The organism is Metabacillus sp. KJ11-3 (genome assembly GCF_055808295.1).
This window is the reverse complement of the sequence record NZ_CM147865.1, coordinates 1,268,770-1,499,455: the sequence shown is the minus strand read 5'-3', so window position 1 is coordinate 1,499,455 and position 230,686 is coordinate 1,268,770. Positions and strand designations below refer to the sequence as shown.

General features: G+C 34.6%; 263 protein-coding genes, 1 other RNA gene, 10 pseudogenes and 2 riboswitches (2 of these 276 running past the window's edge). Of the genes and pseudogenes, 51 read left to right on the top strand and 223 right to left on the bottom strand.

The genetic code is table 11. The annotated features are described in order from the left end of the window. The 4 genes from AC0L8O_RS07930 to AC0L8O_RS07915 form a co-directional block, all read right to left on the bottom strand. Positions 1 to 475, bottom strand: partial view of a hypothetical protein gene (locus AC0L8O_RS07930; RefSeq protein WP_473447207.1) — the start only. It extends 1,016 nt beyond the left edge of the window; only the first 475 of its 1,491 coding nucleotides appear in the window; the start codon lies at positions 473 to 475; its stop codon lies beyond the left edge, outside the window. Between the two features lie 383 nt (positions 476 to 858). After that, positions 859 to 1,101 (bottom strand): hypothetical protein, encoded by a 243-nt coding sequence (locus tag AC0L8O_RS07925; protein ID WP_473447206.1) that lies wholly within the window; start codon positions 1,099 to 1,101, stop codon positions 859 to 861. 2 nt (positions 1,102 to 1,103) lie between these two features. Next, positions 1,104 to 1,670: a hypothetical protein gene (locus tag AC0L8O_RS07920; RefSeq protein ID WP_473447205.1), complete on the bottom strand. Its 567-nt coding sequence runs from the start codon at positions 1,668 to 1,670 to the stop codon at positions 1,104 to 1,106. 311 nt (positions 1,671 to 1,981) lie between these two features. Then, entirely contained in the window at positions 1,982 to 2,617 is a 636-nt protein-coding gene (locus tag AC0L8O_RS07915) for a DUF421 domain-containing protein (RefSeq protein ID WP_473447204.1), read from the bottom strand. A gap of 95 nt (positions 2,618 to 2,712) precedes the next feature. Between AC0L8O_RS07915 and AC0L8O_RS07910 the strand changes: the two are divergent. The 3 genes and pseudogenes from AC0L8O_RS07910 to AC0L8O_RS07900 all read left to right on the top strand — a co-directional run bounded on the left by AC0L8O_RS07910 (position 2,713) and on the right by AC0L8O_RS07900 (position 4,524). Then, positions 2,713 to 3,860 (top strand): annotated as a pseudogene (locus tag AC0L8O_RS07910) (DUF418 domain-containing protein). A 101-nt stretch (positions 3,861 to 3,961) separates the two neighbouring features. After that, positions 3,962 to 4,144, top strand: a complete 183-nt coding sequence (locus AC0L8O_RS07905; protein WP_473447203.1) for a small, acid-soluble spore protein, H family — start codon at positions 3,962 to 3,964, stop codon at positions 4,142 to 4,144. 170 nt (positions 4,145 to 4,314) lie between these two features. After that, positions 4,315 to 4,524, top strand: coding sequence for a cold-inducible protein YdjO-related protein (locus AC0L8O_RS07900; protein ID WP_026560754.1), 210 nt, complete (start codon positions 4,315 to 4,317; stop codon positions 4,522 to 4,524). Between the two features lie 61 nt (positions 4,525 to 4,585). Here the strand turns inward: AC0L8O_RS07900 and proC are convergent, their stop codons facing one another. Continuing rightward, positions 4,586 to 5,386: a pyrroline-5-carboxylate reductase gene (gene proC, locus AC0L8O_RS07895; protein WP_473447202.1), complete on the bottom strand. Its 801-nt coding sequence runs from the start codon at positions 5,384 to 5,386 to the stop codon at positions 4,586 to 4,588. 345 nt (positions 5,387 to 5,731) lie between these two features. Here proC and AC0L8O_RS07890 point away from each other — a divergent pair, with 345 nt between their 5' ends. Both AC0L8O_RS07890 and AC0L8O_RS07885 read left to right on the top strand, forming a co-directional pair. Beyond that, complete coding sequence (locus AC0L8O_RS07890; protein WP_473447201.1) at positions 5,732 to 6,076, top strand: YflT domain-containing protein; 345 nt, start codon at positions 5,732 to 5,734, stop codon at positions 6,074 to 6,076. Between the two features lie 143 nt (positions 6,077 to 6,219). Next, positions 6,220 to 6,642: a cupredoxin domain-containing protein gene (locus AC0L8O_RS07885; protein WP_473447200.1), complete on the top strand. Its 423-nt coding sequence runs from the start codon at positions 6,220 to 6,222 to the stop codon at positions 6,640 to 6,642. Between the two features lie 111 nt (positions 6,643 to 6,753). Here the strand turns inward: AC0L8O_RS07885 and AC0L8O_RS07880 are convergent, their stop codons facing one another. The 4 genes from AC0L8O_RS07880 to AC0L8O_RS07865 all read right to left on the bottom strand — a co-directional run bounded on the left by AC0L8O_RS07880 (position 6,754) and on the right by AC0L8O_RS07865 (position 9,631). Further along, a complete protein-coding gene (locus AC0L8O_RS07880; protein WP_473447199.1) occupies positions 6,754 to 7,965 on the bottom strand; it encodes a DHH family phosphoesterase in 1,212 nt (403 codons plus the stop codon). A gap of 208 nt (positions 7,966 to 8,173) precedes the next feature. Further along, the gene (locus AC0L8O_RS07875) at positions 8,174 to 8,683 is read right to left on the bottom strand and encodes a GNAT family N-acetyltransferase (protein ID WP_473447198.1); all 510 of its coding nucleotides are present in this window, start codon (positions 8,681 to 8,683) and stop codon (positions 8,174 to 8,176) included. A 94-nt stretch (positions 8,684 to 8,777) separates the two neighbouring features. Beyond that, on the bottom strand, positions 8,778 to 9,425 hold the full coding sequence (locus tag AC0L8O_RS07870; RefSeq protein ID WP_473447197.1) for a helix-turn-helix domain-containing protein: 648 nt from the start codon (positions 9,423 to 9,425) through the stop codon (positions 8,778 to 8,780). A gap of 2 nt (positions 9,426 to 9,427) precedes the next feature. Beyond that, positions 9,428 to 9,631 carry a DUF6501 family protein gene (locus AC0L8O_RS07865; RefSeq protein ID WP_473447196.1) on the bottom strand — a complete coding sequence of 68 codons (204 nt, stop codon included), beginning with the start codon at positions 9,629 to 9,631 and terminating at the stop codon, positions 9,428 to 9,430. A 251-nt stretch (positions 9,632 to 9,882) separates the two neighbouring features. Here AC0L8O_RS07865 and shc point away from each other — a divergent pair, with 251 nt between their 5' ends. Beyond that, on the top strand, positions 9,883 to 11,775 hold the full coding sequence (shc, locus tag AC0L8O_RS07860; RefSeq protein ID WP_473447195.1) for a squalene--hopene cyclase: 1,893 nt from the start codon (positions 9,883 to 9,885) through the stop codon (positions 11,773 to 11,775). Between the two features lie 88 nt (positions 11,776 to 11,863). Beyond that, the gene (locus tag AC0L8O_RS07855) at positions 11,864 to 12,766 is read left to right on the top strand and encodes a superoxide dismutase (protein ID WP_473447194.1); all 903 of its coding nucleotides are present in this window, start codon (positions 11,864 to 11,866) and stop codon (positions 12,764 to 12,766) included. Positions 12,767 to 12,833: 67 nt separating this feature from the next. On the opposite strand, the gene AC0L8O_RS07850 is transcribed toward AC0L8O_RS07855, so the two are convergent. The 7 genes and pseudogenes from AC0L8O_RS07850 to cdaS form a co-directional block, all read right to left on the bottom strand. Further along, positions 12,834 to 14,180 carry a sodium-dependent transporter gene (locus AC0L8O_RS07850; RefSeq protein ID WP_473447193.1) on the bottom strand — a complete coding sequence of 449 codons (1,347 nt, stop codon included), beginning with the start codon at positions 14,178 to 14,180 and terminating at the stop codon, positions 12,834 to 12,836. A gap of 304 nt (positions 14,181 to 14,484) precedes the next feature. After that, the gene (odhB, locus tag AC0L8O_RS07845) at positions 14,485 to 15,729 is read right to left on the bottom strand and encodes a 2-oxoglutarate dehydrogenase complex dihydrolipoyllysine-residue succinyltransferase (RefSeq protein WP_473447192.1); all 1,245 of its coding nucleotides are present in this window, start codon (positions 15,727 to 15,729) and stop codon (positions 14,485 to 14,487) included. Positions 15,730 to 15,860: 131 nt separating this feature from the next. Continuing rightward, positions 15,861 to 18,701 (bottom strand): 2-oxoglutarate dehydrogenase E1 component, encoded by a 2,841-nt coding sequence (gene sucA, locus AC0L8O_RS07840; protein WP_473447191.1) that lies wholly within the window; start codon positions 18,699 to 18,701, stop codon positions 15,861 to 15,863. Positions 18,702 to 19,192: 491 nt separating this feature from the next. Continuing rightward, positions 19,193 to 21,112, bottom strand: a complete 1,920-nt coding sequence (locus AC0L8O_RS07835; RefSeq protein WP_473448758.1) for a vWA domain-containing protein — start codon at positions 21,110 to 21,112, stop codon at positions 19,193 to 19,195. A 10-nt stretch (positions 21,113 to 21,122) separates the two neighbouring features. After that, positions 21,123 to 22,009, bottom strand: a pseudogene (locus AC0L8O_RS07830) (ATP-binding protein). Between the two features lie 162 nt (positions 22,010 to 22,171). After that, on the bottom strand, positions 22,172 to 23,236 hold the full coding sequence (locus AC0L8O_RS07825) for a C40 family peptidase (protein ID WP_251682474.1): 1,065 nt from the start codon (positions 23,234 to 23,236) through the stop codon (positions 22,172 to 22,174). Positions 23,237 to 23,489: 253 nt separating this feature from the next. Then, complete coding sequence (cdaS, locus tag AC0L8O_RS07820) at positions 23,490 to 24,116, bottom strand: sporulation-specific diadenylate cyclase CdaS (protein ID WP_251682719.1); 627 nt, start codon at positions 24,114 to 24,116, stop codon at positions 23,490 to 23,492. A gap of 109 nt (positions 24,117 to 24,225) precedes the next feature. On the opposite strand from cdaS, the gene AC0L8O_RS07815 reads away from it, so the two are divergent. Beyond that, positions 24,226 to 24,375 carry a hypothetical protein gene (locus AC0L8O_RS07815; RefSeq protein ID WP_473447190.1) on the top strand — a complete coding sequence of 50 codons (150 nt, stop codon included), beginning with the start codon at positions 24,226 to 24,228 and terminating at the stop codon, positions 24,373 to 24,375. Between the two features lie 34 nt (positions 24,376 to 24,409). Then, on the top strand, positions 24,410 to 25,774 hold the full coding sequence (locus AC0L8O_RS07810; RefSeq protein WP_251682475.1) for an MATE family efflux transporter: 1,365 nt from the start codon (positions 24,410 to 24,412) through the stop codon (positions 25,772 to 25,774). Between the two features lie 108 nt (positions 25,775 to 25,882). Here the strand turns inward: AC0L8O_RS07810 and bshB2 are convergent, their stop codons facing one another. Genes bshB2 through rarD form a run of 4 tightly spaced genes read right to left on the bottom strand, consistent with a single transcriptional unit; the run spans position 25,883 to position 28,181 of the window. Beyond that, positions 25,883 to 26,548 carry a bacillithiol biosynthesis deacetylase BshB2 gene (bshB2, locus tag AC0L8O_RS07805; protein ID WP_251682476.1) on the bottom strand — a complete coding sequence of 222 codons (666 nt, stop codon included), beginning with the start codon at positions 26,546 to 26,548 and terminating at the stop codon, positions 25,883 to 25,885. Between the two features lie 48 nt (positions 26,549 to 26,596). Further along, positions 26,597 to 26,947: a YojF family protein gene (locus AC0L8O_RS07800; RefSeq protein ID WP_251682477.1), complete on the bottom strand. Its 351-nt coding sequence runs from the start codon at positions 26,945 to 26,947 to the stop codon at positions 26,597 to 26,599. After that, complete coding sequence (locus AC0L8O_RS07795; RefSeq protein ID WP_251682478.1) at positions 26,944 to 27,231, bottom strand: hypothetical protein; 288 nt, start codon at positions 27,229 to 27,231, stop codon at positions 26,944 to 26,946. The genes AC0L8O_RS07800 and AC0L8O_RS07795 overlap by 4 nt, the downstream gene beginning before the upstream one ends. An 11-nt stretch (positions 27,232 to 27,242) precedes the next feature. After that, positions 27,243 to 28,181 carry an EamA family transporter RarD gene (rarD, locus tag AC0L8O_RS07790; protein ID WP_473447189.1) on the bottom strand — a complete coding sequence of 313 codons (939 nt, stop codon included), beginning with the start codon at positions 28,179 to 28,181 and terminating at the stop codon, positions 27,243 to 27,245. Positions 28,182 to 28,346: 165 nt separating this feature from the next. On the opposite strand from rarD, the gene AC0L8O_RS07785 reads away from it, so the two are divergent. Next, a complete protein-coding gene (locus tag AC0L8O_RS07785) occupies positions 28,347 to 28,796 on the top strand; it encodes an Hsp20/alpha crystallin family protein (RefSeq protein ID WP_473447188.1) in 450 nt (149 codons plus the stop codon). 116 nt (positions 28,797 to 28,912) lie between these two features. Here AC0L8O_RS07785 and AC0L8O_RS07780 read toward each other — a convergent pair whose 3' ends face one another. From AC0L8O_RS07780 to AC0L8O_RS07770, 3 genes are all read right to left on the bottom strand, one after another. After that, positions 28,913 to 29,125: a hypothetical protein gene (locus AC0L8O_RS07780; protein ID WP_438362699.1), complete on the bottom strand. Its 213-nt coding sequence runs from the start codon at positions 29,123 to 29,125 to the stop codon at positions 28,913 to 28,915. A 116-nt stretch (positions 29,126 to 29,241) separates the two neighbouring features. Next, positions 29,242 to 29,982 (bottom strand): SDR family oxidoreductase, encoded by a 741-nt coding sequence (locus tag AC0L8O_RS07775; protein WP_251682481.1) that lies wholly within the window; start codon positions 29,980 to 29,982, stop codon positions 29,242 to 29,244. After that, on the bottom strand, positions 29,975 to 30,313 hold the full coding sequence (locus AC0L8O_RS07770) for a winged helix-turn-helix transcriptional regulator (protein WP_251682482.1): 339 nt from the start codon (positions 30,311 to 30,313) through the stop codon (positions 29,975 to 29,977). Before AC0L8O_RS07770 ends, AC0L8O_RS07775 begins: the two co-directional genes overlap by 8 nt. 144 nt (positions 30,314 to 30,457) lie before the next feature. On the opposite strand from AC0L8O_RS07770, the gene AC0L8O_RS07765 reads away from it, so the two are divergent. Further along, entirely contained in the window at positions 30,458 to 31,081 is a 624-nt protein-coding gene (locus AC0L8O_RS07765; RefSeq protein ID WP_473447187.1) for a nitroreductase family protein, read from the top strand. 44 nt (positions 31,082 to 31,125) lie between these two features. Here the strand turns inward: AC0L8O_RS07765 and AC0L8O_RS07760 are convergent, their stop codons facing one another. Then, the gene (locus AC0L8O_RS07760; RefSeq protein ID WP_372496266.1) at positions 31,126 to 32,523 is read right to left on the bottom strand and encodes a S41 family peptidase; all 1,398 of its coding nucleotides are present in this window, start codon (positions 32,521 to 32,523) and stop codon (positions 31,126 to 31,128) included. Between the two features lie 241 nt (positions 32,524 to 32,764). On the opposite strand from AC0L8O_RS07760, the gene AC0L8O_RS07755 reads away from it, so the two are divergent. From AC0L8O_RS07755 to AC0L8O_RS07745, 3 genes are all read left to right on the top strand, one after another. After that, entirely contained in the window at positions 32,765 to 33,037 is a 273-nt protein-coding gene (locus AC0L8O_RS07755) for a hypothetical protein (RefSeq protein ID WP_251682484.1), read from the top strand. Between the two features lie 53 nt (positions 33,038 to 33,090). Then, positions 33,091 to 33,801 carry a class I SAM-dependent methyltransferase gene (locus AC0L8O_RS07750; RefSeq protein WP_368657221.1) on the top strand — a complete coding sequence of 237 codons (711 nt, stop codon included), beginning with the start codon at positions 33,091 to 33,093 and terminating at the stop codon, positions 33,799 to 33,801. A gap of 83 nt (positions 33,802 to 33,884) precedes the next feature. After that, the gene (locus AC0L8O_RS07745) at positions 33,885 to 34,136 is read left to right on the top strand and encodes a hypothetical protein (protein ID WP_078432901.1); all 252 of its coding nucleotides are present in this window, start codon (positions 33,885 to 33,887) and stop codon (positions 34,134 to 34,136) included. Between the two features lie 61 nt (positions 34,137 to 34,197). Here AC0L8O_RS07745 and AC0L8O_RS07740 read toward each other — a convergent pair whose 3' ends face one another. From AC0L8O_RS07740 to deoD, 3 genes are all read right to left on the bottom strand, one after another. After that, positions 34,198 to 34,701 (bottom strand): mismatch-specific DNA-glycosylase, encoded by a 504-nt coding sequence (locus AC0L8O_RS07740; protein WP_473447186.1) that lies wholly within the window; start codon positions 34,699 to 34,701, stop codon positions 34,198 to 34,200. 12 nt (positions 34,702 to 34,713) lie between these two features. Beyond that, a complete protein-coding gene (locus tag AC0L8O_RS07735; RefSeq protein WP_368657223.1) occupies positions 34,714 to 35,535 on the bottom strand; it encodes a M15 family metallopeptidase in 822 nt (273 codons plus the stop codon). Between the two features lie 215 nt (positions 35,536 to 35,750). Then, positions 35,751 to 36,458: a purine-nucleoside phosphorylase gene (gene deoD / locus AC0L8O_RS07730; RefSeq protein WP_251682487.1), complete on the bottom strand. Its 708-nt coding sequence runs from the start codon at positions 36,456 to 36,458 to the stop codon at positions 35,751 to 35,753. 188 nt (positions 36,459 to 36,646) lie between these two features. On the opposite strand from deoD, the gene AC0L8O_RS07725 reads away from it, so the two are divergent. Both AC0L8O_RS07725 and AC0L8O_RS07720 read left to right on the top strand, forming a co-directional pair. Continuing rightward, positions 36,647 to 36,784 carry a hypothetical protein gene (locus AC0L8O_RS07725; protein ID WP_169908218.1) on the top strand — a complete coding sequence of 46 codons (138 nt, stop codon included), beginning with the start codon at positions 36,647 to 36,649 and terminating at the stop codon, positions 36,782 to 36,784. Positions 36,785 to 36,796: 12 nt separating this feature from the next. Continuing rightward, the gene (locus AC0L8O_RS07720; RefSeq protein ID WP_251682488.1) at positions 36,797 to 36,937 is read left to right on the top strand and encodes a hypothetical protein; all 141 of its coding nucleotides are present in this window, start codon (positions 36,797 to 36,799) and stop codon (positions 36,935 to 36,937) included. 91 nt (positions 36,938 to 37,028) lie between these two features. Here the strand turns inward: AC0L8O_RS07720 and AC0L8O_RS07715 are convergent, their stop codons facing one another. The 7 genes from AC0L8O_RS07715 to AC0L8O_RS07685 all read right to left on the bottom strand — a co-directional run bounded on the left by AC0L8O_RS07715 (position 37,029) and on the right by AC0L8O_RS07685 (position 42,573). Continuing rightward, positions 37,029 to 37,322 carry a YodL domain-containing protein gene (locus AC0L8O_RS07715; RefSeq protein WP_473448755.1) on the bottom strand — a complete coding sequence of 98 codons (294 nt, stop codon included), beginning with the start codon at positions 37,320 to 37,322 and terminating at the stop codon, positions 37,029 to 37,031. Positions 37,323 to 37,467: 145 nt separating this feature from the next. Further along, positions 37,468 to 38,085 carry a phosphatase PAP2 family protein gene (locus AC0L8O_RS07710; protein WP_473447185.1) on the bottom strand — a complete coding sequence of 206 codons (618 nt, stop codon included), beginning with the start codon at positions 38,083 to 38,085 and terminating at the stop codon, positions 37,468 to 37,470. Between the two features lie 212 nt (positions 38,086 to 38,297). Continuing rightward, the gene (locus tag AC0L8O_RS07705) at positions 38,298 to 38,438 is read right to left on the bottom strand and encodes a hypothetical protein (RefSeq protein WP_169908212.1); all 141 of its coding nucleotides are present in this window, start codon (positions 38,436 to 38,438) and stop codon (positions 38,298 to 38,300) included. A gap of 312 nt (positions 38,439 to 38,750) precedes the next feature. Further along, on the bottom strand, positions 38,751 to 39,470 hold the full coding sequence (locus AC0L8O_RS07700) for a YebC/PmpR family DNA-binding transcriptional regulator (protein WP_251682491.1): 720 nt from the start codon (positions 39,468 to 39,470) through the stop codon (positions 38,751 to 38,753). A gap of 143 nt (positions 39,471 to 39,613) precedes the next feature. Then, positions 39,614 to 40,807, bottom strand: coding sequence for a CapA family protein (locus tag AC0L8O_RS07695; protein WP_232230151.1), 1,194 nt, complete (start codon positions 40,805 to 40,807; stop codon positions 39,614 to 39,616). A gap of 186 nt (positions 40,808 to 40,993) precedes the next feature. Next, positions 40,994 to 41,764 carry a sporulation protein gene (locus tag AC0L8O_RS07690; RefSeq protein ID WP_026560719.1) on the bottom strand — a complete coding sequence of 257 codons (771 nt, stop codon included), beginning with the start codon at positions 41,762 to 41,764 and terminating at the stop codon, positions 40,994 to 40,996. A gap of 11 nt (positions 41,765 to 41,775) precedes the next feature. Then, positions 41,776 to 42,573, bottom strand: coding sequence for a serine/threonine protein kinase (locus tag AC0L8O_RS07685; protein ID WP_473447184.1), 798 nt, complete (start codon positions 42,571 to 42,573; stop codon positions 41,776 to 41,778). A gap of 302 nt (positions 42,574 to 42,875) precedes the next feature. Here AC0L8O_RS07685 and AC0L8O_RS07680 point away from each other — a divergent pair, with 302 nt between their 5' ends. Beyond that, positions 42,876 to 43,937, top strand: a complete 1,062-nt coding sequence (locus AC0L8O_RS07680; RefSeq protein WP_473447183.1) for a DUF2515 family protein — start codon at positions 42,876 to 42,878, stop codon at positions 43,935 to 43,937. A 159-nt stretch (positions 43,938 to 44,096) separates the two neighbouring features. Here the strand turns inward: AC0L8O_RS07680 and AC0L8O_RS07675 are convergent, their stop codons facing one another. Further along, the gene (locus tag AC0L8O_RS07675; protein ID WP_026560717.1) at positions 44,097 to 44,279 is read right to left on the bottom strand and encodes a YozD family protein; all 183 of its coding nucleotides are present in this window, start codon (positions 44,277 to 44,279) and stop codon (positions 44,097 to 44,099) included. Positions 44,280 to 44,443: 164 nt separating this feature from the next. On the opposite strand from AC0L8O_RS07675, the gene AC0L8O_RS07670 reads away from it, so the two are divergent. Then, the gene (locus tag AC0L8O_RS07670) at positions 44,444 to 44,629 is read left to right on the top strand and encodes a hypothetical protein (protein ID WP_034332497.1); all 186 of its coding nucleotides are present in this window, start codon (positions 44,444 to 44,446) and stop codon (positions 44,627 to 44,629) included. Positions 44,630 to 44,632: 3 nt separating this feature from the next. Here the strand turns inward: AC0L8O_RS07670 and AC0L8O_RS07665 are convergent, their stop codons facing one another. The 6 genes and pseudogenes from AC0L8O_RS07665 to msrB all read right to left on the bottom strand — a co-directional run bounded on the left by AC0L8O_RS07665 (position 44,633) and on the right by msrB (position 48,767). Then, positions 44,633 to 45,325 carry a hypothetical protein gene (locus AC0L8O_RS07665; protein ID WP_473447182.1) on the bottom strand — a complete coding sequence of 231 codons (693 nt, stop codon included), beginning with the start codon at positions 45,323 to 45,325 and terminating at the stop codon, positions 44,633 to 44,635. 209 nt (positions 45,326 to 45,534) lie between these two features. Then, positions 45,535 to 45,762 (bottom strand): YozE family protein, encoded by a 228-nt coding sequence (locus AC0L8O_RS07660; RefSeq protein ID WP_026560715.1) that lies wholly within the window; start codon positions 45,760 to 45,762, stop codon positions 45,535 to 45,537. 179 nt (positions 45,763 to 45,941) lie between these two features. Further along, a complete protein-coding gene (bioB, locus tag AC0L8O_RS07655) occupies positions 45,942 to 46,931 on the bottom strand; it encodes a biotin synthase BioB (RefSeq protein WP_473447181.1) in 990 nt (329 codons plus the stop codon). Positions 46,932 to 47,053: 122 nt separating this feature from the next. Further along, positions 47,054 to 47,176: a YjcZ family sporulation protein gene (locus AC0L8O_RS07650; RefSeq protein WP_078432887.1), complete on the bottom strand. Its 123-nt coding sequence runs from the start codon at positions 47,174 to 47,176 to the stop codon at positions 47,054 to 47,056. A gap of 163 nt (positions 47,177 to 47,339) precedes the next feature. Next, positions 47,340 to 47,717, bottom strand: coding sequence for a VOC family protein (locus AC0L8O_RS07645; protein WP_026560713.1), 378 nt, complete (start codon positions 47,715 to 47,717; stop codon positions 47,340 to 47,342). Positions 47,718 to 47,814: 97 nt separating this feature from the next. Further along, positions 47,815 to 48,767: pseudogene (gene msrB, locus AC0L8O_RS07640) on the bottom strand (peptide-methionine (R)-S-oxide reductase MsrB). A gap of 169 nt (positions 48,768 to 48,936) precedes the next feature. Here msrB and AC0L8O_RS07635 point away from each other — a divergent pair. Together AC0L8O_RS07635 and AC0L8O_RS07630 are read left to right on the top strand one after the other, a co-directional pair. Beyond that, positions 48,937 to 49,359: a MarR family winged helix-turn-helix transcriptional regulator gene (locus tag AC0L8O_RS07635; RefSeq protein WP_473447180.1), complete on the top strand. Its 423-nt coding sequence runs from the start codon at positions 48,937 to 48,939 to the stop codon at positions 49,357 to 49,359. A gap of 165 nt (positions 49,360 to 49,524) precedes the next feature. Beyond that, positions 49,525 to 49,770, top strand: coding sequence for a hypothetical protein (locus AC0L8O_RS07630; RefSeq protein WP_026560710.1), 246 nt, complete (start codon positions 49,525 to 49,527; stop codon positions 49,768 to 49,770). Positions 49,771 to 49,821: 51 nt separating this feature from the next. Here the strand turns inward: AC0L8O_RS07630 and AC0L8O_RS07625 are convergent, their stop codons facing one another. Then, positions 49,822 to 49,944 carry a hypothetical protein gene (locus tag AC0L8O_RS07625; RefSeq protein WP_286158782.1) on the bottom strand — a complete coding sequence of 41 codons (123 nt, stop codon included), beginning with the start codon at positions 49,942 to 49,944 and terminating at the stop codon, positions 49,822 to 49,824. Between the two features lie 304 nt (positions 49,945 to 50,248). Here AC0L8O_RS07625 and AC0L8O_RS07620 point away from each other — a divergent pair, with 304 nt between their 5' ends. Continuing rightward, positions 50,249 to 50,422, top strand: coding sequence for a hypothetical protein (locus AC0L8O_RS07620; protein WP_156932058.1), 174 nt, complete (start codon positions 50,249 to 50,251; stop codon positions 50,420 to 50,422). A 45-nt stretch (positions 50,423 to 50,467) separates the two neighbouring features. On the opposite strand, the gene ypmT is transcribed toward AC0L8O_RS07620, so the two are convergent. The 10 genes from ypmT to ilvA form a co-directional block, all read right to left on the bottom strand. Further along, positions 50,468 to 50,656 (bottom strand): protein YpmT, encoded by a 189-nt coding sequence (gene ypmT / locus AC0L8O_RS07615; protein WP_026562627.1) that lies wholly within the window; start codon positions 50,654 to 50,656, stop codon positions 50,468 to 50,470. Between the two features lie 50 nt (positions 50,657 to 50,706). Continuing rightward, positions 50,707 to 51,828: a S1C family serine protease gene (locus tag AC0L8O_RS07610; protein ID WP_026562626.1), complete on the bottom strand. Its 1,122-nt coding sequence runs from the start codon at positions 51,826 to 51,828 to the stop codon at positions 50,707 to 50,709. Positions 51,829 to 51,831: 3 nt separating this feature from the next. Then, a complete protein-coding gene (locus AC0L8O_RS07605) occupies positions 51,832 to 52,992 on the bottom strand; it encodes an FxLYD domain-containing protein (protein WP_473447179.1) in 1,161 nt (386 codons plus the stop codon). Positions 52,993 to 53,191: 199 nt separating this feature from the next. Beyond that, entirely contained in the window at positions 53,192 to 53,773 is a 582-nt protein-coding gene (locus AC0L8O_RS07600; RefSeq protein WP_198025779.1) for a YpmS family protein, read from the bottom strand. Between the two features lie 4 nt (positions 53,774 to 53,777). Beyond that, complete coding sequence (locus AC0L8O_RS07595; RefSeq protein ID WP_473447178.1) at positions 53,778 to 54,584, bottom strand: SGNH/GDSL hydrolase family protein; 807 nt, start codon at positions 54,582 to 54,584, stop codon at positions 53,778 to 53,780. A gap of 224 nt (positions 54,585 to 54,808) precedes the next feature. After that, positions 54,809 to 55,390 (bottom strand): SCO family protein, encoded by a 582-nt coding sequence (locus tag AC0L8O_RS07590; RefSeq protein WP_026562622.1) that lies wholly within the window; start codon positions 55,388 to 55,390, stop codon positions 54,809 to 54,811. 97 nt (positions 55,391 to 55,487) lie between these two features. Beyond that, positions 55,488 to 56,453, bottom strand: coding sequence for a nucleoside hydrolase (locus AC0L8O_RS07585; protein WP_026562621.1), 966 nt, complete (start codon positions 56,451 to 56,453; stop codon positions 55,488 to 55,490). A gap of 184 nt (positions 56,454 to 56,637) precedes the next feature. Then, a complete protein-coding gene (locus AC0L8O_RS07580) occupies positions 56,638 to 57,480 on the bottom strand; it encodes a DegV family protein (protein WP_026562620.1) in 843 nt (280 codons plus the stop codon). 112 nt (positions 57,481 to 57,592) lie between these two features. Further along, on the bottom strand, positions 57,593 to 57,844 hold the full coding sequence (locus tag AC0L8O_RS07575; protein WP_026562619.1) for a DUF2535 family protein: 252 nt from the start codon (positions 57,842 to 57,844) through the stop codon (positions 57,593 to 57,595). A gap of 102 nt (positions 57,845 to 57,946) precedes the next feature. Further along, positions 57,947 to 59,215, bottom strand: coding sequence for a threonine ammonia-lyase IlvA (gene ilvA, locus AC0L8O_RS07570; RefSeq protein ID WP_473447177.1), 1,269 nt, complete (start codon positions 59,213 to 59,215; stop codon positions 57,947 to 57,949). A 152-nt stretch (positions 59,216 to 59,367) separates the two neighbouring features. Here ilvA and AC0L8O_RS07565 point away from each other — a divergent pair, with 152 nt between their 5' ends. Beyond that, the gene (locus AC0L8O_RS07565) at positions 59,368 to 59,595 is read left to right on the top strand and encodes a hypothetical protein (protein ID WP_473447176.1); all 228 of its coding nucleotides are present in this window, start codon (positions 59,368 to 59,370) and stop codon (positions 59,593 to 59,595) included. A gap of 116 nt (positions 59,596 to 59,711) precedes the next feature. Further along, the gene (trhA, locus tag AC0L8O_RS07560; protein WP_473447175.1) at positions 59,712 to 60,353 is read left to right on the top strand and encodes a PAQR family membrane homeostasis protein TrhA; all 642 of its coding nucleotides are present in this window, start codon (positions 59,712 to 59,714) and stop codon (positions 60,351 to 60,353) included. Between the two features lie 61 nt (positions 60,354 to 60,414). On the opposite strand, the gene AC0L8O_RS07555 is transcribed toward trhA, so the two are convergent. The 10 genes and pseudogenes from AC0L8O_RS07555 to AC0L8O_RS07510 all read right to left on the bottom strand — a co-directional run bounded on the left by AC0L8O_RS07555 (position 60,415) and on the right by AC0L8O_RS07510 (position 68,510). Next, on the bottom strand, positions 60,415 to 60,903 hold the full coding sequence (locus AC0L8O_RS07555) for a dihydrofolate reductase (RefSeq protein WP_026562615.1): 489 nt from the start codon (positions 60,901 to 60,903) through the stop codon (positions 60,415 to 60,417). Further along, positions 60,900 to 61,694, bottom strand: coding sequence for a thymidylate synthase (locus AC0L8O_RS07550; protein ID WP_026562614.1), 795 nt, complete (start codon positions 61,692 to 61,694; stop codon positions 60,900 to 60,902). Before AC0L8O_RS07550 ends, AC0L8O_RS07555 begins: the two co-directional genes overlap by 4 nt. Before the next feature lie 42 nt (positions 61,695 to 61,736). Then, on the bottom strand, positions 61,737 to 62,477 hold the full coding sequence (locus tag AC0L8O_RS07545) for an anthrax toxin lethal factor-related metalloendopeptidase (RefSeq protein WP_051475747.1): 741 nt from the start codon (positions 62,475 to 62,477) through the stop codon (positions 61,737 to 61,739). 264 nt (positions 62,478 to 62,741) lie between these two features. Further along, positions 62,742 to 63,347, bottom strand: a complete 606-nt coding sequence (locus AC0L8O_RS07540) for a YpjP family protein (protein WP_026562613.1) — start codon at positions 63,345 to 63,347, stop codon at positions 62,742 to 62,744. 456 nt (positions 63,348 to 63,803) lie between these two features. Then, positions 63,804 to 63,935, bottom strand: coding sequence for a YuzL family protein (locus AC0L8O_RS07535; protein WP_084043113.1), 132 nt, complete (start codon positions 63,933 to 63,935; stop codon positions 63,804 to 63,806). 33 nt (positions 63,936 to 63,968) lie between these two features. Further along, positions 63,969 to 64,745, bottom strand: a complete 777-nt coding sequence (locus tag AC0L8O_RS07530) for a class I SAM-dependent methyltransferase (protein ID WP_473448752.1) — start codon at positions 64,743 to 64,745, stop codon at positions 63,969 to 63,971. 48 nt (positions 64,746 to 64,793) lie between these two features. Then, positions 64,794 to 65,228: a BrxA/BrxB family bacilliredoxin gene (locus tag AC0L8O_RS07525; protein ID WP_473448750.1), complete on the bottom strand. Its 435-nt coding sequence runs from the start codon at positions 65,226 to 65,228 to the stop codon at positions 64,794 to 64,796. 414 nt (positions 65,229 to 65,642) lie between these two features. Continuing rightward, a pseudogene (locus AC0L8O_RS07520) lies at positions 65,643 to 66,766 on the bottom strand (conserved virulence factor C family protein). Between the two features lie 160 nt (positions 66,767 to 66,926). Then, complete coding sequence (locus tag AC0L8O_RS07515) at positions 66,927 to 67,541, bottom strand: HD domain-containing protein (protein ID WP_034333362.1); 615 nt, start codon at positions 67,539 to 67,541, stop codon at positions 66,927 to 66,929. A gap of 462 nt (positions 67,542 to 68,003) precedes the next feature. Continuing rightward, positions 68,004 to 68,510 carry a hypothetical protein gene (locus AC0L8O_RS07510; RefSeq protein ID WP_026562607.1) on the bottom strand — a complete coding sequence of 169 codons (507 nt, stop codon included), beginning with the start codon at positions 68,508 to 68,510 and terminating at the stop codon, positions 68,004 to 68,006. Between the two features lie 257 nt (positions 68,511 to 68,767). Between AC0L8O_RS07510 and metA the strand changes: the two genes are divergently transcribed. From metA to AC0L8O_RS07490, 4 genes are all read left to right on the top strand, one after another. Next, positions 68,768 to 69,676, top strand: coding sequence for a homoserine O-acetyltransferase MetA (gene metA / locus AC0L8O_RS07505; RefSeq protein ID WP_026562606.1), 909 nt, complete (start codon positions 68,768 to 68,770; stop codon positions 69,674 to 69,676). A 199-nt stretch (positions 69,677 to 69,875) separates the two neighbouring features. Then, on the top strand, positions 69,876 to 71,033 hold the full coding sequence (locus tag AC0L8O_RS07500; protein WP_473448747.1) for a diglucosyl diacylglycerol synthase: 1,158 nt from the start codon (positions 69,876 to 69,878) through the stop codon (positions 71,031 to 71,033). Positions 71,034 to 71,163: 130 nt separating this feature from the next. Beyond that, the gene (locus tag AC0L8O_RS07495; protein ID WP_473447174.1) at positions 71,164 to 72,159 is read left to right on the top strand and encodes a metal-dependent hydrolase; all 996 of its coding nucleotides are present in this window, start codon (positions 71,164 to 71,166) and stop codon (positions 72,157 to 72,159) included. Positions 72,160 to 72,318: 159 nt separating this feature from the next. After that, positions 72,319 to 72,471: a hypothetical protein gene (locus tag AC0L8O_RS07490; RefSeq protein ID WP_473447173.1), complete on the top strand. Its 153-nt coding sequence runs from the start codon at positions 72,319 to 72,321 to the stop codon at positions 72,469 to 72,471. Positions 72,472 to 72,593: 122 nt separating this feature from the next. Here AC0L8O_RS07490 and AC0L8O_RS07485 read toward each other — a convergent pair whose 3' ends face one another. The 3 genes from AC0L8O_RS07485 to AC0L8O_RS07475 all read right to left on the bottom strand — a co-directional run bounded on the left by AC0L8O_RS07485 (position 72,594) and on the right by AC0L8O_RS07475 (position 74,665). Continuing rightward, positions 72,594 to 73,577: a group II intron reverse transcriptase/maturase gene (locus AC0L8O_RS07485; RefSeq protein WP_473448744.1), complete on the bottom strand. Its 984-nt coding sequence runs from the start codon at positions 73,575 to 73,577 to the stop codon at positions 72,594 to 72,596. After that, the gene (locus AC0L8O_RS07480; RefSeq protein ID WP_473447172.1) at positions 73,570 to 73,860 is read right to left on the bottom strand and encodes a hypothetical protein; all 291 of its coding nucleotides are present in this window, start codon (positions 73,858 to 73,860) and stop codon (positions 73,570 to 73,572) included. Before AC0L8O_RS07480 ends, AC0L8O_RS07485 begins: the two co-directional genes overlap by 8 nt. A gap of 538 nt (positions 73,861 to 74,398) precedes the next feature. After that, the gene (locus AC0L8O_RS07475; protein WP_026562603.1) at positions 74,399 to 74,665 is read right to left on the bottom strand and encodes a phosphocarrier protein HPr; all 267 of its coding nucleotides are present in this window, start codon (positions 74,663 to 74,665) and stop codon (positions 74,399 to 74,401) included. 682 nt (positions 74,666 to 75,347) lie between these two features. Between AC0L8O_RS07475 and cspD the strand changes: the two genes are divergently transcribed. Beyond that, complete coding sequence (cspD, locus tag AC0L8O_RS07470) at positions 75,348 to 75,548, top strand: cold-shock protein CspD (protein WP_026562601.1); 201 nt, start codon at positions 75,348 to 75,350, stop codon at positions 75,546 to 75,548. A gap of 78 nt (positions 75,549 to 75,626) precedes the next feature. Here cspD and AC0L8O_RS07465 read toward each other — a convergent pair whose 3' ends face one another. Continuing rightward, positions 75,627 to 75,818 carry a hypothetical protein gene (locus tag AC0L8O_RS07465; protein WP_026562600.1) on the bottom strand — a complete coding sequence of 64 codons (192 nt, stop codon included), beginning with the start codon at positions 75,816 to 75,818 and terminating at the stop codon, positions 75,627 to 75,629. Between the two features lie 200 nt (positions 75,819 to 76,018). Between AC0L8O_RS07465 and AC0L8O_RS07460 the strand changes: the two genes are divergently transcribed. Continuing rightward, the gene (locus AC0L8O_RS07460; protein WP_226526716.1) at positions 76,019 to 76,285 is read left to right on the top strand and encodes a DUF2564 family protein; all 267 of its coding nucleotides are present in this window, start codon (positions 76,019 to 76,021) and stop codon (positions 76,283 to 76,285) included. 44 nt (positions 76,286 to 76,329) lie between these two features. On the opposite strand, the gene AC0L8O_RS07455 is transcribed toward AC0L8O_RS07460, so the two are convergent. Together AC0L8O_RS07455 and AC0L8O_RS07450 are read right to left on the bottom strand one after the other, a co-directional pair. Next, on the bottom strand, positions 76,330 to 76,506 hold the full coding sequence (locus AC0L8O_RS07455) for a zinc-finger domain-containing protein (RefSeq protein WP_473447171.1): 177 nt from the start codon (positions 76,504 to 76,506) through the stop codon (positions 76,330 to 76,332). Beyond that, the gene (locus AC0L8O_RS07450) at positions 76,499 to 77,176 is read right to left on the bottom strand and encodes a ribonuclease H family protein (RefSeq protein ID WP_473447170.1); all 678 of its coding nucleotides are present in this window, start codon (positions 77,174 to 77,176) and stop codon (positions 76,499 to 76,501) included. The genes AC0L8O_RS07455 and AC0L8O_RS07450 overlap by 8 nt, the downstream gene beginning before the upstream one ends. Before the next feature lie 197 nt (positions 77,177 to 77,373). Between AC0L8O_RS07450 and AC0L8O_RS07445 the strand changes: the two genes are divergently transcribed. After that, complete coding sequence (locus AC0L8O_RS07445) at positions 77,374 to 77,760, top strand: reverse transcriptase-like protein (RefSeq protein ID WP_473447169.1); 387 nt, start codon at positions 77,374 to 77,376, stop codon at positions 77,758 to 77,760. A 38-nt stretch (positions 77,761 to 77,798) separates the two neighbouring features. Then, entirely contained in the window at positions 77,799 to 78,695 is an 897-nt protein-coding gene (locus AC0L8O_RS07440; protein WP_473447168.1) for a DMT family transporter, read from the top strand. A gap of 68 nt (positions 78,696 to 78,763) precedes the next feature. Here AC0L8O_RS07440 and AC0L8O_RS07435 read toward each other — a convergent pair whose 3' ends face one another. Beyond that, positions 78,764 to 79,030 (bottom strand): DUF6123 family protein, encoded by a 267-nt coding sequence (locus AC0L8O_RS07435; RefSeq protein WP_473447167.1) that lies wholly within the window; start codon positions 79,028 to 79,030, stop codon positions 78,764 to 78,766. Between the two features lie 170 nt (positions 79,031 to 79,200). Between AC0L8O_RS07435 and sspL the strand changes: the two genes are divergently transcribed. Beyond that, positions 79,201 to 79,341 (top strand): small, acid-soluble spore protein L, encoded by a 141-nt coding sequence (sspL, locus tag AC0L8O_RS07430; RefSeq protein WP_026562594.1) that lies wholly within the window; start codon positions 79,201 to 79,203, stop codon positions 79,339 to 79,341. A gap of 82 nt (positions 79,342 to 79,423) precedes the next feature. Here the strand turns inward: sspL and AC0L8O_RS07425 are convergent, their stop codons facing one another. The 17 genes and pseudogenes from AC0L8O_RS07425 to AC0L8O_RS07345 form a co-directional block, all read right to left on the bottom strand. After that, a complete protein-coding gene (locus AC0L8O_RS07425; RefSeq protein WP_473447166.1) occupies positions 79,424 to 80,323 on the bottom strand; it encodes a 5'-3' exonuclease in 900 nt (299 codons plus the stop codon). 173 nt (positions 80,324 to 80,496) lie between these two features. Then, on the bottom strand, positions 80,497 to 80,631 hold the full coding sequence (locus AC0L8O_RS07420) for a hypothetical protein (protein ID WP_264144522.1): 135 nt from the start codon (positions 80,629 to 80,631) through the stop codon (positions 80,497 to 80,499). A 118-nt stretch (positions 80,632 to 80,749) separates the two neighbouring features. Then, the gene (locus tag AC0L8O_RS07415) at positions 80,750 to 81,016 is read right to left on the bottom strand and encodes a DUF2533 family protein (protein ID WP_473447165.1); all 267 of its coding nucleotides are present in this window, start codon (positions 81,014 to 81,016) and stop codon (positions 80,750 to 80,752) included. Further along, positions 81,013 to 81,198 (bottom strand): hypothetical protein, encoded by a 186-nt coding sequence (locus AC0L8O_RS07410; protein ID WP_102229067.1) that lies wholly within the window; start codon positions 81,196 to 81,198, stop codon positions 81,013 to 81,015. Before AC0L8O_RS07410 ends, AC0L8O_RS07415 begins: the two co-directional genes overlap by 4 nt. A gap of 1,063 nt (positions 81,199 to 82,261) precedes the next feature. Continuing rightward, a pseudogene (locus AC0L8O_RS07405) lies at positions 82,262 to 83,003 on the bottom strand (dynamin family protein); the annotation flags it as partial. A 689-nt stretch (positions 83,004 to 83,692) separates the two neighbouring features. Beyond that, positions 83,693 to 84,859 (bottom strand): dynamin family protein, encoded by a 1,167-nt coding sequence (locus AC0L8O_RS07400; RefSeq protein ID WP_473447164.1) that lies wholly within the window; start codon positions 84,857 to 84,859, stop codon positions 83,693 to 83,695. Between the two features lie 152 nt (positions 84,860 to 85,011). After that, on the bottom strand, positions 85,012 to 85,101 hold the full coding sequence (locus tag AC0L8O_RS07395) for a Fur-regulated basic protein FbpC (RefSeq protein WP_102229069.1): 90 nt from the start codon (positions 85,099 to 85,101) through the stop codon (positions 85,012 to 85,014). A 114-nt stretch (positions 85,102 to 85,215) separates the two neighbouring features. Continuing rightward, entirely contained in the window at positions 85,216 to 85,560 is a 345-nt protein-coding gene (locus tag AC0L8O_RS07390) for an isoprenylcysteine carboxylmethyltransferase family protein (RefSeq protein ID WP_473447163.1), read from the bottom strand. Beyond that, the gene (locus AC0L8O_RS07385; RefSeq protein ID WP_473447162.1) at positions 85,530 to 85,763 is read right to left on the bottom strand and encodes a hypothetical protein; all 234 of its coding nucleotides are present in this window, start codon (positions 85,761 to 85,763) and stop codon (positions 85,530 to 85,532) included. The genes AC0L8O_RS07390 and AC0L8O_RS07385 overlap by 31 nt, the downstream gene beginning before the upstream one ends. A 6-nt stretch (positions 85,764 to 85,769) precedes the next feature. Next, positions 85,770 to 86,864 (bottom strand): type III polyketide synthase, encoded by a 1,095-nt coding sequence (locus AC0L8O_RS07380; protein ID WP_473447161.1) that lies wholly within the window; start codon positions 86,862 to 86,864, stop codon positions 85,770 to 85,772. Between the two features lie 184 nt (positions 86,865 to 87,048). After that, on the bottom strand, positions 87,049 to 87,642 hold the full coding sequence (locus AC0L8O_RS07375) for a YczE/YyaS/YitT family protein (RefSeq protein WP_473447160.1): 594 nt from the start codon (positions 87,640 to 87,642) through the stop codon (positions 87,049 to 87,051). A 488-nt stretch (positions 87,643 to 88,130) separates the two neighbouring features. Further along, positions 88,131 to 88,253 (bottom strand): hypothetical protein, encoded by a 123-nt coding sequence (locus tag AC0L8O_RS07370; RefSeq protein ID WP_286158792.1) that lies wholly within the window; start codon positions 88,251 to 88,253, stop codon positions 88,131 to 88,133. Between the two features lie 485 nt (positions 88,254 to 88,738). After that, complete coding sequence (locus AC0L8O_RS07365) at positions 88,739 to 89,551, bottom strand: SDR family oxidoreductase (RefSeq protein ID WP_473447159.1); 813 nt, start codon at positions 89,549 to 89,551, stop codon at positions 88,739 to 88,741. 309 nt (positions 89,552 to 89,860) lie between these two features. After that, positions 89,861 to 91,414 carry a glycoside hydrolase family 43 protein gene (locus tag AC0L8O_RS07360; protein WP_473447158.1) on the bottom strand — a complete coding sequence of 518 codons (1,554 nt, stop codon included), beginning with the start codon at positions 91,412 to 91,414 and terminating at the stop codon, positions 89,861 to 89,863. Between the two features lie 993 nt (positions 91,415 to 92,407). Further along, on the bottom strand, positions 92,408 to 92,953 hold the full coding sequence (locus AC0L8O_RS07355; protein ID WP_473447157.1) for a GNAT family N-acetyltransferase: 546 nt from the start codon (positions 92,951 to 92,953) through the stop codon (positions 92,408 to 92,410). Positions 92,954 to 93,016: 63 nt separating this feature from the next. Beyond that, positions 93,017 to 93,424, bottom strand: coding sequence for a VWA-like domain-containing protein (locus tag AC0L8O_RS07350; protein WP_473447156.1), 408 nt, complete (start codon positions 93,422 to 93,424; stop codon positions 93,017 to 93,019). Positions 93,425 to 93,548: 124 nt separating this feature from the next. Next, a complete protein-coding gene (locus AC0L8O_RS07345) occupies positions 93,549 to 93,764 on the bottom strand; it encodes a methionine aminopeptidase (RefSeq protein WP_473447155.1) in 216 nt (71 codons plus the stop codon). Positions 93,765 to 93,994: 230 nt separating this feature from the next. Between AC0L8O_RS07345 and AC0L8O_RS07340 the strand changes: the two genes are divergently transcribed. Next, complete coding sequence (locus tag AC0L8O_RS07340) at positions 93,995 to 94,441, top strand: hypothetical protein (protein ID WP_473447154.1); 447 nt, start codon at positions 93,995 to 93,997, stop codon at positions 94,439 to 94,441. 95 nt (positions 94,442 to 94,536) lie between these two features. On the opposite strand, the gene AC0L8O_RS07335 is transcribed toward AC0L8O_RS07340, so the two are convergent. The 3 genes from AC0L8O_RS07335 to AC0L8O_RS07325 all read right to left on the bottom strand — a co-directional run bounded on the left by AC0L8O_RS07335 (position 94,537) and on the right by AC0L8O_RS07325 (position 95,692). After that, a complete protein-coding gene (locus tag AC0L8O_RS07335) occupies positions 94,537 to 94,677 on the bottom strand; it encodes a hypothetical protein (RefSeq protein WP_473447153.1) in 141 nt (46 codons plus the stop codon). Between the two features lie 135 nt (positions 94,678 to 94,812). Further along, a complete protein-coding gene (locus AC0L8O_RS07330) occupies positions 94,813 to 95,052 on the bottom strand; it encodes an HPr family phosphocarrier protein (protein ID WP_473447152.1) in 240 nt (79 codons plus the stop codon). 307 nt (positions 95,053 to 95,359) lie between these two features. Next, positions 95,360 to 95,692, bottom strand: coding sequence for a hypothetical protein (locus AC0L8O_RS07325; RefSeq protein WP_473447151.1), 333 nt, complete (start codon positions 95,690 to 95,692; stop codon positions 95,360 to 95,362). A gap of 526 nt (positions 95,693 to 96,218) precedes the next feature. Here AC0L8O_RS07325 and AC0L8O_RS07320 point away from each other — a divergent pair. From AC0L8O_RS07320 to AC0L8O_RS07310, 3 genes are all read left to right on the top strand, one after another. Further along, positions 96,219 to 96,419 carry a cold-shock protein gene (locus AC0L8O_RS07320; protein WP_026560151.1) on the top strand — a complete coding sequence of 67 codons (201 nt, stop codon included), beginning with the start codon at positions 96,219 to 96,221 and terminating at the stop codon, positions 96,417 to 96,419. Between the two features lie 359 nt (positions 96,420 to 96,778). Then, positions 96,779 to 97,096 carry a TM2 domain-containing protein gene (locus AC0L8O_RS07315; RefSeq protein ID WP_473447150.1) on the top strand — a complete coding sequence of 106 codons (318 nt, stop codon included), beginning with the start codon at positions 96,779 to 96,781 and terminating at the stop codon, positions 97,094 to 97,096. 331 nt (positions 97,097 to 97,427) lie between these two features. Beyond that, a complete protein-coding gene (locus tag AC0L8O_RS07310) occupies positions 97,428 to 97,574 on the top strand; it encodes a hypothetical protein (RefSeq protein WP_473447149.1) in 147 nt (48 codons plus the stop codon). A gap of 280 nt (positions 97,575 to 97,854) precedes the next feature. Here the strand turns inward: AC0L8O_RS07310 and AC0L8O_RS07305 are convergent, their stop codons facing one another. The 14 genes and pseudogenes from AC0L8O_RS07305 to AC0L8O_RS07240 form a co-directional block, all read right to left on the bottom strand. Beyond that, entirely contained in the window at positions 97,855 to 99,168 is a 1,314-nt protein-coding gene (locus AC0L8O_RS07305) for a nucleobase:cation symporter-2 family protein (RefSeq protein WP_473447148.1), read from the bottom strand. After that, entirely contained in the window at positions 99,165 to 99,758 is a 594-nt protein-coding gene (locus AC0L8O_RS07300) for a xanthine phosphoribosyltransferase (RefSeq protein ID WP_473447147.1), read from the bottom strand. The genes AC0L8O_RS07305 and AC0L8O_RS07300 overlap by 4 nt, the downstream gene beginning before the upstream one ends. A gap of 293 nt (positions 99,759 to 100,051) precedes the next feature. Next, positions 100,052 to 100,153, bottom strand: a riboswitch (purine riboswitch). A 101-nt stretch (positions 100,154 to 100,254) separates the two neighbouring features. After that, positions 100,255 to 101,760 carry a carboxypeptidase M32 gene (locus AC0L8O_RS07295; protein ID WP_473447146.1) on the bottom strand — a complete coding sequence of 502 codons (1,506 nt, stop codon included), beginning with the start codon at positions 101,758 to 101,760 and terminating at the stop codon, positions 100,255 to 100,257. Positions 101,761 to 101,887: 127 nt separating this feature from the next. Then, positions 101,888 to 103,809, bottom strand: a pseudogene (locus AC0L8O_RS07290) (ATP-dependent DNA helicase). Positions 103,810 to 103,980: 171 nt separating this feature from the next. Then, positions 103,981 to 104,187, bottom strand: coding sequence for a hypothetical protein (locus AC0L8O_RS07285; protein ID WP_473447145.1), 207 nt, complete (start codon positions 104,185 to 104,187; stop codon positions 103,981 to 103,983). Between the two features lie 200 nt (positions 104,188 to 104,387). Then, positions 104,388 to 104,567 carry a hypothetical protein gene (locus tag AC0L8O_RS07280; RefSeq protein WP_026560158.1) on the bottom strand — a complete coding sequence of 60 codons (180 nt, stop codon included), beginning with the start codon at positions 104,565 to 104,567 and terminating at the stop codon, positions 104,388 to 104,390. A 68-nt stretch (positions 104,568 to 104,635) separates the two neighbouring features. After that, a complete protein-coding gene (locus tag AC0L8O_RS07275; RefSeq protein ID WP_473447144.1) occupies positions 104,636 to 105,778 on the bottom strand; it encodes a THUMP domain-containing class I SAM-dependent RNA methyltransferase in 1,143 nt (380 codons plus the stop codon). A gap of 162 nt (positions 105,779 to 105,940) precedes the next feature. Next, positions 105,941 to 106,334, bottom strand: an RNA gene (gene rnpB / locus AC0L8O_RS07270) — RNase P RNA component class B. 67 nt (positions 106,335 to 106,401) lie between these two features. After that, a complete protein-coding gene (gene gpsB / locus AC0L8O_RS07265) occupies positions 106,402 to 106,701 on the bottom strand; it encodes a cell division regulator GpsB (protein ID WP_226526691.1) in 300 nt (99 codons plus the stop codon). 102 nt (positions 106,702 to 106,803) lie between these two features. Then, positions 106,804 to 107,364: an SLOG family protein gene (locus tag AC0L8O_RS07260; RefSeq protein WP_473447142.1), complete on the bottom strand. Its 561-nt coding sequence runs from the start codon at positions 107,362 to 107,364 to the stop codon at positions 106,804 to 106,806. A 177-nt stretch (positions 107,365 to 107,541) separates the two neighbouring features. Beyond that, positions 107,542 to 107,835 (bottom strand): CotD family spore coat protein, encoded by a 294-nt coding sequence (locus AC0L8O_RS07255; RefSeq protein ID WP_473447141.1) that lies wholly within the window; start codon positions 107,833 to 107,835, stop codon positions 107,542 to 107,544. Between the two features lie 308 nt (positions 107,836 to 108,143). After that, positions 108,144 to 109,403, bottom strand: a complete 1,260-nt coding sequence (locus AC0L8O_RS07250; protein WP_473447140.1) for a ribonuclease H-like domain-containing protein — start codon at positions 109,401 to 109,403, stop codon at positions 108,144 to 108,146. Beyond that, entirely contained in the window at positions 109,387 to 111,678 is a 2,292-nt protein-coding gene (locus AC0L8O_RS07245) for a DEAD/DEAH box helicase (RefSeq protein WP_473447139.1), read from the bottom strand. Before AC0L8O_RS07245 ends, AC0L8O_RS07250 begins: the two co-directional genes overlap by 17 nt. 161 nt (positions 111,679 to 111,839) lie before the next feature. Continuing rightward, complete coding sequence (locus AC0L8O_RS07240) at positions 111,840 to 112,337, bottom strand: PTS sugar transporter subunit IIA (RefSeq protein WP_473447138.1); 498 nt, start codon at positions 112,335 to 112,337, stop codon at positions 111,840 to 111,842. A 108-nt stretch (positions 112,338 to 112,445) separates the two neighbouring features. On the opposite strand from AC0L8O_RS07240, the gene AC0L8O_RS07235 reads away from it, so the two are divergent. The 4 genes from AC0L8O_RS07235 (at position 112,446) to AC0L8O_RS07220 (ending at position 114,007) form a co-directional block, all read left to right on the top strand. Next, positions 112,446 to 112,925, top strand: coding sequence for an Hsp20/alpha crystallin family protein (locus AC0L8O_RS07235; RefSeq protein ID WP_473447137.1), 480 nt, complete (start codon positions 112,446 to 112,448; stop codon positions 112,923 to 112,925). 361 nt (positions 112,926 to 113,286) lie between these two features. Beyond that, positions 113,287 to 113,472: a hypothetical protein gene (locus AC0L8O_RS07230; protein ID WP_473447136.1), complete on the top strand. Its 186-nt coding sequence runs from the start codon at positions 113,287 to 113,289 to the stop codon at positions 113,470 to 113,472. A gap of 6 nt (positions 113,473 to 113,478) precedes the next feature. After that, a complete protein-coding gene (locus tag AC0L8O_RS07225) occupies positions 113,479 to 113,727 on the top strand; it encodes a sigma-G-dependent sporulation-specific acid-soluble spore protein CsgA (protein WP_473447135.1) in 249 nt (82 codons plus the stop codon). A gap of 19 nt (positions 113,728 to 113,746) precedes the next feature. Continuing rightward, positions 113,747 to 114,007 (top strand): Acb2/Tad1 domain-containing protein, encoded by a 261-nt coding sequence (locus AC0L8O_RS07220; protein ID WP_051475515.1) that lies wholly within the window; start codon positions 113,747 to 113,749, stop codon positions 114,005 to 114,007. 288 nt (positions 114,008 to 114,295) lie between these two features. Here AC0L8O_RS07220 and AC0L8O_RS07215 read toward each other — a convergent pair whose 3' ends face one another. After that, positions 114,296 to 114,745 (bottom strand): YppG family protein, encoded by a 450-nt coding sequence (locus tag AC0L8O_RS07215; RefSeq protein WP_473447134.1) that lies wholly within the window; start codon positions 114,743 to 114,745, stop codon positions 114,296 to 114,298. Between the two features lie 179 nt (positions 114,746 to 114,924). On the opposite strand from AC0L8O_RS07215, the gene AC0L8O_RS07210 reads away from it, so the two are divergent. After that, entirely contained in the window at positions 114,925 to 115,089 is a 165-nt protein-coding gene (locus AC0L8O_RS07210; RefSeq protein WP_473447133.1) for a hypothetical protein, read from the top strand. A 23-nt stretch (positions 115,090 to 115,112) separates the two neighbouring features. On the opposite strand, the gene AC0L8O_RS07205 is transcribed toward AC0L8O_RS07210, so the two are convergent. Both AC0L8O_RS07205 and AC0L8O_RS07200 read right to left on the bottom strand, forming a co-directional pair. Further along, entirely contained in the window at positions 115,113 to 115,493 is a 381-nt protein-coding gene (locus AC0L8O_RS07205; RefSeq protein WP_473447132.1) for a YppE family protein, read from the bottom strand. Between the two features lie 55 nt (positions 115,494 to 115,548). Beyond that, positions 115,549 to 115,803 carry a hypothetical protein gene (locus AC0L8O_RS07200; RefSeq protein WP_473447131.1) on the bottom strand — a complete coding sequence of 85 codons (255 nt, stop codon included), beginning with the start codon at positions 115,801 to 115,803 and terminating at the stop codon, positions 115,549 to 115,551. Positions 115,804 to 115,973: 170 nt separating this feature from the next. On the opposite strand from AC0L8O_RS07200, the gene AC0L8O_RS07195 reads away from it, so the two are divergent. Next, positions 115,974 to 116,072, top strand: a complete 99-nt coding sequence (locus AC0L8O_RS07195) for an acid-soluble spore protein SspM (protein WP_473447129.1) — start codon at positions 115,974 to 115,976, stop codon at positions 116,070 to 116,072. Positions 116,073 to 116,135: 63 nt separating this feature from the next. Here AC0L8O_RS07195 and AC0L8O_RS07190 read toward each other — a convergent pair whose 3' ends face one another. Next, on the bottom strand, positions 116,136 to 117,119 hold the full coding sequence (locus tag AC0L8O_RS07190; RefSeq protein WP_473447128.1) for a DUF2515 domain-containing protein: 984 nt from the start codon (positions 117,117 to 117,119) through the stop codon (positions 116,136 to 116,138). 137 nt (positions 117,120 to 117,256) lie between these two features. On the opposite strand from AC0L8O_RS07190, the gene recU reads away from it, so the two are divergent. After that, on the top strand, positions 117,257 to 117,847 hold the full coding sequence (gene recU / locus AC0L8O_RS07185) for a Holliday junction resolvase RecU (protein WP_473448742.1): 591 nt from the start codon (positions 117,257 to 117,259) through the stop codon (positions 117,845 to 117,847). 73 nt (positions 117,848 to 117,920) lie between these two features. Further along, positions 117,921 to 120,590: a transglycosylase domain-containing protein gene (locus AC0L8O_RS07180; RefSeq protein WP_473447127.1), complete on the top strand. Its 2,670-nt coding sequence runs from the start codon at positions 117,921 to 117,923 to the stop codon at positions 120,588 to 120,590. A gap of 84 nt (positions 120,591 to 120,674) precedes the next feature. Here AC0L8O_RS07180 and AC0L8O_RS07175 read toward each other — a convergent pair whose 3' ends face one another. The 18 genes from AC0L8O_RS07175 to AC0L8O_RS07090 form a co-directional block, all read right to left on the bottom strand. After that, positions 120,675 to 121,208 carry a YpoC family protein gene (locus AC0L8O_RS07175; protein WP_473447126.1) on the bottom strand — a complete coding sequence of 178 codons (534 nt, stop codon included), beginning with the start codon at positions 121,206 to 121,208 and terminating at the stop codon, positions 120,675 to 120,677. After that, on the bottom strand, positions 121,198 to 121,863 hold the full coding sequence (gene nth, locus AC0L8O_RS07170; RefSeq protein ID WP_473448739.1) for an endonuclease III: 666 nt from the start codon (positions 121,861 to 121,863) through the stop codon (positions 121,198 to 121,200). Before nth ends, AC0L8O_RS07175 begins: the two co-directional genes overlap by 11 nt. Positions 121,864 to 121,896: 33 nt before the next feature. Further along, positions 121,897 to 122,601, bottom strand: coding sequence for a DnaD domain-containing protein (locus tag AC0L8O_RS07165; RefSeq protein WP_473447125.1), 705 nt, complete (start codon positions 122,599 to 122,601; stop codon positions 121,897 to 121,899). Between the two features lie 137 nt (positions 122,602 to 122,738). After that, entirely contained in the window at positions 122,739 to 124,031 is a 1,293-nt protein-coding gene (asnS, locus tag AC0L8O_RS07160; protein ID WP_026560178.1) for an asparagine--tRNA ligase, read from the bottom strand. Between the two features lie 125 nt (positions 124,032 to 124,156). Beyond that, positions 124,157 to 124,654 (bottom strand): cell wall elongation regulator TseB-like domain-containing protein, encoded by a 498-nt coding sequence (locus AC0L8O_RS07155; protein ID WP_473447124.1) that lies wholly within the window; start codon positions 124,652 to 124,654, stop codon positions 124,157 to 124,159. A gap of 14 nt (positions 124,655 to 124,668) precedes the next feature. After that, the gene (locus tag AC0L8O_RS07150) at positions 124,669 to 124,839 is read right to left on the bottom strand and encodes a YpmA family protein (RefSeq protein ID WP_078432809.1); all 171 of its coding nucleotides are present in this window, start codon (positions 124,837 to 124,839) and stop codon (positions 124,669 to 124,671) included. A 229-nt stretch (positions 124,840 to 125,068) separates the two neighbouring features. Beyond that, entirely contained in the window at positions 125,069 to 126,133 is a 1,065-nt protein-coding gene (locus AC0L8O_RS07145) for a helicase C-terminal domain-containing protein (protein WP_473447123.1), read from the bottom strand. A gap of 86 nt (positions 126,134 to 126,219) precedes the next feature. After that, positions 126,220 to 127,875, bottom strand: coding sequence for an exonuclease domain-containing protein (locus AC0L8O_RS07140; RefSeq protein ID WP_473447122.1), 1,656 nt, complete (start codon positions 127,873 to 127,875; stop codon positions 126,220 to 126,222). Between the two features lie 237 nt (positions 127,876 to 128,112). Further along, entirely contained in the window at positions 128,113 to 128,496 is a 384-nt protein-coding gene (gene panD / locus AC0L8O_RS07135; protein WP_026560181.1) for an aspartate 1-decarboxylase, read from the bottom strand. Between the two features lie 53 nt (positions 128,497 to 128,549). Then, positions 128,550 to 129,392 (bottom strand): pantoate--beta-alanine ligase, encoded by an 843-nt coding sequence (panC, locus tag AC0L8O_RS07130; RefSeq protein ID WP_473447120.1) that lies wholly within the window; start codon positions 129,390 to 129,392, stop codon positions 128,550 to 128,552. Further along, positions 129,389 to 130,228 (bottom strand): 3-methyl-2-oxobutanoate hydroxymethyltransferase, encoded by an 840-nt coding sequence (gene panB, locus AC0L8O_RS07125; RefSeq protein ID WP_473447119.1) that lies wholly within the window; start codon positions 130,226 to 130,228, stop codon positions 129,389 to 129,391. Before panB ends, panC begins: the two co-directional genes overlap by 4 nt. 399 nt (positions 130,229 to 130,627) lie before the next feature. Beyond that, positions 130,628 to 131,608: a biotin--[acetyl-CoA-carboxylase] ligase gene (locus tag AC0L8O_RS07120; RefSeq protein ID WP_473447117.1), complete on the bottom strand. Its 981-nt coding sequence runs from the start codon at positions 131,606 to 131,608 to the stop codon at positions 130,628 to 130,630. Then, entirely contained in the window at positions 131,578 to 132,795 is a 1,218-nt protein-coding gene (locus tag AC0L8O_RS07115) for a CCA tRNA nucleotidyltransferase (RefSeq protein WP_473447116.1), read from the bottom strand. The genes AC0L8O_RS07120 and AC0L8O_RS07115 overlap by 31 nt, the downstream gene beginning before the upstream one ends. Then, positions 132,779 to 133,933 (bottom strand): N-acetyl-alpha-D-glucosaminyl L-malate synthase BshA, encoded by a 1,155-nt coding sequence (gene bshA / locus AC0L8O_RS07110; RefSeq protein WP_473447115.1) that lies wholly within the window; start codon positions 133,931 to 133,933, stop codon positions 132,779 to 132,781. Before bshA ends, AC0L8O_RS07115 begins: the two co-directional genes overlap by 17 nt. Then, positions 133,933 to 134,643, bottom strand: a complete 711-nt coding sequence (gene bshB1 / locus AC0L8O_RS07105) for a bacillithiol biosynthesis deacetylase BshB1 (protein ID WP_473447114.1) — start codon at positions 134,641 to 134,643, stop codon at positions 133,933 to 133,935. Before bshB1 ends, bshA begins: the two co-directional genes overlap by 1 nt. Positions 134,644 to 134,694: 51 nt before the next feature. Beyond that, positions 134,695 to 135,105 carry a methylglyoxal synthase gene (mgsA, locus tag AC0L8O_RS07100; protein ID WP_473447113.1) on the bottom strand — a complete coding sequence of 137 codons (411 nt, stop codon included), beginning with the start codon at positions 135,103 to 135,105 and terminating at the stop codon, positions 134,695 to 134,697. 20 nt (positions 135,106 to 135,125) lie between these two features. Beyond that, a complete protein-coding gene (gene dapB / locus AC0L8O_RS07095; RefSeq protein WP_473447112.1) occupies positions 135,126 to 135,923 on the bottom strand; it encodes a 4-hydroxy-tetrahydrodipicolinate reductase in 798 nt (265 codons plus the stop codon). A gap of 13 nt (positions 135,924 to 135,936) precedes the next feature. Continuing rightward, complete coding sequence (locus AC0L8O_RS07090; RefSeq protein ID WP_473448737.1) at positions 135,937 to 136,251, bottom strand: nucleotide pyrophosphohydrolase; 315 nt, start codon at positions 136,249 to 136,251, stop codon at positions 135,937 to 135,939. 159 nt (positions 136,252 to 136,410) lie between these two features. Here AC0L8O_RS07090 and AC0L8O_RS07085 point away from each other — a divergent pair, with 159 nt between their 5' ends. Then, a complete protein-coding gene (locus tag AC0L8O_RS07085) occupies positions 136,411 to 137,283 on the top strand; it encodes a YitT family protein (RefSeq protein WP_473447109.1) in 873 nt (290 codons plus the stop codon). Between the two features lie 48 nt (positions 137,284 to 137,331). On the opposite strand, the gene ypjB is transcribed toward AC0L8O_RS07085, so the two are convergent. The 38 genes and pseudogenes from ypjB to AC0L8O_RS06895 form a co-directional block, all read right to left on the bottom strand. Continuing rightward, on the bottom strand, positions 137,332 to 138,129 hold the full coding sequence (gene ypjB, locus AC0L8O_RS07080; RefSeq protein ID WP_473447108.1) for a sporulation protein YpjB: 798 nt from the start codon (positions 138,127 to 138,129) through the stop codon (positions 137,332 to 137,334). A 132-nt stretch (positions 138,130 to 138,261) separates the two neighbouring features. Further along, positions 138,262 to 138,854 (bottom strand): annotated as a pseudogene (gene lhaT, locus AC0L8O_RS07075) (lipoprotein heptaprenylglyceryl N-acetyltransferase LhaT). Between the two features lie 97 nt (positions 138,855 to 138,951). Further along, a complete protein-coding gene (locus AC0L8O_RS07070) occupies positions 138,952 to 139,719 on the bottom strand; it encodes a c-type cytochrome (RefSeq protein ID WP_473447107.1) in 768 nt (255 codons plus the stop codon). A gap of 67 nt (positions 139,720 to 139,786) precedes the next feature. Further along, the gene (qcrB, locus tag AC0L8O_RS07065) at positions 139,787 to 140,461 is read right to left on the bottom strand and encodes a menaquinol-cytochrome c reductase cytochrome b subunit (protein ID WP_026560195.1); all 675 of its coding nucleotides are present in this window, start codon (positions 140,459 to 140,461) and stop codon (positions 139,787 to 139,789) included. A 5-nt stretch (positions 140,462 to 140,466) separates the two neighbouring features. After that, positions 140,467 to 140,973, bottom strand: coding sequence for a Rieske (2Fe-2S) protein (locus tag AC0L8O_RS07060; protein WP_026560196.1), 507 nt, complete (start codon positions 140,971 to 140,973; stop codon positions 140,467 to 140,469). Positions 140,974 to 141,113: 140 nt separating this feature from the next. Beyond that, positions 141,114 to 141,569: a YpiF family protein gene (locus AC0L8O_RS07055; RefSeq protein WP_473447105.1), complete on the bottom strand. Its 456-nt coding sequence runs from the start codon at positions 141,567 to 141,569 to the stop codon at positions 141,114 to 141,116. A 194-nt stretch (positions 141,570 to 141,763) separates the two neighbouring features. Next, positions 141,764 to 142,309, bottom strand: a complete 546-nt coding sequence (locus AC0L8O_RS07050; RefSeq protein ID WP_216774194.1) for a ReoY family proteolytic degradation factor — start codon at positions 142,307 to 142,309, stop codon at positions 141,764 to 141,766. An 81-nt stretch (positions 142,310 to 142,390) separates the two neighbouring features. Continuing rightward, on the bottom strand, positions 142,391 to 143,659 hold the full coding sequence (locus AC0L8O_RS07045; RefSeq protein ID WP_473447104.1) for a tetratricopeptide repeat protein: 1,269 nt from the start codon (positions 143,657 to 143,659) through the stop codon (positions 142,391 to 142,393). A gap of 71 nt (positions 143,660 to 143,730) precedes the next feature. Further along, complete coding sequence (locus AC0L8O_RS07040; protein WP_473447103.1) at positions 143,731 to 144,327, bottom strand: hypothetical protein; 597 nt, start codon at positions 144,325 to 144,327, stop codon at positions 143,731 to 143,733. Next, positions 144,327 to 144,647 (bottom strand): hypothetical protein, encoded by a 321-nt coding sequence (locus AC0L8O_RS07035; RefSeq protein ID WP_473447102.1) that lies wholly within the window; start codon positions 144,645 to 144,647, stop codon positions 144,327 to 144,329. The genes AC0L8O_RS07040 and AC0L8O_RS07035 overlap by 1 nt, the downstream gene beginning before the upstream one ends. A gap of 189 nt (positions 144,648 to 144,836) precedes the next feature. Beyond that, positions 144,837 to 146,132, bottom strand: coding sequence for a 3-phosphoshikimate 1-carboxyvinyltransferase (gene aroA / locus AC0L8O_RS07030; RefSeq protein ID WP_473447101.1), 1,296 nt, complete (start codon positions 146,130 to 146,132; stop codon positions 144,837 to 144,839). 42 nt (positions 146,133 to 146,174) lie between these two features. Beyond that, positions 146,175 to 147,278 carry a prephenate dehydrogenase gene (locus tag AC0L8O_RS07025; protein WP_473447100.1) on the bottom strand — a complete coding sequence of 368 codons (1,104 nt, stop codon included), beginning with the start codon at positions 147,276 to 147,278 and terminating at the stop codon, positions 146,175 to 146,177. Positions 147,279 to 147,395: 117 nt separating this feature from the next. Then, positions 147,396 to 148,478, bottom strand: coding sequence for a histidinol-phosphate transaminase (gene hisC / locus AC0L8O_RS07020; protein WP_473447099.1), 1,083 nt, complete (start codon positions 148,476 to 148,478; stop codon positions 147,396 to 147,398). 101 nt (positions 148,479 to 148,579) lie between these two features. Continuing rightward, positions 148,580 to 149,383 (bottom strand): tryptophan synthase subunit alpha, encoded by an 804-nt coding sequence (gene trpA, locus AC0L8O_RS07015; RefSeq protein ID WP_473447098.1) that lies wholly within the window; start codon positions 149,381 to 149,383, stop codon positions 148,580 to 148,582. Further along, entirely contained in the window at positions 149,380 to 150,576 is a 1,197-nt protein-coding gene (gene trpB, locus AC0L8O_RS07010) for a tryptophan synthase subunit beta (protein ID WP_473447097.1), read from the bottom strand. Before trpB ends, trpA begins: the two co-directional genes overlap by 4 nt. Further along, entirely contained in the window at positions 150,557 to 151,210 is a 654-nt protein-coding gene (locus AC0L8O_RS07005; RefSeq protein WP_473447096.1) for a phosphoribosylanthranilate isomerase, read from the bottom strand. Before AC0L8O_RS07005 ends, trpB begins: the two co-directional genes overlap by 20 nt. Next, complete coding sequence (trpC, locus tag AC0L8O_RS07000; RefSeq protein ID WP_473447095.1) at positions 151,203 to 151,967, bottom strand: indole-3-glycerol phosphate synthase TrpC; 765 nt, start codon at positions 151,965 to 151,967, stop codon at positions 151,203 to 151,205. The genes AC0L8O_RS07005 and trpC overlap by 8 nt, the downstream gene beginning before the upstream one ends. After that, the gene (trpD, locus tag AC0L8O_RS06995) at positions 151,960 to 152,979 is read right to left on the bottom strand and encodes an anthranilate phosphoribosyltransferase (protein WP_473447094.1); all 1,020 of its coding nucleotides are present in this window, start codon (positions 152,977 to 152,979) and stop codon (positions 151,960 to 151,962) included. Before trpD ends, trpC begins: the two co-directional genes overlap by 8 nt. Further along, positions 152,948 to 154,489 (bottom strand): anthranilate synthase component I, encoded by a 1,542-nt coding sequence (gene trpE / locus AC0L8O_RS06990; protein WP_473447093.1) that lies wholly within the window; start codon positions 154,487 to 154,489, stop codon positions 152,948 to 152,950. Before trpE ends, trpD begins: the two co-directional genes overlap by 32 nt. A 309-nt stretch (positions 154,490 to 154,798) precedes the next feature. Further along, positions 154,799 to 155,167, bottom strand: a complete 369-nt coding sequence (gene aroH, locus AC0L8O_RS06985) for a chorismate mutase (RefSeq protein WP_473447092.1) — start codon at positions 155,165 to 155,167, stop codon at positions 154,799 to 154,801. Between the two features lie 11 nt (positions 155,168 to 155,178). Further along, positions 155,179 to 156,258 (bottom strand): 3-dehydroquinate synthase, encoded by a 1,080-nt coding sequence (aroB, locus tag AC0L8O_RS06980; RefSeq protein WP_473447091.1) that lies wholly within the window; start codon positions 156,256 to 156,258, stop codon positions 155,179 to 155,181. Beyond that, complete coding sequence (aroC, locus tag AC0L8O_RS06975; RefSeq protein ID WP_473447090.1) at positions 156,258 to 157,430, bottom strand: chorismate synthase; 1,173 nt, start codon at positions 157,428 to 157,430, stop codon at positions 156,258 to 156,260. Before aroC ends, aroB begins: the two co-directional genes overlap by 1 nt. Before the next feature lie 77 nt (positions 157,431 to 157,507). Then, positions 157,508 to 158,284, bottom strand: coding sequence for a CheR family methyltransferase (locus AC0L8O_RS06970; RefSeq protein ID WP_473447089.1), 777 nt, complete (start codon positions 158,282 to 158,284; stop codon positions 157,508 to 157,510). A 170-nt stretch (positions 158,285 to 158,454) separates the two neighbouring features. Beyond that, the gene (ndk, locus tag AC0L8O_RS06965) at positions 158,455 to 158,901 is read right to left on the bottom strand and encodes a nucleoside-diphosphate kinase (RefSeq protein WP_473447088.1); all 447 of its coding nucleotides are present in this window, start codon (positions 158,899 to 158,901) and stop codon (positions 158,455 to 158,457) included. 111 nt (positions 158,902 to 159,012) lie between these two features. Then, the gene (hepT, locus tag AC0L8O_RS06960) at positions 159,013 to 159,975 is read right to left on the bottom strand and encodes a heptaprenyl diphosphate synthase component II (RefSeq protein WP_473447087.1); all 963 of its coding nucleotides are present in this window, start codon (positions 159,973 to 159,975) and stop codon (positions 159,013 to 159,015) included. Positions 159,976 to 160,199: 224 nt separating this feature from the next. Next, positions 160,200 to 160,916, bottom strand: coding sequence for a demethylmenaquinone methyltransferase (locus AC0L8O_RS06955; RefSeq protein ID WP_473447086.1), 717 nt, complete (start codon positions 160,914 to 160,916; stop codon positions 160,200 to 160,202). Between the two features lie 2 nt (positions 160,917 to 160,918). Then, the gene (locus AC0L8O_RS06950) at positions 160,919 to 161,695 is read right to left on the bottom strand and encodes a heptaprenyl diphosphate synthase component 1 (protein ID WP_473447085.1); all 777 of its coding nucleotides are present in this window, start codon (positions 161,693 to 161,695) and stop codon (positions 160,919 to 160,921) included. Between the two features lie 417 nt (positions 161,696 to 162,112). Beyond that, positions 162,113 to 162,337, bottom strand: a complete 225-nt coding sequence (gene mtrB / locus AC0L8O_RS06945; protein WP_026560218.1) for a trp RNA-binding attenuation protein MtrB — start codon at positions 162,335 to 162,337, stop codon at positions 162,113 to 162,115. Positions 162,338 to 162,459: 122 nt separating this feature from the next. Continuing rightward, complete coding sequence (gene folE / locus AC0L8O_RS06940) at positions 162,460 to 163,026, bottom strand: GTP cyclohydrolase I FolE (protein WP_026560219.1); 567 nt, start codon at positions 163,024 to 163,026, stop codon at positions 162,460 to 162,462. Between the two features lie 229 nt (positions 163,027 to 163,255). Continuing rightward, positions 163,256 to 163,534, bottom strand: a complete 279-nt coding sequence (gene hbs / locus AC0L8O_RS06935) for a non-specific DNA-binding protein Hbs (protein WP_034332307.1) — start codon at positions 163,532 to 163,534, stop codon at positions 163,256 to 163,258. A 451-nt stretch (positions 163,535 to 163,985) separates the two neighbouring features. Continuing rightward, on the bottom strand, positions 163,986 to 165,464 hold the full coding sequence (spoIVA, locus tag AC0L8O_RS06930) for a stage IV sporulation protein A (protein WP_026560221.1): 1,479 nt from the start codon (positions 165,462 to 165,464) through the stop codon (positions 163,986 to 163,988). A gap of 214 nt (positions 165,465 to 165,678) precedes the next feature. After that, positions 165,679 to 166,401, bottom strand: coding sequence for a hypothetical protein (locus AC0L8O_RS06925; RefSeq protein WP_473447084.1), 723 nt, complete (start codon positions 166,399 to 166,401; stop codon positions 165,679 to 165,681). A 27-nt stretch (positions 166,402 to 166,428) separates the two neighbouring features. After that, a complete protein-coding gene (locus AC0L8O_RS06920) occupies positions 166,429 to 166,629 on the bottom strand; it encodes a DUF2768 domain-containing protein (protein ID WP_026560223.1) in 201 nt (66 codons plus the stop codon). 546 nt (positions 166,630 to 167,175) lie between these two features. Beyond that, a complete protein-coding gene (locus tag AC0L8O_RS06915) occupies positions 167,176 to 168,207 on the bottom strand; it encodes an NAD(P)H-dependent glycerol-3-phosphate dehydrogenase (RefSeq protein ID WP_473447083.1) in 1,032 nt (343 codons plus the stop codon). Between the two features lie 111 nt (positions 168,208 to 168,318). Then, the gene (gene der, locus AC0L8O_RS06910) at positions 168,319 to 169,629 is read right to left on the bottom strand and encodes a ribosome biogenesis GTPase Der (protein WP_026560225.1); all 1,311 of its coding nucleotides are present in this window, start codon (positions 169,627 to 169,629) and stop codon (positions 168,319 to 168,321) included. A 566-nt stretch (positions 169,630 to 170,195) separates the two neighbouring features. Continuing rightward, entirely contained in the window at positions 170,196 to 170,384 is a 189-nt protein-coding gene (locus tag AC0L8O_RS06905) for a capping complex subunit for YIEGIA (protein ID WP_026560226.1), read from the bottom strand. Further along, positions 170,385 to 171,275, bottom strand: coding sequence for a YIEGIA family protein (locus AC0L8O_RS06900; protein ID WP_473447082.1), 891 nt, complete (start codon positions 171,273 to 171,275; stop codon positions 170,385 to 170,387). A gap of 1 nt (position 171,276) precedes the next feature. After that, entirely contained in the window at positions 171,277 to 171,852 is a 576-nt protein-coding gene (locus tag AC0L8O_RS06895) for a YphA family membrane protein (protein WP_473447081.1), read from the bottom strand. Between the two features lie 165 nt (positions 171,853 to 172,017). On the opposite strand from AC0L8O_RS06895, the gene AC0L8O_RS06890 reads away from it, so the two are divergent. Continuing rightward, positions 172,018 to 172,149 carry a YpzI family protein gene (locus tag AC0L8O_RS06890; RefSeq protein WP_078432765.1) on the top strand — a complete coding sequence of 44 codons (132 nt, stop codon included), beginning with the start codon at positions 172,018 to 172,020 and terminating at the stop codon, positions 172,147 to 172,149. A 55-nt stretch (positions 172,150 to 172,204) separates the two neighbouring features. Here AC0L8O_RS06890 and fni read toward each other — a convergent pair whose 3' ends face one another. The 9 genes and pseudogenes from fni to prsW form a co-directional block, all read right to left on the bottom strand. Further along, positions 172,205 to 173,266: a type 2 isopentenyl-diphosphate Delta-isomerase gene (gene fni / locus AC0L8O_RS06885; RefSeq protein ID WP_473447080.1), complete on the bottom strand. Its 1,062-nt coding sequence runs from the start codon at positions 173,264 to 173,266 to the stop codon at positions 172,205 to 172,207. Between the two features lie 3 nt (positions 173,267 to 173,269). Continuing rightward, positions 173,270 to 174,417: pseudogene (rpsA, locus tag AC0L8O_RS06880) on the bottom strand (30S ribosomal protein S1). Positions 174,418 to 174,587: 170 nt separating this feature from the next. After that, positions 174,588 to 175,163, bottom strand: a complete 576-nt coding sequence (locus AC0L8O_RS06875) for a lysophospholipid acyltransferase family protein (RefSeq protein ID WP_473447079.1) — start codon at positions 175,161 to 175,163, stop codon at positions 174,588 to 174,590. A 4-nt stretch (positions 175,164 to 175,167) separates the two neighbouring features. After that, positions 175,168 to 175,836, bottom strand: coding sequence for a (d)CMP kinase (gene cmk / locus AC0L8O_RS06870; protein ID WP_473447078.1), 669 nt, complete (start codon positions 175,834 to 175,836; stop codon positions 175,168 to 175,170). Positions 175,837 to 176,035: 199 nt separating this feature from the next. Then, complete coding sequence (locus AC0L8O_RS06865) at positions 176,036 to 176,212, bottom strand: YpfB family protein (protein WP_198025718.1); 177 nt, start codon at positions 176,210 to 176,212, stop codon at positions 176,036 to 176,038. A gap of 51 nt (positions 176,213 to 176,263) precedes the next feature. Beyond that, the gene (locus AC0L8O_RS06860; RefSeq protein ID WP_473447077.1) at positions 176,264 to 176,923 is read right to left on the bottom strand and encodes a flagellar brake protein; all 660 of its coding nucleotides are present in this window, start codon (positions 176,921 to 176,923) and stop codon (positions 176,264 to 176,266) included. Between the two features lie 162 nt (positions 176,924 to 177,085). After that, positions 177,086 to 178,426, bottom strand: coding sequence for a germination protein YpeB (gene ypeB, locus AC0L8O_RS06855; protein ID WP_473447076.1), 1,341 nt, complete (start codon positions 178,424 to 178,426; stop codon positions 177,086 to 177,088). 15 nt (positions 178,427 to 178,441) lie between these two features. Next, a complete protein-coding gene (sleB, locus tag AC0L8O_RS06850; protein WP_473448734.1) occupies positions 178,442 to 179,662 on the bottom strand; it encodes a spore cortex-lytic enzyme in 1,221 nt (406 codons plus the stop codon). A gap of 153 nt (positions 179,663 to 179,815) precedes the next feature. Beyond that, a complete protein-coding gene (gene prsW, locus AC0L8O_RS06845; protein WP_026560236.1) occupies positions 179,816 to 180,478 on the bottom strand; it encodes a glutamic-type intramembrane protease PrsW in 663 nt (220 codons plus the stop codon). 174 nt (positions 180,479 to 180,652) lie between these two features. Between prsW and AC0L8O_RS06840 the strand changes: the two genes are divergently transcribed. Continuing rightward, positions 180,653 to 181,624: an asparaginase gene (locus AC0L8O_RS06840; RefSeq protein WP_473447075.1), complete on the top strand. Its 972-nt coding sequence runs from the start codon at positions 180,653 to 180,655 to the stop codon at positions 181,622 to 181,624. A 41-nt stretch (positions 181,625 to 181,665) separates the two neighbouring features. Here the strand turns inward: AC0L8O_RS06840 and AC0L8O_RS06835 are convergent, their stop codons facing one another. The 11 genes from AC0L8O_RS06835 to AC0L8O_RS06785 form a co-directional block, all read right to left on the bottom strand. Continuing rightward, a complete protein-coding gene (locus AC0L8O_RS06835; protein WP_473447074.1) occupies positions 181,666 to 182,631 on the bottom strand; it encodes a YpdA family putative bacillithiol disulfide reductase in 966 nt (321 codons plus the stop codon). A 189-nt stretch (positions 182,632 to 182,820) separates the two neighbouring features. Next, the gene (locus AC0L8O_RS06830) at positions 182,821 to 184,092 is read right to left on the bottom strand and encodes a Glu/Leu/Phe/Val family dehydrogenase (RefSeq protein WP_078432755.1); all 1,272 of its coding nucleotides are present in this window, start codon (positions 184,090 to 184,092) and stop codon (positions 182,821 to 182,823) included. A 276-nt stretch (positions 184,093 to 184,368) separates the two neighbouring features. Further along, a complete protein-coding gene (locus AC0L8O_RS06825) occupies positions 184,369 to 184,959 on the bottom strand; it encodes a genetic competence negative regulator (RefSeq protein ID WP_473447073.1) in 591 nt (196 codons plus the stop codon). A gap of 64 nt (positions 184,960 to 185,023) precedes the next feature. Then, complete coding sequence (locus AC0L8O_RS06820) at positions 185,024 to 185,992, bottom strand: MerR family transcriptional regulator (RefSeq protein ID WP_473447072.1); 969 nt, start codon at positions 185,990 to 185,992, stop codon at positions 185,024 to 185,026. 123 nt (positions 185,993 to 186,115) lie between these two features. Beyond that, positions 186,116 to 186,910 carry a metallophosphoesterase gene (locus tag AC0L8O_RS06815; RefSeq protein ID WP_473448732.1) on the bottom strand — a complete coding sequence of 265 codons (795 nt, stop codon included), beginning with the start codon at positions 186,908 to 186,910 and terminating at the stop codon, positions 186,116 to 186,118. 164 nt (positions 186,911 to 187,074) lie between these two features. Then, positions 187,075 to 187,542, bottom strand: coding sequence for a YpbF family protein (locus AC0L8O_RS06810; protein WP_473447071.1), 468 nt, complete (start codon positions 187,540 to 187,542; stop codon positions 187,075 to 187,077). 83 nt (positions 187,543 to 187,625) lie between these two features. Beyond that, the gene (locus tag AC0L8O_RS06805; RefSeq protein WP_473447070.1) at positions 187,626 to 188,180 is read right to left on the bottom strand and encodes a LysM peptidoglycan-binding domain-containing protein; all 555 of its coding nucleotides are present in this window, start codon (positions 188,178 to 188,180) and stop codon (positions 187,626 to 187,628) included. Beyond that, positions 188,177 to 188,317 (bottom strand): hypothetical protein, encoded by a 141-nt coding sequence (locus AC0L8O_RS06800; protein WP_473447069.1) that lies wholly within the window; start codon positions 188,315 to 188,317, stop codon positions 188,177 to 188,179. The genes AC0L8O_RS06805 and AC0L8O_RS06800 overlap by 4 nt, the downstream gene beginning before the upstream one ends. Next, on the bottom strand, positions 188,314 to 188,904 hold the full coding sequence (locus tag AC0L8O_RS06795; protein ID WP_473447068.1) for a lysostaphin resistance A-like protein: 591 nt from the start codon (positions 188,902 to 188,904) through the stop codon (positions 188,314 to 188,316). The genes AC0L8O_RS06800 and AC0L8O_RS06795 overlap by 4 nt, the downstream gene beginning before the upstream one ends. Positions 188,905 to 188,907: 3 nt before the next feature. Continuing rightward, positions 188,908 to 190,395, bottom strand: coding sequence for a RecQ family ATP-dependent DNA helicase (locus AC0L8O_RS06790; RefSeq protein WP_473447066.1), 1,488 nt, complete (start codon positions 190,393 to 190,395; stop codon positions 188,908 to 188,910). Continuing rightward, positions 190,392 to 191,453 (bottom strand): YpbB family protein, encoded by a 1,062-nt coding sequence (locus tag AC0L8O_RS06785; RefSeq protein WP_473447065.1) that lies wholly within the window; start codon positions 191,451 to 191,453, stop codon positions 190,392 to 190,394. The genes AC0L8O_RS06790 and AC0L8O_RS06785 overlap by 4 nt, the downstream gene beginning before the upstream one ends. A gap of 302 nt (positions 191,454 to 191,755) precedes the next feature. Between AC0L8O_RS06785 and AC0L8O_RS06780 the strand changes: the two genes are divergently transcribed. Further along, the gene (locus AC0L8O_RS06780) at positions 191,756 to 192,004 is read left to right on the top strand and encodes a ferredoxin (RefSeq protein ID WP_026560247.1); all 249 of its coding nucleotides are present in this window, start codon (positions 191,756 to 191,758) and stop codon (positions 192,002 to 192,004) included. 367 nt (positions 192,005 to 192,371) lie between these two features. Here AC0L8O_RS06780 and AC0L8O_RS06775 read toward each other — a convergent pair whose 3' ends face one another. From AC0L8O_RS06775 to AC0L8O_RS06705, 15 genes and pseudogenes are all read right to left on the bottom strand, one after another. Next, complete coding sequence (locus AC0L8O_RS06775) at positions 192,372 to 193,262, bottom strand: M23 family metallopeptidase (protein WP_473447064.1); 891 nt, start codon at positions 193,260 to 193,262, stop codon at positions 192,372 to 192,374. Positions 193,263 to 193,433: 171 nt separating this feature from the next. Beyond that, a complete protein-coding gene (locus AC0L8O_RS06770; protein WP_473447063.1) occupies positions 193,434 to 194,621 on the bottom strand; it encodes a hypothetical protein in 1,188 nt (395 codons plus the stop codon). Continuing rightward, positions 194,599 to 195,150, bottom strand: coding sequence for an RNA polymerase sigma factor SigX (gene sigX / locus AC0L8O_RS06765; RefSeq protein WP_026560250.1), 552 nt, complete (start codon positions 195,148 to 195,150; stop codon positions 194,599 to 194,601). The genes AC0L8O_RS06770 and sigX overlap by 23 nt, the downstream gene beginning before the upstream one ends. Before the next feature lie 240 nt (positions 195,151 to 195,390). Further along, on the bottom strand, positions 195,391 to 195,969 hold the full coding sequence (locus AC0L8O_RS06760) for a cob(I)yrinic acid a,c-diamide adenosyltransferase (protein WP_473447062.1): 579 nt from the start codon (positions 195,967 to 195,969) through the stop codon (positions 195,391 to 195,393). 173 nt (positions 195,970 to 196,142) lie between these two features. Further along, positions 196,143 to 197,942 carry an ATP-binding protein gene (locus AC0L8O_RS06755; protein WP_473447061.1) on the bottom strand — a complete coding sequence of 600 codons (1,800 nt, stop codon included), beginning with the start codon at positions 197,940 to 197,942 and terminating at the stop codon, positions 196,143 to 196,145. Beyond that, positions 197,939 to 198,661: a response regulator transcription factor gene (locus AC0L8O_RS06750; protein WP_026560253.1), complete on the bottom strand. Its 723-nt coding sequence runs from the start codon at positions 198,659 to 198,661 to the stop codon at positions 197,939 to 197,941. The genes AC0L8O_RS06755 and AC0L8O_RS06750 overlap by 4 nt, the downstream gene beginning before the upstream one ends. Positions 198,662 to 198,879: 218 nt before the next feature. Continuing rightward, positions 198,880 to 200,056 (bottom strand): annotated as a pseudogene (ccsB, locus tag AC0L8O_RS06745) (c-type cytochrome biogenesis protein CcsB). Between the two features lie 17 nt (positions 200,057 to 200,073). After that, on the bottom strand, positions 200,074 to 201,696 hold the full coding sequence (gene resB / locus AC0L8O_RS06740) for a cytochrome c biogenesis protein ResB (protein WP_473447060.1): 1,623 nt from the start codon (positions 201,694 to 201,696) through the stop codon (positions 200,074 to 200,076). A 17-nt stretch (positions 201,697 to 201,713) separates the two neighbouring features. Further along, positions 201,714 to 202,214: a thiol-disulfide oxidoreductase ResA gene (gene resA / locus AC0L8O_RS06735; RefSeq protein ID WP_473447059.1), complete on the bottom strand. Its 501-nt coding sequence runs from the start codon at positions 202,212 to 202,214 to the stop codon at positions 201,714 to 201,716. A 111-nt stretch (positions 202,215 to 202,325) separates the two neighbouring features. After that, positions 202,326 to 203,060, bottom strand: coding sequence for a 23S rRNA pseudouridine(2605) synthase RluB (gene rluB / locus AC0L8O_RS06730; RefSeq protein ID WP_473447058.1), 735 nt, complete (start codon positions 203,058 to 203,060; stop codon positions 202,326 to 202,328). Between the two features lie 206 nt (positions 203,061 to 203,266). Continuing rightward, positions 203,267 to 203,797, bottom strand: a complete 531-nt coding sequence (locus AC0L8O_RS06725; RefSeq protein WP_473447057.1) for a spore maturation protein — start codon at positions 203,795 to 203,797, stop codon at positions 203,267 to 203,269. Positions 203,798 to 203,803: 6 nt separating this feature from the next. Further along, positions 203,804 to 204,391: a nucleoside recognition domain-containing protein gene (locus AC0L8O_RS06720; protein WP_026560259.1), complete on the bottom strand. Its 588-nt coding sequence runs from the start codon at positions 204,389 to 204,391 to the stop codon at positions 203,804 to 203,806. Beyond that, the gene (locus AC0L8O_RS06715; protein WP_473447056.1) at positions 204,384 to 205,535 is read right to left on the bottom strand and encodes a D-alanyl-D-alanine carboxypeptidase family protein; all 1,152 of its coding nucleotides are present in this window, start codon (positions 205,533 to 205,535) and stop codon (positions 204,384 to 204,386) included. Before AC0L8O_RS06715 ends, AC0L8O_RS06720 begins: the two co-directional genes overlap by 8 nt. Positions 205,536 to 205,703: 168 nt before the next feature. Next, a complete protein-coding gene (gene scpB / locus AC0L8O_RS06710) occupies positions 205,704 to 206,297 on the bottom strand; it encodes an SMC-Scp complex subunit ScpB (RefSeq protein ID WP_473447055.1) in 594 nt (197 codons plus the stop codon). Further along, complete coding sequence (locus AC0L8O_RS06705) at positions 206,298 to 207,044, bottom strand: segregation/condensation protein A (RefSeq protein ID WP_473447054.1); 747 nt, start codon at positions 207,042 to 207,044, stop codon at positions 206,298 to 206,300. A gap of 210 nt (positions 207,045 to 207,254) precedes the next feature. On the opposite strand from AC0L8O_RS06705, the gene AC0L8O_RS06700 reads away from it, so the two are divergent. Both AC0L8O_RS06700 and AC0L8O_RS06695 read left to right on the top strand, forming a co-directional pair. After that, positions 207,255 to 207,347 carry a YjcZ family sporulation protein gene (locus AC0L8O_RS06700; protein ID WP_026560263.1) on the top strand — a complete coding sequence of 31 codons (93 nt, stop codon included), beginning with the start codon at positions 207,255 to 207,257 and terminating at the stop codon, positions 207,345 to 207,347. Between the two features lie 130 nt (positions 207,348 to 207,477). Next, positions 207,478 to 208,026: a DUF309 domain-containing protein gene (locus AC0L8O_RS06695; protein WP_473447053.1), complete on the top strand. Its 549-nt coding sequence runs from the start codon at positions 207,478 to 207,480 to the stop codon at positions 208,024 to 208,026. Between the two features lie 90 nt (positions 208,027 to 208,116). Here AC0L8O_RS06695 and AC0L8O_RS06690 read toward each other — a convergent pair whose 3' ends face one another. From AC0L8O_RS06690 to AC0L8O_RS06670, 5 genes are all read right to left on the bottom strand, one after another. Beyond that, positions 208,117 to 208,473: a GNAT family N-acetyltransferase gene (locus AC0L8O_RS06690; RefSeq protein WP_226526598.1), complete on the bottom strand. Its 357-nt coding sequence runs from the start codon at positions 208,471 to 208,473 to the stop codon at positions 208,117 to 208,119. Positions 208,474 to 208,690: 217 nt separating this feature from the next. After that, the gene (gene ribH, locus AC0L8O_RS06685; RefSeq protein WP_026560266.1) at positions 208,691 to 209,158 is read right to left on the bottom strand and encodes a 6,7-dimethyl-8-ribityllumazine synthase; all 468 of its coding nucleotides are present in this window, start codon (positions 209,156 to 209,158) and stop codon (positions 208,691 to 208,693) included. 23 nt (positions 209,159 to 209,181) lie between these two features. Then, a complete protein-coding gene (locus tag AC0L8O_RS06680; protein ID WP_473447052.1) occupies positions 209,182 to 210,375 on the bottom strand; it encodes a bifunctional 3,4-dihydroxy-2-butanone-4-phosphate synthase/GTP cyclohydrolase II in 1,194 nt (397 codons plus the stop codon). 74 nt (positions 210,376 to 210,449) lie between these two features. After that, positions 210,450 to 211,097 carry a riboflavin synthase gene (ribE, locus tag AC0L8O_RS06675; protein ID WP_473447051.1) on the bottom strand — a complete coding sequence of 216 codons (648 nt, stop codon included), beginning with the start codon at positions 211,095 to 211,097 and terminating at the stop codon, positions 210,450 to 210,452. Between the two features lie 196 nt (positions 211,098 to 211,293). Further along, a riboswitch (FMN riboswitch) is annotated at positions 211,294 to 211,442 on the bottom strand. Between the two features lie 128 nt (positions 211,443 to 211,570). Continuing rightward, positions 211,571 to 212,005 carry a peptidylprolyl isomerase gene (locus AC0L8O_RS06670; RefSeq protein ID WP_026558942.1) on the bottom strand — a complete coding sequence of 145 codons (435 nt, stop codon included), beginning with the start codon at positions 212,003 to 212,005 and terminating at the stop codon, positions 211,571 to 211,573. Between the two features lie 204 nt (positions 212,006 to 212,209). Between AC0L8O_RS06670 and AC0L8O_RS06665 the strand changes: the two genes are divergently transcribed. After that, positions 212,210 to 213,094 (top strand): DUF1002 domain-containing protein, encoded by an 885-nt coding sequence (locus AC0L8O_RS06665; protein ID WP_473447050.1) that lies wholly within the window; start codon positions 212,210 to 212,212, stop codon positions 213,092 to 213,094. A 41-nt stretch (positions 213,095 to 213,135) separates the two neighbouring features. On the opposite strand, the gene lysA is transcribed toward AC0L8O_RS06665, so the two are convergent. From lysA to AC0L8O_RS06565, 20 genes and pseudogenes are all read right to left on the bottom strand, one after another. Further along, a complete protein-coding gene (gene lysA / locus AC0L8O_RS06660; RefSeq protein ID WP_026558940.1) occupies positions 213,136 to 214,458 on the bottom strand; it encodes a diaminopimelate decarboxylase in 1,323 nt (440 codons plus the stop codon). Between the two features lie 187 nt (positions 214,459 to 214,645). Further along, a pseudogene (locus AC0L8O_RS06655) lies at positions 214,646 to 216,125 on the bottom strand (spore germination protein). Then, a complete protein-coding gene (spoVAEA, locus tag AC0L8O_RS06650) occupies positions 216,103 to 216,687 on the bottom strand; it encodes a stage V sporulation protein SpoVABEA (RefSeq protein ID WP_026558938.1) in 585 nt (194 codons plus the stop codon). The pseudogene AC0L8O_RS06655 and the gene spoVAEA overlap by 23 nt, the downstream one beginning before the upstream one ends. 6 nt (positions 216,688 to 216,693) lie before the next feature. Next, the gene (spoVAE, locus tag AC0L8O_RS06645) at positions 216,694 to 217,044 is read right to left on the bottom strand and encodes a stage V sporulation protein AE (protein ID WP_026558937.1); all 351 of its coding nucleotides are present in this window, start codon (positions 217,042 to 217,044) and stop codon (positions 216,694 to 216,696) included. Next, positions 217,044 to 218,066, bottom strand: a complete 1,023-nt coding sequence (gene spoVAD / locus AC0L8O_RS06640) for a stage V sporulation protein AD (protein ID WP_216774255.1) — start codon at positions 218,064 to 218,066, stop codon at positions 217,044 to 217,046. Before spoVAD ends, spoVAE begins: the two co-directional genes overlap by 1 nt. 15 nt (positions 218,067 to 218,081) lie before the next feature. Continuing rightward, positions 218,082 to 218,531 carry a stage V sporulation protein AC gene (gene spoVAC / locus AC0L8O_RS06635; RefSeq protein WP_026558935.1) on the bottom strand — a complete coding sequence of 150 codons (450 nt, stop codon included), beginning with the start codon at positions 218,529 to 218,531 and terminating at the stop codon, positions 218,082 to 218,084. 12 nt (positions 218,532 to 218,543) lie between these two features. After that, a complete protein-coding gene (locus AC0L8O_RS06630) occupies positions 218,544 to 218,966 on the bottom strand; it encodes a stage V sporulation protein AB (protein ID WP_473448729.1) in 423 nt (140 codons plus the stop codon). After that, positions 218,953 to 219,579, bottom strand: coding sequence for a stage V sporulation protein AA (locus tag AC0L8O_RS06625; RefSeq protein WP_026558933.1), 627 nt, complete (start codon positions 219,577 to 219,579; stop codon positions 218,953 to 218,955). The genes AC0L8O_RS06630 and AC0L8O_RS06625 overlap by 14 nt, the downstream gene beginning before the upstream one ends. Positions 219,580 to 219,828: 249 nt before the next feature. After that, positions 219,829 to 220,590, bottom strand: coding sequence for an RNA polymerase sporulation sigma factor SigF (gene sigF, locus AC0L8O_RS06620; protein ID WP_078432723.1), 762 nt, complete (start codon positions 220,588 to 220,590; stop codon positions 219,829 to 219,831). Between the two features lie 13 nt (positions 220,591 to 220,603). Further along, on the bottom strand, positions 220,604 to 221,044 hold the full coding sequence (gene spoIIAB, locus AC0L8O_RS06615; protein WP_473447049.1) for an anti-sigma F factor: 441 nt from the start codon (positions 221,042 to 221,044) through the stop codon (positions 220,604 to 220,606). Then, positions 221,041 to 221,394, bottom strand: coding sequence for an anti-sigma F factor antagonist (gene spoIIAA, locus AC0L8O_RS06610; RefSeq protein WP_026558930.1), 354 nt, complete (start codon positions 221,392 to 221,394; stop codon positions 221,041 to 221,043). Before spoIIAA ends, spoIIAB begins: the two co-directional genes overlap by 4 nt. A 97-nt stretch (positions 221,395 to 221,491) precedes the next feature. After that, positions 221,492 to 222,655 (bottom strand): D-alanyl-D-alanine carboxypeptidase family protein, encoded by a 1,164-nt coding sequence (locus AC0L8O_RS06605; RefSeq protein WP_473447048.1) that lies wholly within the window; start codon positions 222,653 to 222,655, stop codon positions 221,492 to 221,494. A gap of 619 nt (positions 222,656 to 223,274) precedes the next feature. Beyond that, positions 223,275 to 224,576 carry a pyrimidine-nucleoside phosphorylase gene (locus AC0L8O_RS06600; protein WP_473447046.1) on the bottom strand — a complete coding sequence of 434 codons (1,302 nt, stop codon included), beginning with the start codon at positions 224,574 to 224,576 and terminating at the stop codon, positions 223,275 to 223,277. Positions 224,577 to 224,599: 23 nt separating this feature from the next. Beyond that, on the bottom strand, positions 224,600 to 225,421 hold the full coding sequence (locus AC0L8O_RS06595) for a purine-nucleoside phosphorylase (protein ID WP_473447043.1): 822 nt from the start codon (positions 225,419 to 225,421) through the stop codon (positions 224,600 to 224,602). A 13-nt stretch (positions 225,422 to 225,434) separates the two neighbouring features. Next, complete coding sequence (gene deoB / locus AC0L8O_RS06590) at positions 225,435 to 226,619, bottom strand: phosphopentomutase (protein WP_473447042.1); 1,185 nt, start codon at positions 226,617 to 226,619, stop codon at positions 225,435 to 225,437. Positions 226,620 to 226,905: 286 nt separating this feature from the next. After that, positions 226,906 to 227,799, bottom strand: coding sequence for a site-specific tyrosine recombinase XerD (gene xerD / locus AC0L8O_RS06585; protein ID WP_473447041.1), 894 nt, complete (start codon positions 227,797 to 227,799; stop codon positions 226,906 to 226,908). Between the two features lie 6 nt (positions 227,800 to 227,805). After that, complete coding sequence (locus tag AC0L8O_RS06580) at positions 227,806 to 228,033, bottom strand: YqzK family protein (RefSeq protein ID WP_026558924.1); 228 nt, start codon at positions 228,031 to 228,033, stop codon at positions 227,806 to 227,808. Between the two features lie 124 nt (positions 228,034 to 228,157). Then, positions 228,158 to 228,616: a ferric iron uptake transcriptional regulator gene (gene fur, locus AC0L8O_RS06575; RefSeq protein WP_473447040.1), complete on the bottom strand. Its 459-nt coding sequence runs from the start codon at positions 228,614 to 228,616 to the stop codon at positions 228,158 to 228,160. A gap of 117 nt (positions 228,617 to 228,733) precedes the next feature. After that, on the bottom strand, positions 228,734 to 229,390 hold the full coding sequence (spoIIM, locus tag AC0L8O_RS06570; RefSeq protein WP_473447038.1) for a stage II sporulation protein M: 657 nt from the start codon (positions 229,388 to 229,390) through the stop codon (positions 228,734 to 228,736). Positions 229,391 to 229,561: 171 nt separating this feature from the next. After that, positions 229,562 to 230,686 carry the 3' portion of a TIGR00375 family protein gene (locus AC0L8O_RS06565; protein ID WP_473447037.1) on the bottom strand. It continues 42 nt past the right edge of the window, so 1,125 of the gene's 1,167 nt are visible here — the last part of the coding sequence; its start codon lies off the right edge, out of view; its stop codon occupies positions 229,562 to 229,564.

Here is a 230,686-nt window from a genome sequence, read left to right as displayed (position 1 = left end):
TTAACACAAATACTTCAAAAAATGATAGTGCCTCTTTCACTTCTTTTTGCCCACCATAAAGAGCATTTAGATAAATGTTTTTTGCTTCCTCTGTTAATCCTTCTCCAGTTGTCTCATTTACACTATTCATCATTTGAGATTGAGTTTCGCTCTGGGCTTTAGTGTTATCAGTTTGTTTGAATGCTTTTAATTTTTCTTGGTAGTTTTGCGCATTTTCATGTTGATTAAGACGTTTAAAAGCCCCAACTAAATTTTTCAAAATCTCAACATACTCTCTCTCTGATAAAATTGAGTTGTTAGATTCAAAAGCCTCTATTAAATACCTAAAATCCTCGATTGCTGTCGCTGTACGTTGAAAATATAATTCCGGTAACCGATAGGATACGTTTCCTCTTAAAATTCTTGCAGTAATAAAGTCCGGATTCTTTTCCACTACTTGATCTAATTGCTTTAAACCCTCTAACGCATATTTCATTTTATCCGTAACACTGCTTGCATCTCTAGCTAGTAGTGTTGTTGCACTTCCGAAGTAGGATTTAATTTTAAGGTCGTTTGGATGTTTCTCGTGTAAGTCTTTTAAGGCTGTATATGCCTTTTTTACAGAGAGCTTATTTCCTTTTATTCCCTCATCATGGTTTTTTATTGCTTCTTCTAATGGTGATAGATTTGCTTCTACTTCTGATTCTGCAATGTTTTTGATTGTAGTTGGTTTGGTCTCAGCTTTTTTTATTACAGGTTCTGTTATTCTCTTTGAAGATTCATTATCGTTTTTAGGGGTTGTTTTTCCTTTTACATTCCTAATCTTAGGATGATTCGGTACATATGTTGACTGTTTATCCCTGTCAACATATGTGTTTCTTAATTTTTGTTTTTGTTCAACGTTATTTTTTTCTCTTTGCTTTGTTTAGAGGGAAGATTTTTTTCTGTTTTTCTAGCTTCCAACAAGTGATTAATTATACTTTCTGTTGTTTTATTAGACATTTCCAAAATACTATTTGGGATAGGTAAACTTTTCAAAAACTGTTTATTGGAAGTGGGCAAATAACCGTTTCCTCTTGCTAGTTTTCTTAATAGTTCTGCATTTTTTTTATTATAAAGCAATCCTATTCACCTCCGTTCTTCCTTGCTTTTTCAATTAATTTTTTATATTTACTATTGTTCATCTTAAGGAGTTTCCCCCATATATTTTCAGCATTTTGATTGTCCCCTAAGGTTTTATAGGCACTACCTAAATTTAATAGAAACTCATTGTATTGCTCCTTTGAAATGTTGTTCCTATTATTTTCATATTCCTTAATTAGGAAATGAAAATCCTCAATTGCTGTTTTCGTTCTTTTAAAATACATTTCCGGAAGGCGAAATGCCACATTACCTCTTAACACTCTAATTTCACTATTATTCGGTTCTGCTTTGACAGCTTGATCAAGAACTTTTAATCCTCTCTTTGCAAGATTCATTTTTTCTATTAAATCTGGATGGTCTCTTGCAATTAGAGCGGAAGAACTACCAAAATAGGCATCAATAAGTGCATGATTAACAGTTTTTAATTTCACTTTTTTTAGTATTTCATAGGCTTTCTTCGCTGCTTGCTTATCACCATCTATGGCTTGTTGATGAAGTTGGATTGCTTCTTGAAACTCTTTTTTCCAATCTCCTTTACTATACGCCAAAACCTACCACCTCCTTTGGTTCGTATACTATTTTCTAGTTGACTCTTTTCTGAGTACATATACAACTTATGTGGCGGTCATCGTAAAGTGATAGACGAAAATGGAAATGAAGATATTTGATGATAGCGACCAAAATGGAAGCGTATACAAATTGTGTTTTTTGATTTTATTAAGTAAGTAGTCTATTCGTGCTTATTTTGGTCATTTAAACTTTTGCAGATATTACATTATTTGGAGATTAAACCAAAAACCTACCAACTTTTCTGATTGGTAGATTTTTCGTGTTAAAATATAGCCAGTACTTTGTGATATTACTGTAATTCTCGGGGTGGTTGAGGATTATTTTTATTTTTCACAACCTCAGTAAATAATGTCGTTGCCGATGAAGATGGAAGTTCTTGTTGTGTATTTGTAGCTGTTCTAATTGGGTGGATGCCCATCATTTGTTTTAGTTGTTGGATTTCTTCTAAGATGAAGGTGATGTCTTCTTTTGTTGCAGGTTTTTTTTGTTCCTTTAATTCAAATCCAACTTGTCCATTTGGTTCCAAGGTTGCATATTTCACATCATTCATATTAGTAACATTTGATTGCCTTAACTTCATTTCTAACAAATCAATAGATAAACGCAACTTTTTTAATTGATCAGTTTGTAATTTCCCATTATCTATTAACACTTTTGATTTTCCCGATATAAATTTTTCAAGCTTATCAGATTTTATCTGACTATATTCACCAATAACTAAGGTAACAACCAAAGTTAATCCTACAATTAATGTAGACCATACATTTTTTCCGACTAATGGCTGCACAAGCAGAGATCCAATTCCTATCATAATGACCACTTGGGAAAGAGTCATTTGAGAAATGGACTTTCGACCTGCAACTCTTAACAGGACCGTACCACCTATGACAATCACAACACTTTTCCATATCAAGTTCAAATCCATATATTTTGGAGGCCTCCCTATACAAAGGTTATTATTATTATTATCATCTGTGGAAGTTTATTTTTTATGCCAGAATAGGAAAGAAAGGGAAAAATATGAAAGCACAAGATCGAATCGTGTTGATTGATGTGATCCGGGGATTTGCTCTTTTGGGCATTCTTTTTATAAATATGAAAAGCTATTATTCTCCAGAATTTCTTCAATCATTATACAGGATCAACCCAAATGTAAAAGGGTTTGATAAAATCATTCATATTTTTTATCAAACATTTATCGAAATGAAGTTTTATCCTATTTTTTCATTGTTATTTGGTTTAAGCTTTTACCTTTTTTTACGGAATGGATTTCATGTACTTTTATATACTAGAAGAATGATGATCCTTTTTTTTATTGGATTGATACACCTTATTTTTGTTTGGTATGGAGATATTCTTCACGTTTATGCTTTAACCAGCATCTTGTTACTGTTATTTTATCAAGTTTCCAGTAAAACGATTTTATATTGGGGATTTGCATTATTAGCGGTTTATCATGTCTATATTAGCTGGAATTCCTTTTTACCAACCTTTACATTAATTGAAAAAAGTGATTATTCTAACATGCTTTCAACCTATCTTTCAATTTATAAGCAAAGTTCTTATTTTGAATGGGTTTTGTATAGGATAAATATTGAAGTCATACCTGTTTTGTTACAATTTCCATTCATTTTTGTTCCGGTGCTTGCATGGTTTTTATTAGGGTTATACATAGGGAAAGAAGGCATATACAAAAGAACCCCATCAAATTTAATTAAGGTTAAATTATGGTGGAAAATCAGTTTAATTGTTGCTCCTGTTTTTCTTATCTTGAGTTTATTGGCGCATATTTTTTTGCCTGGCACTATATATTTGTTGTCAAGTTTAAGTGGAATAGGTTTGACTATACTGTACATAACAAGTATTTATATCTTTTTTAATCACAGATTTGTTAAGAAAGTTCTATATCCTCTCCGTTATGTTGGAAGGATGTCGTTATCTAACTACCTTTTCCAATCTGTATTTCTAATCAGCTTCTTTCGTATTTTTGATCTTTATAACGAGATAAGTTTGAGTGAAGGGTTTATAATAACTATCCTTTTTTTCTTTTCCAACTCATTATTTGTAAATATTGGCTGTCTTATTTTCACCAAGGTCCGATCGAATGGATTTGGCGATCCCTTTCAATAAAAAAGATTAGCCCTTTTATAAAAAATACTGAGAAGTAAACAAACTAAATTATGCCGAGTTTGTTTATATTTACCTCTATGTGTATAAAAGTGAATCTTACAGGTAAAAATAAAATGATTATTTTTAGGAGGTAATTGAATTGGATATTAATCGTGTAAAGCAGATTTTATCATCTTCTGCAGATATAAAAGTCATGTATAACGGAACTTCTGTCTGGATTGACGAATTGCATGAAGATCAGGAGATGGTAACTTGTCATCTTAGAGGACCACTTGAAGAGAGAACTCAAGTAAATGTTGCAGAACTTAAAGAAATGGATTAATGCCTAATCGATTTGACTTCTTTTTCATTTTTTGTAGAGCTCGTCAGATATATCTTTTTTTTAAATTCACCAACGAAATATAAGGAATTAGTTAACAGTTATACATATTGTTAGAGAAAATGTGTATAATGTATGTAGTACTAAATCTCCTTACTGAAGGATGTGTTGATATGAGATTTCAACAACAAGTCGAAAAGCCACCAGAGGTTAACTTGAAAATATGGACTTGTGGTTCAGATGATTGTAACGGGTGGATGCGTGATAATTTTAAATCGAACGAAAATCCGGACTGTCCTTTATGTGGACACGCAATGGTTGAAGACGAGCGTACATTACCTGTATTGGAAAACTTTTCAGCAGTAAGCCAGAAAAAGGAATAATTTCATTATCAACAATATTTTAAAGCAGAAATCCCATGTTCACTACATGGGATTTTTCTTTTTAGTTCTCGCCTTTTGCTTTTTTATTAGTTGCAATAACAGCTTGTTGTAGTAAGTCAACAAAGTTACCGTTTCTTAATACGTTTATTCCTTCTGCTGTTGCTCCACCAGGTGTTGTGACCTGCTCTCTCAAATCCTTTGGAGAGTATTCTCCTTTTAACATCTGTACAGAGCCATTTACCATTTCGTTTACCAATTTTTCCGCTGTATCCCTTGAAACATTGTACCTTTTTGTTTGCTCAATTAAAGCTTCAACAAATAGGTAAAAAAAAGCTGGTGCACTACCCGTAATGGCTGTTAAATTGTGAATCTCTTCTTCTGAGCAATATTGTGATATGCCAATTGAGTTGACCAATAACTCCATTTGAACATGATTCTTTTCACTTACAAATGTTCCATATGTATATAAAGAAATAGAGTGTCCAACCATTGCAGCAGTATTCGGCATAATCCAGCCAACAGCCGTTCTTTCCGGTAGAAATTTCTCCATAAATGAGGGACTTACTCCCGCTGCTACCGTTACAACAAATTGCGAATTAATGTAAGGGCTTAATTTATTAAGAACTGCTTCATGCTCTGAGGGCGGAATCGCTAGAACGATCAGATCCACTTTATGAATGATATCATCGAATGTCTCAACTGGTTGGATTTGATATTTCATTGCCAATTCTTTCAGCCTCTCAACACTCTTCTGATTCGAAACATAAATTGAATTTATTTGTTCCCGGCTGCTTGCCGTTAAACCCGCAATGATTGCTTCAGCCATTCTGCCTGCCCCAATAAACAAAATAGAATGTTTCAAAAAACCGCCTCACTTTCTTTTGATATAACTTCTAAGATCGTCATATGAAAGTTTCAAGTTGCCAAAAATAAAAAAATAAAAAGACGTCTATAAATAGACGTCTTGCGTATTGAGGCGAAAACTGCACGCCACATCGTGCATTTAGCCTTCCGGCATGTTATTCGACTTACACAATTCAGCTCATCGCTCAATAAATATACCACAAACTAAAATAAATAGAAAGAGAAATCTTCTAATAACCATAAAATTTTTAATAGGAGGAAAAGACTATTTCAAATTATATGTGTTTAACGAACCCAAATTTGTGTTATTGAATACTATAAAATTTAAGGAGGAAGTAAACGTATGAAACCTTATATAGAAGAATTTCAAAATGAAGAACATTTAGAGCAAGCTGTGAATATGCTAAAAAGTAAAGGTGTACAAGCTACTGACCTCTATGTTTTAACACATGACGATGATCGGACGGAAAGAATCTCAGATAAAGCAGATACGAATTTAATTGGTGTAGAAGAAACCGGCTTGACAAAAACACTAGAAAACCTATTCGTTAAAAAAGGTGATGAGATCCGAAACAAACTTCATGAATTAGGATTTTCAACAGCTGAAGCTGAAATGTATGAGAAAAAACTTGATCAAGGGAAAGCTCTTTTAATTATTAAAAATCCCGAGCAATACCAACTTGTATAAGATAAATGGAGAGGATGGCCGAAAATGGCACATCCTTTTTTAAATTATGAAAAATTAGACAAGTTTCATCCTATCCTCTCATATAAATAAGGTAGACATGCTATTAGGAGGGTAAATATGAGGTTTGTGTTTATACGAAAGAAATGGATTTTTTTGTTGTTGCCGCTATCTTAATGGGAAGCTTATATTTTTTAACAACCGAAACAGTCCCAACGTTCCAAAGTACCCAAGCGACTAATGAAGAAATTACAATTAATATGGTCACTGGTGAATTTTCTACAACAACTGCTGATGGTAAAAAACTGGAGGCATATCGTTGGGATCCGGGTACAATTATGATTCCAAAAGATCAAGATGTTACCTTAAGGATATTTGGTGTAAATGGAGAGGAACATCCTTTTTATATTGAAGGAACAGATATAAAAGGCACAGTTAAAAAGGGTGAAGAAACAGTGATTCCTCTTAACTTTACGAAAGAAGGCACTTATCGTCTAATTTGTGACACCCACACACATGAAGGTCATAATGAAGTTCCTCCAATGATTGCTTATCTTGTCGTTGATTAATGAATAGGCACTTTTGATTTTTCAAATTTAAAATAAGATAAGAACCTGGTTTATTGTTCGGAAGTTACTCTTATCGTATCAATTCTTTTAGGTTAAAAGCAAAGCGGATAATCACGCTTTGCTTTTTGTCTGTTTTTTTTGTTTTGATTCATTGGAGTTTATTAAATAATGAATCAGCATGTCGTCTTTTGAAAGATATGCAGAGTATGTTCTTTTTATAAATCTTTCAGCCTCTTCAAAAGTTGAAAAGTCATCTGGTAGTAAATGATGATCTTTTTCTACCTGCCATTTATTTTCTTTACTTTTATATAACAAGAAATGTTTCTTCTCATAATTTTCATAATGAGCACATTGCTGTTTCAAATTCATTTTATTATGAGAATGATCCATTCTTAAGGGCTTTAAAGAGAATGTTTTGTCAATAAACTCTTGATATGCTTCTGGTGTTAATGAACAACCTGCTGCTTTTGCATGTCCTCCCCCACCGTATTGTGCAGCTATTTCAGATACGTCAATATGATCATGAATTGTTCGAAATCCCATCTTTTTATTCCCCATATTAACAATGGCAATACAATCAAGATGCGGATGCTCCTTTCCAAGCTCATTTCCTAATTCTGAGTGGTATGATTCTGCATGAACGACTCCAATACATTTGTCACCAATAAAAGTTTGTATCAATTCCCTTTTCTTTCTTTTTATGTATCGCTCTGTTTTCTTATCTTCAATTTCCAACAATTTTTCTTCAAACTCATTAAAAGAAAAAGAATCTTGTATAGAAAGTCGCTCTACCATACTTTGTTCAAACTCTTCAATAGATTGTAAAAATAAAAGGTCATTTAAATGTTTTGCATGAATATTCTTCTTTCTCTCCCATTCCCATGTATCATACTGTCTGACCAGTTCAACATATTCACTGAGAGATGAATGTTCTTTAAGGAGATTCTGTTTTTGAAGGTGCGAATAAAATAATGAAGTTGCAGATGCTAGCTTTCCCTTTGATTCCTCTACCCTGACATCTCCCCACTCATATTCGTTAAAATGCAAGGCTGTCTTATGATGATCTATTAATTGAACAAGTCCTCCTCTTTGAGCATATTTTTTTAATCTCATCTCGTTGTCCTTATTAACGGACAAATCAGTTATATATATTGTACATGAATGATTTTTGTCACTTTGTTCTTTCATTAATTGCTCTATATGATAATCAAGGCTATTTACTGAATGGTAATGGACATCTACAAATTCACCAAAAGCCAGTTTTGCAAGAATCCCACAACTGACACCATCCAAATCATTATGTGTTAATAATATATATCGCATGAGTCCACCTTCTCTATCCTTTGACATTTTCTTTCCTATATGAAGTATGTGTCTTAACGGCTTAACTATTCAAATACAAATCCACTTGTTTTTATTATCAAATTTATTCGTTACTCTTACTTTTTAGATACGTTTGACATTGTTAAAGTACAAAAAGGATACAAAATAAAGAACTGTATCCTTTCAGAGAAATTTTATACTTTTAGTGTTATTCAATAATTCTTTTTCCTAAAATAACTAAGTCTCTCTCCACGCCTTCCATATTAGCGATTTTCGGAAGATGTGCCCATCTCTCAAATGAATAATGTTCAAAAAGCTTGATACTTGGTGCATTATGACCAAATACAAATGCTAACAATGTTTTTATCCCTAGATTAGGACATTCTGAAATTGCTTTGTCCATTAAAATACGAGCATAGCCCTTACCATGTATGATAGGATCTAAATAAATACTAACCTCTGCTGTTGCATTATAAGCTGGTCTACCATAAAAGGATTGAAAACTTAACCAACCAACAACACCTCGATCTTCTTCTATTACCCATAAAGGTCTTTGGTGTGGGTTATGTTCATGAAACCAAGCTAACCGGCTTTCAACTGTTACCTCTTCCAGATCAGCTGTTGCAAGTTTACCGGGTATTGATGTATTATAAATTTCAACTATTCGTGGAAGATCTCCAATGTTTGCATCTCTGATTATATATGTTTGATCACACATTTTGTCATTTCCCTTTCTAAGTAGCCTTACAAATGTTCATCATGGATAGCTATTTTATTATCTTATTATAATTTAAAAACTTTATAAGATCATACTATTTTTTTGCATCTGGGATGAAAATAGTAGATATATTCCTTGCCTTTCTTTCATTAGATGGTTCATTATTTATGACTCTTAAAAAGACGTCTGACAATTCGGCGATAAATTCTTGAAATTCTTGATCTGATAAATAAATCATTGCTTGCCTAAAGCTAACCCCATCTTTAACTAAATCAATTTCGTCTTGTTGTAAATAAGCTTCATATTGACCTAATACATGTGTCATAAACGTTAAAAATAAATGTAAATGTTCGTCACGATTTAATTTTTGAATATCTCCTGTTGTTGAATGTTCTTGTTCATTTAAAGCGTAAAATTTTTCAACCGTTCCTCGAATTTGATTTTCCTTAACAACCTGAATCACATTTCCTTCTAATAGTTTATTTAGATGGCGATATAAAGTGGCCTGAGGAACTTCAGTTAATCTTTCTTGGATTTGCTGGACATTCAACTCTTTTCTTCCAATTAATGTTTGTACAATTTTCATTCGCACTGGATGAAGAATTAGCTTTGCTTTTGAATTCAATACTACAATCTCTCCCCACTCATTATTATTATCAATTATAATAATAATGAGTGGGATGTCAAACTGATGTGAGTAAACATAAAAAGGAATGGACAGTTTTTCCCATTCCTTTCTCAACGTTAAGCATGTTCAAAATAATCTTTATAGTAGCCGCCAACCTTGCCAGTATTGTCAATAACAAAGTAGAATTCTTCTGTTTCATTTTGAACATCATACTCTTCACCTGCAGTAAGTGCACGGTCAACCATGTATTTTGCTGCGTTTGTATGAACGCATTTTACTTTTTTTAATGCCTTTGATTCTTGCCATGTTTTATGTATCAAAGCAAATCCACCTTTCACATTCATTATGTTATATTCTATCCGATTCTTTCTAAAATGCCAATCAATGCAAGAAACTAATTTATTGAAGTATGCTCATTTCTAGAGAACGTATTTTTTAAACATAGAATTCGAGTGTGTTAAACATAATAGCAATGGTTTCGCTCCACAGTAATACATTGATACATATCTTCATTTCATCACACATATACAACTAACACCCTGCATAGCCTATGGTGAGGTGAAGAATAAATATGCTTACAAACAACAAACTTGATCAATCCATTTATTCTTTTGTAGACAAGTTAAAAAATACACAAAATAGTGACGGATCTTGGAAATATTGTTTCGAAGGTGGATTATTGACTGATGCGTTTATGATTATTACACTCAGAGCATTGGACAGAAAAAATGAGGAAAGTTTAATAAAGAATTTGACAGAACGATTACTTTTAACCCAATCCAAAGAAGGGACCTGGAAAGCTTACCCTGACGAAGAGGATGGTAATTTATCTGCAACGATACAAGCTTATTGTGCATTATTGTTCTCCGGCTTTATATCTCAGTATCATCCTGCTTTAAAAAAGGCTGAACAATTTATAAAAGAAAAAGGTGGTTTAAACAATGCGCATTTTATGACCAAATGGATGCTTGCTGTCAACGGACTTTACCCATGGCCAACACTCTTCTATGTACCTATGACATTTCTGCTTATTCCAGCATCGTTTCCTTTTAACTTCTACCAATTTAGTGCTTATGCTAGAATTCACTTTATCCCTATGATGGTGGCAGCAAACAAAAAGTTCACATTAAAATCTGCCTATACTCCCGCAATAAGCCACCTTTACAGACAACCTTCTCCACAGCACCTACTAAATCAATATCGCTCTCGCTCACTATTTATGAATGACATGAAAAAACTATTAACACTACCAGAATATTTGCATCGTCTAGGCTACCAGCGTGCTGAGAGATATATGTTAAAAAGAATAGAGGAAGATGGTACTTTATACAGTTATGCCAGCGCAACTTTTTTTATGATCTTTGCCCTTCTTTCACTTGGGTATAGTAAAAACTCCCCTACGATCGTCAATGCTATAAACGGTTTAAAACAATTAGTTTCTACTTCATGTAATGGAATTCATATAGAAAACTCAACATCCACAGTATGGGATACCGCTTTACTAAGTTATGCATTACAGGAAGCAAAAGTCTCTAATCAAGAAAAGATCATTCAACAAGCAAATTCTTTTCTACTTTCTAAACAACATACAAAAAAAGGAGATTGGAAGATTCATAATCCCAATGTTTCACCAGGAGGTTGGGGGTTTTCTCATAATAACACGATGATCCCTGATAATGATGATACATCCGCAGTTTTGCGCGCTATAACTCGTACAGCTATATTAAACGATAGAGATCGGAATGCTTGGTACAGAGGTGTAACCTATCTTCTTTCTATGCAAAATGCAGACGGAGGTTGGGGAGCTTTTGAAAAAAACACAGACCTGGAGTTACTTACTCTTATCCCCCTAGAGAATGCAAAGGACGCAGCTATCGATCCATCAACACCCGACTTAACCGGCAGAACACTTGAGTTTTTAGGTACTTATGCAGGATTATCTAAACAACATCCAAGCATTAAAGCTGCGATTAAATGGTTGGAAAACAATCAAGAAAGAAATGGCTCCTGGTATGGAAGGTGGGGTGTTTGTTATATATACGGTACATGGGCTGCAGTTACTGGAATGATAGCTGTCGGCGTATCTGCTAATTCCCCTGTTATACAAAAGGCGATTCATTGGTTGGAATCCGTTCAGCTTGATACTGGAGGTTGGGGAGAATCCTGTATAAGCAGTATCAAGAAAGAATATACACCACTTCTCTATAGTACACCATCTCAAACTGCTTGGGCTCTAGATGCATTGATACAAAGTAATGCATACGTAAAGGAATCTGTAAAAAAAGGAATTGCTCATTTACTCGATCGTTCTTCCTTTTCACAAACTGCGCTATCTTATCCCACTGGTATAGGGCTACCAGGGCAATTTTATATTCATTATCATAGCTATAATGATATATTTCCCCTGTTAGCCTTGGCACATTACCGAAAAAAAATAATGACTCATTCTACTGTAAATTCCTAACCACTACGGTAATGTCAAAGAAAAAAATCAACCCTTTCAATTTTTTTGCATATATTGTCTAGGACTGCTGTCTAGGAGGCGATTTTACATGTCAGAGCAATACATGACATCAATGAAAAAATGGTGTAATGATATTTTAAAGAGTTACGATGATTCAATTCAGGATTTAAGAAGCAAACATGATATAACGAGTTTAGAATCATGGAAAAATGAACTTTTACACCTGCAATATGAACTTAATGAAACATCAAACCTGGACCCTAATGATGTTTATCAACGTGCAGACGAATTATTTACCCAATTTGAAACATATTTTGATTCTGAAGAGCGTCAGGAGAATGTGCGAATACAAAATCAGAAGAAAACTGTGCCTATAGGAGGTCATACACTCCCTCCGTTGCCATACGCCTATGATGCATTGGAACCATATATTCAGCAGGAAATTATGCGCTTGCATCACGATAAACACCATCAAAGCTATGTCGATGGATTAAATAAAGCCGAAAAAGAAATGCAAAAGGCACGTAAAACCGGAAATTACGAATTAATTAAACATTGGGAGCGTGAAGCAGCATTCCATGGAGCCGGACATTACTTACACACTATATTCTGGTCAATCATGACACCTAATGGCGGCGGAAAGCCTTCGGGAATGCTGATGAGGGAAATCAACCTATCGTTTGGAAGCTTTGAACAATTCAAACAGCATTTTTCTGAAGCAGCTAAAAACGTGGAAGCAGTTGGCTGGGCTATTTTGGTTTGGTCACCTCGAGCACAGCGATTAGAAATTCTTCAAGCAGAAAAACACCAAAACCTGAGTCAATGGGATGTTATCCCACTTCTAACGCTTGACGTATGGGAACATGCTTATTATCTTCAATATAAAAACGATCGAAAGAAATATGTTGATAATTGGTGGAATGTTGTCAATTGGAAGGAAGTTGAAAGACGTTTCCATGAAGCACAACAAATAAAATGGAATCCCTATTAATGACCAATTACTTATTATAGAAAAAAAGGGTAACTTTAAAAATTTTTAAAGCTACCCTTTTCGTACATCAAATGATCCCTAGTACATCTAAAAATACAACAATAATAACAATAGGAGAAACGTATTTTAAAAGAAGATACCAACAAGTAAATATTTTTTTACTTGTAGTTGAACCATTCTGAAGCTCTTCAAACAGGTCTTTTTTAGTAATCTTCAATGGAACAAATACCGCAATTAATAACGCACCTAATGGCATAAGCATATTACTAACCAAAAAATCAGCAGCATCAAAAATAGACTTTCCAAATATAGTTATATTTGAAAGCACACCATACGATAATGCTGAGGGGATTCCTACAGCAAAAATACATAAGCCTACAACCCATGAAAATAACTTTCTTTTCTTTTCATTCCCTTTTGATATAGGTGCAACAATAATTTCAAGCATTGAAAAAGCAGAAGTTAAAGTTGCAAATAAAAATAATAATAAAAAAGCAACTAAAAAAATAGTGCCAAATGGCATTTGATTAAAAACAGTTGGAAGTACGTTAAATAATAAAACAGGACCAGCATCCGGTGCTAATCCGAATGAAAATACAGCAGGAAAAATTGCTAACCCTGCTAATAAAGCTACTAATAGGTTTAGCCCTACTATTGATATTGCAGATTGGGGGAGGTTTTCATTCTTAGATAAATAAGAACTATATGTGACCATAACCGAAACACCAACACTTAATGCAAAGAAGGATTGTCCCATTGCATATAAAACTGTTTCAGATGTCACCTTTGCAAAATCAGGCTTTAAGAAAAAGATAATCCCTTCCATAGCACCATCTAGTGTAACTGATCGAATAATGATAAAAATAAATAAAATAAAAAGGGCAGGCATCATAAATTTACTTGCTTTTTCAATGCCGTTTGAAACTCCTTTAGACACTACATAGCTCGTAATAAGCAGAAAAATCAACTGAGCTACTACTGTTATAATAGGATCTGAAATACTTGCTCCAAATAATTCTCCATACTCCTGCTCAGTTAGTCCACTTAATTGACCTGTTAGAGCTTTTACCAAATAAATGAGGATCCATCCCCCTACAACACTATAAAAAGAAAGCAAAATAAAGCATGTGACGACGCCCAATCTACCAATTAGATGCCAGGGTGAATTTGGGGCAATTTGTTTATAAGCTAATATCGCATCACTTTTTGTACTCCTGCCAATAATAAATTCACCAAGTAAGAGCGGCAATCCGACTAATAAGGTAAATAAAATAAAAATTAGGAAAAAAACACCCCCACCGCTTGTTCCAGCAACATATGGAAATTTCCATATTGCTCCAAGGCCAATAGCTGAACCTGCTGCAGCAAGTATAAACGTGATTTTTGACGACCATTGTTCGACTGATTTACTCACTTCATCACCTCTAATGCAAACTTTGTTTGTTACGAATGAATATATTTATTAAAAGGAAAATTCTTATGACTTTTAGTATCAATCCATCACAAACATTATATAAGTCTACATTTTAACATTTTACTAACATAATTTAAATTGTATTTTAAAAATATTCTTTCAGTTTTGAAGTTGACATAGTACTGTTATATAAGCATTGAAAGATAACACTATATGTCTTATCCATTATAGTGAAATTTTTCCAATAAAAAAAGTTGGCACCCTTCTATCAGTGCCAACCTTCCTATTGTAATATTGTAATAGCTTAGCCTTCTAGTAATAATGATTCTGGATCTTCCAGCAATTCTTTAACCGTTGCTAGGAAGCTAACTGCTTCTTTACCATCAACAATACGATGATCATATGAAAGTGCAATGTACATCATAGGACGGTTTTCCATTCTATCTTCATCAATTGCAACAGGTCGCAATTGAATTTTATGCATACCGAGAATTCCTACTTGTGGACCATTTAAAATTGGGGTAGATAATAGTGATCCGAATACTCCCCCATTCGTAATTGTAAAGGTACCACCTTGAAGATCACTTAAGCTTAGTTTATTGTCACGTGCTTTCTTTGCCAGGTTTAGAATTTCCCCTTCAATCCCAGCAAAGTTTAATCGATCTGCATCACGAACAACAGGTACAACCAAACCTTCAGGTGCTGATACTGCAATACCTATGTCATAGAACTTTTTCATTAAAATCTCGTTCCCTTGGATTTCGGCATTTAATAATGGGAATTGTTTTAAAGCCGCTACTACTGCCTTTGTAAAGAATGACATGAATCCTAAACGAACATCATGCTGTTCATAGAATTTATCTTTTCTACGTTTACGAACTTCCATAACAGCGGACATATCAACTTCATTAAAGGTTGTTAGCATTGCAGCAGTTTGTTGTACCTCCACTAAACGATTAGCAATTGTTTGACGTCTTCTAGACATCTTAATTCGCTCAACCGGTTTACCAGGTACATCTTCCTGAGCAGAAACAGCAGGTTTTGGTGCAGCAGGTTTCGGAGTTGCATCCTGTTGTTGCTGATTTGGTACATCTTTACCTGAGAAGGACTCAACATCCTGTTTTCTTACTCGACCAAGAGGATCAATTGTTTGCACTTGTTGTAAATCTATCCCACGCTCTCTTGCAAGTTTACGTGCTGAAGGTGAAGCAATTGGTCTTTGCTTTTTCTCATCTTTACCTTCTGCTTCTTGTACAGCTTCTGGTGCCTTTCCTTCTTGCTTCACTTCCTCCGGTTGTGAGCTAGAAGTTTCTCCACTCTCATCAATTACCCCGATTGTCTCTCCAACTTGAACAGTATCACCTGATTCTTTGTGCAGCTCTTTTAAAACTCCAGAAAATTCAGCAGTTAATTCAACGTTTACCTTGTCTGTCTCAACTTCTAGGAGATATTCGCCTTTCTCAACAGCATCCCCGGGTTGTTTAAGCCATTGTGCAATTGTTCCTTCAGTGATAGATTCTGCTAGTTCTGGTACTTTAATTTCAGCCATGTGTCGGTTCCCCCTTGAGCACTTGCTTTTGTAAGAGTTTCGCTCATACAGTTGATACATAATAGAAGCGATTTATTGATCATTAGCAAGTTCCGCATTTTTAAATTTAGTCAATTCATAAATGGTCAATATTATTTATTCCAAGTCAAAGCTTCTGTTACAATACGTTCTTGATCCTTCTTATGAATATTAGGATCACCTTCTGCAGGACTTTGTCTTCTTCTTCTGCCAATATATTTCACTGGAATACCTTCCGGTGCAATTTCTCTCAGCTTAGCATCGATGAAGGTCCAAGCCCCCATATTTTGCGGCTCCTCCTGAACCCAAACGATTTCTTCAAGAGAAGATAAATTTTCTAATATCGAAAGGATTATTTTCTTAGGGAATGGATATAATTCTTCCACTCTCAACATATGCACCCAGTCTTGATTTCCATCTAAGGAATTTAATTTATCCGTTAAATCAGTAGCAATTTTTCCTGAACATAGAACAAGTCTTTTCACTTTTTCTGGAGAATGCCCAAGACCCGGTTGTTCAATAACAGGCTTGAATTCACCTTCACATAATTCATTTAAATCTGAAACCGTTTGTGGATTTCTTAACAAGCTCTTCGGCGTCATGATAACTAGCGGTCTGACCTCTTCGCGTTTTAGCAAATCAGCCTGTCTGCGTAAAATATGAAAATATTGTGCAGCACTTGTTAAATTTGCTACTTGCCAGCTATCTTCTGCAGCAAGCTGTAAAAACCTTTCAAGTCTTCCACTGGAATGCTCTGGCCCTTGCCCTTCAAAACCGTGAGGTAATAGCATGACGAGTCCGGATTTTTGTCCCCATTTTGCACGACCTGCTGCAATAAACTGATCAAAAAATACTTGAGCAGCATTCGCAAAGTCTCCATATTGGGCTTCCCATAAAACCAATGTCTCTGGAGCGTACACATTGTAGCCATATTCAAAGCCAATAACCGAACCTTCAGATAATGGACTGTTATGAATAGCAAATGATGCTTTAGCATCTGACAGTTTGTGTAAAGGTGAGTAAAACTCCCCAGTATTGACATCGTGTAAAACGATATGTCTTTGAGCGAATGTTCCGCGTTGTGAATCTTGTCCAGTTAAACGAATTGGTGTTCCATCAGTAAGGATTGATGCAAATGCTAACGCCTCACCAAGTGCCCACTCTACTTTACCTTCTTCTTTAAGACCATTTGCTCTTCTTTCTAAGATTCTTTGCAGTTTAGAAAAAACATTGAAATTTTCCGGCCATTTTACCAACTCGTCATTTAATTTTAGTAACTTGTCTTTGTTAACAGCTGTTTGTAACGCAGGAAGTCCACTGTTAACAAACTTTGGTAATTTAATTACGTGAGTTTCAGCAGCTTTTTTATCTGGAACCTTTTGATATGCTTTCTCAAGAGTTCCCTGCACTTCATCATTGATCTTTTGAATATCGTCTGATTTAAGCACATTCTCATTTTCAAGTGATTCCGCATACAATTTACGTACCGTAGGATGTTTGCGTACTTTTTCATATAGCTGAGGCTGTGTCATTGACGGTTCGTCCATTTCATTATGACCGAATCGACGATAACCAATGAGATCAATTAAGAAATCACTTTTGAATTTTTTACGGTACTCCATTGCAATATAAACAGCTGCAATACATGCTTCAGGATCATCAGCATTTACATGAACTATTGGAATTTCGTACCCTTTTGCTAAATCACTTGCATATTTTGTAGAGCGAGAATCACGGCTTTCTGTCGTAAACCCAATCATATTATTTGCAATAATATGGATTGTACCACCTGTTTGATAGCCAGTTAGTTTATTTAAATTAAGAGTTTCTGCAACAATTCCTTCACCAGGAAAAGCAGCATCTCCATGAATCAAGATAGCCATCGCATCATTAACACTTTGTTTAGGATAACCTTTCTCTGTGCGAACTTCTTGTGCAGCACGGGTGTATCCTTCAACAATAGGATCGATGAATTCTAAATGACTTGGGTTATTAGCCAACGTTACTTTAGCTCGACCAGTGCTCTCATCCATGAATTGCTTGTTTGCACCAAGATGATACTTTACATCCCCACTCCAGCCATAGTTAATGCCAATCGATCCTTCTGAAGGTACTAATTCCTTATTTGGTGCATGTTGAAACTCTGAAAAGATAATTTCATATGGTTTTCCAAGCACGTGGGCCAAAACATTTAATCGTCCACGGTGTGCCATTCCAATGTTAATTGTATCCGTACCTGCTTCAACAGCATTTGAAATCAATTCATCAAGAACAGGAACAAGCATATCTAGTCCCTCAATCGAGAAACGCTTCTGCCCTACAAATGTACGATGCAGAAATTGTTCAAATCCTTCTACTTCTGTTAATCTCTTTAAAATCGAAATCCGCTTTTCTTTGGACAGATTTTTAAAGATTGTACCCGACTCAACCATTTTAAGAAGCCACGTCTTTTCCTCGTAATTATGTACATGGCTGAACTCAAAAGCAATAGAACCTTTGTATACCTCTTTTAAGTACTGGTATGCCTCTAGTCCATTTGAAACATGTGCTGGAACATCCTCACATAGAAGGTGTACAGGAATATACTTTAAATCTTTTTCTGTTAAATCATATTCTTCAAGTTGCAAAAATTCATTTTTCTCAGCAGTATCTCCAAAAGGATACACAGCAGCATATAAGTGACCATATCTACGGATATTAGTTACAAGTTTTACTGCTTCTGCTACTTTTTTCATTTTATCAGCTGAAATTGTTTCACCTTCAGCTAATGTTTGTTGATTATTAGATTTCATTTGTATAGAAGGAGAACCCCAGTTATCAAATATTTCTTTTAATTCTATATCAATAGAATTTGGATCAATTTTATATTGATCATATTGTTCCATGATATAGCCGAGGTTTGGACCATGGAAGTCTTCCCAAGGGAAATTTTTCTTACTTGTGCCTACTGCCATCTTACATTACCCCCAAAGATTCATAAGTGATCAGAAAAATATTTCTGATACGCAGGTGAAAAAAATATTATCCTACGATATTAACCACTCTTACGAGTATAGTAGTATGATATTAAAACGCTTCCAATGTTATTTTAACATTGGTGTCTACACATTCCAAGATAGATGATTGAAATATTTTAAAAAATTTGGTCCTTTTTTCAATATCTTTTCTTAGCGCTCTCAATTATTTAAATAATTGGAATTATCAAACAATACCTTCTCTTCCTTACATCTATCATACTACAAATCCTTGGAAAAAAAGTACAATTTTTATTATTTTAGAGTAAATTATGATAAATTTTTCTATGTCCAAGTGTACTTAAAAATAGAATCATTATTGATCTATTTTTAAGATTAATTTAGGTAGTACCTATCTCGAAAAAAGAGACAAAATCATACTTAAGATTTTGTCCTACTTTAAAATAATTATCACTTTTCTATATGAACAGCTAAATTGTTTTTAATAACAATCTTTTTAGTAATGGGTATAATTGTTCTGGAAGCTCTTCAATTTTTTCAACAAAAACACTGTATCTTCCATAAATATTTTGGATGGTTTTTTTGGTCGCTTCATCTACTTCATTAGTTGATAAAAAGACATTCATTACCTCTATCCCTAACTTCCTGGCATCTAATACGGCTTCATGTGTATCTATAATTCCATTTCTTTCATAACCGGTTGCGGCTGGTTCACCATCAGAAAACACAATGAGAAATTTTTGCTTTTCATTTCTTTTCATTAATTGATCGGTCATATGTCTTATTGCATACCCATCTCGATTATCTTCTTCTGGAGATAGTTGCATAATCTCTGGTCCTGATTGACTCTGCAATGAATTCCTAAACGATATAACAGTATGAAAATGGTTCGGCTGACGGGTTTTGGAAGCTTCATTTGTGTCTTCCCAAAAACCAACAATCTGATGCGGAACTCTGACTGACTTTAATGTTTCATGAAAGAGTATAATTCCCAGCTTTGTTTGGTCCATTTTATCAAACATGGAGGCAGAACAATCAACTAAAAGAGTAAAAACAGCATCAATATCCGGTGATCTTTCCTGCTTTTTATAAAACAGTTTAGGATTTTCTTCTGTCAATAATCTTAGAAGCTTTTTGTTTAACCTCCCTATATGGAGATCTGTTCTTGGCAATGTTCTTTTATGTTCCAATGTTTTTTGAATCATTAATTTTAATTTTTTCTGAAATAGAAGAATATCATTTCGATCATGTTTGTATTTATCTATGTCATCTGCCGACGGGAGCTTTGATTGAACAAATATTGGTACAGCATATTTATTTTCCTTCCCATATACAAGCTCCCCCGCGCTAGATCTTTCTTCCTTTTGCGACTCCATAGCTTCTAGCTTTGAATAATCATTTTTTTTAGCTTTCCCTGATGTCCCCTGTACCATTGCAAGTGCTTGATCTGTGTCTTCGCCTTCACGAACAGTACCATCACCATTAAGCGTTGTGTTTGTTCCTTGTTCTAAATCAAATTGTAAAAAACTTTTGGTTGGCTTGCTCGTTTCACTATGCCAGGTTGGAAGTTTGTCACTATGGACATCTTCATCACCTTTTTTAGCATTTTCGATTTGATCTTTATTTTTTAATTTAGATTTTCTCTTTAACTCATCAAAAAGACTTGAAGCTTTTATTGATTCGTACGGAAGATCAGCTAAATAAAAATAAGTATTAAGCATGTCCTTATCCAGAAGCTCTTCTAAAATATCAACTACATTTAAAACAATCTTAATAATGTGTGAGGTTGAAGAGGCTTCAAAAACTTGAAAGATTTGAGTTTGAATATAAGGTAATGTACGATCTAGGTTTTCTGACAGGGCCGGAACCTGTTCCATTGTAGATTCAGCTGTCAGGATTAGATAGAGTGCATTAAATAGAGCGTCTGTTAAAATATTACGTTCCTTATGAATAATAAGTTGGCTTTGAAAATGTCTACGGTATAGCTTTTTTCTTAAGTAAAACGCAGTTTTTGTACCTGGTCTTTCTTTTATACACACCTCTTCTATTCGAAGATCTTCCAACAACATACAAAGTTGTTTGGCAAAACTATTAAGCTTTAAAGGCCTTACCCTTTGTATAAATAGACCAAGCTCTCGAAAATCTGTATGAAAATAGTTCCCAATACTTCGAAGATAAACATCACTTTTTAATGCTAATTCTGTCTCAGATTTTTCACGATGATCCCAGAAATGACTAACATAAATCTTTTTTTCAAATGGATCTAAGTAAGATTGGACACTATAATCCACTTCCAAATCACGATTCTTTGTAAGTCCTTTGGAAAGATCAGATAATTCCATAAAAAGAAATGAATCAACTTGTTGATCGTTGAACTTAATAAATCTCAAAACCAAAACCTCACTCAAATAGAGTTTCAGCCACATTTCTAATGGCTGCTTTTTCTCTTTCATCATCCAGCTTTTCAACAATTCCTCTTTCGACAGCACGTTTTGGAGGGAGATAGCAAGCTAAATCACATGTATCAATTAGTGCCCTTATTGATGCAGCTTCTTCTGACACCTGTCCATTTTGAACAAGACTTAACAAATCGGCTGACAACTTTGTAAATGTTTTAATTAATGCTGGATCTGTAAGCTTTGATTGTTTTTCAAGAACCGATTTCAATTCATCGTCTTGTATATATGGAACTTCAATGACAACAAAACGGTTTTTTAATGCTTCATTTAAGGGTACTGTTCCAACATATCCTTCATTTATCGCAGCAATAACTCCAAAGTGCTCATGTGATCTCACAACTTCCCCTGTAAATGGATTTGTAATCATTCTTCGATAATCCAGTACCCCGTTTAAAATAGGTAGTGTTTCCGGTTTTGCCATATTAATTTCATCGATATAAAGAAGATGTCCTTTTTTCATCGCTTTCACAACAGGTCCTGCAATAAATTCAATTGAAGTTCCACTTTGATTGTTTTCTATTGTTTTAAAGCCTAATAGTGCTTCTGCATCTAAATCAACAGAACAGTTAATACTATGCATCGGCTGCTGAAATAGATTTGATAGAGTTTCAGCAAGTTTGGTTTTTCAGATCCTGTTGGACCTTTTAATAAAACATTTTTTCCTAGAGCTAATGCAATCATTGCATCATAAATAATAGAATCATCAGTTGGAGTATATCCGCTCTCACCGATTAATAATTCATCATCCTCATGTACCTCTCTTGCTGATCTATCCTTTATTAACTTTTGAATGTCAGTTGGTAATTGATAAGCTTCTATGTTTTTCATTTTTGTCCTTCCTTTTATACCTTTTTCAAACGTTTATACCAATCATGAGTATACTAAAAAGATTGTAAGTATTCAAAGTTTACGAAAGTACTTTAGGTGGTAATTAATAACTAAATCCACCCCTTTTTTTATCTCAAAAAAAAAATAGAATCCTAAAGGATTCTATAAATAGCGTTTAGCACCGAGATAGCGCTGCTTCCAATATGAATTATCCAGTTTACTTATCGTAACTCCTGAGCTGCTAGCATGAATAAATTCATTATTTCCTAAATAAATTCCCATATGTGATGGACCTGCCTTATATGTAGTAAAGAAGACAAAATCTCCTACTGCAGGATTGTTTACAGATTTCATCGTATCCCAATAACCCGCTGTACTTAAGCGAGACACAGATGTAACTTTATTTAGAACATAATAAATAAATCCACTGCAATCAAAACCACTTGGTGTATTTCCAGCCCAACGGTATGGAGTTCCCATTAGTGATTTCGCTTCACTTATCATTGTGTCAATTTTTGAGGATTGATTTTGTGATTGCGATGGTTTTGAAACCGTGTTATTTGTATCTTGACTAATTGTTTTGTCACCATTCAATTTTAAAACCTGACCAACTCGAATAACATCTGATTTAAGATTATTTGCTACTTTTATTTCTGCAATCGTTAAGTCAAATTTATTGGCTATTTTCCATAAAGAATCACCTGGTAAAACCTTGTATGTAGAAACGACATTTGATGAACCTTGCTCAGGTTTATTGTTGCTAACCGTTTCTTCATTTTTCTGAGTAGTTTGACCGGTTTGTTTTTTAACCGATAATTTTTGACCAACTCGGATAAGATCACTTGTTAAATTGTTTAGATTCTTTAACTCAGCAACTGATGTATTATGAGCTCTAGCAATCACCCATAATGAATCTCCGCTTTTTACAGTATATGTTACATTTTTAGCAGATGTTGATGAAGAAGAATTCGATGTTGTACTATTACTTGATTGATTATTTGTAGTAGTAGATGTTTTAACCTTGAGAACTTGTCCAACCTGAAGAAAGTCACTATTTAATGAATTCCATTGCTTAAGGTTGCTAACTGTTGTGTCATACTGCCTTGACAAATCCCAAAGTGTATCACCACTTTTCACTTTAATTTTCTCATCTGCTGCAGCAACTGAAGCAAATAATGATGACCCAACAACTGCTGTTGCTGTCAATCCTAATATTTTTTGTTTCATTTCTACTATTACCTCCTACTCATCATAAGCTTAGTTTAATAGATTATCAGACATAAAACTACATATTTATAAATAAATTTAATAAAAACAGGTAAAATGATACAGATCCTTCCTTTTTACTATACAAAATTTTACATAGACAGACAATCATTCTATTTCAGCTTTCCAACTCGCTTCTTAATCTATCATCCTTTTAATTTTTTAAAACAAAAAAAGTCAGAAACTGTGTTCTGACTTTTACATATTTATTTTTTTATTGGAGACTAGATTCAGGTGAGATAATAGGATAAAGGATTCCCCCTAATGCAAACGACATTTTTCCTGTTTCCTCTGAAATGATGAGTACTAAAGCATCTGTCATCTCCGTAAGGCCAATACCTGCCCTATGTCTTGTTCCTACTTTCTCTGAACCAAAATCCTGGTTTGTTAAAGGCAATACATTTGCAGCGGAAATAATATAATCTCCCTTCACTATTATTGCTCCATCATGCAATGGATTTCCAGGATAGAAAATACTTTCGATTAAACGATTGGAGATCGTTGCATTTAATGGAATGCCTCCCTGAATATGGCCAGAAACCGGGTTTTCTCTTTCTACAACAATTAGTGCCCCGTGTCTTTTTTCTGCCAGATTTTGAATCGCCTTAGCGATCTCTATGTATTGAGTTGTGAATTTTTCAATATAAGCTTTTAAATAAAAGAAAGACGCGGAAGATTGTATTTCATTAAAGAGATCTCTTATATGAGCGAGCTCACATAAGAGACAATATTCTTTCTCATCCAGTGAATTTCTCATTGTTTGTGTTTCATCAATTATTTGACTTAGGTGAACAGCAATGTGATGTTTGATAGATGTAAATGTTTGATTTTGTTCCAATATGCTCAATCCTCCCTTTAGATTAGTCTTTTTCTTTCATGCTATTTTATGATTTTTTATTTTGTGTATTTTTTCCATTTATCTAACCATACTACCTATAGGAGGTGTACGCATGATTACTCAAAAGATTCTTCAATATACGTTTAGTATTTTAGGTGTCATATCCTTAGGTTTTTTTATTATCAAATGTTCAAAGGTGAGTCACGTAAATCAGATAACAATCAGCCGAAATAAACTACTATTTGTCTTTTTCATGTTATAATGCAACAGGTATCTTTTTGAAATGAGGATGTAACATGAAAATTAACGTATTAAACAAGAAAAAAATAATTTATCTTTCAAGTATTCTATTTCCGATTCTCATCACTCAACTAGGTTTATTTTCGATGAATTTTTTTGACACAACAATGTCAGGCAAAGTACATCCAAATGACTTAGCGGGTGTTGCAATTGGATCCAGTTTATGGGTACCCGTTTATACCGGTTTAAGTGGAATTTTATTATCCGTAACCCCTATTGTTGCCCAGCTAGTTGGGGCGAAAAAAACAAAAGATGTTCCGTTTATGGTAGTTCAAGGCCTGTATGTTAGCATTTTTATTTCCGTTCTTATTCTTATTTTAGGTTTTTTTGTGTTGGATCCCATCTTATTAAATATGGGTCTTGAAAATGAGGTTCGCTATATAGCCAAGTGGTATTTAATTTCATTATCACTGGGGATTTTCCCTTTATTTTTATACGCCGTGTTAAGATGTTTTATTGATGCGTTGGGGTATACCAGAGTAACAATGATTATCACACTTACTTCCTTACCAATAAACTTTGTATTCAACTACTTGTTTATCTTTGGGAAATTTGGATTTCCTGCTCTTGGGGGAATAGGTGCCGGTATAGCATCTGCCATAACTTATTGGTGTATTACGGCAATTGCAATCTTTATCGTTAACAAACGATCTCCTTTTAAGGAGTACTATATTTTTAAGACGTTCTTTCCTATTTCTTTTAAAGCATGGGGAGAAATTTTAAAAATTGGTGTACCTATTGGACTTTCCATATTCTTTGAAACTAGTATTTTTGCTGCTGTTACACTACTGATGAGTCAATATCATACCGTTACAATTGCCTCACATCAGGCAGCCATTAATTTTGCTTCTTTTCTTTACATGCTTCCATTAAGTATTTCTTTAGCTCTCACTATTGTCGTCGGACAAGAAGTTGGGGCAAAAAGAATAAGGGATGCAAGACAATACAGCTATATAGGTATAGGATTAGCGCTCATGCTTTCCCTCATTTCAGCTGCACTGATTTATTTCTTTAGACCGGAAGTTGCGTCACTTTATACTTCTGATAATGCCGTACTTAAGCTAACACAGGATTTCTTAATTTATGCGATTTTCTTTCAATTATCAGATGCGATAGCTGCACCAATACAAGGTATCCTAAGAGGATATAAAGATGTAAATGTAACATTTATTATGGCTCTCATTTCTTATTGGGTAATCGGACTTCCAGTTGGATATCTTGTTGCTACGTATACTCCTTTGGATGCGTTTGGATATTGGATTGGTCTTATTTCTGGGCTTGCCGCTGGAGCAATCGGATTATCTTTTCGACTATATAAAATCCAACGAAAATATGAAGTGTTAAATGCACATAATAATTAGAGAAGAGTGGCTTGTCGCTATGTTCTAGTTGGCAAAGTCGCTGTCATATCTTTTCCTAATTAAAAAGAGTGTCTTACTTCATTTGAAGATAAGACACTCTTTTTTGCACTAATCAGTCCATTTATACGTATAAAACACTTCTTTCTCAAACCAATGCATGACCTCAGGGTCTTTATTTAGGAATTTCTCTTCCATTGCCTTTAACATTCCCTCTGTTTGGGAACGATGTGCTTTTAATGCATTTAGTTTAATATCTGCTACATCTGCTACATTTACCTCAACATCTGGATGACCAATACTCTCGAATCTGTTCTTCGTAATCGCCATACAATATGTAACAGGTCGTTCTTCAATCGGCTTTCTCTTTAAAGCTCGGATAACGCCTTCTCCACATGCATCATGGTCAGGATGGACCCCATGTCCCGGATAAAAAGTTACAATAAGCGTTGGTTGAACTTCATCAATAATCTTTTCAAATAGATCAGCTAATTGTTCTTCATCTTCAAATTCGAGGGTTTTATCTCGTAACCCCAGCATTCGTAAGTCTTGAATATCCATCGCTTGACAAGCATTGATTAGTTCTTCTTTACGAATTTGAGGCAGCAGCTCTCGATTCGCAAAAAGAGGGTTTCCCATATTTCTGCCCATTTCACCTAAAGTACCACACGCGTATGTAACGGGTACTCCCGCTTTACGATTTAAAGCTATCAGTCCGGCAACTCCAAAGGCTTCATCATCAGGATGTGGTAATATTACTAAAACATGTTCCTTCATCTATACTCACCTCTATATCATGATTAAAACGTCCATCTGAACATACCATTAATTGTGAAATGGTTTCTCACTTATTTGTAAGGCTATAGCTAATTGCCCTTCTGAGTTGTGGCCTGCTGTTAATAGTTGACCTTCTTCGTTAAAGGTCCAATCCGTTAGACCTTCTGCGTATATCCAACCATCTTCTAATTTCAAACCAATTCGATATGGACCATTTCCTGTAATTTTAGCTTGGTGATAAGTAACCTTTGTATTTCGAATAAAGGCCACAACTGTCATGTTTTTTTCATCTTTATGTGCAGAATAAGAGCCTGTTGTTGTTTCTAAGTGTATAAACACTTGTTTATTTAAAAAATGATCTAGATATCCTTGAACATCTTGTGTTGTAATACTTTTCATAGTGAACCTCCTCTATTTGTTTCATTTTCCAGTTCTTCTAAAATAGATAGATGATACTCAATTAGTTTTATTTTTAGTTGATCTTCAATTGAAGAGGCAACTATTCTTTTCACCGATAAGGTAAACTTTTGATGCGGTGTTTTACGGAGTCTAGGATGAGTCATTTCGTCCTTTAGTTCGTTTTCAACCGCATTTCTTAATGTATGTTCAGGATTTTCTTCAATTGGCAATGACCGGTTTGACCAAAGTGATTTATAAGCTCTTAATATTTCTATGCTCTTCAAGATCTCCACTCCTACATCTCAACAGAATTTGGTTTCTTGATTTTTATTGCAAACTTTTTAAAATGACGTGAATTGGAAAGTGTAAAGAGCAATAAGGCCGTCCATATACATGAAAAAGTAATCAATTCAGTTATAGTGAAGGGTTCCTCATAAAGAACAACTCCTATTATTAACGTAATTGTTGGTGCTATATACTGAAGTACACCAACCATAAATAATGGAATACGTTGAGCCCCACTTGCAAAGAGAAGTAATGGTACAGCTGTTGCAACACCTGCTCCAATCAGGAGTAAATTTGTTGCTATGTCAAATTGAAGAAACATCATTTCTCCTTGTAAAGCCAACATCAATAAATAAATAATCGCAATTGGTGTAACAACCAATGTTTCGAATGTCAGCCCAATTCCAGAGCTTAACTTTGTCATCTTTTTTGCCAGCCCATATAATCCGAAGCTAATAGCAAGGGTCAAAGCAATGAATGGGATTTGTCCATAGTTTATCGTCATATATAAAACACCAATTCCTGCGATGATAAAAGATAACTTCTGCCAGAGATTTAATTTTTCTTTAAAAAATATCATTCCTAATAAAACACTTATAAGTGGATTTATGTAATATCCTAAACTTGTTTCTATCAAGTGCCCATGATTTACAGACCATATATACACAAACCAGTTTATACTAATTAAAACAGAAGATAAAATAAGCAATAAAACTAAACTCGGTTGTTTCACCATTTTCTTACATACATCAATAACATTCGGCCATTCCTTAAAAAAAGTTAATAGGGCAAGCATAAACAAGAAAGACCAAAAAATTCTATGAGCTAAAATTTCTTCAGAAGTTACATCATGGATTAACTTCCAATAAAGTGGTAGTACCCCCCATAACATATAAGAAAAAGCAGTATAAAACAGGCCTTTTTTATATGCATTTACTTCATTATTCATTATCAAACCTCACAATTCTGTCAACTCAAAGCTGTAGTTATTAATATATTCCAAATTCCATTATATACATCTTAGATCAAGTCCGACAACAGATATGCACTCTAACCTATTTTATTTAATAGCATATCATATGTATTAAAATGAACCGAATTAGGAAGTGATTATATGTTTCCATGGGATAAACAATTCCCCTTTGGTCAATCTGGTTTTTCCAAGCAATTAAATAAAATGAACCCGAAAGAAGTGGAGAACTATATCCAACAAGTTATGAAGAATGTATTCGGTGGTGACTTAACTCAAGGTGGTTATCCCTTCCAAACTGATTATTCACCAAAAGAATCATCCACTATTCAGAAGCCGGAGATTTTCGAAACCAGTGATTATGTTTATGTGAACATCCCTTTAAATAATATGTCCAGGGAAAATGTCAAATTGCAACATACCACACATCAATTATTTATCATAAATTACCCTAAGGATTCAGAACAAACCAAATTCATGCTCCCCTCACCTGTTAAGAGAAAAGGGACAAAAGCAAGTTTTTTAGAGGATAGGATCGAAATCCAGTTTACTAAGCTAAGTGAGTTTAGTTTATCTGAGATTGATATAACGTAACCTTTTTAATGAATCGCCCTAAGTTCTAATAAACCTTCATTTTAAAGTGGTTATCCATCAGAATTGTTTCACATAATAAAAAACTACCTGCAGACAATTGCAGGTAGTTTTTTATATTAATAATAAGGATAACCGCCATATGGATAACCGTACCCATAACCATAATAAGGGTATGGCGGGTATGGCGGATATGGATAAAATGGTCTTGGTCTTAAGATGGCACTACCTACCAAACCACCAAGAAGTCCACCAACAAATGGTGCACCTATAAAAAATCTGCCTCCCGGGTAAGGGCTACGGAAATTATTTCTCATCATATATGGACCCATCTTCTTTACCTCCTCCTAGATAAATACCTACACTAATAAGTATTCATATCGGGAGGGTTTTGAGTGGGCTTTCACCTATATCATTAGGTAAATGCTATAACTTTTCTCTTTTCTTGTTACTCCTCATAGATCATTTTTTTGGTCATACCACCATCTACGATTAAATTAATACCTGTAACAAAATCATTATCCTTACTTGTAAGATATTTACAAGCTTTGACAATGTCTGATGGTTTCCCGACTCGTTTAGATAAATGCTGTATGTGATCAACTTCTCTTAATGAGTTGTAATCTCCAGTTTCAATCCAGCCTGGAGAAATCGCATTTACTTGTATTTGATCGTCACTTAATGAAGCTGCAAGCGCATGTGTCAGTGCAACAATCCCACCTTTTGTCGCAGCATATGCCTCTGAATTTTCTTCTGACATTAATGCTCTGGTGGAGGCAATATTCACTATTTTTCCCCCATTTGTATTTGCCTTCATTACCTTAGCAGCTTCTCTTGAAGCAAACATAACACTTCTTAAATTTGTATTCAGTACCATGTCCCATTCTTCAACTGTTATTTCATACGGAGACTTCCACTTAGACAATCCTGCATTGTTAATTAGTATATCTACGGTGTTATAACGATCAACCGTTGATTTTATTAATTGTTCAATATCACTTACGATTGATACATCAGTTTTAACAAACATGACATTTAATTGCTTTTCTTTACATGTTTGTTCTAGGTTTCTGCCTGCTTGCTCATTAATATCCGCTATAACAACATTGTCATTCTCCTCAGCATATTGAATGACTAATTCTTTTCCAATACCATTTGCACCACCAGTTATAATAACGGTTCTATTCATTCTCTTCTCCTTTCTTTTCTTCAACCGAGCAAAAAGTATCTGCCCAAATTCCTACCTCTTTTACAACGCCTTTCAAACTTCTCCCTTTATCAGTTAACTGATAAATGACTTTAACCGGGGTTTCATCTATAACAATTCTTTCCACTAAACCTTCATTTTCCAGTTCTTTAAGTCGTTCAGATAACATCTTTTGACTAATACTAGGAATAATATCTGTCAGGTCTTTAAACCTTTTAGGTCCATCGAGTAAAACATGAATGATAATACCAATCCAACGTTTACCTAAAAGTCTAAAAGCCGTTTCTAATTTTGGACAAAGATTTATTTTCACACAGTTCTCCCCTTATTCCATTTCTCTTGACTCTGTATTTCACTTCTATTATGATAGGTAGATGTGATAATACTTACTAAAAGTTAGTATATTACTTTTAGTATAAAATATACACGTACCAAATTCAACTCAGGAGGATTTCTCATGAATACAACCTATGCAGAAGATGTGATGACAGTATTAAATAGTCGTTCTTCTATACGCCATTATGATAAAGACGCGAAAATTACAAAAGAAGAGTTAAGTGAACTCTTAACATTCGCAACAAAGGCGCCATCTGCTTGGAATTTACAACATTGGCATTTTACAGTATTCCATAGTGATGAAGCTAAACAAAAATTATTACCTATCGCTTATAATCAAAGTCAAATTGTTGAATCATCTGCTGTAGTTGTCATTTTAGGTGACTTAGAAGCTAATGAAAACACTGACCAGGTGTATGATCCTCTTGTACTAGCAGGACATTTAAAATCAGAGATAAAAGAAAACCTAGCAGGTCAGATTAGTCGTGCTTATACAGACAAAGGTTTTGCACGAGATGCTGCATTTACAAATGCTTCATTGGCTGCAATGCAATTAATGATTATTGCAAAGGCCAAAGGCTATGACACATGTGCAATTGGCGGGTTTAATAAAGATCAATTTATGCAAGAATTTTCTATTTCTGAAAGATATGTTCCAATTATGTTAATTTCGATTGGAAAAGCTGTGAAGCCTGCACACCAAAGTAATCGCTTAGATTTAGATCAAGTTTCAACATGGTTATAGGTCTTACGAAAAAACAGCTTATGCGAAAAGCATAAGCTGTTTTTTTACATGTTTTCTTTTAATACCGATATCGCTTTTTCCAATTGTGTATCATTTTCTTGGATTTTTTTCTGAATTAATTCCATCAACTTAATCGTTGTATCTTTTGTAATGATACCATTTACAGTAAGTTTGTTATCTTCTTGGAATTGTTTTACAACCTTTTCTGTCGCTTCATCAAAATATCCCTTAACACTAACTTCTGTATAACCAAGTGCCTTAAGCATTTGTTGAGCAGCATTTACTTCGGCATTAGAATCACCGGATTTTAATTCGTTTTCAGGGTTAATATAAGGTAAATTTGCATAGTCAGGCAGCTCTGCCTTCACTGTAGGCTCAATTCCCTTATCATGTATCCATGTACCATCAGGTGTTAACCATTTAGCAGTTGTATATTTGACAGATGAATTATCATCAAATCCATTTGCGGTTTGAACAGTACCTTTCCCAAAGGTTTTTTCCCCAACAAGTGGTATTCCTGCCGACTCATTTAATGCTGCAGCCATAATTTCACCTGCACTTGCTGTTCCGCCATCAATTAAAACTGTAATAGGCAGGTCAACATCCTTGTCATTTTCAGCTTTGTAAATTTCCTTGGCACCAGTTCGATCTTCCACTTGCATAATATTTTTTCCTTTCGGAACAAATAAATCAGACATAAGGAGAGCTTGGTCCATTAATCCACCGGGATTTTGTCTTAAGTCCAGTATTAAACCCTTAACTTTTTTATTTTGCAGCTCCTCCAAGGCGCTGGCAAGTTCTTTTCCAGTCGTCTCAGAAAACTTTGTAATTTGTATTTTACCAATGTTTCCATCAAGCACTTCTGAATAAACTGTTTCTAAAGGTATGGTATCTCTTTTTATTGTAAAAGTAAGTTCTCCAACTCCTGCACGTTGGATAAGTAGATTAACCTTTGTTCCTTTTTCTCCTCGAATATTCATAACTGCTTCATTAACAGACAAACCTTCAACAGATTTATCATCTACTTTAAGAATGATATCTTTTGGTTTTATCCCTGCTTCTTCAGCAGGAGATCCTTTAATAGGAGAGACAACCATAATATTTCCGTTGCTTTCTTGTACTTCAGCACCAATACCTTCAAAAGATGAAGAAATATTTTCACTAAAGCTTTTAGCTTCCTCAACATCCATATAAACGGAGTATGGATCTTCCAAAGATTCCACCATACCTTTAATAGCACCTTCAACCAGCTGATCTGTATCAACTTTTTCATAATAATTTGCCTGTAGAATTTCATATGTTTTTCTTAATTTCCCAAATGGATCGTCTTCTTGTGCACTTAACATACTTCCATTAGGCTTAACAACATTGTATGTTATTCCTGCTGTAATTGTTGCTGTTACAATTACTGAAATTAGTAATTTGCTATTTTTCACGACTATTTTGCACCACCTTTATGTATGTTCCTATTATGTCTAAGCCAAATGAAAACGTCAATTAATTTGTGTAGCAGAAAAAATGATTCACTTTTTGTCAACATTCTACTTCCTCAAATCATATAGTAAGGGATACCTCAAACTGAAATTTTATAAAAGAAAATGATCTTCGACAAAAACCACGATACTTTTTTATTAATTTAATGTAAAGTTTATTACACGAATGTAAATGCAGGGAGGTTTTCATATGCAAATAGCAGATTACATTGGAAGAACTGAATTTGATATGATTCACTTTTCATTATCATTAATCAAAGAAATTGATTACAAAATAAAACAAAAAGTTTTCTTTTATCAAAATCAAGTTTCTACATTTATAAATGATCAAGTTGAACGCTATGTTCACACATTACATGTTAAGGGTTCACTTCAATACGTTTATAAGGCAGAAATTCATAAAATGATTACTCCTAAGCTCAAAATGCTTTTTGAAAAACATTGCTTATTCCATTGTGTCTAATCACGCTCCATTCTGATCCTTCATAAAATAAAGGATCAGAATGGGGGAATAATTTGAATTACTTACAAATGCTATCTTCACTCGGCGTTGGTGGAGCACATCCTGGGGGCATATCCTTAACAAAGGAAATCTTTGAACAAGAAAAATTCCCAATCAATCATACTGTACTTGATGTTGGATGTGGAACAGGACAAAGTTGTTATTACCTGCATCAATTAGGCTACAATGTAATTGGTCTAGATTTTGATCACCTTATGATTCAACAAGCAAAAAAACGGAATAAAGAATGTCAGTGTGAAATTTTATATGTACAAGAAGATTTAACTTCAACTTCTCTACCAGATCAATTATCCGATATCATCTTATCTGAGTCGGTTCTAAATTTTACAAATCTTGATCTAACATTACCAGAACTAAAAAGAATTCTAAAACCAAACGGTGTCATTATTGCTATCGAGATGATACGGACGGAGCCATTATTAGAGTCGGAATATAGCGAGATCACTGCATTTTACGGAATACCTGATATTTTATCAATTGAAGATTGGAAGAGCGCATTCAATAAATTTGGTCTAACTATTTTTAAAATCCAATCAGAGGATGATTTTTCCTCCATCAGGTCAGAAGAACCTACTACAGAATTTCACATTACAGATGTGACTCCTTCATTAGCATTTAACATGTTGACAATGCATGAGGAATTATCGTTACGATATAGAGACAGATTATCTTTTCGAGTTTTTTATGCAAGACGATCCGTCTAAATCAACCTTTTATAGTTATTAGTACAATCCCCCCTTGGCCGCGAACATACAATATGGAGACGAAAGGCTAAGGAGGGAAAATCATGTCACAGCATTACTATGACCTTTGCTGTCGCTATAATGGAAAAGTAGTAAGAATCACTGATCGTTCTGGTCGCACCCATGTAGGCAGAATTTGTCGTGTTACTTCAAATAAAGTATTTATTGAACCACGGATGCAAAGAGGAGGATTCGGTTATGGCCCTTATGGATATGGATGGGGCTATGGACCAGCGTATGGTATTGGCTTAGGCTTTATCACTGGAATTGTTTTAGGTGGATTGCTTTTTTGGTAAGTAAGTATAAAGATGAAAATAAGGGGAACATGAGACCTTCCCCTTATTTTTCCTTCAATTATTAATCTATTAAAGGTTTTACACCTTTATAAATCTCAACAATATCCTCAATCTTCATCCTAACTAATCCACTAGAAGAAGGAGCAACAAAATCTATTACACCTTCAATTACACTTTTATGCTGTTTACCCCATCCTGCTTTTTTAGATTGACTATATTGAAGGTAAACACCTTTGCCAACAAAAAAAGCAACTTTCGGTTGGTAAAAAGCTATTTTTTGCTTCAGCATTTCCCTTCCATCATGATATTCTTTTTGTGTAATTTCAGCTGCTGCACGCGTAGGTCTTGATACAATATTAGTAAACCCAAATCCCTTTTTGAGTAACTCGCCATCTTCGTTAGGAAGATAAATTCGTTCTGTGAGATCGGCTAAGAAAAGTATTTTCCAAAAACGGTTATGTTTATTTGCATAGTTATGTCCTACTTCCTCGGAAACCAAACTAGGATTAAACCCTATGAACAAGATGTCTAGATTTTTTTGTAGTTTGTCCAAATGATCATTCATACTATATCACCGTTATATCTTTTTCACTTTTAGAAAGTACTCTTCTAATGTTAAATCCTTTTCATACATAATAGCTGCTTTTTCTTTTCCTACATAACGCAAATGCCATGGTTCATATTGATAGCCTGTAAGAGATTCTTTATTTTTTGGATAACGAATAATAAAACCTGCACGATGAGCATTCTCTTGAACCCATTTTCCTTCTTTCGTGTCACCAAATTCTTCTGTAATCTCCAAATTTACACTTCGACTTGAAATATCCATTGCTAATCCGGTTTGATGCTCACTTTGTCCCGGTAGAGCAACAGCTTGCAATGCATATTCTTCACCCTTATCTTGCTTTTCCACATTAAAAATTCCTTCTTGACGTGAATATGATCTATAACCGGATACAGCTAATAATTCAATTCCATCTTTTTCGGCTAATTCAAAAAGCTCTTCTAACGCATCAGCTGCTACTTTTCTAATATATTTTTGTGGAACATCCGCATCACCGAAAGAAAACTCAACATCAGGGACAACCAAATCATTAGGTTCAAATTCAGAAGAAAGAGCAAAATCTTTATTTACCATAACGAGTAAATTTGTCGGATTTTCAATAACGTTGTCACCATTCACTTGTTTTACCTGATTAAAAAATTCTGATTCTAATAAAAAATCTTCATCGATTTCTACTTTTGGTTCATTTACTTCTTCATTATTCTCAATTTGTTCAGTTTGGGTATAGTTTTGCCCTTGCTGACCACTAAGAAAAGGCATAGATTTAGAAAAATCTGTACAACCCGAAAGAGCGACCGGTAAAAGTAAAATAACGCTCCATTTATTGTAAAACATAGTACCACCCTATTCTTGTTCAATAACAAAGCTATTTTAACACTAAATACAAGCTAAAGAAATGATAATTAAGTAACTACCTACATCTTTACCTTTCTACCTAGACATTAAAACGTAAATTCAATGTTTTCTTTTCGACAAAAAACTGGGTGATCAACAATGTCCAAAAGAAAAAAGCATGCAAATGGCATACTTTTAGAAATTTTTTTTGATAATTATGCTTTTTTAATAGCCGCTTCTAGTGCTACTATAATCATATCATTAAACGTAGTTTGGCGTTCTTCTGAAGTTGTTTCTTCTCCAGTTAAAATGTGGTCACTTACAGTTAATACAGATAGTGCTTTACGATTGTATTTGGAAGCCAGTGTATAAAGTGCAGCTGATTCCATTTCTATTGCTAAAATACCATATTGTGCCCATTTTTCATGTTCAGCATTGTCATTGTAGAACATATCTGCTGTAAAGACATTTCCCACTTTTAAATTTAGACCTTTCTCGAGCCCGGCATCATAAGCTTTCTTCAATAAATCGAAGTTTGCAGTTGGAGCATAGTCTACGCCGCCAAATGTAAGTCTATTCATTTGAGAATCGGTCGATGCACTCATTGCTAAAATGACATCCCGAACTTTTACATCTTTTTGAATAGCTCCACAAGTACCAACACGTATTAATTGTTGTACTCCATAACTATTCATAAGTTCATTTATGTATATAGAAATAGATGGCACACCCATTCCAGTACCTTGAACAGAGATTCTTTCACCTTTATATGTTCCTGTAAAACCGAGCATTCCTCGAACTTCATTATAACAGGTCACATCTTCCAAGAATGTTTCGGCAATATACTTTGCACGTAATGGATCCCCTGGTAATAATACTGTTTCAGCTATTTCATTTTCTTTTGCACCAATATGTACGCTCATTATTTAACCTCCTAGAGAGAATGATAAACCCATTTCTCATTTACTATATCATATCTTGATAAGACAATTAAATTTTTTCAATATTACCATTTTCTATATGTCTAAAAAAATGCTATACATTTATTGTCAGCTATAGCTTTATAACATTGGGAAAAGATATAACCGTAATCTCTTTAGGAGGAAACGAAATGAAGAAAAAATTAGAACAAGCGATTCAATATGCAAATGAAACTAACCCTGGTTCTAGAAATGGAACACAACCGCATGAATCTAAAAAACCAAGAAAACAAAAAACACATGCAACCAATAAAACAAATGAAATATAAGGAGATGTAATGATGGGGAAGAAACATAGAAATCGAAATACACCAAAGAAAAACAACCATATTTCACCTGCTGTCTTAGAAGCTGAAGAAACAGCTCATGCAAAGGAACATACATCAGGTAAAAGAAAGAATGGCCCTGGGAACAACGTTTAATTAGGACTGTTAAGTAAAAGAAAGAAAAGGTAATCGATGATCACAATAATGTAAAATTTCTCGTGATATCGATTGCCTTTTCGCCATTTTCTCATCTAACATGAATACGATTAATTTTATTCCACCCTTGCGGATTTAGCTTATAATAAAATTGCCCCTTTTTTCCTTCATCAATAAGAACAATATCGCCTGTGCTTAAATATCTCGCTTGGTAATCATTCGGCATTCGGTCTGTAACATTGAAAGTTTGAAAAACCTTTTGTAATGCATCTTTGTGATTATTCCCTTCCATCACAAAACGATAAACATCTTGATACCCTTTTTTCTCCCCAAACTTCGGTGTTTGAAAAATGGTCACATCATATGAAGTGATTCTTTTTTTAATAGTAAGGTATACACGGTTTCTCTCTCCTTCGCTTAAGTATTATTATTATTATAATTAGCCACTTACTCGAAAGATTCCTTTAGATAAAAACCGCTTTTTTTGTCGAAATCATTAGAATAACATAATTTAATGGACGACAAAGCCTTTAAGACTTTGTAACAAGCATAGTAGTTCTAATTCTAATCGTTCTAAATAACATAAACCAAACAAACCCTGCACTCCATCCAGCTAGTACATCTGTTAAATAATGTACTCCTAGATAAATTCTACTAACACCTATTAACATGACGAGACAAATAGTCATCGTTATAGCTAGCAATTTTTGATTTTCCCGTTTTATAAAATGAGAAAGAATTAAATAACATAAAAAGCCATATATTGCTGCAGAATTCATAGAATGTCCACTAGGGAAACTATAATGTGTTGCCTGGTAAACGGCATCATATGTAGGACGTTCACGTAAAAATAATTCCTTAAGCAAGTAGTTCATTTGTCTAACCGTAAAGAATAGAATAAATAATAAAACAGCATCTATCCATTTCCGTTTGTATAATAAAAAGATGGCAACACCAATACAAATAGGCAATGCATACTTAATCGATCCTATATCCGATACGAATAAAAAAAGATCTGTTGCAAGCGGTAACCTCACCTGCTCAAAAAACAAGGTTACGTTCACATCGATCATAGAGAAAAACTCTACAGAATAAACCATTGCACAGAAACAAAATAAAAGTAAAGCAACCACTACCATTATCATCATTCAATTCATTCCTCCTATCCAATCCATAGGCATTATTTACGATCATGCCATAAAATGAAAGTAAAGGAAAGCTATATCATACCTTGCCTATTATTTCGTTAACTTCAAAAGAAAAAGGCCAAATCTACTAACAAAAAGATATAGACCTTATTTTTAAAGGACTATATACTTTCAATTAAGAAGACCTGACCCTATTTTTATATTGTATTTATTTATACTTTTTTGTGCTTTGCTTGTTCTTTATGCCCAGGAGCCGGTTTTGACTTGTAGGCATATTCACTTCCCATTTCAGTATCTTTTTTGTTGGCCATTACCGCCTTTTGTTCAGGACTATTGTGATGCTTCTTCGCCATCTACTTACACCTCATTCCAGTCTTTTTCTTCTAGATTCTGATCTTATTGACCATCTGCTCCATTTGGCGTTACTCGTCGAATGTGCTGATCTTCAAAGTTATTTTCTCTAGCCGTTTTTGCCTTATCATCCACAAGTTTTTTTTGATCTACTTCTGAAGAAGGTGAATTCTTTTTTTGACATGTAAGACCCTCCATATAGAATTTTTAAAGCAGTTATTAGTTTAACTAAAAAAAGGATTTGCATTCCAACGCTGAAGCTTTTTTCAATATATAAAAAAGCAGACCTTATTATTTAAAGGTCTGCTAAAAAATTATTCACTTAAATCTACATTGTGATAAACCTGTCTAACATCTTCTAAATCTTCAAGTGCATCAATCATTTTTTCAAATTGGACTTTCGCTTCTTCAGGTAATGTAATATCGGTTTGTGCAAGCATCGTTAACTCAGCTACTGTAAATTCTGTTATTCCCACTGTTTTAAAAGCTTCTTGTACAGAATGAAATTGATCTGGTTCAGCATAAACGATAACAGACTCATCTTCTTCAAGAATATCTCGAACATCGATATCCTCTTCCATTAATATTTCAAGCACTTCATCAGAGGATTTACCCTCAATCCCAATAACAGCTGTTGCATCAAACATATAAGCTACAGAACCGCTCACACCCATATTCCCGCCATTCTTACCGAATGCTGCCCGAACATCAGAAGCTGTACGGTTCACATTATTCGTTAGAGCATCTACAATGACCATCGAACCATTTGGTCCAAAGCCTTCATAGCGTAGCTCATCATAGTTTTCTTCTGCCCCACCCTTTGCTTTTTCAATTGCACGATCAATGATTGCCTTTGGGACATTATATGTTTTTGCTCGCTCAAGAACTACTTTTAATGCTTGATTTGCTTCTGGATCTGGCTCTCCTTGTCTTGCTACTACATAAATTTCACGACCGAATTTTGCATAAATACGACTCGTATTAGCATCTTTTGAAGCTTTCTTTTCTTTAATATTATTCCATTTACGACCCATAATGAACACTCACTTTCAAAGATTAAATCTATCAATTCTGTAAGACTCAAACGTTTGGATTAGCAAACACTTGTCAATTTTACTCACTTATTCTATTATACCTAAATTACCTTTTTTGTTAAGTACGACAATTCAATGCTTTTTTATTCAGATGTCATCAAATCTTTCTCGTAGACAAGCCACTCTGAATCTGATATTTGATTTGAATAAAGAATAATTTTTTCCTTTACTCTTTCATGTTCTATTCCAGATAGCAATGTCGGTTGATAATCGTTGTGTGTAGAGACAGATGATATTGAAAATGGAATCACATTAATCTCTTTTTTTTCATTTAACTTCCCATTTTCGATATAAAATTTTTGCTGAAAAACAAATGTATCCTTATCAGTCGGATTTTTATTTCCACCAAACATAAAATTCCCCAAACTGTATACGATAAACTTTCCTTTATATTCTTCGATTCCCTGAACAACATGCGGGTGATGGCCAAGTATTAGGTCTGCACCTGAATCAATACTGAATTTAGCTAATGAGATTTGGGTATCATTTGGTACATACTGCTTTTCATCTCCCCAGTGAAAATGAATCAAAATAATTTGTGCCCCTTGCCCTCTCAATTTATGAATACTTTCCTTAATTTTAGTACGTATCTCTTGAGTGTCCTGCCACCCTTCAAAGCCTAAAGCGCCTATTTTCACGCCTTTCACTTCTGTTAAGTATGAGTCTTCATACCCAAAGTACCCAATCTTTTTATTTTCTAGTGCAGTCTTCGTATCATCAAAGCCCTGCTGTAAGTAATCGAATATATGGTTGTTCGCTAAATTTACGGCTTCAATTCCACCCATTTTTAAAATTTCAGCATATTCTGGATCACCTTTAAAGCGAAAAGTCTTGTTTGCCTTTTCAGATGAATTTGTTAATGTTGTTTCAAGATTCACTGTTGTAAAATCATCACTTAAAAATAAGGAATCCAACCCTTCTAAAAAATAGGACATACCTTTTTGAGTAGCTACATCAACAAATGAACCCTGATAATCATACGATTCATCTCTTCCTAATGTGAAGTCACCAGCTGCACTTATTGTTATGGTTGTTGTCGGTTGATTTATTTGTTCTTTTATTGGTTCTTTTTCCTGATCGATTATTTTTGCTTCTTCAGTTTCATTTATTGTGACTGGTTCACCCTGTTTATAAGCATTTATGTAATTGTATACTGTAAGAGAAATGATGCCAAAACAAATGATTGTAAGCATTCTTCTATATACTTTTTTTAATCTTCTTCGCTTTTTCCTCTCTTTCGACTTTTTTCTTGACAGCAATGTACGGCTCTCCTTCATCCCTTAACCCCTTCTCAATCTTTAATAAAAACATACTTAAATAAAAATATCTTAATATAAATACAACGAAAGTAGCTAGTCTTTTGTTACAAAAATCAATCCTATTTACCTATTTTTAAGGAATAATAAAAAGCAATTAAAGGACACGAAGAGTTTGTGCACTTTAATTGCTTTGCTGATGTTTTATTAACTATGTTTATTTAAAATATCCAGTAAAATTCCTTTTATATTGCCTATTTCATTTTCATGAAGAGTAAACCTCACTAATGACTCATCCAAATCTAGGGCTTCAGAAAAGAGACCGCTAATACCTCTAGCTTTTCTGTCAACTTCAATAATAATCTCTATATTTGATTCATCAAGCATAGAAAACATGATTTCTACTTCGTCTAAACTTTTTCTGAATTGACCTGCTGTTGGAATGAATTCAAATTCCTGTACAAAAGGTAACCTTTTCCGTACCTTATATGAAGCAGCTTCATTTTTAACATTTCTAAGTGAAAATCCAAGTTCATTTAGTGCATTAATTGTTTTTTCCATCAAATGATGTGGTTCAATTTTGATGATATCCCGATCTGTCGGATCTATAGAACCTTTAATATCAACTCCTGTTTGCAACCAAACCTTTGAGGATCCAACGGTTATTGGAGTATCCAGAGGCAGCTCAAATGAGAAAGGAATTGTTTTTGTTTCACCCGGCATAATAACAAACGGCTCATTCAGCTTTACATTCGCAATGACTGCTTGTTTGTGAACGACTTTATCATCTTCTTCTTTTTCATAATTTGTGTTAATTGTTAGATAAATTTCATCAATTGATTGTTCAATGTTTCCTCCTTTTACTTCAATAATCCCTTTGACTTTCTCCCCGACTTTGATCATTGAATCTGATAGTTTCGCATCGACCTTAGCAGATCCAATCCCAACACTAGCTAATATTTTATTAAAAAAAGACATCGTATTCCTCCCTAATATAAACAATTTTCCACATCTTTTAAGACCTGATCCACTTCTTCGTACGCAGTATCCAATTGCAGCATTTTTCGTAAGATCACTTTACAATGACTTGTAACGGTCAATTCCTCTTCCCATGTTTTCTTTTTAGATGTTGCAGGTTCAAATGAAGAATATAGTAAGAATAATAGAAAATGACCTAAAGCATAAAAGTCACTTTTATAACTAATCTCCCGAAACAATTTTTTGTCTAGTCGATTTAACTTCTCTTCGTTTGCAATCTGGTCAGTTATTTTCCTAGCTAATCCAAAATCAATAATATAATGAGTGTTTCCATGTTTTAATATATTGGGGATTCGAAGATCCCGATGTACATATCCTTTTTCATGGATAATCTTCACAAGTCCAAGAACATGATAAAGTTCTACTAACGCTTCTTTTTCGGTATACTTTACACCATCATCAAAAATTAATTGCTCATATGTTTTACCCTTCTTATACTCCATAACAATAAATTTCTTTTGACTTACATCCTCAAACTTTTCAAAAAGTTGAGGAAAAGCAGGATGTTGAAAATTACTTAATATGATAGCTTCTCGGTCAAATGCCCTACTTCCTGCACGATCGAGCCTCTTGTATTTTCTTAACTGTTTTAGTACTTTTTGATTTTTCTGTTCATCTTCAACTAGATACGTAAAACCATAACTTCCTTTACCCAGAATTTCGGTTATCACATATTTATTTTCTACAATTGATAAGGGAGTAAGGGGTTTTTCTACAAGCTCGATCCATTTATTCAGCAGAACGTTCATTAGCTGCTATAGGAACTAAAAAAACTGCTTGCTCCGTGTCTTTTCTTATAATAATGATAACCATATTTTGATGGATGACGGTGTTTATAGCTTGAACTATTCATTCGATAAGAATGAGAACGTTTAATTGGTATGAATGAATTTAGGATCTTTTTTAACATGTTGATTCCCTCGCTTTGTGTCCAATTGATCAGTTGTTCTCCTTTATATACGACACGGATAAACAAAAGTTTCACATTTTTTATTAAACTCCCATACAAATGTAGAGAATTAGGTTATATCTCATTAAAGGGATGACAAATATGAAAAAACAAAACCATGAACCAATTCCTACAATTGAACAAGATTTAAAAGATATACTCAAAGACAAAACTCCGTTAATCGTAACACAAATGGAAAAAGAGATTATATCTACTATTAAATACAAAACAGAGTTAGCTAATAAAAATAATATAACCCGAACAAATGCTTATCTTTCTTTTTATTTAGAGTATCCAGAGACCCATTGGGCTTTTTTGGCTCATATGGTCTCACGAAATGGCGGATACAATATGACTGACTTAAAAAATTCCACCCTTTCTTCCATTCTCTCTCCTACCCAGCAAGTCAGCCTTTTTCAGTTCCTTGAACGCGCTAATTCATTAATTTTTCATGATGCGTATCCCCAACTGCTCCTATATAAAAAAAGCATAGAAGATAATATTTCGTATTTCCATTTATTACCTTTGTTTTCTGTCTCGACATTTATGACGCCGATATGGAGTTTTTTTTTCCAGAACAAGTTATCTTCAACATTTCTGACATTTGCATTAATTACAAATGAACAACAATATGTTGAAAAACATCTCATGACTTTAAACCATACAAAACAAGCGATCTTTCAAACTTTTATGTATATGATACAAGAAGTCATGGGTTTTACCCATGTTGTTTTCCCTTATAAAAAATACACTTTTTTACGAAAATATTCCTTATCAGGAATCGAAGTACACAACTTCCAATCTGTGCAAACCAGAATTAATATTGGGAAAAAACTTTATCATATTCTGTTTTCAAAACAAGCATACTCCTCTATTTTTGATTTTGCCAATAAACATGTTCATACAGGTTCTCGTTCTGATTACTGGCCACATGAATATACGTCAAACCATAATAAATCTAAACTATTTAGTCCTTCTCTTATTCTTGCCTGGGGTAACGTCATACATCGTTTTCCGACTTACCACGATTGGTATACAAATTACTCACAGGTTAAGTCCTGGAGAGATGAAGTAAAAGCTGATTTTCAGGATATTACGAAAGATGTTAAACGGGATTTAACCCTAATGAAGTCATTAGACAAAGTGAAGAACATGATTAACTAGACCGAAACCTTTTTGTGAATTAAAAACAACAAAAAAGAGGATCTCGATAAAAGGTTCTCTTTTCTTATATATAGCTAACAAAAATCATTTACATGCTATATAGAGAAAATGTTTTATCAATCAGAACCTTATGAGACATCCTCTTTTTACTATTTTGCATTATTCATTGTCTTCAAACTCTAAATCTTCATCGATTATACATTTGTTCAGAAGGTAATCAAATGTGATATCTGCAAGCTCTCCAAGTTCGTCTTCACCTGGAACATACCCTCTTTTTGTGAGCTCATTGTAAAAGAACTCAGCAATCTCCTCTGTGTCAATAATTACTTCTATTTCCTTCACAATATCGCCCCCCTTCTATTTTTTATGTCCATGCACAGAGACATATGCAACTTAAGTGAATTATTTTTTTGGATGATATAAAAAGAAAAATGGAATAAACATCTATTCTTTTCATATAAATAGTTTTAGATGGACAAGCATATAAAGAAATGGGGTATATTAGGATGATAAATGAGGTTACTAGCACAAAAATCAATGGTAAGTTAGAAAAAGTTGAGAAACATAACATGTTGGATTTTATTGATGGTGATGGCTTTGATCAATTATTAAGCTTTATTCTAAAAGGCTTATTTTATGGGGTTATTTTTTTCTGTATTCCTTATTTCATTTTCATTATGTTTTTACTGTAAGAATTAATGTATTGAATCAATATCCTTGTACCTTGATAAGCTTTTTAACACCAAATTCATCATGTCTAAATATTCCTGATCATGAAAAAGATTATAAAGTGTTTTATAATCATTGTAGATATCAAGCATTTCATCAATCAATTGCTTTTTATCATCTGAGTTTCTATTATCACTTGATGGTTCCAGGCCAATATATTGATGAATCAAAGAAGCATAGTAACGGCTTTCATCAGATATTGTGTTATGCAAATGAACTTGCTGAATAAATTCTTCAGCCTCTTGATTACTTATCATTAGGCTCATTTCATCTTCTGTCGCCTCTAACCATTCTCCATCTGACATTCTAGTTAACTCATAAGTAATTTCTTCCCATCCATCTTCTGCGTATCTCCAAACTTCTGTTCTCACTCCCACAATTCTAAACAATGAAGTTCCATATCCTTTAACCAAAACGATATCACCAATTTGGTAGAGAACTTCTATACTTATCTTTTCTGTTTCGACAATAGTCCCATCATATTCTGAAAATAATTGAAGTGCATTTTCATAAAACAACACATCCCCATGATTCACTTCATAGACAAATTGCTGGTCTACTAAATGAAGCTTTGTTATCGTGCCAACCGTTCCATACATAATAATCACGACAATATCTCCTATTTTAAATTTTGGTTTATTATGATGATTATTTTTCATTTCCCCATCTCTCCTTTTGTCGTGATTGTAAGGATAAGATAGTATATGCTGTATTTTTCATTTCGTCATGGGTTCCTGAAAATCATTGCAGATCTATATAACGGTATGTACCTCTATAAAAAAATTTTGTTATATACTATTATCAATATAATTTTTTATCATTTAAAAGGCACAGGATAATTCTATAGAAATCATCCTGTGCCTTTCTTTTAAATAATTTTTAAAATTTCTTGTTGATACCTTTCCCATGCATCATCAAATACGGTCATACTAACTAAATAGGAGCCATTCATTTCCAAATAGGAGCTTATTTCATCATAATTATCTGTGTTTTTAGGAAAGCTATGATCATTATAAGCATCATTAGCAAACTTAGAAATTTCATCCTGTGGCTTAGGATGACGATATTTCATTAAGTAATGATAAAAAGATTTCAAACGTCATTCCTCCTGCTGACAATATTGTATAATTATAGCTTGTTCAAGAACGGAATAAAACCATTACCTTTTAGAAAAACGTAGGTTTTTTATATAAAAAAATACCTCAAGCATTCCAAATAAAATGGAACAGCTAGAGATATTCTAACATTCATTCTATCAAAATTCACTTTTTAAAATTATACTTTTGATTCATGAAATTGAAAATCTATTTCAAACCCTAAGTCTTCTAACATTTTATGATCAGCCGTGCTTTCTTGTCCAACTGTTGTCAAATAGTCTCCCACAAATATCGAGTTTGCTGCAAATAATCCAAGTGGTTGAAGTGATCTAAGGTTCACCTCACGTCCCCCTGAGATTCTGATTTCTTTTGTTGGGTTTGTGTAACGAAATAGTGCAAGTACTTTTAAGCAATACCTTGGATTAAGCTCATTCGTTCCTTCAAGCGGAGTCCCGTCTATAGCATGTAAGAAATTTACCGGTATAGAGTCAGCATCAAGTTCTTTTAAGCTGAAAGCCATATTAACAACATCTAGAAGAGATTCTCTCATCCCAACAATCACCCCGGAACATGGTGAGATTCCACTTTCTTTCACAATAGCAATCGTATTCAATCGGTCATCATATGTATGGGAAGTTGTAATCTCGTTGTGATGTTCTCTTGAGGTATTGAGATTGTGATTATAACGATCAACTCCAGCTTCCTTTAATTTAACTGCTTGTTCTGGCTTAAGTATCCCAAGACAAGCACAAACTTTTAATCCATATTTTTCTTTAATTTCTTCTACAGCAGAAGTGACATGGCTCACCTCTCTATCCGTAGGTCCTCTTCCACTCGCTACGATGCAATAGGTGCCTACTTGAAGATGATGCGCTTGCTCTGCTCCTTTTAAGATCGTCTCTTTATCTAGCATTCTATATTTCTGAATAGTTGCTTTTGACACACTGGATTGTGAACAATACCCACAGTTTTCAGGGCATAGTCCTGATTTTGTATTCATAATCATATTTAACTTTACTTTTTTCCCATAATAATGTCTTCTTATTTTGAATGCTCCGTCCAATAATTTTAATAAATCTTCATCAGGACATTCTAAAATTGATAGAGCTTCATTCGTAGTTAATACTTTTCCGTTTATTACATCATCAGCCACTAACTCCCAATTCACATATATTCCCCCTTTTATTAATCTACTAATAATGGTAATGATTAGGTGAATATATGTCAACTTTATATTTTGTTTAGTTTACAAAAAGGAGCCCATATTGAGCTCCAAAAGTGTCTGACGAATTAGTTAATATAAGCTGCACCTACGATGATTAGCAAGATGAAAAGGACTACGATTAAAACGAAGCTGTTCCCGTAACCGTAACCGCCACCATATGGATATCCACACTCATTATAGCAATGCATAATAATTCACTCCCATAATTTATTTTGATTTCACTCTACATTATGCTATCGGTAGGTTGTATTGTTTGTGTGTTTGCCTATTTTCTAGGTAAAAAAACCACTTCATTCTATATATATAACAATGAAAAAACCGTGCTTCTGGTCTTAGCACGGTTAATACACATTAATTTTCAAAGAATTCAATCCATTCTTTATCAGGGCCCCGAAAGAATATATACTTTGCACCATTCGGTAAAACGGTAATATCTTCATAGATCCATTCCACATTGGCAGACTGTAATCTTTTTCTCTCAGCTTCAATATTATCCACTTTGAATGCAATATGATGTACTTTTCCTTCATCAGGTAAATCCGGATTATATCCTTCAATTAATTCAACTATAATTTGGTCTTTCACACCTAAAAATGCCAATTTCATTTTCCCATCTGTATGTGAAAATTGATCAAGAAGTTCTAAACCTACTACCTCTTGGTAAAAAGAAATTGATTTATCAATATCAGCTATTTGGATACCTACATGTTCAAAACCTAAAACTGCCACTTTCCCCACTCCTTTTTCTCTAATATATTCTATTTTATATAATCAGTAATTTGTATGTCTACATTTAAAAAGGCTGAACTTCAGCCTTTTTAACTTACTATTCAAATAATGAGAGATATTTTCCATACCCTTCTTTTTCTAAATCTTTCTTTGGGATAAATTTTAATGCTGCCGAATTAATACAATACCTTAGCCTGCTTGGACCCGGTCCATCATCAAAGACATGTCCAAGATGTGAATCAGCTGTTTTACTTCTAACTTCTGTTCTAACCATACCATGGGAAGTATCTACTTTTTCGACCACTTCAAAGTCCTGAATCGGTTTTGTAAAACTTGGCCATCCGCATCCCGCATCATATTTATCCGTTGAGCTAAATAATGCTTTACCTGAAACGATATCAACATAAATCCCTTCTTCTTCATGATTCCAATATTCATTGTGAAATGGAGGCTCTGTTCCACTTTTTTGTGTGACTTCATACTGAATTGGTGTTAGTGTGGCTTTTAGATGATTTTTATCTTTCCAATGTTGTTCAATAAACCGATCACGCCCAGAACCGGAACGATATTGTTTATAACGTCCTGTACTCTTTTTATAAAAATCCTGATGATATTCTTCAGCAGGATAAAAAGGCATTGCTTCACGAATTTCAGTTACTATAGGTTTTGAAAACCTGTTGCTATTTTCAAGCTTTTTTTAGACTGTTCAGCACGTTCTTTTTGCTCTTTAGAATGATAAAATATAGCTGTTTGATATGATTCACCGCGATCATAAAATTGACCACCTTTATCTGTAGGATCAATTTGTTGCCAAAACAGCTCTAATAACCTCTCATAAGGGAAAATATCCGGATTAAACGTAATTTGAACAGCTTCTAAATGTCCAGTCGTATTTGAACATACCTCTTCATAAGTAGGATTTTCTTTGTCTCCACCTGTATAGCCTGATATAACACTCTCAATACCTGGTAATTCATCAAAAGGTTGAACCATACACCAAAAACATCCACCCGCAAACGTAGCTAATTCTAAATTATGATTATTACTCATTAATTTAATCACCCTACTTTCATATTGACTAATGATTTCTATTATATAGCATGTATTGTATCCTGGAAAAGTAAACTGCTTACCTTATTTAATATGATATCTCTTGACACATCCATAGAACTTCCTTAGTCTAATTAAAAGGATATTATGTAAGTACGGAGGAAAAAAGTTGAATAATCGTCAAGAAAAGATGTATGAAATGGAAGCTTTAATGCGACATGTATATAGAAAATTACGCCAAGAAATGAATCTTGTCTACGATAACGAAATGTCAAGAAATGAGTTTTTTATATTAAAGACTTTATTTGAACATGGTCCCAAAAAGTCTTCCGATTTATCTAAAATGTTGAGTGTATCTGCTTCTCACATTACAGCTATAACAGACTCTCTAATTGAAAAAAAATGGATCGACCGTATTCGTTCTGTTCAAGATCGCCGAATTGTAGACATACACCTTACGGAAGAAGGAAAAAACACCCTTCTATTGTTTGAAAAGAAAAAAACAGATTTTTTATTGAATAAATTTAATGAGTTTAGTGAGGAAGATATTAAGAATTTTATTATCTTATTTAATAAATTATTAAATGCTTAATAACCTCTTTGAAATAAGGATGACTTTATTTGTCATCCTTTTATATTTTCTCATGAATAAATGAACACAACTTCATTATACATTTGTCAACAAATCCACTTTTTCAAACATAAAATCCCACCAATTGTGAATAATAAGAAAAACACATATGGAGGTCATGATTCTATGTCATCACCGTATTTATGTCCAAATTGCAAAACCAATAGAACAAGATTCAATATTATTGAACAACAAGTTAAATCTGTAAAATTAAACCCACAAACTGGAGATGTTGTGGAACAACTAGATCAATCTGCATTAGACCCTTTTCACATTTCCTATAAGGGACCCGAATACCGCATTCAATGCGGGACATGTGGCTTAATTGAGGACGAAATTTCTTTTATAAAAAGAGCACAAAATAATCAATAACAGTGACAAGAGGTTAAGAGAAAATCATTACTTCCCTCTACCTCTTTTTTATCATTCACTATTTTGTGTTGTATTAAAAAACATTTTCTCTTTGCTGTTATTCTTTATATTTTGCTTTTTACCTTTATGCTTCCCCATTTTCCCATCTGACTCATAACTTAATTTATTTTTCATCTTACCATCCTTCCTTTTATCGATACCCTCATTTTTTCCGAACATAATGAAATGTATGTAAACTATTTATACTTACTTACAGGTAAGACTACAGACTGAGAGTTGAAACATAGAAGGACTAATTTACCTAGTTTCATAAAAAGTTATTGTAAAAAATATTAATAGATTTTTAACCTAATATTAATTATTAAAGATCCTGTTTAGTTTTTGTAAAATCAGTATACACTCATTCATTTTCTATTATTATTAGATTGAACCAGCCGGGTTCTAAGTAAACACTATTCGTTACATGGGAGGAATTAAAATGAATAAGAGCTTATTGTTAAAAGTTGGAGCATCATTACTTGCTGTATTTTTAATGGCTGCATGTAACAACACAGATGATACTGAACAGGAAGAAACAAATGTAGAAGAAACAGAAGAAGGAACTGAGGAAGAAAGTCCAGAAGAAGCTGAAACGGAAGAAGAAGGATCTTAATTAAATAGAAAAACTGAGAGGTTGATACCCTCTCAGTTTTCATTTTTATGATTTAGATTTTTCATCTTTTATATGCCATAAATAAAAAGCAACACTTAGACACATTGTACTGTACGCAAGATTCAAATATACTTCATCCATATTATCCGCAGCAAGCTTCTGCCATGCTATCCCGCCAAAAATGAATGAAACAAGAATTGCAGCAAGCGCAAAGATCATAAATTTATTTTTCATTCATTGAACCCCCATCTTAATACTCTTACCTTTATATATTTATACTCTGACTATTCATGCTGATCTTCAGAAATAATTTTGGCTTGGTCATTTTCATAAGCTACCATATAGTTCATCTTTTTAGAAGTGCTTTTATGTCCATGGTCTGTTTGTTCGGTAACCGTTAAAACTGTTTCTACAAGTACCTTGTCTTCAATCTTTGTTGTTTTAAGCTCATCAACCCTTATTGAAATAATATTCAAATATTCATTTCTAAATGATTGATAATCAATATTTGTTTGCCAGTTACTTCCCAGTAATGAATAAGCTGTTACAAAATCCTGATAATTTATACTATCAATGAAATAACTGACAAGGTAATCAGCTGTTTCGATAATTTTATTTTCATCGATTTCTTCAACTTCGTCAACCGCTTCTACAACAGGTAAGTTTTTCATTGGAGTTTCTGACCAGCTATTTACTAATGGAAGGACCGTTCCTATTGGAAGGCTAAATCCGATGCTTCCTTGTTCAATTCTTGCGGAGTTGATTCCAACAACACTTCCTGTTCTCCTATCAATTAATGGGCCGCCACTGTTTCCTGGAGCAATCGGAGCAGATATTTGGTAAACATCATCATATTTATACGGTTCTACGTCCAATTCTCTGTCGGTCCCGCTAATTATTCCAGTTGTAACAGTGTTCTGAAAGCCCAAAGGACTTCCCAAGGCTAAAATTTCATCACCTAATTCCAGCGAAGTATTGGGTGCCAGTTTTAATGGTTCAACATTTTCTAAGCCGTTAACCCTTACGACAGCAACATCGGTTTCAGTACTAATCCCAATTACTTCACCTTCATAACCCATTGCATCTGTTGTACGGATTTTCACCTGCTTCGCACCACTTATTACATGTGCGTTTGTTATGATATCCCCCTTATGATTATAGAGAAAGCCTGAACCCACTGTTCCATCCTCTAACTCAACCATTACAACCTTCTTTTGAGCTTCCCGAATGATTTCTTTAATCTCTAGTGGTGGTTGAACCGCATTTACATCTTTGTTTTGATTTAAGATGGTTGATTCAGAGTAAACTTTTTTTGCTGTATACTCTTTAACATAAAAAAAGCCTATTCCGCCTGCAATCCATATGAGAAGGGATATTAAGATACTGCTAATCATTCTTTTCTTCATAGATTATCCTTTCTTCTCTTCTAAAAGCCATGATATATTTGTGACCTCAACCTTTACCTTTTCTTTTGTTGAATATGATACATGTTCAAAATTTCCAGATTGACCAGGCTCCAACTTGTTAGGAAAAATATTTGTCTTACCTTCCTCAAGTATTGAACCTTTCCCATTTAAAACCCGAAATTCAATTACTATTGAGTGAACACTTTCAGTACCTTTGTTTTTAACACGACCTTTAATATAGGCATCCCCATATTTATCAACGTTTGCCTTTACTTCTACTAGTTCTACAGCTTGTGTAGAGTTCATCTGCTCTTCTTTTTTGGCAACTTGTATTGCCTTATTAATTCTCTCTTGCTCTGCTGCCTCAAATGCAGTCTTTTCTTCAATAATACGGTCTTTTAAAGATAATAATTTCTCATTGTTAACAACATATTGCAGTGCTTCTTCAACTGAATTTATAGCTTTATTAAAGTGCTTTTGTTCCAGATTCTTTTCAGCAACAGATGCACTAATACTAACCATTTTCATATAGATTTGTTGCTTTATTTCAGAAGCTTCTTGAACCTCCATTGAATAAAGAGTTGACAACTTATCGGCTAATTCATCTATTGTAGAAAGCTGATTTATTTCTTCTTTCATCGTTCCGACCTTAACACTCGTTTCAACTTGATCAATTTCATAGGATAGTTTCACAAATAATGGTGAACTAGTTGTATTAATTTGCCTTTTAATCAAGTTAAGATCTTTTTGTGCATCTTCAAAGTGTTCATTCATTATTTTTTGTTCAACATCACTTAAATCTTGATTTAAGTCAATAATGGATTCAACTATTTCTTTTTCTTTTATCATTACATCATAGGTATGACGAAATGAAAGACCGGATTCTAGAAAGGATAGTGCTTTCTCATATTCTCCAGCTAAAGCAGCCTTTTCAGCTTTTTCTTGAAAATTAAGAACTGTAGCATTTACTTTTGACTCATAAGTATGTGTCAAAATAAGCCCTGAGGTAACAAGTAGTAAACTTAGAAACGGGGTTATATAAACAAGTATTTTCTTCTTTTTATATGAAGAAGGATGTAGTTGTTCTTCTAGCTTCTTTCCACAATTAGAACAATAATTTGCAGACTTTACTGAAATATTTGCCCCACAGTTTGTACAAAACATTACGCTCCTCCTCTCCAGTAGATAAGGGAACAGAGCCTCTTATTTAATGTTGAGACTTTCATTCTAACAATCTAGCATTTCCTTAATTCGACAATCTATTCTCTTAGTATACATGTTTCATTATGATCATTCTAGCCTTTATCGGCAGTGTAATTTGGACCAATTTTTTAAAAAGCAAAGGTCTAACATTTGTTAGACCTTATGGTAACGGTACATGTAATGTAAAAGTAATATCATCTTCCTCAAGATTAAATGACTCTGCACGAGCACTTAACCCATTTTTTAATGTTAATTGATCTAGATGGATATCAATTAACTTATCACTTGAATGAATGACAACATATTCAGGTAGATCATAATAAGTACTCATATACTTTAATACATATGATACCGGTAGTTTTAACTGTCCGATAGATAATTCATTCACAAGCAACTGTACGTTTCCATCGTCTTTTACGATTGGCTCAAGAACTAATTTCATATCAACGTCTTTATTAAATGCTTGAATTACACCATAAACATTTACTTTATCCTCTAATTCTACATAATACTTTAAGTTTTCTTGGTCTGTTTCCTGTTCAAGATAATGATTCACTAATTTCGTTAACGTACTTTTATCAGTACCAATTAAGAATGGAACAATTTCTTGTCCATCAATATGCTGAGTTTTTTCCTTTTCTCTTGGTTGATCAGCAGGCATTAATAATAAGGAGAAAACAACTATTAAAAAGATTAAATTTATCCCCGCAAGTACAAAAAACAACATTTTCCATTTTTTCATCAAATCACTCATTTCTACCAACAAACTTCTTTGTCATATCCTCATCTGTCATTGCTTGATAAATACGGTCTGCCATTAAAGTATACCCACTCTCATTCGGATGAAACTCATCCTTAGAAAGCAACTTTTGATCGCTTTGCGATGAGAAAATATCATCTACAGGTACAAACACACTATTTTTATCGCTTGTAATCATCTGTTTAGACACGCTATTCCATTCCTCAATAATTTGATCAATCTCATGTAAATTTGGCAACATGAATTTAAAAGGATTATAAAGTCCTACAAATATGATTGGAGCATTTGAATTGTGAGCACGAATCGTTGCGAAGATATCATCTAATCTTCTTTCAAAGTTTAGTTGTTCTTTTCTAAAAGGCTCAAAGTCTAAAGAAAAAATATTTTGACGAACTACATTCATCATATCATTTCCACCAATCGTTATAACAATAACATCTGCTTGGTTCAAAGCTTGAACAACATTCTCTTCTTTTAATCTTTTTTGTAGATTTGTCGTTTTATGCCCTCTTATCCCAAAGTTATCAACATGTACCTCTTTGATTTCTTTTTCTTCCTCTAACATTTCTGTTACTCTTCCTACATAACCACCTTGATTGGACTCATCCCCTATACCCTTTGTTAATGAATCCCCTAGGGCAACTAGCCTTACTGATTTAGGAATAAACTCCTCTGAAGGTTCCTCTTTTTGTGTAAGAGAAACTGGTTTGGTTTCAAGTGTTGACATCGATTCAGATATACATCCTGTAAGAATCAAGCTTACTATACAAATGGTAATTACCTTTCTTATCATGAAATCACCCTGTCATTTAGTTTAAAAACCTATTATATCATGGATAATATATTAGTTTTTAGACTGAACTTTCATAATAGAATGATACTCTTTACGTAATCAATAACATCAAAATCTACTAAATAAAAAAGTCAGAAATCACAAACACAATATACAGCTTACATTATTAAATAACGTGCTATAATGGAGTGTTTTTATGAGATCTGACCGTCACTATTATTCAATTACTGAGTTAGCGCCTTAATATCTTTGATCATTTGATCATATGGCGGGTTTTCCACACCATTATAGTCCTTCATGACCACACCATTTTGGTCAACTACATAAAAGGAAGTTCCATGAAGGACTTGATCACTATTTTTGGGTTTTTGCACAATTGTTTTAAAACTTTCTCGTGCAAACTCTTCAATTTCCTTTTGTGAATAACCCGTTAAGAAATCCCAATTTTCAAATGATATGGAATAAGGTGCCGTAAATTCTTTCATTTTTTCAGGAGTATCATTTTCAGGATCAACACTAAACGAAATGATTCTGGCGTTTACACCTTCACTTTTCATCTTCTGCTGTAATTCACTCATATGTGCCGTCATCGGAGGACATACTGTCTCACAATTTGTAAAAATAAAGTTTGCTACCCAGACTGTCCCTTTTAGGTCTTTCAATGTTAGAGAGTCATTATTCTGATTCGTGTAACTAAAAGATTGTACTTCATAGTTTAAAGGATCTTTAATGGGAGATTGGTTTCCACACGCATTTAGTACCAATAAGAAAATACCAAGTACTAAAACTTTCTTATATTTCAACATATCATCTTCACCCTTCTTTTACTTCAACAAAAAGAATTTTATCAAAGTTGTCTGAAAAGTAAAAGGTAATTTGTGTGAAGATTCTATGTCCTCATTTTTATTTTTCATTCTTAAATGTATAATATAAATCCTCTAGAAAATATGCTCGATCAAATTTAGCTGCGATGAAATGTGATGGATAATCAGCAAGCTCCTTAAAAGGTCTAAAGTCACCAATACTCTGGCCTCGTGCATCATCACTTTCTGTGCTGACTTTGACTGGCCTTTCTATGAACTCAAAGTATTGACTATTTACAACAGCCCATATAGTTAACAAATCATGCAAAGGGCCTCCGGAAATGGAAGGATCTCTTTGTTTATACCATTTCGTATAGTAATCGATTATAGGCTTTAACAACATACCTGCCCGGTCACCCTTACTTGTAAAATGCTTATTTAATTCATCTAAATAATTGTCTGGAATAATTGCATAGCTTGTTACATTTAATGGGAAGATTTTAGCTTTTTGTGCCTTACTTAAAACTAAATTCGCAGCATAATGATCACTATAAAAGTTTGCTTCAGCAATAGGTGTTGCATTACCAGGAAACAGAAATGCTCCTCCCATAATAAAAAGCTCTTTAACTTTTGAAAGAAGATTTGGATAGAGGACAACTGCAGTTGCTAGAGAGGTTAGCCTCCCGACATTCACTATCATGACTTCATTCGGATAAGATTCAAGAACAGTAACTATTTCATGAAAATTTTCAAATTCAGGAATTGGTTCAGATAAATCAGGAGTAATGGGGCCTAAACCATATTCTCCATGAATTTCCGGAAAATAAATCGGATCTTCTCCTGTCAGTGGTCTAACAGCACCACCGATTATTGGGATATTTGTTAAACCCATTAATTCACTTAAATATGTGGCCGTTCTTGTTGCATTGTCTTTTGATATATTCCCATAATCAACAACAACTCCAACAATTTCTATATCTTTACTATAAAAGGCATATAATAAGGCTACAATATCATCGATTCCAAAATCTCCGATAAACAACACTTTATTACCGATTGTACACACCACCTTCTACAATCTGTTCTTATGTAATACTATCTTTCTGTCTTATGGTTATTTTATGGATAAAATTCAATCATGTGCCTATCCATTAAAGTGTCTATAAATATATTTCTTATAAAACAATAAAAAGCGACTCTACATTAATCATCTGACTAACAAGATGATCATGTAGAATCGCAATTATATTTTATTCAGTATAATACATAAATCCAATTGCCCCTTTGCCTGTATGCGTAGAGATAATAGGAGTTGTAAAAGATATATCTACGGTAATGTTTGGATAAATATCAATTACAGCTTTTTTTAAGTTATTCGCAAAATCAAATGCATCTGCATGGGCAATTCCTACTGCTTTAACTGTTTTACCTTTAATATCCTCAGTAAATTGCTTTGCTAAAAACTTAACTGCTTGTGAATGACTTCTTACTTTTCCTACAGGAGTGTAAACTCCATCTTGTAACTTGGCTATAGGTTTAATGTTAAGCAGAGAGCCAATAAGTGCTTTACCTCTGCCAATTCGACCACCTTTCACAAGGTTCTCAAGTGTATCAACACTAATATAAAGCAATGTGTTTTGGCGTATTTCACTTAACCTTTTAAGAATTTCCTCTTTTGAGGAGCCATTTTTAGCCATTTTTGCAGATTCAATCACTTGAAATCCCAGTGCTTTTGAAATAAACATGGAATCCATTACAGTTACATCTGCGGTTGACATTTGGGCGGCCGTTTCAGCTGATTGTACAGTTCCACTTAAACCCTTTGACATATGAATAGAAATGATTGCACTTCCATCCATACTAAGTTCATCATATACTTTCAAAAACTCCCCGACAGGCGGCTGTGAGCTTTTGGGCAGCTCCTTAGATTGACTCATCATTTCAATAAACACTTCTGGAGTCACATCAACTCCATCAAGATAATTTGTTGAGTCTATTGTTATTGATAGTGGTACAACTGTGATTTCATATTCATCTAGTAATTCCTTATCCAAATCAAGAGTAGAGTCTGTTACAATCTTTACTTTGGTCAAACCATCACATCCCTAAAAATACTAACTCCATTATACAACCAATTGTTGGACAATCAATGGTTATTAGAAGGTAATAATGAAGGGAGCCAAAAAATATTTGGCTCCCTTCATTCTAAGCATTGTTTTTTAAAACACTTGTGCCAAATATCGCCTCATAATCAGGCCATTTCAGCAGTTTTTTCAAGTAATCTTTAAAAGAATAAACAGTTTTTGGATTTTTCTGTGCGTGAATTAATGTTATAAGTTTTTGTAAACGGATTTGAAGCATGAAACAGTATTTGTTATCTTCCTCCAATACTGGAATATCAGTAATCTTTACCTTCTGTCCACTCATTAACTTGAACTCTAGGCTTTTGAATAACAAGTTATCAATCCTCTTTTTTACCCGTTTCCTATATTATAACCTAATTCAAATTGTAAGTCTGTCTAAATTTGTCTAATAGCAAGTTTTTTTAAAGTAAAAAAATTAAATGAGCAAGTGGAAAAGATTGCTGTCTTTATTCACTTCTTTATAGTAAAAGCCTTTTTTCTTCATTCTTTGAAGAAGCGGCTCATAATCTTCTTTTTGTTTTAGTTCAATTCCAACTAATGCAGGTCCTTTATCTTTATTGTTTTTCTTTGTATATTCAAAACGATTGATATCATCGTTTTGCCCTAAAACTTCATCTAGAAATTCTCTAAGTGCTCCTGCACGTTGTGGGAAATTAACAATAAAGTAATGCTGTAATCCTTCATACATCATTGATCGTTCTTTGATCTCTTGCATTCTTCCAATGTCATTATTTCCACCGCTAACTACGCAAACAACATTCTTCCCTTTAATTTGGTCTCGTAAGAAATCAAGCGCAGATATAGATAAAGCACCTGCAGGTTCTGCAACAATAGCATTCTCATTATATAAATCTAAAATAGTGGTACAAACTTTCCCTTCAGGTACCAATAGCACTTCTTCCACTACATCATTACAAATTAAAAATGTTTTGTTTCCAACTTTCTTTACAGCTGCACCATCAACAAATTTATCTATTTTATCGAGGGAAACTACTTTATTTTCTACTCTAGATTGATATAGAGCAGGTGCACCTTCAGGTTCAACTCCAATAATTTTCGTTGATGGAGATATTGCATGAAAATATGTGCCTATTCCGGAAATAAGGCCGCCACCACCAACACTGGCTACAACATAATCAATTTCAAAGTCTGCATCGTTTAAAATTTCAACCGCAACAGTCCCTTGACCAGCTATAACATCTGTATCATCAAATGGATGAATAAATGTACGTTTTTCTTCTTCACTGCATTCAACTGCTTTTTGATATGCATCATCAAACGTATCTCCGGTTAAAATAATCTCAACAAACTCTTTTCCAAATAATTCAACCTGTGACACCTTTTGTCTAGGAGTTGTGGAAGGCATAAAAATTTTCCCGTGAATCTTTAATTGTCTGCACGAATAGGCCACACCTTGAGCATGATTACCAGCACTGGCACAAACAATGCCATTTACAATGGCTTCAGGATTTAATTGTTTGATCTTATTAAAGGCACCACGAATTTTAAAAGATCGAACCACTTGAAAATCTTCACGCTTTAAGTATACGTTACATTGGTATTTTTCAGAAAGTTGTTCATTTTTTTGTAATGGTGTATGTGTCACAACATCTTTAAGAAGATGATGTGCTTTTAAAATATCTTCTACATATACGTTTTGCAAATCATTGATAGCTTGTTTCATTTTCACGGTCCTTTCAACTGCTTGTTAATTTGAAATTATATCATGAATATTCAAAATTTAAAGGATATATTATAAATTTTAACATTATTTTAAGAACTACTAGTTCTGTTAATTAAACTTTACACTATGAAAGCTTTAGAGGTGATAAAATAATGGAGTATGAAATTAAAAATATAGAAGGTGCGATTCCGTGTTTAGTGGTTGCAGATCTAGACAATGGACGGTTTATGATCCGTGAAGCAGACACAAGTGGGGCAGTTTTTAACAGCCCAAGAGAAATGCTATTTTGGATATATGAAAATTGGAATGAACAAGATTTTGAAGACAAAGCCTTGTTTAATGAGATTCTATTATCTCTTCAGCAAATCGTACAAGATTAATATACCTTTATTTCATTATACCATATTTAAGTGTGATGTAATTTAAAGGATAAAGTGGTATAATTGATTAATTACCTGATAAAGCAAAGGGATTTTCAAGCTGAAAGGAGAAGGAAATGGCAAACACACATACCTTTTCAAAAGGGGAAGAAATGGCAAATTCGATAACACATGGTATTGGGGGCTTACTGAGCATTGCCGGCCTGGTCGTCTTAGTTGTTTTTTCATCTCTCCATGGTACACCATGGCATATCGTCAGCTTTACTTTATTTGGAGCCACGATGGTTCTATTGTATACAGCATCTACGCTTGTTCACAGCTTCCCGGCTGGTAAAGCAAAAGACTTTTTTGAAATATTAGATCACTCGGCCATTTACTTTTTTATTGCAGGGACCTACACTCCATTCCTTTTCATTGCAGTGAAAGGTTGGATTGGTTGGACATTGTTTGGAATTGTTTGGGGACTGGCAATAGGCGGGACAATATTCAAATCATTTTTTGTAAAGAAATTTCTTTTCTTTTCAACCATTATGTACGTCATAATGGGATGGTTAATTGTTTTTGCTTGGAATCACATTGTCTCAAACGTATCGTTAAACGGTGTTATTCTTCTTGTAATTGGAGGAGTATTTTATACAGTTGGAGCAATTTTTTATGTGTGGCGGGGGTTTAAATACCATCATGCAGTTTGGCATCTATTTGTACTGATAGGAACTGTACTACACTTTTTTTCTGTTTTGCTATATCTTTTACCATAAAAAAGCAGGACAATGTCAGCAATCTGGCTTGTCCTCCTTTTTTCTATTCCGAAAAAAATTCCTAGTCAATTTTTTCATAAACTACAAATTCAAAGTCATAAGGGTTTTTCTCATCCTTAGTTCCCTTTTCAATTGAAATTTTCTTCCATTCAGTTTCTTTTCTATCTGGAAAATAAGTGTCTCCCTCAAACACATCGTCAATCTCTGTAATATATAATCGATCGCTTACGGACAGTATTTCTTTAAAAATTTCTGCTCCGCCAATTACAAACAATTCTTCATTTGAACGGGAAGATAGCTTTAATATTTCGTCAATTGAATGCAAGATGGTACAACCTTCCTGAGAATAGGTTGAATCTCTCGTTATAATAATATTCTCACGTCCAGGTAGCGGTCTTCCAATCGACTCGAACGTTTTTCTACCCATAATAATTTTGTGATTCATGGTTACTTTTTTAAAGTATGCCAAGTCTTGCGGAAGATGCCAAGGTAATTGATTATCTCTGCCAATAAGGCGGTGTTTATCCATCGCAACAATTAAAGAAATCAAACACTAACAACTCCTTTTATATGCGGGTGTGGGTCATAATCTTCAATTGCAAAATCTTCAAAAGAAAAATCAAAAATCGATGTTACATCACGATTAATTTTTAATGTAGGCAATTTTCTTGGTTCTCTTTGTAATTGTTCCTTTACCTGATCAATATGATTTGAATAAATGTGGACATCACCAAATGTATGAACAAACTCCCCTACCTCTAAATTAGTTACTTTTGCCATCATATAAACTAACAATGCATAGGAAGCAATGTTAAAAGGGACTCCTAGGAAGACATCCGCAGATCGTTGGTATAGTTGACATGAGAGTTTTCCTTCAGCAACATAAAACTGGAAAAAGCAATGACATGGTGGTAATGCCATGTTTTCTACATCTGCAACATTCCAAGCAGAAACAATTAACCTTCTTGAATCGGGATTGTTTTTAATTTGGTCAACTACATTTGTAATTTGGTCAATTGTGGAGCCGTCCCTTGCAGGCCATGCTCTCCACTGATGACCATAAACAGGACCTAGCTCACCTTTTTCATCCGCCCATTCATTCCAAATTCTAACGCCATGATCCTGTAAATACTTTACATTTGTATCTCCTTTTAAAAACCACAATAACTCATGTATGATAGATTTTGTATGAAGTTTTTTTGTTGTAATTAGCGGAAATCCTTCTTGGAGATTAAATCTCATTTGATATCCAAATGTACTAATTGTTCCTGTACCTGTACGGTCTTCTTTTTTAACACCATTTTCCAAGACATACTTACACAAATCTAGATACTGCTTCATAAAGACACTTCCCTTATTTTTTTCCTTCATGTATTTTACCATTTAATACTGTGAATTCACATACAAATTGTTCTGTTGAAAAACGGCCTTTTTCTCTAATGATTGAATATATTTAAAAGTTAGTGGTGCCTTTTCATTAAGAGCCTTTTTGTTTTTATCATCAAAGTAGTACATGGCAAAAGTTTCTGCAAAATACTCCTCTGGAAATTGAAGAAAATAATTCTTTAATGGAAAAAGTTGATCTACCTCTTGCTTCCAAATATTAATAAATACTGGATCAAATCGAACATAATGAAAGACATAACGATCAATTGCATGTGCGAATTCATGAAGTTCTAAATTGATTGAACCATGTCCCTTACCAAATTCACTATGGCCGATTTTCGCGTAAACAACACGATTGTCACTCATACCTGGAACTGAGTCCCAGTTTGGATCTGTTTCCCCATAACCTCTAGGTTTGATATTTTTCAAATCACTTAATCCATTTTGATTTGTTAAAGGGCCAGTAAATAATTGAATCTGGATACTTTCCTCTAATGCTAACAATAGAATGTTTTCATCTACCTTTTGAATGTTATATATCATCTTGATGGCTTCTTTTTCTGAAAAAGCAGAATAAGGTAATAAAATCAATTCGTTTACAACAGATTTGGAGGGGTTAAAATCTGCGGTCTCAAATTGATAGGTGGAAAGAGGTCTACCCTCTGGAAAAGCTTTGGCAAGATGATAGAAAGGAATACAAATAAGGATGATGAAAAGAACGATCCCAGCCTTTTTCATGGCGCGCATCCTTTCTTTTGTTCTACTAGGTATGTGGGTAAAAATCATATTTATTTGTTAGGGGTTTGTCATATAGTAGGAGTGTTGGATTTATACAAAATCACTATATTAAAATATTAACACATTCTAAGGGATTCTACTAGATTGCTACTATAAAAGTTAGAAGATACCAACCGGCAAGCATGGATGGTGAAGTATGGTTCCGTTTTTGAGCTATACGTACAAAAAAGAGCATGCATATAAGCATACTCTTCTTAGGTGGGATTAATGAAAGCTCATCCAATTTGGAGGAGTATTTTTATTCCAATAAATACTTCCTAAATCTTTATGAGACTGAAAAGAATCATGATATGTATGGTAATGGAAGTTAAACCAGTAACCTTCTAAAGGTCGATTTTCTCTACGAACATGAAACCGCAATAAATCTTCTCCCGTTTGAGAATGATAAATGTGAAAAATCTTTTCACCTGTTCCACCGGAAGGTTTAGAAATTTCTATATGCTGAAAAAGCTCATCATCTTCAACATTTAAATAATATGTAATCACTTCTTCCATTTTCGGAAAAATGACTTGTTTAAATTCATCTTCGATAACATGGCCAATTCTATCGCCAAATTTAACAAAAGACTTTTGCTCTGCTTCTACTAGTATATTAGACAAAACTTCCTCGTTAGAAAGCGTTTTCTCTTCTTCGATATTAATATTAGCTTCAGCTGCTTGATCCGTATCTTCTTTTGACACGGTTGAATTTGAAACTGTATCTTCTGTTGGTTTTTCCTGAACTGCTGCTAATGAAGCCGGTGGCGTAACAAGGCCAAATGTAGCGATTGAAAATAGGATAACAAGAGATTTACGTAACCATTTGTTCATAGCAGTGTTCCTCCGACATTAAGATTATATGAATATTTTAACACAGAGCCGGAGGTTATTAAATATCAATTTCATGACAAATTTTATAAATAATTTGTGTTGAAAAATATTACACCCAATATCTTTTAATATGATAAGAAAACGTTTAAAATTGTGTATACAGGTAAATAGTAAGTATATTGAATAGGAGGAACTAGATATGGGTTATGATACTTTATTTGTAATCATTTCGTTTATTACACTTGCATATTTTATTTACGTTGAAATTACAGATTAATACATAAGAAAAGCGCAAACGCCAAGAACAGCCTAAGGCGAATAAGACGGTTTGGAATAGAGGACGTTCTTTGCCTTCTATTCCAATGTGGTTAGAAACTAACAATAAGTAAAAAATTTTATACTTTCTTACCTCTTAAAGAAAAGGGTACTTGTTTTCATGCAAGTACCCTTTTCTAATCACGTTCTTTTTGTTTTCTTTCGAGCAGAGTCTACCTGATAACCATTTGTTTCATTTGAGGTTGTACCTTGTCCCTCCACGTTTGGAGAGCTAAGTCCTACTCTTGATGGGTCAACTTTTCTCTTTGCCAAATGAATACACCTCCATGGTCTTATCATTCGCTATTAAGATATTTCTATTACACCATAATGGAATTTTGCTGATTTACGAACATTCACCTCAAATTGAAATTGCTTAAATCTGGAGCTTTTGTAATGATCTTTTAAGACAATTCTTTTTTTGGCTACGCGCTTGGCCTCTTCGATGGTTTCAGCTAGCAGCGACGAATAGGTAGCTATATTTTTTAAAGGTTCAATTCCAACAGAGCCATCAATTGATTCTTCAAACATTGGGTCGAAATATACGACATCAAATGAATCATCATCACAGCTTTTGAGATATGAAAGATGGTCACTATTACGTACAACAATTCGTCTCATCGCCTCATCGATAGCCGATAAGCCTGTTTCCCATTGATTAAGACCTTTATGTACAAGATAAGATAAAAACCTGCTGCCTTCAACCCCTATTATTAATCCATGGGTTCCCACTACATAACTGCCCACTATACTATCAGAAGCAAGACCTAAGGTGCAGTCTAAAACCTTGTCCCCCGGCCGCAAATCGCAAGCATCACAAAAGGGATCTCTCTCTCCTTTTATCAGTCTTTTTATCCTGAACATTGCTGAATTAGGATGAAAAAACAATGGGCTTCCTCCATTTAAGAAATGTAATTCCATCCTGTTTTTCCCCACTACAATAACGTGATCCACAGCACTTTTTTGTATATCTGCTACTGATCTTTTGTTACGTTTTTGATAAGCGGCACCAAGTACACCAGCCATTTGTTTAGCGTATTGATCCAGCTTTTCATTAGGTCTTCCTGATGTTGTAACAATCATCATTTTCTCCTCATTTTAATCATAATAAAAGGATGCGTGAGCATCCTTTTAACAGTACTTTTCAAATGAACTTTCCAGGTTTTGCATAATAGCCTCAATTGAATTCCCTTCGATTTCATGACGTGGAATAAAGTGAACAACCTTTCCTTCTTTCAATAGTGCCATTGATGGTGAAGAAGGTTCAAATCCTTCAAAATAATCCCTCATCTTTGCTGTTGCCTCTTTATCTTGTCCAGCGAAAACTGTAACCAATCTAGAAGGTTTTTTATCAGCGTTAAGAACAGCTTGAGTTGCTGCAGGTCTAGCTAAACCTGCGGCACATCCACAAACAGAATTAACCACAACAAGAACTGTGCCATTCTCATCTTTCATGAAATGCTCAACATCTTCTCCACTTGTCAACTCTTCAAACCCCGCATTTGTTAATTCTGCTCTCATAGGTTTGACCATTTGTCTCATATATTCTTCGTATGCCATTGACATCATTAATCCCTCCAAGTACTTCCCATGTATTTTTAGAATACTATAGCCTATTTCTCAATGCAAATAAGAAAAGCGCAAGCGTCTTGGTCAGCCTCGGGTAAATGAGGCGCAAATGAAAAAAGGCTTTTTTTGTGTATTCCCATTCATTTGTGGCTTATGACCTCGAGGGGCCAGGCGTTGGGGCTGGACACTAAAACTACGTATAAAAATTATGCTTTCTTATTATACTATCATCCATAAAATTTATATACTTTCCGACAGGATAAGAAGAGCGCAAAGCGCCACCAATCAGCTCGAGCTAGTCACCGAAACTTAGTTAAACTTATCTTTTTTATTTAAAAACAAAAGCTTCAAACAAATTACAAGTCAAAACAACCAACCACACTTATATTGGTTGGTTGTCAACGCTAAGTATTACGCTTTTCGACTTTCTGTCATCTGTTTCCAAACTGAACCTTTCGCTTCTTCTCCTCCTTCAATACGTTCTATCGCCATTTTGATTTGCATGCTAACTTCAAACTCAGAATCATTTTCAGCCCCTTTTAATGCAGATAATGCTTTTTCGTCCCCAACTTCATAAAGAAACATGGCTGCCCGCCATCTCACTAATTTATTTTTATCCTTTAAGGCTACCATCATTTCTTCCATGGCTGCAGGATCACCAATGTCTGATAAACAGTCACCTGCTGTTCTTCTCACCGTAACAGATTTATCCTTAAGAGCTTTATAAAGCAATGGTAAAACAGATGGCTTCTCAATCATCCCTAAATAAACTGTAGCCAGTCTTCTGATTGAAGCCTTCTCATCATTTAATGCTTTTTCCAAAACAGGAATATCCTCTTCAGTAGGATTCATTTGGTCTAAATGAGCGAAACGTTCAGTCCAATCATCATGATCTAACATCTCGAGTGTTACTTTATATGATTTACGCGGTTGTATTTTTGCAGATTCTTTATTTTCCGATAAAACCATAAGTAAGTTATTAAGGCGTTCATCAGAATATGCAGCATTTATCTCATCAACAACCTCTTTTCCAATATCTTCGAGATTACCATAACGTACTCCATGTTCTTTCCACTGACGATCTAATACAACATTTTCATTTGACTGCTGAGCTGTAAAAACGGCATCTTTAAAACGGTCCGGTAAGCCAAATCGTTGTTCAGTTAGTCCATCTGTTAATTTAACTTGCATCGGGATATGATTAAACATTTGGATAAATACTTTCACTTCCCCAAACGCTTCTTCGCTCATTCCATCAGTTGAAGATCCTTCCAACACATCTTCTCCGAACGCTTGACGAACCTGAGCTAACAAATCTTTCCAATCGTATTTTGCATTTCTTTCCACAGCTAGAAAATCTGCAACATGATAAACTCCTTTTACCCCTTCAATAGCAAGAATATCTTTAATTATTTGCGGTGCATCTACCGCTGAATTTTTTTGTAATTATTGCTCTTTCCAGAAGGGAGTTCCTCTGATAAAAGAACCTTCATCGTATTAGGACTTGGAGTAGGTTCAATAGATTTTATCTTCATTTTGGGCACTCCTTTATTTATTTCGTAATGGTATTGTAACATAGCCTTGTTTAGACACGCTATTCATAGAATTTCAATTGATTTTCGTTCTATATTCATTAAACAACCTGTTCAATAGGTAAAAAGAAAAAATAGCTATCATTGCAATAATTTATTCCTTTTACTTTTCAGTAGTACCCCACTCTGTATAAAACTGTTGTAAATAATGCTCTAAAAATAAATGCCTTTCCTCTGCTATATGTTTTGCTGTTTCCGTGTTCATTAATTCTTTTAACTTAAGTAATTTATCATAAAAATGCTGAATAGCATGATGGTTATTTTTCTTTTCCGGGTCATATATAATATGCCCACGTGAACCTGCAAAAGAAAATGTCCTGGCAATACCGATTGCTCCGATTGCATCTAGACGATCTGCATCCTGAACAATTTTACCCTCTAAACTCAACTCACTCTGACTGATATTTTTCCTAAAACTTATTGAATCAATAATTTTTAAAACTTTATCTCGATCATCCTTATGAACTCGTTGCATTTTCAATATTTTTTCAACTTCAAGGATATCCAGCCTAATTGTTTCTTTTACCTTTTCATCTATTAAATCATGGAGAATAGCCGCCAATTCAACAATAAATACATCTGCATTTTCTTTTTCAGCTATAGATACAGCAAGTTTTCTTACTCTATCAATATGCCATTTATCATGTCCACTTTCCTCATCTTCGAACTGTTTATACACATACTTTTTTATGTTTTCGATTATGTCTTCTGAATTCATTTTTATCGTTGCCTTCCTCGGGTAATTGAATGATCTCTAAAGTAAAGAACATCTGACTAGCTGCCCTTCATATAATATTTTATCAATTTTAAGGGAGCCAATCAGATGAGAAGAAGAACCCCCGCACAATCATTGGTCAGGCATGGACAGGACGACATGTGATTTTATTACACTGTTATGAAAATAATACATTTCATCAGTTGTTTAAAAGCTATCACGCACCTATTGAACCACCAAGACAAAACTGTGCAGAAACTTTGTCACAGCTTATAAGTATTGGATATACCATTTACCATGTTACCTCCCTACCTGGAAACCAGATACAATATACGTTAGTTCTGTAGGTTATTCCGCTAGCTAATAAGATTTTTGAGTCAAGTGAGATCCAAATAATCCTTTAATTACCATTTCGCTGTTTTGATTATAGGAGCTTGTGTAACTTAAAATAATGAATAGCTTATTTCATTTCCTCGAGGTTAAACCAAGTAAAATGATCGAATGTTCGACTATTTGTAGTAATGCCTCTAAATCATCCTCACCAAACATAGTTTGAAATTCCACTTTATATTTGTGATGATAGTAGAAGGATGTCATTGTAAGTTCCTTTGTAATGAACAAAGATACAGGATGATACTCTCCCCATATCTTTTTAAATTTCCTATATAATATTTCATCGTATTCCTTTGAATCTTGTGTTTCCAAGAAAACCAGAGTTACCTTGCAGCCGGGCTTTCTTATTGTTTGAAGAAGCTCACCTGATAGTTCATGATGAGGCATTTCTATGAGAAATTTAGCTGTTTTTCTTTTGTCTTTTAAACCTTGATACGAAATGGAATATTGTCTGGACATCTTTGCTAGATCAATAATATCACTGCGATCTGTCACAGAAATTTGGTGGTCAATATCCATATCGTAAATATAACCTTCTATTACAACCTTTAAATTATCGAAAACTGTTGGATCGAACATTCTTCCTCCTAATGATCGTAAAAAGTTTATAGCACACTATGTATAAGATTTACTTTACCATATGTTTCACTTATTAAATAAGTCAGATCCACTTATATTTACACTAAATTTAATTTTTTCATAAAAAATGGTTATTTATTGAAATATATAAATTGAATTATTTTTCTAAACTTTCTATAATAAAGAATCAGTGACTGTAGGTTATCTTATTTTTATAATGTCTTAAAGCTTAATTTTGTAACGGAGGTGTAGTTATAATGCCAATTAATATTCCAAGTCATTTACCAGCAAAAGAAATTCTTGAAAAAGAAAATATTTTTATTATGGATGAAAAACGTGCTTACTCTCAGGATATACGTCCTTTAAATATTATTATTCTGAACATTATGCCAGAAAAAGAAAAGACAGAAACACAGTTATTGCGTTTATTAGGAAATTCACCATTGCAACTAAATATTACCTTCCTGCGACCTGAAACACATACATCCAAGACAACAGCGATTGAACATCTAAAGGAATTTTATACCACGTTTCGTCATATCCAACATAAACGATATGATGGCATGATCATAACGGGTGCGCCTATCGAACACCTGGATTATGAGGAAGTTTCATATTGGCCGGAAATGCAAACAATTATGGATTGGACGAAAACGAATGTTACTTCAACTTTACATATCTGTTGGGGTGCACAAGCAGGACTTTACCACCACTATGGCGTAAATAAATATAAACTGGAAAAAAAGTGCTTTGGTATTTTTGAACATGAAGTTGTGGATCCAACTATAAAACTATTAAGAGGATTCGACGATTTGTACTATGTTCCCCACTCTAGACATACTGATGTATTAAAAGAAGAAATTGATCAAATCCCTGAGTTACAGATCTTGTCCTATTCAGAAAAAGCAGGTGTCTGTTTGGTGATGTCCAAGGATGAAAAACACGTTTTTTTAACGGGGCATCCTGAGTATGAATTAACTTCCCTACAAGATGAATATGAACGGGACTTAGCAAAAGGTCTGGAAATTGAAATCCCTGAAAATTATTTCCGAAACAACGATCCTAAAAATAAACCTATTCAATGCTGGAGATCTCATGCAAATCTTCTTTTTGTTAACTGGCTCAATTATTATGTATACCAGGAAACTCCTTATAATTGGGACTGAATTAAAAAAGTATTTTCAATTAGATTTCGATTATTTACAACAACTTAACATCTTAAGAAATACTTAATAATTGCTTTATGAAAAAGTAACATTTATATGGTAACCTAAAAGACAAATTCAGTTCATATTTTCATATACTTTGAATATGGACTGTTTTCATGTATATTGAACTGTTTTTGACTAGATTGAGGTGAAGATGTTGAAGCCAAATTCAAAGGTATTAATTTTAACTGCAAAATACGGAAATGGTCACGTTCAAGTTGCCAAAACATTAGAAGAAAAGTGTAAAGAGCTGGGGTTTAAAAAGGTTATTGTCTGTAATCTTTATTCTGAATCATTTCCAGTTTTCTCTGAAATTACTCAATATTTATACTTAAAAAGTTTCTCCATCGGAAAACAATTTTATCGTCTTTTTTATTATGGAGTCGATAAGATATATAATAAAAGATTAATGAACTTATATTTTATTATGGGACATAAAAGATTACATCAAATTGTATCTTCGGAACAACCTGATATGATCATTAATACATTTCCTATGATTGTTGTACCTGAATACAGAAGAAAAACTGGAACTGTTATCCCAACTTTTAATGTCTTAACAGACTTTTGTTTACACAGAATATGGGTCCATGAAAATATCGACAAATACTATGTCGCAACGAATCATGTTAAAGAAAAATTAATACAATTAGGAATTCATCCAAATCGTGTAAAAGTAACTGGAATTCCAATTAGAAAACAATTTGAATTAGAAATGGATTTAAATCCGATTTATCATAAATACGGCTTAGATCCTTCAAAAAAAACACTGCTTATTATGGCTGGTGCACATGGTGTTTTAAAGAATGTAAAAGAATTATGTCAAGCCTTCTTATCAAAAAATAAACAATTACAAATTGTTGTCGTATGTGGTAATAACCATCCTCTAAAGGAATCTCTCGATTCATTAGGTAAAAATTATCCTCAACAATTTAAGGTGTTAAGTTATGTAGAACGTGTGGATGAGCTTTATCGAATCGCTTCATGTATGATTACAAAACCCGGCGGCATTACATTGACAGAAGCTACAGCAATTGGTGTACCTATTGTCCTTTTTAAGCCAGTTCCTGGTCAAGAGAAGGAAAATGCACATTTTTTCGAGAACAACCAATCAGCACTTATTATTAATCAAATTGAAGATATATGTGAAGAAGTCCATAATCTTTTAATGAACGACCAAAAACTTCAAAACATGAAGCACAATATAAAAAAATTAAATGTCCCTCACTCTGCTGACCTGATTGTACAAGACATGATAAAAGAGTCAGCTTATATTAAGGATAAACAAGTAATGGTTGGCTCTGTTAATTATTAATAAGTCTAATAAGCAGCTTAGAATAATTTAATTATGAATAGCATGCAGAAAAGCACATGTCTATAAATTGAAAAGAGATAAAATAGCAATACCGGATGGATGGGTTTACCTATTATCTTGGGGGCAATAAATGGATACAAGTACTCATATTACAATGGGATTTGGTTTAGCAGGTCTTGCTTATTTAGATCCAAATGTAGCAACAAATCCGGAATTAGCAACTGCTGTTATGATTGGGACAGTCATCGGTTCAAATGCACCAGATTTTGACTTTGCAATAAAAATCCTTAAAGGGAATGGTATGTATACTGAACACCATAGAGGATTGTCCCATTCTTTTCCAGCTGTTATAATTTGGCCTATATTGATCGCTTGCATTATATTTGCTATATTCGACCAAATATCCTTTATACCATTATTGTATTGGACTGCTATTGCAGTTATTTTACACGTATTGTTTGACATTTTTAATGCTTACGGAACTCAAGCAGGACGGCCATTTACAAAGAAATGGCTATCTTTAAATTTTATTCCATTGTTCGATTTATTTATTATACTTATCCACCTAATAGGCTTTATATTTTGGATATTTCAATATCCACCAGGAATCATTTTTTTCATTTGTTATGTTACCCTATCTTTTTATCTTATTTATCGTTACTTTATTTCTCTCCGTATAAAAACAATGTTGGCAAAATACCATCCAATAGCAAATTATACGGTCATTCCTACTTTATCTATCAAGAAATGGGATTTTGTTATTGAGACAGATGATTATTTTAGAACAGGCCGTGTAATTAAAAGAGAAGTTATTTGGAATCATTCATTCAGAAAACATGATCCTACCTGTCCATATATTCAGTCTTCACTTAAAGATTGTAATGTAAAACATTTTCTCGCTAACTCAAAGCATACTCATGCACTATACGTCGAGCGACAAAACGGATTTGAAGTACGATGGTTCGATCTTAGGTTCAGACAAAATCACCACTATCCATACATGGCATTAGTACTCTTAGATGAACATCTGCAAATTGTTACTTCCTATACGGGCTGGATTCATCAATCAAAGTACACACATAGAAAAATGATACCAACACATGACAGAAACATAGAACTAAAGTAATTGAAGGTAAGCCCAATTCCCGAAAGATTCAGCTCAATTGTTCTTTCTGAATACAGGGCTTTTTATTATTTAAAAACATTAAATAACATGCATATATTTTTTCCCTCGGAAAAAAATATATAAGTAATTAAAAGGTTTCATTGATAAGGAGGACCTATAATGACTAAAAAGTTGAATAAAGGAAGTAGCAATCAAAATTCACCTAGAAACGGTGCACATCAAATGGAGCTAGCAGAGGAACATGTTGCAGGGGATAATAGTAAAGGAAACAAACGTAACAAAGACCAAAGAGACAAATCAAGAGAAGAATAACATAAACATTGACTAGAGCGTATATAAATAATATTTAGACGATCGAGTAGAGGGAAAATAATCTAATTATTTTCGCCCCTCTCACACCACCGTACGTACGGTTCCGTATACGGCGGTTCAATTTATATTACAGTGTGTACTTTTAGATAATGATCTAAAGCAGAGGGAAGACCCCTCTGCTTTAGTCTTTTGTTTGAGATTGCTCTTTGAACAACTTTCGATAAACCGATGTATCGATAACCTCTTCGACAGAAGGTTAATCCCTTCGCCTCTCCCTCAGGGATTCCTAATTGGATAAGCGATTTGATTCGTTTCTTCGATACCTTCCATTGCTTCCATATGATGACTCTAATTCTGGAGCGAAGCTTCTTATCTATCTCAGTCATTGCTTTTTTCATATTCGAGATTCTAAAGTAGTTAACCCACCCAAGTATGACTTGTTTTAGTTTTAAGGTTCGGTAGTCTAGCGAAACACTCCAATTTCGCTTTGTTAATTTTCGAAGCTTCCTTTGAAATTTTTGTATTGACGTTGAATGGGGTTTTACTTGGTATTTCTCATTCTTAAAATCGTAATAATATCCAAATCCTAAGAATTTCAAATCTTTTGGACGGGAGATTTTACTCTTTTCTCCGTTGACTATTAACCCTAATTTATTTTCTATAAATCTCACAATTGATTCCATCACTCTATTCGCTGCTTTCTCACTCTTCACGAAGATTAGGGCATCATCAGCGTATCTCACGAATTGGAGTCCTCTACTTTCTAGCTCCTTATCAAGTTCGTTCAACATAATATTACTAAGCAGTGGGCTTAGGTTTCCTCCTTGCGGAGTTCCAACTGGTGTTTCTTCATATTTCCCATTCACCATAACTCCACTGACAAGATATTTCCTTATTAGGGAAATGACATCTCCATCATCTATTGTATTAGAGATGATCCGCATGAGTTTATCGTGATGAACTGTATCGAAAAACCTTTCAAGGTCAATATCCACAATCCAATCGTATCCATCATTTAGAAATTCCAAGCTTTTAATAATTGCCATCTCACAACTTCTTTTTGGTCTAAAGCCATAACTGAATTCACTGAATTGCTTTTCAAATATTGGACTGATGAATGGCTTGTTGAACTACCCTATCCACTACTGTTGGTATTCCCAATTTGCGCATCTTACCATTTTCTTTTGGGATCTCCACTCTTAAGGCAACTTGTGGTTGGTACTTTCTTGTTCTGATGCGCTGACGTAGCTCATCCTTGTTCTCTCTCAGATATTGTTTCAGTTCATTGACCGTTATTCCATCGACCCCACTAGCACCTTTGTTTTTATATACACGCAAGTAGGCTTCATTCATATTTTGATTACTTAGAATTTGTTCTAAAAGTTCCACACTCGTTTCTCCTTTCCTCTCACGTAGTAAGTGATAGCTCCATTTTGGTTATCCTTTGAGGTACGCTCATACTTTCACCATTAACACATTCGGAGTATGTCACTTACGCATTCGTGGTGTTGAAACACTATAAATTGTTCAGCCCTTCATGAAATTACTTCACTACTATGGCTTCTGCTGACTTCTTGCGGCTAACCTTTTTCGACTGTACCCTTTGTACATCCGCAAGATCTCCCAGGGTAAGACAACCATCTTTCCTCTTTTACTCGCCTGATCTACTTTACAAAGTTACGCACATCTTTTGGACTTTAACTTGTTTGGGAGTCTTATCCCTTTGTAAAGCCTTAGTATCAGATTTCTGTTCGTCGAGCCAAGATTTTATTCCACGCTTCCTCCAGCCCTTATCTCACGATAAGTACCTTGCGCTTCCTTAGTGGTTGGTCGATGTGTACCCCCACAGTGGACTTTCACCACCTAGATAGTTGCCATGCCTGGCACACCAAAAAAAGAGCAGACATGAATGTCGCTCTTTTTTAGTTTACTCTCCTAAACCTTCAGTTGTGATCGCTCTTTCCACCGCTTCTAAAGCTGCTTCCTCGTCACTTCCACTTGCAGAAATTTTCACTTGAGTCCCTTTAGAAATACCAAGAGACATAACACCCATTATTGATTTTAAATTTACAGTTCGTCCATTCGCTTCTAGGTTTACATCTGCAGTGAATGAATTAACCGCATTTACCAATGCAGTCGCTGGTCTAGCGTGAAGGCCTGCTTCACTTGTAATTGTAAATGTTTTTTCTACCATTTTTTAAAAAACCCCTTTCAAGATAGCCAATGCAGCTTTAAATATAAATGCGATGATTATGTATCATTCATCTTGATGCAGCTATTATAAGCTACATATTGTATTACATTTATTATAAACTTTTTTTGAAAAAAGGGAACTAGTTTTCTTTTAACTTATTATCTGATTTTCAGTTATTTTATATACTTGCTTATTATAAATAACATAATGGACATGTATAGTATACGTGTCAGTATTCATTCTTTCTACTACATAGTACTCTTCATTACCTTGAATTAAGTTGACAGAGGTTTTTTCCAGGTGGAAAATGTCATTTCCTAATTGTAAAATCAAATGACATATTTTATCGAATTTTATATGATCTATTTTTCGATGGCACGTCACAAAAAGATCTTTGTTTCCTATTTTAATCTTTCTCACTAAGACCATCCTCTACTCGTTTTAGCCATTATATGCTTGCACATACGAATCTATTATAAACATTCAGAAAGTTATGTTAAAATATGCTACTTTGCCTTGACGTATATCTTGAAATTAGTGTATAGTGAAGTTATCATTAAGATGAGTATATATTGGTAACATCCTAGCTTTCACATCATGTATACACCTTACATATCATATTCTTAAATGATAAAATTTTTTTAGCACCACCCGTGCTACAGTATTAGGAGGATTAAGTACTATGCAAAACGGTAAAGTAAAATGGTTTAATAACGAAAAAGGTTTCGGATTTATCGAAGTTGAAGGTGGAGACGATGTATTCGTACACTTTACAGCTATCCAAGGTGAAGGATACAAATCATTAGAAGAAGGTCAAGAGGTTTCTTTTGAAATCGTTGAAGGTAACCGCGGACCACAAGCTGCTAACGTTACAAAGTTATAATCACTAGTTTAATTGTGATTTAACATAAAAACAAAACTTTAACAAAAAGAGGTTGGATTATTTCCACCTCTTTTTTTCTTATAGTGACTTTTGACTTATCAGTAAATACTCAATCGCTTTTACATTTTGTTTAATACTTTTCTCGATCCGAGATACTTCATTATGATTGAATACATTCGCGTTGTTCGCTATAAAGACCAATTTATCAATATCTTTATAAATTTCCTGAAAAGCTTCTTTTATTGATGAATCTAATGGACCATTCGTCAAGTCCTTAACCCCCTCTCCCCTCATTTATAAATCGACAATTTCTAGTAAATATGTTTTATATATGTTCTATTTTTTTACAAGATGAATTCTATTTTCATTTTAACACGACATTTAAAAATGTGATATAAAAAAATAGAATGTTTTTTTTAACGAATATTATTAGAGATTAAACAAAAACTATCTTTGGAGGTGGTATTAACATGGACCAAATTAATCACACAGGATTAATTAGTGGAATGAATGAAATCGCACAGCTGGAAGCATCAGTTAAGGCAGCGCAAAAGATGGTTGGAGCAGCCACAATGCAAATGGATCCTGAAGCAATTAAAAATGCTGAGAATGCAATTAATGATGCTAAAGCACTAATGAATCTAACTTCCAATACAGGATTTGACCAGGACTTTTTAACAAAACAACAACAACTAATAGACCAGTGTCAACATCAATTGTCAGAAGCTAAACATTAATATTATTCACAGGTTTTAAAAAATCCGCTAAAAAGCGGATTTTTTTAAATCAATTTTTTGCCAATACCTTTTATTTTTTCTCCAACCGTACAACTTTTTATACAAAAAGTGTGGGCATATGTTTTACCAAATTCTTCTCTAAAATGTTTTTTTAATAAACAATTTGAACAGTATGTGTCAATAATTTCACTTAACTCTTGTAACGTTTGTTTTTTATTCATCCATCTCAACGCCCTCATCTATCGTCATCTTACTTTTAATTTCTATACCTTCCAACGCTTGAGTGGCTAATTTATCCGCCTCGGTGTTTTCTTTTCTTGAGACTGGTTCATATGCCGGAGTTATTTTTAATTGATTAAGTTTAGCTTCAATTCGATCAAGCCAAACATTAAATTCCGGTTCATAACACGGCCATTCACCGGAAAGTTGGTTTAATACAACCTGTGAGTCACCTTTAAATAAGACTTTTTGTCTTGATATTCCATATTCTTCAAGAACTTTAACTAAATAAGCAAAAGCTGCATATTCCGCCTCGTTATTAGACTCAATTTCATTTGCTTTTTCATTCATTCTTATTCTATGTCTATTTCCACTTTGGGTAAAATAGATCACTGCTCCAAATCCAGCCAGTTTAGTATTTTTATGAAATCCGCCATCAAAGTATGCAACCACATCGTGAGGTTCATCTTTTACAATATCTTTTAACTTCTTTAACTCTTTAAGATTCCATGTTTGTCCATCTTCTGAAGTATAAGTAATTTCCTTTACTCTTCCCGTTTGTAAAATATCTTCTGATATCATAATCACTTCATTTAATGAAAGAAAATCAGATACAAGATCTGTGTGCAGTTTTTTCTTAGTTTGATACATCCACTCAATTCGATATTTCAACAACGTCCACTCCTGAACATGAATTATTATAAGGTAAGGTAACTAAAAATAGTCTTTATATTTATTAATGTGATCAATATGCTATAATCATATTCGATTTATTATAATAATGATTTATATGTTATGTGAAACCAATGGTAATTATTTTACCATCGTTTGCTGATTTATTAAAGGATTAGGTATGAGGAGGGAAATTTTTGATTGAAGTATATGTTGACGGAGCCAGTGCCGGTGATCCCGGTCAATCAGGTGCAGGAGTATTTATTAAAGGACATGGAAGGGCCGAAGAATTCTCTATACCACTAGGATTAATGACAAATCATGAAGCGGAATACCATGCGGTTATTAAGGGTATGGAAATTTGCATTCAAAATGGCTTTAGAGTTGTTTCGTTCAGAACAGATTCACAATTAGTTGATCGTGCAGTTGAAAAGCAATACGTAAAAAACAGTCAATATTCCCCACTCTTAGAAAAAATACTTGAACTCGCTAAAGAGTTTGATTTATTTTTCATTAAATGGATTCCAAGTAAAGAAAACAAAGTAGCTGATCAACTTGCAAGATATGCCATTCGTAACCAATAATTTATTCAAAAATGATTGTATTTGAAAGAGTGAATGTAATGAAAAAACTTTTTTCAGACGGTAGTCTATTATTTGTTGCTTTTATTTGGGGTTCCACCTTTGTCATTGTACAAAATGCGATTCAAACATTACCACCAAACTTATTTAATGGTATTCGGTTCCTGTTAGCAGCTATTATCCTCTCATTGTTTGTAGGGAAGAAAGGAACCAAATTCATTACACTGAAGTTAATGAAAGCAGGCACATTCTTAGGATTCTTTTTATTTATAGGCTATGCCTTTCAAACAGTGGGTCTTATTTATACAACATCTTCTAAAGCAGGTTTTATTACTGGGTTAAGTGTGTTGATTGTTCCCATGCTCGCTATCTTCTATTTAAAAGAACCACCAAAACTCATCGTCTTCATTAGTGCTTGTTTTGGCACAGTTGGTCTTTATTTTTTAACAGTAGCAGGTATATCACAAATAAACTTTGGGGATTTACTTATTTTAATATGTGCAATTGGATTTGCGTTTCATATTGTGTTTACAAGTAAATTTACTGAACAACATCCAGCATTACCTTTAACCATCATTCAATTATTGACGGTATCTTTACTAAGCTTTCTAAGTTCATTTGCGTTTGAAAAAACATCGGTTTCACTTAATCATGTTTTACATGGTGATGTTATCTTTGCATTGTTAATAACATCCATTTTTGCAACCGCTATAGCCTTTTATATACAAACTAAATTTCAACAGTTTACAAGTGCAGCAAGAGTCGCCATCATTTTTGCAATGGAACCTGTTTTTGCAGCAATAACAGCATTTTTTGTTCTCAATGAACAATTATCAATGTATGGATTAATCGGATGCTGTTTTATATTTACTGCTATGATTACAAGCGAAATTCCAAAGCTGCTTAAAAGAGAGCTGAAACAAACTAACCATATCTAAAAGATTTTAATATAATGAGTGTGATCTTCAAAGCTATTTCACCCTAGAAATAGCTTCACATTCACATATCATATTAAGTGTAATGATTCTATGAAACGAAGAGCTTGTTTACGATTGTTTATTTTTTCTGATTTGAAATTTTCCAGCAGGGAAATAAAAAAAGAGCCGTCAAATTCCTTTTGAATCTTTAATGTTAATTCAATCGCTATAATCACTACTTCATCTACTGTATCTGTGTACTGTTGACCAAATTCTATAAACCCATTTGCATCATCCCCTAATACAAATCCTTTACTTATTAAGTGATCAACATATTCACTAACCGTTCCAAACATACTAAGATTCATCCTTTGTTTACGTTGTCCTCCTTTGATCTTATCTAAAAATGTCGACAAATTCTATCATTTTTTTTATTTTTGTTACCAATCTTTGCTACTTTTATCTCAATTATTCAATACGTATTTTTTAGGTAGTAGGTCATAATAGTATTGGAGGTGGATATCACATGAGTAGTGAAAAAAGAGGAAATAATCGAGGTAGAAAAGCCCCAAGTGTAAATCCCCAAGGACACGCAGCAGACGTTGAATTCTCTATGGAGCCGAAAAGCAAACTGGAAAATGCTGCCAAGAAGAAAAACACAAAATAAAGTAACATGCATGAGTCGAAGGCTCTCTTTCTTCGATATCATGCATGCTTATGTGATATAGCATTTATTACATATTCAATCCTTAAATAGCTTCCTCTTGTGAAAACATGATGTTCTTAAGTATTGACTGAATCCCTCTTAATTCATGCTCCTTAATGATAGAAAGTGCTTTTTCTTCATTAATTAGGAGAAGTGAGTCGTCTAGTATACACTCTAATGGGGCTGTACAATTAATTTCAGCCAATTTTCTTGAAAGATGGAGCATTTCTAAATCATTCTCAATCTTCATTTTTTGACTCTTCGTAAGTTCGGATAAACACAGAAGTAATTCGTCAAGCGATTTGTATTGAGAAATAAGTTTAAAGGCAGTTTTCTCACCAATCCCCTTTACTCCCGGGTAGTTGTCACTTGAATCCCCCATTAAGGCCTTTACATCAATCAGCATACGAGGTTCAATTGCAAACTCTTCAACATATATATCTCTTGTATAATGCTTATAATTGCCTATCCCTTTTTGTAAGATTAAAACATCCACTTGATCATTTAATAGTTGAAGAATATCCTTATCTCCTGTAACGATGGATATTTTCATTTCAGTTTCAAACTTCTTTGTTAATGTTCCAATACAATCGTCCGCTTCAAAGCCTTCTATACCAATATTTGTAATGTTTAATGCTTCTACTACTTCTTTTGCCAAGTTGAACTGCGGCTGTAATTCAATTGGGGCTTCAGGTCTATTCGCTTTGTAATCAGTAAATAAATCATTACGATATGTTTTACTACCCATATCCCAACAACAAATAATATGTGTTGGTTTTGTATATTCAATAACAGCAAATAAATGCTTTAATAATCCGGTAACTGCATTTGTCGGAATCCCTTTACTATTGATCATAAATTGACCGTAAACAGATGTTGAAAAGAACGAGCGAAAAAGCAAAGCCATTCCATCGACGATTAATAAATGCTGATCTTTTTTCAATTTATCTCCCTCACAATCATTAAAATACTTATCGAAACATACTTCTTCTTAATCCAAGAATAGTATATCATAAAAAATGAGGCCTTGTATTTGGTACTTCAAGTCAATTCTTTATGTTTTTAAACACATAAAAAACCTGTAGAGAACTATCTCCACAGGTTTTCATAAATTGATTACTCTTTATTTTTACTGCTTAACTTAAGTGCTTCATTTTGTGCATATGAAGCAAATTCAGTATTAAAATCATTTTTCTTTTTCTTATTATTATTACGTTGTGCATTTGCATTACCTAATTTTGTACGTCCCATAAGATATCCTCACCTTTCACTTAAGTTAAGAGAAACATTTATAGTTTTTCTCAGGAGAGGTTTTTTGAATCGAACAGGACCTTGGTAATATCTAACAAATTTCCACTACACAAAATAATTATTTCCCATATTTTCTTTCCACAAATTCCTGTACCATTTCCTTTGTAACCAGTTTACGCATCGGTACAATCCCTTCTGAAGCCAACCTGTTCATTTCAGATGTTACCTGATTAATTTGTTCAACTTCAAATGGCTTAGAATTTACACAGCGAAAAATAGCTTCTTCTATTAATGCTTCTCTTTTCGCTTCTAATTTTAAGAAAGATTGAATGTGTTGATGCTGATTATTACTGTGCTGACTTATTGCTTCATGTACGTTACTCATGTCGTTCCACCTCGTTTTTCCATTAACCTTTTAACGTGTTCTTTAGGGTTCCAGCAATTAAACGAATAAGTTGGCTTCGTTTCGTATTTTAAACGACTACAATAATAAATCATTTTTTTATCTTTTCGAATCGCCTTAAAATGTATACACGTTGCACAAACTTGATACGCTTTTGAATCCAACCTTTTTCCCCCTGCACATTAAATGAGTTTTATCAGTAAATTGTATCATAAAATCAATGATGTTGAAGATTATTCTCTTCTATTAATTGCACACATTCTGTGATGACAGCTAATTCTGTTTTTAAGTGATCTGTGTCTTCATGACGGATATCCAACAAAGCTGAAAATCCTTCCTGAGTTTGTTTCTTTACCTCTTGTATTAGGAGGTGATGAGAAGATCCAACTGCATCACTATAATAATTTGAAAATTTCTCAATGTAATCATTTAAGATACTTGAAATAGGGCTATCGATTCGTTTAGAGAGGTCATCAGACATGATCTTTTTCTCATTGCGCTCAAAGAAAGATTTTGTATTCTTAAATAATTTCAAAGCCGGCTGTATAGTTGCCAGCATAGTTGTTGAAAATTCAACAGCAATTGTTGGTGTTTGAATTTCGGGAAACTCAATTGTAGCAAGTGTAATATTTTTAGACTTTTTCTTTATGAGCTGTACAATCCGGCTGAACTCACCATCTAAGGTATTGTTAATAACTTTTTCAATTCTTAATGATGTAGCTTGCAGTTCTTGAATTAATTCAAATTCTACCGTTCTGACGAGCTCTTCTAAACAAATCTTTAACGCTTGTTGAATGTCAGCATTTTGGTTAAATATGCTCGGATGGAAGCTCTCCTTAAAAAAGTCATTAAATCGGAAAAATAGACGCTGCTTCACGTAAAAAATCAGCTCTTCTATTTCTTTAGAAATAGATGTAACAATATGGTCATGAGATATATTCGATATTTCATCGTTAACATTCATTTGCTCTTGCAGAAGGCTTTCTCTTCTCTCCTCTTTTTCCTTGCCACTCAACTCGGCAGCATGAATAAGAGATTGAATCCTTTCCTTGCAGCGATTTAAATCTTCCTTTATTGATAAAAGAGTTGTATTCGTTAATTCCTCTTTAATAAATGTATTGAACTGTTTTTGAAATTCGATATAATCTTTTTCTTCATCTACTCGGCCAGCTAAAACATTTAAGCTGGATACACCAAATAAACGTACATTTCTTATCTCATGTTTTAAGAACTGTTCTTTAATATAAGACTTAACAACATTCACTTCTTCTTCATCTTTAGCTAAATCAACAGCATTAATAATGAAGAACATTTTATCTAATGTAAAAGAATCCTTAACCCTTCCTAATTGTCTTAAAAATTCCCGATCACCTTTTGAGAATGGGTGGTTGTAATAGGTGACATAAAGAATTGCATCTGCCTTTTTAATATATTGAAACGCTACATCTGTGTGTCTTTTATGCAAGGAATCTGCTCCTGGCGTATCCACCAATGTTATACCTGCCCTTGTAATCGAGCAGTCAAAATAAACAATGACCTCTTCAACTAGACATGCCTTTTCTTCCTTAGCAACAAAGTCCTTAAATAAATTCGTATCCGATTGTACGGTAAGTCCTTCACTTGTTAAAGTTTGATAATCCACTATCGCTTTTTGATACTTTGCTATCTGTTCAGTTTCGTTTTTATTTTGGCCTTGATAGTTCTGAAGAAGTTCTGCCAGGCTCTCAATCGTAAAATTCTTATTATTCAATGAAGGGATACTAATCATTATTTCCTTCATTAACATCTCTTTTGATTTCAATTTCACTTCAACTAACCCATGTGCCTTTTCAGGTGTTGGCGGAGATATTTTATTTATCGTCGCTGTCGTCGGATTAGGAGATGAAGGTAACAGTCTTTCTCCTATAAGTGCGTTAGCAAAAGATGATTTTCCTGCACTAAAGGCACCGAATAATGCAACAGTAAAGGTGCGGTTTTTAAAACTGTTAATCTTCCCTTCAAGTGACTCTGTAAATTGCTTAAACCCTTGGATATTGTCAAGCCGCTTGACAGCCTGCTCTGCGCTCTTTATAAACTCATTCCTCATACTGTAACGAGTATTGTAATGAGGCTTTGATGATTGATCCTCTCCTGGTTCTTCAACAGCCAATACCTTTTCTTGTATTCGGATGTCTTTTGTCACTTTCTTATATGTCTGATGTTCATTTAACCATTTTTCTTCATTATGAGTTGAATCAAATATTCCTTTATTTAGTTCCTGCAGTGAATGTCGATATTGCTCAAGTGTCTCGAACTTGAATAAAATCTCTTTATAATGGCCAATTTTTTCATTTTCGCTCTTTACCTTTACATTTATTTCATCGATTTGCTCTTGAATTTCTTTATTTATACCATCCATCATCTTTTTAAATAAGTCCATAACTTGATGCTTACTTTGCTTTTTGATTAATTCGCTAACATCGGAGGAATACGTTAAAATATACTGATTATTAAACGAAGCACCTGTTTTTATTGCATCAGATACTAGTTGCTCTGGAACATTGATGGAAAACGATTGAGCTTCTTGAATAAGCTTTGGATCATGAATTTCATGTGTTTGAATAAATTCTTTAAGTAATGTTATTAAGTGCCATGAAATTTGCGTTTCTGTATTTTTCATCAGACTGTCATATAGTTCTTTTTTCTTTTTTCACGTTCTTGTTCGGTTTTAGACTTCGAAAAAAGTAAACCAACCTTAAAAGAAGGATCTGCAGACTCTATAAATGCTGAAGCCTTATCCCTTGTTTCAAATGGAATTAAGTTAGCACTTTTTAATATTGCTAATACTTTTTCTTCTGTATCTAAGACAAGCTGTTCCATCTTTTCTTCTTTCTGCTGAATCTGAGCAAGTAATCGATTCAAATTGTTTGTATATTCCTCTAATCTCTCACGAATCTCATCCTCGTTTTGCTCTGTAAGATCAAGCTGTTCCTCATATTTGTCAATATGTTCCGACACAACTTGTGTGATTGATTGAGAAATATTTTGGTCCAGAAATCTATTTTTATCCTGAATGACCACTCTGATTAACTCTTTCACTTTTTCTAAATCATTATAAGGATGTTGATCGTTTCTTAAGGTAGTAAAGAACACGTCTTGCGGATGTAGTCCTACTTCTGCAAATGATCCCTCAATGTTTTGTCTAAAGTCTTGGAAACGAATTTCTTTTTCTTCATGTTTATCAATTTGATTGATGATTAAGAAAATCATTTTATTTCGACTCTTCATTTCTTGGATAAATGAGAGATTCTCTTCTGATTGAACATGATTGTAGTCGGTTACATAAAAAATAATATCAGCTAAATGAAGCATTGATTCTGTTGATAATTTATGTGCTGCATCTGTGGAATCAATCCCAGGTGAATCCATAATGACAACATCTTCTGCTAAGTTGTCATAAGGTTTTTTAATACGGATCCTCTCAATATCGTCCCCTTGTTTACAATATTCTTTGATTTGTTCTATTGAGTAGTCACCTGATAATTCAATACTTTCTTTTGCTGCAGAATATAAAGTTACCTGCTCTACCCCTTTTTCCAACATAACAAGGTTAGCACTTGTAGGAATTGGACTTGTCGGTAAAATTTGCTCATTTAAAAGTTTGTTTATCATAGATGACTTCCCTGCCGAAAAATGGCCGGCAAAAGCAATATACAATTTTTCTTGTTCAAGCTTATGAGCCATTTCGACTAATTTAATCGCATTTTCATGATCTTTTTCATGGATCATTTCATGAAGATTAATAATGATTTGCATCAAATGTTTTGACTTTACTACAGTTGTCATGATTATCCCCTTCACTTATGGCACTTTCAATTTGATAACTACATTTTACAGAATTATATGCAAATTTGCTATTGTCGTTTTCGGAAAAAAGAATAAGGCTCACAACAATTAGCTGTGAGCCTGGAAAATTACTATATAAATATCTAACATGATTATGCTTTTTGGGTATCAATATTTTTTAATATGTAGCCAATTAACAGACTATACGTAACAACGGTACAACCGACAAATAACATCGTCATATTCGCAGCAGACCTCCATATTTATGAGAATGATTTTCAACACAATTATATTTTATCATCAATGATAATCATTTTCAATGGAACTTTTGATATTTTTTGAAAAATCTTTCTTTGTCACCTTTTCGATGAAAATCTGGACTTAACCGGAAAGACTTCATGATAATTCGTATATGTTTGAAGAGCGGATTCTTCAGCAGGAATTCTTATCGTCATCATCACCACATTCATAATCGTAAACAAAATTGCTGTTATATAAGCATGAAATAATAAAGGTAGTAATAAAATTTCAACCGCTACAACAATATAATTCGGATGTTTTACAAATTTGTATGGTCCTCTTGAAACGACGACATCACCTGGAACAATCATAATTTTCGTGTTCCAATAATTTCCTAGAGATAATACTGCCCAATACCGCAAAAGCTGTGTCAAAAAAGAATTGGAAACATAACAAACCATATGTCTGTTAAATCTCTTTGAAAAACTTGAACTTCTATAAAAAAAGAGATTAAAAAGAGGATATGTAATGACACGATATACGGATAATGGTCATTTCCATGCTCAATACCGCCTCTATTCTTCATCCACTGTTCATTTTTCCTTGCAATAAACAGTTCTGTTATTCTTTGTACGATTAAAAAGAAAAAAACAATATAAAACATCCCTTATCATTCCTCCCATTGAACAAGTAACATTTCAGAGCTAAATCCAGGTCCGAGAGCGCCAATTAAACCGTACTCATTAGCTTTACCTAGTTCCCTTTGGAGATATAATTCTAAAACATACATAACCGTTACCGATGACATATTTCCATGGTTTATTAATACTTCTTTTGAAATATGTAATTGTTCTTCCGAAAAGCCAAGCCCCTCTTTATAAGCATCGATTACTTTTTTTCCTCCTGGATGGGCAAGAAAGTGGTTTATTTCCTCTAATTTCATTTTATTTTCTTCCAAGAAATCAATAACTTGCGGTCGAAGCCACTTCTTAATAATCGAAGGAATATCTCTTGAAAAAATAACATACAGACCATTATTTTTAATATCCCACCCCATTACATCCTCAGAATTGCGCATCAATGTTGATCTTGTATCAAGTATTTTCGGGACAGAATGTAATCTCGATTTTGATTTCCAATCAACATTATTTCCTGCCACACAAGTGCATGCAACACCATCTGCAAACAGAGAGGTACCAATTAAATTACTTTTGGACCTATCATCATGTTGAAAAGTTAAGCTGCATAATTCCACTGAAATAACAAGAACCGTCGAGTCTGGATAGGCTTTACAATATTCATAAGCACGAGATAAGCCTGAAGCCCCACCAGCACACCCTAGTCCCCAGATTGGAATACGCTTTGTCGTTTCTTTAAAAGGCAAGGCATTCATTATTTTTGCATCTATACTCGGAGTTGATAATCCAGTTGTACTTACAAAAAAGAGTGCATCAACCTCCTTATACGTGATATTGCTATGTAATAACGTTTTATTAGAAAGACAATTTTCCACTGCTTCAATCCCATGTTTCACAGCCGTTTTAATATATAGATCATTTTTCTCTTCAAACGATCGGGGCTTTTTGTACCATTCAACAGGCTGTGCAAATTGCCGTTTTTCTATTTCACCATTTTTAAAAACGGGTAAAAGGCGTTCAAAATCCTTAAATGAATCCTCGAACATTTCTTTTGCAAATTCTACTGTTGAATCTTGAGTCAATTCATATTGAGGAATAGATTTTCCTACCGATAAGATATAGGCCAAAGTCACTTCACCTCATTTTTCTCCAAACCATCATCAAAATGTATTACCTTTACTTTTTCCAAATAAGCTAAATTTATCCAAAAATAAAAACCTCGCCGATTGGCGAGGTTAGTTGATTTTATACTTCATGCTTTAAAATGACTTGTTTTAATCGAGCCCTTTCCAATCAAAATTGGGAGGAACTTTAATTGGGAGAGACATGTAAATTCATTACCCTATCAACTAAACGCTGACAATGTGGTAATGTGAGTCCTACTACATGGCCTATTGTGAGACAAAAGATAATCGTACCTATAAAAACAGGTCCCCCTAATAGCCAACCGAATGTGAGAACAACAATTTCCATAAGAAGTCGTATCCATTGTATTTTCATTCCTGTCATTTTCACTAATGCAATCATAAGACTATCTCGTGGCCCAATTCCACAATCAGCTGCTATGTAAAGCCCCATCCCATACCCAATCACACCTATACCCATTATTAACATAATAATTTGAGAAACTAAAGAATCAGGTGTTTGTAAAAATGGAATTAGTAAATACATATCAATAAAAATTCCGACAAGCAACATATTTAAAAAGGCACCAATTTGCGGCAAGGACTTAGTCAGCAACCATGCTGAACCCAACACAAAAAAACCCATTATTATTGACCATGTTCCAATTGTTAAACCAAAATGTTCATATAATCCAATATGTAGGACATCCCAAGGGGCACTTCCTAAATCGGCTTTAATCAAAAGAACTATTCCAAATGACATGACGGATAGTCCGATCATAAAAAAAATCCATTGCAATGGATGTCTTTTTTTATACTCCAAATACTCATAAAAAACCTTCTTTCAAGACTCAGCACAATGTTTTTTTGATTGCTAGTGTCTCATTCCATTCTAACGGTAAATGAAACATAAATAAATTTGATTTTTTTAACTTATATAAGAGAAATTCTGGGAATTAAGAAGAGAGCATTTTTCAAAGCTCAAATGTAGCCAATTACCCTAAAGATGTGTTGGTATACTTATCGTTCGTTCCTCATAACGTAAAAAACGCCTCACTCCAATACTATCAAGGAATTAAGACGTTTTAACTACTCAATTTAGTTGAGTTAATTGATATTTCACACGAAGTTTTTTCCTTAATGTAATAGATAATTTCCTCCTTCTCTCCTCTTATACAAGTTCAAATGGGTAATCTTTTTACTTAATTCCTTTGTTGTAGATCAGTAATTCACTAAAAATCCAAAATATAGAGAAGGTCACCTTAATGCCTATTCCCCTAAGTTAATTATCTGTTTAGAGGGCTTCATTTCATTTTCTAAAACTGCTAAACGAATAAGTTTCAACTTTATTTCCTTGCTAAGTAAAAGCCATTCAGGTTTATTAATTCTCATTTAAAGTCCTCCTATCGATAATTGTTTGGTAGAAAAGTGATTTTACATTATTATCTGAAGTAACTAATTGTAATTTTCTGTTATTTCTGTTTTTCCCGTTTATTTGAATTCTTAACATATATTTTGTTGTCAATTTATTTGCTTTTTCTACATATTTTTGCATCATAATCCAGCTAAAAGGAATTAAGTCCCATTCAGAGACAGAAACAATCTCTAGGAATCAAAGTTTACTCTCATTATAAATTACTATTCTAATTTTCATATTTCTTATCAATCGGTTCAGAAACGGAAGAACAGTTTTTCAAAGATAAAAATCTTCGTAAATGTTGGTGAAACAACAACATTTACGAAGATTTCATCGTTTCTTCAAAAGAAGAGTCTAAAGACCCGCTAAATTTACTAATTACAAGGCAAAAATAACAGATCAATGGTTTAATACCACATTAATACGTTTGTCAAAACGTTACTAAATCATCTTTATAATATTACTTTTTTAAGCGAAGTTTATAAAAGTCTTGATCCATGGAGTTAACATTTTCCTTCAAACTCTCTACCTGATCATAAACAGAAACCACTCTTCCCTTATAGTCATCCAGCTCTCCATTTGCCATATAGTATGCGAATTGTGGTGCTTGAAATGGGGAGACATCTATTTTCTGTTCAAATAAATCCTCTATATCACTTAAATAACGTTGACCAACTTCTGTGTCTCTTTGATAACGTGTCATATCTGTATCATTTAAGCCAGGATCTAAAGCAAATACTTTAATTGGTGTATCATCTAGCTCCTCAGATAAATTCTCTGTTAATCTAGCAACAGCTGTTTTGGATGTTCCATATCCGTTGCCATATTTAAATGCTCCTACAGTACCACCTCCGACTATATTTATCACACTTCCAAAACCTTGGCTAATCATGACTGGAACAATAGCTTGAACACAATGAAAAGTACCAAATAAATTCGTGGTGACATCATTTATCCAATCCGAACTTTTCACCTCCCAAGTAGGACCTATTGCTTTGAATGCACCTGCATTATTAATCCAAACGTCAATCTTCCCATATTGTTTCATGACAGAATCAACTACATTTTTAATTTCTTTAGGTTGTGTTATATCCATTGATGCCATTGAATGTTCAGAAGAATATGTATCTAGTTTCGCTTTTACTTCTTTTAACCTTTTAGAATCTCTTCCTGTTCCAATGACTATATATCCTTTTTCAGCAAAAAACAGAGCCGTATTTCGGCCAATTCCTCTTGTTGCACCTGTTATCACAACAACTTTTTTATGTTCCATTTTGTTATCCTCCTTTAAGAAAATGCTATATGTATAAGTCCCATATTTTATACATATTCTATTATTCTGAAATTTATCCTTAAGTAAGCTGACAGGATTTACACTAAAAGTATACGTTTTCATTTGATTCATAACAACTACTGAAAAAATATTGCAATAGTTAAAACTTATATAGTTGCTATACTATTTTAAAGTAAGGATTATATTGATAGTTTCTATTCTGGTTTTACTAATATACTTATTGTTAGTGAAAAAGCACACCCAATTTTGGATGTGCCAGTTTTTTTAAAAGATATAATGATGATAAAACTAACTATTCTTTAATGCTACATTTCTGCTTTTTTTAACAACCTTATTATCTTTCATATACTTAAAGTAAGCAAAATCAACATGACCACCAATTTGTGTTTTTGCATAATTAAATAAACCAATACGGTAGCCCATGAAATGATCTAAAGTATATTTCATTTCTAATACCTCCCCAACTTCAAACCAGTCCTCCCCATCAGTCGAGTAATAGAACTTTGCTAAGTCACAGCTATCTTCAAAATTGAAATCTATCTTTACATATATAAGGTCCTCTTGAAATGGTATTTTTCCCACTATTATTTCGTGACCATCGCCACGATTTTTCGTCATAGTTATGTATCGTTCACCATTCTCTTCCAGTTGAATACCAATAGTCCCAAAGCTATTTTGCAAAGCAATTAATCCTGCATGATCTCCCGGCTTCATCTGCGTGATATCCATTAAGGTAATTCCCGTACAGGTTGGTCCTTCAGTTCTTTGTGTTAACGTATTACGAGCATATAATACACTATTTGTTAAATATCCAGTTTCCAAACGTAAAAAACCTGGCCTTTTCACAAAAGACCAAAGACTATTGTCCGGATTGTGATTCCATTGCCAATTAAGCTCTAGTATATTTTCTGTATAATCAAATTCATCGCTGATAACCAAAGGTTGGTGGAATGAATTTGGTAAGTTCAGTTCTAATTGTTTTGGTGCCCTGCCATCAATCCCAATAATTGGCCAACCATTTGTCCAGTTAACTGGCAATACATAAGGAATTCTACCAACAGCATCATGGTCTTGAAACAACATGGCATACCATTCATTTTCTCGAGTATCGAAAATAGCACCTTGAGCAATCCCTTTATTATGATAACCCATATCATCATCAAAAATCACTTTGCGCTCATACTCTCCTAAAAGTTCAGTAGAACGATAACATATCTGTCTTCTCCGTTTGTTCCCAACCTTCGGCCATTCAATAAATAGTAAATAATAGTGTCCATTTATCTTATATGCATGGCACCCTTCACATCGTAATCCAATTCCCTCCTTTTCAGTTTCCAAAAGTAATTTATTAACTCCACCTCGTTTTACTGCTGCCGCATCCTCTGTTAATTCTGTGATATAAATATCCCCACACCCATAGATAACAAACACCCTATTGTCATCAAATAGCAAAGCAGGATCATGATAGATCCCCTTAAGAGTAGAGCGCTTCCATTTTCCTCCTTCAATATTCTCTGTTTGATATATATAAAAGCGATTCATATCATTACTTGAAAAACAAACAAAAAATAGTCCATTATGATAGCGCAAACTAGCAGCCCATGATCCTTGACCATAAATTCCCTTTCTGTTTAACAAGTTATGACTTTCATTGTCTTCTAATGTCTCAAAAACATATCCAACAATCTCCCAATCCACTAAATTTTCAGACTTCATGATAGGACAGCCAGGCATGGTATGCATACTTGTACTGATCATATAGTATGTTTCTTCAACTCTTATAACATCTATGTCCGGAACATCTGACCAAAAAATAGGGTTTGTTAAAATAGATTGACTCATTATATCTTCTCCTTTTCATTTAAGTAACAAATAAATAGTCATTCTAACTTTATATTTCTAAGATTTAATTTTTTCAACAACTTGATAAAATCTTATTCTGTATTTATATTTAAACTCCTTTAAAATTTATAAACTTATTACCTTACCCTTTCCGCAATAGTGTAATAAATTGAGTAAATATTATATAGTAAGCAAAGTTTTTGTAGGTATCTAAAAAAATTCCAATACAATAAATGGTTTTCGTATTTCACCAAAGATAGGAGATCAAAGTTTAATAAGGATCAATACAAAGCAATCCATCCTCATCTTTTCCTTTTATGAGAATTCCCGCTTGCCTAAATTCCAAAAAGCAATAGACTCTCCATAAATTTTTGTCTGCCTTATCTCATAAGCTAATTCTTCACCACTTTTATAAAGCGCCATCATAAGTTCCACCTTTTTCACTAATTTAGGATCTAAATATATATAGCTATTCTTAATTATTACTTTAAGCTCTTTTCTCAAAATCAAAATTTTTCGACATGGCGTCCCATATATCCTGTTGGTTTCTTATAAAAGCTAAAATCTCATTTTCAATTGTGTTAATTGATATTTCACACAGAAATTGAATGATTCTTTGAAGAACCATACTTATCAGCTATTTCTTCCTTGTTCGGAATCATTATGGATTCTTTGAAGGTGTATTCCTTGGAAACGTTTCCGGAACTATATGAAAATGATTAATGAAATCTCCAACAAATATGAAGTTAGCAAAGCAGGTAATGTTCTGCCTTAAATATCGATCTATTAAGTCTTTACATAATATAATTAGGCAATTTGATCTTATAAGAAACTGAAACTTTTTATATGTATAAAAAAAGCCTTTCCCTTGAAATGGGGAAAAGCAACGTTTTAAAGGAGTTGTTGTTGTGCTATTTCATTATATATCATTCACAAGAAATACTCACCTCTGAAAATTCTGGAAAAATCTTATCTAATTCGTAAAAACTATTTTTACTTATTTAAAAAATAGGCCATGAAGATTTCATCATCATACATTCCATCTATTTTCACTTGTTCTTTCTGGACACCTTCTTGTATAAAGCCATAACGTTCATACAATTTATGGGCCAACCCATTTGATGCAAATACTGTTAAGCATAACTTATGTAAATTGTGTTGCTTACACCATTTAAGCGTGTATTTCATTATTTCGGAGCCTATCCCTTTCCCTTGTGCGGAGTGTACTAACCATGTTCTAAATAACCCTGTGTGCCGTTTCATTTTAAGTTCTCCTCTAATTACACGTGCAATACCTACAATTTCATTATTAATGACTGCAGTCAGGTACATATTATCTAGTTCGATCATGTTTTTAATGAAGATCTGCTCTTCTTCAACACTACGTGGAGATTCTTTTTGAATAAAAGCTCCAGATTTAATAATTTGTGCAACGGCATGAATGATTTGTTCTGCGTCCTCAATTTGAGCAGGTCTAAGCAGTACCTTTTCTCCGTTTTTGGCCGTGAATTCCTTCATCATATCCACGTTAGTATACACTCCTTTAATTAAAACAGATCTTCAAACAGAGGCTGAAATGTTTATCAGCCTCAAAGTTTCTATCTATGCAACTCGAATCGCCTTGCCAAAAGGAACCTTTGGAATAAATTCATCAGGCACTAACCAAAATACTTCATTCTTTACTTTTAACTCTTCATAAAAATAACCAGTTACATCTGTAATATAGAACAAGGTATCAATTTTTTCTTGATCAGCCCATTCCAACACTTCGGTATAAGATGACTTTCCATGTGTGTAATACGAAATTTGATCTTCTTTTATTGAGGTAATTTTTCTAATTTTAAAGTCCGCTTGCACTAAAAGTGATTGAGGGGCAACCTCACCAAACAGCTTTATTATATTCTGAATGAGTAAAGTGTTAGCTTGTTTGGTTGATGTATCAACTGCAAGTGCAATTTTCTTTCCGTTTCTTTCTTGCAATTTTGATAAAAGCTGCTTTTGCCATTTCATCCTGTTGATCTCCCCCTCACATTTTTTGTGAAGCACATCTATTTTTACTCAAATGAAATGATCCTATGCCATTGATTGACTTATTTTCATTAATGTAAAGTATATCCACTTTTAAAAAACTAACTTATGTATTATTTCCGCTCCAATCTTCATATAGTCCACTACCATTACAACCTTGACAATCAAAAATAGCATCATATGTTGGTAAATATACACTAGTAAAAGACGATGTAAATCCTCTTCCTCTGCAATCTGGACATCTTCCTAAAGACTCCATATCAGCTCGTACTTTTTCTACTCTTGTTTGCTTCCAATCTGAGATACCACGAAGAAAATCCAATTTATCACCTCATATATCCTTATTACTCCTTAATATCATGCTAATGCTTTTATTTTAAACATATTGTTACATAATTTTTTGATTTTAATATTCGTTACAAAATTTTAATCGGAAAAGCAGTGAAATTTAGTTAAAAATTTTGTAAAATAAAAGCAGATTATTATGTCCTTATCTGGACAAGTCTTATATGAAGAATAAATTTGCATAATTAACTTAAAAGGAGATAAACGGTGGCCGAATTAGCATTTAAAGAATACAACTTTAAAAAAGGAAGTAAAACAACCATATACCTGTATCAAAATAGTATTGAAATCATTCAAAACAGATTTCTTGGTAAATTTAATAAAGGGATACTATTCCAGTATAAGAATGTTTCACAGGTTTCTCTAAAGGAACCAGGCTTTGCGTCAAATGGACATCTCATAATAGATTGTGGAACCACTGATAGTAAAAAAGAAAAAAACGTGTATACTATTGAGTTTTCAAAACAAGAAAAAGATCTCGCTCTTGAATTAAAAGAAATGATTGAAAGCAAAGTTGACGAGGTTAAAAATCAAAGGGTCGATTCTGCTGTTGACAATTTTGAAAAATTAAAGAAAATAAAAGAGCTTTATGATTTAGAGATTCTTTCAGCAGAAGAATATGAAGATCAAAAGGAAAGACTATTAGAAAAGTAATAGAAAAAAACTAAAAAAGGACAGTTCCTACCGAAACCTGGAACGACAAATCGAATGTCATTTCTTAGAGGTTTCGAAAGGTTCTGACCTTATTGCTATTGTTTATGTTTTTCCCATTCTGAATATTTTCCTGTTCCATTACATTTATAACATTCTATATTGCTACCGGCATAATGAATAGGTACAATGACAACTCCATATCCACGACAATCAGGGCATTTACCAAGCTTCATCATTTTCTCTTGATGAACTTTTTCCTTTTTTCAAACCAATTCATAAGTTTTGTTTTCATGCCATTCACCTGACCTCGATATCATTGTTTCTATAATGTATTCAAGAATTAAGGACAAGGTGAATAAAATATCCAAATTTTATTTTAGAAACTGTATGCACGCTTTTATTGCTTCTTCCTCATCTTCTCCACTAGTCAGAATCGTTATATCATCTTCCACTCTTAATGTAGTTAATAATCCCATCAGGCTTTTTGCATCGATTTTATACTTTGGCCCAATCATAAAAATATCTGATTCAAACCTATTGGCAAGGTTTGACAATTGTATAAACATATCTACTGTAAGCGGTTTTGAAATTCTCAGCTCTTTTACTCTCATGCTCTACTCCCAACAATTACTTTTATAAAAATTCTATTTCCATCTTGTTTCCTTCATGACAAATTTTTATAAGAAAAAAGCGTAAGCGCCTTGATCATCCTAGAGCAAATAAACCACAAATGAATAGAAGACGTTTTTTGTCTTCTATTCATTTGTGGCTAGGGGCTGGCAATCTAAGAACGCTGCATCCTGCCGCAATGACTGTACTAGCACGTTCTGTACTTCAGAGCTGGATGTCGCGTGCGCTTAACCAGAGTAAAAGAACTTTTTATTTCCTTACCAAAAAGAAATCGTTCAAAACTGTGATCTAATTCAATTCTTCTTTATGCTCTGTAACAACAAGTCTATTTTGTTCATCGGTATGAATGATAAGCTCTTTTTTCTCTAAATACTCCTCATGATTAAATACAAGTTTAATACCATTTCTCATCACAACGTGATCAGACAGAACCCAGCCGCATAACTGTGACACATTCTCAACTGTTGTTTGAATACGCTGTTTTTCACTTTCACTTATTTCATTTTGATATTGTTTCAGGTCAACTTCTTCAGTTAGTTCTAATAAATAATGTGGATCTGCTTTTAATTGTTTCTTTATTTGATATTCGCTAAATGATTTAATTTTATCATCATCCTTCATAACTAAACTCCTCCTTTTCTTTTTTCACCAGTATTGCACAAACTCATTGATTTTCTACATTACATAGTGATTTAAAGGAAAAATGCCTCCCCTACTATTCATATGCTAAGAATGAATATAGAGAAAGCACATTTAATTGTGAAGCTTGACTTTGAATAACAGGTTTGTTTTCTTTTTTTGTTTCGAAGTAGATGGAATGATAATTAAGATAATCGCAGTTACACTCCCAGCCACAATTCCACTGTTTGTTAGAATTTTCACTGATTCAGGAAGCCCTGCAAGCATCTCAGGTACAATTGTTATACATAAACATAATCCTACGGAACATGCAACAATTTACAAGTTTTTTTGAGAGGGTTTTCTTCTTTCCCATTTGCTTTTCCAAAATTTATCTGTTAAGATAAAGAAGAATTATTTTTGTTCGGTCTGTAAGGAAAGAATAGTATTTAAACTCTTCGCCTTTGATATCAAATTGAACAACTATAGTAATAATTTGTGGAATTGATCCACGCAGGAGGCAACAATTATGCAACAAGGTACAGTAAAATGGTTTAACGCAGAAAAAGGTTTCGGATTCATCGAAGTTGAAGGTGGAGACGACGTATTCGTACATTTCTCAGCTATCCAAGGCGAAGGATTTAAATCATTAGATGAAGGTCAAAAAGTTACTTTTGACACTGAGCAAGGCCAACGCGGTCTTCAAGCAACTAACGTAAACAAAGCATAATCAACGAGGACTCTTATCTAGAGCCCTTTTTTTGTTTAAAAAAGGGCTGAAACAACATAAAACCCCACTCAATAATGAATGGGGAGAGGCTAAACATGTAAAAGGTACTAAATGGTTAGCTAAAGCATAACACACTATTTCAAGAATACCTAATATTATTAAAAATAATTAAGATTTCATCTTTAATATGAAATAGCAACTACTATATTTACAATTGTTTTCCTATACCTATTGTATGTTAGTAAACATTATTCCAAATTTACTACAAAAAGTTATTGTTGGATTTAACAGGAAATTGTATAATAGACTCTGTTATTATAATTATAATAGTATTTTTGTACTAGAACGGAGAGAGAGAAATGAGTCAGAATATCCATTTGAAACAAAATTTGGATCAACAACAGCAAGCCATTTTAGCATCAGAATTTGATAAAAGGAAAAAATCTAAGGTCGTGACCTTCTTATTATGGTTTTTTCTAGGTACATTTGGAGCACATCGCTTTTATACAGGACAAACTGGTTATGCTGTTGCAATGTTACTATTAGGTTGGGCAACGCTAGGACTTTGGCCATTTATCGATGGCATTGTTTGTTTAGTCAGCAAAGTTGATCAAATTAATGAAGAAATCGAAAGAGATATTATTGCACAGCTTTCAACAATCAGTAATGCAGGATAAGTTTGTAACACACGATGTAATAAGTCGTGTGTTTTTTATTCTCCTCATAAATATTATCTGAACCAAATAAACAAATAGGATATATCACTCATGAAACAGTTCGCGAAACCACTGGAAGGCTTTTTCATGAGGGTGTCTGTCAGCATGTTAAGCTCAACTCATGTAATTTAAAGTATATTTGTTTATCCATTTACATTATCTCTGGTACACGTATTTCAAAAGTGAACATTTTGTTAATTTTTCCCTTTATTAGTGTTTTCGACAACATCATTAAACTCATTATTATACAATCAAGTAGTATTTTTCATTAACACTACTTTCTAAAATGGGGATGATTAGTCAAATGAAACAATTTGTCTTTACAATTGATTCTAAAGAAGTTGTAATTTATGCAAATGGTATACTAAAAGCTTCATCTGAAATATTAAGAATTGCAGATAGCAAGTCGAAAATTAAATTTATCGGTGTCAGGTATTGATTAACTAATTAAAGGCAAAAGGCACATTGATCATAAACTCATTGTGCTTAATCATCTATAATCCGATTATCTTACCCTAAAATTCCTTTCTTTTTTCACATAAATTAATATTAAAATAATTACTATTTTGATTCTTCCTGTCCTTCTATTACTCTTCATTAAGAAAAAACGCTACCTCCAAATACATGTCTTAAACATGAAAATGTAGGCAACGTTTTAACGTTTCTTTATTTAAAGAATGTTGGGTATTTATGGGGTATTCAAAGCCTTATTTTCTTAATTATGAAGCTTGACTTTGAATAACAGCTTTGTTTTCTTGTTTTTGCTTTGAAGTTGATGGAATGATATTAAAGATGATATTTAAGATAATCGCAGTTACACTACCTGCCACAATTCCACTGTTTGTTAGAATTTTCACTGATTCAGGAAGCCCTGCAAACATTTCAGGTACAACTGTTACACCTAAACCTAATCCTACTGAGCATGCAACAATTAACAAGTTTTCTTGGGAGGCAAATTGAACTTGTCCCAACATCTTAATGCCATATGCTACAACCATACCGAACATTGCCACCATTGCTCCACCTAAAACAGAGGATGGAATAATAGTAGCTAAAGCCGCGATTTTAGGAACCAGTCCTAAACCAATTAACATTACAGCTGTAATATAGATTACTCGATTCGTCTTAATTCCCGACATTTGAACAAGACCTACATTTTGCGAAAATGCTGTGTATGGAAATGCATTAAAAATAGCTCCTAGCATATATGCAAGACCTTCGGCACGATATCCTCTCGCCAAGTCTTTTTCAGTAATTTTTTTGTTACAAATATCTCCTAATGCGAAATATACACCTGTTGATTCTACCATACTCACGATCGCTACAATGGTCATCGTTAAAATAGGAGTCAATTCAAAGGTAGGTGTTCCAAAATAAAATGGTCTCCCTATATTAAACCAAGAAGCCTCTTGAACAGGTTGTAAATCAACCATTCCCATAAACCCTGCAGCAACAGTTCCTGCCAAGATTCCGATTAAAATTGAAATGGCCCGTACAAATCCAGTAAAGAAACGATTTAAAAGAATGATTAAAATAAGGACACTAAATGCTAAAAGCAGATTTTCATTTGAACCAAAATTCGGGCTGCCTTCTCCACCTGCCATATTATTCATTGCAACGGGTATTAACGTAATCCCAATAATAGTAACAACAGAACCTGTCACAACCGGAGGAAAAAACTTTACTAATTTTCCAAAAACTGAAGAAATCAAGATAACAATTAAGCCGGAAGCTAGAATTGACCCATAAATTGAAGAAACACCATAATTACTCCCAATCTCAATCATAGGAGTAACAGCCGTAAACGTACAACCTAATACAATTGGTAAACCTATTCCAAAAAAGCGATTTTTCCAAACTTGTAGAAATGTCGCTATTCCACACATAAAAATGTCTATGGCAACTAGATATGTTAATTGAGATCCTGATAGACCAATTGCGTTACCAACAATTAAAGGTACAACAACTGCACCTGCATACATTGCTAGGACATGCTGAATTCCAAGTGAAATATTTTGAGCTGTTTGTTTCATTGTGTAACCCCCTCAAGTTGTTCAACAAATCTAAGTTGTCCTTCTTTTAATGAAGCTATTTTCGCTAAAGATTCTACTCTATGCCCAAGTTCCTTTAACTCTGTTGCTCCTTTTTGAAAGGATTTTTCTATTACGATCCCAACACCAACAACTGTTGCACCCGATTGCTTCACAATATCTATAAGACCTTTTGCAGCTTCACCATTCGCTAAAAAATCATCAATAATAAGAACACGATCTTCTTGACTTAAAAATTGACTAGAAACAGCTATATTGCTTTCTTCCTGTTTTGTAAAAGAATAGACAGAAGAGACCAGTAAATTATTCGTCAATGTCAATGATTTTCTCTTTCTAGCAAAAACAACCTTTACCCCTAACTCCAATCCAGCCATCACTGCCGGAGATATGCCGGAAGATTCAATTGTAACAATTTTTGTTATACCATCAGCTTCAAAGCGTCTTGCAAACTCTAATCCTATTTCTTTCATAAGGATCGGATCAATTTGATGATTAAGAAATGAATCAACTTTTAATACACCGTCAGAAAGAACTATACCTTCTTGTTCGATTTTTTCTCTTAGTAGTCTCATTTATTAGTATCCTCCTAACGTTTTTAACCCATTAAATTTTTAGTAACAAGGCTTCAACAAGATAACAAGATAAACATATACCCAGTTTGAATTTCATATAACCTAAGCAATTAGAAAAACTTGGCTTTGGCTTATCACTAAGTCCTAATGGAGAAAGCTTTAGTTTTTCTTATACCATCATCCTTAAAATCTTTTACTTTTTGATAGTACAACAAAAAGACGACATTGCTTCAACTAAAAGTGGAAGCAATGTCGTCATCGATTTACACTATCATAAAAATCATAAATGAAAAACAACAAATAACTCCACTCATAGTCGAACAATTTACGGTTGTTCGGTAGAAACTTGTAGGCCATATCCCTACGATTATATGAGTGCTATGCAATTAATTAAAATTATATCAACTTATTTAATATTTTCAAGAGTTTTTTAATAAAAACACGAACTTTATTTATTATACCTGTTTGAATATTCGTAAAATAACAAATAGATTTATTAAAGTTTATAAACCTTTTGATACTTTTCTTCGAGATAGTCAATTAAATGTTGTGCATTTAATTCTTCTCCCGTTACATCATTCATAATTTCTAAAGGCTGCTTCGTTCTTCCGAATTGGTGAATCTTATAAGTTAACCAATCTTTTATTTCCTCAAATTGACCTGTTTCTATAAGTTCATCAAAATTAGGTAGATCCTTTAACATGGCATTTTTTATTTGGGCAGCATACATATAACCTAATGCATAGGAAGGAAAATATCCGAAGCTTCCTCCTGCCCAATGAACATCCTGTAATACACCTTGAGCATCGTTTGGTGGAGTTATTCCCAAGTATTCTTCATATTTCTCATTCCATATCCGCGGAAGTTCTTCAACAGAAATGTCATCATTAAACAGCCCTTTTTCTATTTCATAACGGATCATAATATGAAGACAATATGTTAATTCATCTGCTTCAATCCTAATTAGAGAAGGCTTTGATTCATTAATTGCCACATAATAATCATCAAGACATACGTCACTAAATTGTTCTTTTGAATGATCTTTTAGTTTTGTAAAATAGCGGCTCCAAAAACCTTTATTTCTCCCAACAAAATTTTCATAAAATAGGGATTGAGATTCATGAATCCCCATTGATGTTCCACTACATAGTAGTGTCCCTTCATATTCCTGGGATATATTTTGCTCATAGATCGCGTGACCGCATTCATGTATTGTTCCAAAAATAGCCGTACGGAAGTCATGTTCATCATACTTCGTGGTTACCCTAACATCATTTCTATTTAACGTTATTTCAAAAGGATGGACTGTCTCATCTAATCTTCCTGCATCAAAATCATAACCAAGTTCACTCAATAAAAACTCACTTAATTGTTTTTGGTCTTCTTTAGGGAATTTTTTAAAAATGAAGTCTGTACTCGGTTTAAAGGATGCTTGGGAAATCTTTTTCACAAGTGGTACGATTCTATCTCGGACCTGCGAAAATACACGATCCAATGTTTCGACAGTTACACCTGGTTCATATTCATTTAAAAGAGTATTATACTTATTGCCTTCATATCCCCAATAATTGATTAATTTTTTATTATAATCAACAAGCTTTTGTAAATATGGAGCAAACAGTTGAAAATCCGACTTTTCTTTTGCTTCTTCCCAAATGGACTCAGCCTTAGAGCAAAGAATAACATATTCTTTATATTCTTCAGGTGGAATAACTTTATTTTTTTTGTATTCTTTCTTCAGTATCTCGATTGCTTTTTTCGTTTTGAATTGTAGGTTTTCATAAACATCTTCATGTGATAAGTCTATGAGATATTTATTCATTTGATCTGAAACGAGCATTTCAAATGCTTCTGTTGATAGCATTCCAATCACTTCAGATCGCTGTTGTACACCTTTTTTCGGTGCACCTGTACGTAAATCCCAGTACATTACATTAATAGCTTCTTCATATGCTTGCATTTTTCGAATATAATCTAAAAACTCTTGTTCCATATGATTCATTTTTTCTCACTCCCATTAATTAGAGTAATATTTTTATGTATATACCTAGATTTATTCTATGAACAAACAGGTTTGAACAGAATCATTCCCTGCTAGAAACTCATCTAGCAGGGTGAATATAAATGACTTATTTTATTGAAGGTTTAACAGGCAGTACTGTTTCAATCATCGACAATATATTTTTGTCTTTTTTCGTATGGAAAATCGTAATTGAGCCTTGATCATTACTTGTACGAATTAGTCTCCCGATACCTTGTCGTAATCTTAACATCATATAAGGAATATCTACTTCTTTGAAAGGGTCTTGTTTATCAGACCTCTTCGCTTCAAATACAGGGTCATCAGGAGGGTATGGCAATGACCATATCACAACATTTGATAAGGATGGACCAGGAATATCAAGACCTTCCCAGAGGTGGACAGCACATAGTACCGAATGTTCATTTTCCTGAAATTCCTTCACTAACGAACTAATTTCTTTATCCCCTTCAAAGATGATCGAATATGGAAAGGATATTTCTGAGACTTTTTGTTTAAACCATTTTAATTCTTTTAATGAACGAAAGAGTACCAATCCTTTCCCTTCCGATTTTGTTAATTCTTTAATTGTTAGTTGAAATTTTTTCTCAGTTTCATCCTCTTCCATTACTTGGATATTCATCTGCTCATCATAATCAAAAGGAGAATCAACAGAAAGGGACAAATAATCTTGAATTCCTAAGCTTTGAGAAATAAAATCAAACGATTTATTATCAGATAATGTAGCTGATGAGAATACAATTGGTATTTTTTTCGAGAAGACTTTTTCCTTTAAAACCTCTTCTACTTTTCGAGGCATTATGACTAATGTATAATCATCACTTTTTTCTTCAACCCAACTTACTGCGTTTGTACTTTTATTAAATAGTGAGAGAGAATATTCCATTTGATCAATGAATTCTTCTACAATTTTCAGTTCATATTCACCAATGGTATATAATTCACCTTCAAATACAAGTGCCTCACTAATTTCAGACAATTTACCCTGCAAACTTTGGGCTGTTTTTTGAAGCTTACCTTTTCGTTCAATTCGTAAGCGATTAGAACCTTCAACACTGATGGTACATTCTTTTAAATCATCAAAAAATACATCATTAACAGAAAGTGCGTCTTCTACTAAATAAGCCAATTCTTCGCGGATTTCATTTTGTAATAATCTTTCTAAGAATATTTGCAAAGTACTCTGTTTTACACGGTATGTTAAGGCTTTTTGAGCAGCATATTCCAACAAATGTCCTTCATCAAATACAACACTGCTATATTCAGGAAGTAGAGGCATTTGTCCTTCTCGTTTACGAGACTCAAATGTCCAAATATGTTCCATAAAATAATCATGTGAGCAAACAATGATGTCTGTTGCTTTACGATAATAATCTCTTGTTAATGTTAAACCACAACGATGTCTCTGAGGACATGTGAAACAGTCTTGAAAAGAATCCCATCCTACATTTTCCCATTCTTCATCTGAAAGATGGCCGAATTCTTTTCGATCACCATAAGCAGAAAATTGTTGCATTCCACCTGGTTCATGAACAAAAGAGGGGAGTGATTGATAGAGGTCCAGATACTTTTCATCACCAGTTTTCTTCATGGTTTCATCTAGCTTATTTAAGCAAAGATATTGACTATGTGTTTTGCTTAGCCTGACATCCATATTAATATCTAAATGCTCAGACAATTTGGCAATATCGCCTTCTTGTTTAACTAATTGTTCTATTAATGTTTCATCTGCACAAGCAATTATTGCCGGTTTACCAGTATATCTAGCATAAGATAAAGCATAAAGCAGGTATACAATCGTTTTCCCTGTTCCTACACCTGCTTCTGCGAACATGACTTTTTTTCTTGAAATGCTTTTTCTAGCTGAAAAGCCATAAAAATTTGTTCATCTCTCAACTCAAAGCCCTTTTCAGGAAGAATATCGTAAAACACATCTCCTATCCAATTGCTTAAGGCTTGGTAAAAGCTCTCATCCTTTGATATGGTAAAAGGCAAACGTGATGATACCATAAACGCTACCTCCATACTTCAATTTCAAAATTACTGCAAATAATAATTATCATATTGAATTGATAAAAAGTCAAATAATATACATCAAATAGTCTGAAACAATCGTTGAATGGCACTGTCTCGTAGTTTAATAAAACTAATCAAAAAAAGAGGCAGCCGACATGGCTACACCTAGTTATCTTTAACTTCATCGAACATTGTTTCAAAAATTAATTGGTGGTCTATTGAAGTGACATGAGATAAAGCTCGAATCATATTTTCCTTTGCTTGACCGATTTGCATTACAGCATGTGAGTCATGACCTATTTCATTTTCTAATGACTTTTTCGTTGACAGTAAAGCTTTATTTATAAGGTGAAAATCTTGGTTTTCATACACTCTTTTTCCCCTCCTCTTTAGGGAATAAAATATGGATAATTAAATATAAGCCACAATCCATTAATTATTCCATATTTTTGAGATCCTCATACCTAAATATATATTTAACAAATCGGAGGTAATTTATTCCCAAGAAAAAGGAAATCGTCTATTAAATGAAAAAGGAGATTCAAACCAACGGTTGAATCTCTTTGTTATATTTATTCTTCTACTTTTATAAATCCTTGCTCTTCTAAATCAGTTGTTAAATTTTCAGGTGTTACAATATAGTATGTATTTCCCTTATCATTTGTAATAATGATTTCTGTAGGACTCGCATCCACACGTGCTGCTTCAAGAGCAAAATATTTAGGTCCTAAAACATCTGATAATGATGACAAACTAGCCACCTCCTTTTTCAATTAGTATAACATGTTGATTCAATTCCTTTTTGTAAAGGATTAAAAAATTATTTATTTCTTGGCGGTCTTATATTTGACCAATACTGGTAATAATCCGTCTTAATAAAACCGTTAAAAAGTTTTCGTTTCTTAGTAGCCGGTTTGCCATAGAACTGTTCAAATCCTTCATGTGAAGTAAGCATATAAATACTCCATGTATCTAATTTAGAAAATGCCTGTCCCATCTCTTTGTACATATGCTCAACTTCTCTTTTTTCACCTAAACGTTCCCCGTATGGAGGGTTACCAACTATTACACCGAATTCTTTTGTTGTTGTAAAATCCTTTACTTGCATTTGTTTAAACGAAATAATATCGCCAAAGCCAGCTTCTTCTGCATTTCCTTTTGCGATATTGATCATTCGATGATCAATATCTGAACCGAGTATATCCATCTTTCGGTCATAATCCGCTTTATCTTCAACCTCTTGTCGAGCTAAATCCCATTTTTCTCTTCCAATCCAGTCCCATTCTTCAGATGCAAAGTCACGGTTGAATCCGGGAGCAATATTTTGACCGATAAGTGCTGCCTCAATTGGAATAGTACCTGAACCGCAGAAAGGGTCAACGAATGGTTTATCAGGTGTCCATCTTGTCAGAAGTACAAGTGCAGCTGCTAATGTTTCCTTTAGTGGTGCACCACCTTGTTCGATGCGAAATCCACGTTTATGTAACCCTGCTCCACTGGCATCAATTGTAATTGTTGCCACATCTTTTAACAAGGCAACCTCAATACGGTATAAGGGACCATCCTCATTAAACCAGCCTGTTTTTTTATAATGTAACTTTAGTTTTTCCACTATTGCTTTCTTAACGATTCCCTGACAATCAGGAACACTGGCTAATGTCGATTTGACAGATTTTCCAATAACTGGAAATTCAGCATTTTCAGGAAGGTAGTCACCCCAATTTAACGCTTTTGTTTTTTCAAACAACTCATCAAATGTTTTTGCCTGAAATTCTCCTACCTTTATTTTAATGCGGTCTGCAGTCCGAAGCCAAAGATTTGAACGACAGATAGCCAACTCGTCAGCTTCATATGTCACCTTCCCATTTTCAATATTGCATTCATATCCTAAATCCTTCACTTCTTTCCCGACTATGGCTTCCAGCCCCATTGCCGAGGTTGCAATTAATGTTATTTTTTTCATTGTAAACCCTACCCTTATGTAGAAAATTCTTGTAAATCATTATATATCTTCGACCATATTCTTCGTATATATCCAAGTCTATCCAACAAAAATGATTAAATAAAAAGGAGCTGATATGATCAGCCCCTGTTCTTTATCAAATGATACTGATTTCAAATAACGTTCGATAAGCCATGTTTTGTTCCATCGTACTTCAAACGGCATAAGCCTCGTACTCAGGTGGTAATCATCTATCTACAAAAGCTATGAAGCTTCTGTCCTTCTCTTTGTTCAATTCCTCCAAGAAGGTGCCCCTACCATAATTTGGGTTTCTCGCTCGTGGGGTTTACCTCGTTCCACTCTTACGATTTCTCGTAAGACTCCGTCACTGTGGCACTTTCAAGGTATTCAGGCCATATCCACAATTAGACTTAGGTCTTTTCCCTGCCGTCAGCCAAGCGAACCCGGCTGCCCTAGCTTATGAATTCGCTAGGCACGAACACTACGGGCATCTCAGCACCGTGCGAGCATGGACTTTCCTCTACAATCCTTAAGACTGCAGCGATTACCTGAACGTTATTAACGAAACAGTAACATTAGTATACCTAATCATTACACACAAAACAAGTGGAAATAATTAGTGATCAATCGTACAATTTACTACCAAATACATGCTTTTCTAAATTTGATAATCGTTTTAAAATATCAAAGTTTGTGGTATTTGTTTGTACAGGTGTTTGTTTTTTGTATGTATCATCCAACTGCTTTTTCAAGCGTAAATTTTCCTGCTGTAGATCTTCATATTCTTGGTGGAATGTTTCATAATCCTTTATAATTTGATCTAAAAATTTGTCTACCTCTTCTTGCTTGTAACCTCTGACACCTGACTTAAATTCTTTTTCTAAAATCTCTTTAGCAGTTAACTTTAATTTATCGGCAAGCATTTCTTTCACCTCATTATAGCGAAGTCCTCAATTTATATTTTTTCAGAAATTATGTAAATTGTCAATTTCATTGTCATGTAAATTTAGTAAATTATCTGCTTTTTACCAAAAATCATTATTTTTCATTGTTTCTTCCTCGACAACACTTTGTAAATCTAAGAAATTAATCGTACTGATCATATAGGATGTTAATTGCTGTTTTTTTCTTGCTGTTTCCAACAGGAATTTAGGAGTCCCTTCTTTTTCTTCGTCATATAAGAGTAATAAACCATCACTTTTGTCTACAAGAAATTGATTTTTTTGCTTAAATTGCAGTGGACTATCATATTCTCTTTTTGAAATACTATCCACAAAATCTGCTTGTGAAAGAATAAATTCATAGTATTCCTGGTTTTTCTCATTCCACTTTGATTCTTGATTTAGAAATGGAGTGAGTATGGCAATTTTTAACTCGGGATATTGCAATTGAAGTTCAAAAACCACGTCTGCAGCCCATAGTTCCACACCCATTTGTCCACTAATGATCACCCACTCTAACCCTTCCTCTAAATATCCTATCAAAGACTTTTCTATCGCCTTTTTAATATACTCAACAGCTTTATCATCTTGCTTAAAGACCCCTAATTCATGAGATTTATATCCTGAAACAGTTAAAACTTTCATTCAATCACCTTTATCATTATACGAACTTTTTTTCTAATTATAACGCAAATGTTAGTATTTATATTATACTCCTAGCTTATCTGATCATGTAAATGTTTTGTGTAAAGATGTTGATTCATCGTCATTTCCTAATATAAACAGAAAGGAGCCGAAATTCAGCTCCTTAGTGCTTTTCTGTTATCTAAAAAATGGTCCTGGACCAAAACCCGGACGTGGTACTGGACCTGGTCCGGGACCTCCTCCCGGTCCAAAACCCGGTGTTGGGCCGTACACATTAAAATGTTGGTGTGTAACCTCGTTTTGTACAGACTGAGTTTGAGGGAAATAGTGTTGGTGCTTATAAAATTCATGGTTTACAGTTGTTGTGTGTTGTGGATGAATGTGTGGTACGATTGTTTCAGAGTACGTATTGTTAACACAACATTTTGTTGGGTGTACGATTGGTGCCATAACTTTTGGTCTACAATGCATGTTGCATTCTCCTTTCATCTTTTTATCATGTCTTACACTTTTAGCCTATGATGAAAGGTACATACATGTACTAATTCAAAAACCTAATTTTTATAGAAACGTAAAAAAGCTATCTTTAAAGTTAGTAAAAATGAAGATGGTTAATACAATCACAATGAAAAATAAGTATAAAACACTTTTATACACAGTTGTCTTCTCCCTTATAAAAATTAATCTACAGTCCCTTATTTTACATCGTTCCCTATAATCCTACAATTCTTATTTATAACTTTCAAAAAAGTTCATGATTTCGTCAAAAAATGGCGAAATCACTCATTTTTTGCGCTTGCCCGGGCAATATACCGATCATATTTTCTTTCAATTCTTTCTTTCCTTTTTCTAATTTCCTCAGCATTTATTATCTCATTTAACTCAATATATTTTTCAGATCGCTGTCTTAGTATATCTGTGTATTCCATCGCTTTTAAAAAATCTTTTTCCTGATGCTCATAAAATTTAGCTAGTTCTACTGCGGCCTTAAAAGATACCTCTTTTGAGTTTGATTCACTCACTATTTCTTCCCAAAGCATGACAGCTTGTTTCCAATTCTTTTGCTTTTTGTAAAGAAGGGAAAGAGCAAATTTTGCTTGAGGTTCCAAACCTGATTCTTTTTTAACAAATGAAGTGTATGCATGAAGTGCTGAATCTTTTTCACCTATATACTCAAGCCACCTAGCAATTTCATAGTGTTCAGAGTTGGTTGTTTTACTATTTATATCTAGTAATTTAGTAGAGAGATGAATATACAGAGTGATAAGTGATAAAACATCAATTTCATTATGTTTTAGTACGCCTGCGATAATTTCCGGTTTTTGCTGTTTAACAAATTCAAAATAGATCATCGGCGCTAAAAACCCCGGAATATCATTCTCACGCTGTATTCCTAATATTTCACTTTCTACCTTTGAAAGTTTCACTGATTCCAACTCATTTTTCCATAATCTTCGCGCTGCATGAAATAAATCAAAATGGCCAAAAGGAGGAAGACTCGGAACTTGTTCGCGAATTAGAGTATGTCTTGTCTTAACCTGAGGCCAGTCAAACGCTTTGCCATTATAAGTAACAAGTGTTTTGCTATTAATCCCTTTTAAAAAGCTTTGATAAAGTGCAACTTCATTACCCGGTTTAGGTAATAAATGTTGTTTAACGACAACACAATTATCCAACACTTGGGCTTGTCCCAATAAAAATATGGTATTTCCAGTTCCTCCTCCTAAACCTGTTGTTTCTGTATCAAAGAAAAATAATTCACCAGGATGGTGATTCTTCGAAGAAAGCGGGTGCTGGAGTTCACTTTCATTCCATCTAGCCACAACTTCCTTAAATTCTCTTAATCTATAATGCCCGTGTTTGTAATCAAGTGGATAAACTACCTCTCTTATCAAACAATACTGGCTATCATAAGTGAAAACAGCTGTTTGGTAATCCTCCCAAAGATCGTTAGAGGTTTGAGCAGGTTTTTCAGGAACAATCTCTTCTTCTCGAATCACGTGTTTTTTTAATCGATTTAGTTTATGTTTTACTGACATTTGCTTCATCCTTTAATAAGCCTAGAAGTAAATAAGCATCTTTTTTCAATGTATCAGATGAACCTTCCACCCCAATGCATGATGGACAGCCTGAATAACAAGGACACTGTTCTATTAATCTCAATGCCTCTGAGAGGACAGGACTCATCGTTTCATGAATTTTTTTAGAAAGACCTACACCACCTGGATATCGGTCATATAGAAAAACAGTCGGTTTTCCATTATGAATTGCTTTGATTTGAGCTACAACATGTAAGTCAGAAGGATCACACATTACTTTTAACGGTGCAACATGTTGCAATACGTTTGCAACACCTATTAATGATTCCTCCATACGTTTTTCACTCAGATCTTCTATCAGGTTCGATTGGAAACTCATCCAAGCTGAATTTGTATGGAGTTCTTCTTCAGGTAAATGAATAGGTCCTGAACCTATGTTTTCATGTGTATCAAACTTTATTTTTTTGAAAATAGTTGCCATTGCTTGGACAGTTACATCTCCATAACCAAAAACTGCATGGTCTTTTACATATGTTTCATCTTCCTCAAGAACCTTTAATTGCACAGCTAAATTTGCGTCAGTAAAATAATCTACATTTACTTCTCTTACAAATGCTTTTTTCTCTTCCCAATCCAACTTTTCAACTTGAAATTGGACTCCTTGGTGTAAATAAATGGCTTCGTCATGAAGCAGAGTCATTGCACTAAAGCGATCCATCTCACCAATCACCTTAATATTGGCAACATCCGATTGATCTATAATAATTACATTTTCTTGTGATGCAGAGCGAAGACTGATATTGTGAGCCGGAAAAGCATCATTCATCCAATGATACGTTTGATTATTGAAATACAGCACTCGTTCTTCAGCTAAAAATTGCAAGATATCTTCGAGCTCCAATCCATCAAATGTATCTCCTTCTTTAAACGGCAATTCAAATGCTGCACACTTTAAATGGTCTACCAGCACAACTAAATTATCCGGGTTTATGATAGCTGTTTCCGGATTTTGTTCAAAGAAGTAGCGAGGATTTTGAATGATGTATTGATCAAGAGGGCTGGAACTCGCCACCATTAAAATAACCGCTTCACCTTGTCTTCTGCCAGCCCTGCCGGCTTGTTGCCAAGCACTCGCAATGGTTCCTGGATATCCTGTCATAATACAAACCTGAAGACTTCCAATATCTACACCTAATTCAAGTGCATTTGTACTAACGACACCTAAAATCTCACCATTTCGGAGACCTCTTTCTATTTCTCTTCTCTGCTTCGGTAAGTATCCTCCACGATATCCCTGAATTGATTTTTTTGTAAGCTCATTTTTTATTAATTGCTGTAAATACGTTAAAATGATTTCCACTCGTACCCTACTACGGGCAAACACAATTGTTTGAATCTTATTTTTCAGAAATTCTCCTGCTAGCCGTCTTACCTCTAATGTAGCACTTCTTCTAATGTTTAGTGGCTTATTTACGATAGGAGGATTATAAAAGATGAAATGCTTTTTACTTGAAGGTGCACCATTTTTAGCAATTAGATTCATGGTCGTTCCAGTTAAGGTTTCAGCTAATTCCTGCGGGTTGGCAATTGTTGCAGATGTGCAAATAAATTGTGGAGTACTCCCATAAAATTCACAAATTCGTTTTAATCGACGAATAACATTTGCAACATGACTTCCAAATATACCTCTATAAATATGTAATTCATCTATCACTATATATTTGAGATTTTCAAACAACGATACCCATTTTGTATGATGAGGCAATATGGCGGAATGTAGCATATCTGGATTAGTTATTACGATATGACCTGCTTTTCTGACTTTTTGCCTAATAGCTGGGGATGTATCACCGTCATATGTATAAGAGTTAACCTGAACACCCATTGCTTCAATAATTTCGTTTATTTCAGATTTCTGGTCCTGTGCTAATGCTTTCGTAGGAAATAAATAAAGAGCTCTGCTGTTTTCATCAGTTATTATCTGTTGTAATACTGGAAGGTTATAACAGATCGTTTTACCAGATGCGGTCGGAGTAACCGCGACAAAGTTGTGACCTTGTTTAGCTAACTGATACGCATCATGCTGATGTGTATAAAGTTGTGAAACACCTCTTTTTTCGAGTGCCTCTTTTAAGCGCGTATCGATATCAAGTGGGAAATTAACATATTCGGCCTCTCTGGAAGGTATTGTATGCCAGTGTACAATCTGCTCATTAAATTCCTGACTTTTTTTCAATGAAAGCAGGATGTTTTCCAATGATTTCTTAAATTCCATCAAATTTCACTACCTTTTGCTTGAGTGTATCCCTTATAATCTATATTACCGAATAAACGTTCGTAAATAAAGTGGTATTGTTTAGAAACAAATGTTTCTTTCCTTTTTAGAGGCTCAGATTGCAAAAAGAAAAAGCAGATTCATTCTGCCTTCACGCCACTTTATTTAGTATGTACATTAACAATATGTGTCGAGCCTTTTATTACACTCTCAACTTCCAGACGTTCAATTCTCTCTACAATATCGGAATTCGTAATTATAATAGGAGAGATCGTACTTGCTGCCTTTTCTTTAATCAATTCGAGATCAAATGTCATTAATGGATCCCCTGCTTTAACCTTCTGACCTTCTTTAACAATTACATCAAAACCATTGCCATTTAACCCTACAGTCTCAAGGCCAACATGAATTAGCAATTCTATTCCTATTTCCGAACGAAGACCTATCGCATGCTTTGTGTGGAAGACTTGAATAACATGTCCATCAATTGGTGCCACAAGTTTACCTTCAGTAGGTTCAATGGCAATTCCTTCACCCATTAATTTTTGAGAAAATACCGGATCAGGAACGTGTTCAAGTTCAATTATATTTCCAGATAACGGCGCAAAAAGCTGTTCAACTGTACGTTTATCTTTTTTACCAAAAATCGACCTCAGCATAACATTATCTCCTTTAAACATATGTAAGGTAATATTTTACAATTAAATAACACTTAGATCTTTCTCAACATATAATACTCTGACATAACAAGGCAAGGAGGTTATATTATGAGAAAGAAAAATGAATTGACAAACAATAAACAAGACCCTCAAAATGACCAATTGGATTTTTTTCAAATAGTTGATCATTTCTTTCGTTCTGAACCGATCAGACAATTTATGAATGAGTTTGATTCTATGTTTGAAGGTTCATTTCCACAAAAATCGATACATGTTAATACTTACGAAACAGATCAAACATGTGTAATTGATATGCAAATTCCACCAGTTAAAAAAGAGCAGATAAAACTGGAGCTAATGGATCAATATTTGACGATTTCCATTACCAATCGTGAAGAAATCAAAGAGTATAACGAAAATTCTTCAACTTTTAGAAGTTACTCATCACTTGACAGTTTGTCAAAAACCATTGTTCTACCGTACAGGGTAGAAGAACACGAGATAAAAACCAAATATAAAAACGGATCTTTGCTTGTTACAATTCCTAAGAAGTCAACACAAATATTACTTGAAGATGATTCTATATAAATATTCTACAATGTTTGATTAAACTTCGTAAATAGGTATGCTTAAGCAAATTTCAAAACAAAATAAAAACGCTCGACTCTCTTTTATAAGGCGCTAAAACGAGAGCTGGCGTTTTTTTATTTAACTATTTTTGTGAGATTTACTCCCGTATTTTGGATTTTCTTCAGGAGTTGGATCCTTTGCTAAATCTTTGGCTGACCTTGTCACTTCTTGATTTTTGATTGTATTTTCCTTCATCTTCGTCACCTCCTTCTTATGATGACTTTAATTACACGGAGTTACACGTTAAAAAAAAAACCAAAAATTGTCGCGAGAAAAAAACGATTCACATCAAACAATAAATTAAGGAGGTGCATAGAATATGCCTAATAAAAAAAATAAACTACCTGATTTCAAAGAGCTTGATGACCGATTAATAGCAGAGGCATCACATTCTCCATCTCTCGTGATTAAAACGAACTTGGACAAGGATAATGTGAAAGAAGATAATCCTTATGCAACAGATCATTCAAATTCTCCTGCATTTGAAAATTTTTTTAAGGAATGATGAAAGATGGACTTTACTCTCGGATACTTAAGAGAATCATTATCAAATTACGATAGAAGCTCTGTATGTAAGAGAATTACTAACAAGTTAAAAAATGGAAAATTCCATTCTGAATTAGACTTTGTTCGAATACTCGAAGAAGATGAAATTCAATTTTTAAATAATGTTTTACCTGATGAAATTAAATATGCGTTTAATGAACAAGATTTTATAAGAGGTAATCAGCTTAACGAAGTTTATGAGCTGCTACTATAGTCTTTATACAGGGGTTCTCATGAATAGAAATAGTAATCATTACATTAATATCAAGTTCCAAACCGGGGCAATTGATCGTGAAGGGGTGAATGGCTGTCAAGTAGAAGATGTTATTAGCGTTCTAGTAGACCAATTAAAATCTCATCAAAATGGTGATTTTGCTTGCCCGGAAAATTCAATCGCTATTTCAAATCTTCAAACAGCGAACTATGCATTAAGAGTTAGAAAAGAACGAATGGAAGACAAACATAGAGGTATTGAAACACATGCAACATTTTAATACAAAGAAATACTCAAATACAGATGTAGAGGAAGTTAAAAGGTTGAATGCTAATTCAGGTCTATCTTATCGTGAAGTAAAAGAACTTCTTGCCAAAAAATATATTAGAAAAACTTGACTTGTCGCCAAGTCCTAAGGGCGCATTTGTTTTTCTTATACTATCATCCTTTAAAATTTATATACTTTCTGATATTAAAAAGTAACTCATGATTTTAAGGGGCTGTCTCAACTTGACAGTCTCTCAACTTGACAGTCCCTTTTAAATAGCCTTTTATGGTATGTTACACATTATTTAAACATAGATGTTACACCTTTAAAAAGCCCGCCCATTTGATTAACAGCATTCATCATTTGACCTGCTGTGTCCATCATTTTATTAAAATCTAACTGTCCGTCAGATTTCTTAAATTGTGATAAGACGTTTTGGAATCCACTTGGCTGAGGCTGCTTAAAATAAGGTAAGGGCTTAGGATATGGCGTAGGATAAGGATAATTCATAAAAGGATTTTCAACATTCCCATTATAATTACCATTACCATATGGCTGTTGATAAGACTGAAATGGTTGTTGATACCCATTTTGATGGAATGAAAATTCATGTCCTTGAGACAACATTTGATTTATATATTGCTGATTTTGATATCCAACAGGTTGGTGTTCATAATATGGAAATGCTTGAAAGTATTCATTTTCTCTTCTCCGGGACCTTCTATTGAAATACGGGTATGTTTGGTGCATGTAGTAAACCTCCCTATAGCTCAATTATTGGTACTGTATTATATGATTCATTTGCCTATAATGTGAAAGGAAAGACGCTATCAAAAGATTCACTACTTATAATAATTTATCTATGTTCATACATGAATATCGCTAGGTTAGTTCATATTAGGAAAGAATCATGAAAAGGAGGTCATACAATGGCTCGAGGTAAACATTTTAATCATAAAGAAAAAGGACATGCTCCTACAATTCCAAGTCATGGTCAGGAAGTTACAGCTAAAAACACAGAACATGTTGAATATGACATAAAAACAGTTGGGACCGAAAACGAACGTCCTGTTAGTATAAAGGTTGATGAGTAAATAAAACAAATAAGGACGTACTCTTATTGAGGGGCGTCCTTTTTTTCTATTTCATCTATAATTGTATTTAATACATATTCAACCGAGTGATGCAGGTTATGAAATCGTTGTTTGTTTACGTCTTTATAAAACGATTGGAGAACTACTTGCTCTATATTTTCCATGGCGGACTCAATTTGTGTTTGATGGATATATTTAGGTTTCTCCTTTTTTATCCAACCTAAAGCATGTTGTTCCCAACCATTTGCTTTATGTTTAACCAGTTCAAAAGTTGGTTTAACCTGCTCATAAAAGTATATTTCGGTTTTTTCAGGCTTAGTTTGTAAAGAGTCAAATCTGTCCTTACATTCAGTTAAACATTTTAACAGATGTAGTGAGGATTTGATTAGATTTATATAGCTCAATTTGGTCACCTCAAGCTAATCATATCAAATTCTCCTTTATATTACACTTTTTTCATTACGCATTCGTCGCAGCGACAGGGAATTGATATTGCTTATAATGATCTTGTTTATGATGTGCTTTGTTTGTAATTGATGCTTTTGATATTGATGTTAGTTGACGATCGATTTGATCCACTTTCTGCATGATCTTATTCTCAAGTCTTACTGGAGTTTTATGGTGTTCTAAGGCCATCTCTAGTTTTATTAATTCAGTTTCCAATTCTGCTAACTTTTCCTCAATTACACTTTTTTCAATCATATTTTTCATCATTCTCCCTCCTCTATTGCTATGTATTCGGCATTTCATTCTTTCCCCCTTCACGCTTGACAAAACTAGTTTCTATTCGGCAAAGAAAGCGAATTTATTCATTTTTCGACACCTTCTTTTGACTGTATGGAAATGAGGATGATCGCACAAAATAACAGTAGGAGGTGCTAAAGATGGCAAAAAAACCTAAAGATAAACAACAAACAGCTGAAGACAAAACGAAAATCCCTACTGATAAAAAATTAGACGGTCCGAATCGTCCTTCTACATAAGGGCAACTAGTCTTTTAAAAAGCAAGGCAATTGAGCCTTGCTTTTACCTGTTTTCAAGCTCTTTTATCCATTCCTCCAATACTCTTGCATTAGAGTCAACAGGTGTAATTGATCTTGTTTATGTTTAAACCAATCCGTTACCTCATAATTTTGTGGTATTTTCTTTTCCTTAAACCATTTTTTTATATTCTGACCATGAAACCAATCTTTTCTTTTTCCGTCTAATGTATGGGAGACAATTGGATATGCCATCCGTAACAAAGGAGTTTCTCTTCTTCTCTTTTCGGGAAAGTATTTTTCATAATCATATCTTGATCCAGTGTGAGGAACAGTTTTTGCAAATGCTTCAAACTGCTGATATAGACCAGCATGAAATAATAGCCAGCCCAACCGCTTTCCCAAGTCTATCCGATTAGTTAGGTTTTGAAAGTTATAAACAGAAAAACCATATAATTTTCCTTGTAAATTTGGAAAAACGATTGTACTGAAATGAAACAAATCTTGAAGTTTATACGGGGCTGAATGAAAGACATGCTGTTTATAAATTTTTTGTTTAATAACGGGTTGTTGTATAACGTTTTGTTCATTAATAATAAGTGAAGTCATTAAGCGGTCCATTGAATGATGTTTCCAAAAATATTCCCATTCTTCTACCATAAACTTTGAGACACTAAAATGGGTTAAAAGATAAAATAATGGTTTCTTATATCGTTTTGAATATTCATAAATAAGTAACTGTGGATAGGCATCTTGAAAAATTGTCCAGTTTGCTCGTTCATATGTCATAAATAATAAATTTCTTTTCTCTGAGTTAAGAGCTTTTCTAAACCATTTACCTTTAAGGTCTGTCATATTCCAACCGGCATTTCTGGAGACCATGCTTGCCAAGAAAGCCCATTTTATCTCAGGATGCCTAAAAAAATATTTTTCATAAGCGCTTGTTCTTGTAATATTGTCAATATTACATATATTCGTTTCATGATGAATATAAGCAAGCAATGATGGTTCATTTACTAATGTTTCTTTACTAATTTTAATCATTTTCATCCTCTACACTCCTCATACTTCTATTGTTACCCGATAAAGAAGTATGTACGCATTAACAAAATTGAAACTTTTTTATCATTCCTTTTTCATTTTTTTTGGTATGATAGGTAGTAGTTTTAAAGAGGAGGTAAAGTATGATCTTTCGTTATCCTAACGGAAAGCCTTATGAACCCAAGGTTGAACAAAAGAAAAAACAGCCACCTTCTATTACCTACAGCAACCGTGGTATGTCACTTGAAGATGATTTAAACGAGACAAATAAATATTATCTTGAAAATCAAGTAGCTGTTATACATAAAAAACCAACACCTGTGCAAATTGTGAATGTGGACTATCCCAGAAGAAGTGCCGCTGTCATTAAAGAAGCATACTTTAAGCAAAGTTCAACAACGGATTATAATGGAATTTATCGTGGAAAATATATTGATTTTGAAGCAAAGGAAACAAAAAATAAAACTTCATTTCCTTTACAAAATTTCCATGACCATCAAATTGAGCATATGAAAAATGTCCTATTTCAAGATGGAATTTGTTTTGTTATTTTATCTGCATTCAACCAGTTTTATTATTTGGATTCTAACCATCTGTTAACCTTTTGGGATCGGCAATTAAATGGCGGTAGAAAATCTATCACTTTAGACGAATTAAATGAAAGTGGCCATATAATCCCTACTGGATATCAAGCAAGGATTGACTATATCAAAATAATAGATAAACTATATTTTTAAAGATCCTTAAATTTGAACTAAATTTGTAATGAGAGAAAAATGAATAAAGCCTAAAATGAAAGGTTGGAATTACATGTCTGAACAATATAAGAGTCGTGAAGAACGAAGAAGAAAACAGACTCAACAAAGTTCAAAGAAAAAAATGAATAAAAAACCAAAAGCTGGATTATGGAAAAAGATCCTTATAAGCCTTTTAGCAATTGGTATTGTCGGTATGTTGGCCGGCGGTGTTACTTTTGCTGTAATGGTTGCTGGGGCACCTCCACTAGATGATAAAAAACTAAAAGATTCATTTTCATCGAAAATATACGATATGAATGGTGAGGAAATCACCGAATTTGGTCAAGTTAAGCGTACATATGTACCGTATGATGAAATTCCAAAAGTTCTTGAAAATGCTGTTTTAGCAACTGAGGATGCACGATTTTATGAACATAATGGTGTTGACGTCATACGTCTTGGAGGAGCCGTTGTTGCCAATATTCAAGAAGGGTTTGGTGCTGAAGGTGCAAGTACGATCACGCAGCAGGTTATTAAGAACTCTCTATTAACTCCAGAAAAAACAATTTCACGTAAAGTTCAAGAATTATGGCTGTCTTTTCAACTAGAACAAAAATATTCTAAGCAGGAAATTCTTGAGATGTATTTAAATAAAATTTATTTTCCTGGTAATGTTTATGGAGTAGCACAAGCAGCGCAATCATTTTATGGTAAAGACTTGAATGAGTTAGAACTTCATGAAGCAGCAATGATTGCAGGTATTCCGCAAAGTCCAAATAACTACAACCCTAGGACAAATCCTGAAAGTGCTGAAAAACGCCGCAACATTGTGTTAACACTAATGGCTAAGCATGGTTTTATTACACAAGCTGAAGCCGATGAAGCAAAAAGTATCCCAGTTCAATCAACTGTAATTGAGGATACTGAAAAAGCTAATCCATATCATGCATTTGTAGAAGAAGTTATAGAAGAAGTAAAAGAAAAAACAGATATTGATGCAGGATCAGCCGGATTACAGATTTATACAACACTGGACCCTGATGCACAGGATACGGTTGAGAATGTTATGAATGGTGATGCAGTTAATTTTCCTGATGATGAACTTCAAGCTGGAATCGCCTTAATCGACACAAAAACTGGTGAAATTCGAGCAATCGGTGGAGGCCGTAATCAGCCTGTAGGCGGTTATAACTATGCTACTGATACAAGACGTCAGCCGGGTTCAACAATTAAGCCTGTATTAGATTACGGCCCTGTTATTGAACATGAACAATGGTCAACGTACGAACAAATTGATGACGAACCGTATACTTATAGTAATGGAACTCCCATTAATAACTGGGATCGAAAGTTTAAAGGGACAATGTCCATTCGTGATGCTTTAGCAGATTCACGTAATATCCCAGCACTAAAAGCATTACAGAAAGTTGGATTAGAAAAAGCCCAAGCCTTCGCGCAAGGATTAGGTATCCCATTGGAAGAAATCTACGAATCCTATGCAATCGGAGGATTTGATCATGGAGTCTCCCCTCTTCAAATGGCAGGTGCTTTCAGTGCATTTGGTAATAATGGGATTTTCAATGAGCCATATGCCGTAAAGAAAATCGTGTTAAGTGATGGTACAGAAATAAGTCTAGCTCCAGATCCAAAACCGGCTATGAGTGATTATACAGCCTTCATGGTGACGGATATGATGAAATCTGTTGTGGAATACGGCACAGGTAAATCAGTTCAAATTTCAAGAGTGAATATCGCAGGTAAAACCGGAACAACCAATTTCTCGGAAGATGATAAAGCAAAATATAATGTTCCATCTGGAGCCTCTAAAGATGCCTGGTTTGTAGGATATAACCCAAATTATACAGCTGCTGTTTGGACAGGATATAATATTACAAAAGATAGTGAGAAAGTTTATTTAGATTCTAATGACCAGCGACTAGCGAGAGCGATGTTTAGAGAAGTATTCCTAGAAATAGCCGGTGATGATGAATCTGATTTTGAACAACCAAACAGTGTTGTTAAAAAAGCCATTGAAAAAGGCTCAAATCCGGCAAAATTAGCAAGTGAATACACGCCATCCAGCAATATTACGTATGAATACTTCGTAAAAGGCGATGAACCAACAACTGTTTCTAAGAAATTTGAAAAAGTTAAAGTTGATAAACCATCAAATTTATCGATTAACTACGATCAAGTAAATAATTCGATTAGTTTAAATTGGGAATATGGAGACACAGAGAATGTTTCATTCGAAGTGAAACAATCGATTGATGAGGGTCCGTATGAAGTTGTAAACAAATCGAAAAACAAGAGTTTTACAATTGGGGATGTTATTCCTGGAGCTATTTATTCATACCAGGTTGTAGCTGTAAGTGATGAAGATGATAGTAATCGCAGTGCTGCAGCAGCGACAAAGGTACAGGTACCTGAACCTGAAGTTGATGTTCCGGAATTACCTGAAGATGGTACTGACGAAGAGACACCACCAGACGAAGAAGGTAACGAGGAAAATAACGGAAATAACCAGGATGAAAATAATGGGAATAACGGAAATAACGGCAACGGTCAAAATGGCAATGGAGATAACAATAATCAAGATGGTAACCAGGACAACCAAAACGAAGATGGTCAGGGTAACGGAAATGGTGAAACACCAACTGTACCAGATGTAGAAACAACAGTTCCTCCTACTAACTCAAACGGAAGTAACGAAGAAGAGGAAGAACCTGAAGAAGGACAATAAAATTTTTTCAAAGAACCGATTATTATGATCGGTTCTTTTCTTTTTGTTTATAAAAAAAAGATTATTCCATTTGAAATAATCTCCTTATATTTGTTTAAGTGCAATTGCCTTTGCATATATTTTTTCACATTCATCAAAAAGTTGTTCTAGCTGAATAAAAGCGTGATACTGAGTTGGTTTAGACATTATAAATAAAAGCCGTTCTTCGCAATTTACCGGCTTTCTATAAAAGTCATCCAGTTCTATATCGGAAGAACGCAGTCCAGGTACAGGTGAACGGTTTAACCAAAATAAATAAGCTATAAAAAGAGAAACACAGTGGGCAGGTAAACGTTCTGATTTATTGGATCTTTCTTTTTGCTTGTATATCTCTCTTGCACTTCCCTTTAATTGTTTCCACTGGTCCAAAATAATTGAAACAAAATCCTTAGGATTTTCCCAAGGATTAAATTCAATTGTTTCATTAAGAGCATATAACATATCAAAATAAAAAGGTTCATGTGAAAGAACATGTGAAATAACGCTTATATCTTGTTGTTGGAAGCTATTCTTTTCGGGATAAAAAAGAGGATTGCGAAATTGCTCAGGAATTTCCCATATTTTATTCCTATTTCGCATTTATTATTTTTTCCCTTTTCATTCGCTTTTGTCCTTCTCTACATAAGTGTAATAATGGACAACTCTCACATTTAGGAGACTGAGCCTTACAATGATACCTTCCAAAAAAGATTAATCTATGATGGGTAAGTGACCATTCCTCTTCAGGTACTTTTCTCATCAGCGTCTTCTCAACTTCTAAAACGGAATCCTTCCACTTGCATATACCGAGCCTTTTACTCACTCTCTCAACATGGGTATCCACTGCAATTGCCGGTACACCAAAGGCTACAGACATGACCACATTTGCTGTTTTTCTACCTACTCCGGCAAGTTTTGTTAACTCTGTGTGATCATTCGGTACTTCACCATTGTACTGTTCGAGCAATGTCTCACATAACTTACGAATATTTTTTGCTTTGTTTCTAAATAAGCCAATTGATTTAATATCTGTTTGCAATTCTTCCAGTGAGACAGCAAGATAGTCTTCAGGAGTTTTATACTTCTTAAACAAGTTTTTCGTTACTTTATTTACAAGTGCATCTGTACATTGGGCTGATAACGCAACAGCTATTACTAACTCGAACGGATTTTCATGTACCAATTCACAATGTGCATCAGGAAACATTTCCCCTATTGTATCTAAACATTCTCGAATCTGTACTTTTGTTAACACCATTTTCACCTTCTTTTGATATAAACTACTTCTTTAATTTTCAAGCCAGTTATAAAAAGGGACCTTTCTTTGATACTCCTCTTGCTGATCTGGCATATTTCCCTGGTTTCCTTGATGTTGACGAAATTTTTTGGAATGATTACGAGCCTGATCTATCGTCCTAATACCGTTTTTCTTCCATTCAAAAAGAATCCGGTCTATATACCGAAAATTAAGCTTTGCTGACATAACTGCTTCTCTTAACGCTGCTTTAATAATAACAGGGTCATAATCTTCTTGATCAATCCAGATAGACAGTGTTTCACATTCAAAAGGAGAAAGCGGACGACCAAATTCACTCTCAAAAACAGTATATAAGCTTTCGTCCTCTTTTTTGTTTTCCTCTTGAATTTTACGGTTGCTTTCATTTATTAGAAAAGTATAAAGCTTATCCCATAACGGCTTTAATGAGTAATGCTCAAAAAGAATAGACTCATGTTGATGTTCTTCTATCATTAAAAAACCTTTTTGAATTAAGTTTCTGAGGATTCCGGTACACTCTCCGGTTGAAATGAACATATGCTCTGAGAGTTCTGTTGGAGTAGGAAATTGATTTCCGGATTCTTTAAATTTTTTTACTTGAAGAAGCAAAATAAGTTCTTGTTCGTTTAAACCTAACTTTGCATAGTAATTTAATAAAATAACCGGAACAGATATGTTTCCTGTTTCTTGTAGATCAATAAATTGCTCTTTATTCATTAAAAACACCCCTTACCTTATGGTAGTATACCATGACAATTCCTCACATTGTATATAATAAGCTTCGGTTGATATTGCCAATTAAGGAAAATGAAAAATGAAAAACTGACCCACATTAGGAGTCAGTTTTCTTAATATTACGGATAAAGTCGATTTAATAAACGCGGGAATGGAATGGTTTCACGAACATGCTCTACACCACTTAACCATGCAACCGTTCTTTCCAGACCCAGTCCAAATCCTGAGTGTGGAACAGATCCATATTTTCTTAATTGAAGATACCAATCATATGCTTGTTCATCCAGCTTGTGTTCATCAATTCGCTGTTTAAGTAGCTCGGCATTGTGAATACGCTCTGAACCGCCTATGATTTCTCCATAACCTTCAGGTGCAATTAAATCTGCACATAATACCACATCTTCACGGTTTGGATCAGGTTGCATATAAAACGGCTTTAGGCTAGTAGGATAATGTGTAATAAACACCGGTTTTTCATAACTCTCTGCAATTGCCGTTTCATGTGGTGCGCCAAAATCATCGCCCCATTTAATTTCAGTAAACCCTTTTTCATGAAGGAACTTAATCGCTTCATCATAAGTAATTCTAGGGAATGGAGCTTTAATTTTTTCTAATTTAGCTACATCTCTTCCTAAAGTATTTAGTTCAAGGGAACAATTTTCTAAAACATTTTGAATGATAAACGATACATATTCTTCTTGAACTTTAAGATTATCCTCAAATTCATAAAAGGCCATTTCTGGTTCAATCATCCAAAATTCAATTAAATGACGACGTGTTTTGGACTTTTCAGCTCTGAAAGTCGGACCAAAAGAGAAAACTTTTCCTAACGCCATTGCTGCTGCTTCCATATAAAGCTGTCCACTTTGAGAGAGGTATGCATCCTCATCAAAGTATTTGGTATGGAATAACTCAGAAGTACCTTCCGGAGCACTTCCCGTTAAAATAGGTGGATCTACTTTTACAAACCCTTCATTATTGAAGAACTCATATGTGGAACGGATGATTTCATTTCTTATTTTCATTACAGCATGCTGACGTTTTGAACGAAGCCACAAATGACGGTGGTCCATTAAAAATTCAGTTCCATGTTCCTTTGGTGTTATCGGATAATCTACAGATTCCGTAATCACTTTAATATTTGTGATTCCGAGTTCATAACCAAACGGAGAACGCTCATCTTCTCTAACTATTCCTGATATATATAAAGAAGTTTCTTGGGTAATTGCTTTTGCTTTATTAAATATTTCTTCCTCTACTTCTGCCTTTACGACAACACCTTGGATAAATCCTGTCCCATCTCTAAGTTGAAGGAATGCAATTTTACCACTGGAGCGCTTATTTGCAAGCCAAACTCCAATTGTTACCTCTTGTCCAACATATTTTCCAACTTCTGCAATTGTTGTTTTCACTTTATTCCCTCCATCAAGCGCGATGTATATCTCTTTTATGTACTTTCCATCGTATTATTATACGTTTTTTTCTGAAGTGCCGCAATATAACGGAGATAAGGCGAAACTTTCGGATAATTTAGATTCTACGATTTTTTTAAAGCCATATGCTTGATGATTTTCCCATCATAAAAGTTAACATAATCAAATGTATATCGATCTGATTCATCTTGATATTTTACTTCCCAAATTGGTATTCCCTCATCCATACCAAGCTGGACACTAATAATTTCTGAGGGATTATGCTCTTCATTTACACTTTCCAATGCCTCATTTTTTGTTATTCCAGATGATTTTTTCTTTACTATCATTTTTCTTTCTTTTTCAATATTTGAAATCCATCCATATACCTGTTCATTTTCATTGTTTGTGGCTGTAATGACATGGTATTTTTGATCTGCACTAAATGTGTTAATTTTGCTGATGTTTTTAAGGTTTGCTTCTTCCATAGCAAACTGCTTGGATTGTTCATGTCCATCCTCGTACTGCCCTCTTGCAGTTAAATAACTTGATGTTAAAATCCAAATTCCGGATATGATAAGAATTACCAAGATGATTAATGGTATAACAATTTTTTTCTCCATTGTATTTTACATCCTTATGTACGGTATATTGTAAATACTGCTTTAGATTTGTCTTCTTGATCCAGTGCAAGACCAAACATTAAATCATTTCTTTTCAATGTTCTATTTAATAAGTCAACAATTTTATATAGATCATCCGAATGATCTACAGTGACCGTTGAAACAATTTCAATTTTACTTTCCATGTTATATTCCTCCTGTGAAACACAAATATTGTAACTTATATGTCAGTTACCTCTGGACACAATAACATTACAACAACCTATATTTTGTTGTATATTGATTAATTATAAAGTGAAAACATGTACATGAACATAATTTTCTCCTAACTCACACCACATTTTATATGGCTGATACTTTTTATCAGCCATTTTTTTATTAGAAAGAATCCATGTGTAAAGACACAATAACATGCTACTCATTAATCCAATCATCGATTGCATGTGTTAAAAGGTGCATTGGTTTATGTTCAATTTCTAATTTTGGAATAGATGTTATAAAATCTCTTCCATATTTAGTCGAAAGGATCCGATTATCTAATATAAACAAAATCCCCTTATCCTTTTCATTTCGAATTAATCTTCCAAATCCTTGTTTAAATCTTAAAATAGCCTCCGGAAGTGAATAGTGGTAAAAAGAGTTCATTCCTTTATTTTCTAAATGATGACATGTAGCTGCAACAGTTGGTTCATCTGGAGAGGCAAACGGAAGACGCACAATCATTAGGGCTTTTAGTTGATTACCGGGAAAATCAACACCTTCCCAAAAACTGCTTGTTCCTAATAAAATGGCTTTATCAAACTGACGGAAGTTTTTGGTTAACTTACTGCGGCTTCCACTTCCTGTACCCTGTCCCATGATAACAAAATCTTCTAGAGTTACATCTTCTTTTAACATTGCATATGTTTTTCTTAACATTTCATAAGAGGTAAACAACACAAGCAATTTACCTTCTGTTATCTGTGAAACAGTACTTATATGTACAGCAATTGCTTCTGAATACTCCTCAAGTGTAACATCATTCACATTTGGCATATCACTAGGAATAAACATTTTAACTTGATTTTCATAGTTAAATGGCGTTTCTATTCGTAACTGCTTTGGATAAAAATCTGACAGGCCTATAGTTTGCAACATGTATGTAAACGATTTTTTTATTGTTAATGTTGCTGATGTTAAAATTGCACTTTGAATGTGTGAAAAAAATTCATCTGCTAAATAATCGTTTACTTCTATAGGTTGTGCATAAATAGACACAGCATTTTTCGCACCTTTAGTATCTATTTCAATCCACCTTACGACTAAATCATTATGTTCAAAAAATAAAAAGTCTAAGTAATTTTTATACGTTTCTAACAATAAAATGCTTTGCTTAAAATCTTCAAGAACTAATTTTTCCTTAATAGGCTTAGACTTTATATAAGATTCATCAATTCCCTGACTTTCTTTTCCCATTAAATGAATGATATCTTTCATCATGAATTGAAGTCTTTTAGCTACCTCTAATAATGATTCCCAAGTTCGGTTATTCTCCTTATTTGGAAGATATCGATAGGATGCTCGGTTTAAGGGGCTATCTTTTTCTTTTTTAATACATATGAATGCAACCCTGCAAAAAATTGATGATTTTCTTCTTGTAACTGAATAAGTAAATCGTCAATTTTATAAAATGAGGCTGAGAATTTATGCTCATTTTGAACTTTCACAAATTTCTTTAATAGTCCTGTTGAATGTGTATTTCCAAGGTTATGTATCAAGTGATGCAGATCTAAATAATGAAATCTTACACCCAGCTGTTCGGTTGCTACATGGTGAAAGTGATGTGCTTCATCAATGATTACTTCCTGGTACGTTGGTAAAATCTTTTGCTCACGGGATAAGTCTGATAATAACATAGCATGATTCGTAATAATTAAATTTGCGGACAAAGCCTTTTCCTTTGCTTGTTGATAAAAACAAACCATTTGAAAAGGGTTGTTTAAAAATGATGATTGATCAACATGTAGATTATCCCATATTGTTTTACCGCCAGAAGGTAAATTTAATTCATCCAAGTCTCCGCTAACAGTTTCTGTTAACCAAATTAATATTTGGGCTTTAGTTAATATATAGTCATAATTATCATCAGAATCATTTAACGATTGTTCAAATTTTTGCAAGCATAAATAATGACTTTGGCCTTTTAAAAGTGTTGCTGAAAAAGGTACTGGTAAAAGCTTCTTTAAAACGGGAATTTCCTGCTCCATTATTTGCATCTGCAAGTTATTCGTATACGTACTAATAACAATGGGTCTTGATTCTTGTAAAGAATAAAAGATGGCTGAGACCAGGTAAGCCAACGTTTTTCCGATTCCTGTTGCAGCTTCAATTAATACATGTTGATGAGTTAAGAAGGCCTCAATGATTTCTTCGATTATTTTTATCTGGCCTACCCTTTCATGAAATAAAGGGAATGCTCTTTTTATCTCATCATTTTTATTCGAAAAGAAGTCCAAAAATTGTTCTTTTGAGAAAGTAGAAGTCGATGATGCTTCATTTGCTTTCATTCTTTTTCTCAATGCCAATGTTCTTACAATCTCAATTTCAGGATGTATTTGTTGTTCTAAATTCACTAATTTTTCTGAAATGATCTGTTCCAATACTTCTTCCATATCACTAATAAATGACCTTGACAGCTTTGAAAGCTGTTGGAGTGTGATAATTGGTAACTCAGTTAATTTTTTTATAATATGTAAAAACAGCAAGGCTGTGGCTTCGGCATCACTATCAGCGCGATGGGGGTTTTCGTGATCCATTTTGAACTCTTCACTAAGATCCGAGAGTTTATAACTTTTCTCAGTTGGAAATGCCATTCTTGATAATTCCACTGTATCTATTACCGGTCCTGAAAATTGATAACCGCATCTCATAAATTCTTCCTGTAAAAATGATAAGTCAAAATACACATTATGTGCTATAAAATACGAGTCCTTGAGTAATGTATGAATATCCTTTACAATTTCATCAAATGTTGGTGCATGCTTAACCATTTCGTTTGTTATACCTGTTAAATGTTCAATAAATAAAGGAATGCTTTGTAATGGATTTACAAAGCTCATATATCGATCAACAACCTGATTATTCTCAATGACAACAGCCGCAATTTGTATAATTCTATCTCCCTTTTTAGGAGAATTCCCTGTCGTTTCTAAGTCAATAACAACATAACGTTGTACTTTCAAATTAAACACCTCTATTATTTCAAAAAGCTTCACCGAATAATATTCACCGAAGTATCTTTTTCTCATTGCCTGTTGTAATAGTTTACCCTAATCTGAAGGAGTTTTGAATAACTTTTCAAAAATGTAAAGGGCGGCTTATCTATAAAATGATGTAAACAATAAATAAGACCTATCTATAAAAGACTTTTTCTAAGGTTTCTGTTCGAAAGAGTCTTTTATAAGGTAGGTCATTTACCTTTATAGGATTGTAGCAGCTGGTTCCTGCCCTAAGATTTCAACAATTTTATTATTCTCATCCATGATGGCTATTTTGGGCTGGTGGGTAGAAATATTCTCTTCAGCTATCATTGTATAAGTTAAGATGATGACAACATCACCTTCTTGAACAAGTCTTGCTGCTGCCCCATTAAGACATACTACCCCGCTGCCTCTTTCTCCGGGTATGATATAGGTTTCAAGGCGGGCACCGTTGTTATTGTTCACTATTTGTACCTTTTCATTTGGAAGCATACCTACTGCATCAATAATATCTTGGTCAATGGTTATACTGCCAACATAGTTTAAATTTGCTTCTGTTACTCGTGCACGATGAATTTTAGCATTCAACATTGTACGAAACATCCATTTTTCCCCCAAACAATTTTTTATCTATATTGTCATGATTGTAGTTTTCATTAAATTTCAATCGTTATATTATCAATTAGTCTTGCATTTGTAAACTTAACTGCTAAGGCAATAATGATTTTACCGTGAATTACCTCTAGTTCCTTAAGCTCGGGATACGATAAAATTTCAATATAATCAATTATACCGGAAGTTTTTGTTTTAATTAATGATGAAACTTGCTCAATGATTGCCTGTTTATTTCGCTCTCCATTTAAAATCGTTTCCTCTGCTATTTTTAAGCTTTTATATAAGATAGGTGCCTGTGATCGTTCTTCTTCATTTAAATAAACATTGCGAGAACTTTTTGCTAAGCCACCTTCCTCTCTAACTGTCGAAACAGGTATTAATTCAATTGGAAAATGTAATTCGTTGATTAATCCATCAATAACAGCAACCTGCTGTGCATCTTTCATTCCAAAGTAAGCGCGATTAGGCTGTACTAAATGAAATAGCTTTGTAAGTACAGTTGCTACTCCGTCAAAATGCCCATTCCTGGATTTTCCACATAGAACATTTACGCGATTTCGAACGGAAACTGTATATGAAGGTTTCTCGGGATACATTTCATCTACTTGGGGTCTAAACAACACATCGACACCCGCTTGTTTAGCAATCGCTTCATCGCGTTCTGCGTCTCTTGGATATGAGTCAAAATCCTCATTAGGACCAAACTGCAAAGGATTAACAAAAATACTCAAAACTACAATATCGTTTGCCTCCCTTGCTTCTTCAATAAGCTTTACATGTCCTTCATGTAAAAAGCCCATTGTAGGTACAAAACCAATAGTTTGATGACTTTGATAGCTATCTAATTTATCTTTAAGATCTTGTTTTGTTTCAACAACAATCATTTACTTATTCCCCCATACAAGCTGTGCAATACTTCCTCTTTCATATTAAAAGAGTGTTTTTCTTCAGGAAATGATCTATTTTTAACATCTGATATATAGTGACTAATTGAGGTTTGAACTGTCTCAGAGATTGAAACGTATTGTTTAACAAATTTCGGGACATATCCAGATCCGTAGCCTATTAAATCATGGTACACCAAAACTTGACCATCTGTTTGACGTCCAGCACCAATCCCGATAGTAGGGATTGTTAGTAATTTTGTAATCTCTTCAGCTAATTGTTGCGGAACACACTCTAATACGAGAGCAATCGCACCTGCTTCCTGGCATCTTTTTGCATCATCCATTAGTTTTTTTGCTGCTTCCGCATCTTTTCCTTGCACTTTATATCCACCGAGTACATTAACTGATTGTGGTGTCAAACCTAAGTGGGAAATAACTGGAATCCCTCCAAAAGTAAGCGCTTCGATAACAGAAGTTACACCATCAGCTCCTTCCAATTTAACAGCATCCGCCCCACCTTCCTGCATAATTCTAGCCGCATTTTTCATTGTTTCATCCTTTGAAAGATGGTAAGACATAAACGGCATATCTGTTACAACAAAAGTGTCCTTTGCACCACGTTTAACAGCTTTTGTATGATGAATCATATCATTAACAGTTACCGGGATTGTAGAGTCATAACCAAGTACAACCATCCCCAGTGAATCTCCTACAAGAATCATATCAATTCCTGCAAGTTCAGCTTGCTTAGCACTAGGAAAATCATATGCTGTCAACATGGTAATTGGCTCATTTCTTTCTTTCATTTTCATAAAATCTTGTCTTGTTTTCATGTTTTCCCTCCCAGTCAATAGATGTGAAACTTCTGACTTTTACAGTATTGTTGGGTAGTACATTAAAAGAAAAACTAAGGAGAGAAGATGAATGACCTGAATATTTGGTGAAAAATTTGTTCCCATATCGCGTCAATTGATTAAATTAAAATAAAAATCCTTCAACAAAGATAGAAGGATTAAAAGTTTTTATAGTCAGATTCATCCCTCTGTCCTAGTCCATTCATGGATCAAGGCAGGTTAAATTAACGAGATTTTTATTCTTATTATTACTTGATAACAAGCAGTTATTACTCAATATTTTTCTTTTAACGGTGTAGTTCTAATTTAGATACTACCCATAGAAAAGTATAGCAGAAAACCTTGCTAAACACCATTGTGATTCATTCATTTTTTATATTACTGGAGTTCAATATCTGCTGAATAAATCTGCTTTACCGAACCGTCACTTGTTTGAATTAATAAAACGCCAGCATCATTTATCCCAATCGCTTTACCCTCAACAGTGCCATTTATTGTTCTTGCCGTAATTGGTTTTTGTAAGCTAACAGCATAGCCTTCCCAAAGTAATTTAATTGGTCTAAAACCTTGTGCTAAATAAAGTGAGTAGAGGTTCTCAAATTTCAAGAGTATCTCTTGAATCAATTGGGCTCGATCCCATTGTTTATCAGTTTCTAAATGAATGGATGTTGCAACATGATGCAGCTCCTCTGGAAAATCAGTTATGGATTGATTTACATTTATTCCAGTTCCAATTATGATCGAATGAACCCTATCGGCTTCTGCCTGTAATTCTGTTAAAATACCAACCAGCTTTTTTCCATTAATTAAAATGTCATTTGGCCATTTTATATCAGGCTTTAGTGGTGTAATCTCCTCAATAGCTTGTACAATGGCTACTGCCGTTAAAAGTGTCAACTGCGGAGTCGCTTGAACAGCTATATTTGGTCTGATAATAAGACTCATCCAAATCCCTGTCCCGCTGGGAGAATACCATTGTCTCGCCATTCTCCCTCTACCATTTGTTTGTTGCTCTGCAACTACAATGGTTCCTTCCTCAGCTCCTTCATTAGCTAATGTTTGAGCTATTTTTTGAGTAGATGATACGGTTTCTTCGAAATGAACATGATGCCCCATTTTCGTAGTCTTAAGTCCAATTTTAATTTCATTCCCACTAATTTTATTTGGCTTTTTTGTTATTCGATAGCCCAATCTTCTTACTGCTTCTAATTCGTATCCGTCTTTTCTAAGGTCCTCTATATGCTTCCATACTGCTGTTCTAGAGCAGCCAATATATTCGCTAAGTTTTTGACCTGATACAAAACCGCCTTCTGCATTTGAAAAGGCTTCTAATAATTTTGATCGAAGTCCTGACTGCATGTTAATAGCCACTCCTTTATTTCTGATTTTTTATTATCTATTCTCTTCAACAAAATTACTTTTTCAATTTCATCCATTACTTGTGCGACCCAAGGACCTGGTTCTTTATTCATCCATTGAATTAAATCATGACCATTAACGGCTATTTCTCTTTTTGTTTTGATAGGTAAATGATTAAAAGCATCTTTCAATTTATTTACATTTTCATTTATTTGTTGAGAATTTAGTAAAATAGACCGGATCCTTTCAACAGCAATTGCTGTACCAAGACCAGCCTCATATAATAATAAATCTGTCCATTCTTGATTTTTCAATTGTAAAGTAAGAAAGGAAAGATTTTGTTGAACAGATCTTATTAATTTATTTGATAGTTTCCATTTTCTTAAGAAAATTTCAACTGCAGAAGGGCTTATATAATATGTTAATACAGTCCAAAGTTCTTCCCTTGTAGTAAGGTATTTAAATGGAAAGGAGGAAAGCTTCTCTAACATCGCTTTTCCTCCAACAAAACCTGGTAAATAGTTATATACCTTGCATTGAATAACAAGATGTAAAGCTGATTTAACATTAACACCTTTTAACAACTTCTCTATTTCAGTTGTCTTTCTTTCAACTGAGATTGCGTCAAGTAAATGAACATGATGTTTGATTGCTTCTTCTGTTTCTAAAGACAAAGTGAAATGCAATTGACTTACAAATCGAAGAGCTCTCAACATTCTTAAGGCATCCTCATTAAATCTTTCTTTGGGCGAATCTACTGTATGAATCAACTTTTGTTTCATATGATCTTTTCCGTGAAAATAATCAAAAACTTCACCATTAATGTTCATAGCCATCGCATTAATGGTGAAATCTCTTCTACGTAAATCCTCTTTTAATGAGGTGATAAATTGGACATTGGTTGGACGCCTGAAATCTTCGTATCCTGACTCCGCCCTATATGTCGTGACTTCATACTGCTCTTTTTCATGCATAACAATTATCGTGCCATGCTCTGCTCCAACATCTATCGTTTTAGGGAAGATATGTTTAATATCTTCTGGTTTAGCGGAGGTCGCGATATCTACATCTCCAATTTCTCTTCCTAATAAGAAATCACGGACTGCACCACCAACAAAATAGGCCTCAAAGCCTGATTGATGTAGTTTTTCTAAAATCGGTTTGGCTTCATCAAATGGAGTCTCCAATTTTCACACCTTCTAGTAACTCATAGTAAATAGATTCATATTGAGAAACAATTTTATCAGAATGAAAACGTTCCTTAGCAAGCGTTGTCGCGCTTTCTGCCATTCTGCTATGTAAATCCTGATCAGATAATATTTGAATTGCTCTAATAGCAATGGTCTCAATATCACCTACATCACATAGGTATCCTGTTTCACCTTCAAGGATTACTTCAGGTATTCCACCTGCATTTGTCCCGATACAAGGGACACCACACGCCATAGCTTCCAAGAGCACCAAGCCAAAGCTTTCCTTTTCTGATAATAATAAAATTAAATCACTGATTGAGTAAAGTTCTTCTAAACTGTCTTGTTTACCAAGAAATAATACATGTTCGACAAGGCCTAATTCTCGTACTAGTCTATTCACATATGTCATTTCAGGACCGTCTCCAACCAGCAGAAGCTTCGACTTTACTTTTCTATGTATTTTTTGGAAAGCGTAAACAACATCTTGAACCCTTTTTACTTTTCTAAAGTTTGATACGTGGATAATAACCTTTTCATCTTCTTCAATTTTGTACTCTTTCTTCAAATGCATGGCATCCTGTTTATAATAAACACGATCATCGATAAAGTTGTAGACTGTTTCAATTTTTTTATCAGGACTCAACAAATCATATGTTTGATTAACCAATGCATTTGATACTGCCGTAACTTGATCTGAGGATTCAATCCCAAATCGAATCATATCAGCCAGTGATTGATCGTATCCGAGCACCGTAATATCGGTACCATGTAATGTTGTTACTATTTTTAAATCTTTTTTCACCATTTGTTTAGCTAAATATGCACAAATTGCATGAGGAATAGCATAATGGACATGAAGCAGGTCTAAATCCTCTCTGTTTGCAACTTCCGCCATTTTACTAGCTAACGCTAAATCATATGGTGGATATTTAAAGACTGAATATTGATTAACCTCTACTTCATGAAATGTAATATTACAATATATTTTATTTAATCGAAAAGGAAGACTTGAGGTAATAAAATGTACTTCGTGTCCTTTTTCGGCTAATAACTTTCCAAGCTCTGTTGCTACAACACCTGAACCTCCAACAGATGGATAACATGTTATTCCAATTTTAAGTTTCTTTTTCATTATACATCACCTATCAAATCATTAGAAAGTAGGATTGGCTTCCTTGATAAAAATCCCTCAGCAAACATGACACCAACCTCTTTTCCATAAATTCGTTCTCTACTTTCTACAGCTTCGATATATCCATTTGTTAAAGGTGTATCTTCTGAACCATCTACTTTTTCAAATTGACTATCATATGCGCGTAAACTTTTTAGTTTGATCTCGATAGTCTCAGATATATCAATAACAAAATTCGGTTTATGAAAACCGTTAATCATATAAAAATACACATGTTGAACACGATGGGCAGGTAACCCCTGACTGTCTTGATAATTTTTGATTCCTGCTGAAAAAACCGCTTCTTCAACCAGTCTCGAACAATTCCCATGATCTGGATGACGATCTTTATAATAAGGAGCGAAGACTATTCGTGGTTTGTATGTTCTAATAATTTCAACAATTTCTTTTATGGAAGAATCTGATAAAAAGAGACCCCGATCTGGAATCGATAGCTGAATTCTCTTTGTAATACCCAAAATTTCACCAGCATGTTTTGCCTCTTTTTGTCTAGTTAAAACTGTGCCATTTGACGATAATTCAGCCTTAGTTAAATCACAGATCCCTATCTTTATTCCTTTTTGAGTATACTTCGCAATCGTTCCCCCCATCCCGATTTCGACATCATCAGGATGGGCACCAATCGCAAGGAAATCCAATTGATTACTCATTTTCCTCTCCTCGTAACATAGTATAAATTCTTTTAATACATCCGATAAAGTTTATTTTTCTTTCTTTTCATGAATGATATTACGCCATTGGAAATCTCCTCGATCCAATCCACGTACTAATATCTCCGCTGTCCCCATATTTGTTGCTAGTGGTATTGAATAAACATCACAAAGACGTATTAATGCCGTAATATCCGGTTCATGTGGTTGTGCTGTTAAAGGATCTCTAAAGAAAATAACCATGTCCATTTCATTTTTGGCGATCAAAGCCCCTATTTCTTGATCTCCTCCAAGAGGGCCTGATTGAAAACGATGAACAGGTAAGCCAGTAGCCTCATTAATACGAAAACCTGTGGTACCTGTAGCAAACAGTTGGTGCTCCGTAAAAATCGGTTGGTAAGCCATCACAAATTGAACAAGATCGTTTTTCTTTTTATCGTGTGCTATTAATGCAATTTTCATGAACATTTCCCCTTTATCTGTTATTCAATAATATTTTCTAATCCATATACTAACAAATCTACATTCATAACATTTTCTACAGCTAATTTAACTCCAGACATAAATGAAGCACGGTTATAGGAGTCGTGACGAATCTTTAATGTTTGACCATCGCCTCCAAAAAGAACTTCCTGATGAGCAATTAAACCTGGAAGGCGAACACTATGAATACGAATACCATTCATATTCGCCCCTCGAGCACCAGGTAAGATTTCGTGTTCATTAGGATGGCCTTGTTGTTTTTCTTCTCTTACTACAGAAATCATTTCCGCTGTTTTTAAACCAGTTCCTGATGGAGCATCTAATTTTCGATCATGATGTTGTTCTATTATCTCAACATCTTGAAAGTACTTCGCAGCCATTTGTGAAAATTTCATCATCAAAATAGCGCCGATTGCAAAGTTAGGAGCAATAATCGCCCCAATCCCTTTTTCTTCTGTTAGTTGTTGAAGCTCCTTTAAATCTGCTTCAGAAAAACCAGTTGTACCAACAACCGGGCGTACGCCATGCAGTAACGCTTTTTTTGTATGTACCTTCCCAATTTCAGGCGTAGTTAAATCAATTAATACATCGGGGTTTGTCTCAAAAAAACATTTCTCTATATCTGTATAAACCGGAACATCTGCATTAAACCCTTCAATTTGATTAAGTCTCATTCCTTCGTATTTATGATCGACAACTGCTACTAGTTGAAAATGTTTTGTGTCTTCTACAAGTTTTACAGCTTCACTGCCCATTCTCCCACGTGCACCAGCAATAACAATCTTAATTTCTGACATAATTAAATCTCCTTTAATTTTCTTTTCTTGTCCAACGGTCCTTATCTCTAGTATTGAATTTTTCCATAACTAGATTATGGGCTTGTTCCAAATCTATTTGTAAAGAGTTAGCAAGGCAAATCAGGACAAATAATACATCCCCAATCTCTTCCTCAATCTTTTTCTCTTCTTCCGATGTTTTTTTCGTTTTTTCACCATAGGAGTGATTTATTTCTCTTGCTAATTCTCCAACTTCTTCAGTAATTCTAGCCATCATGGCTAATGGTGAAAAATAACCTTCCTTAAATTGACCTATGTAATCATCTACTTCTTTTTGAAGGTCCTTCATAGATTTATTCTCCACTTTTATCACCTCATTCTTTTCTATTCAATGTTAGCTAAATCATCATTAATTTACAATTATTTCGTCATGAATTTCTCAAAATTTGCACCTTGACATTCTATCAACTATAATATTTACGCTGTAATGTATTAGCGGAGGTGGAACATGTTGCAAGATCTTAGGATAAAAAACATCGTATTTATTTTGATTGGTTCAGGTATTTTCGGTTTTGGTCTTGTTCATTTTAACATTCAGAACAACCTGGCAGAAGGCGGATTTACCGGTATAACACTTTTGCTTTATTTTCTTTTTCATATCGACCCATCCATATCTAACCTGATCTTAAACATCCCACTTTTCATAATCGGTTGGCGGGTACTTGGGAAGACTTCTTTTGTTTACACAATTATTGGAACAGTTAGTCTTTCTTTATATTTATGGATATTTCAGAGATACCAAATCCAAATGCCATTAAAAGATGACCTTACTTTGGCCGCACTATTTGCAGGTGTTTCAATCGGAATTGGCCTTGGAACAATTTTCCGGTACGGAGGAACGACTGGTGGTGTAGATATCATTGCCAGGTTGACTCATCGATATATTGGTTGGAGCATGGGAAAAACAATGTTTTTATTTGATTTATGCGTGATCACGATATCTTGGGTAGCATACCTTTCTTATAAAGAAGCTATGTATACACTTGTAGCTGTTTTTGTTGGAGCAAGAGTAATCGACTTTATGCAGGAGGGTGCTTATGCTGCAAAAGGTGCAACGATTATTTCAAATCTTCCTGATGAAATATCTGCTAAAATAATGAAGGAAATGGATCGTGGAGTTACCATTTTAAAAGGGCAAGGATCTTATTCCAAACAAGATCGAAATGTCCTATACTGTGTTGTTGGAAAAAATGAAATTGTTCGTTTGAAAAATGTTATTACGTCTGTAGATCCTCATGCATTTGTTGCGGTGAGTGATGTTCATGATGTGTTAGGTGAAGGTTTTACCTTAGACGAAAATAAAAAACCCTTATCAAGGTAACATGCTAAAAGAGAGTGATAAAAAAGTCACTCTCTTTTTGGTAATACTTTATTCTTTACTATTGTCTTTTTCACGTTTTACAAGCTTTTCTTTTTCTCCTCGATACTTTCTAAAACCAGAGTAAGATAATGCTAATAAGATAATACTTCCTGTTGAGATCATAACCCATAATAATGATGGATCTGCTTCATCCTCTTTGACTCTTTCAAAAATTGCTTTTAATTCCTCTTCCATCACAGCTAATTGTTTTGTTTGACTCGTTTCCGGTATTTCTTGAAAAAGTTGATTTTCCACAACAGAAATATGTTCATCCATACGTTTTATGCGTTGGGTATCCAGATCCACTTGAATACTGGGATATATAACTTCATAAAGTGCAAGAAACTCATTAAAATCTTGTTGAAAGGATTGATTATCTCCTTCTTGTACATCGCTTTTCATTTGAGAGAAAGTCTCCATGATGGATGTTTCCATTGAGCTCCATAATGGTTGATGCTCAGATACCATTGCATCTACCACTAAACGAAATTTTGTTAAAGATCTTACCTTTTCGGTTGTACTTACTTTATCGTCTGATAAAAGCTCGTGTGCATTTTGATGGGTATTGGAAAGAGTCCGGTAATGATCGAGTGATAGTACTTGTCTGTCAAATGGTATTTCTTCAAATTTGACAGCAAAGTACTCTAGTAGTTGGACAGACTCGTTAAACCGTTCCTGCTTTGCCAGTTGCAGGGCCGTATCAGCTATCTCATTAAGTGATTTCCAGTCGTACGATTCATCTGCAAATGCTGGTTTTATATGTAGAAGCAACATACTAAATATAATGACGACTAATAATTTCTTCATCCTTGTCCCCCCTAGAACATCTATTAAAAAGTATGTTCATTGGGACAAGGTTAGACCAACAATTTAGCTTGGATGTCTGTAATTTTTTTGTTTATCCTGTAGATTACTTAAAGAAACCTAGCAGTAAAAGCGCTAGGTAATTTCGAGTTGCTTTAGTTGATTTTTTATCACTAAATAGTAAGCAATTCCAATAGATAGTAAACTTAACCAGAATGTCATATAGCCGATTTCATTTAGGTAATCCATTAAAACACTATAGCGGGGCATCATTTCAAAGACATAGTCTATGACATCATTATGTAAAGTCCAAATTGCAGCGACAATCAAATGCCATGCTTTAAACCGGTAATATGAGGCATACAATAACCCCTGAACAGCCATGCCGAAATGAGAAGCAATAAGCATATACCCTTCCCAAGGCAAAGTACCATTTACCGCTAATACAAGCAGATTCATAATAACAGCCCAAATACCGTATTTAAATAACGTAACAATTGCTAAAGCTTCAATAATTGGTAAATTTCGCTTAAATAAAAAAGCAAATAATACAATCGTAAAAAAAGACTTGCTGTTGGACTATCTGGAACAAATATATAAAAATGAGCAGGTGTTTCTGCCAATTGATATCTGTACCAATAATATCCGTAAATCGTACCAAACAAATTAATGATGAACATAACAAATATGATTGGCCTCTGTCCTAATAGATATTGGAATACTCTCATTAATTCCACACACCAACCTTAGTATTTTTTGATCGTCGCTAATTTCCTACATCATATTATATTATTTTTATCAAAAAAAGCTGACAAATGTCAGCTTTTATTTTGAAGTCACACCAGAGATAAACTCTGAAAGTACTTTTAATTCCTCGTCAGTACCTTTAAATACTCCAGCAGGCATACTGCCTTGACCATTCTTAGCAATATCTGCAATAGCATCAGGCTCTAAACCATTGTCTACAAGAGCTTTACCGGCAGCTCCTCCTTCAAGGTTATCACCATGACATGAAATACAGCCTTGCTCCTGGTAGATAGCATATCCTTCAGATTCTTTATCAATATCTGCTTCAGCTTGTATTTTCCCCTGTTCAGCTGCTGCTTCCCAGTCGTGTGTTGCAACTGATTCCCAAGTTAAGAAGAATGTTGCCGCAACACCAAGAATCATCATACCCACTGCAACAGGTCGCTTAGCAGGGCGACGTTCAGGCCCTCTATCCAAGAATGGTGCTAACATTAATGCACCAAATGCAAGTCCCGGAATAACGATTGCTCCGATTACTGTATATGGACCAGATGCAAACGAATATTTTAACAATTGGTATAAGAATAAGAAGTACCAGTCTGGTAATGGAATATAGCCAGCATCCGTTGGATCTGCTACACGCTCAAGTGGTGATGGATGCGCTATGGTTAAACATAAAAATCCGATTAAGAAAACAGCACCAACTAACCACTCCTTGAGGAGGAAGTTCGGCCAGAATGCTTCTGTTTTCCCAGGGTATTCCGAATAATCCTTCGGAATGTTAGGTTTTCTCTCGGCTGAAATACGAGAGTCACCGACAAATTTCATACCTTTTCCGCGATGCATGATTTCCCCTCCTTACTAAGGTGGTTTCCGATAAAAATAAAATTACACTGATTCATCATATTTCTTCTTATAGTGGACCAGAAATACCTTGCTTACGTATCATAATAAAGTGAGCTGCCATTAGACCGAATAATGCAGCCGGTAAGAAAAAGACATGGATAGCAAAGAAACGGGTAAGTGTTTGAGCACCTACAATATCCGGGTGTCCTGATAACAATGTCTTAACTGTTGGTCCAATTAATGGAACAGATTCCGCAATTTGCAGAGTAACTTTTGTAGCAAATAATGCTTTCATATCCCATGGTAATAAATAACCTGTTAAACCGAGTCCAAGCATAACAAAGAAAATAAGTACACCAACTACCCAGTTTAATTCACGAGGTTTTTTATATGCCCCTTGGAAAAAGACACGAAGTGTATGTAGGAACATCATGACAATAACCAGACTGGCTCCCCAGTGGTGCATACCACGAACAATTTGTCCGAAAGCTACTTCATTTTGAAGATAAAAAACTGATTCCCAAGCATTTTTGATGTCCGGTACATAATACATTGTTAAAAACATACCAGAAAGAACTTGGATAACAGTAACAAAGAATGTTAATCCGCCAAAGCAGTATACAAAGGCAGAAAAATGATGTGCAGGGTTTACGTGCTCTGGAACTTCATGGTCAGCAATATCGCGCCACATAGGCGTAATATCTAACCGTTCGTCAACCCAATCATAAATTTTGTTAAGCAATTTGATTACGCCTCCCCTCGTGGTTTCGCTTTACCTAAGAATAAATAGCCATCTTTCACTTCATGTACATAAACATCAAGTGGTGCAAGAGGCGGTGTACCAGGAACATTTTTACCATCTTTTTCATATAATCCATAATGACATGGACAGAAAAATTTGTTCGGATTTCCTGGATCATTATTCCATCCTACTGTACATCCAAGATGCTTACAGATTGGTGAAAGGGCTGTAATTTTATCGCCTTCCTTAAAAACCCAAGCTGATTTTGTTTCTTCTGATTCATACCAAGCATCTTTTTGTTTGATTTTAAAGTCAAAGCGTTGAGGTTCTTCAGTGATTTCGTCAACCTTTACTACTTGAACCAAATCGGTTTCCTCTGCTGGTCGGAGCACAGGGTCAAGTGCAAAGCGAACCATTGGCATTAGCATACCTGCTGCCATGAAACCGCCTACACCGGTAAGCGTATAGTTCAAGAATTGACGTCTAGAAACTCGATGTTTTTTCTCGCTCATCATTTTCCCCCTCTATCTTAAGCTCTGTCCGTTACGGACATACGGAAATGATATATAAAACTAGGACATACTCATGATATATCAATCTTTCCATGAGGTCAATAAAATCCTGTTTTCTAATCCTGGAAATGAAAAGGTTTTTATGATTTGTTCCAAGATTGTAATAAAATGTTCAAAATTTGTTCGACTTGATCTTGTAACAGCTTTCTTTTTAAGCTTTCATCCATATTCTCAAGAGGTATTGTTGGAAGCCAAATTAGTTTTCCCTCCAATTGTTCATTCTTTTCTTCCTTTAATTCCGTATCACTCGTTAAGAAGACTACATGTTTAAATTCTTTTTGTAATTCAGTTTTCCACTCTATTAAATTTTCAATCACATTTTCTGATTTTTTTAAGTAAGAATACGTTGGAAAAAGAAAAACTCTCCCCTTCAACTGTCTTTCAAGGTCCATACTAACCAAATTGATAAATTCTCCTTTTGACACGGTGTTCTTAAAATCTGAATCGACTGAAATAGCCGTCAGCGGTACAACCGCCGTATCAATATATTCCTTCGTTTGATTATATAAGTCCACATCATTTGAAACCCACTTCATTATCCACAACTCCCTATTGGCATTTTTTATATTGTTATTATAAAGCTTGTACGAAATATTGTTAAATAATTAGTAAAGTATGTAGCTTGAAACATGTTTTAAACTAAAAAGGGTAACTCACTTTAAGCCAATCACTCACTGGACATCAACATTCTTTGTCCAGGTGATTACTCTAAATGAGTTACCTATATGAATTATTTTTCTTTTAATTGCTTTAATTGATGTGTTAACGTTTGAAACATTTCTTTATCTTGTTGGTCAAGTGCTTGATCAATTAAATGTAGAAGCTTTTCTTTTTGAAAACGCTGGATAGAGTATTCAAGAATTTGTTCTGCTATTTCTTTATCTTTTTCATTTTCATTCAAATGTTCCGGCATGAAAGGATTTGATTCGAGAACTGCAGCATATTGTGGTGACTGATAAGCTGACCTGAAATTAAGCTGAATAAAAAGCTCTTCGTCTTTATTTAGTCTAATATCGTGAAAAGATTTCTCAGCATCTGTCGTCATCACATTTTCTTTATAAAAGCGGAATGGAACTTCTTCAACACAATGCGTGGACATAATAATTCCTCTTGGACAATATTGAGCCTGCTCCACAAAATGTACCTTTTCCATTAGAGTGTCATGACTCATTAAATAATTTAATATCCATACGCATTCTCTTCTTTTTAATTGATAATGGTTTAGAAACCACCTGATGAAGTCTTTCTTTTCATGGACAGATACAGGGGCCACCATACTATTCCCTCCTCTGCAATATCGAGTATATTCTTACTTTGATAATTCCACAAAATAAAAATAAAATCCTTCTCTTTTCCATTAAAATTCATCTTCTAATTGTAGCAAAATCTCATCGATTTCGACATTTGATGGGTCTTGTTTAAGGATTTCTTGAAAAACTTCCTTCGCCTTCTGCCTTCTTCCTTCTTCTAACAAGAAATAACCGTATTCATGTAAGAAATCTCGTTGATCCTTGAAAAAAGTATATGCAAGGTCATAATGTTTTAATGCCTGTGTATATTCTTCTTTTTGATGATGAGCTCTGGCTAAATTCCATTCAAATTGCGGATCATCTTCACCATATCTTTTAATTTCAGTTATAAGATCAACCACATCATCATATCGTTCATCCTGCAGGAAAACATGGGATAAGGTTATCGCAGCTTCGATATGACCAGGATCTATTGCCAGGGACTCACGTAATAAATTTTCTGCAGTTGGAATTTGCCCAACTTTTATCGCTATCTTTCCACCAAATAAGTATAAGTCCTTATTGTATTCATCTACCTTTATTCCTTCTTGAACCGTCTCAAGACTTTCTTCTAAAAGACCTTCTTGTTCATAAGCCTTTGCTAAGTATAAATAAAGGGAGGTATAGTAGGGATCGGCTTCTTTTAAGGTTAGGAATTGTTGAATAGCTGTTTTGTAGAATCCCCCTTGGTACGCAGTAAATCCATAACCAAACAGTGTATCAGCATCTTCTTGAGACTCAATTGTTTGCTTATAATGATCAAGCGCTTCTTCAAATTGTCCATTTGCACTTAAGCATTCTGCCAATCTTTGATGCAAATTAACACCGGAGATCAGGTCATGTTCTTCTAAAAGTCCCTTGTAATATGATATAGCATGATTATATTGTGCTTGATGGAAATAGAGCTCCCCTAATGCAAAGTCAAGTACCGGTTCCTGGGGTAATATTTCTTTGGCCTCTTTTAATTTTTGCTCACTCACCTCTGGCAAACCCTGCATTTGATATAAGTCTGCTAATAAGAGTAAAGCGTGTGGATATGATTCATGTTCTTTAGAAACCATGTTTAAAAGTTCTATCGCTTCTTCTTCATTTTCCAAATCAATCTTAAGCTCTGCTAAAAATAAAGTGATTTGAATCTCATCAGGGTATAGGAAATGAAGTTCTTCAATTATTTCATGTGCTTTATCAATTATACCCCACTGATAATACTGATCTGCTATTTGAAGCTTTTCTTCATCATGTAATGTAGGTGTTATGTTATCTAAAAGAGTCAGTCCTTCTTCTGTTTCTCCTTTATTTACGAGGTTTATTGCTTCATTTAAGACTTGATTAAACATAAACGATCCTTTCCTTAACCATCACTGGTTTTATGTTCTCTAGCTATATTATATTCTGTCTATATCATACATCAAAATGAAGCTGATAGTGGTATAAAACGACCTGAAATGGAAATAAAACATTCCTCTCCTTTTCCAGGAAGAAATAAAATATCACCATTACTATTTATAAGCTTACCATTATGAGAAGTAAAGGTAGGTGAGATTTCATTATGTTGAATAATTGGTTTCCCGTCTATATGGTATTTAAGTTCCTCTAGTTTGTACAAGTTATAATTCAATTTACTACCTACTCGGATATCTCCTTTAACCGGATAAATACCTAATTTCATAAGTATTTCTTTTGAAAGAGGTGTTCCTTCTTCTAGAAATTCATACACTGAGGAAATTCGATGCTCTCTAACGATCCGGTTCCATTCCTGTAAGAGTCTATTTTTTTTAAATGGAGACAACGACTCATCACTCGTGAATGGAATAAGAGTTATCGGATTTGAAAACATCGCATCTCTTATCCAACCCCAAGAAGTTAAATCCAGTCTATCATCTCTGTTTATTTCAATAAAAACAATTGAAACTTGTTGTTGCTTGCATTTTCTCAGTACTGTTTGATTTAAACTTTTTAGCGATAGTTTAATCGCCATATAATAATCAACCGGGGAATTAATCATTAAATGCCTTCTTTTTTTAAATTTGATTCTAACTCTTTTTCATACTTAATATCGACAACAGTTAAAAGAGAAGTACAGCCCTTTTTTATATACCGTATGATTTGTTGTTTAAAGTCTTGAAAAGGAAGTAATGAATGAAGAGAAAAATCGAGCATAACATAGCCAGGGGTAATCAGGTACGAACTTAAATCCATCCTCATAAACTTGATATTATCCATCGACTGCCGCATAAATTCAATCTTATTTTGGTTTACTAGTAGTGAAGTCTGGTCAATACGATCACTCTTCAGTATACCGACTTTGTCCATAATATAACACATATCTTAAGTCCCCTCCTTTCAACCTCTTAAGACAAGCTATGATGAAAGACGATTATTTATGTATGTGTTTGCAAAATGGGGATAACTGGATAAAGGCAAATACATTGATGGATGAAAGCTTATGGAGTATTTAGCAAAGTAAATTATGTTCAAACAGGCCTTTCACTTAAAATGTGAAAGGCCTGTTTATTATTTTGCTAATGAATCTAAATGTTCAAAAAAAGTAGGGTATGAAACATCAATTGCATCCACACTTTCCAATTCAATTGGTTCTTCCGTTATACAAGATGCAATCGCAAGCATCATGCCAATTCGGTGATCACCATGACTGGATACTTTAGCGTTTCCTGTTAATTTAGTTTTACCGCTAATAATCATTCCATCGTCAGTGGCTTGAATTGAGGCACCAATTTTCTTCAATTCACCAACAACGGTATCAATTCGATTTGTTTCTTTTACTTTTAATTCACTCGCATCTTTAATTATTGTGTCTCCTTCAGCTTGTGAAGCTAATAAAGCAATGACTGGTATTTCATCAATTAATTTAGGAATAAGGTCTCCGCTAATTGTGGTACCTTTTAAAGAAGAAGTTCTGATCACAATGTCAGCTACAGGTTCAAAAGTGTGACCTTCTTTTGGTGTAATTTCAAGTGAAGCACCCATTTGTTCCAGAACATCCAAAATGCCGGTTCTGGTTGGATTAATACCAACATTTTTCAATAAAATCTCACTATCAGGAACAATGGCTCCAGCGACAAGGAAAAAGGCAGCAGAAGAAATATCACCTGGTACAAATATATTTGTTGCTTGTAGGCTTTGGCCACCAACAATTGAAGCAGAGCATTCGTCCTCCTTCACGTCTACACCAAAAGCTCTGAGCATTCTTTCAGTATGATCCCTAGATTTATGAGGTTCAATAACCGTTGTTTCTTCATTTTTAGTATTTAAGCCAGCTAACAAAATCGCTGATTTTACCTGAGCACTCGCAACCGGTGAATGGTAATGTATTGCTTGCAAGTTTCCACCTCTAATAGATAGTGGTGTATACTGACCATCTTCTCTTCCATCGATTTTTGCTCCCATCATTCTTAAGGGGTTTGTTACACGGGACATCGGTCTTTTAGCGATTGATTCATCTCCAATAATACACGAGTGAAATGGTGCTCCTGCTAATATTCCCATCATTAACCGGGTTGTTGTTCCTGAGTTTCCAACATCCAATATTTCTGAAGGTTCCTTTAAGCCATCAAAACCATTTCCTTCAACAGTTACATGTCCTTCTTGAATATTAATTGCTACTCCCATTTCTTTAAAGCACGAAACCGTACTTAGGCAATCGGCTCCCATTAAAAAGTTGGAAATTTCTGTTTTACCATTAGCTATCGATCCAAACATAACAGCACGATGTGAAATAGATTTATCACCTGGAATCTCGATTGTGCCTGTTAGCTGATTGATCTTCGATAGTTTTTTTGTCTCTACCATGATTCCACCTCATTCATTCTTCCTATTGGATATTTAAACTCGTTACATCATAAACGTTTCATAAGAAGAGTATTTATTAATACATTTAATAGCAAGCTCCCGGTCCTTTTCAGTTTGAAAGCTCAATACTAGAACACCATAGATTTCTTCCCGTGTTTCAACAATACGTATATTCGTTAAACTAATCTCTTCCTTCGCCAAGTATCCAGTAATTTCTGAAATAATTCCCGGATAATCAGGAACATCTACATATAAATCATAGAAGGAAGGAATTGCCCCTTTTTGTTTTTCAGGAAGGCCATCGCGATATTGTTTAGCTTGTTGAAAATAAGTAAATAGATTCTCTGATTCTTCCTTTGCAACAAGATCCTTTATTCGTTTCATTTCTAAGATCCACTCGTCAAATAAATGTAATAATGGGCCTTTATTGTGAAGCAAAATATCACGCCACATAGAAGGATTACTTGAAGCTATCCTAGTAATATCCCGGAAACCACCAGCAGCTAATCTCTTAACAAGTGGAAATTCCTCCTCATGATTCTTTGCTTGATACACCAGGCTGGCAGCAACAATATGTGGAAAATGACTAATTACTCCTGTTACTTCATCATGTTCCTCTGGAGTCATTTCAATAAAGTTAGCTTTTGTCCCTTCAAGGACATCTTTTAAGCTTTGTACATCATGGGGGGCTACATATTTAGAAGGAGTTAATATGTAAAATGCATTTTCAAACAAATGTGGTTTTGCTGCTAAAATTCCTGATTTGTGTGAGCCGGCCATTGGATGACCGCCTATAAACTTTATTTTTCCATTCAGATGTTTGTTTGCACACTCTACAATCTTTACTTTCGTACTCCCAACATCTGTCACGATCACATCTTTTTTTAAGTTTTGTGATTTAAGTTCTTCAATAATGTTAATTGTTTGTTGAACTGGCGTAGAAAGAAAAATCATATCAATTGTTGAAAGGTCAGGAAATAGCTCTGTAGATACCTCATCAATGGCACCTATTCTCCTGGCAAGATTAGCCTGCTCTACATTTATATCAAAACCAATGATATGAATAGTCGGATTTTTTTGTTTTATAGATAATGCTATTGAGCCTCCTATTAACCCAAGGCCTATTAAATAAACTTTATTTACCATTTCTGTAATCACCTTTTTTGGCCTATCATCAATGAGGCTATTCATTAATTTATATTACATTTAAAAAGAGGGTACTTCTAAGCTTATACTAAATTTAGACTAGTACCCTCTGGATTATTATTGAACAAAATCTTTTAATGCTTCGATGATTTCTTCATTTTGCTGCGTATTTCCAACTGTAATACGTAAGTGTGTCGGGAAACCAAGTGAATTACCTGAGCGAACAATGTATCCCTTTTTCAGTAAAGCTTGAAAGACCTCATCAGAATCTCTGTTAAAGTTAATTAAAATAAAATTCCCTTCTGATTGATAGTATTCAAGTCCCAGCTCTTCACAGAAATCGTAAAATTGCTTTAAGCCTTTTTTATTCTTTTCGCGACACTCAGCTACAAACTCTGCATCATCTAATGCAGCTATTGCAGCAGCCTGGGCAACTCTGCTTGTATTGAAAGGCTCTCTGGCAGGTTCTATTTTTCTTATTAATTCTGTATTCCCAATTCCATAACCTACACGTAATGCAGCAAGTCCATACGCTTTAGAAAATGTACGCAGGATCATAAGGTTTGGATAATCATTAATCCATTCTATTGTTTGTGGGTAATCATCTGCTACAACGTATTCAAAATAAGCCTCATCTACAACTATTAGTACATGTTTAGGTACCTTACTTATGAAATTCAATAAAATTTCCCGGTTTATATATGTACCCGTTGGATTATTAGGTGTACATACCCATATAACTGTTGTCTTTTCATCAATTTGCTCAAGCATTGCATCTAAGTCATGATGTCCCTCTACTAATGGAACTTCTCTAATTTGAGCTCCTTCTATCACAGCATTATGTTTATATTGCGGAAATGTTGGAGCAGCCATAACTGTGTTTGTTTCTTGATTTAATAGAGCACGACAAATTATTTGAACAATCTCATCTGATCCATTTCCAAAGATCAATTGTTCCTCTTTTACACCTAGATTGTCTGCCAGCTTCGAACGAAGCAAAGCACTATATCCATCAGGATAGATAGCCAATTGTTCCAGTTCATCTACAATCGCTTGTTTAGCTTTTGGTGAGCACCCATAAGGATTTTCATTTGAAGCAAGCTTTACAACCTTAGATAAATTAAATTCTCTTTTTACCTCTTCTATAGGTTTACCAGGCTGATACGGCTTTAAAGTTAATAACTGTTCTTTTACATGCAATGCAAACACCTCTTTTAAGTAAGTAAACAATATTTGAATTCAATTATCTATTAAACACACACTCTATTGTTTACTATCATGAAATTATCATTCTATGAAAATCATTTCATTTCGTTGACCAAAACAAATGTCTTGGCAAACTTTTTAAAGTCTTCAATTGCTTGTTGACGCCCTTCTTCATCAAGTAGAGTTGTTTGAAGGCGTTCAATTTCTCGTACCAAAGCACTTCCAACTACAACACCATCACAAATGTTTGAGAGTTGTTCTACTTGTTCCCGTGAAGATACACCAAAACCAACTACAACAGGAACAGAACTGTAACTTTTTACTTCTTCTAGAAACGATGTTATTGATTCATCAAAGTTCTTTCTAACACCTGTTACCCCTAAAGATGAAACACAATAAATAAATCCTTCTGCAGCCTCTGCGATCATCTTAATTCTACTTGATGACGTAGGAGCTACCAACGAAATAAACGAGATAGAATGTTCCTTACATTTTTGCCTTAATTCTCCACTTTCCTCAAATGGAATATCGGGAATTAATAAACCGTCTATTGTGTTTTCCCGCAGTAAAGCGAAAAAGGATTCCTGATTTAATTGTAACACAGGATTATAATACGTAAAGAGTATTATTGGAATGTTCAGGCCTTTTTTTCTCATTTTCGGTACTAGTTTCATAGCCTCTATGATGTTTATTCCATTTTTCAACGCACGACTAGATGCTTTTTGAATAACCGGCCCGTCTGCAACAGGATCAGAATACGGGATACCTAACTCAATGGCTGATGCACCTGCATCTTGAAGTGCAATAGCTAGGTCAACAGTTACGTCAGAATGTGGATCACCCGCTGTAATAAACGGGATGAATAATTGGCTGTTTACCGACTGTTTAAAAAGGGTCATGCTTTTCCAACCTCCTTATAATGAGCCATTAACGTATGAACATCCTTGTCTCCTCTTCCCGATAAACAAACCAATATACTTTCGTCCTCGTTCATTTTTTTTGCATGGCTAAATGCGGTGGAAAGAGCATGTGCTGATTCTATTGCAGCTAAAATACCTTCCTCTTTTGCTAGAAGCTCTAATGCATCGAGTGCCTCTTGATCTGTAACACTCTCATATTTCACACGCCCTGTACTTGCTAAATGTGCATGTTCAGGTCCTATACCTGGATAATCCAATCCTGCTGAAATTGAATATGGTTCGATAATTTGTCCATATTCATCTTGTAGGAGATATGTTAATGAGCCGTGGAGAACACCCCTTGTCCCTTTTGTAATTGTAGCTGCATGCAAATCAGTTTCCACACCTTTTCCAGCTGCTTCTGCACCTACTAATTCAACTTCATCCGGTAAGAAAGCAGAAAACATACCAATCGCATTACTTCCTCCACCAACACAAGCTACTACCTTTGTTGGTAAAGAGCCCTCGATATGGTAGAATTGTTCCCTTGCTTCATCCCCTATCACACGTTGAAATTCGCGGACAATATATGGATAAGGATGTGGTCCTACAACAGAACCAATGATATAAAAATGATCTGAACAATGCTGTACCCAATAGCGCATCGCTTCATTTGTTGCATCTTTTAACGTTTTATTTCCACTTGTTACAGGGATTACCTCGGCACCTAGGAGTTGCATTCTAAACACATTTAACTCTTGGCGTCTAACATCTTCTTCTCCCATAAATACTTTACATTCCATGCCAAACTTAGCTGCAACTGTTGCGGTAGCCACTCCATGCTGTCCTGCTCCTGTTTCAGCAATAACTTTCGTTTTTCCCATGCGTTTAGCCAATAAAACCTGCCCGATTGCATTATTAATTTTATGTGCTCCAGTATGGTTTAAATCTTCACGCTTCAGGTAGATTTTTGCTCCACCCAATTTATTTGTTACATTCCCGGCAAAAGTAACCGTTGTTGGTCTACCTGAATACTCTTTTAGTAAATAATGATATTCTTCTAAAAATTCAGGGTCATTCATTGCTTCTATATGCGCTTGTTCAATTTCTGCTAACGGTGTCATAAGAGTTTCCGGAACAAAACGTCCTCCAAAATCACCGTAACGACCATTTTCATCTGGATATATTGACATACTGTAACACCCTTTCTTCGATCTTATAGACCTTTTCGCTACTCTTTTTTTGATCTATTTCAATTCCGCTGGATAAGTCAATTCCTTGTGGATGTAGGGATAATAATTCACTTATATTTCTTTCATTCACACCACCGGCAATCAAACAAATCTTTTTAAGCTGATTTGCCAAATCAATGTATTGAGGTACAGCATCCCAATCAAACCTTACACCCGTTCCACCCCACTGACCCTTCGTTCTAGAGTCGATAACAAAACCATCAATAACTGAATGATAATGCTCCATCTCCTCTATTGTTTTGTCATGATGATGAAGTGCCTTCCAAAGTTGACCGTCGAAGGAATGACCAATGCGTCTGATTTGTTCTATAGTTTCGTTACCATGAAATTGAATAACATCAACATGTACATGTTTCAAAACGTTCTCAATTTCATCATCAGTAGGGTTTACAAAGACTGCGACAACTTTCTTTGTTGTGTCTACTTCCTCTAACCATTCGGCAACTAAAAATGGATCGACCTTTCTCTTGCTTTCAGCAAATATAAATCCGATATAATCAGCAAGAGAATGACAGACGACTTTAAGATCATTTAGATTTTGAACACCGCAAAACTTAATAACAGGTTTATTCATAAACAGACTCTCCGAACAATTCCTTTATGGCGATTGTTTGATCCTCTTTTCTCATTAACGATTCACCAACTAAAACAGCATTGGCCCCAAATTGTTGGACCAAGTCCAAATCTTCATTTGTGTAAATACCACTTTCACTAACAAGAAGTGTATCTTGTGGAATAGATGCAATCATTCCACTTAATTGATGTATATTCGTTTCGAATGTTTTCAAATTTCGGTTATTAACCCCAAGAATTTTTGGCGTAATGACCTTCAAAACCTGTTCAAGATAATGTTGATCATGTACTTCCACAAGAACGTCCAGTCCAATTTCCTCTGCATGAATATATAATTCTTTTAATAAAGAAGGCTCTAGTGCTTCACCTATTAACAATACAGCGTCTGCACCGATGTGCTTTGCTTCGATTATTTGTTTAGAGTTAATAATAAAGTCTTTTCTTAAGACAGGTAGTTTCACAGCTTTTTTCACTTCTGTAAGGTATTCCTTTTTTCCTTGAAAATATGGGGTGTCGGTAAGAACTGATAAACAATCCGCTCCTCCTCGTTCATATGCTTTTGCAATGGTAACCGGATGGAAATCCGGTTTAATTAATCCTTTTGAAGGTGATGCTTTTTTTACTTCAGCAATCAATGCTACTCTACGATTTGGTTTGGTTAAAGCCTGTAAAAAAGAACGATGTGGCAGTCCTTCATTTTCCGGTATGATTAACTGTTTAATTTCCTCTTTTTTTGTTTCAAGAATTTGTTCAAGCATAATGCTCCTCCTGCTGATGACGTAATGATCTTAATTGCTTGTATGCAGAACCATTTTTTATTGCTTCCTTCGCTAAAATAACACCCATATCTAATGTTGGGACTTGATTAGCGACATATAGTGCTGCACCGGCATTAAGCGCAACTATATTCTCGGCACTAACTGGTCCTTCTCCTTTTAAGATTTGTTCGATTAACAACGCACTTTCTTCTGCATTAGACACTTGGATTTCATCTATAATACCACTATTCAACCCTACATCTTCAGGTTGAAGAACATATCTCTTAATCTCACCATTTTTTAATTCCACAATATCTGTTGCAGTTGTTATCGATATTTCATCTAGCCCATCACGTCCTGTGACGAGCATGACGTGCTCTGCACCTAAACGCTTTAATGCTTCTGCCATTTTCTCCGCATATTCTGTAGAAAAAACGCCGATGACTTGTCGTTTAGCATTGGCCGGATTAGAAAGAGGACCTAACAAATTAAAAACAGTACGGAACCCAAGCTCTTTCCTTGGAACTACTGCGTGCTTCATGGAAGAGTGAAACATTGGTGCAAAGAGAAAACTCATGTGACGTTCTTCTAAACTTTGCAATGCTTCATCTTTTGATGTCTGAATATTCACTCCAAGTTTCTCAAGAACATCAGCACTTCCGCTTTTAGAGGAAACTGCCCTGTTACCGTGCTTTGCTACTTTCACCTTTAAAGACGATACAACAATTGCTGCTGCAGTTGATATATTAAATGTAGAAGCACCATCACCACCAGTACCACATGTATCGATGACATCACTTTTATACGATAAACTGGACATATGTTTTTTCATCGATTTTGTAAACCCTACAAGTTCATCAACAGTTTCTCCTCTATATCGCATGATAGATACTAAACTAGCAATCTGACTAGGGGTCGCCTCACCTGTCATAATTAAGTCCATTACATCTTCCGCTTGTCTTTCTGTTAACGTATTCCCCTCAATACATTTTGCTAGAAGCTCTTTCATCACTTTTCTCCTCCTTTGAAAAGACTTTCTCAGCTAACTGTATAGCCTTTAACATTGCACTAGCTTTATTACATGTTTCCTTCCATTCAAGCTCAGGCACACTGTCTACAACAATACCTGCTCCTGCTTGAACATAAGCAATATTATTTTTCACTGTAATGGTTCTAATTGTTATACATGAATCAACATTGCCGTCAAATCCTACATATGCTACACAACCAGCATAGCTACCTCTTGCTGTAGGTTCTAGCTCCTGTATGATTTGCATAGCCCGAATTTTAGGTGCACCGGATACAGTCCCGGCCGGAAATGATGAAAGTAGAGCATCCATCGGATGTATATTATCTTTTAATCTTGCGGTTACCTTTGAAATTAAATGCATAACATGAGAAAATCGGCCAACTTCCATTAATGTTGGAGTGGTAACAGATCCATATTCTGCAACCCTGCCCAAATCATTTCTAGCTAAATCAACAAGCATATAATGCTCTGCCTTTTCTTTCTCGTCATGTTTAAGTTCTTCCTCAAAGTACAAATCTTCTTCTATCGTTTTTCCGCGTCTTCTTGTACCAGCAATCGGGTGAATCTCTAGATGCTTATTCTGAATATAAATTAACCTTTCAGGTGAGCTACCAACAAGCTCTGTATCATTTATTCGAATGTAGAAAAGGTATGGGGACGGATTCACGATCCGTAAAATTCTGTAAAGTGAAAACCCATCTGTTGAAATAGGTATTTCAAATCTTTGTGAAAGTACCCCTTGAAAGATATCCCCGGCTCTAATGTATTCTTTTACTTTCTCTACATCCTCTATGAACTTTGATTTCTCATAGTTTGATTTAATTTCATCAAAATTAAGATCAAATTGATCTGAAACTGCAAGCGGCATATTCTCTGCTTGAGGCTTCTGCTTCAGCATGCTTACGTATTTATTCAGTTTGGCTTCAGCAAGGTCATAAGTAGCTTTTAAATGCTCCTCAGATTCGTTACCATTCACCCTCTCAAAGTGAATAAAATAAAGCTGCTTCTCTTGATGATCAAACGCAATAACAGTTTCACATACAAAGAACATACAATTTTGTTGATTCAAATCATTTAGCCTATGTTTTTCAACCTTTTCTATAACGGATACTGTGTCATATCCAATATATCCGACTGCGCCGCCAACAAAAGGTATATCAAGCTCTGGTAATTTTATAGATAAGTGTTTTTGAAGTTCTTTAAACATTTGTGTAATGGAAGCAGACTTTGTAATTGTTTTACGCTGTTCATTTAATAATGAAAACTCACCATGTGTTTCTTCAATAAATAAAAACGGATTCAAGCCGATAAAAGAATATCTGGACCATTCTGATTCAGCATCCTTACTCTCCAGCAAATAAACAGCTTCTTCCTTAAATAATTGAAATAATTGAATAGGTGTGAAGGTGTCCACAATATATTTTTTCACAATGGGGATCGTTCGAAATTGCTTGCTATCTTCACAGAATGTGGAAAAAGAAGAAAAATTCAATATAACTCACTCCTCCAAGAAATTTTGGAGAACGAGCATTTAGGAGGTTGTATAATTTGAAGATTGTGTTAGCACAATATTTAATATTTTCAAATAATGAATAATATAAATAAAACCCAAAAACACGAACGGTTTTTGGGTAGACTTGTGCCTTTTAGAAAAAAACCTCAACTAAACTCACTCATTCTCGGCTACCCTAATCTAAACTCTTCTACTCATCTACTAATCAATCTTCTCCAACATGTTATTATAAATCTAATCAACCTGTCAAGATTGGATGTTATACTGTTTAAAATTTTCAAATAATTATTAAGAGGAAACGGACAAATCCGGACGAAGAACTGTTGCTCCCTCTAAATAAACATGATTGACTTTATCCTGCTCAATCTCTGTACTCACAGTCATCATAACTCTTATACACATTTTCAGGCTTCCTTTAACAGGTATTTCCTGCATACACATAACAGGAACATACGTCCACCCTTCGATGTTTCTCAATGCCTTTGCAGGAAAAGTCGATATAAGATCCTCTGTTACCGTGATTATAACTTGTGCTACTTGTTCCGGCTGAATACTATTTTTTTTAATCATTTCCTTTAATACTTCATCTGTTGCCTTCAAGATTTGCTGTTCATTATCTTCTGTAACGGTGATAGCTCCTCTAATCCCCCTAATCAAGCGACTTCCTCCTATTCGATTGATCTCCATTCATTTACCAATATGTGTAGTTCCTCATCAGTAAACGTCAAAGATGTCGTTTCTCCGATCTTTTTAAGCAAAATCATTTTAATTTGATTCGCTTTTGTCTTCTTATCTTTCATCATTCTTTTGATCAAATTTTCAGTGTCTTGTGAATCCGGTATGGTCGTTGGAAAGCCTATTTTCTTAAACCATGCTTTTAGTTCTTCATATGGTAACGAAACATCTAAAGATTTCATGCTTAACCAAGTAGCAAATAACATTCCAGTTGCCACACAGTCTCCATGGGACAGTTTTCCGTATCCGGCTTCAGCCTCAATTGCATGACCTAAAGTATGACCAAAGTTTAAAATTTCCCTTATTCCTAGCTCTTTTTCATCTTTTGAAACAACATCTGCTTTAATTTTAATTCCTTCAAGAATCATTTTATCTAGCCGCTCATGATTCATATCCTGCAAATCATGTATTTCGTTTTGTAAATATAGAAATAATGATTCGCTTCGAATTAGTGCATGTTTTATAACCTCTGCAAAGCCAGATCTCATTTCTTCAATAGGCAGACTTCCTAAGAAGTGACTGTCATAAACAACTGCTTTAGGCTGATAAAATGCGCCGATCATATTTTTCCCTTCCGGATGATTGATCGCAACCTTTCCCCCAACAGCACTATCATGTGCTAAAAGAGTTGTTGGGATTTGTATGAAAGGAATTCCTCTCATAAATGTCGCTGCTACAAACCCCGTTAAATCGCCGACAACACCACCACCAAAAGCAAGAATGACAGACTTTCGATCCAACTGCTGTTTTAATGCAAAAGTTTGTAATTCATAAAACACATCAAAAGATTTTGCTTCTTCCCCACTAGTAATAACATACTTAAAAGTTGTGAAATGAGGACAAATTGTACTTACTAATTTCTCACCATATAACTTATCAACATTTGAATCAGTTACAATCAAAACCTTTGAAGGAGATAAATCGCTTAGAATCGCCGTAAGTTCACTTATAACGTTTTCTCCCACAAGGACGGGATACTCTGATTCTGTTGTTTTGATTTTAATTGATCTCATTAGAAATCCCTCGTGTGTTTTCTCATTGCTTCCACGTTTTCCTTAATTAAATCCATCCGATCAATACCAAATTGTTCCACTATAGCATTTGCGATTTCCCATGCTACAACAGCCTCAGCAACTACACTTGCTGCTGGTACTGCACAACTATCTGAACGCTCAATACTTGCAGTAAATGGTTCCTTTGTTTCAATATCTACACTTTGCAGCGGCTTATACAGAGTTGGAATTGGCTTCATAACGCCTCTGACAACAACAGGCATTCCAGTTGTCATGCCTCCCTCAAAACCGCCAAGGCGATTTGTTTTTCTTGTATAGCCATCCTCTTCGGACCAAATGATCTCATCGTGAACTTGGCTGCCAAATTTACGTGCAGCTTCAAATCCAATTCCAAATTCTACACCTTTAAATGCATTTATACTTACAATCGCACCTGCTATTTTACTATCAAGTTTACGGTCATAATGTACATAACTTCCAATACCAGCCGGTAACCCTTCCACAACGACCTCAACTACACCACCAATTGAATCACCATTTGACTTCGCATTATCGATAGCTTCCATCATTTTTGATTCTGCTTCACGATCATAGCATCTTACAGGAGATTCCTCAGTCACTGCTAATAAATCGTCAATATTATCATAATTTGTATTTTCGGCACGTACTCCACCTATTTCTAGAACATGACCAACAACTTTAATGTTTAGCTCTGCTAGAATTTGCTTAGCTAATGCTCCAACCGCTACTCTTACAGTCGTTTCACGTGCAGATGAGCGCTCAAGTACATTACGCATATCTCGATGACCATATTTCATTGCACCCACTAGGTCTGCATGACCAGGGCGTGGACGTGTAATTTGTCGTTTAACTTCTTTCTCTTCTTCCATGGAAATTGGCTCTGCACCCATAATCTTTGTCCAATGTTTCCAATCATTATTTTCAACAACTAAAGAAATAGGAGATCCTAGTGCTTTTCCATGTCTGACTCCACCTAATATTTGTACCTGGTCTTTTTCAATTTGCATTCTTCTGCCTCGACCATACCCCTTTTGTCTTCTTGCTAAATCAATATTTATCGCTTCTGCTGTTAAATTAAGTCCTGACGGTACACCTTCTACAATAGCAGTTAATTGAGGCCCGTGAGATTCACCAGCTGTTAAATATCTCATTGTTCTCTCTCCCTTCAACGCACTAACGCTTTTAAGTATAAATATAACATAAGTTATTCAAATAAAATAGCAAGTTTTTACTTCTTTTGATAAAAAAATGTATCTGCAGATTTAAAACCAAAACGATCTGCATTAAAAATTTGTTCAGTACTTCCAACGAAGAAAATTCCATCTTTTCTTAAGGCTTGGCTAAATTTTGAGTATAAAGTTTCCTTAGCATCTTCTGTAAAATATATTAAAACATTTCGACAAACAATTAAATCAAAGTTTGTATCAAACGTATCTGATAATAAATTCTGTTTTTTGAATTGGACTGTTTTCTTAATTTCCTCACTAACTACAAAATTAGTGCCATCTTTTTTAAAGTATTTATTCTTTATTTCGGCAGGTACTTCATTTAAGGAACGCTCAGGATATATTCCCAACTTTGCTCTTGCTATAACATTTTCATCAATATCAGTTGCTAACACTTTCACTTTGGTTAACGGCATGAACTTAGACAGAATCATGGCAATTGTATAAGGTTCCTCACCCGTTGAACAGGCAGCACTCCAAACTTTTATATGACCGTTTTTCTCTATTAAAGAGGGAAGAATCTTTTCTTCAAGAACCTGCCATCTTTTATAGTTACGATAAAATTCAGATACATTAATTGTCATCCGATCTAAAAATTCATAATATAATTCACTCTTTTTAGATATCCCTTCAAAAAATTGACTAAAACTTGTAAATCCTCTTTTTTCATAGAGTGATATTAATCTTCGCTTCATTTGGGCTTCTTTGTATAGAGAAAGGTCAATTCCTGATTTCCTTTTGATATTTTTTATGAATAATTCATAATCTTGGTCAACCATTGTCAGCTCTCCTAAAAATTGTCAAATATAATCATCCAATATTACTTTATAGTATATCTTAAATTTGTTTGAATTTGCTCAATTTTTAAAGAAAATTGGCGAAACTTGTTTTGTAAAAGAAAATAGGGGTTCGAATTGGCATCCGAACCCCCATGTTTCCTATGAATCTGTTAATAAATCCAACTATTTATTGCTTTATTATAGCTTACAAGTTCATTATCATTAAAAAACAGGTTTATTTCTCTTTCAGCACTTTCCGTCGAATCTGATCCATGAATAATGTTTTTACTAACATACATGCAGTAATCCCCACGTATTGTTCCTGGTTCTGCATCCTTAGGGTTTGTTTTCCCCATCATTTTACGAGTTAATTCCACTACATTCTCACCTTCCCAAACCATTGCAAAAACCGGTCCAGAAGTGATAAATTGCACTAATTTATCATAAAATGGCTTCCCTTTATGTTCACCATAATGCTGTTCAGCTAATTCAACAGGTATTGTCATCAACTTTGCCCCAACCATTTGTAAGCCCTTTCTTTCAAATCTACTAACAATGTCCCCTATTAGTTGGCGTTGTACACCGTCAGGTTTAACCATTAAAAATGTTTTTTCCATAATATATTCTCCACCCCATAGAAAATTTATGTATAGGCTTTCACACTCAAAAAAATAATATCATGTAGGGGAAAAGATTGCAATGACAGGGTGGAGATATCAATAATTAATTTAAAATTTTCTTTTTCCAATATACTTCGAAATACTGTACAGAGTAGATCTTGCCCGATTTTTAGGAAGCTCTTCTAATATATGAAAGGCTTTTTGTAGATAACGATCACTTATTTTTACAGATTTCTCTATAACCCCGGAGGATTGAATCATTTCTAATATTGGTTTTATATCTTCTGCTGTAGTATTCATCGTAATTTTTTCTATCTCTTTTTTAATAATTGGATTTTCAAGGGCAAACAACACAGGCAGAGTGATGTTTCCTTGTAGAAGATCGCTGCCAACCGGTTTACCAAGTTCCTCAGCAGTCGAGGTAAAATCTAAAATATCATCTGTAATTTGAAACGACATGCCTACATAGTATCCGAACCAGAATAATTTTCTATGGATTTCCTCAGGTGCTTCCGAAGAGATGGCTCCAAGTTGACAACTTACTGCGATTAAGAGTGCTGTTTTACGCTTAATTCGCCTTAGATAAGTTCGAATTGATTGGTCAAATCGATACTTATCTTTTATTTGTTCTATTTCCCCTAAGCATACATCGACGATAGCTTTTGATAATATTTTATGTGCTGTCGTATTATCTATTTTCGTCATCACTTCAAGTGACCTTGCAAGTAGATAATCTCCTGTATACATCGCAATCCGATTGTCCCACCTTGCTTTTACAGTGGGTTGACCTCGTCTTAACTCAGCATCATCAATAACATCATCATGAACAAGTGATGCCATATGTATTGTTTCTAATGCAACAGCCACATGTTTAACTATGTTTATATCATAGTTTCCAAACATAGAAGACAATAATACAAATACTGGGCGAATTCGTTTCCCACCTGCTTTTAGTAATTCTACATTCGCTTCACGCAATAAAGGGTATTCTGAAACAGCTGTTATTTCCAGTTCTTGTTCGATTATATTAAGGTCATTATTTAAAAAAGAGTACATTGCTTTTAATTTCATACGAATTCACCTTAAACTCCGATTAATTGTTGTGGATAAGAGTACCCGGTAATAATTAATGAATGACCATTTTAGAAGAACACAACTTACCGTCCATAATAGTGGAGAGAGTCGATGTCTTTACTAATACTCTATACCTAAAAAAATGAAAGTTTCTTAAAGTACAAAAAAGAGTTTATCTTTCTTAAACCCACTTTTTAAGAAATTGGTCATACCTATCATTGTTATTCAATCTCTTTAGCCTTACTACCGAGGTGCATTGCTGCTACACCACCTGTAAAGGCTTTTACTTGTATGTCAATGAAGCCAGCTTCCTTAAACATTGTAGCTAGTTCAGACATTCCAGGGAAGTCACGTGCGGATTCCTGTAGCCAGGAATATTCATTATAGCTTTTAGCGAAAACTTTCCCAAATAGCGGCATTACATAGCGGAAGTAAATAAAGAAGAATTGCTTAAATACCGGTAAAGTTGGTTTAGAGGTTTCTAAACAAACCGCCTTTCCACCAGGTTTTAATACACGATTCATTTCCTTTAATACTTGCATATAATCAGGAACATTTCGGAGACCAAATCCAATTGTAACAAAATCAAAACTATTATCTTTAAAAGGAAGCTGCATTGCATTTCCATGGATTAAACTCACATTTTGTAACCCTAGCTGGTGTATCTTTTGCTTACCCACCTTTAGCATATTTTGACTAAAATCCAGTCCAGTCACACTACCTTCAGGTCCTACTGCATTTGCTAAGGCAATGCTCCAGTCTGCTGTACCACAACAAACATCTAAAGCAGATTGTCCCTTATTAACATTCATTCGTTTCATCGTTTCCTTACGCCATACTTTGTGTCGTTGGAAACTAATGACAGAATTCATCTGATCATAATTTTCATAAATCTTCTCAAAAACACCATGGACTCTTTCCTCTTTCGACTGACCCATACTTATAAACCTTCTTCCACTGTCTTTTTCTCATGTAGTAATGCATCGTGAAAACGGATTGAATGAAGTCGATCTGACAACAGTTCCCTAAAGGCAGATCCTCTTAAAAATCCCGAATTAAGAAGAGAAACAGACTTTTCAAAATACACATTACACGTTTCTGTCAAATAATTAAATGTAAATGGACTTCGTACTGTTCCATTTACCTGTTGAAATTTTTCATGAGATAGCCTTTTATAAGTTAGGAAGTCTATACTAAATGCCTTATGAGAATTAAGCTTAAAATGATTGGCTACGTGTTGAAACAGGCTGGTTTCAACAATTTGAAGACTATTCATCATTGAGGGCAAATTCAGATTATGTTCATGGTATAATCTAATTTTATGTTCGTTAATCTCTTTAATTGCCATTGCTAACGTTCGAACCATCTTAATATCCTTAATTTCAGAAAGCATTAAATAATACAACCCGCTAAAGTAATCTCCAGCTAAGACTGTTAGTTGTCTCTGTACAAATTCTTCGGAATTAATATGAAGATTCGTTGTAACCTTATCATGTGTATCAAGGGCAATTTGAACAAACATAGCCGTCATAATATAGCTTCTCTTTACTTCATCAGAAAGATCCATCTCATCAAAAATCGCACATAACAGTAGCAATTTATCTTCATCAATCTTGGGTGAAGGTAAATGCTTGACTAAAAAAGGATGTTCGAGCTTCTCCTCTAAATCTTTCTTTAATTTAGCTAAATGTACTACTAAGTCCTGCAAATATATCACCCTTGTCCCCAAATTAACATTATCTCTATCCTATCACTTACTAGCCTGCTTCTTGCTAAAATGTGTTTACTCTACTAGTAAGAACCTGCCATATGTGGAAAAGGGGACAAATTTAAATTATATTGTAATGGCCTCTACTCCACTTATTTATTAGGTTTTAGAACAAATATAAATTAGATCTATATGTACTATTTATATAATAAACATAAACATATTTTATTATATCATAACCAAAAATGGATTTTTATTTTTAATATAGTTTATTCATAATGCTTAATAACATTTTAGACTGTACAGAACGCCTGCTCTCTCCCGAATTCAAATCCTATGACACTCTTTACATTTGCATCAACTAGAATTAGAACAATCAGAAGTCAAGCGTATCCAACAGTCATCACGTCCATAATACAAGGATATTTATTTGCGAGAATCACTTTCCAATTCTCCAATAGCCGTTTGAATTTGAGCCTTACCCCTTATTTTAATGGCAGAAGTATGCTCTGTGAATTGGGCTATCATCACTTCACCTTTGTCCAGTTTCTCAGAATGGTGGAATCTTGTATCAGAGCCCCTGGTTAAGCCAATAACATGAACTCCGTCTTCAATTGCCTTAATTACTACAAAATCATTTTTTTGATTCATCCTTACACCTGCCTGTTTTTACAGATTAACTATATGTATTCTCTTATACATCATACCATTTCCTATTAGAGAAAGCTCATAAAAATGTTCGTGGGTTAGATAAGCATTAGTTGGCATTTTAACTACCCTTTAATTAGTGACAGCACTTCAGACCTGGATGTCTCATCCTTCCGAAAAACCCCTCTTACCGCTGATGTAACTGTCTGTGATCCCGGTTTCTTCACACCTCTCATCGTCATACACATATGTTCTGCTTCAATAACTACCATGACTCCATGAGGTTCAAGTGATTTCATAATTGAATCAGCAATCGTTGATGTAATTCTCTCCTGGAGTTGCGGTCTTTTTGCAACAGCCTCTACTGCTCGAGCAAGTTTACTTAATCCTGTTACCTTTCCACCCTTAGGGATATAAGCAATATGTGCTTTACCGAAAAAAGGAACTAAGTGATGCTCACACATTGAATAAAATGGAATATCCTTTACTAGCACAAGTTCTTCATGATCTTCTCCAAAGATAGTTTTAAAATGTTCACTTGGATCTTCACCTAGTCCACTAAAAACTTCAGCATACATTTTAGCTACCCGTTTTGGCGTATCTATCAACCCTTCTCTTGAAGGGTCTTCTCCAATTGCTTCAAGAATTAATGTTACGGCTTGTTCAATTTTTTCATGATTAACATGCACCATCAATTTAGCCTCCTGGTCATTTATTTGATACAGATTCTAGCATATACATACTAAGAAAAGCAAAGTAAGACAACGCAGGCAATATTAGTTTATTTCCGTTTAAAATATTTATTTTGAGGAAAAAAACGAGCATGATCACATAAAAATTCATTCCAAATGAAAAGCCCCTTATAAAAAGGGGCTTTCATAAAGAAGCTTGTATGTAATAGTTATTACATGACAAATTAACTTATTTTCCTGCAACAGCGTCTTTTAATGCTTTACCTGGTTTGAAAGCAGGCACCTTGCTTGCAGCAATTTCAATTTCTTCACCAGTTTGTGGGTTACGCCCTTTACGAGCCGCACGCTCACGAACTTCAAAGTTACCGAAACCGATAAGTTGTACTTTATCACCATCTTTTAGTGCATCTAAAATTGTATCGAAAACAGCATCAACTGCTTTTGTTGCGTCTTTTTTAGATAATTCACTAGCTTCTGCTACTGCGTTGATAAGTTCTGTTTTATTCATGCCTTTCACCTCCTCCCAAAGGGATGGAACTCTTATTAGTCTTCATTTCTTCACAGTTTTCATCAATTGTATACATGATTAATTCATGTTTTTATTCGTAACACGCTTATCTTAAACGATTTTTCAACATAATTCAATCATTTTCATCATGATGAATGGATATTTAGGAAGAATCGACCAATAGAGAAAAGAATTTCTGTAAAAAGATTAACATAATCATTCATGTGAATCAAGAGAAAACAAAATAAAAAACCAATGGTACCAAGGCTTTCCAACTCCAACACGGCCATTTGTTCTGTTTTTTGACTAAATCTGTAAAATTCTCCGTCAAAATATTAGGATTTCAATCACGTTTTGATGACATCAACTTCTGCTTTACAAGTCCGACCAACTTCATAAATATATCCTTTTGATTGCACAAAAAAAGACCCCTTATTAAGAGGTCTAATCATTATAAAATGATTGCAATTAATCCACCGGAGCCTTCATTGATTATTCTTTCTAATGTTTCTTTTAATTTATATCGTGCATTTTCCGGCATCAACGATAGTTTTGCTTGGATGCCTTCACGAACGATAGAGCTCAAGCTTCTTCCAAATATATCTGAATTCCAAATCGATAATGGATTATCTTCAAAATCCTGCATTAAATATCGAACAAGCTCCTCTGATTGCTTTTCTGTTCCGATAATCGGAGCAAACTCTGATTCCACATCAACTTTTATCATATGAATAGATGGAGCAACAGCTTTTAGTCTTACTCCAAACCTTGATCCTTGGCGGATAATTTCAGGTTCATCTAAACTCATATCAGCTAATGCTGGCGCTGCAATACCATACCCTGTTTGCTTAACCATTCGTAAAGCATCAGCCACTTGATCATATTCGGCCTTTGCATATGCAAAATCCTGCATTAATTGGAGTAAATGGTCCTTCCCGCGAATTTCAACTCCTACAACCTCTTTTAAGATTTGATCATATAAGTCATCCGGAGCATATAAATCAATCTCCGCGATACCTTGCCCCATCTCAATACCAGCCAAACTAGCTCGATTAATGAAGTCATACTCACTAAACTGTCCAACAACTCGATCAACATCTCTTAATCTCTTAATATCTTTTACAGTATCTTTAACCGCTTCTTGGTAGCTCTGTCTTAACCAATGGTCTTCTCTTAGTACCATCACCCAGCTAGGTAGATTCACATTTACCTCTAATACTGGGAACTCGTATAAAGATTCTCTAAGAACATTGATTACATCTGTTTCTCTCATGCTCTCAACGCTCATTGCTAGTACAGGAATATCGTACTTTTCATTTAATTCTTGACGAAGGGCTTCTGTTTCAGGATGATGCGGATGCACCGTGTTAATAATCATAATAAACGGTTTACCGACTTCTTTTAACTCTTCAATTACTCGTGCTTCGGCTTCTAAATAGTCTCTGCGCGGAATATCTCCGATAGAACCATCTGTAGTGATAACACAACCGAGAGTCGAGTGTTCCTGTATAACTTTACGTGTTCCAATCTCTGCTGCTTCATGAAAAGGTATTGGTTCTTCATACCATGGAGTATTAATCATTCGAGGACCATTTTCATCCTCGTAACCTTTAGCACCAGGTACTGTATAGCCGACACAATCTACTAATCTAATATTGACATCAAGTCCTTCATCAACATGAATGGAAACAGCTTGATTAGGGACAAATTTTGGCTCTGTTGTCATGATTGTTTTACCAGCAGCACTTTGCGGTAATTCATCTTGAGCTCTCGCTTTGTCAGATTCATTGTCAATGTTAGGTAGTACAACTAATTCCATGAACTTTTTAATAAAAGTAGATTTACCTGTTCGTACTGCACCAACTACACCTAAATATATATCGCCACCGGTTCGTTCAGCGATATCCTTGAAAATATCTACTTTTTCCAAGTGATCCCCTCCCGATCATACAATTTGGGATAAAGCTTATCCGTTTTCTAATAGGACACTATATATGTATGACATTGTCCTATTTATTTATGACTTTGTTTCGAAATTTTTTTCAAGTATCGCCTTATTAAGAATTGGTTTAAAAAAAGCGAAAAAGAAAACCCTTCTTTCAGAGTTTATTCTCTTATGAAGGGTTCATGACTAAAATTTTTATTTAATTTTCTTCTGTTAAAAAAACTGGCTCTCCCTTTTCATCAATTGTATACGGAAGGGAATATGCAGGCACAAATTGGTATTCCTTAACTAATAATTCTCTAATATCGTCGCCTTGCTTAAAGCTATGTTCATGATCTTTAAGGACATTATTAAGATCAATTCGGTAATCTACATAAATCTGTGCATTTTTATCAATGACCAATGGCAAAAATTCACCTGAATAAGGACTCTCAACCATTGGATCTTCCTTATAACCAAGTTTTTCATAATCTAATGAATAAATTTCATCGGTAATAACATCTTTAAAAGGAGGATATCCATTTGCCTGACGATAAACATTTAGTTTTACATTGAGCGCATGGATTTCTTCAGCCATTCTTAAATCAATTAATTTAACAGTTGGATCCTCTTCAACATCAACTAAAACATATTGATAAATACCGCCGGTTTCATAAGCAGTTCCAGGCGGCTCAGCCATATATTTTGGAGTTAAAGCAGAAAAATCTATTGGATACTTTTGATAAATCGGAGTTGACATATCTCTTGTTTTTATCGGCAATAGACCACTCGTATCCTCCTGATATTGATCAATTGAGGTTTGTACCGCTTGGATTTGATCATTATATGGTATTGTATTTTTTTGAAGCTTTTCTTCAGGATATAAACATCCTGTCAATAAAAAACAGCTTATTATGATCACAAGTGTATTTGACAATTTCATAGTCAATAACTTCCTTTTAACATATATTTATTCTGAAACAGGTCCTGTAAAAACGACAAAGATAATAATGATTCCTGCTAGAATCATAAAGATGTAGGCTAAAATTGTCACAATAGCTTTGATTACACCTTTCAGCTTAAAACGACTTAAATAAATAAGTATGATAGAGATAAACATGAATCCCATTGATGCAAACGAAATCCACATCTTCATTAATGCTGGACTCACCAAGATTCCTCCTTTGTGGCAACGCTTAAATCACGTCTTAGTTGGACTTAACATTTAAATTGAACTACCACTTTTTTAAGCACCATTATGTATTTTTAAAAATTCAGCTGACTCATCGTAGATTATATTACACTTCAAATTGCTTGTCCAAAATTCATGTTAATTACAACAATACATAACCTGATTAATTGGTAGTAATGGAAAAACTAATTGCCGGCATTTATGACATTAAAAAATACTGAAGTAAAGAGGGGACGATCTTTACTTCAGCAAATGGTAAACCGACTAAATAGTACCCAACAATAAGAACAACTCTTATTTGACTACGATGCATTTTATGCGGAAGAGGAAGCTTTTGTATCCTCTAATGCCTATTGTCGCCATTAATCTTTTTGTTATTTCCGTTAATGAACTGGCTTTCTAGGAATCGAGGTTTGAAAACCTACCAACCACTTTATGCAGGTAGAAAATACCTTATAGGATATTATGTTCTTTTGTTTTATTTCTTGGTATTTTATGCAATATCACTGGCGAATGTCACATAAATTAACGATTCTCCATAATATTTACAAGGTCTTCCATTTCATGAGTTTTTACACGTGCCATTAAAGCATCCACGGCTTCTTTAGGAGCCTTCCCATTAAATAGGACATCATACAACGCTTCAGTTATCGGCATCTTTACATTATACTTTTTGGCTAATTGATAACCTGCTTTTGTCGTTCTAACACCTTCAACAACCATCCCCATATTTTGTAATACTTCATCTAAATTATGGCCTTTACCCAACAAATTACCGGCACGCCAGTTTCTTGAATGAACGCTTGTACAAGTGACAATTAAATCACCGATCCCAGTCAACCCTGAGAAAGTGAGAGGATTTCCACCCATTATGCTGCCTAAACGGGCAATTTCCGCAAGACCGCGTGTAATCAGTGCCGCTTTGGCATTATCCCCATAGCCGAGTCCGTCTGTAATACCTGCAGCCAATGCAATAATATTTTTAAGTGCTCCGCCGATTTCCACCCCAATTATATCCGGGTTTGTGTATACTCTAAAATTTTGATTGATAAAGAGATCTTGTATGTATTCCGCTGCTTTCATATTCTTGGAGGACGAAGTTACTGTTGTGATATGTCTTTTGCTCACTTCTTCAGCATGACTCGGACCCGAAAGTACCACAACATCTGTTAATAATTCCTTAGGCATTTCCAATTCAATAATTTCTGAAATTCTAAGTAAGGAATCCGGCTCGATCCCTTTACTAACATGAACAATAGTGACAGGTTTTTTTAAGGTTTGTCGCATATCTTTCAATACATCTCGAATCGCCTTCGTTGGAACTGCCAAAACAACTGTATTAACACCCATTAAACTTTCTTCGAAATTAGAAACGCCTTCAATATTTGAAGGAAGTTCCACACCTGGTAAATACTTTTCATTCTTTTTTGTAGCATTCATTTCCTTAATTAATTCAGGACGATGGCCCCAAATTTTGACATGATGTCCATTATCAGCTAGTACAATGGCAAGTGCTGTTCCCCAGCTACCTGCACCTAATACCGTTAATTGCTCCATAATCTCACGCCCTTCATCTGTAAATAGGTGGCTAAACGCAAAACAAATGTACATGTTGAAATAATTGGCATTTCTTCAACATGCACTCTTTAGTTTATCAAAATAAATTTATTACTTTCTTTCTCTTGCAAAGATCTTTATTGGCGTACCATCAAACTCAAAGGCTGCTCTTATTCTATTTTCTAAAAATCGTTCATATGAAAAATGCATTAACTCAGGCTCATTTACAAATACCACAAAAGTCGGCGGTTTTACTGCCACTTGAGCTGTATAGAAAATCTTTAGTCGTTTCCCTTTATGTGTAGGTGTTGGATTCATCGCAACTGCGTCCATCACAACATCATTTAATACATTTGTTTGTACTCGTCTTGAATGATTTTCACTAGCTAATATGATGTGTGGCATTAATGTATGAATTCTTTTTTTCGTTTTTGCTGATAAGAAAACAATTGGAGCGTAATCTAAAAACTTAAAATGATCACGAATATTAGCCTCAAATTCCTTCATTGTTTTTTCATCTTTTTCAACAGCATCCCACTTGTTTACAACGATAACTACTGCCTTGCCAGCTTCATGTGCGTATCCAGCAATATGTTTATCCTGTTCAATGATTCCTTCTTCTCCATTAATAACAACCAAAATAACATCTGATCGATCAATCGCCTTTAATGCACGCATAACACTATATTTCTCGGTCGTTTCATATACTTTTCCTTTTTTTCTCATACCGGCTGTGTCAATAATAACGAACTCTTGTCCTTCATATTTATAGACAGTATCAATTGCATCCCTAGTCGTTCCCGCAATATCGCTAACAATCACCCGGTCTTCTCCTAGAATTGCATTAACAAGGGAAGATTTCCCTACATTAGGTCGACCAATTAGAGAAAATTTAATTGTTGATTCATCATAATCTTCTGATCCTATATTTTTAAAATGCTTAGCCACCTCATCTAATAAGTCCCCTAATCCTAATCCATGTGAACCTGAAATAGGAAAAGGCTCTCCAAATCCAAGAGAATAAAAATCATAGATATTTGCACGCATTTCCGGATTATCAACCTTGTTAACAGCCAAAACAACCGGTTTATTTGATCGATATAAAATTTTTGCAACTTCTTCGTCTGCAGCAGTTACCCCTTCTCGCACATTTGTTAGAAACACGATCACATCTGCTTCTTCAATAGCTATTTCAGCTTGATGACGTATTTGTGCTAAAAAAGGTTCATCCCCAATATCAATTCCACCTGTATCAATGATATTAAATTGATAATTTAACCATTCACCTGAACTATAAATTCTGTCTCTTGTAACACCAGGTATATCTTCAACGATTGAAACACGTTCACCGACAATTCGATTAAAAATCGTTGACTTACCTACATTTGGTCTTCCTACAATTGCTATTACTGGTTTTGCCATACAATACACCTTCCCTGACTATATAAAGTGAGACTTCCATCAGTAGGGAGAGTTCTTCATCCCTCACTGATGGTTAGCGTGACTTATCACGTTCAAAACGCCACATCCTGTGGCTTCGCCTGACTAGGACGTCCTGTCCTTCGTTGGACCTTTATTGGCAGTTAAATCTCCCGCAATCTATTTCAAGATTCTCTCGGATTCTTGATGCGAAGTTTTACTGCCAGTTTAGGTGGGATAAACTCAATTTGCAAATAAGAGCGACATTATGGTGATGTTCCTATACAAAAAGTTCTGAATTGATCTTACATTTAACATGAGACATTTCTTCATCTCAAACCAAATTCCATCCACTAAAACTCTATATATGTATTCATTAGCTTATTTTACGAATAATAAACAATCACTTCAATGCTAAATATTTTCTCTTATTAAATACCTGACTTGCTTTACCAAATCATCATCTGATAACACTTTCATCACTGACTCATCTTATAAAAGAAACCCTTCTATATTAACAAGAAGGGCTTAACTTTTATATATTATCAAACATTTCCTAAATTCACAACTTAGTGCTTGACGATCACATACATATCATCACCAATGCCATGTGCGATACCATCAAGTATTGCTTCGAGATTTTTAGCATAAAAATTCATTTCTTCTGTTGTTTTGCATATAAAAATAGCTGTCCCACCTGCTGCCTTTGTTTTATCGGTCGTTATAATAGCCAGTATATATTTTTCTAGCGCACTCAATTAATTCCCTCCTCGACGATTTGCTTTCGCTTCAGACGGCATTCTAATGGCATTTTCCAGAGTTGGTACATTTCCGATAACACGAATAGCTTCATCAACATCACGGTCTTGCGGCAATACAAATACTCCCAGGCGACCATCACCAAGGTCACGCTTTGCTAGTGGAACTAAAGAAGGTTCACCAGAGTCCCGAACAACCCCCATTGCAGTCGACACATCATGTAAAATCGCTTGACGCTGACCTAGATTCGCAATTGTTGTACGGGAATTTTCATTTTTGGGTGTTAAGACAAACCCCATCCCATATTTTAAAACTGCTTCTTGTTTATCTGGTATCCCAATATTCATAATATAAATATTATCTACATATAATCCAGCACCTTCAAAATGCGGTTCTACAAATTCAATGTCAACCAGGTCTTTTATTCTGCTGCCTGACATTAACTTACGGCATATTAAAAAGCAGACAATTCCAACGATAATGGCTACATACACATTTAAGACTAAATACGAGAAAGTCGTAAAAAGAGATGTGAAAATAACAAGGTAGTTCCTACTTTCGAACGCTATCGCGATTCCCTCAATATATGTATTTCCCCTTGGAACCAGCTCATATTCGTCTAACACAGTTAACGTATTTCTTTCCATATTCCTAACATCCCGGAATTGTGACGCGGCAACAGTTAAAAATGTGATTGCTGTAAAATCTTCCTCCATAATTGAAGGGACGGCAACTGTTCCTAAACCTGCAGCAATAAAACCAAGCGCTACATGGATAATTTTCCCGTGCAAGTATGTTGGATATTGCCTGTAGTCAGTTCTTAACATATGTAACCTTGTAAGAACTCCAACAATTACACCAAATAAAACAGGTAATGTGTATTCATTCATTTTATCCTTGTTTCTCCTTTGTTGGTTTTTGCAATTTTACTACGGAGTTCTCAACAACCATTGTGAAATGTTTTATACCACTCCATAAAAAGATTATGAAACAGCCTATTGATAACATATCTAAAAAAGATTCTGTCCCAAATGTTATTTCATAATGAAATTGCCCTAATACGATCCAATAAAGAACTTCTCCTTGACAGAGTGCAATCATATACAGAGAATAACGCTGAAACGATGCACGCCCTAAATAAATAGCTAATATACTTATGAAAGCGCCAATGATAAAGCGAATATCTAAGATAAACCATACTGGATCATATATCCTAAACAACATAATTCCTGCATACGCAAATGTAATCGTTAAGCTAGTTAAATAAAAAGAAATCAATTTAAATTTACCTTTGTTTACAGCCAGATAATATCCCAAAAATAAAGATAATAACAATGTCATATTGATAGAATATGTTAAAAAAACGACATACCATTTACTTAACAGTATAGAGACTAAAATACATATACTTACTTTCAGTCGTTTCTTGCTCTTATCCATCATGAATGTTGTGAAAATCCAAGCCAACCACATAATCCAATAAAAAAAATTCCTTCCATCTCACTCCTCCTACTATTCCCATTATGTCTATTTCTCATTAGCTTTAATCGAATATTAGTAAAAAATAGCAAGCATAGATGGACGAAAAACAACAAAAAATGAACTATAAAATAGTAAAGGGGGAAAAAATAAATGGGTAAAGACCGCCAGGAGAAAAAACTAAGAGAAAGTAAACGAGTTGAGTCAGATCGTGATCAATCATTAAATTATCCTGGAGCAACAACTTTAGAAGGACCAGAGGCTGCTCGAAAACGAAATAAATAATAATAAAAGACAAAAAAGAGGAGAACCTTAATTAAAAAGGTCTCCTCTTTTTTATTTATCTATTACTGTATATTGTAGTTTTTATCCCTCTTTCAGTTAACCAATGATGTGTTTGCCCATTAATAACCAGTGGTGCTTGTTTAAGCTCTTGTATGGTCCTTACTCCCAAAGCAGTCATAATGATTTTTAGATCTTCTAAAATATCCTTTATTTCTTGAACTAAGTCATCATAGTTTCCTTCAATAAAGATTTTCAATAAATAACCTGCCATGCCAACCATTGATGATCCTAACGCAATAGCTTTCGCGACATCAAGAGCATTTTGAATACCTCCCGAACCGATAATGGAGATATCCTGATTTTCACTATGTATTTCAGCGATTGAAGCAGCTGTTGAAATTCCCCATGCATTGAAAAAAGAAAGAACCCGTTGTCTTCGAAGGTTTTCTATTTTAGAAAAATTCGTCCCTCCATAACCCCCAACATCAATGGCAGCAATGCCAACTTCCTTCAATTTAAAAGCAATTTCTCGATTTATCCCAAAACCAACTTCTTTAACAATAACCGGCACAGAAGTGTGTGTAGTAATATTTTCAATTCTTTTTAATGCATTTGTAAAGTCACGATCTCCCTCGGGCATGACAAGCTCTTGAACAACATTTAAATGTATTTGCAAGGCATTTGCATCAAGCATGTCGATTGCGACTTTTGCTTGTTCGACAGTTGCTTCACTACCAAGATTCGCAAATATCACTCCGTTAGGATTTACTTTTCTCATAATCTCATATGAAGGCCTCTCACTTTTGTCTTTTATCGCAGACATTTGTGAACCTACAGCTACTGCAATATTCGCTTCACCCGCAGCCTTAGACAATGCTTCATTAATGATCCTTGTGTCTTCACCGCCACCGCCTGTCATCGCATTTATTAAAAGAGGCGAACTTAGAAAAAGTTCGCCAACTTGGGTTGATAAATCAATATCGTTAACAGACAAATTTGGTAAGCTTTGATGAACAAAGGTTATATCTTCAAGTCCATTTGTAAGTTGTTGTCCTGTAGACATGGCATGTTGGATATGCTCAATTTTTCGCTCTGCTCTTTTACTCACCTTAATCACCGTTTATTTTAATTTTTTTAATTGATCTCCAATCATTTCTCCTAATTGGAAACCTGAAGATGCATCTTCCTGTGCTTGATAATGACTAACATCTTCATCTGAAGCTTTTGTTGTCTCTTCAAGCTCTCGGATACTTAATGATATTCTCTGTTCAGATTCATTAATATCCAAAACTTTTACTTTTACTTGTTGATTTTCGTCTAATACTTCGTGAGGAGTACCAATGTGCTTGTTAGATATTTGTGAAATATGCACAAGCCCCTCAACACCTGGAAGTATTTCTACAAACGCTCCAAAGGAAACTAAACGTTTTACTACACCGTCAACAACATCACCAACTTGAACTTTTTCTTTAATGTTGGCCCATGGTCCAGGTAATGTTTCTTTGATTGATAACGAAATTCTTTCATTATCACGGTCAACTGCAAGAATTTTCACAGAAACCTTCTGTCCTTCCTGCACAACATCAGATGGCTTATCAATATGTTGATGTGATAGTTGTGAAATATGCACTAATCCATCAATACCACCGATATCTACAAATGCACCAAAATCAGTTAAACGTTGAACGGTCCCTTCAATTGTAGATCCAACGTTTATAGAATCTAAAAGCTCAGATTTTTTTCACTTTGTTCTTTTTCTATAACTGCTCGATGTGACAAAATAACCCGATTTTTCTCTTTATCCAGTTCAACTACGATAAGAGAAAGAGTTTTTCCCATATACTCTGAGAAATCCTCTACGAAATGAGCTTCTACCAATGATGCTGGAATAAACCCTCTGACACCTAGGTCAACTACAAGACCGCCTTTTACAACATCTTTAACATCCGCATGAAAAACTTCTTTTGTTTCAAATTTTCTCACTAGTTCATCCCATGCTTTTTCTGCATCAACAGCTCTTTTTGATAGAACCAGTGCTTCTTCCTCAACTTTTAATACTTTTAATTCAAGTTCATCATTTTCGCTTATGACATCAGAAGCTTTTTCAACATGTAGGCTTGAAAGCTCACTGATTGGAATGATACCAGAATGCTTACAATTTTCAATTTCTACAATTACCTGTTTTTCCTCTACCTTTGTTACGATTCCTTTTACGACATCACCAACTTCAGGTGTTTCCACTTGAACACTGTTTAATTCTTCTACCATCTCAATTACCTCCTTGTCAAAACCTGCGCTACTTTTGATTAACTATATGTAAGATTTCATTTTATTAAAAAACAAAGAGTTTTTCTTCCCCTATAATAAAATGAAAAATTCCTTCATTTTAAACTTCTAATAAATGCTACTTTTTGTCAAGCAAGAAGACTTCAATTCTTTTATTTTTGAAGCAGTTTATTTATTTCTTCCATAATTATTCTTGTCATTTCTTCTGCATTTATTTTTTTCTCTCGATATTCTTCCATATTTATAGGTTTACCATAAACAACCCGAAGAGTGTGAAATGATTTATATGGCCCTATTATAGCACATGGAACAACAGCAGCAGTAGAACGAAGTGCAAAGAATCCGGCACCAGCTTGTCCTTTACCTAATTTACCATCTTTACTTCTAGTCCCTTCAGGAAACAATCCTAAAACATGACCTTCTTTTAATACTTTAAGCCCTGCACGGATTGCTTCACGATCTCCCCCACCGCGTTTCACAGGAAAAGTCCCAAAATTAGTTAACAATTGCTTAAGGACTGGTACATTAAAAAGTTCCGCTTTTGCCATAAATAATACTTTTCTCGGAGCTGTTACCCCTACTACAGGAGGGTCTAAATTACTTATATGATTTGTACATAACAACACTCCGCCTTCTTTGGGGAAATGTTCCAACCCTTCCACTTTAATTCGGAATGTTGGTCTTAATAAACCTGCAACAACTGACCTTGCAAAGGGATATAATGACACAGTATCAAAGCCTTTCTTCTATATAATCTTCTATTTTTTTCACGACTTGTTGAATGGATAAAGCAGTAGTGTCCAGTTCAATTGCATCTTCTGCCTTTCTAAGTGGAGCAACCTCTCTTTCCGAGTCAAGCCTATCACGATTGGCAATTTCTTGTTTCAGCTTTTCAAGATCCGAATCAAATCCTTTTTTAAGATTTTCATCATGTCGTCGTTTTGCTCTTTCTTCAACCGAAGCTCTTAAAAAGATTTTTAGTTCAGCATCTGGCAATACGTGTGTACCAATGTCTCTTCCATCCATTACAACTCCACCTTGTAAAGCTAGTTGGCGCTGACGTTTTAACATTTCTTCTCTAACTAATGGATGCATAGCAACATATGATACATGATTTGTTACTTCGTTTGTTCGAATCACTTCTGTAACATCTTCAGAATTCACCTTAACTATTTGTCCATCCTCTGAAGGGAAAAGCTCAATTTTAATTCTGGAGAGCACATCGGCTACTTGCTGTTCATTTTTACAGTCCACATTTTCCTGTATAGCTATATATGTAAGTGCACGATACATCGCACCAGTATCAATATATATATATGAGTAATCTTCTGCGATTATTTTTGCAACTGTGCTTTTTCCTGCTGCAGCTGGTCCATCTATTGCTACCGAGATTTTTTTCAATGTTATAGTTCCTCCAAATAGGTTTTTAGTCTAGTAGTTTTCTTTGTCGCATCATCAGAACATATTTGGTTATCCATTTTTAGCTGTTCTATACAACTTCTGTTATTATCATGATCGAGAGTTCCCTATCATACCTATTAACTTCTATTCCATAAAGAAAGACAAACAAATGAAGCAGGTCAAAGGGCACCTGCATCATTTATTGGCTAAATGTTTCCAGCCATTCAGTTATCGTAATTTTATTCACACCTTCATACTGAACAACACGGGAAAGATAAGGTTGAACTTGCGAATTTTGAATTAAAAGTTGTGCACAAACAAGTGCTATGAATTGTATAACTATTAATTTAATTAATATACGTTCAACACGTTCCATTACGATTCAACTCCGGTATTTTCTTACTAGTATGGTTAAAAATACCGAATATTATTCTTCGACAAGACCTTTTCTACGCAACTGGATTTGTTGATTGAAACAAAATTGAAGCAAAATTTGTCTTGTCTCTTCGTTTATATTTATAAATTGAATTGGAGCTTTCACATATAACTCATGATCTGCTGGTATTAACCGAATAATTTTCCCCTTAACTCTTATATATTCCATTTGATCTTTATGAAAAGGCAGAGCAAACCATATTAGTATCTCCTGATCTTTCTTTAGGTTCGTCGTATGAGGAAGAAGAAGAGCTGTCCCTCCCGCACTTATATCTGAAGTTACAGCTGTGAAAGCCTGAAATTCATTCATAATCGGGTGTATTGCAACATCTAAGTTTGTATCAATTCTAACAAACTGTCTTCTTTGTATACGAATCAGCTGATGATCACCTGGATATGTTAGTGAAATCATTGGAATATTTTCCTTCGTTCGACCTGTTACTTCTGTCTGAAATCGATAAACATTATCATTTGTTACAAAAGAAGCAACCAGCTCAGTTCCAATGATTAAAAAAGCCGTACGGCCGGTATCCAGGTTAATAGGGTAATCAATAAAAATCTTATTATCTTTTCTTTCAACTAGTTTACATTTTAATCTTTCTAATTTTTCACCTTTTGTTTCTAACGTAATGGCATCCCCAATTTTCAGCACATTATCACTCTCTCTAAGTACTCTCATTCTTATTAAAGCATGGACAATTCCGTTGTGCAAGAGACAATTCATTAATAACCATATGTATAATATCGTTTTTTTTATAACACAAGATATCAACTAAAGAAGGATACCCCTTTTAATAGGTATCCTCCTGCTTTCTTAAATTTCTTGGAAAATCGGCTCTGGATTTTTCAACATTTCCACTTTTTCTTCTGTGTTATTGTCAGCATTAATAAATATCCGATACGTATCATTTTCAATTGTTCCTAAAAATTCGTAACATAGTACTTCCTCACCAAATTCATTTACAATGATAGCTAACCGATCTTCCTGAACATCCAGACTAGGATTAAGCTTTTTAGCAGCCTCATCTTTTGAAATTTTGGCACTTGGTATTTCCCGTTGTTTATGAGCAGATAGGTAGTCTCTAGCTGAAAAGCCAATTACCTCACCATTATCTAAAGCTACTTTCATTCGAATTGCATCCGGGTAGACTCTTACACCATCTAGAATGGATACAAATGTGAAAACACCAATATTATCATATTGTGCACTTTCAAAAAGATCTAAATCTTCAAATCCGTGTTTCTTTAGAAATTCAGTTGCATGATCTGTTGCTTGATTAAGGCTTATCTCTTTATTTTTAATTTCTCTGTTTTGTACTAAGTAAATGGGATATCCGCCTTTTTTTGTGATATCCATGTTAATATCAACTTTTTGCTCTTTATCATCCATTGACACGCTATAAAAACCAAAATCGGAACCTTCCCCATTTTCGGTTACTTTAATATCTGTTACCTCATTTTCAACAAATTTTTTAGCTACTTCTTTAGCTTCTTTTTTACTTATTTCCTTTCCCTCCAGCTTTTCAAAGCCATTTTCAGTCTTCATTGATGTTTGAGTTGCACCGAAATCTGACTCTGAGTAGCTCTTCACATTTTCTTCCACAGTTTTTAAACCATCAATAATTGTATTATCTGCTTGTTTTTGTCCTGATGCTAAAGCAAGTTCTACATCCATCCATCTTAAATTATTATCTAATACAAGATTTTGAACACTGCGTAACTCTTTCTGAATATCAGCTGCTTTTGTATACATAGATTTTAACGTTTTATATTCTTTTTCTGTTAATGGATCTTTTTCAAGGTCACGAACAGCTGCTCGATAACTAAAATCACTTATTCCTGCTAAAAATTCTTCAGTCTTGTTAAATGGCATTAATGCTAATGGAAGTTGTCCTACATCAGATTGTGCTTCTGAAGTTATTCTCCAAACATCCGCAAGTGCAGGAGATAGGGACTGCCTTGTATTCATCGCAAGTGTAGCACCTATTTTGTCATGTAACTGATCAACCCGATACGATAAATCATGAAATGCCCGTTGATAATTGTTTTCTGCCTGAATGAGAACTGCATTTTTCTCTTGATGTTCCTTATATCCCCAATATGCCGAACCGAGGACAGCTACTGATAAAACTCCAATTAAAATTCCACGTATCATAAGTTGTCACCCCTTCTATTTGCAAAAAATGTGTTTCCCAATACGTTTAATTTGTGGTCTACCCCATATCCAAGAACTTGTTGCTGTATTTGGATTAAAATAATAGATCGCATTTTCCGTAGGGTCAAACCCATTTATTGCATCGAGTACTGCTTTTTTAGCATTTTCATTTGGTGTTAACCAAATTTGTCCGTCAGCAACTGCAGTGAATGCAAGAGGTTCAAAAATTACTCCTGAAACAGTATTTGGGAATGTCGGGCTATTAACACGATTAAGAATAACCGCTGCAACCGCAACCTGACCAATATACGGTTCTCCCCTTGCTTCTCCGTAAACTGCGTTAGCCATTAACTGAATGTCATTTTGAGAAAATCCACCTGGCATGTTAACAGCAGTAGAATCATTTTGTTGCTGATTATTGTCTTTTTTCTCTTGTGTTGGTTGTTTGGCTTGATCATTTTGATTATTCTGTTGTTGTTTTTGTTGGGCCTGTTGCTGTTGCTGCTCTTGTTGTTGTTTTTGTTGGGCCTGTTGCTGTTGCTGCTCTTGTTGTTTTTGTTGGTCCTGCTGCTGTTGTTGGTCTGTTTGTTGTTTTTGTTGAGTTTGTTGCTGCTGCTGCTGTTGTTGCTCTTGTTGTTTTTGTTGGGCTTGCTGCTGTTGCTGCTCTTGTTGTTTTTGTTGGGCCTGCTGCTGTTGCTGCTCTTGTTGTTTTTGTTGGATCTGCTGCTGTTGCTGCTGTTGTTTTGCTTGTTGGTTATTAGCTTGTGCTTTGTATTGCTTTTCCGATTCTATTTTTCTTTGCTCTGCAATTTGTCTAGCTCTCTTTATTTCCTGGTCAGTTGGCGCTGATTGAATATCCAAAGGTACTCCTCCATAATGAGTAAACCTTCGTCCTTTATTAATTTGTTCATAAACATAGTCACTATAAAATTTTGTTGATGACGCTAACATATCCTTAGTTTTCTGTCCAACCAGTCCATCAACTTCCTCTAAACCAAACGTATCTTGAAAGTTTTTTACCGCCCAATACGTACTCCATCCATAAACACCATCAATAGGTCCATGATAATATCCGTTATACTGTAATCTTGCTTGTAGTTCGATTACATCACTGCCCGTTGCACCTCTTTGTATAATTTGTTCTGAAAAAGCATGTGCCGCTGGGGTATGGTGTAATGCAAACTGGTATGTGATAGTAGTAAACGTCATGACGACAACCATCATCATTATGCGCATGTTTTTCATGTTGCTGCCTCCTCAAATAGATGTAGTTGCTTGAATGTATTTTTTGTAGTCTTTGGTATTTTATTCATCTAAAAACGAATAACCGATTTCAAGAAAAAGCCTGATACTATATTTTTTTAAAAAAGAACAAAAAAATAAGCTGCTCTAGGGCAGCTTAGTATCTATTATTTTTATTTTTGCCTTTTTTGCTTTGTGAAGAGCGAACCACCAAAGAAACAACATAAATGGAACCATTATATATTTCCAGTTTAGATAACTTAACAAGATAGAATCATAAATCGAATGCAGTAAAATTGGAATAGAACATGACAAAACGATCCATTTAGTACGATTCTCTCGTGATGTAAACTTTCCTTTTCCTAAATAATATCCCATGATAACACCAAATAAAGCGTGACTCGAAACCGGCAATATGGCGCGCCCAAATGCATGTTCCACCCCATTTGCAAATAAATATAATATATTTTCTAGTGTTGCAAATCCCAATGAAACAGAGACTCCATAAACAATACCATCGTAATGCTCATTAAAATGAATATGTTGATAAATAGTAAAAAATAAGATAAACCATTTAAAAAATTCCTCTAAAAACCCAACTGCTACGAAAGTATATAAAAATTGGGATGAAAAGACAGCTTCAACGTCCAACACATACTGGATAAACATAATGGGAAATACGAGCAGAGCCCCGAAAATAAACGAGCGCAGTACTAATGATATAGGCTCAGATTCATATTGATCTTTTAAATAAAAATAACTTAATAAAGCAAGACCTGGGGCAATGCCCGCAGAAATAATCGCAATCATTCACAGGCCTCTTTTCCAATAATAACTTTATTATCCATACTATTTAGTATTTAAACAAATTTAATAATATGATAGAATTCACTTTATTTATCGTATCATGATATCGTAAAATTGAAAATGTCAGAATGTCGTAAATACAAGATTTTTACTATTTTTTGAAGGAGTTTGACATCTATGAACAAAAACATACTACTTATTCATACAGGTGGTACTATTTCAATGAAAGAGGACCATGAAACCGGCGAAGTGAAGCCGGGAGAAACAAATCCTCTTATGGATCATCTTAAAGAATTACCTGACATCAATCTAATAACCACTCAATTATTTCATTTACCTTCACCTCATATAACACCAGAAAACATGCTGCATCTTAAAACATATATAGAAGAAGAAAGCAAAAAAATGCATTTAGATGGTGTTGTAATTACGCATGGAACTGACACTCTTGAAGAAACTGCTTATTTTCTCGATGTCACCCTATCATTGACAATACCAGTTGTCTTAACAGGTGCAATGAGATCCAGCAATGAATTGGGATCTGATGGACTTTATAATTTACTTTCAGCGATAAAAGTGGCTGTTGCCGATCACGCAAAGTCTATGGGCGTTCTTGTCGTAATGAATGATGAAGTTCACACGGCAATAAATGTGACGAAAACACATACAAGCAATATTGCTACATTTCAAAGTCCCCAATACGGACCAATTGGCATTGTAAATAAAGCCGGGGTATTCTTCCATCACAAACCTATTTTAACTAGAGCTTTACATGTATCCAAACTGAATAAAAATGTATTTTTAATAAAAGCTTTTGCTGGAATGGATAGTAGCCTTTTGAAAGGAATAGAGAAGTTAAATCCTGATGGTTTGGTAATCGAAGCTTTAGGACAAGGGAATCTGCCACCGATGATGTTACCAGGCCTTAAAAGCCTCCTAGATAAGAACATACCAATTGTGCTTGTTTCCAGATGCTTTAATGGAATTGCACAAGATGTTTATGGCTATGAAGGTGGCGGTAGACAATTAAAAGACATGGGCTTAATTTTTAGCAATGGATTAAACGGTCAAAAAGCTAGAATTAAATTAATGATTGCTCTTGAAACATCAACTGAGAGAGAGGAATTAGAAGCTATTTTTTCAACTTAAAGATGACTATAATAAAGAGAGAGCACTATACTCTCTCTTTATTATTTATCACTACGCAAAGCATCATAAATTAATTCCCCGTGAAAACGTCCATTTTCAATAAATATCTCATTAGCGTTATTTCCTGCTGCAATTACACCTGCAATAAATATTCCCTTTATATTTGTTTCCATCGTTTCAGGATTATATAAGGGTCTTCCTGTTTCTGTATCTATTGTCACTCCCATTTTTTTCAGGAAATTGTGATCGGGATGGTATCCAGTCATAGCAAAGACAAAATCATTTTTGATCGTTTTTGTTCCCTCAATTCCTCTATATACAACTGAATCTTCAAGTATTTCAAGTAGGTTTGCATGAAATTCCATTGTGATTGTACCGTTTCTCACAAGAGATTCGAATTCTGGCAAAATCCATGGCTTAATACTTGATGAATACTCACTTCCACGGTACAAAACAGTTACTCTTGCTCCCGCTTTTACAAGCTCCAAAGCAGCGTCAACACTCGAATTCTTCCCACCAATGACGACTACATCTTTATCAAAATAAGGGTGTGCCTCTTTAAAATAATGAAAAACCTTTGGCAAGTTTTCACCTGGAATATGTAAATAGTTTGGATGATCATAATAGCCAGTTGCTATAACAACTTGTTTTGCTTCATAAACTTTTTTATTTGTTTTTACAACAAATTTGTTTTCGTCTATTTTATCGACCATCTCTACTTTTTCAAAAGCATTAACTCTTACTTCTTTCCTTTTAACAACTTCCCGGTAGTATGCTAATGCTTGATTTCTAACCGGCTTACGATTTTCAGTAATAAATGGAACTTCTCCAATTTCTAGTTTTTCACTTGAACTGAAGAAAGTTTGATGTGTTGGATAATGATAGATTGCATTTACAATATTGCCTTTTTCAATAACTAATGGTTTTTTGCCCAGCTTTGAAAGAGCTATTGCGGCTGATAATCCACAAGGCCCTCCACCTACAATAATCGTTTCCTCATTTATCAAGACATTTCCCTCCAGTACCCTATTATGTTAATTCATGTCGATGTATACTAGCTAATCTAAAAAACAAAAAAGAGACAGACCGTTAGTAACATCAGGCTTTATTCAATATTTGGAACAAATTAATGATCCAAAATTAAATAAAGTAGCTAGACATTCTAAAGTCTCGTCTCCACTTCTAAAAACCTAGGTTTAAATCCAGCCTCTAAATCTCGACGCTTCAGCCATTTTCCTTACTCCTACCATGTAGGCAGCTAAACGCATATCGACCCTGCGATTTTGACTTGTCTCGTAAATATTATTAAATGACTTAACCATCACGTGTTCAAGTTTTTCATCTACTTCTTCCTCAGACCAATAATACCCTTGATTATTTTGAACCCACTCAAAGTAAGATACAGTTACACCGCCTGCACTTGCTAATACATCTGGAACTAGCAATATTCCTCTGTCAGAAAGTATTTTTGTTGCTTCAAGAGTTGTTGGGCCATTGGCTGCTTCTACAACAATACTTGCACGAATATTTGCTGCATTATCCTCTGTAATTTGATTTTCAATTGCTGCAGGTACTAAAATATCACAATCAAGCTCAAGTAGCTCTTTATTTGTAATCGTATCATTGAAAAGCTTTGTTACTGTTCCAAAGCTGTCACGACGATCAAGGAGATAATCAATATCCAATCCATCCGGGTCATGCAAACCACCATACGCATCTGAAATCCCAACGATTTTAGCTCCTGCATCATGCATAAATTTAGATAAATAGCTACCAGCATTTCCAAAGCCTTGCACAACAACTCTTGCACCTTCAAGGTTAATTCCCTTTTTCTTTGCAGCTTCACGAATACATATCGTTACACCCTTAGCGGTAGCGGATTCACGACCATGTGATCCTCCTAAGACAAGTGGTTTACCTGTGATAAATCCAGGAGAATTAAATTCATCTATACGGCTGTATTCATCCATCATCCATGCCATAATCTGGGAGTTTGTAAAAACGTCAGGCGCAGGAATATCTTTTGTAGGACCAACAATTTGACTGATTGCTCGAACATAACCGCGACTTAAACGTTCTAATTCTCTAAATGACATGTCTCTTGGGTCACAAACTATACCGCCCTTACCTCCGCCATACGGTAAGTCAACGATACCACATTTTAAACTCATCCAAATGGAGAGTGCTTTTACCTCTTTTTCTGTTACATTCGGATGAAATCTTATTCCACCTTTTGTCGGGCCAACTGCATCATTGTGTTGAGCTCGGTAACCCGTAAAAATCTTCACAGATCCGTCATCCATACGAACCGGTATCTTCACTGTCATTAATCTAATTGGTTCTTTCAATAATTCATATACTTCTTCAGGATATCCAAGTTTGTCAAGAGCATTATGTATCACCGTTTGAGTTGATTTTAACACATCTAATTTATCATTTTGTGCATCGGTGTTTTTCTCGGCTACCATTAAAGTTAACCTCCTAAATCTAATCAGTAAATGAAAGAATGTCCACCTTTCATGACATAGTATACACTTTCAAGACACTTATGCAAAGAAGAAAAACGATAATTATTAGAATTTCATCACAAATATGAAAACGATACCATACCAGGAAGAATATAAAACATTGTTGTAATCGTAACAATTAAACTTTATCACATACAATTAAAGGTGAATTCAACCAATTTGGTCTCATTGTTCTTCTTTAGAGAGACCTAAGGTTAAACTCACCATACCAATAATTTATTTATCCAAAAAGTAATGATATATTTCCTTCATTGCGTTTTCCTCTACGATAATTTTACCATATTCTTTTAATCTATGGACTGTTAAAGTTGAGGGGCTTCCATATTCAGCTAAGATCGAAACAAGATCATCAATATCAACTGGCTGTTCGTCATTTAACAATAAGTAAAAACGTTCTTGAAAGTAAATAACCATACCGTCATGGATATTTTGACGGTTTGTGTAACGTGAAAGTTGAATTAACGCTTCGAATGTTTCAAATTCGAAAATAATATCAAAACTTTCATCCACTTTCACCTGCATTTCAATATATTCATCCGAAAAATCATTGTCAAGCTCCTCGGTTTCAAGGGCTTTTGTGACGATGACGACCATCCCTTGAGCATGAAGCGAATACACTTCAACTGCAATAGGTCCATTCACCTCAAAACCCAGTTCAATACTGGCTTCATTCATCATGTCCCTGAATAATTGATGAACTTTCAATGAATCCTTCCACAGGTCATCTTTAGTTAAACCTCTGTCTCGTAAGTCATCTGTTGTTAAAAAGATTTTTATTTTATCATAGTTCAGTCGCTCTAGCCGCATCCCATACCCTCCTGCCTTGAGACCGCTCTATATAAATCATAGTATGATTTTTAGATAAGATGGTTCAAAAATTTTTCAGACCGTGTAGATGGCGATGTGTCTTTTCTTTGTCATTTATTTCTAGTCTCTCTTTTAACCACCTTTCCCATTGTGGTTTGCCATCACCAACTAAATACCTGTTATATGGTTCAAGGATAGGGGCTGTTACTTTACTAAACGCCTTGCCTCCAATTCCTATTTTTAATCGATTAAATCTTTCTGAAAGATGATCAACAAGCTCCAATGTTTTCTTTACATTTTTAACCAATGTGCAAGACAAAAATAAAAAATCCGGTTTCACTTCTTTTAAGACGATATCAATATCTCCCTCTGCAATACTGCCGCCAAGGTAAATGACTTCAAACCCTTTCCTTCGTAAAAATAATGTGAAAATTAACAAACCTAATTCATGTGTTTCATCTGGTCCACAAACAGCAATTACTTTAGGGAGGAAACCAGCTACTGGGAATGTGTGTAAGATCATTCCTATACGGGATCGTAAGAAAGAAGAAGCAAAATGTTCGTGGGCAGACGTAATTTTCCCTGTCTCCCATTTGTCACCAATCTTCACCAATAGTGACCCCAATATGTCAATAACAACCTTATCCACTGAATAGAGGCTAAATGCATCATTTAAAAGATCATGTGCCTTATTTTCATCAAATTGAAGAAGCGCATGGAGAAGCTCGTCCATTAAGTTCAATGATCGATCTATCGGTTCTTCTCCGTCAACTATTCCAACATTTTCGTCTAATAGAACTTGGTTTGTTTCAAGTAAATTTACAGCTTGACTTATAGAGAAACCATTATTTACTTTACTGATCAACCATTTAAGTATTTTTATATGGTCATCAGTATATAAGCGATGTCCGGATTCATTTCTGACAGGCGCAATCATGTTATATCTTCTTTCCCAGGCTCTTAATGTTCCAGCTTGAATGCCAAGCATCTTTGAAACTGCCTTTATATTGTATTTTCCTTCATGATTTGTCACAATTAATCCCCCATAAAAAATCTATAAACAAAATTATATCGAATGTTTTATTTTGTGTAAACTTTGTATAACAATTGAACAACCATGCTTAAGAAAGCATGGTTGTCGTCTACGTATATAAGCTTATTTATGACCTTTCCTCGTCAAATGAAGATAATGAGCCTCTGCTGGAGCTCCTAATCTTAGTGGTAATGCTGTTGTTCCATATCCATTACTAACTAAAAGGGTCGTATTCCTTAGATGATGTAATCCTCCTTTTTTATATAAACCAAAACCAAGAAAGCGGATTTGTCCACCATGAGTATGCCCACTTAGCACTAACGAAATACGATCTTTTTGACTAATTTTGTGGTAAATATCCGGATTATGACTTATTAATATTCGAAAGTCCGTTTCTGACTTCTTAGGATCATTCAATGCCAAATCTAATCGATCTCTCTCACCGCTCATATCTTCTACACCTAATATAACTATTCTTTCGTTTGATGATGATGGAAGCTCTTTATATGTATTCTTTAAAACACATACATTATTGTTTTCTAAGAGCGTTTCCAGTGTTTTTTGGTTAACTTCATAATCATTGTTTCCGTACACAAAATAAACAGGGGCCAACTTTTTTAGTTCTCGTATATTCTGTTCCACCCTGGAAAACGGAACACCTGATTCAGTTAAATCTCCGCCAATTATTACAACATCAGCTTGATTTGGCATTTTCCCCAATAATTCATCTGAAACTGTTCTCCTATGTATATCAGATATAAAGAAAATGTTCAAAGAATCCAAATGTGTCGGGAATGTATCAAATTCAATATGATGAATCGTTACACGATTTTCTTTTGCTTTCAAATACATGACGATTATCATCAGAATAACAAAGCTCATTACGATGACTAACAATACTTGGATAAGTTCCAACATCATCATCTCCCTTCTTGTACATGCAATATACCCATTATATATTAGCATTGCGACTTACCGCCAAGAATGGCAGAAGTCGATGTCATTACTTATACTTTTATCCTTTATATAAACAAAAAAACCTTCGTTTCAAAAATTCGAAAGAAGGGAGAATTATCGGTTTATTACTTACTTTCATGAAATAGATTTATATCAAACTCTTTTTTCATCATGGTAAAAACTTCGTGTCTATTTTGCCACTGTGCGGGCTGTGGCCATAGTTCTGTGCTTTTTCTAATCACTTCACATCTTAAATTATGATACTCAGTTTCTGCTTTGTCTTCTTTTTTCTTAAAATATTGGGCTGTTGCATAACCTGCTACAATAAACAGGATAAAAAAGATATGCATTTCATTATCAAATATCATTTGAAGAACCACATCCATTTGTCCACCGGCTGGTTTTATAATAAATGCATAAAGATACACGATGAACCCCATTATTAAGACAAACGTAAAAAATTGAGTTCTAAAACATTTCATTTTATATTTTTCAAACTTGCGTTTACGGTCAACCAAATGATCGAGCATCTGTTTTGTCGGCTCATCAGTATGATTCCTTAGTAATTGAATACTTGGTTCGATTATGCTCACTTCCCCTCATACAACGAAATACGATCTATTACATTGTATGAGGTCGTCCATATAGTTATGAGCTTATCATTAGGTACTTTTCTTTATTTAATAGGAATTTTTAATAATTGACCTTCGTATATCTCGTTTCCGGAAAATTGATTATACTGTCTAATTATTTCTTCTCCGGAGCGGTTATTATAATACTTTATAGCTATGCTGAACAGTGTTTCGCCAGCTGCCACTTTATGTGTTTTAATCTCACTATATTGCTTCTCACTACCTTCTTCATTACTCTCTGATTGAGTCTCTTGATTGGTAGTGGTACTCGTTGAATTGACAGTTTCTGACTCGTTTTGTTTTTCTTCTTTTTCGATAGTAGGAGCAGATTCCCCAACAACCTCGTTTTCATCACTTGGGTCAGAGTTCCCCTTAGTTTCTGGTTCAATAACCTCATTATCGTTCTGTGATTGTTCTGTTTCAATTGATTGATTATCAGGCTGTTTAATTTTAGGAATATATACTCTATCTTCTCCTACATTCAATTTATCAGTCGAGCTTTCATCCTCTTGTGAGCCATAGTAAAGGTTTAAAGACAAAATAAGTATTGGAAGCAGGATAAAAAATAAGGCCAAAATGCTAATAATAGGATATTTCAATTTTGGTTTGTTTTTTTGTCTTTACCTTTATGAATCTCACTTCGTGGGGGATATTTCCCATTTTCCTGTTTGTATTCGTCGATCATCCTTGTTCTTAAACCTTCAGCTTGATCTGATCGTTTTTCATGATCATTCATATGTTTTCACCTCTCACATATTGCACCCTTATTTGAATGGCAAAGATTAAATCAATCAAAAAATGAGCTAAAATGGTTGTATAGAGGTTCTCCGTTATTTCATAAACAACTCCTAATAAGAAACTAATTGATATAACCATAATAAATAAAAGCCACTTGGAAAGATATCGAAAATGCAAAACAGCGAAAATGAGGCTGGCAATCCATAGTCCAAGATGAGTTTGAATGACACCTCTAAACAAAATTTCTTCTGAGACTGCAATTAAAGCAGTTAAGAAAATAATATGTGGAACAGACCTTTTTTGAAAGATTTTTTCATTTATACCCCCATCATCAACAAGGTCCTTTGGGGCTAGTTTAAAGATGATAAAATCAACGATAATAACGAAAAAAGCAGTACCTATTCCATAATAGAAAAATTGCAAATCTTGTATATAAAAAAGCTGTAAAAATTCATATACATCATGAAATAGAAAGACCCCCAAGACAAAAGAAAAACAAATCAGTAATAATTGGGTAAAATATAAATTTTGAACAATTTGCTTATCTGTTAATTGTTTTATTAGCTCATTCTGGTTTTTAAACAAATCTTAATCACTCGCCTTGCAAAAAATCAACTTTAATTCTTCTTGCCAATTTAAATCTTGCTCTTCAATATTATTTTGTTCTTCTTGATAGCAGTCAAAATCAATTCCACAAGCATCACAACAATTTTTCACTTGATCAATCAGGATATCATCAAAATAGGCAAGCAGTTTTTTTCGTTTACATCCTTTATCCGTTAACCACTTAAACATATCTGTTAACTTTTGTTGTTTTATTGCTATTCTATGTTCAATTTTCTGCCAAATGGTTGATATCATTTGTTCAGTATCCATGGAAGAATTTGAAAGATTTTCATAAGCATATTCTACATATCTCCATTGAGTTTCCGTTAGACCACACCACTGTTGAATGAATTCAAAGGAAGGTTCGTGCTTGTTTTGCAAAAAGTGAATCGTTCTGCTTAAGTCATCATATGAAGGAAACTCAGATTCAACTAATGACTTAGGTATTTCATAATCCGTATCGGTTATTAATGTGATGGCAACACTTTTATGACCGTCACGACCTGCTCTCCCGATTTCCTGCATATAAGACTCTAGCTGAGAGGGAAAATGAAAATGTATAACATAACGAATATTCGCTTTGTTAATCCCCATTCCAAAGGCATTTGTACAACATACAATATTTAATTGATCATACAGAAATTGTTGTTGAATTAATATCCGTTGTTCTTGATCCATACCACCATGATAATAAGCAACCTGGTCCATTCCGGATTCGATTAGGATATGTGCCAGTCTTTCCGTCCAAATTCTGCTTGAACAATAAATAATTCCCGGTCCTTTAAAAGCATGCACAATTTGTTGTAATCGATTTATCTTATCATCGATAGATTGATGCTTTTCGACCGACATAGCAATATTGGGACGGTTGATAGAGTAAATAAATGTATTAACATCATGATTTAAACAGAGAATTTGCCGGACATCCTCTAATACCTGCTTAGTAGCTGTCGCTGTTAATGCCAAGCAAGGAGGATTATGAAGCTTCTCCCTTAGTTCACCCAACTTAGAATAATCCGGCCTAAAATCATGCCCCCACTGTGAAATGCAATGCGCCTCATCCACGACAAAAAGTGATATATTTGCTTCTGTTAATGCCTCTATCACATAATCAATTTGTAAAATTTCCGGAGAAGCATAGATGTACCGGTACTTCTTTAGTTGTTTTAAAATCTGTTTTCTTTTCATGAAAGAAACCGAGCTATTTAAAGCTACCACGCTCTTTTCACCCCTCTGTTTGATTTGCTCTACCTGATCTTCCATAAGAGACAGCAGAGGTGAGATGATAAGAATTGGTCCTTGTAGTATATAGCCAGGCAGTTGATAACAAAGCGATTTTCCTCCGCCTGTCGGAAGCATTGCTATCACATCTTCTCTTTGAATAACTGCTTCAATAATCTCTTTCTGACCTGTACGAAAATGCTTGAGATTAAAATGTATGTGAAGGACGTCCTCTAATTGCTCAATCATTTTCTCCTCCCATTTAAAGCAAACGCCAGCCTTATTTGAAAATAGCTATATTTATGACCTAAATATTCTTTAACTTTTTTTAGCTGATGTGTTTGTAACTCTTCAATTGCTTTCATTATTTTATTGTAGTCATTTTCATGCAAAAAAAATGATGGATAATATTGAGGATCATGTAATGTTAATTCAACAATATGATCCTCGATTGTACTTTCTTTTAATTTCCTCATAATAGCTATTTCTTTGATGTTCTTTCCCTGTAAAACAAATGATCTTGTCACTTTAGTTGAGGTCGTCAATGCAGCCTGATTAGCTTTATCCTTAATGATAGTATTTAAAATTTCAAAGCTATTTTCCCGGCTTTGTTGCAATTTTATAATGGAATGAATGATATTCCAAAACACCAAATATACATAAAATGGATCCTCATCATGCTTATATGCGATTTGCTCAAAAGTTAGCCCGATTTTCTTGCAGGATGTCAGTCTTTGAACAACAATTGTTGCTTCTTTAGAAGTGTGCAGTTTCAAAACAGTTTCAAGTTCTTTATAAAGCTTTTCCGTTAAAACTTCCCTTTGTACATTACCCTGCTTTAAAAATCCCTTTACCCATTGTAGTTCTTCCGGGTTTTTTGTTATGGGTAAATACCCTTTCCTTCCGTATGTCAAGTTTGACACTACTTGAACTAGCAAAGACAATCTTTTCCAAAAAACCCTGCTTACATCACCATAATGCCATCCATCCAGTGAAGAAGGTATTGGTTTTTCTTCAAGTTTTTTCAAAAGTACTTCTTTCCCTTTAGGTGTTATGAAGCAAAGATTATCGGGCAAGATGTCAATAAGTTCTTCTTGATTGAGTAATTCCCATGCTGCATCGATTTGCTTCCTAGATAGTTTAGGAATTAATCCAAACAAATGAGTAAGATTAAAAAGTTTGCCATCTTGAATCGTTTGTGAAGATTTTTTTCCTTTAAGTAAATGATAAATAGCGGAGACTGTTCTTTCTCCATTTAGTTGGTTAACACAATTAAGCAAAACTGTATGAAAATAATCTAGCTTCATTATACCACCCTACAATGTTTGACAATATTCGATTACATTCTCTATTTTAACAAATTTAAGGACATTCGTTTACCATAATTACTCTTAACACACATCAAATAGCAATACATTTGTCAAAAAAATGTGGAATTTCAGGACTTCAATGGAGTAACAGAAGAGTTTTTTATTGAAAAGTCGAAAAATCCGATTTACAATACTATGTAGGGCAAAGAGAGAATGATGATATTCAATGGAATTCACTCATTTAATCAGTAATACCATATAATAAAAAATATGGTATGATTTTTTCAGGAGGTTGTATAATGGCAAAATACACAATTGTTGATAAGGATACATGCATCGCATGTGGTGCTTGTGGAGCAGCAGCACCGGATATTTATGATTATGATGACGAAGGTATTGCTTTTGTAACATTAGATGATAATCAAGGGATTGTAGAGGTACCAGATGCCCTTGAAGAAGATATGATGGATGCATTTGAAGGTTGTCCAACCGATTCAATCAAAATCTCCGATGAGAAATTTGACGGCGATGCATTGAAATTTGAATAATTGTATGTAAAAAAGATGGCTTATGGAACTGATTCATCCTTCCCTTATAGAACTGCTAAATTCTCTATAAGAAGGATGTGGGATCGGTTTCAAGCCATCTTTTTTTCAAAAGGCTCTTTTCTAAAAGATTGTTGTTTTAAATAAGTACTTTAAAAAAACTAAATAGGGTTGATTTGAACGGATATGCGAGACTCCTGTGGGAGCTGTGGGACAGGTGAGACCCCGCAGACGCAAAGCGTTGAGGAGGCTCACCGCCCACCCCACGGAAAGCGAGCAGCCTGGAGCTCAAATCAACAACCTCTACACTTATTACAAAGCAACAATGTTTACGAAAACAGCCTTTCAAAAAAACTTTTCATTATTTTTATTATTTATTTATGACTAATACCTGCTCCGGATAAATCTTTTCCGAAGTTATATCATTAATCTTCTTAATAGCCTCTGGACTAGTACTAAATTCTGCTGCAATTGATTGTATTGTATCCCCTGGCTGCACCACATAATTTGCGCTGTTTTTTATAAAAATAGTCAGTTCCTGATTTGGATAAATCACGTCATTCTTCAGATTATTCCATTTTTTTATAGATGAAACGGATACATTAAATGTATCTGATAATCTCCACAACGTATCACCTTTCACAACTGTAATCACATTTTTTTGTGCGTTTTCTTCATGTTTATCGGTAGTTGTTTTTGACAAACTGCCCTGCGCATTTGTTTCAACTGTTTCATTGCCACTATCTTCAGCGTAAACAGTTTGTTTTCCATCCTCTTTAAATACAAACAATGGATCTACTGCATGTTCCTTTTCAAAAGTCCATTCCCCTTTATGTAATTCAAAGTGCAAATGTGTTCCGGTTGAGACTCCCGTATTTCCAATTATACCAAGAACTTGTCCTTTTGTTACTTTTTCTCCTTGTTGAACATTTCTTTCCCTTAAATGTGCATAGACTGTTTCATAACCTTCAGGATGTTGGATAAATACAACATGTCCGTATGTGTCTGAGTAATATGATTTCACTACTAAACCTGAAGACACTGAGATAATTTGTGCTCCTTCAGGTGCAGCAATATCAATTCCCTTATGTTTTCCATTACGAGTTCCAAATGTATCCGTTATTGTTCCTTTAACAGGTTGAATCCATGTGTGCTCGAGTTCCTTTATGTGTGACTCTGCCTTTGCACTATTAGTAACAACTAAAAATAGACCAAAGAAAATACAAATCGTACATACAAAAAGATTTTGCCTGGATTGCATTCTTGTCCCCCATTTTTGTTTTTTTTGACTATTTTCTTACGTTGCTTAGCTTGTAACTATGGAAAAACAAAGTACAAATTTAAGGATTTACCATTTTGGAGGAGCATATACTATATTTTTCTTTTGGAGATATCCCGGATATCTAAAAAAGAGACTCAACTCCTGAGTCTCTTAATCATTCTCATCTATAGGATTAGGTGAAAAAGGTACTTCTAATGGTCTTGAAACATCCATTACACCAATTTCTTTTTCTTTTGTACCATTGAATTGAACGGTTTCATATCCAAAATCTTTAGCAGTTAATAAAATAGATTCTAACATAATAATACTTTCTTCATTATTTTCGACATTTGCATTTTGCTTAAAGTCAATTTCTAGTCGCTCTCCATCTTCTTTAATGTCAATTTGCCCTATATGTTCCTGGATAGAGGGTTTTAGTTCCTGCTCATCAATTCCCTTTTTCATTATGGCTATTGCCTCTTCAATTGTCGGAAGCGATTCCGGGGACGGGACAAGTAATTTTGCTTTTGACTCATCATACTGATATACAAGATATGCTTTATTCCTCGTTTCTGTAATTTCTAATTCCTCTTCTTGACCATAATTGCTAAATTCAATTCCCTCTACACCATTTGTGAACAAGTTTGCCTTTTTATATCCCAACCATCTAAATGTTTCAATTATAGACTCTTTATAAGCAACTTCAGAACCAGATCCTGTGATACTACCATTATCAGATTTATAATTAATTATAATTTCATCATTGTTTTCTTCCTCGAGATCTGTATTTGTCAATGCTATTCTTAAAGGTCCAAGTTTTTCTGCAAATTTGTCTGGATTGAATGTTTCAATTTGATCAAGTTCTTCCTTTCCCGCTTCCTCCTTGAAACTGACCGGTATAATGTTTTGTAAACTCTCATCTGTTAATCCAACTGTTATAATATTCGCAGAATCATCTGCATCTGTTACAAATGTTTCCTGTTCAATTTCCTTTCTGCTAAGTTCAACCTTTTCATTATTCCGATCTTCTGCAATTGATGATTCCGCCATTTGAAGTTCTTGCCCGGAATTGTTTTCAGCTTTTGTTGACTCTGAGGAAGAGGTCGATGCCATATCCATTGCATTTTCCTCATTTGTACTTGTAATACTTTGAAAGAGCAATGGTGATATTAAAGCTAAAATAAATAATACGGCAATTGTGGCAACAGTTGGAGCAACCCAAATTCGCCGTTTCTTTTTATATTGAACTTTGTAATAGATATTTTGATATAATTCTTTTTTGCTTTGTCTATCTCTAACAGAGGGTAGTTGTTGTAAAAGTTGCTGAAGTTGCTCCTCATTCCACTCCCGTTTTTTCAATCGAAAGTCCCTCCTTTTCCGTAAGGTTGATCATTTGTTTTTGTAATTGTTTAATCGCCCGATGTTGAGTTGTTTTTACTTTACTCACAGACCAACCTAAAACATCCGCCGTTTCAGTTATTGACATCTCTTGAATATATCGCAAAATAATAACAGCGCGTTGGTCAATGGAACAAGCATTCAAGGCACGATATATCCATTGAACCTGTTCATTTTGTATAGCAATTTCTTCAGGTAGCGGCTGTCCATCATCTTCAATTTGATGTTGGTCCCATTCAAAACGTTCTAATATTCTCTGCCGAATCGTTTTCTGCTTTCTAAACCAATCAATTGCAACATGTCTCGCAATTGAAATTAGCCAGGTTTTCTCGCTGCTTCTACCTTCAAAACGATCATATGATTTCAGGACACGAATATAAACTTCTTGAACTAAATCCTCCGCTTGTTCACGACTTTTCACCATATAAAACAAAAACTGAAAAAGATCGTGATGATATTTTTCATATAGTTGGTGAAAGGTATCCTCCATGAATAACCCTCCATTCATTTGTTTAGTCGAAAAAAATATAGTAAAGTTGCACTTTTAGTAAGTTGAAATATATTTGAAATATATATGTAATAATCGACAACCACTATCTTCTACTTTAACATATTGGAGGTAAATCTATTAGTCTAATTTCCAATAAAAAATCGCCGGAACCATTTTACTAACATGGTTCCGGCGATTTTAGTTATGGTCTATTGTTTTTTAAAAAATCGATAGTATTTTTCACTGTTTTTCTTTCGGATTTGTTTTAAAAACAAGTGCACTTCGTTCATATTCTACATCTTTTACGCCTAAACGGAAATTTATTACTCTAGCAACAGCAAAAAGATAATCTGATAATCTGTTTAAATATTTGAGGACCACTTCATTAATATTCATTTCTTTTTGAAGTGAAACCGTACATCTTTCTGCTCTTCTTGTGACAGTTCTTGCGATATGAATGACAGCAGCAGCATTGCTTCCACCTGGTAAAATAAATTTTTCCAATGGTGGAGCTTCTTTTACATAATGGTCGATACGCTCTTCCAGTAAAGTAACCATCTCTTCTTTTGCTTTATATGGATACTTTTCTTTTACAACTGCTAAATCTCCTCCACAATCAAATAACTCATGCTGAATTTTCTCTAACTCCTGATAAATATCTTGAAATATTGGATCTGAAAGGAATGTCATGGCTTGACCAATAAAGCTATTCGCTTCATCTATTGTTCCATATGCTTCTACGCGTAAATGATCCTTATCGACTCTTCCACCAATTATACTTGTTTTTCCGCTATCTCCAGTCCGTGTATACAAATTCACAATGATCACACTCCATAAATTTTGTAGAATTCAATTAATGGGAAATCTCTTTATTACCAGTTATTTAGAATTTCAGCTGATTTTATAAAAGCTTATTATCCACAAAATTTTGATAATAAGCTCATATATCATGTGTTTAGTTGTTTCGCATGGAACAAGATTGTTCGTCAATTTTATTCAGATTCCAGCCTTTTTCGAGGTAAAAAGAAGCTAAATGTCGTTCCCTCGTCTAATTTACTATGGACACTTATTTTACCTTTATGTGCTTCAATAATATTTTTTACTATTGCTAGACCCAGACCTGTTCCGGCTCTGCCTCTAGTTCTTGCTTTATCTGCTTTATAGAACCTTTCAAAGACAAATGGCAGATCTTCCTCAGGAATTCCAGAGCCGGAATCTCTAACATGTATTATCACACCGTCTGTATGATCTTTAACCTCAATGACAACTGAACCCTTTTGTCCTGTATGGCGTATTGCATTATCTATCAAATTTGTTAAAACTTGCTCAATTCGATCCGGATCCATTACTTGTGTAGGTTCTTTAATGTTAACTTCTGTTAAAAGTGAAATGTCTTTTTCTTTTGCAAGCCCTTGAAACTTTCGCCCAACCTTTTCAACAAAATCATTCAATGATATTTCTTCTAAATTTAATGTAATATGACCTGCTTCCATTCTAGCTAAATCAAGCAGGTCATTTACCAATCTTCCCATTCTCAAAGATTCATCATGAATTACTTGTGCAATATCCTTTTTCTCTTCTTCTGTGCTGGCAATATCATCGACAATTGCTTCACTATATCCCTGCAGCATTGAGATTGGGGTTCTTAGTTCATGGCTCACATTTGCAATAAAATCTTTACGAAGTTTATCCAGTCGCCGCTCTTCTGTCATATCACGAAGTACAGCAACAGCCCCACGAACATGTGATTGATTATATAAAGGAGTCATTAAAATAACCCAGCTTCTACCTTGAATGATGATTTCAAGCATTTGTTCTTTTTCAGTACTCACTACTCTTTGGAACAACGCTTTCATATCAGAGGGAAGCTCTCCACCAGATTCTACGTTTATACCTTGTTCATAATACCAAGATGTAAGGAATCTTTCAGCAGGTGGATTCGTTACTAATATAGTTCCATCAATATTTAAAGTAATAACACCATCAGCCATACTGCTTAAAATGTTTGTTAAATGTTCTTTTTCCTGGCTAAGAGCGTTAATATGAAACTTGAGCTGCTTCCCCATTTGATTAAAAGCAACACCCAATTCTCCAATTTCATCATTTGACATGATAGGAACTTTTGATTCAAATTTTCCTCTTGCTAACTCTTGAGCTACCTCTCTCATCTTTCTTAATGGATAAGTAATCCTTGTTGATAAGAAAAATGCAAAAATCGTTGTTAAAATAATGGCAATTCCAGCCGCTAGAATAATGTATTTTGTCGTTTCTTTTGTTGTTTCATGTACGGCTTTAAGAGATTGAGAAATAAACACAGCACCTGTCTTGGTTTCTGACACCTTATAGGGTAGTCCTACAATAAGAACTTCATCTTCCCCATTAGCAAAAACATCATTTGGCTGCTCAAGATTTGTTCGTTTACTAATTTTTTGCTGCTTTGTTAATGGTAGTGAAAGCTCATCATCTTCTTCAATGTCTTCCATTGTTAAATGAGGTAATTCTTCATCTTTAATAGGTGAATTCGAAACGTTATTTTTGTTTTCTACAATAATAATATGAGTAAGTTCATCAGCTAATTCCCATGAAATGGACTTTGCAAGCTCCTGATCTTCATGACTTTCAATAATCAAAGACACTTTAGTAGCAAGTTGTGTGAGCTCATCCTCAGCTTTATCTACATGATAATTTTCGATAAACTCAAGCATTAAAATCGTTAAGACAAATAAAACAAAGGAAACGAGCAAAAGAATCGTTCCCCATAGCTTTCCAACTACACTTCGCCACAAAATCATGTATTGCTTACCTCAAATTTATATCCGACTCCCCAAACTGTTACAATCATTTTTGCAGCCTCAGGTGAAACTTTGCTTAATTTCTCTCTCAATCGCTTTACATGGGTATCTACTGTTCGTAAATCACCAAAAAATTCATATTGCCACACTTCTTTTAATAACTTTTCACGATCATAAACCTTATCAGGAGTTTTTGCTAAAAAGTATAATAACTCATATTCCTTAGGTGTTAAACTAACCTCTGTTCCATCTGCCGTGACACGGTGTGCATCATGATCAATTGATAAATGCGGAAACACAATCACATTTTTGGCTGTTGTTTCGGTTTTTAAAAATGACGTTTGGGAAGACCTTCTAAGTAATGCCTTTACTCGGAGAACAACCTCTCTGGGACTAAAAGGTTTGACAATATAATCATCTACACCTGCTTCAAAACCTTGAACACGATTTGCCTCCTCCCCTTTTGCAGTCAGCATAATTATTGGGGTTGCTTTTTTATCACGTAATTGCTTACACACTTCTATTCCATCAATTCCTGGCATCATGACATCTAGCATAATCAAATCATATTCATTATTTAATGCGAGCTCTAAAGCTTCATCTCCATTTTCAGCTTCTTCAATTTCATAATTTTCTCTTTCAAGATACATTCTTAATAATCGACGAATTCGATCCTCATCATCTACGACTAAAATTCTGGCAAATTGGTTCTCTTCCATAATAAGAACCCTCCTTCATAAGTAAGTTTTTTCTAAGGGTGATGATTTCATTATGTATAAAATAAAATTTTGGCATGGTTCTTTTAAAATAAACCCTACAAACAAACACAAAGCCTTCACTGCATAGAGTGAAGGCTTTGATAGCAGTGTTTATACTAATTGTACGCTAGTCACACATTTTTATCTACTTTTGAAATAAGTTGTAGTTTTTTGCACGATTATGCGTACGAATGTAAGCCTTGCAATTACTAAGTTAACAAAAATAAGGTTAAACATGATGATGGCAAATCCGACAACGGCCAACCATGCTGATTTTTCACCGTGCCATCCCTTGGATAAACGGAGATGTAAATAAGCAGCATAAAATAACCAAGTAATCAGTGCCCATACTTCTTTTGGATCCCATCCCCAAAATCTTGTCCATGCAATTTGCGCCCAAATCATTGCAAATATTAATGCTCCCAATGTGAAGACAGGAAAGCCTATTGCGACTGAACGATACCCAATTTCATCGACCAGGTCAAGGTTTACATTTTTGGTAAACGGCTTAATTACTGCACCCAATCGTTTACGTAAGATCAGACGGAGGAGACCATATAGAATAGAACCAATAACTACTGACCAAATGACCGTGTTAAGCTTGCTTGCAGAAATGATTGCAGGCATTTCAACAAAAGGTTCAAATTTCCCATCTGTTATGAGTTCCCCTTTATGCGGACCAACTAAAGCTGGTAAATTGAAAGTCATAACTGCTTCTTGATCATTTTTATCAATCCAGTTAAAATCGGCTTGATAATCCATTCCCCTGAATGTGCTAGTGACAATAATAAAACCTAACGTCACAACTAATACATACATGATAAATTCCAACCAAAACGTTTTCTTTGACGATTTTGTTTGATCAACAACTGTTACTAGATGGATTATTCCGGCAACAGCACTTATGGCCAAGATAGCTTGTCCCAATGCAGCCGTCGTTACATGAATATACAACCAATGACTTTGTAATGATGGTATTAACGGACTTATATCATTGGGAAACATACTACCGTAAGCTATAATTAACACAACGATTGGAAGAGTAAACAAACCTAAAATGGCTACTTTATATATAAAGAACAATATAATAAATGCCAGAACAAGCATCATACCGAACGCTGTCGTAAATTCAAATAAATTACTGACTGGTGCATGTCCTGATGCAATCCACCTTGTAATAAAGTAGGCAAGTTGTGATACAAACCCTAATATAGTCGTTACCATTGCAGCAATTGTCCACTTACTTATGTTCTCTGATTTATTGCGCTTATCTCGAATTGAACCGCCGAATAAGAAAATGGCAATTAAATAAATAATAAAAGCTATTTCAAGAAATGTACTACTAAGTGATGCCAAAATTCTCCCTCCTTTACTTATTCTTTTTCTTTTTGATCTTTCGGTGCAGAAAGTGAGGTACCTTCTACAACAATCTCAATCTCTTTAGCTAATCCATACCAATTTTTATTTGTATGTCCTGCTATTAAAATTTCATCATCTTGTTGTTTTATCCATATGCGACGGTGATTCCAATACATACCTTGTATCACACCTAGCATGAATATAGCTCCACCTAGAGCAAGAATCCACAAGGTTAAATCTTTTCTCACTGTCAAAGCAGTTAAGTCCTTTGTTTCAATGCCTTCAAATTTCATCTTGTACTTATTTTCACCTGATGGCTCAATTGTTTGCTGGATTGCTACAAAACTTGATTCACCTTCTGGAGTCTGAGGTGTATACATTTTGAAAACAAATGCAGGATTATTTGGAATTCGTGTTTTAGTTGCAGGAACTCCTTCTTCGTCAAAATAAAAGTCAGGTAAATATGTAGAAATTTCTACCTTATTTCCACTTCCAAGATCATATTCTTTTTGAGGATCTAAAAGATCAACTTCTATTTGACCAAGGCTTTCCTCTGTTTCCTTATTTAATAAACTAAACGTCATTTTATTTAATTCATTTAATTTATAGTCAACTTGGTAGAGAGAAAAGGAATCAAATTTCAACGGTTCATTTACCCTTATTTCTTCTTCTTTTATTTTATTTAACTGCGGCTCTGCACCGTGAACAATTTCCCCTTCTCTTTCATAGAGGATAACGTTAGATTGGAAGTTTTTCACAACGCTTCCATCACCTACTCGGGTAATCGCTTCTTCAAACACTTTGTTTTCTTTATCTTTCTCATAAACTTCCATAATAAAGTCTTTGTTTTCTAAATAGTAGCGTCCTTCCGTACCTGGAATAACAGCCGTTTCACCTTCTCTAACCCAAAGAACTTCATCAATATACATGCCCGGTACGAACCGCAGCATTGCTCCAATTAAAAAGATAATAAGTCCACAGTGATTTACATAGGGGCCCCATCTAGAAAAACGGCCTTTTTCAGCTAAAAGGTTCCCATTTTCCTCACGCACATGATAACGACGGGAAGCAAGACGTTCTTTTACTAGTTCGAGATCATACTCATTTGTTTTAGTTGAGCTAAATAATCGTTGGCGCTTCATAAAATTATGGTGTCTTGATACACCTTGTTTTTTTAATGCTCTATGTAACGGTACAAATCGGTCCAAACTAGCAATGACAAGAGAAATACCAATCGATGCAACTAATATCATATACCACCATGAACCGTATAGATTATGAAAACCAAGTTCATAATATAGTTGACCCAGTATTCCATATTCATCTTTATAAAATTGACTTGCTGTCACTGAAGGCGGTATGTACATTTCTTGTGGGAAAACGGTACCTAATGCCGAAGCAAGCAAAGTTAAAAAAATTAACCATACACCAACTTTTACTGATGAAAAGAAATTCCAAATTTTATCAACAAAGGTTCTCTTATACGTTTGAGATCGTCTAGCAGAACCTTCGTACTTCATATCCAATAAGTGTTTAGTATCTTTTTTCTCTTTATCTCCCAGCGGATTTCCACATGATTCACATAAAATAGTACCTTCCGGATTTGCGTGACCACACTCGCAATTGACCTTATTCATGCTGAAAACTCCCCATTTTAAGGTTTAATCTGTTCCATATAATCTCTGATCATTCTTTCTGTTAAGGTTCCTGAAGTAATATCAACAACTTCCCCTTCAGGATTAATCATAAAGGTCGTCGGTAATGGGCCGACTCCGTAAGCGTTTAACACTTGACGGTCCTTATCGAGAAGTATAGGAAAGGTTAATTCATGTTTGTTTACGAAGCTTTGAACTGCAATATTTGATTCAGCAATATTGACAGCCAAAACCTCAACTCCATGATTTTTATAATACTCGTATTGGTTGTCCATATACGGCATTTCCCGCTCACAAGGCTTACACCAAGTTCCCCAGAAATTTAAGAAAACGCCTTTTCCCTTATAGTCAGATAGCTGATGCTCATTTCCTTCTAAATCTGTTAAAACAAAGTCTGGAGCTTTTGAACCTTCTTTCACCTTTTCCTTACTAACAAAAAAGTTTGAATACAGCGTATATCCCAATGCACCAATTAATAAAATTAATATGATAGAGCGCATAAGTAAACGTTTTTTTTCATTTACATACTCCCCTACTTCTTGAACATTCTAGGTCATTATAACACTATCCAAATCCTTGGAATAATCTATATTTTGAAGTTTATGTGAAAATTACTGAGTCTGTTTCCCATGTTGGGCAAGGGCTCTAAGCTGTTTCACTTCGTGAGGTGATAGTTCTCTGGAATCTCCAGTTGCTAAACCGTTTAAATTGAGAAATGCAAATTTCTCCCTTTTCAACTTTACTACCTGATGTCCGATTGCTTCAAGCATACGTCTGACTTGACGATTTCGTCCTTCATGGATCTTTAATTCAATGATGCTAGTTTGTTTCTTTTTATCAACTGATAATACCTTTACTTGTGCAGGTGCTGTTTTCCCATCTTCAAGTTGTATTCCACGTTCCAACATTTTAATCTTATCTCTCGCTGGGATTCCCTTAACTTTTGCTACATAGGATTTTTCCACCTCATAGCGGGGATGCATAAGAATATTCGCAAATTCACCATCATTGGTTAATAATAATATACCGGATGTATCGTAATCCAGCCTGCCAATAGGATAAATCCTTTGCTTAATATATGGAAAAAAGTCAGTAACAACCTTTCTGCCCTTATCATCTTTTACAGCCGAAATTACTCCTGTTGGTTTATAAAGAAGTAAATAAACAGGTTCTTCACGTTCAAGTGGGATACCCTCAACTTCAACCCGATCCTGATCTGTTACTTTTACCCCCAATTCTTTCACTACTTTTCCGTTTACTTTTACTTTTCCATCTACTATTAATTCCTCTGCTTTTCGTCTAGAAGCTATACCAGCATGAGCAATTACTTTTTGTAAGCGTTCCATCTCGGTCACCTCGATAACATATTACTGTTTTCTCTATTTTTTCACAAGTATCGACAATAAAATACCCTTTATTCATTTGTCAAAAATGTGCTTACTCATCATACCATAATTTTTTCAGATGTTGTAATTTACGTGATGATGCTAAAAAATAATTTTTCTCTCTATTAAAAATAAAAAACTTGGCATCCACCAAGTTTTGTAATCTGCTATGAAAACATAATTGTGACAATGACAATTGCTGCGATTATCCCAACTAAGTCTGCCAACAACCCAACCTTTAAAGCATCTCCCATTTTCCTGATTCCTACCGCTCCAAAATAAACTGTAAGCACATACAATGTTGTATCTGTACTACCTTGCATTGTCGCAGCCAACATGCCTATAAAAGAATCTGGTCCATATGTTGCAATAATATCAGAAGTTAATCCTAGCGCAGCCGTTCCTGATATTGGCCGTATGAATGCCAATGGTACAATTTCTGCAGGAATATTCAAAACTTCCAATGCAGGTTTCATAAAATTCATTAGAAACTCTAATGCTCCTGATGCACGGAAAACGGAAATAGCAACTAACATACCTACTAAATAAGGTATGATTGAAAAAGAAATACTAATTCCTTCCTTACCACCTTCTACGAAAGTTTCATATGTTGGTACCTTTTTGATTGTTCCATAAATCAGAATAAAGCCTATGATAACCGGTATGATCCATAATGATATAATGCCGATGAGTCCCATATTCAATCACCCTTTTCTCTTTCTCCTATAATAGAAGAAACGATCTATTAGAATAGCTCCTAATGTTGAAAGAAATGTTGCAATCAATGTAGGCCCAACGATACTGGTAGGTGATGAAGATCCATAGGTCATCATTATTGCAATAACCGTTGTAGGAATCAATGTTAAACTTGACGTATTTATGGCTAAGAATGTGATCATGGACCTACTCGCTTTGTCAGATCCACCATTTAATACTTTTAACTGTTCCATAGCCTTAATACCCAGGGGTGTAGCAGCATTTCCCAAACCAAAAAGGTTTGCCATCATATTTGAAAGCATATATCCCATTGCAGGATGTTCAGGTGGCACTTCAGGAAATAATCTTGTTACAATTGGCTTAAATAAATTACCCAACTTCTCTAATAAGCCAGCCTTTTCTGCAACTTTCATCAGCCCAAGCCAAAAGACTAAAACACTGATAAAACCGATCGCAATCGTAACAGCTTCTTTTCCTCCTTTAAATATGGCTTCATTTACTTCATCCATCGTTCCATTAAACATCGCAAAAACAATTCCGATAACCGTCAACATCACCCAAATGATATTAACCATAATGTTTTACCCCAACAGATGCAAAAAAGATATTTCTAAACATGTCCCAGAACGAGCCTTTTGGTTTTTCCACATTTCCATTGTCAAAGTAGATAGGAATGTTGGCAATTGACTTTTCGTCAATTTTAATTGACATTTCACCTACAACATTTGGTACCTTTTTTACATCCTCCCAATCTTTTTGGGGTTTTTGTAATGAAATTTCAATCTTCACCTTTTCTTGCTCTTCTTTGCTTAAGGGATACAGAACATTTCGATCTATGAATACATTCCTCTTATAAAAGTCGTGTTCAATCCCATCTAGTGTTCCTTCATTCTTTAACTTGACTAGCTCATAATTGCTAAAAGCAAAATTGTGTAAATTCATATGATCCTTCCAATCATCCGGATCATTTAACGTGACAACGATGGTGCTAAATCCATCTTTTGATGCAGTTGAAACCAATGTTCTTTTTGCCCTAACAGTATATCCTGTTTTTCCACCGGTACTGTATTCATAAAGGGTTGTTAAAAGTTTGTTCTTATTATGCCAGACTCTGTCCCATTTTTCGTTAGGATTTGGTGCCCGGTGTGTTTCAGTACCCGATATCTTTTGGTAAGTGTCATTTTGCATAGCATACTTTGTTAATATCGCCATATCATAAGCTGTTGAATAATGATTTTCATGATCATCTAATCCATGAGGATTTGCGAATACTGTGTTTGTCATTCCAATTTCTTCTGCCTTTTGATTCATCATTATCACAAATCCTTCTAGACTACCCCCAACATGTTCAGCGATCGCTACAGCAGCATCATTTCCAGATCTGAGCATAAGTCCGTAAACCAAATCCTCAAGTTTAATTTTTTCCCCTTTTTGCAAATAAACTGAAGATCCTTCTGCCTTGAGCGCTCTCTCACTTACTGTGACCATTTCGTTTAATTTACCGGATTCAACCGCAAGGATTGCTGTCATTATTTTTGTAATGCTTGCAATTCTCATTTTTTGATGTGCTTGTTTTTCATATAAGACCCTTCCAGATTCTTGATCTATTAAAATGGCAGTTTGAGCACTTACACCAATACCGGAGGTCTGCTTGGGTATACATGCAAGTAATAAGATAATGATGAAAAACACTGTTGTTATTTTCTTCATGTGCAGCATAAAGCAACCACGTCCCTTACTCGTTCGTTTTGTACAAGTTTATGCACGTGGACAAAGCTTATGAATGAAAAATGAAAATTGTGACTGTCCCCAGTGAGTCAGTTAGGATTCTTCATATGTATTTCCAAAAAAAAGACTGACCTTTAAGTATTTTCAGGTCAGTCAATATTAGTTCAAGTCTTCTAATGTTTCGTTAAACTTTTCAAAGAAAAGATCTGCTTCCTCTTGTTCAAATTCGTTATCTTTTTCAGGTAGTGGCGGGAGTTCCTTTATCGACTTCAGTCCAAAATATTCCAGAAATTCTTTAGTGGTTCCATACAATATTGCACGTCCTGTTCCCTCAGCTCTGCCGACTTCTTTAATAAGGATTTTGGTTACCAGTGTTTGAATTGGCCTCTCTGTTTTCACACCGCGAATTTCTTCAATTTCTGCTCTAGTGATTGGCTGTTTATATGCCACAATCGCTAAAGTCTCTAATGCAGCTTGTGAAAGTGAGCCATTTCCGGGTGATTCAACTAATTTTTTTAAATACATAGCATGTTCTTTTTTCGTTGTTAGTTGAAATTGACCTGCAACCTCTACAAGCTCAATACCCCGATCTTTCTTTTTATAACTTTCAGCAAGTTCTTTCACGATATCCACGACTTCCTGTTCTTCTACCTCTAAAACGATCGTTAATTGTTTCAGGGAAAGACCCTCGTCGCCGGAAGCAAATAATAATGCTTCTACGATTGAATTCCAATCAATCACACCTAAGGCCATTTAAGTTTCACTCCCCATAATAAAAATATCTGAAAAATTATTCTCCTGCTCGATAACAATAGAATGTGTCTTCATTAGTTCTAAGATTGCCAAAAAAGTCACAACTAAGTGCTCTTTACTATTAGAAGGAAATAAATCTTGAAATTTTCTCCGGCCTGGTTTTGACCTTAAATCAGTTAATATTTCTTCCATTCTTTTTTCAATCGGAATCTCCTGACGTGCAATTTTGGCTTGAACCGGCTTTTGAATTTTCTTTCTCCGTAACATTTTTTGAAAAGCACCTAACATGTCATAAATTGATACATTTAAAGATTCCATATGTGCCGGTGATTCAGTCACAAATTCACTTAAATCACTTGGAGCCTTTGTATAAACTTGTGAACGATCTTCTTCTAGTGATCTAAGATCCTCTGCAGCCTCTTTATATTTTCGATACTCAATTAATCGCCTCATCAACTCATCGCGGGGATCTTCCTCAGGCTCTTCTCCATATTCATCCTCAAAAAGTTCTTCTTCTTGTTTCGGAAGCAACATTCTGCTCTTTATCGACAATAATGTTGCTGCCATAACTAAATATTCGGAAGCAATATCAAGCTGGAGCTCTTGCATTGTATGAATATATAACATATACTGCTCTGTTATCTCTGACACAGGAATATCATATATATCAATTTCTAAACGGTTTATTAAATGAAGTAATAAATCTAAAGGTCCTTCAAATGCGTCTATTTTTACGTGATACTGCAATTTCTATCCCACCATTCTTACTACTAGCCACCATATAGTATAGATTAAATTCTTAACATGTCCAATAGTTATTTCTCGTTTATATGGTTACTGGAAAGATCTTCAAAAAAGCTAAAAACTTCAAAAGATAGACTTCTGCCTATACAATTTAATCTTTCACTCATATATTACAAGTGTATAAAAGCTAAACATGAAGGAGGATTCAAAAACATGGGTGATCAAGGTTTTAACTATGGTGCAGGCTTTGCGTTAATTGTAGTATTGTTCATTTTGTTAATTATCGTAGGTGCTGCTTGGTTATAATAGCAAAATGAGGTTGCTGATTTCTCAGCAACCTCTAAACTTTTTAATTAATGAGTCATATTTAAATTCTTGTCTTGTTTTATGTTACACTGTCATTAAGAAATGATGGGATTGAAGGTGTTAACGTACAATGTTTGACCGAGCATATATTGAATATCTTGTCCATTTTCATTGTGATCGAGATTATTTTGAATGTCATGAAGTGCTGGAAGAACACTGGAAAAAAGATGCACGAAATAATAGAAAGAAATATTGGGTCGGGTTAATTCAAATCGCAGTTGCTCTTTATCACCAAAGAAGAGAAAATTTTAGTGGAGCTTTAAAAATGATTTCAAATGCCATTAAGATTCTAGAAAAAGAAAAAGACCATATCGAACAATTAGGGTTACATAGTGATCAGCTTCTTAAATTACTTGTGAATAGAAAAGAGGATATACAACATCAACTTCCATATACAAGTATAAATCTTCCGATAATAAATAAAAACCTAATGAATGAGTGCCTGTTAATTTGCCGTAAACAGGGAAAGGAATGGGGAATTGAGAGTAACTTAAGAAACCTCGATCTAATTCATAAACATATGAGACGAAATCGAACTGACGTCATTAAAGAGCGTTTAGTTGAATTAGAAAAAAGAAAAAAATCGAGCTGTTCATACAAAAAAAATTCTAATTTGTAAGGGTCAGACCTCCGGATTTTCTCCTACCTTCTATCTAAATATGAAGGTATTGAGAAATGATAAGGAAGTCTGACCCTTTTCATTTAACAATTACTCTTTACAATCTTTACATTTTTCAAAAAAAGCTTCTGTTTCGTCATTTGGAATAACTGTTTTGTTCTTATAAAGATCTGTTACCGCATGTACCATTTGTTTACCAATCCCTTGTTGTCTGTGAGACGGGTTAACGGTAATATGTTGAATTTCAACAAGGTCTTCTCCTTTAAAAACGACACCAATAGCACCAATGATATCTTCGTCCTGTTTCCATAAAAACAATTGCCACTCAGCTGATGTTTCATATTGTTTTATTGTTTGTTGTAATTGCTTTAAGTCTTTTTCTGCTGGCATAAATGACAGTAGACCCATAGCAATTTTTTCAAAACTTTTTTTAAAGCGAATTAACATAGATACCCCTCATTAACGAATTAGCCTTCAATATGAAAGCAAAAGTGTTTAAAACCGTACAAAAATTAGCTGATTTACCTTGTTTTAAGTTATTAACAAAGTTTAACACTAGCCAAATTCACAAATAAATACAATTATATATATGATTCAAAATTATCCTTTGTTCTCAATCATTATAAACAGTTTTTCGACGATTTTAAACACCTTTTTTGGAAAATTAATCAAGAGTCTTTAATAAATTTCCCATTTCAATTGCTGTTACTGCAGCTTCATAGCCTTTATTACCAGCTTTTGTGCCTGCTCTTTCAACTGCTTGCTCGATCGATTCAGTTGTTAATACACCGAAAATTACCGGTACACCTGTTGTTAATGATGCTTGTGAAACTCCCTTTGCCGCTTCATTGCAAACATAATCATAGTGAGTCGTTGCACCGCGAATGACAGTACCTAAAGTAATAACTGCATCATATTTGCCGGATTCAGCTAATTTTTTTGCTACCAATGGTAATTCAAATGCACCTGGAACCCAAGCTACTGTTACATCAGATTCTTCAACACCATGTCTTTTTAGAGCATCTTCCGCTCCTCCTAGTAGCTTAGAAGTAATAAATTCATTAAAACGCGCTACCACTATTGCAACTTTTAATCCACTTCCAATTAAATGACCTTCAAATGTTTTTTTCATTCTTTATTCCTCCAATTTTCTATTTAAAAATGTAAGTAATGACCTAGTTTTTCAAATTTTGTTCTTAAGTATTGCTCATTTTCCTTTCTTGCAGGCATTTCAATTGGTACTCTGTCAATAATCGTTAAGCCATAGCCTTCAAGTCCAGCAATTTTACGAGGATTATTTGTTAAGAGCTTCATTTTTTCAATTCCTAAATCTTTAAGTATCTGAGCACCAATGCCATAATCTCTTAGATCTGGACCAAATCCTAACTTTTCGTTTGCTACAACGGTATCATACCCTTGTTCTTGAAGCTTATAAGCCCTCATTTTATTAATCAGACCAATACCTCTTCCTTCTTGTCTCATGTAGAGTAATACACCTTTACCCTCTTTTTCAATTTGAGAGAGTGCAGCATGTAATTGTGGTCCACAATCACATCTATATGAACCAAATACATCTCCTGTAAGACATTCTGAATGCACTCTTACTAATATATCCTCTTCAGGGTTTATCTCCCCTTTTACAAACGCAACATGTTCTTTTTGATCTAGTACATTAGAATATCCAATTGCTCTAAAAGAACCAAATTCTGTTGGCAATTCAATTTCAACTTCTTTCTTCACCAACTTTTCTCTACGGTTGCGATATTGAATTAAGTCCTTAATCGTAATAATCTTTAGGTTAAGCTCTTCAGAAAGGATTAGAAGATCAGGTACTCTTGCCATTGTTCCATCTTCTTTTATGATCTCACAAATAACTCCACCAGGCTTGGCACCGCATAAAAGAGACAAATCTACTGCTGCTTCTGTATGGCCTGCCCTACGGAGAACGCCACCTTCTTTGGCTATTAACGGAAAGGTATGTCCTGGTCTTTTAAAATCTGAAGGTTTAGATTCATCTGATAAAAGTGCTCTTACAGTATCAGCACGTTCAAACGCACTAATTCCTGTTGCATTTGTTTTATGATCTACACTTACTGTGAAAGCTGTTCCATGTGGATCTGTGTTATGAGTGACCATAGGGGAAAGATCCAACTTAGCTGCCTGTTTTTCAGTTAATGGCACACACACAAGTCCTCTGCCATGCTTTATCATAAAATTAATTGCTTCAGGAGTCACTCTATCTGCAAGTGAAACAAAATCCCCTTCATTTTCACGATCTTCATCATCAACTACAATGACTACTTTCCCATCTCTTAAATCTGCTATCGCCTCTTCAATTGTATGGAACATGATATAACTCCTTTCATATATGTTACATGTTAAAGGCTATTAAGTCAGCTAGTTAGCTTATATCTATACGTGACTTAAACAAATCCGTTCTCTTCCAAAAATGATTTACTTAATGAAGGACCCTTTGTCTGCACTTGCTGAGAAACAAATTTTTTTATATATTTCCCAACCATATCACATTCAATATTCACAATATCGCCAACACCTTTTGTACCTAAAATAGTTTCCCCTAAAGTGTGAGGAATGATTGAGATAACAACTTTTTCTTTGTCTAACCCAAAAATTGTCAAGCTTATACCATCCACTGTAATAGATCCTTTCTGGATCAATGTACTAGTCAATTCTTCCGGTACCTGTATTTCATAGTAAACCGCGTTGGACACCTGCTGTTTTTTTGTAATTTTCCCGATACCGTCAACATGACCGGAAACAAAGTGACCGCCGAATCGTCCATTAGCTGCCATCGCTCTCTCTAAGTTTACTGGTGACCCTTTTTTCAATTGCGATAAAGAAGTACTCCTAACTGTTTCCGGCATCACGTCAACAGAGAATGATTCAGCTGAAAATTGTGTGACCGTTAAGCAGACTCCGTTTACTGAAATACTGTCACCTAGAGATACATCGTGAAGAATATGCTTCGCCCCTACAGTAAATACGATTGCTTCTTTAGCGTTTTGTACACTTTGAATTGTGCCAATCTCTTCAATAATTCCTGTAAACATTTAATTTCCTCCTTCCTGTGTAAAGATGTCATATTTACGTTTACATTGCTTTGCTTATTTTATGCAAAGCTAAAAAAGCCCACTGTCAAAAAGACTAGGGGCCTTGGTAAATGTTCGAAATTGATATTTGAGTATGTCAAATAAGAGTATTAAATGTCTGTTTTTTCACAGACTTTAATACACCGCAAAAAATCACGCAATCCTTCTCCCATCCAGACTTTCACTGTCGGCTCTAGAATCTCACTAGATCCACCGTTAACAATTGTGCTAACGGGTCACGGACTAAGAGGGGTCATCCCCTTCATCACCGCCGGTAGGGAATTTCACCCTGCCCCGAAGAATGTAATGTAATACGAAATATGAAATTATAAATTATATTTTATCCGTATAATGAGAATGTTGCAATCTTTATGTTCTTTTTTTAGAAATTAAAAAGAACCGCCCCAGAATGAGACAGTCCTTTGTTTTAACTTTTATTCTTCAAAAACCTTTACTTCCTTCATTACATCGTTCGGTTTAATTTTATAAACTGCTTCAAGATTATCAACCACTTTACCAAATACAGTGTGAACTCCATTTAAGTGAGGCTGTGGCTCGTGAACGATGAAGAATTGGCTTCCACCAGTGTCTTTCCCAGCATGTGCCATTGAAAGTGAACCTGCTTCATGCTTATGTGGGTTGCCTTGTGTTTCACATTTAATTGTATAGCCAGGACCACCAGTTCCTGTTCCATGCGGACATCCACCTTGTGCTACAAATCCAGGAATAACACGATGAAAAGTTAAACCATTATAGAAACCTTCATTAGCAAGCTTTTCAAAGTTAGCTACAGTTCCTGGTGCTTCATTTGAGTAAAGTTCCAATGTCATGATATCTCCGTTTTCCATCGTAATTTGCGCTTTTTTCATATGTATGAAACCTCCAATATGTTTTGTACGTCTAATAGACATGAATACTTACCTATTCTACTATACTCAAGGGAGGAATACCAAATAGATCGTATTTAAATAATATTAAGAAATTCTTAATTTCCATTAACCATGTATTGACTTTTACAAAAAAGCACTATAATAGATGGGAAGAGTCATTGTTTTAAATAAGGAGGCATTATCTTGAAAAAATATATAATAGGGTTCATCGCTTTACTTTTATTTGCTTTTCCATCTTTAACCTACGCTGATGCTGTAGTTGGAGATATGACCATTACTCTTGGAGAAAATTTAACAGAAGCGCAAAAACAAACCATTTTAAAAGAAATGAATGCGACATCAGAAGATCAAATCATCACTGTGTCCAATGAGGAAGAACATCAATATTTAGGTGACTATATTCCAAAAGCTACTATAGGGAAAAAAGCAATATCCTCTACAAGCATCACGATTGAAGAGTCCGGTTCAGGGCTAGAAGTAAAAACAAAGAACATAACTTGGGTTACAGATGAAATGTTTTTAAATGCCCTTATGACAGCAGGTATTAAAGATGCATCTGTTTACGTTACGGCTCCGTTCGAAGTTTCTGGTACTGCTGCTTTAACAGGCTTGATCAAAGCTTATGAGATTACTTCTGAGGAAGCCATACCTGAGGATGTAAAACAGGTAGCTAATGAAGAACTTGTCACAACTGCTAAACTTGGAGATGAGGTTGGAGCGGAAAACGCAACTGCTTTAATGGCAAAAATTAAAGATGAAATTGCTAAAAATGGAATGCCTGAGACAGATGCGGAAATACGTACAATGATCGAAAATGCAGCGAATGATTTAGGTATTACGTTGTCTGAAGAACAAATCAATAGTTTAATTGATTTATTTAATAAAATGAAGGATATCAATATAGATTGGAATCAAGTGGGTGACCAACTTGACCAAGCAAAAGATAAAATATCAAATTTCCTTAATTCCGAGGAAGGACAAACTTTCTTAGAGCAAGTAAAAGAGTTCTTCATATCACTGTGGAATGCTTTTATTTCAATTTTCACAAACAATGAGCAGTCCGCATAAAAACGAGAGCAGTGACATACTGCTCTCGTTTTGTATTACCCTTATTTATTAATGACTTTTGATTGTAAAGGTAAGTCATTACCAATCAAATCTTCAAACCTCTCTCTTTTCACTACAAGTTGTGCCTCACCGTTTTCAACGAAAACAACTGCTGGTCTAGGGATTCTGTTATAATTATTTGCCATTGAGTAACCATAAGCACCTGTACAGAAAACAGCCAAAATATCATTTGATTTTACCTCTGGTAATGGCAGATCCCAAATTAACATATCTCCGCTTTCACAGCATTTTCCTGCAATTGAAACAGGGACATCATGCTTTTCTAATGCCCGATTTGCTAATACTGCTTCATATTTTGCTTGATATAAAGCCGGACGGATATTGTCACTCATCCCACCATCAATCGCTACATATTCTCTAATATTAGGTACGGTTTTTGTTGATCCAGTTGTATACAATGTTGTTCCCGCATCACCTACTAGTGAGCGGCCTGGTTCAATCCAAATTTCCGGCATTGCAATACCCATTTCATTTACTTGATTTTTAACAGCCTCAACAATTTTTTCTACATAATAAGTTGCCGGAAGCGGCTCATCTTCTGCTGTATAGCGAATTCCAAAACCTCCACCCAGGTTCACAACCTCGGGGATAAATGAGAATTGGCTTTTCCATTCCTTGATTTTCATAAATACTCTTTCGGCTGCTAGGACAAATCCAGCAGTATCGAATATTTGAGAACCAATATGGCAATGAATTCCCAGCAATTGAATATGACTTGAATCCAATACTGCCTCGATCGCCTTTTCAATTTGTCCATTTAATAAACCAAATCCAAACTTTGAATCCTCTTGTCCTGTTGTAATATAATCATGTGTATGTGCTTCAACACCTGGCGTGACTCGTAGAAGGACTGATATTTTTTGACCAGATGTATTGGTGAGGTCTTTTAAAAGTTCAATTTCATAGAAGTTATCTACAACAATACACCCGACACCGTGATCTAGTGCCATTTTAAGTTCTGCTTTGCTTTTATTGTTACCATGCAAATGGATTTTTGAAGCAGGGAATCCTGAAGCAATGGCTGTGTATAACTCACCGCCGGATACGACATCCAATGAAAGACCTTCTTCATCAATAAGCTGAAACATGGCAATCGATGAAAATGCCTTACTAGCATAAGCAACTTGTGCTTTAACGCCCATTTTTTCAAAAGCTTCTTTAAAGCTTCGAGCGCGTTCTCTTATTAACGCTACATCGTAAATATAAAGAGGTGTACCATATTCTTGTGCCAATTGAATGGTATCCACTCCGCCTATTTCTAAATGCCCTTTTTCATTTATCTTACTAGTACCATGTAAGAACAAAATGTATCCCCTCTTTCTACAACTAGGCTTTTACGTTTAACTTATCTTGCCTGCAAAATAGTTGATTAATTATTCAAGAAAAAAGACAGTTAACACCAGCTGGTCATTAACTGTCTGTTATGAAAATTCTGCATGAAATTAAACATACAATATCATAAATGAGGGGTTCTTTCAATGTCACTTTACCCTATTCCGGTTGTTTTTTTACGTTTTGAGGATGTACAATACTCGGTCTAAGCTTAGCTCCCGGGACAGATGTACGGATAATGATTTGCCATAATGCCTTCGCATTAAATGGTAGAAAGGGCCATAGGTAAGGAGTGTTTAGTGATTTTATTCTTACAAGTGAGATGATAAAAAGTGTACATCCAATAACAAAGCCTTCTAATTTAAAAACAGCGACTGCAATTAACAGTATTAACCTCGCCATTTTATTTGCAACACTTAATTCATAACTTGGTGTTGCAAAGGTTCCGATAGCAGCAACAGCTACATATAAGATTACCTCCGGAACGAATAAACCAACATCAATCGCGATTTGACCAATCAACGCAGCAGCGATTAGACCCATCGCAGTAGAAAGAGATGTTGGTGTATGTATCGCAGCCATTCTTAAAAATTCAATCCCAAAATCAGCTAAAAATATTTGTATCACAATCGGAATATTTTTTTCTTCATTAGGTCCAATAAAAGCTATATTTTCAGGTAAAAGAGAAGGTTCTAGGACAAACAAAAACCATAATGGTAAAAGAAAAATGGATGCAATGATTCCTAAAAATCGGACCCATCGTAAGAATGTACCTACCGCTGGTGCTTGGCGATATTCCTCCGCATGCTGAACATGATGAAAGAATGTAGTAGGAGTGATAATGACACTCGGCGATGTATCAACAATAATTAATACATGCCCTTCTAATAAGTGATTAGCCGCGACATCGGGTCTCTCTGTATACCTTACTAAGGGATACGGATTATAGCCCTGCTTGACTAAAAATTCTTCGATTGTTTTATCAGCCATTGTAATTCCATCAACTTTGATTGTATCAAGTTCCTTTTTTATGGTTTTAACTAGCCCGGGATCGGCTACATCTTTGACGTAAGCAAGACAAACATCTGTTTTTGAGCGTTCACCAATTTTCATCATTTCATAACGCAAACGTTCATCTCTAATCCTTCTGCGGATTAAGCCTTGTGTTAACAATAATATTTTCGACAAACCCGTCCCTTGCTCCACGGACAATTTTTTCTGTATCAGGCTCTTGAGGTTGTCTGCCGGGATAACTTCTTACATCGACAACCAGCCCATAGTCCGAACCTTCCATAAGGAAAACGATTAATCCTGAAAGAACTTGGTCAACCACTTCATCCAATGTTCTTATCTTTTGGACTGATTGATTAACAATTCTATTTTCTAAAATTTCCTTGAATTTTATATGATTTACTTCACGATCATTTATTAATGATACATTTTTTAATATTTGAGTAATATAATTCGTATCACATAGACCATTTAAATAATACATATTTACTTGAAAGTCTAGTATGGTCAATTTCCTTACACCTAAATCAAAGCTTGTATTAAGTCCAACATGTTCGGTGAAAAATTTTTCACTTTCTGCTAAGTTTCCCGTTATCGGATATTGTTTAGCTTCCGTCTCTGTTGACATTATAACCGCTCCTTTCTAGTATTAATTCAACAGCTTTCATTGTAATTGGCGATCCAATCTTCACACTGTCCTTTCTAGCCATTTTGCCAATGTCCCCAATTCCAACAATAATAGGTACCTCTAATTGATCTAAACAATACACCGTATCACCGCTTATTCTTCCGAGTTCAAGATCTTTAAGTCCACTTTTATCTACACCGTATTCGGTTAATTCACCAAATCTGTCAATACTCACATCAACTCTCGTCCACTCTGTTTGATGTGTTTTGGACGCCACTGCAATAACACCAAGGACCTCTATTTTGGGATGTTCTGCAACATATTTTAAAGCTACTTCACCAGCGCCTTCACCTAATAATCCACAATCATCAAACATGACAAAGACAGGGTCATTTTTTGCCTGAAGGATAAGCTCAACTATTTGGCTACCACTAAGAATTGTAGGATTTCCCTGGGTTTGCGAAATGGTTCTTCCCCCTATTTGGGCTGCTACATATTGAATTGTTCTTGCTGCATATTCATCTCCATCAGTAACAATAATGACCCTCGCTTTTTCTGCCAATGTAACCTATCCTTTCGGTTTAAAGATAAGTGCCATAATGAATGCAAATAAAATGGCTGCCGAAATACCTGCTGAAGTTAGTTCAAATATTCCAATCCCAATCCCAATAAATCCATGCTCCTTAGCCTGTTCCATTGCTCCATGTAGAAGAGAGTGTCCAAAACTAGTGATAGGTACAGTTGCCCCAGCTCCGGCAAACTTTATTAATTTATCATAAAGTCCAAATCCATCTAATATTGCACCTGATACTACAAAGGAGCTCATGACATGAGCAGGGGTTAGTTTAAAAACATCTAAAAGGATCTGACCTATTACACAAATAGCTCCTCCGACAACGAATGCTAATAAATATTCCATTAGCTATTCACTCCCCCATCCGCTCTTTCGAATACAACTCCATGTGCTATTGTTGGAATCGATTCTTTCTGTTGAATCATTGTTGGGCTTAGTAATGCACCCGTCGCTACAACAAAAACCCGCTTTAAATTTCCTGCATTAAGTTCGTTAAAGATATGTGAATATGTCACGACAGCGGAACAACCGCATCCACTACCACCAGCAAATACTTTTTGATCCGGGCGATAGACCATTAAGCCGCAATCATTATGCTTATCATGAACATCGTAACCTTCTTCCTTCAATAACTCTTTTACAATTGGACTGCCAACACCTGATAGGTCTCCTGTTAAAAATAGGTCATAATCATCTGGAGTTCTATTTAAATCTTTAAGATGCTGTGCAATGGTATCCGCTGCCGCCGGTGCCATGGCAGAACCCATATCAAACGGATCCTTAATCCCTAAATCTGCTACTTTTCCAATAGTCGCAGAAGTAATTTTAATATTACTTACTTCTTTATTAATTAATACGGCACCTGAACCAGTAACTGTAAAGGTTGCAGTATCAGGCTTTTGCCCACCATATTCCGTTGGATAACGAAACTGTCTCTCTGCTGTGGCATTATGACTGCTTGTTGCAGCAATTACTTGACTAGCGAAACCTCCATCAACTAAAGCAGATCCCATTGCAACTGTTTCCATTGATGTTGAACAAGCACCAAACATACAAAGAAAGGGAAGACTGAGATGTCTCGCTACATAATTTGCCGTAACATTTTGATTCAGCAAATCTCCTGCTAAAAATAAATCTATATCATCTATCGTTTTATTTCCTTTTGTAAGACATTGTTCAACTGCCTGCTCCATTAACCTTCGTTCTGCTAGTTCCCAGTTATCTTCACCACAGTGAAGTTCTTTATGTTTTATATCAAAATACTGGCCAAGTGGTCCATCTGCTTCTTTTGGACCAACAGCTGTTCCACTTGAATGGACAAATAAAGGATTCTCAAATTGCCATGTCTGCTTTCCAGTTAGTTTCAATTTATTCACCCCACCTTAAAATGCTAGTCCATAAAAATAACGAATCATTCCGACGATATATGCAGCCACAACACCAAAAACGATAACACTTCCCGCTAACTTAAACATATTGGTGGCAACTCCTAATACAACCCCTTCACTTCTATGCTCAATTGCTGCACTTGTCATTGAGTTAGCAAACCCAGTAACAGGTACAGCAGATCCTGCTCCAGCAAATTGCCCAAGCTTATCATAGATACCAAACCCTGTTAGTAAAGCAGATATTAAAATCAACGTGGCAACAGTCGGATTTCCTGCATCTTTTTCTGAAAAGTGAAAAACATTCATATAAAAATTTTGAATTCCTTGGCCACATAAACAAATAAATCCACCTATTAGAAACGCCTTTAGGCAATTAATAAAATATGGTGGCTTTGGTTGATAATCTTTAATTTTATTCTTATAATCTTCTTTCATTTTCGCCATGTTCAGACCTCCTTAATGATTCACAAAATACATCCAATGAAATAATGAACCGACAATCTTTCCAAACACAATAGCCATTAACAAAATCAAAATCTTTTCACCAAGCCCGACCCTTTTAGCCAAAATAGGGAAAACATTTAATACTTCTGTCAAGGCTGCCGCCAACATTCCAATAAATATTCCACAAAAAAGACCAATTGGAATTAACCAAAGCTCTGATTGAAACAATAAACTATTTCTCAAACTAGCCCAACCTACCAAAACAGTGCCTAATATAATTGCCCACTCATAGACATGGATAAACTGATATGTCTTTGTTAACTGTGTTAGTCTGGGAATAATCCCTAGAACAGCCAAAAATGCTACAAAACCTGAACCAACAACAAGTCCCCCGGATAATCCGATAATAATGAGAATGAGACTATTTATTATCATGATCATTTGTATTTATATTTTCTTTATTTTCATTCATCGCTACATATTGATCTAAATCAAGTTGATAATTAAATATTTCTACCTCTAAGGGACTTGGTTCTTCATTAATTCTCTTTTTAAATAAGTGATTGAAAAACAATATCATTCCTAATCCAAGACCCAGTGAATAGGGTATCTGCAGGATTAGCGGCTGGTCATTTTCTCTTCCTGTTACAATCTTGTATATACGTTGGTGGACAGCCTGCATGCTCACATCTTCGTGGAAATTCATAATCGCCAACCCGGCTCCAATAAAGAGTAAAAGCCATACGATACAAAATAATAAGGGTGATAGTTTCTTCTTTTTGTACATAATTTCAACAATGGTCTGGTTTGATCCCAAAGCCTGAATATCAATTTGCCGATCAAATTTCCTTATTTCCTTTAAGACATGCATAATATCGATAACAACCATATTTTTGTCCCTTAACTGGACTTTATGAATGACAATTTTCTTTAGTTTTTCTGTCAACTCCTTATCGCCTACGATGAGTGCAATTTTTTCAATAGTAATGACATCGTTAGGATGTACTTGAATTCGGTGACGAAGTCTGATATATACCGTCTTATCCATCAAGGTTCACTTCCTAATGATTGTGATTGTTGATGCCTTTTCCTTTACATTACTCCTTGTAACAAGTAAAACATTTGATTGTATATGTAGTATGCATTGCCTTAATTTTAATCATGCAGTCCTGTAAGAAAGTCCAACAATTACCATTGGATTGTAAAGGAGAAAAAGCAGTTATGAAAGCAAAAAAAGGAAGAATACTCATTATCCTCCTAAAAATAAAATGGAGTGATAATCAATTATTCTTCCTCTTTATATTTGATTCATCTTGTCTTTCATTTGCTGCAAGATCTTTTTCTCAAGTCTCGATACTTGCACTTGAGAGATTCCGAGCCGATCAGCTACCTCTGACTGTGTTTGATCTTTATAATATCTCAGGAACACAATGAGTCTCTCACGCTCATCTAAATCTCGAATGGCGTCCTTCAATACAATTTTATCAAACCATTTTGTTTCCGTATTGTCAGCAATTTGATCCAGTAATGTAATGGGATCTCCATCATTTTCATAAACAGTTTCATGGATAGATGAAGGTGCTCTTACAGCTTCCTGTGCAAGTACAACATCTTCAGGAGCAATATCTAGGTAGGAGGCTATTTCAGCAACTGTCGGTACTTTTCCCATTGTTTTAGATAATTCATCTCGCGCCCGTCTGATTTTATTTCCTAGTTCCTTTAGGGAACGGCTCACTTTTACTGTACCATCATCGCGAATAAAACGTTGAATTTCACCAATAATCATCGGTACAGCATACGTCGAAAATCTAACATCATAAGATAAATCAAATTTATCGACAGATTTTAGTAATCCGATACTGCCAATTTGAAATAAGTCATCAGGTTCGTATCCACGATTTAAAAAACGCTGGACAACAGACCATACTAATCTCATGTTTTTTTGGATAATTAAATCTCGTGCTTCTTGGTCACCTTCTTGACTACGACGAATTAATTCCTTAACTTCATGATCTTTTAACTGTGTATTCGATTGATCGTTCTTGACCTCCACATCCATAGCAAGTCTCCCTTTAATTGCATAAAGCTTTACTTTTCGATAAGTGTTTTACCAGTCTAACAGTTGTTCCATTTGATTCAGAGGACTCAACTAAAATTTCATCCATGAAGTTCTCCATGATCGTAAACCCCATCCCGGATCTTTCGAGTTCAGGCTTTGTTGTATAGAGAGGCTGTCTTGCCTCTTCAACATCAACAATCCCCATTCCTTCGTCACGGATTGTTAATTGAACCATTCCATCCTCTAGCGTGACAGAAATATACACAATACCATTTGGATCATTATCATATCCGTGTATGATGGCATTCGTAACTGCCTCCGAAACCACCGTTTTAATCTCTGTTAATTCATCCATTGTCGGATCTAACTGAGTAATAAAAGCAGCTACTGTTACCCTTGCAAATGATTCGTTTTGACTTAGCGCTGAAAATTGAAGGTTCATTTCGTTTTTCATGATGCCACCCCCAAAGTCTGGAGCGCTTTATGCTCATTCTCTTCTAACCGAATAATCTTAAATAAACCTGACATATCAAATAATCGTTTAACTGCCGGTGAAATTGCACATACAACCATTTCTCCACCGGTTGCTTTAATTTGTTTATATCTTCCTAAGATGACACCCAATCCTGAACTATCCATAAACGATAGTTGTCCAAGATTTAATACAATATGCTGAATTTGATTTGCAGCTAATGTGTCTGTTACTTTTGTACGTAACTCCTCTGCTGCATGATGATCAAGTTCACCTGAGAGTCTTATACAAAGTACAGATTCTTTTACATCAAGTTCAATCGCTAGACTCAAGGTTTTTACCCCTCCTTAAATTCTGGATAAAGAGTCAATTCTTGATTGAACTTTGATTTTCCTGCCCGATGACAAAACTAGTGTTATTTCGGCAACATTAGCCAGCCTTTGTAAAGTTGCCCATCACTCTCTTAAACATTGTCCACCAGCTTGCTTCGTCAATATCCCTTTCTGCAACAAGTTTGCTCTCTGCTATCAATTTGCCGTCTTTCTTTAATTGGAGAGTTCCAAGCTCATCTCCTTTTTTCACAGGAGCTTTAATATCATTTTTCATTAAAATTTCTTGTGTCACATCATCGACCTTTTCACCTTTTTTCGTTAAAACAGAAATAGGCTCTGACGTCATAAGTTTTACTTCTTTTTCACTGCCTTTGCTAACTTTCAATTGTGATAACACATGATCTTTTTTGAATAAAGGATGTGTCTGATATTGACTAAACGCATAGTCAAGCATTTTTGTAACTTGTGCATTACGATCTTTAGGAGTATCTGCTCCAAATACTACTGCGATAACACGCATATTGTCTTTTTTAGCAGTTGCTGTTAAACAGTATTTCGCTTCATTTGTAAAGCCTGTCTTTACTCCATCTACTCCAGGATAAAACTTTACGAGTCGATTTGTGTTCACAAGCCAGAATTTTTTATCTGTTCCTTCACGTAAATAGTCTTCATATTTCCCAGTAAAGTTTGTAATTTTTTCATATTTTAATAATTCTTTCGCCATTAAAGCCATATCATGAGCTGAACTATAATGATCTGGTTCCGGTAGACCTGTTGGGTTTTTGAAATGTGTATTTTTTAAATCCAGTTCCTCTACTTTTTTATTCATCAAATTAACAAATTCTTCAGCAGATCCTGCGATTTTTTCAGCCATTGCAACGGAAGCATCATTACCTGATCCAATTGCAATCCCTTTTAGCATTTGCTCCACAGTCATTTCTTCTCCTGGCTCAAGAAAGATTTGTGATCCTCCCATTGAAGCAGCATACTCACTTGTACGGACCTTTTCATCCCATTTAATTTGTCCTTTATCTAGCGCTTCCATAATAAGAAGCATTGTCATTATTTTTGTCATACTTGCTGGAGGAAGTTTTTCATCACTGTTTTTATCATACAAAATGGTTCCGGTATCCCGTTCAATTAAAACAGCAGACTTCGCTTTATCTGCAAGCTCGACAGTTGTTGATTCTTTAGCTAAAGCCATTGGTGTTACAGAAAGCAGCATTGTTATAAGCGTTAAACACGATATTACTCGTTTCATTTCATAAGCCCTCCATTCTTTATACTTTCCATTTTTTCCAGTAGGAGGGAAAATATACAAGGGTTGGAAGAAATTTTTGAAGCTGTTTACCTTTCAATACAATAAGTGGTATTACTCGTAGTTCCAAAGGAATTGAGATTTAGTGAAGAAAGTAATTTATATGAAGTCGTTCTTGATTTGAGGTTAGTAAACGTTCTGAATTGACCTCGCAGACGCAAAGCGTTGAGGAGGCTCACCGCCCACCCCACGGAAAGCGAGAAGCCTGGAGCTCAAATCAACAACCTCTACACTTATTACAAAGCAACAATTTTTACGAAAACAACCTTATTAATTCAATAATTGTTTTTCTAAATCCTTTACTTTAAAAAAATCATAAAATATAAGTTTAAAACCAAGTTTAATTTAGTTAATTAACTTATTTTGTTGCTTGTTTTATCCTTTGCTCTTTTTATTTCTTCTTTTCCTTGCGTCTTTCCCTTGAGGTTGCGTCTATTTGGAGTTGGGTCGCGTCGTTTTCACTATTTGTTGCGTCAAATCGACCTTTGTTTGCGTCACTTCTTCTTTTCAATTGCAATTATCAACTAAAAAACCACAGCCCTCCGGCTGTGGTCCCTACGATCTATTCAACAGTTGCATAAATTAATTTCGGTGCTTCTACCTTTTGTTCACTAATTGACATACTTGCATAAAGCTTTTCTTTTACATCTTCTACATTTTCGCGATTACTATGGATTGTCACTAAGGATTCACCCTTTTTAACCGTATCGCCAATTTTTTTGTTTAAGACGAGTCCGACGGCCAAGTCAATTTGGGATTCTTTTGTGGCGCGCCCTGCTCCTAGTAGCATGGCGGCTGTTCCAATTGAGTCAGCGATCATTTCAGATAGGTAGCCATCTTGTTTTGCTTCAAGCTCAATTTTATATGTTGCTTGTGGTAACGTTTCAGGTTTATCTACAACTGATCCATCTCCACCTTGAGCCTCAAGGAACGTTTTCATCGCCGCTCTCGCTTTACCATTGTTCATAACTTCAATAAGCATAGATCTGGCTTCTTCTAAAGTCTGAGCTTTTTCAGCCAAGAGGACCATATAGCTTCCAAGGGATAAGCAAAGTTCTTCTAAGTCTTTTGGACCTTTGCCGCTTAATGTATCGATTGCTTCTTTTACTTCTAACGCATTGCCGATTGCAAACCCGAGAGGTTGACTCATATCAGAGATAATGGCCATCGTTCTGCGGCCAACTAAGTTTCCGATATCAACCATTGCCTTAGCTAATTCTTTTGAGTCATCAAGATCTTTCATAAAAGCACCTGCACCTGTCTTGACGTCAAGAACAATAGCATCTGCTCCTGCGGCAATTTTTTTACTCATAATGGAGCTTGCTATAAGTGGGATACTGTTTACTGTAGCGGTTACATCACGTAACGCATATAAGCTTTTATCCGCAGGAGTCAGATTTCCGCTTTGACCAATGACAGCAATTTTATTTTTGTTCACTAATTCAATAAATTGCTTGTTTTCGATCTCAACATGAAAGCCTGGTACTGATTCAAGCTTATCAATTGTTCCACCGGTATGTCCAAGTCCTCTTCCTGACATTTTTGCTACCGGTACACCTACTGCTGCTACCAACGGACCAAGTACAAGGGTAGTTGTATCACCTACACCTCCAGTACTATGTTTATCAACTTTAATTCCTTCTACTTCACTTAAATCAATGGTATCTCCGGAATGTACCATTGCCATTGTAAGTTCAGCCCGTTCATGATCTGTCATTCCTTGAAAATAGACTGCCATTGTAAAGGCACTCATTTGGTAATCAGGAATGTCTCCTGAGGTGTAGCCTTTTATAATATGATGGATTTCTTCCTTTGTTAGTTCTTTACCATCACGTTTTTTTTCAATTAGATCAACCATTCTCATTGCATATCACCTTTTTATTCAGATTAGGAGTTGATTTTTTCTACAATGCTTTTCACCAAGTTCAGAAAATTAACACGGACTTTCTCTGTTGTTTCTATTACTTCATCATGTGATAGAGGCTGATCGAGAATTCCTGCAGCCATGTTAGAAATACATGAAATACCTAACACTTTTAGTCCGGCATGTCTTGCTATAATTACTTCTGGAACTGTTGACATACCGACTGCGTCACCCCCAATAATTCGGAGAGCACGTACTTCAGCCGGAGTTTCATAGGATGGGCCTGTATTTCCAACATAGACTCCTTCCTGCAACTTAATATTTAACTCACTTGCAACACTTTTCGCTAATTCTCTTAATGTACGATCATAACTCTCAGACATATCCGGGAATCGGGCACCAAATTCCGAAACATTAGGACCAATCAATGGGTTTGTGCCCATATTATTAATATGATCACTTATTAGCATTAGATCGCCTGCTTCAAATGTTTTATTGATTCCTCCTGCAGCATTTGTCACGATTAATGTATCAACACCCAGTTCCTTCATAACACGAACCGGTGCAGTTACTTTTTCTAAGCTATAGCCTTCATAGAAGTGAAATCTTCCTTGCATGGCTACTACTTTTACACCTTTTAACTGGCCAAAAACGAGCTGGCCTGCATGTCCTTCAACAGTGGACACAGGAAAATTAGGAATCTCGTTATATGGAATTTTTACAGGGCTTTCAATTTCATCCGCCAAAACACCTAAGCCTGAGCCCAAAATTAAACCAATGCTTGGCGTATCTTTATATTTTTCTTTTAAGTAATTAGCTGCTTCTCTAATTTTTTCGATATTCACTATGTATCTCCTCCTATATCAACTCTGACAGAAAACTTTCACCATATTTAGGTAATTTCACTTTAAAATTATCGGCAATCGTTGCCCCTACATCAGCAAACGTTTCTCTTAACGGAAGCTCTCTTCCTTCGGTAAAACTTGGACTATAGACTAACAATGGTACATATTCTCTTGTATGGTCAGTACCATGGTGCACCGGGTCATTTCCATGATCAGCCGTAATAATTAGCAGATCGTCTTTTCTTAATTTATTTAATACTTCCGATAGCCTTTCATCATATTCTTCAAGAGCCTTACCGTATCCTTTTGGATCCCTTCTATGGCCAAAAAGGGCATCAAAATCAACTAAGTTCAAGAAACTTAATCCAGTAAATTCCATATCTAACGTTTCATTTAACTTATCCATCCCATCCATATTAGATTTTGTGCGTAAGGATTGGGTAATTCCTTCTCCATCATAAATATCAGCAATCTTGCCAATTGAAATCACATCTAATTTACTGTCTTTTAGTTCATTCATGACAGTTCGATCAAAAGGTTTTAGAGCATAATCATGTCGGTTTGCTGTACGAGTAAATTCACCTGGATTTCCAAGGAATGGTCTTGCAATAATTCGTCCAACCATATATTTATCATTCATCGTCATCTCTCTGGCCATTTCACAGATGTTATATAATTCATCAAGAGGGACAATTTCTTCATGTGCCGCGATCTGTAGAACGGAGTCAGCTGAAGTATAAACAATGAGACTACCAGTCTTCATATGTTCTTCACCTAGCTCATCTAAGATTTCAGTCCCAGAAGCAGGCTTGTTACCAATAACTTTTCTTCCGGACTTTTCCTCTAACTCTTTTATTAAATCTTCTGGAAATCCTTCCGGGAATACTTGAAATGGCTGCACTATATTTAAACCCATTATTTCCCAGTGTCCTGTCATGGTATCTTTACCATTTGATGCTTCTTGCATTTTTGTATAAAAAGCAAGTGGATGAGAATGTTTTGGTATCCCTTTAATTTCGCGAATATGACTTAAACCTAATTTCGCCATATTCGGCATGTGTAATCCGCCCATATGTTCAGCAATATGTCCTATTGTATCCGCACCTAAATCGTTGAACTTTTCTGCGTCAGGTGCTTCACCAATTCCTACTGAGTCTAATACGATTAAAAATACTCGCTTATATGTATATTTCTCCATACTATTAATGTCCTCCTTTACTTCATACCTTATTATACTTTTCCATTTATCATAACATTCCATTCTATAAGAGGGACTTGTCAGAAGTCTGACAACTATTTCATTTCCATTATATACTTTATTAGAGTATATTGACAACTTAACTCCTCTATCATTCTCTTAATGTTAGAAAACATGGCTTACCGCCAAGTCCTCATGGCGAAAACCCTAGTTTTTCTAATCTATTCATCAATAAAATCTTATACTCTGTATAGTAAAATAAAAGCACCTCCTTCCTGGAGATGCTTTAAGCACGAGGATGAAATTGATTGTAAACATCCTTAAGTCTTGATTTTGTTACGTGTGTGTATATTTGAGTGGTAGATATATCAGAATGTCCAAGCATCTCTTGAACTGCTCGTAAGTCTGCGCCATTTTCAAGTAAATGTGTGGCAAATGAGTGCCTTAGAGTATGAGGGGTTATTTCATTTTTTATGTTGGCCTCAAGGGCAATTTTCTTTAAATTTTTCCAAAAACCCTGCCTTGTTATTCTCTTGCCATGATGGTTGATAAATAAGGCTTCTGTTGGTTCCTTTTTATTCATTAGCTTTGAGCGGCCACCTTCAACATAATTCATGATCGCGTCTGTCGCGGTTCTACCTATAGGAACAATTCTTTCCTTGTTACCTTTTCCATAGCAACGAATAAAGCCCATTGTCAGGTGAGCATCTGTTAAATTCAAATTAATCATCTCACTTACACGAATGCCTGTTGCATACAGGAGCTCTAACATGGCTATATCCCTTAAGCCAAAAGGAGTTGTTGATTTTGGAGTTTCAAGGAGCTGTTCTACCTCCTGAAGCGAAAGAATTTTAGGTAAATTCCTTTCTAGTTGCGGTGATTCAATTAGCACAGATGGATCTTGGTCTGCCTGCTTTTCCCTCAGCAAAAATTGGTGAAAGTTACGAATAGATGCTATATGCCTGGCAATCGTTTTGCTCGATTTCCCGGATTCTTTTAAAAATTTTAAAAATTGAATGATATGAAGACGGGATACATCATTAAAAGAAACAATCTTTTGGACTTCATTTAAATGCATTTGATAACTTTTCAAATCTCGCTCATAGGAAACAATTGTGTTGTTTGATAATCCTCTTTCTACGATTAGGTAATGGATAAAATCTTTTATTTGATCCTTCAAATTTGTCTACTCCCCGTTATCAATAAAGAAAATCAACCTGTTTAACCAGCTTTCTTCCTCATTCTTAATCATTTTTGTTACCTTCATTGCTGCACCTTCCGGTTGATCATAACGATGCATTTGTTGATATTCTAAGTTCACCCAAATAATAGCATAATAGAACAAAATCGTAAATCCAGTAAAAAGGACAAAAACTTTGATCATATCCTTTACGGTTTTTAGCCACCTAATCATAGCTACCTCCAATAATCTTTTCTACTTTTTTATGTGATTATTAGAAGATATGCCAAAAAGGACAAACTTTATACATGCTTTTTCAGAAAATAAAAAGCCTAACACTTTGTTAGACTTTTCGGATTTATTCTTCTTTGTTCTCGCCTTTTTCCTGACACTTCACACAAATTCCATGAAAAGTTAAGCGATGATCTTTTATTTTGAATTTCCAATCGCGTTCGACTATTTGCTCTACATCTTCAAGGAGATCTTCTTCAATTTCTGCTACTGATCCACATTCTATACAAACTAAATGATGATGAAAGTGTGCTGCGCCTTCTTTTCGAAGGTCGTATCTAGAAACACCGTCACCAAAGTTAATTTTATCGACTACTTTTAATTCAGTTAATAATTCCAATGTACGATAAACAGTGGCTAAACCTATTTCAGGTGCCTTTTCTTTAACGAGAAGGTAGACATCCTCTGCACTTAAATGATCTTCTTCGTTTTCAAGTAATACCCGAACAGTTGCTTCACGCTGTGGTGTTAACTTATAGCTTGCCGTATGCAACTGCTTTTTAATCCGATCAATGCGGTTTTCCATAACACTTTTCCTCCCTCGCCGCGTTCCCAGAACTATTATATATCATAGGTGAGGAAAGTGTCCAACTAAAATAATTTTAATGTAATAAAAATAAATATTTTTATTTAATAATAATTATTATTTACTGACGAATTCTACAATATTTTTCATTAAAAATGGCGATGCATATGCCTCAAAACCTGATGCAAGTACAGCTATTACTCCTATAAAGACAAAAACGGACGCATATCGCATAAAAAGTGCCAATGGAGCTTCTAATGTACTTGATTTCTTCACAAAGAGCTGCCTAATAATTTTTAATGAAAAGGATATTGCTACAGAACACATAATGATAAAGGCTGGAATTAGTAAGATATTTTGTGGTAAAACCGTAACAAACGATAGCAGAAAACCTTTTAAGCCTAACTGATTAACTAAAAATCCAACTGTAAATCCTACTACCATACCTTTTATAAAAAGCATAACAAGAATCACAGGTAATCCAATTATTGAAATTCCAAGGATCCACATTAAACCTAGATATTTTAAATTATGAAAGAAGCTTTGATGAAACATATCGGCTGCACTTGCAACTTTTCCTTCTGCTACTTGTCCAAAAAAACGATTTAAATAATAGTATAAATCCTCTTTTTGACTTAAATTCATGCTGTTGACAATAATAGCTCCAAAGATGACTCCCATTAAAAATAAAACAAATACAAACAAATATATCGAAGAATACTCCTTAATATGCTGCTTTATCATTGCACTAACTGGCAGTTGTTGTCTTCGCATAATTATTTCCTCCCGTCCTTCACTTACTAGAGTATATGAGAGGAAACGTAATCTATGACTTAAAAAATGCTTTCTTTTGGTTGATAGATTTTAGTAAGATATTGGAGGAGAGACAGGCAGATTCAATCTATTATATTCGATTTTGTTTGCTTCTCCCCCTCTATTGCTTGTTTACATTCCAGTTACTTTCCCGTACGTTCCGCCGCCTCCTGAGGTAACCTGCAATCGGCCTTCCCGAGCTGCCACAATATAATTTGCCACTTTTTCTGTTACAACGTTCTGAAGCTCGTGTTTTGGTACTTCATGCAAAATATTCATTTCAGTCCCAAAAAGATCCTTTAATTTATCGAGGGTTTTAGGTCCGATTCCCGGAATGAATTGTAGTGGAACCTGATGGATATATGGAGGACGATCACATTTGTTTTCGCCATCACTTGCTAACTCCTGTAATCGATTGAACACTCCTTTTGTAAATCTTATACTTCCGCAATTTGAACATCTCGTTTGATGTTTCTCCGGCTTTTCACCACATTTTTCACAGGTAGTATCATAGTATTTTCCGAGGTATGGATTCAACCCATAATTTGCTTCAATTTTGCAACCATTTTCCTTTTTCAATACCTTTTTCAGCTCCAGGAAACTCGGTTCTTTCATCGTAAGTTTCTGATATTCCCTCCCAATCTTAGGTAAAGAATGTGCATCTGAATTTGTTATATATGTATACTTATGTAATTCAGTGATTTGATCAGCCATTTTCGTATCTGAGCTTAAACCTAATTCAACCGCATCAATTAAATCTGCTTCAAAAACTTCAGTTAAGGAACTTACCACACCGCTTCCATATAAACTCTTATGTGGAGTGAAAATATGCGCCGGAATAAATAGCCCACCTCTCTGTTTCACAAAACGTTGTAGAGTTTTCCCATCCTCATAAATCCGCTGAGAGCTAAGTGTAATGTTTGTAAGCCGGGAGGAAAGCCACGATGATAATTCCTTCATTTTTTGAAGAGTCGGCATAAAAACCAACACATGAATTGGGCCTTTACACGTTTTATCGTATATTTCAAGCTCACTACCTAAAATAAGCGTGGTATTTTGATACCGAATTCCTCCATCTTTTAGTTCTATACACTCACCGGAATTGATAAGATGTTGAAGTGTGACAATGATTTCAGGCACATGACAATCAATAATACCTACCATATCGATCCCTTTGTGTTCACTCGCCTCTATCAAAATGTTTTCTAAGGTTAGGTTTCTAGAAGCAGTAATTTTCACTGGCTTCCCGGAGCTTGT

Excerpts from the sequence above, each read along its gene's own strand:
- AC0L8O_RS06775 (WP_473447064.1), bottom strand. The coding sequence starts at position 193,262 with ATGCAATCCAGGCAAAATCTTTTTGTATGTACGATTTGTATTTTCTTT.
- AC0L8O_RS07810 (WP_251682475.1), top strand. The coding sequence starts at position 24,410 with ATGAAAATTAACGTATTAAACAAGAAAAAAATAATTTATCTTTCAAGT.
- AC0L8O_RS07320 (WP_026560151.1), top strand. The coding sequence starts at position 96,219 with ATGCAACAAGGTACAGTAAAATGGTTTAACGCAGAAAAAGGTTTCGGA.
- AC0L8O_RS07370 (WP_286158792.1), bottom strand. The coding sequence starts at position 88,253 with ATGAGAATTAATAAACCTGAATGGCTTTTACTTAGCAAGGAAATAAAG.
- AC0L8O_RS06800 (WP_473447069.1), bottom strand. The coding sequence starts at position 188,317 with ATGAATGATCATGAAAAACGATCAGATCAAGCTGAAGGTTTAAGAACA.
- AC0L8O_RS07545 (WP_051475747.1), bottom strand. The coding sequence starts at position 62,477 with ATGAAAAAGGCTGGGATCGTTCTTTTCATCATCCTTATTTGTATTCCT.
- AC0L8O_RS07650 (WP_078432887.1), bottom strand. The coding sequence starts at position 47,176 with ATGCATTGCTATAATGAGTGTGGATATCCATATGGTGGCGGTTACGGT.
- AC0L8O_RS07315 (WP_473447150.1), top strand. The coding sequence starts at position 96,779 with ATGAGTCAGAATATCCATTTGAAACAAAATTTGGATCAACAACAGCAA.
- AC0L8O_RS07055 (WP_473447105.1), bottom strand. The coding sequence starts at position 141,569 with ATGAAGTGGGTTTCAAATGATGTGGACTTATATAATCAAACGAAGGAA.
- aroC (WP_473447090.1), bottom strand. The coding sequence starts at position 157,430 with ATGAGATATTTAACAGCTGGTGAATCTCACGGGCCTCAATTAACTGCT.
- AC0L8O_RS06580 (WP_026558924.1), bottom strand. The coding sequence starts at position 228,033 with ATGATTAGGTGGCTAAAAACCGTAAAGGATATGATCAAAGTTTTTGTC.
- spoVAC (WP_026558935.1), bottom strand. The coding sequence starts at position 218,531 with ATGGCGAAAATGAAAGAAGATTATAAGAATAAAATTAAAGATTATCAA.
- folE (WP_026560219.1), bottom strand. The coding sequence starts at position 163,026 with ATGGTGCATGTTAATCATGAAAAAATTGAACAAGCCGTAACATTAATT.
- AC0L8O_RS07220 (WP_051475515.1), top strand. The coding sequence starts at position 113,747 with ATGAATAGAAATAGTAATCATTACATTAATATCAAGTTCCAAACCGGG.
- bshB1 (WP_473447114.1), bottom strand. The coding sequence starts at position 134,643 with ATGAGTAATCAATTGGATTTCCTTGCGATTGGTGCCCATCCTGATGAT.
- trpA (WP_473447098.1), bottom strand. The coding sequence starts at position 149,383 with ATGACCCTTTTTAAACAGTCGGTAAACAGCCAATTATTCATCCCGTTT.
- AC0L8O_RS06670 (WP_026558942.1), bottom strand. The coding sequence starts at position 212,005 with ATGAAAAAAGCGCAAATTACGATGGAAAACGGAGATATCATGACATTG.
- AC0L8O_RS07085 (WP_473447109.1), top strand. The coding sequence starts at position 136,411 with ATGTTGCAAGATCTTAGGATAAAAAACATCGTATTTATTTTGATTGGT.
- spoVAE (WP_026558937.1), bottom strand. The coding sequence starts at position 217,044 with ATGGAATATTTATTAGCATTCGTTGTCGGAGGAGCTATTTGTGTAATA.
- aroB (WP_473447091.1), bottom strand. The coding sequence starts at position 156,258 with ATGAGATCAATTAAAATCAAAACAACAGAATCAGAGTATCCCGTCCTT.
- AC0L8O_RS07240 (WP_473447138.1), bottom strand. The coding sequence starts at position 112,337 with ATGCTGAGGTCGATTTTTGGTAAAAAAGATAAACGTACAGTTGAACAG.
- AC0L8O_RS07630 (WP_026560710.1), top strand. The coding sequence starts at position 49,525 with ATGTCATCACCGTATTTATGTCCAAATTGCAAAACCAATAGAACAAGA.
- AC0L8O_RS07070 (WP_473447107.1), bottom strand. The coding sequence starts at position 139,719 with ATGCATCGCGGAAAAGGTATGAAATTTGTCGGTGACTCTCGTATTTCA.
- AC0L8O_RS07360 (WP_473447158.1), bottom strand. The coding sequence starts at position 91,414 with ATGAGTCAATCTATTTTAACAAACCCTATTTTTTGGTCAGATGTTCCG.
- AC0L8O_RS07495 (WP_473447174.1), top strand. The coding sequence starts at position 71,164 with ATGGATACAAGTACTCATATTACAATGGGATTTGGTTTAGCAGGTCTT.
- AC0L8O_RS07540 (WP_026562613.1), bottom strand. The coding sequence starts at position 63,347 with ATGAACAAATGGTTACGTAAATCTCTTGTTATCCTATTTTCAATCGCT.
- AC0L8O_RS07685 (WP_473447184.1), bottom strand. The coding sequence starts at position 42,573 with ATGAACGTTCTGCTGAATAAATGGATCGAGCTTGTAGAAAAACCCCTT.
- AC0L8O_RS07165 (WP_473447125.1), bottom strand. The coding sequence starts at position 122,601 with ATGAATAAAGAGCAATTTATTGATCTACAAGAAACAGGAAACATATCT.
- AC0L8O_RS07200 (WP_473447131.1), bottom strand. The coding sequence starts at position 115,803 with ATGATGAAAAATATGATTGAAAAAAGTGTAATTGAGGAAAAGTTAGCA.
- AC0L8O_RS07510 (WP_026562607.1), bottom strand. The coding sequence starts at position 68,510 with ATGTTCGATCCAACAGTTTTCGATAATTTAAAGGTTGTAATAGAAGGT.
- AC0L8O_RS06690 (WP_226526598.1), bottom strand. The coding sequence starts at position 208,473 with ATGTTAATTCGCTTTAAAAAAAGTTTTGAAAAAATTGCTATGGGTCTA.
- AC0L8O_RS07475 (WP_026562603.1), bottom strand. The coding sequence starts at position 74,665 with ATGGTAGAAAAAACATTTACAATTACAAGTGAAGCAGGCCTTCACGCT.
- AC0L8O_RS07550 (WP_026562614.1), bottom strand. The coding sequence starts at position 61,694 with ATGAAGCAGTATCTAGATTTGTGTAAGTATGTCTTGGAAAATGGTGTT.
- AC0L8O_RS07785 (WP_473447188.1), top strand. The coding sequence starts at position 28,347 with ATGTTTCCATGGGATAAACAATTCCCCTTTGGTCAATCTGGTTTTTCC.
- panD (WP_026560181.1), bottom strand. The coding sequence starts at position 128,496 with ATGTTTCGTACAATGTTGAATGCTAAAATTCATCGTGCACGAGTAACA.
- ribE (WP_473447051.1), bottom strand. The coding sequence starts at position 211,097 with ATGTTTACAGGAATTATTGAAGAGATTGGCACAATTCAAAGTGTACAA.
- AC0L8O_RS07420 (WP_264144522.1), bottom strand. The coding sequence starts at position 80,631 with ATGGGACGTACAAAATTAGGTAATGCAAATGCACAACGTAATAATAAT.
- deoD (WP_251682487.1), bottom strand. The coding sequence starts at position 36,458 with ATGAGCGTACATATTGGTGCAAAAGAAAATGAAATAGCTGAAACAGTA.
- AC0L8O_RS07590 (WP_026562622.1), bottom strand. The coding sequence starts at position 55,390 with ATGTTGAAATATAAGAAAGTTTTAGTACTTGGTATTTTCTTATTGGTA.
- rarD (WP_473447189.1), bottom strand. The coding sequence starts at position 28,181 with ATGAATAATGAAGTAAATGCATATAAAAAAGGCCTGTTTTATACTGCT.
- AC0L8O_RS07250 (WP_473447140.1), bottom strand. The coding sequence starts at position 109,403 with ATGTCAGTAAAACATAAACTAAATCGATTAAAAAAACACGTGATTCGA.
- resB (WP_473447060.1), bottom strand. The coding sequence starts at position 201,696 with ATGAATAAGGTCAATTGCGAGTGTGGTCACGCAAATCCGGAAGGTACT.
- AC0L8O_RS07175 (WP_473447126.1), bottom strand. The coding sequence starts at position 121,208 with ATGCGAAATAGGAATAAAATATGGGAAATTCCTGAGCAATTTCGCAAT.
- AC0L8O_RS07330 (WP_473447152.1), bottom strand. The coding sequence starts at position 95,052 with ATGAGAGTAAAAGAGCTGAGAATTTCAAAACCGCTTACAGTAGATATG.
- AC0L8O_RS07305 (WP_473447148.1), bottom strand. The coding sequence starts at position 99,168 with ATGAAACAAACAGCTCAAAATATTTCACTTGGAATTCAGCATGTCCTA.
- AC0L8O_RS07490 (WP_473447173.1), top strand. The coding sequence starts at position 72,319 with ATGACTAAAAAGTTGAATAAAGGAAGTAGCAATCAAAATTCACCTAGA.
- AC0L8O_RS06825 (WP_473447073.1), bottom strand. The coding sequence starts at position 184,959 with ATGCGGCTAGAGCGACTGAACTATGATAAAATAAAAATCTTTTTAACA.
- cspD (WP_026562601.1), top strand. The coding sequence starts at position 75,348 with ATGCAAAACGGTAAAGTAAAATGGTTTAATAACGAAAAAGGTTTCGGA.
- AC0L8O_RS07350 (WP_473447156.1), bottom strand. The coding sequence starts at position 93,424 with ATGAAATGGCAAAAGCAGCTTTTATCAAAATTGCAAGAAAGAAACGGA.
- AC0L8O_RS07155 (WP_473447124.1), bottom strand. The coding sequence starts at position 124,654 with ATGGAGAAAAAAATTGTTATACCATTAATCATCTTGGTAATTCTTATC.
- AC0L8O_RS07275 (WP_473447144.1), bottom strand. The coding sequence starts at position 105,778 with ATGAAAAAAATAACATTAATTGCAACCTCGGCAATGGGGCTGGAAGCC.
- sigX (WP_026560250.1), bottom strand. The coding sequence starts at position 195,150 with ATGGAGGATACCTTTCACCAACTATATGAAAAATATCATCACGATCTT.
- trhA (WP_473447175.1), top strand. The coding sequence starts at position 59,712 with ATGGCAAACACACATACCTTTTCAAAAGGGGAAGAAATGGCAAATTCG.
- AC0L8O_RS07875 (WP_473447198.1), bottom strand. The coding sequence starts at position 8,683 with ATGTGTGATCAAACATATATAATCAGAGATGCAAACATTGGAGATCTT.
- AC0L8O_RS06755 (WP_473447061.1), bottom strand. The coding sequence starts at position 197,942 with ATGATTTTGTGGCGAAGTGTAGTTGGAAAGCTATGGGGAACGATTCTT.
- AC0L8O_RS06780 (WP_026560247.1), top strand. The coding sequence starts at position 191,756 with ATGGCAAAATACACAATTGTTGATAAGGATACATGCATCGCATGTGGT.
- AC0L8O_RS07150 (WP_078432809.1), bottom strand. The coding sequence starts at position 124,839 with ATGGAAAGTAAAATTGAAATTGTTTCAACGGTCACTGTAGATCATTCG.
- sucA (WP_473447191.1), bottom strand. The coding sequence starts at position 18,701 with ATGGCAGTAGGCACAAGTAAGAAAAATTTCCCTTGGGAAGACTTCCAT.
- AC0L8O_RS07515 (WP_034333362.1), bottom strand. The coding sequence starts at position 67,541 with ATGAATTCAGAAGACATAATCGAAAACATAAAAAAGTATGTGTATAAA.
- AC0L8O_RS07245 (WP_473447139.1), bottom strand. The coding sequence starts at position 111,678 with ATGGAATTTAAGAAATCATTGGAAAACATCCTGCTTTCATTGAAAAAA.
- scpB (WP_473447055.1), bottom strand. The coding sequence starts at position 206,297 with ATGGCCTTAGGTGTGATTGATTGGAATTCAATCGTAGAAGCATTATTA.
- AC0L8O_RS07035 (WP_473447102.1), bottom strand. The coding sequence starts at position 144,647 with ATGTGTTATATTATGGACAAAGTCGGTATACTGAAGAGTGATCGTATT.
- AC0L8O_RS07300 (WP_473447147.1), bottom strand. The coding sequence starts at position 99,758 with ATGAGACTACTAAGAGAAAAAATCGAACAAGAAGGTATAGTTCTTTCT.
- AC0L8O_RS07815 (WP_473447190.1), top strand. The coding sequence starts at position 24,226 with ATGATTACTCAAAAGATTCTTCAATATACGTTTAGTATTTTAGGTGTC.
- AC0L8O_RS06605 (WP_473447048.1), bottom strand. The coding sequence starts at position 222,655 with ATGAAACGAGTAATATCGTGTTTAACGCTTATAACAATGCTGCTTTCT.
- mgsA (WP_473447113.1), bottom strand. The coding sequence starts at position 135,105 with ATGAAAATTGCATTAATAGCACACGATAAAAAGAAAAACGATCTTGTT.
- AC0L8O_RS07090 (WP_473448737.1), bottom strand. The coding sequence starts at position 136,251 with ATGAAGGACCTTCAAAAAGAAGTAGATGATTACATAGGTCAATTTAAG.
- ypeB (WP_473447076.1), bottom strand. The coding sequence starts at position 178,426 with ATGATACGTGGAATTTTAATTGGAGTTTTATCAGTAGCTGTCCTCGGT.
- AC0L8O_RS06720 (WP_026560259.1), bottom strand. The coding sequence starts at position 204,391 with ATGGTTAATATCATTTGGGTGATGTTGACGGTTATCGGAATTGTTTTT.
- AC0L8O_RS07120 (WP_473447117.1), bottom strand. The coding sequence starts at position 131,608 with ATGCAGTCAGGACTTCGATCAAAATTATTAGAAGCCTTTTCAAATGCA.
- ribH (WP_026560266.1), bottom strand. The coding sequence starts at position 209,158 with ATGAAAAAAACATTTGAAGGTCATTTAATTGGAAGTGGATTAAAAGTT.
- AC0L8O_RS07700 (WP_251682491.1), bottom strand. The coding sequence starts at position 39,470 with ATGGGTCGTAAATGGAATAATATTAAAGAAAAGAAAGCTTCAAAAGAT.
- AC0L8O_RS07665 (WP_473447182.1), bottom strand. The coding sequence starts at position 45,325 with ATGAAAAATAATCATCATAATAAACCAAAATTTAAAATAGGAGATATT.
- AC0L8O_RS07915 (WP_473447204.1), bottom strand. The coding sequence starts at position 2,617 with ATGGATTTGAACTTGATATGGAAAAGTGTTGTGATTGTCATAGGTGGT.
- AC0L8O_RS06750 (WP_026560253.1), bottom strand. The coding sequence starts at position 198,661 with ATGGAAGAGAACCAATTTGCCAGAATTTTAGTCGTAGATGATGAGGAT.
- AC0L8O_RS07595 (WP_473447178.1), bottom strand. The coding sequence starts at position 54,584 with ATGATAAGAAAGGTAATTACCATTTGTATAGTAAGCTTGATTCTTACA.
- AC0L8O_RS07215 (WP_473447134.1), bottom strand. The coding sequence starts at position 114,745 with ATGCACCAAACATACCCGTATTTCAATAGAAGGTCCCGGAGAAGAGAA.
- AC0L8O_RS06970 (WP_473447089.1), bottom strand. The coding sequence starts at position 158,284 with ATGGTTGACCAAGATTATGAATTATTCATAAAAAATATCAAAAGGAAA.
- AC0L8O_RS06900 (WP_473447082.1), bottom strand. The coding sequence starts at position 171,275 with ATGAATGAATACACATTACCTGTTTTATTTGGTGTAATTGTTGGAGTT.
- AC0L8O_RS07260 (WP_473447142.1), bottom strand. The coding sequence starts at position 107,364 with ATGAAAGTTTTAACTGTTTCAGGATATAAATCTCATGAATTAGGGGTC.
- spoIIAB (WP_473447049.1), bottom strand. The coding sequence starts at position 221,044 with ATGAAAAACGAAATGAACCTTCAATTTTCAGCGCTAAGTCAAAACGAA.
- prsW (WP_026560236.1), bottom strand. The coding sequence starts at position 180,478 with ATGATTGCGATTATTTCTGCGGGCATTGCCCCAGGTCTTGCTTTATTA.
- AC0L8O_RS07670 (WP_034332497.1), top strand. The coding sequence starts at position 44,444 with ATGATAAATGAGGTTACTAGCACAAAAATCAATGGTAAGTTAGAAAAA.
- AC0L8O_RS06725 (WP_473447057.1), bottom strand. The coding sequence starts at position 203,797 with ATGGGACTCATCGGCATTATATCATTATGGATCATACCGGTTATCATA.
- AC0L8O_RS06680 (WP_473447052.1), bottom strand. The coding sequence starts at position 210,375 with ATGTTCCATACAATTGAAGAGGCGATAGCAGATTTAAGAGATGGGAAA.
- sigF (WP_078432723.1), bottom strand. The coding sequence starts at position 220,590 with ATGGATGTGGAGGTCAAGAACGATCAATCGAATACACAGTTAAAAGAT.
- AC0L8O_RS07045 (WP_473447104.1), bottom strand. The coding sequence starts at position 143,659 with ATGTTTAATCAAGTCTTAAATGAAGCAATAAACCTCGTAAATAAAGGA.
- AC0L8O_RS07780 (WP_438362699.1), bottom strand. The coding sequence starts at position 29,125 with ATGGGTCCATATATGATGAGAAATAATTTCCGTAGCCCTTACCCGGGA.
- AC0L8O_RS07735 (WP_368657223.1), bottom strand. The coding sequence starts at position 35,535 with ATGTTTTACAATAAATGGAGCGTTATTTTACTTTTACCGGTCGCTCTT.
- AC0L8O_RS07415 (WP_473447165.1), bottom strand. The coding sequence starts at position 81,016 with ATGAGTAACGTACATGAAGCAATAAGTCAGCACAGTAATAATCAGCAT.
- AC0L8O_RS07620 (WP_156932058.1), top strand. The coding sequence starts at position 50,249 with ATGAATAAGAGCTTATTGTTAAAAGTTGGAGCATCATTACTTGCTGTA.
- AC0L8O_RS07195 (WP_473447129.1), top strand. The coding sequence starts at position 115,974 with ATGGCAAAAAAACCTAAAGATAAACAACAAACAGCTGAAGACAAAACG.
- AC0L8O_RS06715 (WP_473447056.1), bottom strand. The coding sequence starts at position 205,535 with ATGCTGCACATGAAGAAAATAACAACAGTGTTTTTCATCATTATCTTA.
- AC0L8O_RS06700 (WP_026560263.1), top strand. The coding sequence starts at position 207,255 with ATGGGTGATCAAGGTTTTAACTATGGTGCAGGCTTTGCGTTAATTGTA.
- deoB (WP_473447042.1), bottom strand. The coding sequence starts at position 226,619 with ATGGAGAAATATACATATAAGCGAGTATTTTTAATCGTATTAGACTCA.
- AC0L8O_RS06830 (WP_078432755.1), bottom strand. The coding sequence starts at position 184,092 with ATGGTAGCCGAGAAAAACACCGATGCACAAAATGATAAATTAGATGTG.
- ypmT (WP_026562627.1), bottom strand. The coding sequence starts at position 50,656 with ATGAAAAATAAATTTATGATCTTTGCGCTTGCTGCAATTCTTGTTTCA.
- AC0L8O_RS07440 (WP_473447168.1), top strand. The coding sequence starts at position 77,799 with ATGAAAAAACTTTTTTCAGACGGTAGTCTATTATTTGTTGCTTTTATT.
- AC0L8O_RS07900 (WP_026560754.1), top strand. The coding sequence starts at position 4,315 with ATGAGATTTCAACAACAAGTCGAAAAGCCACCAGAGGTTAACTTGAAA.
- dapB (WP_473447112.1), bottom strand. The coding sequence starts at position 135,923 with ATGTCAGAAATTAAGATTGTTATTGCTGGTGCACGTGGGAGAATGGGC.
- trpB (WP_473447097.1), bottom strand. The coding sequence starts at position 150,576 with ATGTCAATATATCCAGATGAAAATGGTCGTTACGGTGATTTTGGAGGA.
- AC0L8O_RS07610 (WP_026562626.1), bottom strand. The coding sequence starts at position 51,828 with ATGAAGAAAAGAATGATTAGCAGTATCTTAATATCCCTTCTCATATGG.
- AC0L8O_RS07775 (WP_251682481.1), bottom strand. The coding sequence starts at position 29,982 with ATGAATAGAACCGTTATTATAACTGGTGGTGCAAATGGTATTGGAAAA.
- AC0L8O_RS06630 (WP_473448729.1), bottom strand. The coding sequence starts at position 218,966 with ATGATAATAAATAGTCTCATTCTCATTATTATCGGATTATCCGGGGGA.
- AC0L8O_RS07145 (WP_473447123.1), bottom strand. The coding sequence starts at position 126,133 with ATGATGAAAGATATCATTCATTTAATGGGAAAAGAAAGTCAGGGAATT.
- sspL (WP_026562594.1), top strand. The coding sequence starts at position 79,201 with ATGAGTAGTGAAAAAAGAGGAAATAATCGAGGTAGAAAAGCCCCAAGT.
- AC0L8O_RS07235 (WP_473447137.1), top strand. The coding sequence starts at position 112,446 with ATGAGAAAGAAAAATGAATTGACAAACAATAAACAAGACCCTCAAAAT.
- AC0L8O_RS06840 (WP_473447075.1), top strand. The coding sequence starts at position 180,653 with ATGAACAAAAACATACTACTTATTCATACAGGTGGTACTATTTCAATG.
- AC0L8O_RS07460 (WP_226526716.1), top strand. The coding sequence starts at position 76,019 with ATGGACCAAATTAATCACACAGGATTAATTAGTGGAATGAATGAAATC.
- AC0L8O_RS07890 (WP_473447201.1), top strand. The coding sequence starts at position 5,732 with ATGAAACCTTATATAGAAGAATTTCAAAATGAAGAACATTTAGAGCAA.
- panC (WP_473447120.1), bottom strand. The coding sequence starts at position 129,392 with ATGATTGTTGTTGAAACAAAACAAGATCTTAAAGATAAATTAGATAGC.
- hepT (WP_473447087.1), bottom strand. The coding sequence starts at position 159,975 with ATGAAATTAAAAGCAATGTACTCTTTTTTAAATAATGACCTTAATATA.
- hbs (WP_034332307.1), bottom strand. The coding sequence starts at position 163,534 with ATGAATAAAACAGAACTTATCAACGCAGTAGCAGAAGCTAGTGAATTA.
- odhB (WP_473447192.1), bottom strand. The coding sequence starts at position 15,729 with ATGGCTGAAATTAAAGTACCAGAACTAGCAGAATCTATCACTGAAGGA.
- AC0L8O_RS07295 (WP_473447146.1), bottom strand. The coding sequence starts at position 101,760 with ATGAATCATATGGAACAAGAGTTTTTAGATTATATTCGAAAAATGCAA.
- ndk (WP_473447088.1), bottom strand. The coding sequence starts at position 158,901 with ATGGAAAAAACATTTTTAATGGTTAAACCTGACGGTGTACAACGCCAA.
- bshB2 (WP_251682476.1), bottom strand. The coding sequence starts at position 26,548 with ATGAAGGAACATGTTTTAGTAATATTACCACATCCTGATGATGAAGCC.
- AC0L8O_RS06785 (WP_473447065.1), bottom strand. The coding sequence starts at position 191,453 with ATGAAGCTAGATTATTTTCATACAGTTTTGCTTAATTGTGTTAACCAA.
- AC0L8O_RS07690 (WP_026560719.1), bottom strand. The coding sequence starts at position 41,764 with ATGTCTTTTTTTAATAAAATATTAGCTAGTGTTGGGATTGGATCTGCT.
- AC0L8O_RS07720 (WP_251682488.1), top strand. The coding sequence starts at position 36,797 with ATGGGGAAGAAACATAGAAATCGAAATACACCAAAGAAAAACAACCAT.
- AC0L8O_RS07050 (WP_216774194.1), bottom strand. The coding sequence starts at position 142,309 with ATGGTGGCCCCTGTATCTGTCCATGAAAAGAAAGACTTCATCAGGTGG.
- AC0L8O_RS06815 (WP_473448732.1), bottom strand. The coding sequence starts at position 186,910 with ATGTTGGAACTTATCCAAGTATTGTTAGTCATCGTAATGAGCTTTGTT.
- ilvA (WP_473447177.1), bottom strand. The coding sequence starts at position 59,215 with ATGAAACAAGCTATCAATGATTTGCAAAACGTATATGTAGAAGATATT.
- AC0L8O_RS07190 (WP_473447128.1), bottom strand. The coding sequence starts at position 117,119 with ATGAAAATGATTAAAATTAGTAAAGAAACATTAGTAAATGAACCATCA.
- aroA (WP_473447101.1), bottom strand. The coding sequence starts at position 146,132 with ATGGTAGAGACAAAAAAACTATCGAAGATCAATCAGCTAACAGGCACA.
- trpC (WP_473447095.1), bottom strand. The coding sequence starts at position 151,967 with ATGCTTGAACAAATTCTTGAAACAAAAAAAGAGGAAATTAAACAGTTA.
- AC0L8O_RS07565 (WP_473447176.1), top strand. The coding sequence starts at position 59,368 with ATGGAGTATGAAATTAAAAATATAGAAGGTGCGATTCCGTGTTTAGTG.
- AC0L8O_RS07605 (WP_473447179.1), bottom strand. The coding sequence starts at position 52,992 with ATGTTTTGTACAAACTGTGGGGCAAATATTTCAGTAAAGTCTGCAAAT.
- AC0L8O_RS07225 (WP_473447135.1), top strand. The coding sequence starts at position 113,479 with ATGGACTTTACTCTCGGATACTTAAGAGAATCATTATCAAATTACGAT.
- AC0L8O_RS07005 (WP_473447096.1), bottom strand. The coding sequence starts at position 151,210 with ATGAATAAACCTGTTATTAAGTTTTGCGGTGTTCAAAATCTAAATGAT.
- metA (WP_026562606.1), top strand. The coding sequence starts at position 68,768 with ATGCCAATTAATATTCCAAGTCATTTACCAGCAAAAGAAATTCTTGAA.
- AC0L8O_RS07060 (WP_026560196.1), bottom strand. The coding sequence starts at position 140,973 with ATGAGCGAGAAAAAACATCGAGTTTCTAGACGTCAATTCTTGAACTAT.
- AC0L8O_RS07680 (WP_473447183.1), top strand. The coding sequence starts at position 42,876 with ATGAAAAAACAAAACCATGAACCAATTCCTACAATTGAACAAGATTTA.
- ypjB (WP_473447108.1), bottom strand. The coding sequence starts at position 138,129 with ATGAAGAAATTATTAGTCGTCATTATATTTAGTATGTTGCTTCTACAT.
- AC0L8O_RS07025 (WP_473447100.1), bottom strand. The coding sequence starts at position 147,278 with ATGGTAAATAAAGTTTATTTAATAGGCCTTGGGTTAATAGGAGGCTCA.
- AC0L8O_RS07825 (WP_251682474.1), bottom strand. The coding sequence starts at position 23,236 with ATGAAACAAAAAATATTAGGATTGACAGCAACAGCAGTTGTTGGGTCA.
- AC0L8O_RS07765 (WP_473447187.1), top strand. The coding sequence starts at position 30,458 with ATGAATACAACCTATGCAGAAGATGTGATGACAGTATTAAATAGTCGT.
- AC0L8O_RS06925 (WP_473447084.1), bottom strand. The coding sequence starts at position 166,401 with ATGAAATTGTCAAATACACTTGTGATCATAATAAGCTGTTTTTTATTG.
- AC0L8O_RS07395 (WP_102229069.1), bottom strand. The coding sequence starts at position 85,101 with ATGACGATGTTATTTGTCGGTTGTACCGTTGTTACGTATAGTCTGTTA.
- AC0L8O_RS07740 (WP_473447186.1), bottom strand. The coding sequence starts at position 34,701 with ATGAATGATCATTTGGACAAACTACAAAAAAATCTAGACATCTTGTTC.
- mtrB (WP_026560218.1), bottom strand. The coding sequence starts at position 162,337 with ATGAATCAAAAAAATGATTTTGTAGTAATTAAGGCAATTGAAGACGGA.
- bshA (WP_473447115.1), bottom strand. The coding sequence starts at position 133,933 with ATGAAAAAGAAACTTAAAATTGGAATAACATGTTATCCATCTGTTGGA.
- AC0L8O_RS07725 (WP_169908218.1), top strand. The coding sequence starts at position 36,647 with ATGAAGAAAAAATTAGAACAAGCGATTCAATATGCAAATGAAACTAAC.
- sleB (WP_473448734.1), bottom strand. The coding sequence starts at position 179,662 with ATGCGCATAATGATGATGGTTGTCGTCATGACGTTTACTACTATCACA.
- AC0L8O_RS07385 (WP_473447162.1), bottom strand. The coding sequence starts at position 85,763 with ATGTTTTATATTGTTTTTTTCTTTTTAATCGTACAAAGAATAACAGAA.
- AC0L8O_RS07855 (WP_473447194.1), top strand. The coding sequence starts at position 11,864 with ATGTCAGAGCAATACATGACATCAATGAAAAAATGGTGTAATGATATT.
- AC0L8O_RS07325 (WP_473447151.1), bottom strand. The coding sequence starts at position 95,692 with ATGAAGGATGATGATAAAATTAAATCATTTAGCGAATATCAAATAAAG.
- AC0L8O_RS07400 (WP_473447164.1), bottom strand. The coding sequence starts at position 84,859 with ATGACAACTGTAGTAAAGTCAAAACATTTGATGCAAATCATTATTAAT.
- AC0L8O_RS07375 (WP_473447160.1), bottom strand. The coding sequence starts at position 87,642 with ATGATCGGACTATCCGTCATGTCATTTGGAATAGTTCTTTTGATTAAA.
- AC0L8O_RS07880 (WP_473447199.1), bottom strand. The coding sequence starts at position 7,965 with ATGCGATATATATTATTAACACATAATGATTTGGATGGTGTCAGTTGT.
- AC0L8O_RS07180 (WP_473447127.1), top strand. The coding sequence starts at position 117,921 with ATGTCTGAACAATATAAGAGTCGTGAAGAACGAAGAAGAAAACAGACT.
- resA (WP_473447059.1), bottom strand. The coding sequence starts at position 202,214 with ATGCGCTCTATCATATTAATTTTATTAATTGGTGCATTGGGATATACG.
- AC0L8O_RS07310 (WP_473447149.1), top strand. The coding sequence starts at position 97,428 with ATGATTAGTCAAATGAAACAATTTGTCTTTACAATTGATTCTAAAGAA.
- AC0L8O_RS06600 (WP_473447046.1), bottom strand. The coding sequence starts at position 224,576 with ATGAGAATGGTTGATCTAATTGAAAAAAAACGTGATGGTAAAGAACTA.
- AC0L8O_RS07525 (WP_473448750.1), bottom strand. The coding sequence starts at position 65,228 with ATGTCAATGGCATACGAAGAATATATGAGACAAATGGTCAAACCTATG.
- der (WP_026560225.1), bottom strand. The coding sequence starts at position 169,629 with ATGGCAAAACCAGTAATAGCAATTGTAGGAAGACCAAATGTAGGTAAG.
- AC0L8O_RS07390 (WP_473447163.1), bottom strand. The coding sequence starts at position 85,560 with ATGGTTTGTTATGTTTCCAATTCTTTTTTGACACAGCTTTTGCGGTAT.
- AC0L8O_RS07365 (WP_473447159.1), bottom strand. The coding sequence starts at position 89,551 with ATGGAACATAAAAAAGTTGTTGTGATAACAGGTGCAACAAGAGGAATT.
- AC0L8O_RS06865 (WP_198025718.1), bottom strand. The coding sequence starts at position 176,212 with ATGGAACGTGTTGAACGTATATTAATTAAATTAATAGTTATACAATTC.
- AC0L8O_RS07435 (WP_473447167.1), bottom strand. The coding sequence starts at position 79,030 with ATGTTTGGAACGGTTAGTGAATATGTTGATCACTTAATAAGTAAAGGA.
- AC0L8O_RS07710 (WP_473447185.1), bottom strand. The coding sequence starts at position 38,085 with ATGATGATAATGGTAGTGGTTGCTTTACTTTTATTTTGTTTCTGTGCA.
- shc (WP_473447195.1), top strand. The coding sequence starts at position 9,883 with ATGCTTACAAACAACAAACTTGATCAATCCATTTATTCTTTTGTAGAC.
- fur (WP_473447040.1), bottom strand. The coding sequence starts at position 228,616 with ATGGAAAACCGCATTGATCGGATTAAAAAGCAGTTGCATACGGCAAGC.
- AC0L8O_RS06625 (WP_026558933.1), bottom strand. The coding sequence starts at position 219,579 with ATGGATAAGACGGTATATATCAGACTTCGTCACCGAATTCAAGTACAT.
- AC0L8O_RS06915 (WP_473447083.1), bottom strand. The coding sequence starts at position 168,207 with ATGGAGCAATTAACGGTATTAGGTGCAGGTAGCTGGGGAACAGCACTT.
- rluB (WP_473447058.1), bottom strand. The coding sequence starts at position 203,060 with ATGGAACGCTTACAAAAAGTAATTGCTCATGCTGGTATAGCTTCTAGA.
- AC0L8O_RS07335 (WP_473447153.1), bottom strand. The coding sequence starts at position 94,677 with ATGATGAAGCTTGGTAAATGCCCTGATTGTCGTGGATATGGAGTTGTC.
- AC0L8O_RS07040 (WP_473447103.1), bottom strand. The coding sequence starts at position 144,327 with ATGATTAATTCCCCGGTTGATTATTATATGGCGATTAAACTATCGCTA.
- AC0L8O_RS07885 (WP_473447200.1), top strand. The coding sequence starts at position 6,220 with ATGGATTTTTTTGTTGTTGCCGCTATCTTAATGGGAAGCTTATATTTT.
- AC0L8O_RS07530 (WP_473448752.1), bottom strand. The coding sequence starts at position 64,745 with ATGATTGTTACAACATCAGGAAGACCTAATGAAAAGCTGGATCAATAC.
- gpsB (WP_226526691.1), bottom strand. The coding sequence starts at position 106,701 with ATGCTTGCCGATAAATTAAAGTTAACTGCTAAAGAGATTTTAGAAAAA.
- AC0L8O_RS07625 (WP_286158782.1), bottom strand. The coding sequence starts at position 49,944 with ATGAAAAATAAATTAAGTTATGAGTCAGATGGGAAAATGGGGAAGCAT.
- AC0L8O_RS07230 (WP_473447136.1), top strand. The coding sequence starts at position 113,287 with ATGCCTAATAAAAAAAATAAACTACCTGATTTCAAAGAGCTTGATGAC.
- AC0L8O_RS06790 (WP_473447066.1), bottom strand. The coding sequence starts at position 190,395 with ATGATTGAGCAATTAGAGGACGTCCTTCACATACATTTTAATCTCAAG.
- spoIIM (WP_473447038.1), bottom strand. The coding sequence starts at position 229,390 with ATGCGAAGACAACAACTGCCAGTTAGTGCAATGATAAAGCAGCATATT.
- AC0L8O_RS07455 (WP_473447171.1), bottom strand. The coding sequence starts at position 76,506 with ATGAATAAAAAACAAACGTTACAAGAGTTAAGTGAAATTATTGACACA.
- AC0L8O_RS07255 (WP_473447141.1), bottom strand. The coding sequence starts at position 107,835 with ATGCATTGTAGACCAAAAGTTATGGCACCAATCGTACACCCAACAAAA.
- AC0L8O_RS07705 (WP_169908212.1), bottom strand. The coding sequence starts at position 38,438 with ATGGCGAAGAAGCATCACAATAGTCCTGAACAAAAGGCGGTAATGGCC.
- AC0L8O_RS06955 (WP_473447086.1), bottom strand. The coding sequence starts at position 160,916 with ATGGGTCAGTCGAAAGAGGAAAGAGTCCATGGTGTTTTTGAGAAGATT.
- panB (WP_473447119.1), bottom strand. The coding sequence starts at position 130,228 with ATGAAAACAAGACAAGATTTTATGAAAATGAAAGAAAGAAATGAGCCA.
- AC0L8O_RS07600 (WP_198025779.1), bottom strand. The coding sequence starts at position 53,773 with ATGAAAAAATGGAAAATGTTGTTTTTTGTACTTGCGGGGATAAATTTA.
- AC0L8O_RS06695 (WP_473447053.1), top strand. The coding sequence starts at position 207,478 with ATGTTTGACCGAGCATATATTGAATATCTTGTCCATTTTCATTGTGAT.
- AC0L8O_RS07755 (WP_251682484.1), top strand. The coding sequence starts at position 32,765 with ATGCAAATAGCAGATTACATTGGAAGAACTGAATTTGATATGATTCAC.
- AC0L8O_RS07695 (WP_232230151.1), bottom strand. The coding sequence starts at position 40,807 with ATGAAGGAGAGCCGTACATTGCTGTCAAGAAAAAAGTCGAAAGAGAGG.
- AC0L8O_RS07210 (WP_473447133.1), top strand. The coding sequence starts at position 114,925 with ATGGCTCGAGGTAAACATTTTAATCATAAAGAAAAAGGACATGCTCCT.
- AC0L8O_RS06890 (WP_078432765.1), top strand. The coding sequence starts at position 172,018 with ATGGGTAAAGACCGCCAGGAGAAAAAACTAAGAGAAAGTAAACGAGTT.
- AC0L8O_RS07745 (WP_078432901.1), top strand. The coding sequence starts at position 33,885 with ATGTCACAGCATTACTATGACCTTTGCTGTCGCTATAATGGAAAAGTA.
- AC0L8O_RS07800 (WP_251682477.1), bottom strand. The coding sequence starts at position 26,947 with ATGAAAAGTATTACAACACAAGATGTTCAAGGATATCTAGATCATTTT.